A 230,686-nucleotide genomic window follows, 5' to 3' on the forward strand; every position below is an offset into this window, starting at 1 on the left:
TGGAACCATGCCTTGGTGGTCGTGGATATTGATATGGGTTGCTCTCACAGCGGTGGCCCTGCTCTTCTATGCCCTGATCGGCTACCGGATCTTCCGCCGGTTCATGGCAGTGCTCAGCGAAGTCCAGGCTGCCGGATCCCGGCTGTCTTTCACGCCCGCCCCAACTCCGGCAGTTCCGGAGGAAGCAGGCACCCGCGGGCCGGCCATCTTCGAGGACCCGGAGGCAGCACGCCGCCGGTATGAAGACGGCAAGGCACAGCGGAAGGATGCCCGGCGCGAACGCCGGGTGGAACGCCGGCGCCTGCGGGGACAACCGCGCGCGTGGCGCGATATCCCCGGGCTCTGACATAAAATGACGTCAAACGAAAGGACACCGGCATGCGCCTAGAAGGCTGGCATATTGTCATCATCATTGTTATTGCGATCCTGCTTTTTGGTGCGCCAAAGCTGCCCGGGCTCGCCCGCAGCGTTGGACAGTCCCTGCGGATTTTCAAGTCCGAGGTGCGCCAGATGAAGGACGAGAATACAACCGGCACCGCTGACGGGGAACCCGTCGAAGGCCGCGTTGTGAACAACCCGGCCCCGGCTGCCCCCACCCGGAACCCAGGCCCCGAGACCGGACAGACCCCGCCGTCAGGCACCGGTAATCCGCCCACCAATCCGTAGTGGCAGTGGCGCTGACAAGAGGGCGCAAATCCAACCCTGAGGGGCGGATGGCCCTCAAGGATCATCTGCGGGAATTCCGCAACCGGCTCTTCAAGGCGGCCATCGCCATCGTTCTGGGCACGGTAGGCGGATTTTTCCTCTACATGCCCGTCTTTAACGAACTGACCCGTCCGGTCCGGGAACTCTCGGAACAGGAGGGGCGCCTCGCCACGATCAACTTCGACGGCGTGGCCACCTCCTTCGACCAGATGATCCAGGTCTCGGTCTTCATCGGCCTGCTGGTTTCCAGCCCCTTCTGGCTGTATCAGCTCTGGGCGTTCATCACCCCCGGCCTCAAGACCAAGGAGCGCCGCGCCGCGCTGGGTTTCCTGGCGGCCGCCGTCCCGCTCTTCCTGGCAGGCGTCTGGCTTGCCTGGCTGATTCTGCCCAACGCCGTCGGAGTCCTCACCGACTTCACTCCGGAGGGTGCGGCGAACGTCATTACCGCCTCGGTCTATCTGGCCTTCGTCCTGCGGCTGCTGTTGGCCTTTGGGATAGCGTTCCTGATCCCCGTGGTGATGGTGGGCCTGAACCTGCTCGGGCTGCTCCCCGGCAGGACCATCGTGAAATACTGGCGGATCACCGTCTTCATCATCTGCCTCTTCGCGGCTATGGCAGCCCCCGGCGGAGACGCGCTGAGCATGTTCTATCTTGCGGCTCCGCTCCTGGTGCTCTTCGCGGTGGCCGTGGGGTTGTGCTTCCTGAACGACAAGCGGCGGGCCCGGCGGAATGCCGCCCGGGAAGCCGCGGTTGGAGCTGACGCGGACAAGGCGTCATCGCTGGAGGATTTGTAGCCTGCCTCCTGTCTCCGTCCCTCCGGGGAGCGCGGCAGGAGGCAGGAACCGGTGAGTCAGTCCATTGACTCCACAGCGTCTAGGCTGGATATATGACTTCCCCGTCTGAGCGGTATCTTGCCGCCAAAGAACGAACCGGCCACGCACGGACCCATCTGGGAGTCTTCGAACAGTCCCTGGGGTTCGACCTCGATCCTTTCCAGCTGGAAGCCTGCCGCTCAGTGGAAGCAGGCCGCGGCGTCCTGGTCGCCGCTCCCACCGGCGCCGGAAAGACGGTCGTAGGTGAGTTCGCCGTCTATATGGCACTGGAGCGGGGCCTCAAGGCTTTCTACACCACACCGATCAAGGCCCTGAGCAACCAGAAATTTGTTGAGCTGTCCGCCTCCTACGGCTCGGAGAACGTTGGGCTGCTGACGGGTGACACCAGCATCAACCCTGACGCCCCGGTGGTCGTGATGACCACCGAAGTCCTGCGGAACATGCTCTATTCGAACTCTGAAACCCTCGATGACCTGGGCTACGTGGTGATGGACGAGGTCCATTACCTGGCGGACCGGTTCCGCGGAGCCGTGTGGGAAGAAGTCATCATCCACCTGCGGTCCGACGTGCAGCTGGTCTCCCTCAGCGCCACGGTCTCCAACGCCGAAGAGTTCGGGGCCTGGCTGGACACCGTCCGCGGCGATACCGATGTGGTTGTCACCGAACACCGGCCGGTGCCGCTGTGGCAGCACGTTATGGTGGGCCGGGAGATCCTCGACCTCTTCGCCACCGATGTCTCCTTCGACGAAGCTGCCGAAGATTCCGACGGGTCCGCCGGGATCAAGGACCGGTTCAAGGTCAATCCAGAGCTGCAGGAACTCGCACGCGCGGAGTCCCGCCTGAACCAGCGCGGCCGTTGGGGCAGCGGACGCTCCGGCCCAGGTGGCCGGAGCCAGGCACGGAGCCAGTCCCGTGGCACCGGCGCTTCGGGCGCGGGCGGCACCCTGACCCGCACACCGAGGGCGTCCCGGCCCCAGGTGATCGCCCAGCTCGACAAGCGCGGGCTGCTGCCTGCCATCACGTTTATCTTCTCGCGGAACGGATGCGACGCCGCCGTCCGGCAGTGCGTTGACGCCGGCCTCACGCTGACCAGCGAATCGGAACGCGGGGTCATCGCGCGGATGGTGGATGAAGCCAGCCAGGACATTCCGGAGGATGACCTGGAGGTGCTTGGTTTCTGGACCTGGCGTGAAGGCCTGATCCGCGGTTTTGCCGCCCACCATGCCGGTATGCTCCCGACCTTCAAGGAGGTGGTGGAAAAGCTGTTCGCCGCAGGGCTGGTCCGTGCCGTGTTCGCCACCGAGACCCTTGCACTGGGCGTGAACATGCCGGCCCGCTCGGTGGTGCTCGAAAAGCTGGACAAGTTCAACGGCGAAGCCCACGTGGATGTGACGGCGGGGGAGTACACCCAGCTCACCGGCCGCGCCGGACGCCGGGGGATCGACGTCGAAGGCCATGCCGTGGTCCTCTGGCAGCCCGGAACCGACCCGGCTGCCGTAGCAGGCCTGGCGTCGCGGCGCACCTATCCGTTGAACTCATCCTTCCGCCCCACGTACAACATGAGCATCAACCTCATTGCCCAGTTCGGGCGCAGCCGCGCCCGCGAGATCCTGGAGTCCTCCTTCGCCCAGTTCCAGGCCGACCGGTCTGTCGTGGGACTGGCACGCCAGGTCCGCTCACGCGAGGAATCGCTCGCCGGCTACGAAAAGGCCATGACCTGCCACCTGGGCGACTTCGGCGAGTACGCCGCACTGCGCAGGCAGCTCTCCGACCTGGAGCACACGGCCTCGCGGTCCAAGGCGAAAAACCGACGAAGTGCCGCCGCTGCTTCGCTGGAAACGCTTCGGCCAGGCGACGTGGTTGACGTCCCAGGCGGCCGCAGCCCCGGTTACGCCGTCGTCCTGAGCACCGACGCCAACGGCCGCGAACCCATCCCGTCCATCCTGACCGAGGACAAGCAGATCCGCCGCCTCCACGTGCAGGACCTGGACGGCCCGGTGAACGTTGTTTCCCAGATCCGCATCCCCAAATCATTCAATGCCCGCACACCCAAGGACCGCCGGGACCTTGCATCCTCCCTGCGCAACGCGCTCCGCGAGCACCGCCCGCCCCGGCCGGCCGGCGGGCGGGGAGCCTCCCTGCATGCGGCCGGCAGCGAAGCCCAGGAAAAGGCCATCGCCGACCTGCGCCGGCGCATGCGCGCCCACCCATGCCATGGCTGCAGTGACCGGGAGGAACACGCGCGCTGGGCCGAACGCTGGTGGAAGCTGCGGCGCGAAACGGACAACCTCTCCGCGCAGATCCGGGGACGCACCAACACCATTGCGAAGACCTTCGACCGGGTGAGCGGTGTCCTGTCCCACTACGGCTATGTCGCCCCGGACGCCGACGGCGTTCCGCGCGTAACACCGGCGGGGAACAAGCTGCGCCGGATCTACGGCGAAAAGGACCTGCTGGCGGCCCTCGGACTCGAGCGCGGCGCGTTCGACGACGTCGACGCCGTGGAGCTGGCATGTCTGGCCACGGCACTGGTGTACCAGCCCAAACGTGAGGAACGGGGCCTCCGTCCGCGGATGCCAAGCGCAGTTCTGGACGGCGCCGTCGACATCCTCATCCGCCAGTGGTCGGAACTGACGGACATTGAGGAGGCGGAGAAACTGCCGCTGACCGGTGAGCCGGAGCTCGGGCTCGTCTGGCCGATGTACAAGTGGGTCAACGGCAAGCATCTCCAGGTGGCGCTCAGCGGCACGGAACTGGCGGCCGGCGACTTCGTGCGCTGGTCCAAGCAGGTGATTGATCTGATCGACCAGCTGGCGAAGGTACCGGAGATTCCCGATGCCCTGCGCCGCCGCTGCCGCGAAGCCATCGAGCTGATCCGGCGCGGCGTCGTCGCGTACTCCGCCGTCAGCGAATAGTCCCAGTCGATGATGAGTCCCTGCAGCACCCTCCGCTGCCGGCATATACCGGTCCCGCCCAAAAGGGCGGTTCCATCTGCACGAAATGAAGAACAGGTGAGTCCTTGAACACCACGGCCCCGGCAAACAGCCTGACCCTATACCGCAACGGTTCTGTCTACAGTTCCGCCGACCCCTTCGCAACCGCCATGCTTGTGGACGGCGGAACCATCGCCTGGGTTGGTTCAGAGCAGGCTGCGACCTCCATCCAGGACTCCACCATGCGGGTGGTGGACCTGCACGGTGCGCTGGCCGCGCCGGGCTTCGTGGATTCACACGTCCACCTGACTGAGGCCGGCCTTGCCGAAACCTCATTAGACCTCTCCGCGGTGCGGTCGCTCGCGGAACTCCTCGACGCCGTCGCTGCAGCATCCCGCAGGACGCCGGGCCTGATTACCGGGCATGGCTGGGACGAATCGGGCTGGCCGGAGGGCCGCGTGCCAACGGCTGCAGAGCTGGATGCCGCGTCCGGCCAGCGCCGGGTCTACCTGGCCCGGGCTGATGTCCATTGTGCGGTTGTCTCCGGGACGCTGGCCGCGGAGCTGCGCCTGGCCGGCATGGACGGCTGGGACAACGGTTTCGTCATCCGCGGCGCCCATGACGCCGCCCGCACCGTTTCCCGGAACCTCAGTCTTTCCGAACGGGCGGGCTATCAGCGCTCTGCCCTGAACCTGGCGGCCTCGCGCGGAATCGTTGCCGTGGCGGAAATGGCGGCCCCGCACATCGTTCCAGCGGAGGACCTGCGGCAGCTCCTGGGTCTGGAGGGCAGCCTCGGAGCCGGCCCGGCGCCCCAGGTCCTTCCATACTGGGGGCAGCTGGTGCGCAGTGAAGCGGAACTCTTAGAGCTGGCAGAAATGTTCGGCGGACAGCTCCTCGGACTGGGCGGGGACCTGAACATCGACGGCTCCCTGGGCGCCCGGACCGCAACGCTCCGCCAGCCGTACACGGACGCCCCAGAAACGTCCGGCAGCCTTTACCTCAGCGTCGACGACGCAGGACGGCACCTGGAACTGGCCACCCGTGCCGGTCTTCAGGCAGGTTTTCACGTGATCGGTGACGCCGGCCTGGATGCAGCCATCAGCGCACTGCGGTTCGCCGCCGACGCCGTGGGGGAGTCCGCCGTCCGCGCCGCACACCACCGGCTGGAGCACGTGGAACTCAGCGACGACGCTGCGATCGCCGACCTGGTGCGTTTCGGCGTCACGGCCAGCATGCAGCCAGTCTTTGACGCGATGTGGGGCGGGCCCGACCGGATGTACTCCCAGCGCCTCGGCTCCCGCAGCGGCAGCATGAACCGGTACGCATCCCTGCTGTCGGCGGGTGTCCCGGTGGTGTTCGGCTCGGACGCGCCCGTCACGGCACTGGATCCCTGGCGCGCGGTGCAGGCCGCCGTGATGCATTCCAACCCGCAGGAGCGGATATCTGCACGTGCCGCCTTCATCGCGCACACACGGGCCGGATGGCGGGCCGCGGGAACCGGCAATCCGATGCTGGGCCAGCTCGCACCGGGCACTCCGGCATCCTTTGCCGTGTGGGAGGCCGATGAGCTGATGGTCCAGACTCCGGATGCCTCAGTGGCTTCCTGGAGCACGGATCCGCGGGCGGGAACACCCCTGCTTCCGGCACTGGATACCGATACACTTCCGCGGTGCCTGCAGACAGTGCACCACGGCGAGGAACTCTACCGCGCAGCCGATTTCAGTTAGGTACCCGAAAAATATTTCCGGCGCCCGCTAACCACGAATTGTGCCTCTGACCTGCGGAAATGCAGTTTGACCTAGTCAGCAGCGTGTTGACACTTTCCGCTCAGCACGTAGTCTAGGGGGACCGCAGTCCGAACCGGCCCAGGCCGGTCTGGAGCTGCCACGGCCCGAGCACGCGTGCGTGGGGGGTTGATGGACCTTCCGCCCATTTTGGTGCGGGGTCATCAGTTGCAACACACTGGGGTGGGTTCATCCGTCAGTAGAAAACAGGTCCGGGATTCCCGGGACTGGCCCGAAGACGGCGGAACCCGCCCCTTTGCCTGCCTGCAGGTGCCGGATCCCGGAACCGGAACTCCACAGGTGGTCCCATATACTGGTAATTCTGCCGCCGGTGCGGCAGCCCTCCGAGCCGCGAGCAGCGCGGCTCGTGTCCGTTGAAAGGCCCTTTGCGTGCGCGTCCTGACCATCATCCCCACTTACAACGAGATCGAGTCGCTGCCCAAGACCCTCCAGCGGCTGCGGACTGCGGTCCCGGACTCCGATGTACTGATTGCGGACGACAACAGCCCGGACGGCACCGGCGCCTACGCAGATGAACAGGCGGCACGCGACCCGCAGGTCCACGTCCTGCACCGCAAAGGCAAGGAAGGCCTGGGTGCGGCATACATTGCCGGCTTCCGGTGGGGCCTGGAGAACGGCTACGACATCCTGGTGGAAATGGACGCCGATGGTTCCCACAAGCCGGAACAGCTTCCGCTGCTGCTGGAAGCGTCCAAGGCCGGAGCCGACCTGGTTATCGGATCCCGCTGGGTTCCGGGCGGCTCCGTCGTCAACTGGCCGCTGCACCGCAAGCTTCTCTCCCGTGCCGGGAGCACCTACTCCCGGCTGATGCTGGGCATCCGGGTCCGTGACATCACCGCCGGTTACCGCGCGTTCCGCCGCAGCACGCTGGAACGGCTGGACCTCGCGGCCGTTGAATCCGTCGGCTACGGCTTCCAGGTGGACATGACGTTCCGGGTGGCGCGTCTCGGTATGAGCATCCAGGAAGTCCCCATTACCTTCGTGGAGCGCGAGTTCGGTGCTTCCAAGATGAGCGGAAACATCGTCTTCGAGGCAATGTCCAACGTTACCAAGTGGGGCCTCTCCGCCCGGTGGCAGAAGCTGACCGGCCGCGGTTAGCAGAGACAACAAAGGGCCGGCTGCCATTTCTGGCAGCCGGCCCTTTGTTGTTCAGATTTCGTTCAGGGCGCCCGCGCCGCAGACCAACAGGTCTCCGTTGCGCGGTGTTCCGTTAGGAAGCTGTACGCTCGCCGCGGCGTTCCCGCAGCTTGTCCAGACGGTCCTGGAGGATGACTTCGAGTTCTTCAATGCTGCGTCGCTCGAGCAGCATGTCCCAGTGGGTGCGGACGGGCTTTTCGTTGCTCGTGTCCGGCTTCTCGCCATCCACCAGCAGCGCTTCCTTGCCGGTCTTGGAAACCCAGACCGGAGGAACTTCCGCTTCCGCGGCGAAGGTCACGAACACGCGTTCGCCGTCTTCGCAGCGGTACTCGACACGCTGGCGGGGAGCCGGCTCCACACCGGATTCCGTCTCCATGCTCTGCGCACCCAGACGCATACCCCGCAGGCTACGATCGCTCATTTCTTCTCCCTAAATCAGTTTCGAAGGACCCGTGAAGGTCCATCCATAGTGCCCGCTGCGCGTGAGCACAGCCGCTAAAAATCCTTTTGCCGCACAAACATGCCCGTCAGGTACAACGCCCTCGCTGCAGATCCTGTTCCCGGCACAACGGATCAACCGCCCGAACCCGGCAAACAGTCAATTATACCGGCAGCGGGCTAAGCCCGTGACCGCTGACTACGAGGCGGGCTCTTCGCCGCCCTGCGGCTTTGCGGGCTGCGGCGAAACGCTGCCAGCAACGCCGGCGCCGGATTCCGTGGCTGAGACCGGTCCGGTGGGAGCGTGGCCCGAGCCGCCCTTGATGTCCGGCAGGAAGTCGCCGAGCGCGGAACCCACCCCACGCAGTGCTTCACCGAGCTCGCTCGGAATGATCCATACCTTGTTGGAACTGCCCTCTGCCAGCTTCGGCAGGGTCTGGAGGTACTGATAGGCGAGGAGCTTCTGGTCCGGATTGCCCTTGTGAATGGCGTCAAAGACCTTCTGGATTGCCTGGGATTCGCCGTCGGCCCGCAGGATCGCAGCCTTGGCATCGCCTTCCGCCGCCAGGATGGCCGCCTGCCGGCGGCCCTCTGCGGTGAGGATCTGTGACTGCTTGGTACCTTCGGCCGTCAGGATGGTCGCGCGGCGTTCGCGCTCCGCCCGCATCTGCTTCTCCATGGAATCCTGGATGGACAGGGGCGGCTCAATCGCTTTGAGCTCAACCCGCGAGACACGGATGCCCCAGCGTCCGGTCGCCTCATCGAGGACACCGCGGAGCTGGCCGTTGATGCGGTCGCGGGAGGTGAGCGCTTCTTCGAGGTTCAATCCGCCGACGACGTTGCGCAGCGTGGTGGTTGTGAGCTGTTCAACCGCGTGGATGTAATTGGCGATTTCGTAGGTGGCCGCCCGGGCGTCCGTGACCTGGAAGTAAACCACCGTATCGATGGAAACCACCAGGCTGTCCTCCGTAATCACCTGCTGCGGAGGGAACGAGACCACCTGTTCGCGCAGGTCCAGCAGCGGAAGCAGCCGGTCCACAAAGGGAATGAGGATGTTCAGGCCAGGGTTCAGGGTGCGCAGGTATTTACCGAGGCGTTCAACAACCCCGGCACGCGCCTGCGGAATGATGCGGATGGACTTAACCAGGACGACCAGGACAAAAATGACCAGGACGGCCAGGATGATCAGCAGAACGATGGTGTTGTTCATATTCCCCCTTGCATTGCGGCGGGATCCTTGGCGGTCCTGCCTGATATTTGCCTCCGGTCGAAACCGGCGGCCGGTGTCCGGAGGGCTGCACCTTCCGGACAGGTTAGGTTTGTCAGCGCCCGGTCAGCCCGTCGTCCTGGCCGAAGGGGCCGGCGGCTTCTGAGCCTCCGGCGGGACGCAGGGGCTCCACGACTGCCGTGGCCCCTTCGATCCTCGTCACGGATACCTGTTCACCCGCGGGCAGGAGCGAGCCGTCACCCGAGCGGGCAGTCCACGTATCCCCGCCGATCTTGACGGTTCCGGTGCGGGAACCAACCGGTTCCAGCGTCACTGCCGCTTCGCCGATGAGCCGGTCGATGTTGGAGCGCTGGTCGCGGGTGCCCATATTCAGGTGCTTAAGGGCCACCGGGCGGACCAGGACAATCATGAGCAGTGCAACCACGGAGAAAACCACCACCTGGAGGAACAGGGGGGCGGACAGGATCGCCGTGAGCATGGCCGCGAGGGCACCAGCCGAGAGCATGGCGAAGAAGAGATCCAGGGTCAGGGTCTCAATGGCAGCGAGCCCGAGGAAAAGAACCAGCCAGACCACCCAGCCGTAAGCCACGAGCCATTCGTACACTTCTTGCATGATGCTTCCCTCCGGCTCCACCCGTTCCCGTGCCGGGAGTTGCTGGCCGACCGGCTGCGGGCGGAGGAGTATATGCAGGCTTTTGGCTTATTCTGCCTGATCTTCAGCCCATTACCTAGGCGGCCCGGTTACGGCGCGTCAGTTGCCGGGGCCGGCGTCGTCCCTCGTCAACTGCGCACCGCCGGATTACACGGCGCGGAACCGCTGCAGCGCGAACGCCGCACTGACGCTGCACGGAAACGTTACTGCGTCCAGCGCTGCCTCCAGGGCTGCCGGGTCGAGGTGGTGGGCGGAAGGACCCATGAGTGCTGCATTGCGTACGTCGGAGCGGGTCAGTGCCATGGTGTATTCCAGGTGCTGGCTGCGCTCCAGGGCGAAGCCCGCACCGAGTGAACCGGCCACCCGGTCCTCTTTTTCCGGGCCGATACCGAGAAGCCCGCCCAGCGACCTGATTTCACGCAGGTGCCCGGGCAGGGGAGTGACGACGACGAGGATTCCACCGGGGCGCAGGATCCGGTGGAACTCTTCCGGGTTCCGCGGAGCGAACACGTTCAGCACGGCGTCTGCCGCGCCGTCGGCCAACGGAAGCCGGCGCCAGACGTCCCAGACCAGCGCGTATCCACGGGGGAGCGCCTTGGCCGCACGGCGCAGGGCGAACTTGGAAATGTCCAGCGCAACCGTGGCGGAAGCATCCAGCGCCCGCGCTGCTTCGGCGAGGTAGTAGCCGGTGCCCGCCCCGGCATCAACGAGCACAGGGGCGGCTCCAGCCGCCCCTGCCAGGGCAGCGACGCCCTCGGCAAGCGGGCCGTAGTGCCCGGCTGTCAGGAAGTCCGACCGCGCCTGGACCATATCCGCGGTGTCTGCCTGGAATTTGGTTCCCGCTCCGGTGAGGAGATTGAAGTATCCCTGGCGTGCCGCGTCAAAACGGTGCCCGGAAGGACAGCCCAGCTGCTTCCGCTCCCGGTGTGGGAGGAGTGCCTCCTGGCAAACAGGGCAGGTCAGCAGCAGTCGGTTACCGGAGGGCATATCCCAATCCTAGGCGGCGGATTCCAACCGGCGTGCCCGTGCCCTCCGGTGAAGGCGCCGGCGCTGCCTTGCTAAGCTCGGAACCGTGAAACCAAGTGACCTGGATCTCCTGAACTCCGTCTCCGAACCGGCCTTCCATCCTGACGGGAGCCGCGCCGTCGTCTCCGTCCAACGGCCTGACTTTTCCGCTGATGCCTATGTGGGGCAGCTGTGGAACGTTCGCCTCGATGGCGGGGAACCGCAGCGGATAACCCGCGGCTTCAACGACGCTGCACCCCGCTTTTCGCCTGACGGGGCAACCCTTGCCTTTCTGCGCTCCGGCCCCGGGGACCGTCCACAGCTCTTTGCCATGCCGGCAGGAGGCGGCGAGCCGGTGCAGCTGACGGATCGGCGGCTGGGGGTGTCCTGGTTCCGCTTCTCGCCCGACTCCGCCCAGATCGTGTTTTCCTCCCGCGAACCGGAGCACGGCCGCTACGGCACCGTCGACGGCGTATCCCCGGGCGCGGAGGATCCCCGGCTGATTACCACCTTCAACTACCGGATGAACGGTGCCGGGTACTCGCGGGACAAGCGGGTCCAGGCGTTCGTGCTGACCGTGCCGGGACTCACGGATGAGCCCTTCATCAAGCCGGCCGGCCGCGCCGCCGTTGACGCCGGAACTCCCGGCGTCAACGGCGGCAACGGCCTGCCGGAGATCCTGCAGCTGACGAGCTTCGATGCAGATGTGCAGAACCCGGTGTTCTCAGCCGACGGCACTCATGTGCTGTTTTCGGCCGCGCTGCATCCGGAGGCCGATACCGACCTGGTGACGGATGTCTACGCCATCCCGGCCACGGGCGGGGGCCAGCCGCTGCGCCTGAGCAACCTCGGGACCGGATCACGGCTCGCCGCGTCCGATCCGGTCCAGAGCCTCGACGGGAAATGGCTCTACTACCTTGCCCAGGACCTCACGGAATCCGGCCTGGACTTTGTTGCCCGTAACACCGCTCTCTACGCTGCTCCGGCCCTGGACCCCGCCTCCGCCGTCCGGCTGACCGATCCCGCAACCATGGACCTGTCCGGTGGCGGGATTGTTCCCGATGGCGCTGATGCGGTTCTGGTGCTGAATCTCAACCGGGGCAGCAGTGAACTGCTGCGGGTGCAGGCCCGCGGCACCGTCAGCACCCTGATCTCAGGCCCGCGGATGGTCACCGGTGCCGCCGCAGCGGATTCGGGCGCCGTCGTCGTGACGTTCACGGACCAGGACACGGCCGGCGACGTGGCCGCCGTTGATCCCGCGTCGCCAGGGAATCTCCGGGTGCTGACGGCCTTCTCCGCCGCGCTGCACAGCGTGACAACCGTGCAGCCGCTGCAGGAGGAAACGCACGGTTCCGCAGACGGCTATCCGGTGCACGGCTGGGTGGTGGTGCCGGCGGGCGAGGGTCCGCATCCGGTGCTGCTGAATATCCATGGCGGCCCGTTCTCCCAGTATGGGTGGGGGCTCTTCGACGAGGCCCAGGTTTACGCGGCTGCCGGCTATGCCGTGGTGATGTGCAATCCCCGCGGGTCCGCCAGCTATGGCCAGGAACACGGCCGTGCCATCAAGGAGGCCATGGGCACGGTTGACCTGCAGGACGTCCTGGGCTTCCTCGAAGGCGTGCTTGCGTCCCACCCGGAACTCGATGCCGGGCGCCTGGGCGTGATGGGCGGCTCCTACGGCGGTTACCTGACCGCCTGGACCATCGCCCAGGACCACCGGTTCACTGCCGCGGTCGTCGAGCGCGGTTTCCTGGATCCGCTTTCCTTCATCGGATCCTCGGACATCGGCTGGTTCTTCTCCGAGGCCTACACCGGCAATGATCCGGAACGGGTACTCGCGCAGAGTCCGTTCGCACAGGTGGACAAGGTCCGGACCCCGGCCCTCGTGATCCACTCCGAAGAGGACCTGCGGTGCCCGGTGGAGCAGGCGCAGCGCTATTACACGGCACTGAAGCTCCGGAATATCCCCACCGGGCTGCTCCTGTTCCCCGGGGAGAACCACGAGCTGTCCCGGTCCGGTACTCCCTGGCACCGGCGCCAGCGGTTCGAGCACATCCTGGACTGGTGGGCACGCTGGCTGCCCACCCCGGCAAACACCGCCGCGGAATCAATGGCCGACGACGGCGAACCGGCCACGGCCGGCGTCTAGCCCGGTTCGCTTCCGGGGCAGATTCCCAGGTGCCCGGCGCGGGCTAGAAACCCAGCCCGCGCTGGGCTTCGCTGATCCCCGGAGCGGCCCAGCGGTGATACTCAGAGTTGGCACACAGTGACCGGGTGAGGACCTTGTCCACATAAACAACGCCGTTGAGGTGGTCTGTCTCATGCTGGACGATCCTGGCGGGCCACCCGTGAAACTCGCGCCGGCGGGCAACGCCGGCTTCGTCGTCGTAATCCAGCGCAACCGAACGGTGGCGGACCACTACGCCCTGGTAGCCCTCAAACGAGAGGCAGCCCTCGTAAAACGAGGCGGTACGGTCATCGAGCGGTTCATAGCGGGGATTCAGGATGGTGAAGAACGGCAGCGGAGACCGCTCCCTGAGTTCGGCTGACTCGGGGTCGGGGACGAACCCGTCCTCCAGCACGGCCAGGCGCAGCGGGATGCCGATCTGCGGGGCGGCCAGCCCCACACCGGGAGCGTGGTGCATTACCCTCCGCATCAGGTCCACCAGGGCCGCCAGTTCATCCGGCGCCAACTGACCCTCGAACGGGACGGCCCGGCGGCGGAGGACAGGGTGTCCCAGCTGGACGATGGGAACGACATCATGTTCCAGCAGGGGCAGGACAAGGCTGCGGATGGCGGCGGTGGATTCGGCTGGACCGGGTTCAAAGATCACGGATCCATCCTAAGGGCCGCAGCGTTTCCTGCCGCCGGACTGCCGCCCGGCTGCCGCCCGGTGAGACCGGACGGCACCGGAAAACTTCCGGAAACAGACCAGGCCCGGGGCATTTCTGCCTCGGGCCTGGTTTGTTGCACTGTGCTGGTTTGTTGCACTGTGCTGGATTCCTGCACTGAGTGCCGGGGGAGAGCTGCTAGCCCTCGCAGTCCACGCAGTACTTTTCGCCGTTCTTTTCCCGTGCCACCTGCGAACGGTGGCGGACCAGGAAACAGGACATGCAGGTGAACTCGTCAGCCTGGGCCGGAACGACCTTGATCAGCAGTTCTTCACCCGAAAGGTCAGCGCCCGGCAGGTCGAAGCCATCGATGGCGTCAGACTCTTCGACATCGATAACCGCCGTCATCGCTCCGCCGCGCTGCTGGGCTTTCAGCCCCTCCAGCGAGTCGGTGGGCTGATCTTCTTCCTTGACGCGCGGGGCATCGTAATCGGTAGCCATTTGTAGTGCTTTTCTCCTGAAATTGTGGGGGGTTCGAGCGTAGATCATATAGGCGAAGCGGCCGATCACACCAAACGGCGCTTCTCTGTTGGCCATATTGGTCCGAATAAGGCATGTCCTGTGACCAGCCGGCATCCCGGATGCCTCCGGTACGGATGCCGGGTGGTTTGCCGGGAGATCCGGCCATGGGCTTCCGAAGGTACGAAACTGTCCAGCTGCAGGTCAACGCCCGGTATAACGGCCCAGCGTGCAGAAATGTTCCCGCTGGGGAAGGCGGACATTATGTAAAGCTGACAATGATGACCGACCGCCCTGCGGGGGAGTTATGTCAACTCAAATCAGCGGACGGCCCCGCCGCGGGCGAGAGCAAAAACACGTAAGGTCCTTTCGCATATTCCACTGCCTGGAAACGCCCGGCAGGCACCAGGGCTCCTGCCAGCAAACTTTTACGGCGTCATTTGCTTGGCGAAACAGGAGAAATGGCGGCTGTCCAGAGGTTGGTACAAAGCCAGCGCGGGGGTGACGTGGGCCACTTTCAGATGTCGATCCCTTGCGCCGATAATCTACATTATGTCAACTAGTGGATTGGACGCGGCTGGTTATGCGGCTATGGCAGTCCCCCTGCACGCGAAGCCGGTGCGGCACCTCCGGCGGTCCGTCCCGGATACACGTGCGTGCCAGTACGGTGAAGCCGGCTCCGGCAGGAACACTGCCAGCCCGGCGCCAATCCTCAGCCTCGAATATTCGATCCGGCATGCCGGTCCTGCTAAACGGCCAGATACTCACGCAGTCCGGGAATGGCGAAGTCCACCCGGCCATACCCTGCGGGTTCGATGAGGCCGGCGGCGATCAGGCGGGTGCGGTAGTTGCCCACCAGGTTTGAGCGCATCCCGGTACGTACACCGATATCGCCGGCGGAGGAAGGTCCCGGATCTTCGGCCATGGCCTGCAGGAACTCGCGGTCCCTGCCCGAGGCGGTGGAAAGGGCTGCTTCGATAACCACCCGTTCGTTGCGCCGCCTGGCCGCCTTGACCGCACGTCCGACGGCGGCGGCATCCAGCTCCCCTGGCATCCGTTCGGCTTCCTGCCACAGAAAATAGCCAACCAGCTGGATGAGGAAGGGATACCCTCCGGTTCCTGCGGCGGCGTCACCGGCAAGGCCGGCTCCAAGCGGTATGCCTGCGCGTGCAAAGGTCTCACGGAAAGAGCGCTCGACTTCACTGATGGAGGCGGCGTGCAGGTCAATGCGGTCGGCACGGCGGAGAAATGTTGCCACACCCTCGTTCAGCAGGTCAGAGACAGCTGCGGGAAGTCCGGCGAAGATGAGCCCTATCGGAAGCCCTTCCCGGATGAAGTGCTGTACGTCGGCAGCAAGCTGGGACAGTTCAGTGCGGTCGGCAGCGTGAATCTCGTCCACCGTGATGACCAGGCCTGTTCCCTGCTCTGCCAGCAACCGGAGCAGCTCAGTGCCGCGGGCGCGCCAGTGGACCTGCGCTTCCGGTGCCAGCTGGGTGGTTACGGAGAATCCCGCCACGGACATTGCCGTGACCCGGCGGCTGGCCGGCCCCTCCCCCAGTTCCTCGGCCAGTCTGCGCATGGACTCGCCGATGCGTCCAACAAATCCCCGGGTTGCCGTCTCGGATACGACCGCCCAGCCACGTTGGAGCGCCAGATCCTCCGCCGCCCCCAGCATGACGGTCTTGCCGATGCCACGGGCCCCGGTGAAGATAGTCAGGAGTCCCGGCGCGCCCGAACCTATCTGCAGGCCGTAGGCGAACTCATCCAGGACTCCCCCGCGGCCCACCAAATCGGGTGGCGCAGCTCCGGCTGTCGGCCGAAATGGGTTCTCCACTCAATGCTCCTGGTGAGTCTCTGTGAATCTTATGAATCTTATGAATCTTATGAATCTTATGAATCTTATGAATCTTATGAATCTTATGAATCTAGTGAAGATGCTAGCTCCTCGAAGCCGGACTGCCTAGAGCCCAGCACCAGGAAACCAAACGCCGGGCTAGCGACTGGCTTCTGCCCCCCTCTACAAGCCGCCAGCTCTCCTCGCCGACACAGCTAAGACGCGGGCAGGATCCGGTCATTCCACGGTTCAAGATGCCCTCAAAACTGGTACCCAAAAACCTCTTGCCAGGAGTTTGTTTGTAAACCATACTTTCAAACATGTTGCTCCCCGAAACCAAGGCAGGGTCCCCTGCGGCGCCAGCCACCTCACGGCTCTCCCGCCCTGGCTTCCAGCCTGAGTCGAGGGCGCTGCCCGGGCATGCAAGAAGCCATAACCTGGCACTGGTGCTGCAGACCCTGTACCGGGCCGGGGAGCTGAGCCGGGCAGACCTGGCCAGGGAACTGGGCTTCACCCGGGTTACGGCGTCGGATCTCGTGGCGGAGCTCATCGCCAACGGATACGTGGTTGAACGCGGACACCGCGAGGGTTCCCGGCCCGGCAAACCGGCGATGCTCGTGGATATCAACCGGGATGGCCTGCAGATCGTCAGTCTCGACCTGGCAGAGCATTCGGTCTTCCGCGGCGCGGTGCTGGACCTCGACGGCAACGTCCTGGAACGCAGCGAGATTGAGCGTGCCGCCGGCCGTGGCAAAGGCACTGTCGAGGAAACTCTCCGCCTCCTGCAACAGACCCTCGAGCTGGCCACTGCTCCCGTACTCGGCATCGGCGTCGGCTCCCCCGGAATCGTAGATGCCCATGGAGTCATCCAGTCCGCCCCCAACCTAGGCTGGTTCGACCTTGATCTGAGGGCGGTCCTGTCCGAAGCCTCCGGCCTGCCGGTCACGATAGCCAATGACGCAAACGCTGCCGTGCTGGCAGAGACCACATTCTCCAATCCCTCAAATGACCTCATGCTGATCAAAATCGGTCACGGTGTTGGTTCCGGCCTGGTGGTCGGAGGCCGCCCGCTGCTGGGCAGCCGGTTCGCTGCAGGCGAGATCGGGCATGTCACCGTGGGCACGGATGGCGGAGCCCGCTGTATCTGCGGAAAAATCGGCTGCCTCGAAACCTGGCTGTCAGTCCCCAACCTCGAGGCGGCGCTGTCGGGCAGGACGGGCAGCCAGCGGGACCTTGTTCTTAGTGAAGCAGGCCAACGGCTGGGCATTGCCCTGGCCCCGATAGTCGGAGCGCTGAACCTCTCAGAGGTAGTCCTCAGCGGTCCTTCCCACCTCTTTGACGGTCCGCTGCTTGATGCGGCCGCCGAAACACTCCAGAAGCGCACGCTGGCGGAATTCACCAGCGGCGTGAGCTTCCGGAGATCCACCCAAGGCCAGGACATCGTCCTGCGCGGAGCAGCAGTGATGGTCCTTTCAGCGCAACTTGGAGTTGCCTGAACCGGGTCTCCAACCGATTGGTCACCCGGTATTTCAATGACGAAAGGGAAGCTTCAAATGAAAAAACCGTACAAAGTCCTGGCTCTTGCCACGGCCTCGGCGCTGATGCTGGCGGCTTGTGGCTCCGGCGGAACGGAAACCCAGCCCAGCAGCGATGCCTCTGCTGGCGCCGGCAAGGAAATCACACTGTGGCTGGCTGGCGGTGACACCAATGACGAGCTCCGTGACTACCTGAAAACAGCCTTCCAGGAAAAAACCGGCGCCACCCTGGTCATCGAGGAACAGTCCTGGGGTGACATTGTCACCAAGCTCACGACCTCGCTGCCCGACGCGAACAACACTCCCGACGTCGTCGAACTGGGTAATACCCAGTCCCCCACCTTCACCAACGTCGGAGCGTTCGCAGATATCTCGGATATGTACGACGAACTCGGCGGTGATGACCTCCTGCAGTCATTCGTTGAAGTGGGCGCAGTGGAGGGCGCCAACTACACGCTGCCCTACTACTTCGGATCCCGCTACATGTTCCAGCGGAAGGACCTCTGGAGCGAAGCCGGCATTGAGCAGCCTAAGACGCTGGACGAATTCAATACCGCCGTCCAGGACCTGGCCAGCGCGAACCCCCGCGGAATCGAGAACTTCTCCGGCTTCTTCCTTGGCGGCCAGGACTGGCGCAACGGTATCTCCTGGGTATTCGCCAACGGTGGTGACCTGGCCCGCAAGGACGGTGACCAGTGGGTCTCCACCCTCTCCGATCCCAAGACGATCACCGGCCTGACACAGCTGCAGGGAATTTACCGGAACGCGTCCAAGGCACCCGCGGACGCCAAGGACATCACCCCCTGGCTCTACATCAACGACGCGGACGAGATTCTTGACGAAAAAGGCAACCCCACGGGGACGACGTCCCTTGCCGCTGCCACGATCATGGCGCCGGGGTGGGCCAATGGGTCCATCGGTGATCTCGGAACCGGCGAGGACGGCAAGCCCGCGCGTGTCTGGAACGATGAGACCTTCGGCGCCTTCGCTCTTCCGGGCAATGACGGCAAGCCCGCTCCGGTCTTCGCCGGCGGCTCGAACATCGGTATTTCGGCAGCGTCCAAGAACCAGGACCTTTCGAAGGAACTTCTGCGCATTATCTTCTCCGAGGAATACCAGACCATGCTTGGTGGCGCCGGACTCGGCCCCGGCAACCAGAACTACGTCTCCAGCCTCGGCGACGACCAGTTCGCCAAGACCGCGATCGAGGCTGCATCGAATTCCAAGCTGACCCCCGCCGCACCCGGCTGGGCTGCTGTGGAAGGCGCTTCGATCCTCGAAGAGTTCTTCGGCAAAATCGCCACCACGGACGACCTCAAGTCCCTGGCTGAAGAATACGACGCGAAAATCACGCCCATGCTGAACGCCAACAGCTAACTGCAGCAGAGCAGTACAAGCGCGGTGCCGGGACGCCCCCGGCACCGCGCACAGTTTCCGTCGAACTCAGCTCGAACTCAGAAGGAGGCAGGTTTGTGACAACTGTCCATACCCCGCCTGTTGCCACATCGGGTTCTGCAACCACACCGGCTGCAGCCCCCGGGCGGCGTTCCCGCCGCAGGCCACGCCGTGGCTGGTCCGCACCGTACATTCTCCTGATCCCCGCGGTCCTGGTCCTGGCAGCTGCCATGGGATACCCCCTGGCCTGGCAGATCGTCACCTCGCTGCAGGAGTTCGGCCTGGCCCAGCAGTTCGGACAACCACCTGAGTTTGTGGGTTTGCAGAACTACATCCAGCTCCTGACCGACAGCTATACCTGGGCAGTCGTTGCCCGCTCACTTCTCTTCTGCCTGGTCTGTGCCAGCGGCACCATGGCAGTCGGCATAGCACTGGCCGTGCTGATGAAAAGGGTCCATAAGGTCATCCGCAACATTCTGCAGATCGCCCTGCTGCTGGCTTGGGCCATGCCGGTTGTCGCGGCCATGACCGTCTGGATCTGGCTCTTTGACTGGCGTCGGAGCATCGTGAACTGGCTGCTGACTGAGGCAGGGCTGAATTTCCAGGGATTCAACTGGCTGGCTGCTCCGCTTACCTTCTATCTGGTGGCGGCGGTCATTGTGATCTGGATGAGCGTGCCCTTCGTCGCGTTCAGCGTTTATGCCGGCCTGACCCAGGTGTCGGATGAAGTCCTGGAAGCGGCCCAGCTGGACGGGGCAACGGGCTGGCAGCGGCTGGTCCACATCATGATCCCGATGATCCGGCCGGTCCTGGCGATCGTCATGCTGCTGCAGGTCATCTGGGACCTCAGGGTCTTTACCCAGATCAGATTGCTCCAGGACGTGGGATCCGTTCCCAGTGAAACAAACCTGCTGGGCACCTATATCCATCAGCTGGGAACCGGGTCGGGAGACTTCGGCATGTCCAGCGCAGTGTCAATTTTTATGCTCCTGCTGACCCTCAGCATCAGCTGGTTCTATGTGCGCAGAATGATTCGAGAGGACGGTGCGGCATGAGCGTGCTTACCGGAACCACCCGGCGCCGGCCCCCCAGGATCTCAACGGTCCTCTGGAGCGCGGCAGCAGTTTTCGCAGCAGCATGCTGGGCTTTCCCGGTTTACTGGATGCTCAACTCAGCGTTCCTTCCGAACGTCACCCTGCAGTCAGCCACCCCCACCTTCGTTCCGTTCAGCGGCTCCTGGGACAACTTTGTGGCCGTGACTGCCTCCGGGAGCTTCTTCTCGGCACTGGGCGTCAGCCTGGCCGTTACCTCCATCACCGTCGCCTGCTGCCTGCTTTTCGCCTTCTTTGGCGCGCTGGCCATCAGCCGGTTCCGGTTTAGGGGCCGGAAGGGATTTGTGCTTGCTCTGCTGCTGGTGCAGATGCTGCCCGCGGAGGGGCTGTTCATCGCCCAGTACAAAATGATGGCCAGCGCAGACCTGCTTAATTCAGTGCTGGGTATCAGCGTTCTCTACATAGCGGCTGTGGTCCCGTTCACCATCTGGATGCTTCGGGGGTTCGTAACCGGCATACCGGTGGAACTCGAAGAGGCGGCCATGGTGGACGGCCTGACGCGCACGCAGGCTTTTCTGCGGATTACGTTCCCGCTGCTGGCACCCGGTCTGATTGCTTCAGGAGTTTATGCTTTCCTGCAGGCCTGGAATGAGTTCACCGTGGCCCTGGTGGTGATGACCAGTGATTCAAGCAAAACAATTCCGCTGTGGCTGCGGGGATTCCTGCAGTCGAGTGCCAGCCGGGAAACCGACTGGGGCCAGGTGATGGCTGCGTCCACTCTGGTTGCCGTGCCGGTGATCATTTTCTTCCTGATTGTCCAGGGCCGGATGAGCAGCGGCTTGGTCGGAGGAGCAGTAAAGGGATGACCGTTACCCGCCAAGATCATGAAACCGGAAACCTCCGGGCGCTGGTCAGAGGAACCCTGCTTCCCGGTTTCGCCGGATCCCGGCTGCCGGAGTGGCTTGCTGTGGAACTCGAGGAAGGACTTGCCGGAGTCTGCCTGTTTGGCAGCAACGTTGAATCAATCGAAGCGCTGCGCGAGCTGACCGGCACCATCCGCGCAGCGCGTCCCCGCGCGGTCATTGCCATCGATGAGGAGGGCGGGGACGTCACCCGGCTTCACTACGGCGCCGGATCCCCCCACCCGGGCAACGCTGTCCTCGGCCGCCTGGACGACCCAGCAGCGACCTACGCGTCAGCAGCGGCGATTGGCAGCGAGCTTCGCCGCGCCGGCTGCACCCTGAACCTCGCTCCATCCGTGGACATCAATTCCAACCCCAACAACCCCGTCATTGGGGTCCGCAGCTTCGGGGATAGCGTCCCGCTGGTCGCTGCGCACTCAGCGGCCTGGGTGCAGGGGCTGCAGTCCACGGGCGTAGCTGCCTGCGCCAAACACTTCCCGGGCCACGGCGACACCGCCCAGGACTCACACCTGACGCTGCCAACCGTCGATGCTGAACTGGCTGTTCTCGTTGAACGCGAGCTGAAACCATTCGAAGCTGCCATCGCCGCCGGAACAGCCGCGGTCATGACCTCCCATATCCTGGTGCCCGCCCTCGACCCGGACCGTCCCGCGACGTTTTCGCCATCCATTCTCCAGGGCCTGCTCAGGGAGCAGCTCGGCTTCACCGGGGTCATCATGACCGATGCCCTGGATATGCGGGGCGCCAGCGGCGGTATCGGGATACCTGCAGCCGCCGTCCGTGCCCTGGCGGCCGGATGTGATCTGCTGTGCCTCGGCTCTGAAACGAGCGAAGCTGAGTACAACGCCGTTGTTACCGCAGTACTTGAGGCCGTGCGTGCCGGGGAGCTTCAGCTCAGCCGGCTTGAGGAAGCGTGCAGCAGGTCCGCCCGCCTGTTTGACCTTCTCCCCCGGGATGCCCAGGTCGGAGACGACCTGCCCGGCCAGGACCCTGACCTGCTTGTCGACGCCGCTCAGGCCGCCGCCGCCTTCCGCCTGAACGGCACGGCGAAGGATTGGCTGAGCAACAGCACACAGCCCTTCCAGCTCCATCAAATCTCCAGCACCGCCAACCAGGCCGTGGGCAACGTCCCCTGGGGCCCGGCGTCGCTTGACCGGAACGGGGAGCCGGCCACCGGGGTCAGCATCGTTGACCCCCGCAAAGGCCTGCCCTCTCCCCCTGCCGGCAGCCGTTTGGCCCTGGTGGGGCGGAACCTTCATCTGCATCAGCAGAGCCTGCAGCTGATCGCTGAGCTGCGTCGGAGCGGCGCAGACCTCATTGTCGTCGAGATGGGCTGGCCGTCTGCTGACGGTGACCCGGCAGATGTCTGCACCTTCGGTGCGTCCCGCATGGTCAGCGCCGCACTGATGGGCTTGCTCACCCAGGGTCTTCCGCAGGGCGCAAAATGAGGCTCGGCATAGACATCGGCGGGACGAAAACGGAGGCAGTAGCCGCTGACGACGGCGGGGTTGTGCACCGCTGCACGGTACCGACCGGTTACGGCGCCGCCGCCGTGGTCAGCTCCGTCATGGAGGCAGCCGAAGAAGTCCGCAGGGCCTGCGGCCTGCCCTTCGGCGCGTTCGAATCGATCGGAGCCGGGATCCCGGGACATGTGGATCACAGCACGGGGACCGTTTCCCACGCCGTAAACCTGGGCTTCGAGTCGCTGCCGCTCGGGCCGGTGTTGAGCGGCCGGATGGGCACGGCGGTCCACATTGAAAACGATGTCAACGCCGCCGCCTTGGGAGCCCACAAGTGGCTGGGTGCAGGAACAGTCCAAGGTGCCGGGCTGATGGCGTATCTCAACCTCGGAACCGGCCTCGCCGCCGGCCTGGTCAGCGACGGCGTGATCTGGCGCGGAAGTAACGGTGCGGCCGGTGAGATCGGCCATATTCCCATTAGGCCCAACGGCCTGCTCTGCCCCTGTGGACAGCGTGGCTGCCTCGAAACCCTTGCCTCCGGCTCGGCCATTGCACGCTCCTGGCCCTCCGGCGAGGCCCTGCCGGCCCTCGGCCTTGCCCTCGCCGCGGAGAGCGGAGATCCGGCAGCGATCAGGGTGCTCAATGATCTGTACGACGGCGCGGCCGCAGCCGTCCGGATCCTGGCCCTCAGCGCGGGCGTGGGAACCGTCGTCATCGGTGGAGGCCTGAGCGCCCTGGGGGCACCGCTGCTGGCAGGTGTGCGCAGGAGCCTGGACAAAACCGCCGCAGACTCCAGGTTCATTGCCTCACTCGATCTGTCCAGCAGCGTGAACCTGCTGCCGCGCAGCTTCCCGGCAGCAGCCGTCGGGGCAGCGCTCATCGGCGGCCGCTCCAGGCCTGCCGGAGCAGACACTCCGCTGGCGGTTTCGACCCAGCCCGCAACCTAGCCTGCTGCCCGCCCCACCCCCCTATACCATGCCCGGGGCGGGAGTAGGCTCGAAGTATGACAACACGTACTTATATCGTCACAGGGTCCGCTTCCGGCATTGGGTCAGCCACCGCTGAACTGCTCAGGGAACGCGGCCACAAAGTCATCGGCGTCGATCTGCGCAACGCAGACGTCGAGGCGGACCTCAGCACTCCCGAAGGACGGCAGATCGCCGCCGACCGCGCAGTGGAAGCCGCCGGCGGCTCCGTTGACGCTGTTATTGCCTGCGCCGGCATCTCAGCTCCCATCCCCCTGACCGTGTCCGTGAACTTCTTCGGCGTCACCGAGTTCCTGGACCGGCTCACCCCCGTACTGGCACGCAGTGAGGCGCCGCGCGCCGTCGTCGTCAGCTCCATGGCATCCCTGCAGCCAAACTCCCCCGAGCTCGTGGACGCCCTGCTTGCCGGTGATGAGGCCATGGCACGGCAGATCGGCCAGAAACTGGCTGACCAGGGTCCCCAGATCGGCTACCTGAACTACCCCTCCAGCAAGCGCGCCCTCAGCCGCTGGGTCCGCCGGGAATCCATCAGCGAACGGTATGCCGGCAACGGGATTCCGCTCAACGCCGTCGCTCCGGGCACCGTCCTGACCGCGATGACCCGTGAACTGCTCGCGACGCCGGAAGGCGCCAAGATGGTGGATGAGAACGTCCCCATGCCGCTGAACGGGCACTCGGAACCCGTGGTTATTGCCCGTCTGCTCGCCTGGCTGGCCAGCGAAGAGAACACCCACCTTGCCGGACAGACGATTTACTGCGACGGCGGCGCTGATGCCTCCCTGCGCGGCGACGACATCTGGCAGTCTTAATTTCCTGAGCGGCGGCCGTACCCCTCAAAGGGATACGGCCGCCGCTCAGTTTATTGGCGATTTGTCTGGACGAACCTTGAATGCCTGTCGGAGGGCAGTGCCAGCTACGGCCGGTGCCGAACGGCCTTTCCCGTCCCCCTAAGCGGCAGCCTGCAGGTGCTTCGCAGGGCGCGGCTCCGCCGTCCGGCCGGCGGTCACGGCGTCCAGGAAGTTCAGCGTGTCGGCCAGTGCCAGGCGGGCATCCGTCAGCTGGAGCTTGAACTGGTATTCGTGCCCCAGCGCAGGTTTGTGGTTCTTGGGCCAGAAACGGCGGACAACCTGCACGCCGAGCTCTTCGAGCCTGTCTGCCAGGGGCTTGGACTGCTGGTCCGTGAGATAGTCGGCGTTGCCCCCGGAGATGAACGTCGGCGGAAAGTCCGGGCCGACATGGTCGACGATGGACATATGCTCCGCCGCCGGCGTGCTGGACCAGTCCTTGCTTCCCGTGTAGGCCCACAGGGCAGTCCGGAATCCCCAGCCGAGCGGTCCCTTCAGCCTTGCCATGGTCTTCAGATCGTAGACACCGCAGAACAGCAGCATGCCCCGGAGGTGCGCGGGGGCGGCTGCCGGCACGACTCCGGTGCTGCGGGCATATTCCGGGTCGGTGATGATCAGGCCAAGCTGGGCGGCCAGCTGGGCGCCCGCGGAATCCCCTGCCAGGACGATCCGCTCCGGATCCAGGTGAAACTGCCCGGCGTGCTCACGCAGGTAGGCCAAAGCACCGTTAAGTTCGGTCACGGCCTGCGGATAGTTGGCCTCCGGGGAGATCGAGTAGCCGACGCCGACGACGGCGTACCCCTGACCGGCGAGGATTTCCAGGTAGGGTGCCACGTTCTCCTTGCACCCTGAAATCCAGGCTCCGCCGTGCACCCACACCACCACGGGGAGCGGGTTCCGGCCGGCATTTTCGGGCAGGAAAACGTCGAGGCTGGGACGCTTGGACTTCCCGAGATAGCTCAGGCCGCGGTGAGCTTTGACGCCGCCTCCATGAACGTGCTTGCGCAGGGTCCGGAGCTGCACCTTTCCCCCGCTGGAAAACACTCCGCGGATAAAAAGCGCCGATGGTCGTGGGTCTCTGTGTATTGCAGTTGCGGCAAGCGTGCCGGCTGCTGCCACAGCTCCAGCCATGAACCCCGCTGCCGCCAAAGGCAGGATCTTCATTTTTTAAGGCTAGGGCGCGGCGGAAATCACTCTGCCGCGGGTTCCGCGGCGCAGAGCGAAGCTCCGGCGCTGCTGGTGCCGGATTTCACAGGCTCTTGTGCCGCATCCAACTTTCCTGCAGTGTCCGGTGCCGCTTCCCGCCAAATGCTTCCCGGCCGGGTGCCCGGCCGACCCGGCCCGTGGGTCCGGCGTTGCGCGCGCCCGCACTTTGATCCGCGGGCGCCACCCGGCTATTTGGCGGTGCCGCTTCTGGCACGCCCGGCCCGTGGCTACCCTGAGGAAGAGCGGGGCCAACCCCGCTCCGTTCCGGGAAGCACCCTCCCGGCTGGCCCCAGCCGGCAGTTCCGGCAGGTCCGGCAGTTCCGGCAGGTCCGGCAGTTCCGCCTACCCCAAGGAGACCCATCATGGACCCTATTTCCGGCATCGATCCGGCGGCTGCACCCAGCGGGACAGGCTGTGTTGAGTGCCTCCAGCAGGATGGCTGGTGGTTCCACCTTCGCCGGTGTGCCGAGTGTGGCCACATCGGCTGCTGCGATTCCAGCCCCTCGCAGCACGCTTCGGCGCACGAGCAGGCCTCAGGGCATCCAGTGGTCCGCAGTTTCGAACCCGGGGAGGACTGGTTCTACAGCTATCCGGAGCAGGCCATGTTTGCCGGTCCGGACCTCGCCCCGCCCCAGGCGCACCCTGACAGCCAGCCGGTGCCCGGTCCGGCCGGCCGGGTACCGCAGAACTGGATGAGCCTGCTGCACTAGATCCCAGCGCTGCCAGGCCCGGATATCCGTCTCAGCCCGGTCCCGCCCGCCGCCTCCCCTGCCGTGCCGACCGGCGCAGCGGGCCCGCACGCAGCCACAGCCACGCCAGGCCGCCCGCGGGGATGGGCAGCCAGAAGTTTAGGATCCGCCAGGACAGCACGCCCAGGACGGCGGCCGAGTTCGGAGTACCGAAGCTCACCAGGGCTGGAACCAGGACCCCCTCAACCAGCCCGAGGCCGCCCGGAGTCAGCGGTGCCAGGGCCACCAGGTTGCCCAGTGCGTAGGCCGTCAGGAGTTCCCCCGGCGCAAGTACATGCCCGAAGGCGGCAACGAACAACCAGAGACAGGCCGCGTCGAAGACCCAATAGCTGACGGCGAGCATCAGTGCCCGGGCCAGGCGTCCTGGATCCCGCCGGAACATGGCAGTCTCGGCCGCCATGGTCCGCACGAAACGCTCGGCCGCATCCGGCTGGATCACCCGGCTCCACCCGGCGATCCGGCGCGCCGCGTGGACAGCTCCGGCCAGGTGGCGGTCCAGGACGGAAAGGACCAGCGCGCTCACGGCCAGAAGAACCAGCACAATAACGCCGGCTGCTGCAAAATACCGGTTCACCCGCACCTCGCCCAGCGCGCTCAGCAGCCCTGCGGCAAACAGTGCTCCGAGCACCAGGTTCGCGCCCACCACCTGCACCATCGCGGCGCTCAGGGCGTCCTGGGGCAGCACACCCGCCCGGGTCAGGAGGCTGTACCGGACGGCAGCTGACGTGGTGCCCCCTCCCGGCACCGTGTGGTTCACGGCCAGGTCGCTGAGATCGATCCGCAGCAGAGTGAACCAGCGCGGGCGGCGGGCACCCGGCAGCACTTCCCTGGTCAGCGCGCTGTAACAGCACAGCGACACAGCTTCCAGGCAGAACGCAGCCCCAATCAGGACCGGGGAAAGCCCTGCCAGCGCCCGCAGGACGTTGTCCGAGCCCACCAGCTGGGGCAGAACCACGTACTCGAAGATGAGCAGCAGCACCACCGCCGCCGCTGTCCACCGCACCAACCGGGAACGGCGCAGGCGCCGCCAGAATCCCCGGACCACGGTCATCCACCAAGCACAGCAGAGCCGGTGCCAGGGCACTAGGTTCCAGCGGCACTTACGGCAGCAGCTGCCGCTTCCGGTTTTCCGAAGAGCATCTTTCTGACATCATGTTGGTATGTTGCTGACGCACTGTCGGCAACATACCTGCATCCCCACTACCAAGGAATTCCCATGTATCTAGCGCTGCGCGAGCTGCGTTTCGCACGGGCCAGGTTCGGACTGATGGGCGGCGTCATAGCGCTTATCTCCGTGCTGATGGTCCTCCTTTCCGGCTTGTCCTCCGGCCTTGTCAACGACGGCGTCTCCGGCTTGAAGAGCATGCCCGCCACCGCATTCGCTTTCAATGAGGGCACCAAAACAGACAACGCTTTCTCCCGAAGTGTTGTCGACGCGTCGCAGGCGGAGGCCTGGCGCACCCAGCCCGGTGTCGACGAGGTCACCATGATGGGCTCCACCATGATGAACGGTGCCACCGCAGACGGGACCCAGGTGGATCTTTCCCTCTTCGGAGTGGACACCGGCTCCTTCCTGGCTCCCCGGATCGGGGACGGCCGGGGCATCGAAGCCGTCGACGAAATCGTCGTTTCGCCCACCGCCGCAGAAGAAGGAATCGAGCTTGGTTCAGTGATCACCCTGGACCGTATCGGTGCCGAGCTGCGCGTCGTTGGCTACACCGAGGGCCAGGCAACGTTCGGCCATGTCACCGTTGCCTACCTTCCGCTTGGGACCTGGCAGCTGATTGCCAGCGGCCAGTCCCAGCCCGGTGCCCCGTCCGCCGGCGACATCTCTGCGCTGGGCTTCGAGACCGCCAGCACCATCGCCATCAAAGCCGCGGACGGCGCGGACCTGGACTTCGCAGCGGGTGACGCTGCAGCCGGTACGGTGACGTCCACACTGCAGGACTCCTTCGATGCCTCCCCCGGCTACACCGCAGAGACCCTGACGCTGGAGATGATCCAGGTCTTCCTCTACGCGATCTGCGCCCTGGTGGTCGGTGCGTTCTTCACCGTCTGGACGATCCAGCGGAAGCATGAACTCGCTGTCCTCCGCGCGGTCGGCGCGTCCACCGGCTACCTCCTGCGCGACGGAATTTTCCAGGCCGTTGTGATCCTGGCCCTCTCAACCGCGGCCGGACTTGCAGCCGGTCTCGGCCTTGGGGCGTGGATGTCCGGGACAGCGATGCCTTTCACTCTGGAGGCCGGCCCCATTTCGGTGGCCGCATCCCTGACCATCCTCATGGGTGTCCTGGGAGCGGCTATCGCCATCGTCCGTATTTCCAGGGTGGATCCCCTGGCTGCCCTGGGAGGACAGCGTTGAGCACGCAGATCATCACCACCACCGAAACCCTGCGAACCCGCGGGCTGGTCATCGAGGCGGCCAACCTCTCCCTCGGAGACGGCTCCAGCACCGTCAAGGCCCTGGACAACGTGAGCCTGAGCGTTGAACCCGGGGAACTCGTCGCCGTCGTCGGACCGTCCGGTGCGGGCAAGTCCTCCCTGCTCGCCGTCGCCGGCGCGCTGACCACTCCAGACTCCGGACAGGTCAGCGTTAACGGGACCGATCTGGGGAGGCTCGGCAAAGCTGCGAAGGCACGGTTCCGGCTGGAAAACATCGGCTTCGTCTTCCAGTCCGGCAACCTTATCCCCGCACTGAACGCCGCCGAACAGCTCGAGTTGGTGCACCGGATGGCCAAAAGAGGCGGCAGGTTCAACCCGCAGGAGCTGCTCGACGCCGTCGGAATGGGACATAAGCTGAAGGCCCGCCCCGGCCAGCTGTCCGGCGGTGAGCGGCAGCGTGTCGGCATCGCCCGGGCACTGGTGACAAAACCCACCCTGCTGCTCGTTGACGAGCCGACGGCCGCACTGGACCGCAAACGCAGCCAGGACGTCGTGGCATTGCTGGCCAGGGAAACCCACGAGCACGGCGTTGCTACAGTTATGGTTACCCACGATCACGATGTCCTCCATCACTGCGACAGGGTTGTTGAGATGGTGGACGGCCGGCTGGCCAGCTAGAGAATGCAAGAACAGGAGGGCCCTTTGCCCCGCATCACTGCCCCGACGGTCGCCGAGCACCGGGCGGCGCAGCAAAGGGCACTCCTGGACGCCGCCAGGACACTGCTTGCGAAGACGGGTGAGGCCCCCAGCATGGCCGAGGTCGCTGCCTTGGCAGGCCTGGCCAGGCCGAGCGCCTACCAGTACTACAGGTCACGGACCGATTTGCTGAACGCCCTCGTGCTCGACGTTTTCCCGCGCTGGGCGCGCCGGGTTGAGGAAGCCATGGCCGCAGAGAGCCTTCCGGCCGACCGGATCCTCGCCTACGTCCTGACCAACATCGCCCTGGTCGCCGAAGGCGAACACGCAGTCGGAAGCGCCCTCGCTGCCGTTGCGCCCAGTGAGGAACTCGATGCCCAAAGCACCCGTATGCACCAGCAGCTGCTCGACCCGCTGGTCGGCACGCTTGAGGAGATGGGCGCCGAGGACCCCGCCAGCACTGCGGCCCTCATCAACGCAATCGTCCACACCGGGACCCGCCTGCTCGAAGCCGGCGTCCCGCACGAACAGGTGCGCGAACGCGTGCACGAGCTGCTGGGGCCCTATGTCCGGGCCCATGGCGGACATCCACAGGACTAAGGACCTACCCAGTGAAATCCCCGCTCTCCCGTTTCTGGCCCGCCTTCCTGGCCATCGACGTCGTACTCATCATCACCTTCGCGGCCCTCGGCAGGGACACGCATGCCCACGGAGTGGATCCGGCCGGTGTGCTGCTGACAGCCTCGCCGTTTATCGCCGCCTGCCTGGCCGGCTGGCTGGCGCTTCGCGCCTGGCGGCGCCCTGAGGCGCTGTGGCCGGCGGGCGTCGTCCTGTGGCTCATCACGGCCGGCGCGGGACTGGTGATCCGCTTCCTTGCCGGCGGCGGAGTTGCCCCCAGCTTCGCCCTGGTGACTTTCGGTGTGCTGGCAGCGTTCCTGCTGCTGCCGCGGGCCGTGTGCTCCATTGTCACGCGCGGGCACGCCCGCCGGGATTCCACTAGGCTCAAGGACAGGGCCTGACATTCCGCGCCCTGCAGGACCTTCGAAAGGCAAGCAATGATCACCGCTTTCGTACTCATCCAGACCGACTCCGCCCGGATCCCTGAATGTGCCGAGGAAATCTCCGAGCTCGAGGGCATCAGCGAGGTCTACTCGGTCACGGGTGAGTGGGACCTGATTGCCATCGCCCGGGTCCGCCGCCACGAGGACCTGGCCGACACCATCGCGAACCGGCTCTCCAAAGTCCCCGGCGTGATCGGCACCACCACCCAGATAGCCTTCCGGGCTTACTCCAAACACGATCTGGACGCCGCTTTTTCCCTCGGTTTCGACGGCTAATTAGGCTGGCAAAACAGATAGTTCGTTCCCCTAACCCAGCGTCCTGCGCAGCGTTAGGGGAACGAACTTCAAGGGTGACCCAGGTTATAGCGGCACCAAAAAAGAGAGGCAGGCCGCCTGGCCTGCCTCTCTTTTTTGCGGTGACGGGCGCGCGGCGGCGTACTTACTGCGTGACTGCCACCCACCGGTCCAGGGCCGCCCGCGCCTGACCGCTGTCCACCGACTCCTCGGCGCGCCGCAGAGCGGCCCTGAGCCGCTCAGGCAGCGTCCCGTCAGCAGAAGAATCCAGGGCGACCAGAGCTGCGGCCGCGTTCAGCAGCACAGCGTCCCGCACCGGCCCCTTGTCTCCGGCCAGGACGCTGAGCACGACGGCGGCATTGGCGGGGGCGTCTCCTCCGCGCAGATCATCCAGCGTGGCCCTGCTGATCCCAAGATCCAGGGGATCCACCACGGAGCGCTCTACGGTGCCGTTACGCACCTCCCAGACGGTGGAGGGACCCGTCGTCGTCAGTTCATCCAGGCCGTCGCCGCCGCGGAACACCAGCGCCCGGACGCCCCGGGCGGCCAGCACGCCGGCAATAAGCGGTGCAAGGCGTTCGTCGGCCACGCCAATCGCCGAGGCGGACGGACGCGAAGGATTGGTCAGCGGCCCCATGAAGTTGAACGCCGTGGGCACACCCATGTCGCGCCGGGCGACGGCGGCGAAGCGCATCGACGGGTGGAACACCTGGGCGAAGCAGAAGGTGATCCCTGCCTCAACTGCGGCTTCGGCAACGCGCTCCACCGGGAGGTCCAGGCGGACGCCCAGCGCTTCAATCACATCGGCGGAACCCGAGGACGACGACGCCGCCCGGTTGCCGTGCTTAACCACCTTGGCTCCGGCGCCGGCACACACCAGCGCCGCCATCGTCGAAATGTTGACGGTGTCGTGCCGGTCTCCGCCGGTTCCCACGATGTCAAGTGTTTCGCCCGGGATATGGATGGGCCGGGCATTCTCCAGCATGGCCTCAACCAGGCCGGTGAGTTCCTCGACGCTTTCACCCTTGGCCTTCAGGGACACCAGGAACCCCGCGATCTGGGCGTCCGTTGCGTCCCCGGCCATGATCGTGTTCATGGCCCACCAGGTCTGTTCGGTGCTCAGGTCCTCTCCCGCAATGAGCGCGTTGATCAGCGTCGGCCAGGTGTGCTTGGAACTCGGAAACGTACTCACACAACCTAGGTTATCTACGAATTGTAGAAAATGCTGATTTGTTTCCGGAGCGCCAGTTCCGCGCCGTTATTGGGAAGCGGGCCGTTTGGGAACGAATCGGACGCGCCGTTCGTGCGGTTCTGTTGGTGAACTGGGCAGTTTTGCGGCCATAATGTCTATGTGACAACAGCGACCCATGCCCCCAGTACCCCGGCTCACCCCACGCTGAACCGCCCCAATATGGTCTCCGTAGGGACCGTGGTGTGGCTCTCGAGCGAGCTCATGTTCTTTGCTGCGCTGTTTGCGATGTACTTCACTCTCCGCTCCACCTCGGGCGAGATGTGGGAGATCGAAACAGCCAAGCTGAACGTGCCCTTCGCCTTCGTGAACACGGTGATCCTTGTTTCCAGTTCCTTTAGCTGCCAGTTCGGCGTCTTTGCCGCTGAACGGCTCCAGCCGCGCCGTACCGGCGGCTTCTTCCAGATCGCACGTTGGGGAATGGTCGAGTGGTTCTTCCTGACCTTCATCCTCGGAGCGATCTTCGTATCCGTTCAGGCATACGAATACGCGGAGCTTGTTTCCCACGGGATCTCGCTCTCCTCCAACGCGTACGGATCCTCTTTCTACATCACCACCGGCTTCCACGGCCTGCACGTGGCCGGCGGCCTGATCGCATTCCTGTTCATCATCGGACGTGCCTACGCCGCCAAGCGGTTCGGCCACTTCGAAGCAACGTCAGCGATCGTGACGTCCTACTACTGGCACTTCGTTGACGTGGTCTGGATTGCCCTCTTCGTCATCATCTACTTCCTCAAGTAGCCCGCCAGCTGGGCATCACCACACCAGATTCAAAGTGGCACGAGCAACCAAAAGACCACACAAGTTAGGAACCACTAAGTGAAGGCACTATCGCAAAGGCGACGTCACCCCTTGGCAGCAGTAGTACTGCTGCTGCTGGGCCTCATCGTTACCGGTGGCATCTATGCAGCCGCCAGCGGAGCGAACGAGGCACAGGCCGCCACTACCTACACTGCCGATGATGTGCAGCAGGGCGAGAAGCTTTTCATTGCCAACTGCGCCACCTGCCACGGCATGGAGTCCACCGGCACCGAAAACGGACCGTCCCTTGTAGGCGTCGGAGCGGCATCGGTCGACTTCCAGGTCGGCACCGGCCGTATGCCGATGGCCATGCAGGGCCCCCAGGCCCAGCAGAAGCCGGCGCAGTTCAACGACGAACAGACCGCGCAGCTGGCTGCCTACGTTGCCTCCCTCGGCGCAGGCCCGTCCGTCCCGGAAGAGCAGTACCTCGAAACCACCGGCGACGCAGCTGCCGGCGGCGAGCTGTTCCGCGTCAACTGCGCCATGTGCCACAACGCAGCAGGCGCCGGCGGCGCCCTGACGCGTGGCAAGTTCGCACCGGCCCTTGAAGGTGTCAGCGAAGAGCACATCTACGAGGCCATGGTCACCGGCCCGCAGAACATGCCCGTCTTCTCCGATGCCAACATCTCCCCCGAGGAGAAGCAGGACATCATCACCTTCCTGAAGACCGTCGAAGCCAACGGTTCCCCCGGCGGCGCAGAACTCGGTTCACTCGGTCCGGTCTCCGAAGGCCTGTTCATCTGGACAGCTGGACTTGGCCTGATCATTGCTTTCACTATCTGGTTGACCTCCCGGTCTTCCTAACCATCGCCGCGCTCACCCCACGGGGTGACATCACAGTTACACATAGGTCTACTAATGCAGTTTCAAGAGAAGGATGAGGGGGATCATGGGCGACCATAGTCACGGCAGTCCGAATACCTCGGGCACCGTTGCTACGGCTGGCCAGGGCGTCGAAGGGGAATTCCAGAATCCTGGACTTCCCCCGCACCGCCCTCGCCTGGCCGACACGGATCCCCGGGCAGAGAAGCGCGCCGAAAAGCAGGTGGCGATTCTCTTCGCCATCTCGGTCATCGGAACGCTGCTCTTTTTCTACGCGTATTTCTTTATCCGCCTGGATGAGACCATCGGCACCCTGCGGGTGCAGAACCTCTTCCTCGGCCTCGGCACCGCCTTCGCGATGCTCGGCATCGGCGTCGGCATCGTGCACTGGGCCAAGACCCTCATGCCGGACCACGAAGTCATCGAGGAACGTCACGAAGTCCGTCCGGAGGAAGACCGTGTTGTCGCCGAGAAGATGATCGGCGACATCATCGAGGAGACCGGGATCAAGCGCCGCCCGCTCATCCGCAACACCCTCCTGGGTGCGGTTGCACTGGCTCCGCTGCCGGCGATCGCAATGTTCCGCGATCTGGGCCCGCTCCCGGGCGACGTCCTGCGCCACACCATGTGGGACAACGGCGTGCGCCTGACCCGCGATCCCAGCGGCACCCCGATCAAGGCATCGGACGTTACCCTCGGTTCCGCGTTCCACGTCATTCCCGAAGGCCTGAACGACGCCGAGCACAAGCTGGAGGAGAAGGCCAAGGCTGTTGTCCTGCTGATGCGCCTCGATCCGTCCAAGCTCAACCCCTCCCCCGGCCGTGAAGACTGGTCGGTGGACGGCATTGTTGCCTACTCGAAGATCTGCACGCACGTCGGCTGCCCCGTGGCACTGTACGAGCAGCACACGCACCACCTGCTGTGCCCGTGCCACCAGTCCACGTTCGACCTGACGCAGGAATGCGCCGTGATCTTCGGGCCGGCCGTCCGGCCGCTGCCCCAGCTGCCGATCGCCGTTGATGACGAGGGTTACCTCATCGCCACCAGCGACTTCACAGAACCCGTTGGACCGAGCTACTGGGAGCGTGGCTGATCATGACTGCTACCTCTGCAACCGGCACCTACGAGCCGAAGACCAAGCTCGGGCGCATCACCAACTTCGTGGATTCCCGCGTAAGCGGCTCCATGATGGTCAAGGAATTCGGCCGCAAGGTCTTTCCTGACCACTGGTCCTTCATGTTTGGTGAAGTGGCGCTCTACAGCTTCGTCATCCTTCTCCTCTCCGGAACGTTCCTGACGTTCTTCTTCGACCCGTCAATGGCCGAAACGCACTACGACGGCAGCTATGTGCCGCTCAAGGGCGTGGAAATGTCCGTGGCATACGCTTCGTCGCTGGACATTTCCTTCGACATCCGCGGCGGACTGTTCATGCGCCAGGTCCACCACTGGTCGGCCCTGCTGTTCGTGGCTTCAGTCTCCGTGCACATGCTGCGTGTCTTCTTCACCGGTGCGTTCCGCAAGCCGCGCGAACTCAACTGGGTTGTCGGCGGCGTGCTGCTGATCCTGGCCCTGGCTGCCGGCTTCACCGGTTACTCCCTGCCGGATGATCTGCTGTCCGGTAACGGCCTGCGCATCATCGACGGTGTTATCAAGGCAGTCCCTGTTGTTGGTACCTACATCAGCTTCTTCCTCTTCGGAGGGGAGTTCCCGGGTACTGCGGTCATCGGCCGCCTGTACGTGCTGCACATCCTGCTGGTTCCGGCCCTCATCCTCCTGATGATTGCCATCCACCTGTTTATGGTCGTTATCCACAAGCACACCCAGTGGCGCGGTCCGGGACGTACCAACAACAACGTTGTCGGCTTCCCTGTCGGCCCGGTCTACGCAGCCAAGGCCGGTGGATTCTTCTTCATCGTCTTCGGCATCATCGCGTTTATCTCCGCGGTCTTCACGATCAACCCGATCTGGAACTATGGCCCGTACGACCCCTCCCCCGTTTCGGCAGGCACCCAGCCTGACTGGTACATCGGCTGGGTGGACGGTGCACTCCGTCTGATGCCGGGCTGGCTGTTCGGTTTCCCGTTCGAATGGAACATTCCGTTCCCCTGGGGCGTCAACACACTGTCCCTGAACGTGCTGCTGCCGGCCCTGGTCCCCGCGGGCATCGTCTTCACGCTGCTCTTCACCTGGCCGTGGATCGAAGCCTGGGTCACCAAGGACAAGCGGATCCACAACCTGCTTGACCGTCCGCGCAACGCGCCGACCCGCACCGCCATCGGCGTTGCCGGCGTGATCTTCTACTGCGTTATGTGGGCTGCTGCCAGCTCCGACCTCATCGCCACGCACTTCCATGTGTCGCTGAACGATGTCACCTACTGGCTGCGCGCTCTGTTCTTCTTCGGCCCGGTCATCGGTTTCATCGTGGCCCGCCGCATCGCCCTGGCGCTGCAGCGCAAGGATCGTGAAATTGTGCTCCACGGTGTGGAAAGCGGCCGTATTGTCCGCCTCCCGCACGGTGAGTACATCGAGGTCCACGAACCGCTCGACGAGTACAAGCGCTACAAGCTGGTCGCTTTCGACTCGCCGCAGGTCCAGCCGGCTCAGCCGGATGCCCGCGGCAAGGTCAGCCGCCAGGAGAAGCGCCGCGGAGCACTCTCCCGGTTCTTCTTCGAGGACCGCGTTGCTCCGGTGACGCCGGCCGAACTCGAAGCAGCACACCATCACGAAGCGCCTGCCGAAGTTGAGGCAAGCGCAGAGGATCAGGCTCCCGCTTCCCTCGAGAAGCACTAGCCCTCCGCACGAAAAAGAACTCCCGGCCAGCATTGCTGGCCGGGAGTTCTTTTTTGTATCCGGTGTGAAAGCTGCCTGACCGCCGGGCGGGCGTGTCTACAGCTCGAATGATTCCCGGGAGGGCAGCGGATGCTTGCGGACGGGATGCTCCAAATCGGCGAAGGGAGCTGCTCCGATACTCAGTTTCGTGAAGTCCAGGCGCGATTCCCGAATGACAACCTGAATCCCCTTGACCGCCAGCTTGACGTCCGGGACCAGGCAGAGGATGTTCAGCTTGTAGGGGCTGAAGGCGGTTTCCTCCACTGATCCGAGCCCCCGCCAGGAAAAGTACGTCCCGATGGCTGTCGCCGCCTTGTGCTCGAGGTAGCGGTCCCGTTCGGTGCCTTCACGGGATTTCAGCCGGTACTGGGCAATCACCCAGTGCTGTTCCTCCTCCGGGATCTCGGCGTAGCCGGCGGCAGCTGCTGCTGCACTAAAGGAGGCCAGGAGGGTCTCCGCCTTTTCGGCGTCGACGTCTTCACGGACGGCTACGGTGCCCTCATGCCCGACCCTCCCCTGCGTTGTCATCAGCGAACCGTCTTCGGGTTCGTAGACTGCTTCTTTGAACAGCATCGCGCGGGGCGGATCCTGCTTGTACATCCTCAGGATCTCCATTCTTGGCTGATCCCTCCATTCTTTGTCAGGTCGCCTGGTGGCGTCCGGGGTGATAGGTGCGCGGTGTCCGGATACCGGGCCGCTGGAGCGGCACCCAGAGCTTGTACCGGTCCGCGCGGTAGTACGAGACGGAATAGTCCACCATGGACCGGGAAACATACGCGTGGCGCTGGATCTTCAGCAGCGGGGCGCCCAGCTCGACGTTGAGCAGGCGGGCGATGGACGCTGAAGCGGCTGTGGCCTCGATGGTGTCCTCGCCCCATTCGATGACCATCCCGTAACGCTCACTCAGGACCCGGTACAGCGACGTGGGCGGCTCCTCGTCGAGCATGCCCGGTACGTGCCAGGCGGGAATGAAATTCTCGTCCACACTCATTGGCTCCCCGTCAGCGAGCAGCTGACGGCGGAAGCGGACCACGGGCTGTCCCGGGTCGATCTGCAGTTCCCGGGCCACCAGGTGGGATGCTGGCACCTGCTCAAAGGTCAGCACGCGCGCGTCCGGGACCATGCCTCGGCGGTGCATCTCCTCACTGTAGGACGTGAGCTTGATCTGCAGGTCGAGTTTGGGCCGCGCCACAAACGTACCGACACCCACCACACGCTCCAGGACCTCATCAGCAACCAGCGCATCGATGGACTGGCGGATTGTCATCCGGGCAACGTTGAAGTGTGCGGCGAGTTCCCGTTCCGAAGGCAGGGCTGCACCCGCTGGGGCATGCTGGTCGACAAACCGGCGCAGGATGTCCTCAAGCTGCCGGTGCTTGGGGACGCCGGACGCTGCGTCAATGGAATCGGGGAAGTCCCGCAGGGCCCTGGCTATCACGGACAGACCGGAGCCGGGAAGGACACAGCGAACATGCGGAGGGAACCCCCTGTAGAGGATGGAGCGGCACTGTCTTTAGGATACCGGCACACCGGGAAGCGCCAGCACATCCGGGCCGGACGAAAGACACGCAGGAACAGCAAAAGGGAGGATCCGCAGCGAACTGCGGATCCTCCCTTTCGTCGAACCTGAACTACCTGCGGAACACCTTAGTGTGCGTGGTTTCCGCGGCTGTACTCGAAGACCCAGCCAACAAGGGCAATGACAGCGAGGCCAGCACCGATGTAGAAGACCCACCAGCCGACTGCGAGGCCCAGGAAGCCTGCAGCACAGGCCGTAGCCAGAACCAGGGGCCACCAGCTCCAGGGGCTGAAGAAGCCCTGCTCGCCGGAACCTTCGTGGATTTCAGCATCCAGCCGGTCCTCCGGCCGCATGCCGACCCGGCGTGCGGTGAAGGCCAGGTAGTAACCGACCATCAATGACATGCCGGCGGTCAGGAAGAGCGCCAGGAAGCCAACCGGTTCCATCCACTCCACGAGGTAGCCGTACACAACGCCCACCAGGAGGAAGAACGGGGCCATCAGAAGGAAGAGCTTGGATTCGATTTTCACTTCACGGCCTCCTTGCGGTCAGCGGACCCGAGCACCTTGCCCGCTGCGGACTCATGGGTCACGGTCTGCTGGAGTTCCGGGTGGTGGAGATCCAGTGCCGGACGCTCCGAACGGATGCGCGGCAGCGACGTGAAGTTGTGGCGCGGCGGCGGGCAGGACGTAGCCCACTCGAGCGATGCACCGAAGCCCCAGGGGTCATCAACTTCAACCTTCTTGCCGTGGCGCCAGGTGATGTAGACGTTCCAGAAGAACGGAATCAGCGAGGCTCCCAGGACGAAGGAGGCGATCGTGGAGAACTGGTTCATAGCGGTGAAGTTGTCTTCCACCAGGTAGTCCGCGTAACGGCGCGGCATGCCGATGACACCCAGCCAGTGCTGGATCATGAACGTGCCGTGGAAGCCCAGGAACAGCAGCCAGAAGTGGATCTTGCCGAGGCGTTCGTTGAGCATCTTTCCGGTCCACTTCGGCCACCAGAAGTAGAAGCCGGCGAACATTGCGAAGACAACGGTTCCGAAGACCACGTAGTGGAAGTGGGCGACCACGAAGTAAGTATCCGAAACGTGGAAGTCCAGCGGCGGGGAGGACAGGATGATGCCGGTCAGTCCGCCGAACAGGAAGGTGATGAGGAAGCCGATGCTCCAGAGCATCGGAGTCTCGAAGGTGATGGACCCCCGCCACATCGTGCCGATCCAGTTGAAGAACTTCACCCCGGTAGGCACCGCGATCAGCATTGTCATGAAGGCGAAGAACGGAAGCAGCACGCCGCCGGTGACGTACATGTGGTGTGCCCACACGGTCACGGAGAGGGCTGCGATCGCGATCGTTGCGTAGACCAGGCCCTTGTAGCCGAAGATCGGCTTGCGGCTGAAGACCGGGAAGATCTCCGAAACGATACCGAAGAACGGCAGCGCGATGATGTAGACCTCAGGGTGCCCGAAGAACCAGAACAAGTGCTGCCAAAGGATGGCACCGCCGTTCTCCGGATCAAAGATGTGAGCGCCGAACCGGCGGTCAGCGCCGAGGGCGAACAGTGCAGCAGCCAGCGGCGGGAAAGCCATCAGGATCAGGATGGCCGTCACAAGGGTGTTCCAGGTGAAGATCGGCATCCGCCACATGGTCATGCCCGGGGCACGCATGCAGATGATCGTGGTGATGAAGTTGACGCCGCCAAGAATGGTGCCGAAGCCGGAGAGCGCAAGGCCGAAGACCCAGAGGTCACCGCCGACACCTGGCGAGAACGTTGTGTTCGACAAGGGTGCGTAGGCAAACCAGCCGAAGGACGCTGCGCCCTGCGGGGTGATGAAGCCGGAGACTGCGATGACGCTGCCGAAGAGGAAGAACCAGAAGGCGAGGGCGTTGAGCCGCGGGAACGCGACGTCGGGTGCGCCGATCTGGAGCGGCATGATGACGTTGGCGAATCCTGCAAAAAGCGGGGTGGCGAACATCAGCAGCATGACAGTGCCATGCATGGTGAAGAGCTGGTTGTACTGCTCCTTGGTCTGCAGGATCTGCATACCGGGTTCAAACAGCTCGGCACGGATGACCAGGGCCATCACGCCGCCGAGGCAGAAGAAAATGAATGAGGCGATCAGGTACATGTACCCGATGGTCTTGTGGTCAGTGGAGGTGATCCAGTTGACGACGATGCGTCCCTTGGAGACCGGCACAACGCGCGGGGCGACCTGCGTGCGTGATTCCTCCGAAGTGTATTCCAGGGTAGTCATTGCTTTCCTCCTACCTCCTTACTTCGTCGGATTCAGGTTTGTGTTGCGGTCGTATTCCGCACCCAGCTGGCCATCGTTGAGGGTGGCCAGGTAGGCCTCGTACTCGGCCTCGGAAACAACCTTCACATTGAAGAGCATCTCGGAGTGGTACTCGCCGCAGAGCTCAGCGCACTTTCCTTCGAAGGTGCCTTCCTGCTGCGGGGTAAGAGTGATGTAGTTGGTGCGGCCCGGGATCATGTCCTTCTTCTGCAGGAACGCGGGGACCCAGAAGGAGTGGATGACGTCGCGGGCATTGAGCTGCAGTTCAACCGATTTGTTCACCGGCAGGTACAGGGTCGGCATCTCGGATTCGGTCTTCTCCTGGCCGTCGAGGTTGACCTGGACTCCGCTGTAGTACTTGTCTTCATTGACATAGTTGAAGTCCCAAGACCACTGCTTGCCGCGGACATCGACGACGACGTCCGGGTTGTCATCGCGGGCTTCAAGTGCCCGGATGTCCTGGTCGGTGAAGAAGAACAGCACCAGAACCATGAAGAGCGGGATGGCCGTGTAGAAGATTTCCAGCGGCAGGTTGTAGCTCAGCTGGCGGGGGTAGCCCGTCTCATTCTTGCGGCGCCGGTAAGCGATGATGCACCAGAGGAGCAGACCCCAGGTGAGGATACCAACGGCCAGAGCGGCGATCCATGAATTGACCCAGAGGTCCATGATGCGGCCGGTGTGGTTGGTCGTGTCGTGTTCCGTGGGCAACCAGCCCTTTTGGACATCCGACGAACAACCCGATAAAAACAACGCGCCGGCCGACGTTACGGCTGAGATCTTTAAGATCCTGGCGCGTCGGCTGCTGGTTCGGTCCTGCGAACTCACAGACGGCCCTTCCTCTTGTTACGTGCAAGTGCGGCACAGCGGACATAAAAAAACCCCCAGCTGCGCACGATCAGTTTTACTACTACGTGTAGAGCTTACCCCGGACGCGGTGCTGTCCAGTGACAGACCGCACCGCGTGCCGGGCAGAATACCCTCTATTACGGTCCGGAGACCGTGCCGGGCCTAGTGGAAGGAGTCTCCACAGGCACAGGAGCCACCGGCGTTGGGATTGTCGATGGTGAAGCCCTGCTTGGAAATGGTGTCCTCGAAATCAATGGAGGCCCCGGACAGGTACGGCACGCTCATCTTGTCGACGATTACTTCGACGCCGTCGAAGTCGCGCACTGCATCCCCCTCCAGCACCCGCTCATCAAAGTAGAGCTGGTAGATCAGTCCGGAGCAGCCGCCGGGCTGCACGGCCACACGCAGGCGCAGGTCGGTGCGGCCCTCCTGCTCCAGGAGGGAGCGTACTTTGCCGGCTGCCACGTCGGACAGTGCCACGTCGTGGATCGGCAGTTCTGCTTCCGTTTCCGTCCCGCTCAGGCCGGCGGCATTCTCACTCGTGGAAGTACTCATTGCTTCTCTCTTTCCGTCCGGGCACCCGGTCTTCCGGCAGCCGTTCCTCATGTCGGTCATTCATACTCCGCCATGGGCAACGCTGCGGGACCGGGAGCCAGTTCACTCCATGGTACGTCGGGGCACCCCCGGTCCCGTAACCGTCTAGGGGGTTTCCTGTATTCCCAGCCGTGCCAAGAGGAGCGCCTCCGCGAGGATGGCGTTCTCGAAGTCCGCGAGGTTCAGCGATTCGTTGGCCGAGTGTGCGCGGGAGTCCGGATCCTCAACCCCCGTGATCAGGATCTGCGCGGCCGGAAAGACCTCCACGAGGTCAGCGATGAACGGAATGGAACCCCCGACTCCCATTTCCACAGGGGTAGTGCCCCAGGCTGTTTCCAGTGCCCAGAGCGCTGTCTGCGCAGCCGGGGCTGACGTGTCAGTTGCGAAGGCGTTGCCGCTCTCCCCCGGGGTGAACCGCACTTCCGCCCCGAACGGGCGGTGCGCTTCAAGGTGCCTGGCCACCGCATCCATGGCTTCAGCCGGGTCCTGCCCCGGTGCCAGCCGGATGCTGAACTTTGCCCTGGCCACCGGCTGGATCGTGTTGGAGGCCATCGCCACCGACGGCACGTCGATACCAATGATGGAAAGGGCCGGCTTGGTCCACAGCCGGGAGGCGATGGTCCCGCTCCCAGCCAGCCGGACGGAGTCCAGGACCGAGGAGTCCTCCCGGAAATCCTGCTCCGGGTAGTCCACCCCGGCGTCGTCGAACCCGGTCAGACCGTCGATCACAAGGTTGCCCTCCTCGTCATGGAAGGTACTGATCAGGCGGGCCAGCAGGGTCGGCGCGTCCAGCACGGGTCCGCCGAACATGCCTGAGTGAACGGCGTGGCCGAGGACACGCACCTCAAACGTGCCGTCCACCAGCCCGCGCAGGCTGGTGGTGAGGGCCGGGGTGCCGACCTTCCAGTTGCCTGAATCCGCGACGACGATCACATCGGCCTGCAGCAGGTCCCGGTGCGTTTCGAGGAAGTTCCGGAAGGTGGGCGAACCCGCTTCCTCTTCTCCTTCGATGAAAAAGGTGATGCCAACACCCGGGCCGGCGCCGAGAACGTCATCAAGGGCACGCAGCGCCCCCACGTGCACCATGATGCCGGCCTTGTCATCCGCGGCACCGCGGCCGTACAGCCGGCCGTTCCGCTCCGTCGCCGCGAAGGGTTCGGTCTCCCACAGTTCCAGGTCACCCGGCGGCTGCACGTCATGGTGCGCGTAGAGCAATACCGTCGGCTTGCCCTCCTGCGCGGGGCGGCGGGCGACGACGGCGGGACCGCCGGGTTTGCCGTCCTGCTCACCGCGCAGGATCTGCACGTCGGTCAGGCCCGCGCCGCGCAGCAGGGCGGCGACCGCCTCTGCGGAATGGTCAAGGTGCACCGGGTCGAAGGAATCCCAGGCAATGCCAGGGATGGCAACAAGTTTGGTGAGGTCTTCCAAAGTGCGGGGAAAAGCCGCGGCGACGCTGGCGCGCAGCGCCGCATCGTCCGGCAGGACGCTGGATGATTTGGGAGTAGATGTCATAGGCAAAACCCTACAACTGTGCCTCCTGCTCCCCTGCGTCCGTGCTGATCAGGCCTGGGACCAGCCTGTTTTGGCCGTTGCGGCCCGGGCGTGCGCGTACACGCGCGGCGGGGGCGGTTCAGGGTATCCTTGATGAGTGTTCGGACGAAAGAAAGAAGCGCCCACCGCGCAGGAAACTGTGGATCTGGCAGCCTCGGCCCAAGCGGAAGAGGCGCGGAGAACTGCGTCCTCGTCGGCTGGCAAGGGAGCTCCTACCCCGCGCCGCAAAGACCAGGTAGCTGCCCGCCAGCGCCCGCTCGTGCCTAATGACCGCAAGGCGGCCCGCGACGCGAACCGCGCTGCCATGCGTGAAGAGCGGCTTAAGACGCGCGCCGCGCTGGACACCGGGGACGAGCGCTACCTGCCGCTGCGCGACAAGGGACCGAACCGCCGGTTCGTCCGGGATGTCGTGGATGCCCGCTGGAACGTAGGCGAGTTCGTGATGATCGCCGCCGCCGTCTTCGTGGTGGCCAGCTTTATCCAGAACCTCGCTGTCCAGAGCTTTATCCTGATGGCTTTCTGGGTCCTGATCCTCCTCGTTATTGCTGACAGCATCAGGATCCGGTTTGTCCTGCGGCGCCGGCTCACTGCCAAGTTCGGCTCCCCGAACCAGGGTGACGTCTGGTACGGCGTTTCCCGGGCACTGCAGCTGCGCCGGTTCCGTCTGCCGAAGCCCCAGGTGCGCCGCGGCGACAAGGTCTCCTGACCAGCCGGCCTGATCCGCCGGATCTGCGCAAGGCACCGGTGTAAGGCATCTGAGCAAACCCACAATCAGTTCATCCGGCAGCCGGATCAACCCGGTTGACCGATGGAAAAGGGAGGGACCGCCAACGCGGTCCCTCCCTTTTTACTGCCGCAGCCTGACCTAGTGTCCGCCGCGCTGCAGTTTCTGCAGCTGCCGGTTGATCCGGGCAGCCCAGAACGGCCCTTCGTAAAGGAAAGCCGTGTAGCCCTGCACCAGGTTCGCGCCGGCGTCGAGGCGCTGCTGCACGTCGCTTCCGGACTCGACGCCTCCCACGGAAATGATGACCGGCCCCTCCCCCAGCGCGGTCCGCAGGCGGTGGAGCACCTGCAGCGACCGCTCCTTCAGCGGGGCGCCGCTGAGCCCGCCGACACCGGCCGCGATGACGGTCTCCGGATCCGTCACCAGGCCGTCGCGGCGCACAGTGGTATTCGTGGCCACTACGCCGTCGAGCTTCAGGTCCAGGGCGAGGCGCGCGACGTCGTCAATGTCTTCATCGGTAAGGTCCGGAGCAATCTTGACCAGCAGCGGAACGTGCCGGCCGGCAGTTTCGTCCGCTGTCCGGCCCACGCTGGCCAGCAGGGGGCGCAGCGAATCGATGTTCTGCAGCTGGCGCAGGCCGGGCGTATTGGGTGAGCTGACATTCACCACCAGATAGTCCGCGTCCGCGGCGAGCAGCCTGGTACTGGCAAGGTAGTCCTCAACGGCATCGGCGAGATCCACCTTCTTGGTCTTGCCAATGTTCACCCCCACGATGGGCCGGCTGCGGCCCCAGCGCCGGTGCAGGCCGTCCACGGCCCTCCTGATCCGCGGTGCCACCGCAGCCGCGCCGTCGTTGTTGAAACCCATCCGGTTGATGACCGCCCGGTCCTCGACCAGGCGGAACAGCCGCGGCTTGGCGTTGCCCGGCTGGGCCTGGGCCGTGACGGTGCCGATTTCAACGTGCCCGAAACCGAGGTTGCTCAGCGCTACGATGGCCGCCCCCTCCTTGTCGAAGCCGGCGGCAACACCGAAGGGTGAGGGGAAGGTGAGGCCGAGTGCTTCGGTGGCCAGTTCCGGAGCCGGCCGCATGAGGGCACGCATGAGGGGCCCGGCGGGTGTGCAGGCCGCTGCACGGATCATGTGGTAGCCGAATTTGTGGGCTTTTTCTGGGTCCATTCCGGAGAAGACAATCCGGAAGAACGTGGGGTAGACGCGCATGGTTTTAATGCTTCCATTCCGCGTCCCCGGCACCAAATCCATGGCCCCCGGCACCGGGCGATGACGCACTGCCGGTGCAGTAACCTCGGTGTATGGGGCAAAACTGGCAACCTGACAGACTCGGCGACGGCTACCGTTATCTCACCCTTGATCTCGGCGAAGATGATGAAGGTCCCGTTGCGGCCACGCTGGTTTCCTATACCGCTGAGCCCCCTCCCCCGCCGTCGTTCCTGGGCCGGATGCGCGCGGCGCTGTCCCGGACTCCGGCACCCGTGGAGCCTGAACCTGTCCATGCAGTCATCTATATCCACGGCTGGACGGACTACTTTTTCCAGACCGAGCTGGCCGGCTTCTGGACTGAGCGCGGTGTGGCGTTCTATGCCCTGGACCTGCGCAAATACGGTCGGAGCCTGCGCCCCGGCCAGTCGGAAGGTTTCATTACGGACCTGGCTGATTACGACGCCGACATTGAGGCGGCGCTGGCAGCAGCCACCGAGGACATCCGCACGGGCACGAGTCAGGAGACCCCGGTGCGGATATCCCTGATGGCCCATTCCACCGGGGGCCTGGTGGCGTCATTGTGGGCCCACCGGAACCCGGGCAGGATCGAAGCGCTCATTCTCAACAGCCCCTGGCTGGAGCTGCGCGGCTCATCCCTGGCACGGAACGCTGCCGCCGGACTTTTGGAGCCGCTGGCCAGGACACGGCCGAAGGCCCGGCTCAAGATCCCCGAATTGGACTTCTACTGGCGGAGCGTCAGCGCTGAGGCCGACGGCGAGTGGGATCTGCATCCCGCCTGGAAACCACGGGGAAGCTGGCCGGTCCGGGCCGGGTGGATCACGGCGGTGCTGGCGGGCCATGCCCAGGTTGCCCGCGGGCTCGACATCACGGCCCCCATCCTGCTGATGGCCTCTGCCCGCTCCACGATCGGGGCCACCTGGAATGAGTCCATGATGACATCGGACAGCGTCCTTGACGTCACCCTGATGGTCCAGCGGGGCCTGCTGCTCGGGCCCGCTGTCACGGTCCTGCGTTTTGACGGGGCGCTGCATGACATCCTGCTGTCCGCCAAACCGGTCCGCCGGCAGGTCTACCTGCAGCTGGACCGCTGGTCCTCCGCCTACCTGCTGCGCTGAGTGGACCGCAGCTAGGAGCCTGCCGCGGACTGGTCCACCGCTCCCCCGTACCGGCGGTCCCTGCGGGCATAGATTTCGACAGCTTCCCACAGCGTGCGGCGGTCAACGTCCGGCCAGAGCGTATCCATAAAGACCATTTCCGCGTAGGCGGACTGCCATAGCATGAAGTTGGAAAGCCGCTGCTCGCCGGACGTGCGGAGGAACAGGTCCACGTCGGGCAGGTCAGGTTCGTCAAGGTAGCGCTGGATGGTTTTCTCCGAGATGCCGCCGGGACGCAGTTTCCCGCTCTTCACATCCGCCGCGATCGCGCTGACCGCGTCCGTGATTTCCGCCCTGCCACCGTAGTTCACGCACATATTCAGGGTGCAGGTGGTGTTGGCCTTGGTTTGTTCCTCGGCGATCTCGAGTTCGCGGACCACGGTCTGCCAGAGCCGCGGACGCCGCCCGGACCAGCGGATCCGCACGCCCCACTCATCGAGCTGGTCCCGCTGGCGGCGGAGAACATCGCGGCTGAAACCCATAAGGAACCGGACCTCTTCCGGGGAACGCTTCCAGTTCTCGGTGGAAAAAGCGTAGACGGAAACGTGCCGGATGCCGATCTCCACGGCCCCGGCCATCACATCCAGCAGCGCCGCTTCACCGGCACGGTGCCCTTCGGTGCGCGGGAGTCCGCGCTGGTTGGCCCAGCGTCCGTTGCCATCCATCACAATAGCCACGTGCGCCGGCACCAGGTCCCTGGGCACCGGCGGCGGCACGGCACCGGAGGGGTGCGGCCAGGGCGCGCTGACCGGGGTGGTTCGGGAGGAGAACAAAGCTATACACGCTCCACATGTTGAAGGGATCTAACGACTCTTTCCAGATGCCATTGCAGGTAACTGGCCACCAGCCCGGCCGACTCCCGCCGCGGCTGCGGTCCGGATGCGTCCACCGCTTCCCAGTCGCCGCTGAGCAGTGCGGCGAGCAGCAGCATGGTTTCCGCCGACGGTGAGGCGGAGCCGGGCGGGCGGCAGGACGGGCACACGGCACCGCCCAGCGGGGCCGAAAACGCGGTGTGCGGTCCGGGGGCATTGCAGCGGGCACAGTCGGTGAAGGTGGGCGCCCAGCCTGCCGTGGCCAGCGCGCGGAGAAGATAGGAATCGAGGATCAGCTCGGGTGCATGCGCTCCCCTGCTGAGTGCGGCCATCGCGCCGATCACCAGGTGGTAGTGCGCGTTGGCCGATTCACCGTCGACGTCGGTCAGACGCTCCGCTGTTTCCGCGATGGCGGCGGCAGCGGTATAGCTTGCATAGTCAGCAGCGATTCCTGCTCCGTAGGCACCTTTGGTCTGGACCTGGGTCACGATGTCCAGGGTCCGGCCATGGCTGAGCTGCAGGTCCACGACCATAAAAGGTTCCAGCCGGGCCCCGAATTTGCTGGACGTGCGGCGTACGCCTTTGGCCACGGCCCGCACCTGCCCGTGATTCCGGGTCAGCAGGATGACGATCCGGTCTGCTTCGCCGAGCTTATGGGTGCGCAGGACAACACCCTCATCGCGGTACGTCCGCGACGCGAAAGACTTAGTGGCCACGGTTCCATTTTCCCATGAACGGCAGCGCCCGGCCGCGGATGCAGCCGGGCGCGCCGTTTTGGCACGGAACCGTCAGCGCTCCTGCGCGGGAACGCCGTCGCGGATAGCCCGGTTGACGGCGGAGATCACGGCCTTCAGGGCGGAGAGCGTGGTGTTGGAATCGATCCCCACACCCCACAGGACACGCTCACCGACGGCGAGTTCCACATAGGCGGCGGCCATGGCGTTCCCGCTGGCGGACAGGGCGTGCTCGGTGTAATCGAGCAGGCGGACGTCCACGCCGTCCTGGCCCAGGATGCCCAGCAGAGCGTCGATGGGGCCGGTTCCCGAAGCGCCCCGGCGCTGCTGCGTCCCGCCGGTGCGCAGACTGGCGGTCAGCAGGAAATCGCCATTCTCCGAGGTATCTGCGGTGACCGAGGACAGTGCATAGTGGCCCCACGGCTCACCCCCGGAGTCCGGGGTGGTGGGCAGGTATTCGTCCTGGAAGACCTTCCAGAGTTCGGCCCCGGTGACTTCTCCACCCACCGTGTCGGTGCGGCGCTGGATGACGCCGGAGAATTCGATCTGGGCCCGGCGCGGGAGGTCCAGATTGTGCTCGCTCTTCAGCAGGTAGGCGACCCCGCCCTTGCCGGACTGCGAGTTAACCCGGATAACGGCTTCGTAGCTGCGTCCGATGTCCTTCGGGTCGATCGGCAGGTAGGGAACGCCCCATTCCAGCTCGTCGACGGACTTGCCGGCGGCAGCGGCGTCCTTCTCCATGGCTTCGAAGCCCTTTTTGATGGCGTCCTGGTGCGAGCCGGAGAAGGCAGTGAAAACCAGGTCTCCACCATAGGGGGACCGCTCCGGGACGGGCAGCTGATTGCAGTATTCAACGGTGCGCCGGATCTCGTCCATGTTGGAGAAGTCGATCTCCGGATCAATGCCCTGGCCGAACAGGTTCATGCCCAGGGTCACCAGGTCCACGTTGCCGGTGCGCTCACCGTTGCCGAACAGGCACCCCTCGATCCGGTCTGCTCCGGCCAGGTAGCCCAGTTCGGCGGCAGCGACGCCGGTCCCGCGGTCATTGTGCGGGTGCAGGGAGAGAATAATCGAATCGCGGTTGGCCAGGTTGCGGTGCATCCACTCAATGGAGTCGGCGTACACGTTGGGGGTCGCCATTTCCACGGTCGCGGGCAGGTTCAGGATCATCTGCCGGTCCGGGGAAGCTTCGAGGACCTCAGCCACGGCGTTGGAGATCCGCAGCGCGAACTCCAGTTCGGTGCCGGTGTAGGACTCCGGTGAGTATTCATACGTGACGTCGACGCCGCGCAGCTGCTCCTCGTACTTCTTGCAGAGCCGCGCGCCGGTCAGCGCAATGTCCACGATTCCGTCCTGGTCGGTGTTGAACACGACTTTCCGCTGCAGGACGGACGTGGAGTTGTACAGGTGCACGATCGCACGGTCGGCGCCTTCGAGTGCCTCATAGGTGCGCTCGATCAGGTGTTCGCGGGACTGGGTGAGGACCTGGATGGTGACGTCATCCGGAATCCGGTCGCCTTCGATCAGCTGGCGCACGAAGTCGAAGTCCAGCTGCGAGGCTGAGGGGAACCCCACTTCGATTTCCTTGTAGCCCATGTTGACCAGCAGGTCGAACATTTTGTGCTTGCGCTCGGGGGTCATCGGATCGATGAGGGCCTGGTTGCCGTCACGGAGATCCACCGCACACCAGCGGGGGGCTTTCGTGATGACCTTGTCCGGCCAGGTGCGGTCCGGCAGCTCGACGCTGATCTGGTCCTGGAACGGCACGTACTTATGGACCGGCATTCCGGAGGGCTGCTGTGCGTTACGCATAATGTCTGGGTGGCCTTTTCTTTGAGAGCTTCAGAAATGGTGGCCGGGCAACACAAACTCCGCAGCGAGGGTTCGGCCTAATCAGTGGATTGTGAGGCCTCGCCGCGGCAGCTAAGAAGGAGGTTCTCTGCGCGCACCTGCCCAGACTAACACGCAGGTCACGGACTGCCGGAAAGCGTTAGTAACCGAAGGCCGACTGGCACGTAACCTGTGCCGCAGTCTGTCCCGTAAGGCTGCCCAGATCACCGGAATCCTTCATGGTGTTACCGGTCCGGAAGTCGGCACCGACCTGCACGACGACGCCGCTCACTGCTGCGCTGGCACTCACCTGGGAGGAGGGAATGTTCAGCGCGTCAGCAACCTGCTGCGCCATGGTGTCGTAGCCGGGGGTGAAGAAGACCTGGGTCCCGGGGGTGGTGGATTGGGAGAGCCCGCCGGCGATCGCCTGCGTGAATCCTTCACTGAGGAGGTAGCGCGCAAGTTCAGCGTCCCGTCCGCTGGCCTCGCCGCTGATGCCGTCCAGGAAGGTCACAGGGATCGCAGCCGGATCCACGGCCGGTTCAGTGGCCTCGGGTGCGGGTGCCTCCGTGCCTTCGGTGGCTTCCGCCGCCGGAGCTTCCGGTTCGGCCTCGCCCGTCACCGGCTGGTCCGAAACCAGCGCGTCGAACAGGGGCTGGGCTGCTGCCTCATCGAGCACCAGCCGGTTGGGGTCCAGCTCATAGGGCGTGACCGGAACCGTCACAAACGCCACGTTGCCGAGGTCAACGTCCTTGAGCCGGCCCGCCAAGGCGATCAGCGTCGGAATGTCAGTGAGGCCCTCATCAACTGTCAGGTTCTTGGTGACCGTTTCGGCAATGGAGTACAGCCGGGGAAGGTTGTTCAGTGTGCCCTCGCCCTGGACCTTGCGGAACATGGAGGCGAGGAAGCTCTGCTGGGCGGCGATCCGGCCTTCGTCTCCGCCGTTGCCGAAGCCGTGCCGGGTACGCAGGAAGGCCAGGGCCTGATCGCCCTGGATGCTGGAGACTCCCGCGGGGATGTTCAGGCCGGACAGCGGGTCGTCGATGGGCTGGTTGACGCAGACTTCCACGCCGCCGAGGGTGTTGGAAAGCTCTTCGACGGCGTTGAAATCGGCCATCATGAAGTGGTCGACGTTCAGCCCGGTGACCTCGTTGATCGCTGCCACGGTGCAGCCCGGACCACCGTTGCCCAGGGCGCCGTTGAGCTGCCCGAGGTCCATTGCCTGGTACTGCATGCCGGATTCCGGGTCGGTGCAGGCGGGCAGCGGAACCAGGAGATCACGGGGGAAGCTGACGACGGTCACGTGGGACCTGTCCGCCGCCATGTTCACCAGCATCATCACGTCGGAGTTGTTGGAGTCCTGGCCGTCCCGGTTATCCGTGCCGAGCACCAGGATCTGCATGGAATCCTTGTTGGTGTCCGCCGGGAACTCGTCCTGGCCCTGGCCGATGTTCAGCGGTTTGGTGTCAAAGTTGCTCTGCAGGCGCATTAGCTGCACCCCGGCGAAGACCAGTCCGGACACCAGCGTGAGGGAGAGCAGGACGGCCAGCGTTGCAAGAACCGGGTGCCCTCCCCTCGCCGGACCGCTGCCGAGATGGCGGCTGCCGGGGACAGCGGTGCCGCGGCGGCCTGCCCGTGTGGCTGACCCGGAGGGACCAGGACCTGTTGCGGCACGGCGTGATGGCATAGCCGGTCCTTCCCATGAGTCAGTGAAAATCGAGCAGGCGAAAATGGATGTACAAAGTGTACGGGGTGCTCCTGTGAAGAAGCTTGGCGTGCGCTGGCGGTGGCCGCGGCTGCTAGAAGCCCAGCTTTACCAGCTGCTTGGGGTCACGCTGCCAGTCCTTGGCGATTTTGACGTGCAGGTCCAGGTAAACCCTGGTGCCCAGCAGTGCCTCAATGCCGCGGCGGGCGTTGGTTCCCACTTCGCGCAGGCGCGCTCCGCCCCGGCCAATAATAATCGCTTTCTGCGAGGATCGTTCAACGTAGAGGTTTACGCGCACGTCGAGCAGCGGGTTTTCCGCGCTGCGGCCTTCGCGGGGCACGATCTCGTCGACGACTACGGCCAGGGAGTGCGGAAGCTCGTCCCGGACACCTTCCAGCGCGGCTTCCCGGACCAGTTCGGCGACCATCACGGCTTCGGGTTCGTCAGTCAGTTCGCCGTCCGGGTACAGGGGCGGGGAGGACGGCATGTGGGAGGACAGCACGTCGGCGACGGTATCAACCTGGAAGCCGTCAGCGGCTGAGACCGGCACGACGTCGGCCCATCCGGTTTCGCCGAGGACTTCAGTGCCCAGCGCGGTTACCGACATCAGCTGCTTGGCCAGCGCGGCGCGGTCCACGAGGTCGGTCTTGGTGACCAGCGCGATCACCGGCTTCCGCTTGAGTGCCGCCAGCTGGTTCGCGATGTACCGGTCGCCCGGACCAACGGCTTCATTGGCAGGGAGGCAGAACCCGATGGCATCGACTTCGGCAAGGGTGTCAGCCACCAGGTCGTTCAGCCGCTGGCCCAGCAGGGTGCGCGGCCGGTGCAGCCCCGGGGTGTCGACCAGGATCAGCTGGGAGTCTTCGCGGTGGACAATGCCGCGGATCGTGTGCCGGGTGGTCTGCGGTTTGGCGGACGTGATGGCCACCTTCTGGCCAACCAGGGCATTGGTCAGGGTGGACTTGCCGGCGTTGGGCCGGCCCACCAGGGACACAAATCCGGCGCGGAACGTGGGCTCAGTCATTTCGGGGTACCAATTCTGTTGATTTCGTACGGCGGCGGGGTTCGGCGTCGTCGTGGGTTTCAGTTTCATCGCCCGCGGGCTGTTTCCAGGCCAGCACGTGGGAAACCCGGTTGCGGCGGCCTTCGAGTCTTTCGGCGTGAAGGACGATTCCTTCGACAACCACTTCGCTGCCGACAATCGGGACGCGGCCCAGGGCCTTGGCAAGCAGTCCGCCGACCGTGTCCACCTCGTCGTCCTCAAGGGTGATGTCGAACAGTTCGCCGAGGTCATCGATGCCTGCTTTGGAGCTGATACGGTAGCGGCCCCCGCCCAGGTCTTCAATCTCAGGCCGTTCGGAGTCGTATTCGTCAACGATTTCGCCGACGATTTCCTCAATCAGGTCCTCCAAGGTGACCAGTCCCGCAGTTCCGCCGTATTCATCAATCACGATGGCCAAATGCGTTGATTCACGCTGCAGTTCCTGCAGAAGCTCATCGACGGCCTTGGATTCGGGTACATAGCGGACCGGGCGGCAGAGGCCGTCCACCGTCTGGGCGGAGGCGTCCCCATCCCGTCCGTGCAGCTGCGCCGCGACGTCCTTGAGATAGAGGATGCCGCGGATCTGGTCGGCGCTGTCCCGGATCACCGGGACGCGGGAATACCCCGAGCGCAGGAACAGGGACATAGCCTGGCCCAGGGTGGACCCGGATTCCAGGCAGACCATGTCCGTACGCGGGACCATAACGGAGCGCACCTTGGTATCACCGAGTTCGAAGACGGAGTGGATCAGCTCCGCCTCGGTGTTTTCGATCATGTCCGCTTCGGACGCCCGGTCCAGCAGTTCCCTGAACTCCTCCTCGGTAAAGAAGGCGGCGTCCACACCGTTGGCCCCGGGGGCGACCGCGGAGCCAATCTTTACCAGCCATCCCGGTATGGGTCCCAGCACAGTGCGCAGGACGGACACCAGCCCTGCGGTGAGGACAACCACACCGGTGACGTGCTTCCGGCCGATCTGCCGGGGCGAGACGCCTACCAGGACGAAGCCGACGGCGGCCATCGTCACGGTGGCCAGCAGTCCGGCCAGCCAGAGGTTCTGCACCAGCAGCTGGAAGGCCATGGCCACGGAGACAGCCATGGCCATTTCGAACCACACCCGCCAGAAACGCAGGGCGTGCATGTGCGCCACCGGGTGCTGCAGGATCCGTTTCAGCGGTTTTCCGGCCCGGCCGTTAAGGAGCGCCTCGGCTTCGTGGCGGGGCAGGTAGCCGTAGGCAGCCTCGGCAGCAGTAAGCAATCCGGCCAGGACCATAAAGGCCAAGGCCATGACTACCAGGATGCCTATGCTCAACTGCGCGTCTCCTTCGGGGCATCCTTGCCCAGGAAGTCGGAGAGCAGGTGCCGCTGGAGCCCGAACATTTCGGCTTCTTCCTCCGGCTCGGCGTGGTCGTAACCGAGCAGGTGAAGCACTCCGTGCGTGGTCAGCAGGAGCAGTTCATCCTCCATGCTGTGGCCGGCGGTTTCCGCTTGTTGAGCCGCGACCTGCGGGCAGAGCACGATGTCGCCCAGGACACCGGCCGGCGTCGGCCGTCCGGGCGACCCGGGGCGAAGTTCGTCCATCGGGAAGGAGAGGACATCGGTCGGACCGGGCAGGTCCATCCATTCGATGTGCAGCTTCTCGATCGCGTCTTCATCCACCAGGATGATCGAGAGATCCGCTTCGGGGTGGACGTACAGGGCGTCCAGCAGGAACCGGCCCAGCCTCGCCAGCGTCTCTTCGTCTGCGGGCAGCGCGGATTCGTTGTTTACTTCAATGCTCATCGTTTGTTCTCCTGGCCGGCGTCCCGCGATGCGGGGCGGGTGCGGCGCTTCTCATCCCATTCGCCATAGGCGGTCACGATGTCGCTGACCAGCCGGTGCCGGACGACGTCGGTCGCTGTCAGTTCGGAGAACTGCACATCCTCGATGCCGTCCAGGATCTCGTGGACGATCCGGAGGCCGGACACGGTGCTGCCGGGCAGGTCCACCTGCGTGACATCACCGGTGACCACCATCTTGGAACCAAAGCCAAGGCGGGTCAGGAACATCTTCATTTGTTCCGGCGTGGTGTTCTGCGCCTCGTCCAGAATGATGAAGGCGTCGTTGAGGGTTCGTCCGCGCATATACGCCAGCGGCGCTACCTCGATGGTGCCGGCCGCCATCAGCCGCGGAATGGACTCGGGGTCCATCATGTCGTGCAGGGCGTCGTAGAGCGGGCGCAGGTAAGGATCGATCTTGTCGCTGAGGGTGCCGGGCAGGAACCCGAGCCGCTCCCCCGCTTCGACGGCGGGCCGGGTCAGGATGATCCGGTTCACTTCCTTCTGCTGCAGCGCCTGCACAGCCTTGGCCATGGCCAGGTAGGTCTTTCCGGTGCCGGCCGGGCCGATCCCGAAGACGACAGTGTTCCTGTCGATCGCGTCGACATAGTTCTTCTGGTTCAAGGTCTTGGGCCGGATGGTGCGTCCCCGCGTGGACAGGATGTTCTGCGTGAGCACGTCAGCGGGACGCTCGGCGCTTTGATCCCGCAGCATCGTGATGAGCTGTTCCAGGATCTGGGGCGTGACGCGCGTCTGGTGGCGTGCCAGCACGCGGACCTCGTTGACCAGGCGGACAGTGCGGTCAACCGCCACCGCTGGCCCCGTGACGGAGAGTTCGTTTCCACGGACGTGCAGGTTCACCTCGGGAAAAGCAGCCTCGATGATTTTCAGTGCTTCATCGTTGGCGCCCAGCGACTGGACCATCTGCTCCGTTGAATCGAAGACGATCTTTTGCTGGTCTTCGCGGATAGTGCCGATTCCTGCTGAAGATTCGGTCATATATTCGGCCCCTCGGCCTTTCATCGCCCCTTTTAAGGAAGTTGGGTTGCAGTCCCGGCGGCGAAGGCCTGACCGGCCTTACACACACCCTGGTTAATGTTACTTGATCACCGCTGCGGTACGCCTCCGGCATCCATACCAGAAGCCGGCTTCCGGCGCACGGACTGCGCGGCTTCGTGAGCAGTGTTACACCCAATATCTCGGCTTGGCATCGGCTGGGTCTCAATCGGGTTTCAGTCCCGCCGCAGAACCGTTAAGCCCCCGGTTTGCGGGCGGGCGATATGCCAAGCTGGAATGCGTGCTGCCGGTTCCCGCCCCGGCAGACTCCCCCCCCACACAGCTGCGGTCTACGGACCGCAGCCCGGAACAGAGGAAGGCAGGGACCGTTCATCTCACCGCACCGCAAATCCGGACCCGGCCGCCGCATGTCCCTGTTGCTGCTGGCAGCCGGAGCACCTCTTCTGCTGGGCAGCTGCGGCGTTGTTGCCGAGCTCCCCACCACCAGCATGCCGAACTCCTTTAGCGGGAGCGCCAGCTCAGAGGGCCGCCCCATGGCCGTCTCCGCTCCGGCGGAGGCCACCGTCTCCAAGGTGGTGATGCCCGTGTACTGGCTTGGACTCAATGAATCCGATGTGCAGCTTTACCGTGAGTTCCTGCCCTCGGAGAACAACGGAGATCCGATCGGTGAAGCGGTCAGGGCGATGACCCGGGAATCCCCGCGCGACGGCGACTACTTCACTCCCTGGCATCCGGCGTCGAACGTCACCGCTTCGATCTCCAGCAAGAACGTCATCACCGTGGACATCACCTCCGATGCGTTCAAGGCCTCCCTGGATGCCGGCATGGCTCACCGCGCCGTCCAGCAGCTGGTTTACACGGCCACCGCTGCCGCCGCCAATGCGGGGCTGACCACGGCGGGGTTCAGCGCCAGCGTGGTTGTCCTGGTCGACGGAAAGGCCGGTTACCAGGCCTTCGGACACGAGAGCCTGGAACAGCCGCTCGAGCGCGATGCTTCCCTGCCTGCCCCCATCTGGATCATCACTCCGCAGGAGGGCGAGGCAACGGAGACGTCGCTGACGGTCTCCGGATCCGCGGTAGTCCGCGATGAGCAGCTCTCCTGGAGTGTGGAACCGATTACCAACGGACGCCCGGAAGCGACCCAGGTGGCCTCGGGCACGATCCGTCTGGACGCATCCGCCGGAGAGACGGCCCTGTTTGATGTGCCGATCAAGCTGGAGCCGGGTGAGTACAACCTGCGGATCTTCCACGGCGAGGGCGCCAATGAGGATTCGAAGCGGATTACCGTTTACTGACCCGCGGAACCCGGGTCCGGCCGAAAATCAGGACCAGCGGCCCAGCAGGTGGTTGAGCAGAACCAGTGCTGCCGGTCCGGCACTCGAGGAACGCAGCACGTGCGGGCCAAGGCGGACCGCAGTGGCACCGGCTGCGCGCAGCGCGTCGAGCTCGGCCGGACTGATCCCGCCTTCGGGACCAACAATCACCGCGATGGAGACCGGGTGCCCCTCGTCTGCTGACCCGGCGGGCTGACCCCGCCGGATGGACTCAACCGCCTGGGCGAACGGCGCGTCGGCTTCCTCGTGAAGGACCAGGACCAAATCCACCCCGGCCAGCCTTGCAGGCAGTGCCCTGCTGTCCGTGACGTCCAGTACCTGAGGCAGCCGCGAACGCCGTGACTGCTTGGCGGCGGATGTCACCACGGCCTGCCACTTCGCCCGGCCCTTGGCTGCTTTTTCCGCGCGCCAGCGCACGATGCTGCGCTCGGACTGCCAGGGGATAACAGTATCGACCCCGAGCTCGGTGGCCGCTTCGATGGCCTGCTCGTCGCGGTCACCCTTCGCCAGCGCCTGGACCAGGATCAGTTCCTGCCCGGCTGCCGGTTCGGTTTCGACTTCCCGCACCTCCACCTCCAGCAGGGACGGATCCGCCGAACGGACCGTCCCGCGGAGCCGGAGACCACCGCCGTCGACAATGTCAACGTCCTCCCCCGGTGCCAGCCGCTTGACTGCTACGGCATGCCTGGCTTCCGGACCGGTGAGGGAGAACACGGCGCCCGGGACGGCCGCTGCGACCTGTTCCGGATCACCGAAGAAGATCGGGTTCGTCATGGTTTCGTCACCGGTTAGTGGTTGCCCAGCCGGTCACGGAGTTTGGCGAAGACACCGGTGCTGCCGCTGCCGACCCGGCCCTCGGCGAACTCTTCGCCGCGCATGGCCGCCAGCTGACGCAGGAGCTCTTCCTGCTCGGCGTCGAGCTTCTGCGGCGTTTCGACCTGGATATGCACCAGCAGGTCCCCGCGGCCGTAGCCGCGGAGGTGCGTGACGCCCAGACCCTTGAGGGTCGTGATTTCGCCGGACTGGGTGCCCGGCTTGATGTTGATGTCCCGTGCGCCGTCAAAGGTGTCCATGCTGATGACCGTGCCCAGCGCCGCGGCCGTCATCGGAACGGTCAGTGTGGCGTGCAGGTCGTCACCGTCGCGGACAAACACCGGGTCCGCGTTGACGCGGATCTCGACATAGAGGTCGCCCTGGGGGCCGCCGGCCGTGCCGGCCTCGCCCTGTCCGCTGAGCTGGATGCGGGTGCCGGTGGCGACACCGGCGGGAACCTTAATGGTCAGTGTGCGGCGGCTCCGGACCCGCCCTTCGCCGGCGCATTCGTGGCACGGATCGGGGATGACCGTACCGAAGCCCTGGCAGGAGCCGCAGGGTGCAGTGGTCATGACCTGGCCGAGGATCGAACGCACGGCCCGCTGGACCTGGCCGCTGCCGTGGCAGATGTCGCAGGTGCGCGGCGAGGTGCCGGGCTGGCAGCAGGAGCCGTCGCAGGTGGGGCAGACGACGGCGGTTTCGACGTCGATCTTCTTGTTGGTGCCGAAGACGGCATCCTTGAGGTCGATCCGGACGTTGATGAGGGCATCCTGGCCGCGCCGGGTCCGTGATGCCGGTCCCCGCCCGCCGCCCGCCCCGCCGAAGAAGGTATCGAAAATGTCCTGGAATCCGAAGCCCTGGCCGCTGAAGCCGCCGCCAAAACCGTTGTCGGTCCCGTTCTCCTGCCCCGTCGTGTCATATACGCGCCGCTTCTGCGGATCGGAGAGTACCTCGTAGGCGTGCGTTACGGCCTTGAACTCGTCACCCGCACCGGGAGCGGTATTAACATCGGGATGCAGCTTGCGGGCAAGCTTGCGGTAGGCCTTCTTGATTTCCTCACCGGTGGCGTCCCGGCTCACGCCGAGTACCTGGTAGTGATCACTCACTCGTGCACATCGCTTCCTGTATTGCGTGCCCCGCCTCGGGGGTAACTTGTCTTACCGGCAGTGCCGCAGCAGCTGCCACTTCTATCCGGTCTTGGGATGCTCAGCTGTTCAGGACCCGCGAAAGGTAGCGGGCGACGGCGCGGACCGCAGCCATGGTGTTGGGATAGTCCATCCGGGTTGGACCGAGGACTCCTACCATAGCGGACGCGTCCCGGCCATACCCAGTGGCCACCACGGATGCTTCCGAAAGTGAGCCGTAGGGGTTTTCCGATCCAATGCGGACTGAGACACCCTTGGCGTCCTGTTCCATCTCAGAGAGAAGCCGCAGCATCACGACCTGCTCTTCGAGCGCTTCGAGGATGGGACCGATGGTCAGCGGGAAGTCGCCCGTGGACCGGGCCAGGTTGGCGGTTCCTGCCATCACCATCCGGTCTTCCCGGTTGATGCCGGCCAGCTGCTCCAGGCAGCGGGCGAGCGAACCGGCAATTCCGCGCAGCTGCACGGGAACGGTTGCCAGGGCATCCGTGAGGTGGCTCGTGATCCGCGTGAGCGTGGTCCCGGCCAGTGCCTGCAGGAAGTGCTGGCGCAGTTCGTGCAGCGACGGTTCACTGACGGCGGAAGGAATGGCAGTCACCCGCTGCTCGACGCGTCCCGTGGTGGAAATCAGGACCACCAAAACCTGGGACGGAGCCAGCAGGACAAACTCAATGTGCCGCACCTTGGCGTTGCCGAGGTGCGGGTACTGGACCACCGCCACCTGGTTGGTGAGCTGGGCCAGCAGCCGCACTGTGCGGTCGAGGACGTCGTCAATGTCGTCCGCGCCTTCAAGCAGGGTCTGGATCGCCCGGCGCTCCGCTGCGGAGAGCGGCTTCAGATCCGAAAGCTGGTCCACGAAGAGCCGGTAGCCCTTGTCCGTGGGGATCCGCCCCGCCGAGGTATGCGGCGCCACGATCAGGCCTTCTTCTTCAAGGACGGCCATGTCGTTGCGGATGGTCGCGGAGGAAACCCCCAGCTGGTGCCGCTCCACCAGTGCTTTTGAGCCAACGGGTTCGCGGGAATGGACGTAATCTTCAACGATGGCCCGGAGCACCTCGAGCCGGCGTGGTTCGCTCATTGATTTCCCCTCCCTCGCTGTCTTCGGCGGATTTCTGCGGACTTGCATGGTTAGCACTGGCTGCTGGTGCTGGTTAGCACTCGTTAGCACTCGTTAGCACTCAGTGTCTTCAAGTGCTAAGTCTAATACGATCCGGTTGCGTTGCTAGCATTGAACTTCGCGTGCCCGCAGCTTCGCCGGCGCAGCGCACCGCATCCAGGAATGAGGAAGATTCCGTGTCGAATTACCAGTGGGGGCCGCAGGACATTACGGCTCCGGCCCGCAAGGCGCTGCGGCAGGTTGGCGCAGAAAAGGGCCTGGTGCTCGAGGACGTGCAGACCGGCTGGGTAGGCGCCGTAATCCGCACGGAGAAGTCAGGCGGGCTGCATCTGATGGTCCTGGAAGACGGCCGCGGCCGGACCCGGTCCTTCGAACTTGGCTTCGGTTTCCTGCTCGAAGGCGAGGCCGTGGAAGTTGTCCCGGCAGTCAAGGCCTCAGCCCCGGCTGCCAAGCGGACCGCCTCAGGTTCCGTCGCCGTCGCGAATCAGCGCGCCCGCACCGCCAGGGCCAGCCGGATCTGGGTGGAAGGCAAACACGACGCCGAACTGGTGGAAAAGGTCTGGGGCGATGACCTGCGGGTCGAAGGAATCGTCGTCGAGCCGCTCCACGGCGTAGACGATCTGGCCGCCGCCATCCGGGATTTCGCCCCGGGGCCCGGGCGCCGGCTTGGCATCCTGGTGGACCATCTGGTGGCCGGTTCCAAGGAGTCGAGAATTGCTGCCGAAGCGATGGCCGTGCCGGGTGCCGCCGGCAACGTGCTCATTGTGGGGCATCCCTACGTGGACGTCTGGCAGGCCATCAAGCCGCACGTGATCGGCCTCCAGGCCTGGCCGGTGGTGCCGCGGCACGAAGACTGGAAGACCGGCATCCTCAAGGGCCTCGGCTGGCCGCACCGCGGCCACACCGATGTCGCCCTGGGCTGGAAGAAGCTGCTGGGCTCGGTCCGCACCTATGCGGACCTGGAGCCGACCCTGCTGGGCCGGGTGGAGGAAGTCATCGATTTCCTCACCGTGCCCTGACCGTCCGCTGCAGCCGGCAGCACTGCGGGTTGCCCGCTCCGGGCATCTTCCGCCACGCGGACCCGCTGGTTCATGTCCACGCTGCCGGACCCAGTACCCTAGATGGAACAACAGGTACCCGTGGGTGCAGACCCAGCGTCATCTGAGAGTTTAAGGAATGCAACCGTGTCCAACACACGCCAGAACCATCCGCCACAACCGGAGAACCAGGGTTCACCGGCGCGCCCGGACTATCAGGGTGCCCCTGCCAACGCCCTTCCCCTGACCGCTTCCGAGGACCGGCAGTGGGCCACGATGGCCCACTTCGGCGGCATCCTCGGCTTTGTGCCCTCCCTCATCATCTACCTGGTGTTCAAGGACCGCGGGCCGTTCACCGCCCAGGAATCGAAGGAAGCGCTGAACTTCACGCTGCCTCCCACCCTGCTGGCGCTGCTGGCCTGGCTGCTGTCCTTCATCCCGGTGGTTGGCGGTATCTTCGCCGTTATCAACGCGCTGCTCTGGATCACCGTTGCCGTGGCTTCGGTGATTGCCGGAATCGAATGCAACCGCGGCCGCCCGTACCGCTACCGCTTCAACCTGCGCCGGATCCGCTAGCCGCTCAACGGAAAAGCCCGCCATCACGTGATGGCGGGCTTTTCAGTGTGCCGTGCAGCTCGTTGTCCTAGGGAAGCAGCCTTCGCACCACGGCGTCGGCCAGGAGCCTGCCCTTCAGCGTGAGGACCACGGTGCCCGAGAAGGCTGCCTGCGGCTCGACAAGTCCGTCCGCAATCAGGCCGGCGATGGCCTGGCGGCCTTCGGGGCGCAGCGACTCCCGCGGCAGGCCTTCGGCCAGCCGGGCGCGCAGCATCACGTCTTCGAGGTAGCGGGTGTCCGCGTCCAGGGTTTCGCGTCCGACGGCGGGAGACTCACCGGCGGCGATGCGGCCCGCGTACGCGGTGGGGTGCTTGGCGTTCCACCAGCGGACACCACCGACGTGGGAGTGTGCCCCGGGGCCGATTCCCCACCAGTCGTCGCTTCGCCAGTAGGCCATGTTGTGGCGGCATTCGTCCGCCGGAGTGCGGGCCCAGTTGCTGACCTCGTACCAGGTGAGACCGGCAGCCGAGAACAGTTCCTCCGCCAGCAGGTACTTGTCCGCGTGGTCATCGTCATCGATCGGCGGCACTTCGCCGCGGCGGATGCGTGCCGCCAGCTTGGTGCCGTCTTCGATGATCAGCGCGTAGGCAGAGATGTGGTCGGGTTCGTAGCTGAGCGCTTCCTCGACCGAGTATTTCCAGTCCGCCAGGGACTCCCCCGGCGTCCCGTAGATCAGGTCCACGCTTACCTTCAGGCCGGCGTCGCGCGCCCACTTCACGGCCTGCGGGACGCGGGATGGTGTGTGCGTGCGGTCCAGGACCGCCAGCACATGCGGAACGGCCGACTGCATGCCGAAGGACACCCGGGTGAACCCCGCGTCAGCGAGCAGCTGCAGCGATTCAGGGGTCACGGAATCGGGATTGGCTTCGGTGGTCACCTCAGCGCCCGGGGCCAGCCCCCACCGTTCGACGGCGGTGCCCAGGATCGCGGCGAGGTCCTCCGCCGGGAGCAGAGTGGGTGTCCCGCCGCCGAAGAACACCGTCTCGATGGGGCGGTGCGGCACTCCGGAGGCTTCCAGCGCGCCGGCGGCGAACCGCACTTCCTGCTGCGCCGTCGCCGCATACTCAACCTGCGAGGCGCCGCCGCCCAGTTCCGTGGCGGTGTAGGTGTTGAAATCGCAGTAGCCGCAGCGGACGGCGCAGAACGGAATGTGGACGTAGAGGCCAAACCGGCGCCCGGCCGCCGCGGCGGCGGCCTGGGCCGGAAGGATCCCGTCCTTCGGAGCGGGATCTCCGAGGGGCAGCGCGCTGGGTGTCACTTTTTGGATTTGTCCTTGGACTCATCGGAGGACAGCGCGGCGACGAAGGCTTCCTGCGGCACTTCCACGCGGCCGACCATCTTCATGCGCTTCTTGCCTTCCTTCTGCTTTTCCAGCAGTTTGCGCTTACGGCTGATGTCGCCGCCGTAGCACTTGGCCAGGACATCCTTGCGGATGGCGCGGATGGACTCGCGGGCGATGATGCGGGAGCCGATAGCCGCCTGGATCGGCACCTCGAACTGCTGCCGTGGAATGAGTTCGCGGAGCTTGCCGGTCATCATCACTCCGTAGGAGTACGCCTTGTCCTTGTGGGTGATGGAGCTGAACGCGTCCACCTGTTCGCCCTGGAGCAGGATGTCCACCTTGACCAGGTCTGCAACCTGCTCGCCGTCGGCCTTCCAGTCCAGCGAGGCGTAGCCCCGTGTTTTGGACTTGAGGATGTCAAAGAAGTCGAAGACGATCTCGGCCAGCGGCAGGCGGTACCGGATTTCCACGCGGTCCTCGGAGAGGTAGTCCATGCCGCCCAGGACGCCGCGGCGGGTCTGGCACAGCTCCATGATGGCGCCGACGAATTCGTTCGGTGCCAGGATGGTGGCGGACACCATCGGCTCGCGGACTTCGGCGATCTTTCCGGTGGGGTATTCGCTGGGGTTGGTCACGGTGACGACCTTCTTGTCCTCCAGCGTTACCTCGTACTCCACGTTGGGGGCAGTCGAGATCAGGTCCAGGTTGTACTCGCGCTCGAGCCGTTCGCGGGTGATTTCCAGGTGCAGCAGGCCCAGGAAGCCAACGCGGAAACCGAAGCCCAGTGCCGCCGACGTTTCGGGTTCGTAGACGAGCGCGGCGTCGTTGAGCATCAGCTTTTCGAGCGCGTCGCGCAGCACCGGGTAGTCGGCGCCGTCGATCGGGTACAGCCCGGAGAACACCATGGGCTTGGGATCGGCGTAGCCGGGCAGCGACTCGGATGCGGGTTTGGCCAGGTTGGTGACGGTGTCGCCCACCTTGGACAGCCGCACGTCCTTCACTCCGGTGATGAGATAGCCAACCTCGCCGACGCCCAGCCCCTTGGAGGGGGTGGGTTCGGGCGAGCTGACACCGATTTCGAGGAGTTCGTGGCTGGCCCGGGTGGACATCATCTGGATGCGTTCCCGGGGCGAGAGCTTGCCGTCCACCACTCGGACATAGGTAACGACGCCGCGGTAGGTGTCATACACGGAGTCGAAGATCATGGCACGGGCCGGAGCGTCGGGATCCCCCACCGGCGCCGGAATGTCGCGGACGATCTGGTCCAGCAGGGCTTCGACGCCCACACCGGTCTTGCCGGAGACCCGCAGGACGTCCGCCGGGTCGCCGCCGATCAGCTTCGCCAGTTCCTCGGCGTACTTCTCCGGCTGCGCTGCCGGAAGGTCGATCTTGTTGAGGACCGGAATGATGGTGAGGTCGTTCTCCATCGCCAAGTAGAGGTTGGCCAGCGTCTGGGCCTCGATGCCCTGGGCGGCGTCCACCAACAGCACTGCGCCTTCGCAGGCGGCCAGGGACCGGGAAACCTCGTAGGTGAAGTCCACGTGGCCCGGGGTATCGATCATGTTCAGGGCGTAGGACTCGCCGTCGAGCTCCCACGGCATCCGCACGGCCTGGGACTTGATGGTGATTCCGCGCTCACGCTCGATGTCCATCCGGTCCAGATACTGGGCCTTCATGTTCCGGTGCTCGACGACGCCGGTGGACTGGAGCATGCGGTCGGCCAGGGTGGACTTGCCGTGGTCGATGTGGGCGATGATGCAGAAGTTTCTGATGATCGCCGGATCCGTCGCGGCAGGCACCGGTGAGAAGCGGGCCATGGGTGACACTGTGGCGGTTCCTTTGCTGTTTGCGTCGTGTCCGTTTCCTGGCCGTACGCCTGCGGCCGTAGTGCTGTGGGCCGTTGGCTGCTCGGGCGGGTGTGGACCTGCGCGCAGGGTTGGTGGAGCAGATGGGTTTATAAGCTGTTTCTAACTTAACAGTCTCCCACGTTTCGGCCGCCGGACCCGAACTCCGGCGGCCAGGCAGGGCGCCTAGGATGCAGGTATGGCGTTTTCTTCCCGGAACCTGATCGGACTGGCCCGGACCGTGCTGCGCGCGGCCCGCTCCCTCGCCCCGGGACCGGCCCGGTCTTCCGGTTCTGCCCGCACCGGTTCCCGGACCTCTCCCCGGCCGGCACCGCCGTCGTCGTCGTCCGGAGCACCGCCGTCTTCCGGAGCATCCCGTGGAAAACGGAACTACGCCGGAGACTACCGGGGTCCGGTTTCACCGGTGTACGCCCCGCGGCCGGACGGCTCCCCGGATCCGGGCGAAGTGGTGTGGGCCTGGGTTCCGTATGAGGAGGATCCGGCCCAGGGCAAGGACCGTCCGGTCCTGCTGATCGGACGTTCCGGGCGGCAGCTGCTGGGACTGATGCTCACGTCCCGGGACCGTAACAACGCGTTCGACGCCGATCCCGACTATGTCGACATCGGCACCGGCGCCTGGGACAGCAAGGGCCGGCCCAGCGAAGTGAAGCTGGACCGGATCCTGCAGCTTGAGCCGGGCTCGATCCGGCGGGAGGGCGCCGTCGTCAGCCGTGCGGTCTTCGAGAAAGTAGCGGCGCGGCTCACGGCGCGTTCCGGATAAGGAATGCCGGGAGCGTGTTCCGCGAGCCGCCGGATCACACATCCAGGCCAAAGTTCTGCTAACATTTATTGCTGTGTGTCCGCGCAGGTCGACGGGCACTTCAGGCCGGGCGCCATTACGGTATCCCCACGCCGCTCAGTCAATGTCTGGTCTGAAATTCCCTCACCGACCAAGTCCGCAATACAAAGAGAGTTTATAAGTGGCCAATATTAAGTCCCAGAAGAAGCGCATCCTCACCAACGAGAAGGCGCGCCAGCGCAACAACTCGGTGAAGTCCGAGCTGAAGACGCTTATCCGCAACGTGGATACTGCTGTCACCTCAGCTGACAAGGATGCCGCTCAGGCAGCGCTGCAGGCTGCGACCCGCAAGCTGGACAAGGCTGTCAGCAAGGGCGTTATCCACAAGAACAACGCTGCTAACCGCAAGTCGGCCATCTCCAAGAAGGTCAACGCACTCTAAGCGTTGCGGCTTTAGTCTTACCAGGTATGGCCGGTCCTTCGGGACCGGCCATACTGCTTTTAAACGGCCTTCACGGCAACGTGTGTCACGGCACCGGCAGGGTGCTTTACTGGCAGCATGCGCAGAGTACTCATCCTGGGCGGCACCGCCTGGCTTGGCCGCGAACTAGCCGGAGCGTTGCTGGACCACGGCGATGCCGTCACCTGCCTCGCGAGGGGCGAATCCGGCCAGGTTCCAGCGGGTGCCTCGCTTATCCGGACTGACCGGCTGCTCCCCGACGCCTACGCCGCCGTCGAGGGACAGCCCTGGGACGAAGTGATCGAACTGGGATACGAGGCAACACTGGTCTCCAGCGCGCTGGAGGCGATAGGTCCGACGGCGGCGCACTGGACACTGATCTCCTCCGTCTCGGTTTACGCCGGGGACTCAACCCCGGATGCGGACGAGTCCGCAGCCCTGGTCGAGTCGGTGGGTGCGGAGGACTATGCCGGAGCAAAAGCTGCTGCCGAACGCATGAGCACCGATGCCCTGGCGGACCGGCTGCTGATTGTCCGGCCTGGCTTGCTGGCAGGTCCGGGAGATGCCAGCGACCGGTTCGGATACTGGCCGGCCCGCTTCGCCTTGGCCGGGAGCGGTCCCGTGCTGGTGCCGGAATGTGAGGGCCGCTGGGTGCAGGTCCTCGAGGCCGCTGATCTGGCATCCTGGCTGGTGGCTGCCGGTGCCGAGGGCCGGACCGGCGTCCTGAATGCCACCGGAGACAGGTATTCCCTCCGGGAGGTGCTGGATCAGGCTGCCGACGCTGCCGGTTTTGACGGTGAGCTGGTCAGCGCTCCGGAGAGCTGGCTGCTGGAGAAGGATGTCCGCTACTGGGCCGGGCCCCGGTCGCTTCCCCTGTGGCTGCCCGTGGTGGATGCCGGGTTTGCCCAGCGGAACAATGCTGCCTTCCACGCTGCCGGCGGTGAAATCTCGGCGCTCGGCGACACCCTGGACCGGGTCGTCAGAGATGAACGGGAGCGCGGGCTGGACCGGCCGCGCAGATCCGGCCTCACGCGGGACGAGGAACTTGAGCTGCTGGGGCTCCTCGCCGCTGAGTAGCCTTGCCGCCTGCGTTTGGAGCCGGCGGCTGTGCTGTTAGTCCGAAATGTTGATCCCCAGATGGTTTGCCAGCGCGCCGGCGAAATCAACCAGCTGGAGAGAGCTCAGCGTCGCCCCGCGGAGGGAGCCCAGTCCGGAGATTCCGCGGATGGAGGCACCGCGCAGGTCCACGTGTTCCAGGACTGCCTGATCCAGCAGCAGGGAGTCGATCCGGGTGTTCGTGAAGGAGGCCCGGGTGAGCCTGGCTCCGCCGAGGTCCAGCTCACCGATGACGCAGTCGCTGAAGGAAACATCTCTAAGCACCGATCCCCGCAGGTTGAGGAAGTCCAGCTTGCTGCCGGCAATGCTGACGGCATTCCACTCCGAGGCGAAGGCTTCAGCAGACCCGATCCGGGAGGACCCAATCGAGACGTCGCGCAGGACCAGGCCTGGTGCCGTGAGGACCGGAGCGTTGAGCCGCTCCACCGTGGTGTCCAGGAACCGGGCATTCCGGAGACTGGCCTCGTGGGCGTCCGCGCCGATCAGCTCGCATTCGCTGAAGGAGATTCCGTCCAGGACCTGTCCGCTCAGGTCGGCACCCGCATAGCTCTCGCCGTCGTACTGTCCGTGGGCCCGCAGGCGTCCCGGTTCTCCCTGCACCAGGGCCGGGAGCATGATGCCGCTGATCCGGGGCGGTTGAAGTGCTTTCTTCGCCATGTCTTCTTGTCTTCTTTGTCTTCTTCTCCGGAGCCGGTCAGCGGCCGGACGCGGCCAGGGCGATGACGGTGACGGCGCGTTCGACGGCGTAGACCGGGTCCCGGCCGGCACCCTTGACCTGGGCATCGGCTTCGGCGAGAACCTGGACTGCCTTGATCAGGGACTCGGCGGAGAAACGCTGCGCGTCCCGGCGGGCCTGGTCAACCTGCCAGGGTGCCATGCCCAGGTCCTTGGCCAGGGACGCAGAGGATCCCCGGAGGTCGGCGACCCGCGCCACGGCGCGGACCTTCATCGCCAGCGCAGCCACCAGCGGCACCGGGTCAACACCGGTGGCCAGGGCATGCCGCAGCATGGACAGTGCCGCGCCGGCACGCCCGGCCAGCGCGGCGTCGGCCACCTTGAAAGCGGTGGCTTCCACACGGCCGCCGTAGTATTTTTCGACGGTTTCCTCGGTGATTTCCCCGGCGGCATCATTCATCAGCTGCTGGCAGGCGGCCGCGAGTTCGGACAGGCTTGAGCCCACAGCGCTGACCAGTGCCCGGACGGCCCCACTGTCAATGCGGCGTTTCGCGGCCCGGAACTCCTGGGTCACGAAGTCCACCTTGTCGGAGTCCTTCTTGAATGGCTGGCAATCGACCACCGGCGCCTTGGCCGCTTTCACCGCGTCGAGAAGCTTCTTCCCCCGGTTGCCTCCCGCGTGGTGCAGCACAAGCACGGTGTCCGGTGCGGGATCTTTCAGGTAGGCCAGCGTGTCAATGAGGAAATCCTCGCTCATGTGGGCCAGGTTGGCTGCCTCAATCAGCTTGGCTTCACCAAAAAGTGAGGGGCTGGCGATCAGAGTCAGTTCTCCCGCCGTGTAGGCGGCGGCATCGATCCGGATGACTTCGGTGTCCGGCGCCTGGCTGCGGCTCTGCCGGCGGATGCTCTCCATCGCCCGCCCGGCGAGGTACTCTTCCGGTCCGGTGAGCAGCACCACTGGTGCCGGCTCCACCTGCCGCCAGGAAATTGATCCGGCCGCCGGCTTCGCGGAAGACTTCTTAGGTACGGCCGGATTCACGGGTGTGCTGCTCCTGGACTGGGATTGGGAAAGATCACTCCCCACATTGCCACGCGCTGCGCCTGGGGCCAACTCCCCCGGCGGTCGTTTCAGCCACATCCGGCACGCCCGGAACAACAGCGGCCCAGACATATCAGGACTCCGGTTGGTGCCCCGTCCCGTAACCGGGAATGATGCTTCCATGACACCAGCACCGCGGTCCGCCGCCGCCATGGAAAAAGCCGGCAGCGGAAAGCTGGTGTGGGCAGCCATCGCAGTGACGGTCCTGCTCTGGGCATCGGCCTTTGTCGGCATCCGGGCTGCTGCGGCCGACTACTCCCCTGGAGCCCTCACCCTGGGCAGGATCGCCGTGGGCACCCTGACTTTGGCGCTGATGCTTCCCCTAACCCGGGCGCTGGGCCGCAGACGCTTCACCCCGCAGGCACCGGCTGCCACGATACGCCCGCCACGGGGCCGGGTCCTCGCCCTCATTATCGTGTGGGGAGTGGCCTGGTTCGCTGCCTACAACGTGGCGCTGAATGCTGCCGAGCAGCATATTGACGCCGGAACCGCCGCACTGCTGGTCAATCTGGCGCCGATGATCGTGGCTGTCCTGGCCGGCCTGTTCCTGGGTGAAGGGTTTCCGCGGCGGCTGATCACCGGCATGTTCATCGCACTCATCGGCGTTGTGTTCATCGCGGTGTCGACCTCCACGGGAAAGTTCGACGCCCTTGGTGTGGGCCTTGGCCTGCTGGCAGCTGTTCTTTACGGCAGCGCAGCGACGCTGCAGAAAAGCCTGCTGCGGCATGTGGATGCTCCCACCATGACCTGGATCGGCTGTCTCGCCGGGACTATTGTCTGCCTGCCCTTCACGCCGCAGCTTGTGGAGGCCGTCAGCACCTCACCGCTCTCCTCTACCCTCGCCGTCGTTTACCTCGGGGTTTTCCCCACCGCCATCGCCTTCACGACGTGGGGCTACGTCCTGTCCCGGTCGAGCGCCGGACGGACAGCCGCCTCGACCTACGCCGTACCCGCGGTTGTTGTGCTCCTGTCCTGGCTGCTGCTGGGCGAGGTGCCGCCGGCTGCGGCACTGTTCGGCGGTGCCCTGGCCCTGGCCGGCGTGGCTGTCGCTACGCTCCGGCGGCGGCGGGTTTCCTGAGCTGAATCTGCTGCCTTGAGTGAACTTGAGTGAAAAAGCCCCGGAGGGAAGGAACACCATGACGAACCCTGATGATGCATCGGTTTACCAGGCATCTGCCGATATCCAATCCGCCCTCTTCATTGAGCAGCATCGCAGCATGCTGGCTGAGTCTCTGCGCGGACTGACGGAAGAAGAGGCTCGAAGACGCCTCGTGGCTTCCAAGACCACATTGCTTGGACTGGTCAAACACGCCACTTTCGTCGAAAAGGTCTGGTTCAGTGAAGCGGTCACGGGCCGGTCCCGGGCTGAACTCGGTCTGCCGGAAACGCCCGGCGAGTCCTTTGACCTGGCGGAAACGGACAGCATCAATTCGGTGCTGGCCGCCTATGCCGAAGCAGTTGCCGCCTCCCGGGCGGCCGTTGCCAGTATGAGCGGGGAGGACCTGCTCCCGGGAAACAGACGGGGACCACTGCCTCTCCGGTGGGTGCAGCTCCACGTTCTGCGGGAACTCGCCCAGCACTGCGGTCACGCGGATATTCTGCGCGAACAAATCATGGCCACGCGCCCGGTCCCCTCGCCCTGACTACAGGTCCGGCCTTTTGGCAGCGGGCACGGCGGTGAGGCAGGCCCAGCAGCGAGACGGGCGTGCGAGGTCGGCACTCAGTCCGGTGTGGCGGGCCAGACGGTGAGACGGGCCCGGCAGTTGAACGGGCGCCCTGGGTCGGGGCTGGGTCCGGCCTCCGTCACCTCGCAACCCAGCTAGCCACCCAGCAGCCGTTCTACGATCAGGCGTTTGCCGTCAGTCCGCAGGGTAAAGGTCCCCAGCAGGTCAGTGCGTGCAACCAGGGCACCGGCCGCTTCCAGGGTTTGCAGGGTGTCACGGGACGGATGACCGTAGGTGTTTTCCGCTCCCACCGAGATGAGCGCCAGTTTGGGCCGGAGGGCACGCGGCAGCTCAGCACCACCGTTGCGTGCCCCGTGATGTGCCACTTTCAGGACGTCGATCCGGGTATCGCGCAGCGCGGGGGTGGATTGCAGCAGGCGCACCGCAGCATCCTCTTCGATATCTCCCGTAAAAAGAAAGGTCAGTCCGCCGGTCTGGAGCAGCAGGACAGCACTGGCATCGTTCTCGTTCGTTTCCCCGCTGGTTCGAGCGCCGGATTCTGTTCCGGTTCCTGTGCCTGGGCCAGCCGGTGCACCGGCAGGCGGCCAGAGGACCTGCCACTGCACGTCTCCGCTTTCCCCGTGCATCCCGCGGGTAAGCCGCTGCGGCTCCACGTCCAGCCGCGCCGCCAGGGCGGCGATCTCCCGGGGCAGTTCCGTTTCTGCCGAGGAAAAGGCCAGGCCGTGCACCGTCCGTCCATCAGCTGTTGCCTCAGCGCCTGCGTAGTGGTCGGCGTGGACGTGGCTGATGATGAGGAGGTCCACGGCATCTATCCTCAGGTCATCAAGACAGCTGTCCAGTGCCCCTGGGTCGGGCCCGGCGTCGATGACGACCGCCGCTGCGGGACCGGTGCGGATCACCATCGCGTCGCCTTGACCCACGTCGCAGGCAGCAGCAGCCCAGTCTCCGGCCGCGGGAGTGCCCTGACCCGGCCGCCACCACAGGAAGACTGTCACGACCAGCAGCAGAGCTGCCCCCACCGCCAGCCAGCGCCAGTTGCTCCAAGTTGGGCTCCCGTCGCCGTTTCTCCGGACTATCCGGACCCTGCGGCCTTCCCCCTCACCGGGTAAAGCCGCAGGCACGCTCTTGCCCAGCAGCAGGATGCCGCCGGCCAGGACCGCACTGGCAGCCGTCATCAGGACAGCACCCACGGCGCCGGGCAGCCACGGCAGCAGGGCGCCAGGAGCGTCGGCAAAGAACCGCGCTGCCGCTGCCACCCAACCTGCGCCCGTCCCGGCTGTCCACAGCGGCACGAAGGCCAGGGCCGGGAGGACGGACGCCAGGATGACAGCGGCCATGCCTACGATGGTGACCATCGGGACCACCGGCGCAGCTGCGATATTGGCAGGCACAGAGTAGAGCGGCACATTGGGCTGCAGCAGGATGAGAACCGGTGCGCAGGCAACCTGCGCTGCCAGCGGCACGGCCGTGAGCACTGCCAGCGGCTGGGGCAGCAACCGTTCGAGCGATGCTGCGAACCTGGGTCCCAGGACAATAAGCCCGGCGGTGGCGCACACCGAGAGAATAAAGGCGTAGCTGCCGCTGAGCCACGGATCGATGGCCAGAAGAACCGTTGTGCACAGGCAGAGCAGCGCGGCTGGGACCTTGCCCCGCCCGGTCAGCACCGCAGCCGTACCGATGGATCCCATAACTGCGGCACGCAGGACGCTGGGGTCCGGACGCACCACCAGCACAAACGCCGCCAGGACCGTGAGCCCTGCGACCGCTGCCAAGAATCTCGGAAACCGCAGCAGCCGCGCTGCCAGGAACACGAAAGCCAGCAGATAGCTGCAGTTGGCGCCGGACACCGCCGTGAGGTGGGTCAGGCCAGTGTCCTTCATGGCTGCCGCAAGATCCTCTGAAAGTGCTGCCCGGTCTCCCAGCACCATGCCGGGCAGGAGGCCGGAGGCATCGGACTGTCCCAGCTCCTTCGAGAGTTCCGTGAAGTTCTCCCGCAGGTCCGATGCCGTGCCGTAGAGCCCTTCCGCCGGGATGACCGACGGAGACCTGCCGGCCCGGAGCACCGCTGCGGCCGGGTCACCCGCTTGGGTTGCCGAAAGGGCGCCGGAGGTGGAGAACCTGTCTCCCAGCCGGATGTCCGCATAAGCGTTACCGCCGATGACCAGCACCGGCGCCTCGGCGGTCGAGCGCTTACCGCCCAGCGTGAAACTCTCCAGCCGTGCCGACACCAGATAACGGGGCTCTCCACTAAAACGGTCCGGGGCCCCGTCCCTGGCATCCCCTGCGGCGCGGAACTCCCCCGAGATAACCGTCTGCCCAACGATCGCATCGTGGACCGGACCGCTGGTGCGGTGCAGCAGGGAGGTTCCAGCCGCGGCAGCAACCAATACGACGACGGCAAGCGGAGCAACGCACGCCGCTGCCACCCGCCGCGCCGCACCGCTGTGCCGGAGCAGGACCACCGCGCCAAGAACGAGCACCAGGACTGTCCCCGCACCTGCCGTGAGGAACGCAGCCGCTGCCGGCATCCGGATCGTGGCAGCGGCGGCGAACCAGGCCGCAGCCGCTACGGGAACCAGCCGAAGCTCATTCAGGGGCAAAGGTGTGCCTGATGCCCCGAAAAACCCTGCGGCTGCTTCGCCGGCTCGATGCGCGCCGGACGGCGGTCTGCGTCGGTAGCCGCTTCCGGCCTTGTCTTGTCCGGAGCCCACCCCGCCGGGCCCGAAGGACGCATCCGTGAGTGGTGGCGGCGCGTCCGGCAGTGGTGACACAGCAGCCGCCGTGTAGCGGGCCCAGCGGGGCTGCCGTTTCACCCGGTTTGCCCAGGTAACAGTTCCACAGGTCAGACCGTGACCAGTGGCACGAGCGCTGCAAGCATGGCCTCCCCGATTCCGGGAACAGCGTCCAGATCCTCCGGCCGGGTAAACCTACCGTGGTCCGTCCGCCAGGCCACGATACGTGCCGCCAGGACCGGCCCTACGCGGGGCAGGGTCTGAAGTTCAGCGTCGGTGGCGGTGTTGAGGTTGACCGGTCCCGCGGTTGCTTCTCCGACACCTGACCCGGACCCGGCTGGCTGTCCCCCGGTGCTGCCCAAACCGCTGATGCTCCCCTGTCCAGCAGGCCCGGCAGGAACAACGGCGCCGGGCACTCCAGCTGGTCCCGGAACCGCTGAACCTACCGCGGGGACCACCACCATACTCCCGTCCTCCATGGGTGCGGCGAGGTTCACCAGCGTGAGGTCAGCTTCCGGCAGGGCTCCGCCGGCTGCACCAACAGCGTCGGCCACCCTTCCACCGGACTTGATGCGCACGATTCCCGGAGCTGCCACCGCACCTGCCACGTGGACCACCAGTTCCGGGCCGGTGGCGGCTCCGTGTTCGGGTCCCTGCCGGGAGCTGCCGGGCATCGAATCCGGGGCAGCAGCTCCCGGATTCGATGCCCGGTCCGGTGCCGGATTGGGGCCGGACGGATCCGGCCCGGGTTTCTCCGGCGAGGACCGTGAGAGTGCGGCATCAGCTGCCGAGCTGCCCTCTGCGGTATCCACACCGGCACCGAGATCCACGGCAATGGACTCGTGTGGCGCCCGGATCTGGAGCAGGGGTATGGCAACCGCGGCCGCCAGCAGCAGGCACGCGAACAGGGCGGCGGCACGCACCGGAACCCCCCACCGCCGCGCAGAGACGGCCAGCTGCTCAGCGGGCTCGTCCTGTACGTGTTCTGCGGCTCCGTCAGTGCTGCTGCACGGGGGAACCTGCTCCGAAGCGGTCCCGCCCGGACGGGTCCCCAGCGGCTTGGGACTGCGTGGGTGCGGACCGTCCAATCCGCCGGACGCTGCTTCCGGCAGGCCAGTCGCCTGCCGCTCCTTGCGGCGGCGGACCGCCAGGCGTGAGGGCAGGATCTGTGCAGGTTCGGTGTCCCAGCGGTGTGCGGCCATCCCTGCAACCTAGGCCTGGACTCCTTGTCCAGGCGGGTCACCACCTGCAGTTGTGGACGCCTTCCGGCTTTTCCGGTGATTGCCGGAAGTTGTGGAGGGTCAGTCGATGTCCGTGTCCCGGTGCGGGTCCTGCACCGGGATTGGGCCGCTGGCCGGAGCGGGGGCCTCTGCCTGCCCGGCAGTAGCCGGCCGCTGGCTGCGGGACAGTGCGGGATGCCGCTGGCTGGCATCCTTAGTTTCTGCCGGTCCGGGGCCTGCACAAACGCTGGCACGCAGGCCTGCCTCAGCCTCGCCGGGAAACACCGCCGTCGAAATAGCCACCGCCAGCACACCGAGACCGGCGTGCGCCGCCAGCACCGCCGGCAGTGGACACAGCAGGACCTCCGCCCCGGGGCGTTCACGGATCACCGCAGACGCCAGACGCTCGGCCTCCGCTTCGTTGCCGAAATGGTGGACAGCCACCCGTACAGGTCCCGTTCTGGCAGCGAGCTCCGCACGGCAGAGCTCCTCCAGCCGGGCCAGGGCTTTGGGTGCGGTGCGGACGCGCTCAATCGGAACCACGAGGCCGTCGCGGATAGCCAGGATCGGTTTTACCGCAAGCAGCGTTCCGAACCATCCGGCCGCCGCGCCGATCCGCCCGCCGCGGCGGAGCTGCTCGAGGCTGGGGACGTAAAAGAGGATGTCCGCTGCTGCGGCACAGGACGCGGCTGCTGACGCCACGGTCTCAGCGTCCGCGCCTTCCGCGGCGGCTTCCGCAGCTGCCTCGACCGCAAATCCCAGTCCCATGGCCACGGACGCGGTGTCGACTATGCGGACCGGAATTTCCGCGGTCCGCGCCGCCAGCCTGGCAGAGTCCACGGTGCCGGACAGCTTCCCGGACAGGTGGACAGAAACCACGGCGGCATAACCGGCAGCAGCGAGTTCGGCGTACACCGCCTCGAACTGGCCCGGCGCCGGCCGGGACGTGCGGACGTCCTGTCCCTGGGCGAGGGCCAGTGCCAGGGCACCGATCATTTTGTCGGTGCCCTCACCGTAGATCTGGTCGCCGATCATCACCGGCATGGAAACGACCCGGACCAGGGCGGCTACGCGCTCCGACCGGGCCCAGCCGCTGGGCAGGGAGCAGGATGAATCGGTGACGACGGCGACACGCGGCGGCGGCACGGAGCCAGACCCGGTTGCCCGGGACTTGAACCACCGTCCGCGCAGCGCCGTCCAGTCCATGAAGCCCAGTCCTAGGCCGGCACGATGTTCACGAGCTTGGGGGCCTTGACGATCACCGTGCGGATCCCGGCGCCGTCGAGGACCTTGATGATCTGCTCCGAGGAGAGCGCCCGCTCGCGCAGCGCATCCTCGGTGATGTCTGCCGGCACCTCGAGCCGGTCGCGGACCTTGCCCTTGACCTGGACGATGGCAGTCACCGTGTCCTGGACCAGCAGGGCCGGGTCTACTGCCGGCCAGCCGGCGTTCGCCACGGAAGCCGGGTGGCCCAGCGCGTTCCAGAGGTCTTCAGCCGTGTACGGCGCGAAGAGACTCAGGATAACGGCAACGGCTTCGGCAGCTTCGCGGACGGCGGGGTCGGCTGCGCCGGCGCCGGAATCGATGGTCTTGCGGGTGGCATTGACCAGTTCCATCAACTTGGCGATGACCACGTTGAACTTGCCGGCATCCAGCAGATCGGCGGCGTCGGCGACCGTGCGGTGGGTGACCGCGCGGAGCTTTCTGTCGCCGGCGGAGACGTCCGCGCCGGGTTCGCTGGTGATGTCCTGGCCCAGTCGCCAGGCGCGCGCCAGGAACTTGGCGGAGCCCGACGGCGAGACATCCGCCCAGTCGACGTCGTCCTCGGGCGGGGAGGCGAAGATCATGGTGAGGCGGACGGCGTCGACACCGTATTTGTCCAGCTGCTGGCCCAGGTCCACACCGTTGCCCAGCGACTTGGACATGGCCTTGCCGCCGTTGAGCACCTGGCCCTGGTTCAGCAGGGCGGAGAACGGCTCGTCGGCTTCGATCAGGCCCATGTCCTTGACGACCTTGGTGAAGAAGCGGGAGTAGAGCAGGTGCAGGATGGCGTGCTCCACGCCGCCCACGTACTGCCCCACCGGCATCCAGTTGCGCACGGCTTCGGGATCGAAAGGACCCTCGGTGTAGTGCGGGGAAACAAAGCGCATGAAGTACCAGGAGGAGTCCACGAACGTGTCCATGGTGTCCGTGTCCCGCTTGGCCGGGCCGCTGCAGGACGGGCAGTCCACATTGACCCATTCCTCGACCGAGGCCAGCGGCGAGGTGCCCTTGGGCGCCAGCGCCTCACCCTTCAGGTTGTCCGGCAGGGTCACCGGCAGCTGGTCATCGGGAACCGGAACCTCGCCGCACTTTTCGCAGTGGATGATCGGGATAGGGGTTCCCCAGAAGCGCTGCCGGGAGAGCAGCCAGTCACGCAGGCGGAAGTTAACGAATTTCTCGCCGGTGCCCTTCTCCTCCAGCACGCGGATGGCAGCGGGAATGGCTTCGGCCTTCGGCAGCCCGTTCAGGCTGCCGGAGTTCACCAGCGTTCCCTCGCCGGTGGTTGCGGTGCCGGAAACGGCGGGATCCTCTTCACCGGTGTCGAGCACGGCGCGCACGGGCAGGTTGAAGGCCTTCGCGAAGTCCAGGTCGCGCTGGTCGTGGGCCGGAACAGCCATGATGGCGCCGGTGCCGTAGTCGGCCAGCACATAGTCGGCGGCCCAGACCGGCAGCTTTTCACCGTTGAGCGGGTTGACCGCGTAACGGCCGGTAAAGACACCGGTCTTGGTGCGGTCGGTGGCCTGGCGTTCGATGTCGGAGAGTGCCTTGACCTGCTCGCGGTACTCCAGCAGGGCCGCACGGTGGTCTTCGGTCACCAGGTCCAGTGCCAGCGGGGCGTCGGCCGCGACGACGAAGAAGGTCGCTCCGAAGAGGGTGTCCGGACGGGTGGTGAAGACGGTGACCTGCTCTTCGGGCTTGCCGTCGGCGGCTTCGATATTGAAGCGGACGTGGGCGCCTTCGGAGCGGCCGATCCAGTTCTTCTGCATGGCCAGGACGCGCTCCGGCCAGTGGCCCTTGAGCTGTTCCATGTCGTCCAGGAGCCGGTCGGCGTAGTCGGTGATCTTGAAGTACCACTGGTTCAGCGACTTCTTGGTGACCTGGGTGCCGCAGCGTTCACAGGCGCCGTTGACGACCTGCTCGTTGGCCAGCACGGTCTGGTCCTTGGGGCACCAGTTGACCGGGGAGTTTTTCCGGTAGGCCAGTCCACGCTCGTAGAAGCGGGTGAACAGCCACTGCGTCCACCGGTAGTAGCCGGGATCGGAGGTGTGCAGGCGCCGGGACCAGTCCACGCTGATCGCATAACGCTTGAAGGACTCTGCCTGGGTGTCAATGTTGCGGTAGGTCCACTCGCTGGGATGGGCGTTGTGCTTGATGGCCGCGTTTTCAGCGGGCAGGCCAAAGGAGTCCCAGCCGATCGGGTGCAGCACATCGTAGCCGAGCTGGCGCCAGTAGCGGGCGACAACGTCGCCCATGGCAAATGCTTCAGCGTGGCCCATGTGCAGGTCGCCGGACGGGTAGGGGAACATATCCAGGACGTAGCGGCGTTCACGCGAACCGTCGTCGGCCGGGGTGAAAACGCCTAGGTCGTCCCAGACAGCCGGCCACTTCTGCTCCATGGCCGAGAAACTGTATACGGCCTCTTCCGACTGGTCAGTCTGTGACTGCGTGCTCACTATGCTTCGCCTCTGTCCTCAATGAATCCTGGTGATCCGCGGTTTCCGGCGTGCCGCCGTCTCCGCCTGCGCTGTTGACTCTTCCCAGACACACAAAAGCCCCTCGTCAAATGCAAGGGGCTGCCGCGTTCTACACAAACGCGGCTATGTAAGGAGGAGCAAAGCGGTCATTTATCCACTTTACAACAGGGAAGGCCCGACGGCGGCAGCGGACCGGGGTGTGCCGCGGACCCGCCTGCCGGGCTTCCCCCGGACACAGGTAATGCCGTTTCCCGGAGGAAAACGGCATTACCTGTGTCCGGCACAGGAGGACTCCAGCCGGGCTACTTTACGTCTTCGTCCACCCAGTCGAAGGTGCGGGTGACGGCCTTGTTCCACAGCCGCATCTGGCGGTCGCGCTCCGCCGGGTCCATCTGCGGAGTCCAGCGCTTGTCTTCCTTCCAGTTGGAGGCGAGTTCCGCAGTGTCATTCCAGAAGCCGACGGCGAGGCCCGCGGCGTACGCGGCTCCGAGGGCCGTTGTTTCCACGACCTCGGGGCGGACAACGTCCACGCCCAGGATGTCCGCCTGGAACTGCATCAGCGCATCGTTGGCCACCATACCGCCGTCGACCCTCAGTTCGGTGAGCGGAACACCGGAGTCGGCGTTGACGGCGTCGAGCACTTCCCGGGTCTGGAAGGCTGTGGCTTCCAGCGCGGCCCGGGCAATGTGGTTCTTGTTCACGAACCGGGTGAGGCCAACGATTACCCCGCGGGCATCCGCGCGCCAGTGCGGCGCGAAGAGGCCGGAGAACGCCGGAACGATGTACACGCCGCCGTTGTCCTCCACTGACTGGGCCAGCTTCTCGATTTCCGGGGCGCTCTTGATGATGCCGAGGTTGTCCCGCAGCCACTGGACCAGTGACCCGGTGACGGCGATGGAACCTTCGAGTGCATAGACCTGGGGCCTGTCCCCGATTTTGTAGGCCACCGTGGTGAGCAGGCCGTTCTGGGACATCACCTTCTCTTCGCCGGTGTTGAAGATCAGGAAGTTACCGGTCCCGTAGGTGTTCTTTGCGTCCCCGATTCCGAAGGCTGCCTGCCCGAAGGTGGCGGCCTGCTGGTCGCCGAGGATCCCGGCCACCGGGACCTCCCGCAGCAGCTGGGAACCGTGCACCGTTCCGTACACTTCGGACGAGGAACGGATCTCGGGGAGCATCGACTTGGGAACGGTGAAGGCCTCAAGGATCGAGTCGTCCCACTGCAGCGTGTCCAGGTCCATAAACATGGTCCGTGAGGCGTTGCTGACGTCGGTGATATGGACCCCGCCTTCAACCCCGCCGGTGAGGTTCCAGACCACCCAGGAGTCCGTGTTCCCGAACATCAGTTCGCCTTTTTCGGCCTTTTCCCTGGCACCATCGACGTTGTCGAGGATCCATTTGATCTTGGTGCCGGAGAAGTAGGTTGCCAGCGGCAGGCCCACCTTGGCCTTGAACCGGTCCATCCCCCCGTCCTTGGCCAGTGCGTCCACGATCGGCTGGGTCCGGGTGTCCTGCCAGACGATGGCGTTGTAGACGGGTTTGCCGGTGTAGCGGTCCCAGACCACCGCGGTTTCGCGCTGGTTGGTGATACCGACGGCGGCGATGTCGTGCCGGGTGAGGTTGGCCTTGGAGAGCGCGGTTCCGACGACTTCGCGGACGTTGGTCCAGATTTCTTCGGGGTTGTGCTCCACCCAGCCGGCGCGGGGAAAGATCTGCTCATGTTCTTTTTGTCCGGAGGACACGATGCTGCCGGCGTGGTCGAAGACAATCGCCCGGCTGCTCGTTGTTCCCTGATCGATCGCAATGACGTACTGCTGCTTGCTGTCTGACACTTGGTCTCTCCTTCGAGGTGAGTAGATCGTGCGGCCCGGGGATCGGTTAGAGGATATCCGGCAGCGGGATGAACGAGCCGATCCAGCCGCCGAGTGCTCCGCCGATCAGGGGCCCGAGGACGGGCACCCAGGCGTAGGACCAGTCACTGTTTCCCTTGTTGCGGATGGGCAGCAGGGCGTGAACGATCCGGGGGCCCAGGTCACGGGCCGGGTTGATGGCGTACCCGGTCGGACCGCCGAGCGACGCACCGATGCCGACAACCAGCAGCGCTACCGCCAAGGGGCCCAGCCCGGTGACCGAACCGGCGAACGCCACGATCACGAACATCAGCATGAACGTACCGATGATCTCGGTGACGAGGTTCCAGCCGTAGGACCGGATGGCAGGCCCGGTGGAGAACACACCAAGGATGTTGGCCGGGTCCGGCTCATCATCGAACTGTTTCTTGTAGGCCAGCCAGGCCACGAAGGCTCCGATCATGGCACCGAGCAGCTGCCCCGCGAAGTAGGTCAGCGTGGAGCCGATGTCCACGGGGACTCCCGGGACGAACTCCTCGGCGCCGCTGGTGATGATGCCTACCGTCACGGCGGGATTAATGTGGGCGCCCGAAATGGCTGCCAGGTAGACGCCGGCGAACACACCGAGGCCCCACCCCCAGTTCACCATCAGGAAGCCGCCGCCGTTGCCCTTGGTTTTCGCCAGGGCCACGTTTGCGACGACGCCGCAGCCCAGGACGATCAGCGCTGCGGTACCCAGCATTTCGCTGACGAATACCTGTCCTAGAGTCACCATCGACTCCCTCCGATCCATAGTTTGATGTTTTTATTGAGCGGTTCTCATGGATTGATCGTGTTCTGAGAGCGGGATAGAGCTGGTGAAGCGCAGTCGGGGGCCTTCCAGCTCGGCGCACTGTAGGCCCTATGCAATCAAGCTTTTACCTCCAGCGCCATGAAAACTTTAAAACTGCAGGTCAGCAGCCCACAATAGCTGCGCCCGGAGAGCTCCTCGACCCCCGATACAACCCCCGCGCCCGATCTCGGTAGAGTTTGAGCATGCAACGGGCACCGAAACTGACCTTGAACAACGGCGTGGAGATGGACCAGGCCGGATTCGGCACGTACAAGGTCCCGCCGGAGGAAACCGCGGCGCTGGTTACGTCCGCCCTGGCCGCCGGTTACCGGCACATCGACACTGCTGCCCTGTACGGCAATGAGGAAGGCGTCGGCGCGGCGGTCCGGAACTTCACCGACGCCGGGCATGTGGTCCGGGAAGACCTGTTCGTCACCTCCAAGCTGTGGAACTCGGACCAGGGTTACGACGCCGCCTTCCGGGCTTTTGATGCCTCGCTGGACCGGCTGGGATTCGATTATCTGGACCTGTACCTGATCCATTGGCCCTGCCCCGGGCGTGGGCTCTTCGTGGAAACGTACCGGGCGCTGGAAGAAATTTATGCCTCCGGCCGGGCCCGCGCCATTGGCGTCTCCAACTTCACCCAGGAGCACCTGGAAGAACTGGCCGCGGCGACCGGGATTGTGCCCGCGGTGAACCAGGTGGAGCTTCACCCGTGGCTGGCGCAGCGCGGACTGCGCGGCTTCCATGAGGCCCACGGCATCCGCACTGTTGCCTGGAGCCCGCTGGGCCGGGGCGCTGTCCTGGCCGACCCGGTCATCAAGGAGATGTCCGCCGAGCTGGGCCGGACTCCGGCCCAGGTGGTCCTGCGCTGGCATGTCCAGGCTGGGAACACCGTGATTCCGAAAGCCAGCAGCGAGGACCGGATCACCGGGAACCTCGATGTGTTCTCCTTTGAGCTCGACGACGCCCAGATGGCCGCCCTCGACGCACTGGACCGTGGCCAGCGCACCGGCTCCGACCCCCGCGAGGTGAACTAAATGCGGCTGCTGCGCCGGCCCGGGACAGCCGGAACGGGAGCTCCCGGACCGTTCACCCGCGAAGCTGATGTCCGCACCTACCGGGTCCAGGGAACTTCGCAGCGGTGCTGGGACTTCCCGGCTTCCGGCGCGGCTCCGGACGCACCGCCGGTTTTTATGGTCCACGGTTTCCGCGGCGACCACCACGGGCTGCTTCGCATTGTGGAAGCCCTGCCGAACCACCGCGTCATCGTCCCGGACCTGCCCGGCTTCGGCCAGGGTTCCGTCCTGCCGGGCAGCCACAACGCAACCGCCTACGCGGATTTTGTCCTTGCCGGTTTCCGCGCACTCGGACTCGGTTCCGATACTGTCCTCCTGGGCCATTCCTTCGGCTCGATCATCGCGGCACGCACTGCGGCGGAGTCCCCGGAACTGATCAGCGAGCTCGTCCTCGTCAATCCCATCTGCGAACCGGCGCTGGAGGGGCCGAAGGGCATCACCAGCAAAGCAGCCGAACTGTACTACCGGGCTGCGGCGAAGCTGCCGGAGGCTGCCGGGCACGCTCTGCTGGCTAATCCCCTGATCGTCCGGGGTATGAGCATCATGATGGCGAAGACCTCCGATCCGGGGCTGCGCCGCTGGATCCATGCCCAGCACGATGCCTACTTCAGCGCCTTCGCCTCCCGCGCCGTCGTACTGGAAGCCTTCCGCTCCTCGATTTCCGAGACCGTGCGGGATTCCGCCGCCGATCTTCGGATGCCGGTCCTGCTGATCGCTGCGGACCGGGATGATCTGGGGTCGGTTCCCGCGCAGCGCCGGCTCGCCGCCATGATCCCGGACGCTGAGCTGGAAATCATCGAGGGCTGCGGGCATCTGGTGCACTATGAAGCCCCGGATGTGGCGGCCGCCCTGATCGCTGATTTCCTGGACCGGAGGCACCGGGCATGAAGATTCTGTTTGATGCCCGGTTCACGCGCACCGACCAGCACGACGGGATCAGCCGGTACGGTGCCAGCCTGATCGAGGCCGTGTCCCGGCACGCGCAGGTGCAGATGCTGATCAGTGACGAGAGGCAGCTGGCCCTGCTTCCGGACGTACCCTGGGTCAAGGTCAACTCCCCGCTCTCCCCCGCGGAGCTTTTCGTCGCCCGGAGACTCAGCCGGCTCGACGCCGACGCGGTGGTCTGTCCCATGCAGACCATGGGCAGCTGGGGGCGGAACTATCCGCTGATCCTCACCCTGCATGACCTGATTTACTACCAGAACCCGACGCCGCCGGGTTTCCTCCCGCTGCCGGTGCGCCTGCTGTGGCGGCTCTACCACCTGGCCTACTGGCCGCAGCGGGTGCTCCTGAACCGGGCCGACGTCGTCGCCACCATCAGCCACACCACAGCAGACCTGATCAAACGGCACCGCCTGACCCGCCGCCCGGTGCGGCTGGTGTCCAACGCGCCCCAGCCCGGAACCGTGCCGCGTGAGGCCGGTTCCGCACCCGACCGGACCCTGCTCTACATGGGTTCCTTTATGCCGTACAAGAACGTCGAGACGATCGTGCGGGGGATGTCGCATCTGCCGGGGTACACCCTTCACCTGCTCAGCAGGATCAGCCCGGACCGGCGGGCGGAGCTGGAAGCGCTCACCGCGGATCCGTCCCGGCTGGTCTTCCACAACGGAGTAACCGACGCGGAGTACGATGCCCTGCTGCGCCGCGCCACCGCGCTGGTCACGCTGTCCAAGGCGGAGGGCTACGGGCTGCCCGTGATTGAGTCCATGGCTGCGGGCACACCCGTGATCGCCAGTGACATCCCGATTTTCCGGGAGGTTTCCGGCGGCGCGGCGATGCTCGTGGATCCGGACCGCCCGGAAGCCTTCGCTGCGGCCGTGGAAACCCTCTCGGACGCCGGCTGCTGGCAGGAGGCCGCCGCTGCCGGGCTTCGCCGGGCCGGCGACTACGACTGGGATGCGTCAGCCAAGCAGCTGGTAGACGCGGCGGCGGAGGCCTCCCGCCTGTTCGCGGCGAGGAAGCGCCGAACGGCCCGCTGAGGCGGGCCGTTCGCTGAACCGGGTGGTGCGGGCTAGTCCAGCCGCACCACCATTTTGCCCTTGTTGGCGCCCTTCATCAGGTCGATGAAGGCCTGGGGTGCGTTTTCCAGCCCGTCCACGAAGGTCTCGTCGTAGCTGACGCTGCCCTCGCGCAGCCAGCCGGCCATGAGCCCGGCGAACTCGTCCGCATACTGGTTGTAGCTGCTCGCGATGAACCCGCGAAGTGTGAGCTCCTTGCCGATGGCAAGTGCGAGGTTGCGCGGTCCGGTGGGCTTTTCGGTGGTGTTGTACTGCGAAATCGCGCCGCACATGGCGATCCGTCCGTACTTGTTCAGGACCGAAATCGCGGCTTCGAGATGGTCTCCGCCCACGTTGTCAAAGTAGACGTCGATTCCCTGTTCGCCGGCGGCCGCCTGAAGCTGATCCTTGACCGGGGCGTCGTGGTAGTTGAACGCGGCGTCAAAGCCCAGTTCACGCAGCCTCTCCACCTTGTCCGCGGAGCCGGCGCTGCCGATGACGCGGCTGGCGCCCAGGGCCTTGGCGATCTGGCCCACCAGGGATCCGACGGCTCCGGCAGCGCCGGAGACGAAGACGGCGTCGCCTTCCTTGAATTCGGCCACCTTGGTCAGGCCGGCGTAGGCGGTCAGTCCGGTCAGTCCGAGGGCGCCCAGGTAGGCGCTGGCCGGTGCGAGGCTGGTGTCGATGCTGCGGGCCCGGGCACCGTCCAGGACGGCATAGTCCCGCCAGCCGAGGCCGTGCAGCACGGTATCTCCGGGTTTGTGGTCCGGTGAGCGGGACTCCACGACTTCGCCCACCGCACCGCCGTCGAGCGGCTGATCAAGCTGGAAGGGCGGCACATAGGACTTGACGTCGTTCATCCGGCCCCGCATGTAGGGGTCAACGGACATGGCCGTGTTCCGGACCAGGACCTGGCCGTCCTGCAGTGCTGGAACGGGGACCTCGGTCAGCCGGAAGTTTCCGTCAACGGGCCATCCGTCGGGACGGGAGGCCAGGTGGATTTCGCGGCTTGTCTGGGGGTAGGACATCGATCTCCTTCGTGGGGCGCCTTCTGTCGACGGCGCCCGGGTATTTCATAAGCACCCTGTCTATCCTGAGTGCCATGGAAAGACTACCAGCGGTTTCCGTGCAGGACCTGGCGGTGCGCCGCGGCGGGCGGGAGGTGTTCAGCGGATTGTCGCTGGAGGTTCCCCGCGGCCAGGTGGTTGGGCTGATGGGGCCGAGCGGCAGCGGCAAAACAACGCTCCTGCGCTCCGTGGCGGGCACCCAGAAAACCGGCGGAGGAACGGTCACCGTGCTGGGCCAGCCCGCCGGCTCACCCCAGCTGCGGGGCAGGATCGGCTATATGACCCAGTCCCCCAGTGTGTACGAGGACCTCACGGCGACGGAGAACCTGATGTACTTCGCCCGGCTGCTGGGACGCGGGCGGGACGCGGCGGAGCAGGCCATCCGTGAGGTAAATCTCGGCCTCGAGGCGCACCGGCTGGTATCCGGGCTCAGCGGCGGCCAGCGCAGCCGGGTGTCCCTGGCCGCAGCGCTGGTTGGCGCGCCGGACCTGCTGGTCCTGGATGAGCCGACGGTCGGGCTCGATCCGCTGCTGCGCCAGGAGCTGTGGCGGTTGTTCGCGCAGCTCGCCGAGCGCGGCATCAGCGTACTGGTCAGCAGCCACGTGATGGATGAGGCCAGCCGCTGCGGGCGCCTGCTGCTGCTGCACAACGGGCAGCTGCTGGCTGACCTCACGCCCGCTGAGCTGCTGGAACAAACCGGAGCGCATGACGCTGACCGGGCGTTCCTGGTCCTCCTGGGTGGTGCCCGGTGAAGCCGCGGCTGGCCGCGGCCACCGCCGTCCGTGTCCTCCGGCAGGTCCGGCACGATCCCCGCACGATTGTGCTGCTCCTGGTCATGCCCAGCCTGCTGATCGGCCTGATGTCCTGGATCTTCGTTGATACTCCGGTGTTTGGCCAAGTGGGGCCGGCACTGCTGGGTCTCTTCCCGTTTGTGGTGATGTTCCTCGTCACCAGCATCACAACCCTGCGCGAGCGGCGTTCTGGCACGCTGGAGCGGCTAATGACGCTCCCGGTGGGCAAGTTCGACCTGATCGCCGGTTATGCCATCGCGTTCGGGCTGCTGGGCACGGTCCAGTCGCTGATCGCTGCCGGCTTTTCCGTCTGGGTCTGCGGCCTGGAAGTCAGTTCCTCACCGTGGCTGCTCGTCCTGGTAGCGGTCATGAATGCCCTCCTGGGGACCACCCTGGGCCTGTTCGCCAGCGCTTTTGCCGCCACCGAGTTCCAGGTCATCCAATTCATGCCGGCCATTGTGTTTCCGCAGATCCTGCTCGGCGGGATTTTCATTCCCCGCGACCAGATGCCCGACGTGCTGGCGGTAATCTCCGACTGGCTTCCGCTCTCGCACACAATATCAGCGCTCCAGGACGTCTCCACCGAAACGGATGCTGCGCCCGATGTCCTGCGGGAAGTCGGGATCCTGGCGGCATTCACCGTGGCGTTCCTGGTGCTGGGTTCGGTGACCCTGCGCCGCCGGACCCCCTAGCCTGCGGCCGGAGCCCTCAGCCCGCATCCTTACCGGGGACGGACGTCCCAGAGGTGGTGGAGCGCGTCGTGAAGGAAGTAGCGGGCCAGTGAATCCACGGTGAAGGCGCTGCCGTCCGAACGCAGACCGCGCCGGGCCAGCTGGCCGGGTGCGACGGCGGCGAAGGCTGCCGCCGTCGCCTCAGCTTCGGCAGCGAGTTCGGCCGCGACCACCGCCGGATCCTGTTCTCCGTACCGTTCGGCCACCGCGGTGGCATCCTGGTCCCAGTCAGCAAAGCCGGCGCCGTCGGTCTCCAGCATCAGGTTCAGCCGCATCCGGTAGACACGGCACAGGTCGCGGACATGGGCCGCGTATTCCAGCGGCGACCAGGTCGCGTCATCGGGACGCTGCACGGCGTCCGCGCCGGCGAGGACTTCCTGCCACGCGTCCGCACTGTCCCGGAGCAGGCCCGGAACGTCATCGAAAGCGGTGGCAGCGGCGTCGAACCCGCATTCGGGGCACGGCTTGTCCAGGACCCAGGTCCAGTTTTTGGTATCAGGGGTTATGACCATCTGCACACTGTAATGGAAAACCGTTACAGGACGCCGGTTCCGTCCACCCGGACATACACGGGATCCCCGGTGCGGCGGGCTGAAAGCGCGGCCTTTGCTGCCCGCATGGCCGCAGTGACCGCAGGCGCGTCACCGTACGGGAAAAAGCACAGGGTCCGCCAGCGGCCGGTGCCGTTCAGGGTGCCGGGATCCTCCCCGCGGGACGACGGCGGTTCCTCCACCGGCGCGGGGCCGACGATCCGGGCGCGTTCCGGCAGGTCAAGCCGGGACACAAATCCCTCCAAGCCCTCCCGTGAACCGGTCAGCTCCGCATACCGGACGGCGGGCGGAAGCCCGAGCTCGCGGCGCAGGGCAAGTTCACGTTCTGCGGCGCCCGCCGGGTCCCAGCGCAGCAGGTGGCCCACCGTGGCCGTATCATCAGCTGTCACCACCACCACTCCCCCGTCCCTTGCAGGGCGCACCAGGGCCGCTGCGGTCAACCAGCGGCGCAGGGTATCTTCCTGCGCGTGCAGGGACTGCCGCGAAAGCATCGCGGTACCGTCCAGCAGCAGCGCGGCAGCGTAGCCCGACGGCGCGACCGGTTCGGCTCCGGGCGTCGCCACCACCAGTGCCGGGGTGTCCGGAACCTCGGGCCGGATGTGATCCCCGGCCGAGGAAACCACTGTCACTGATGGGAACGCGCGGCCCAGCTCCTCCGCTGTCCGTCCCGCCCCGGCGGTGGAGGCACGCAGCCGGAAACTGCCGCAGGACGGGCAGTGCCAGCGTGGTTCGGGCCGGGCGCACCAGCGGCAGGAAGGCAGGGCGTTGCGGCCTGCCTGGGCCATCGGGCCCCGGCATTGGCGGCACCTGGCCGGCTCGCGGCAGTCCTGGCAGGACAGCGCGGGTGAAAAACCGGTCCGCGCTACCTGCACCAGCACCGGCCCCCGCTTCAGCCCATCTTGGGCAGCCTTCCACGCTGCATGCGGAATCCGGGCGCGGGCTGCCAGCGGGTCACGCTCCATATTGAAGGTGTCGGCGGTGCTCATAACGCGCGGCGTCGATTCGCGGACCAGCGTTCGTTCGGCGTTGAGGGGCGCGGCCCAGCCGGATTCCACCAGACGCTGTGCCTCGGTGCTGCGGGTGTGGGATGCCACGAGCATCCCTGCGCCGGCCATTTCTGCCCGCAGCAGCAGGACGTCGCGGGCATGCTGATAGGGTGCCCGCTGCTCGGCATGCAGGTCATCACCGTCATCCCAGATGCAGACCAGGCCAAGATTCGCCACGGGCGCGTATGCTGCAGAACGCGTTCCCACGGCCACGGTGGCATCACCGTGAAGCAGCTGCAGGAAGCTGCGGTAGCGCGGGGTTGGTCCGTCTTCCGCAGTCAGGCGCACGGCCGTGCCCTCCGGCAGGCGGTCCTCCAGCGCTGCCATTACCCGGGCCAGGTCCTTCTGGTCCGGGACCACCACGACGGCGCCGCGGCCTGAGCGCACGGCCGCTTCGACGGCGGCGGCTATTTCGGCCGGCCAGGCATCGGGTCCGTAGCCGCGGAGGGAGGACAGGACGGCACGGGGACTGTGCCCGGCAGCCAGATGGCCCAGGAACCGGGGGCCGTGCGGGTAACGCCGGAAGGGGGTGGGTTTTTCGGCTTCGCTGGGCTTGCCGGGATTGCCGGACTTGCCGGGGTTGCTTGGTCCGCCGGAGTCAGCCGGCGCGGAGTCCGCTGCCGCCGGTACATCCGGGGCATCCGGTGTTTCGGCTGTTTCCGGCGCATTCCGTGCGTCAGGTGCCTCCAGTGTATCCGGCGCGTTCGGTGCGTCCGGTGTGCCCGGAGCATCCGGCACGTCCGCTGATTCCGGTGTTCCCCGTCCGGCGAACTCCTTTTCCACCCGAGCCACCCGCGGCGGGACGGCGACCCGGAGCACGTCGTGCACGGAACCGGCATATCGGGCAGCGACTGCCTCGGCCAGCAGCAGGACCTCCGGGCTCAGGACCGGAACCGGCGACACAATCTTCCCGAGGGCGATCAGCCGTGCGGTGGTATCTGTGGATTCCAGCCGGTCGGTGAGAAATCCCGCCAGCTCCTGGCCGCCGAACCGGACCTTGACCCGGACGCCGGGGCGGGCAGCGGCGTCGTACTCCGCCGGAACCAGGTAGTCGAAGGCCCGGTCCAGGTGCGGCAGCGGCGAGTCCAGCAGGACCCGCGCAATGGGCAGGTGAGGGGCCGGCTGTGCCTTGCCCACCGGAGCCGCGGGAGGCGTGAAGCCGTGGAGCAGCGAAAGCTGCACGGCCTCGCCGTCCCGGGCGTTTCCTTCCGGCCGCTGTCCCATGGGAGTCAGGCGCTGAAGTAGCTGCGCAGGTCCTCGACCTTGTCGAGACGCTCCCAGGTAAAGCCTTCCTCTTCACGGCCAAAGTGGCCGTGGGCTGCGGTCTTCTGGTAGATGGGGCGCTTCAGGTCCAGGGCGTTGATGATGCCCAGCGGACGCAGGTCGAAGACCTCATTGATGGCCGCCGCGATCCGCATCGGATCCACGGTTTCGGTCCCGAAGGTCTCCACGTAGATGCCAACCGGACGGGCCATGCCGATGGCGTAGGCGATCTGGATTTCCGCGCGGCGCGCCAGGCCGGCGGCAACCACGTTCTTGGCAACCCAGCGCATGGCGTAGGCAGCGGACCGGTCCACCTTGCTCGGATCCTTGCCGCTGAACGCGCCGCCGCCGTGCCGGGAGAAGCCGCCGTAGGTGTCAACGATGATCTTGCGTCCGGTGAGGCCTGCGTCCCCCACGGGACCGCCGATCACGAACGGGCCGCCCGGGTTGATGATGTGCCGGACGTTGGAGGTGTCCAGCTCAGTGCCCGCGAGGACGGGGTTAACGACCAGGGAGATCATGTCCTGGTGCAGTTGTTCCTGATCGAGGTCCGCTGCGTGCTGGGTGGAAACCACCACGGAGTCCACGGAGACCGGCCTGTCTCCGTCGTAGCCGATGGTGACCTGGGTCTTGCCGTCCGGGCGCAGGTAGTCCAGTGTCCCGTCCTTGCGGACCTGCGTCAGCCGTTCGGAGAGCCGGTGCGCCAGCCAGATCGGGGTGGGCATCAGCACGTTGGTCTCGTCGCTGGCGAATCCGAACATAATGCCCTGGTCACCGGCGCCCTGTGCATCGAGGGGATCAACGGCGCTGCCGGCGCGGTTCTCGACTGAGTTGAAGACCCGTGACGCGATTTCCGGGGACTGCTGGCCAATTGAGACGGAGACACCGCAGCGGGCGCCGTCGAAGCCGTTGGCGGAGGAGTCGTAGCCGATCTCAAGGATGGTGTCGCGGACCAGCTGCGGGATCTCCACGTAGCCCTCGGTGGTGACCTCGCCGGCGACGTGGACCAGCCCGGTGGTCACCAGGGTTTCCACGGCGACGCGGGACTCGGGATCGGCCTTGAGCAGGCCGTCGAGGATGGCGTCACTGATCTGGTCACAGATTTTGTCCGGATGGCCTTCGGTCACGGACTCGGAGGTGAACAGCCGCAGGGAGCGCGGATCGGCGGGGGCAGGCGTATTGCTGGAAGTCACGGGTTTACTCTACTTCGTTCCGGGGACAGTCCCTGTCCGGGGACCTGCCGTGCCGCGCGCCAGCTGAGCTAAGCAACACAAGGACACAGCAGCGTCATTTGGCTTCTTATTGCTTAATGGAGGGCTCTGCCGCGTCGAGGTGGTCGGCTATCCGCTCCATGAGGCGGCGGGCGACGTCGGCTTTGCTGCCGGAAATTGCCTCCGGCTCAGAGCCGGGACCATCCTGCGGCGAGAGGATGCGGACTTCGGTGTTGTCCTGGCCAAACACCAGGGAGCGGCCCACCTGGTTCAGCACCAGCAGGTCGCAGCCCTTCCGTTCCAGCTTGCGGCGGCCGTATTCCAGGACGGAGGCGGATCCGTCCCCGGTTTCGGCGGCAAACCCGACAATAACGAAAGGACGCGCGGAAGCTCCGGTGCCCGCTTCGGCCCGGTGCAGCACGGCCTCGCGCAGGATATCCGGGTTGCGGACCAGGGTGATAACGGGGTCCGTGCCGTCGTCGCGCTTCTTGATTTTGGTTTCGGCGTTCTCACCCGGCCGGAAATCAGCCACCGCGGCGGACATCACCAGGACGTCGGTCCCGGCGGCGGCCTGGTGGACGGCATCGCGCAGTTCCAGGGCGGTTTCCACCTGGACCAGTTCGACGCCGGCGGGTACCGGAACCTCCATGTGGGCGGCGATGAAGCGCACCCGGGCGCCGGCAGCGAGGGCGGCTTCGGCGATCGCGGCGCCCTGTTTGCCTGACGAACGGTTGCCCAGGAAACGCACCGGATCCAGCGGTTCGCGGGTGCCGCCGGCTGTGACCGTCACGGTCCTGCCGGCGAGCCGGCCGCTGTTCGTTGAAGTGTCCTGGACCGTGTTTTCAGCGGCGGACTTGTCGGCGTCAGTTGCCTTAGCGTCAGCTACCTCACCGTCAGTTGCTCCGGCGGCGGCGAGGGCTGCAGCGAAGATGTCCTCAGGGTCAGGCAGGCGGCCCGGACCGGAGTCCTTACCGGTGAGCCGCCCCGAGGCCGGCTCCATCACGATGGCGCCGCGTGAACGCAGTGTTGCCACGTTGGCCCGGGTGGCCGGATGGTTCCACATTTCCGTGTGCATGGCAGGGGCGAAGAAGACAGGTCCCCGCGCCATCAGCAGCGTGTTCGTCAGCAGATCGGAGGCCAGGCCGGCGGCCGCCTTCGCGAGGAGGTCCGCGGTGGCCGGGGCCACCACGATCAGGTCTGCTTCATGCCCCAGCCGGACGTGGTTGACGGTGTCAACGGCGTCAAACACCGAGGTGCTGACCGGGTGGCCGGAAAGCGCTTCCCAGGTGGCTATGCCAACGAACCTGGTGGAGGCTTCCGTGGGGATGACCTGGACGCTGTGTCCGGCCTCCGTGAACAGGCGCAGCAGCGATGCCGACTTGTAGGCGGCGATGCCGCCGCCTACCCCCAGGACAATGCGCACGCCTGCCCTACCTCCCCTGCAGCGGTTCTGCCGTTAGTTACTCGGCGGTTTCGTTGGCGCGGCAGACCAGCATGCCGTCGTTGATCTCGCGCAGGGCGATGGACAGCGGCTTTTCGTTGAGCTTGGTTTCCACCAGCGGGCCAACGTACTCGAAGAGGCCTTCGTGCAGCTGGGAGTAGTACGCGTTGATCTGGCGGGCACGCTTGGCACCGTAGATGACCAGGGCGTACTTCGAGTCGGCGGCCGTCAGCAGGTCGTCGATCGGCGGGTTGATAATGCCTTCAGGCTGGGTAGACAAAAGATCTCCAAAGTATTCGTGCGGGTCAGTAGGTTGCGCCTGCGCCAGAGCAGATCAGCGTGGGCGGGGACTGATCCCCATGAGTGATACGAGCTCTGCTGCGGCCCGCTGGACGTCATCGTTGATGACAGTGTGATTGAACTCGGACTCGGCAGCAAGTTCCAGTTTAGCGGTTTCCAGCCGTTGCTGCTGCTCTTCGGGTGTTTCGGTGCCGCGGCCGACCAGACGGCGGACCATTTCATCCCACGACGGCGGGGCCAGGAACACAAAATTCGCCTCCGGCATGGACTCCTTGACCTGGCGCGCACCCTGCAGGTCGATTTCCAGCAGCACCGAGCGTCCGTCCGCCATGGCGGCTTCCACCGTGCGCCGCAGCGTACCGTAGCGGTTTCGCCCGTGGACCACGGCCCATTCGAGCATCTGCCCCTCGGCAACCAGCTCGTCAAATTCCTCGGCGGTGACGAAGAAGTAGTGCACACCGTTTTCCTCACCCGGACGCGGAGCGCGGGTGGTAGCGGAAACGGAAAGCCAGACCTCGGGATAGTTGTCCCGGATATAGGTGGACACAGTGCCTTTGCCAACGGCGGTGGGACCTGCCAGAACTGTCAGCCGCGGTTGCGACACGTAGACCTCACTTGTTTAGGGTTGGTCCGACGCCGCCGCCCGCGGGAAGCGGAACAGCTTTAGTCGGACTCCAATAATTCGATCAGCGCCTTGCGCTGGTGGACGCCGAGCCCCCGCACGCGGCGGGTTGGGGCAATACCCACGGTAGCCATTATTCCAGCTGCGCGGCGCTCCCCCACACCAGGCAGTGCGCGCAGCAGATCAACCACCTTCAGCCGGCCCACCGCTTCCTCGCCGGAACGCGACACGATGACCTCTTCGACGGAGAGTTCGCCCGACTTGATTTTGGACTTGATGTCGGCCCGCACGGTGCGCGCGGCTGTGGCTTTCTCCCGCGCCCTGGTGCGCTCTTCTTCAGTCAGTGGTTTGAGGTTCAATTGACTCTCCCGGGCGAAGACGAACCGCTTAGGCACGGGGTGCCGCCAGCGGTCTTTCGGTTACTTGAGCTAGTGTCCGAACCTATCCGCAAGGGTCCCGCTTTGCAACGGATACCGGCGGGGAAACCCCCGCCGGCACCGCTATGCGCGCGGCAGTCCTTCCAGTGTCCGTGCCGCCGCGGCCTGCAGCGACACCCGGTCCGGGCCGGCTTTGAGGATGTCCCGGCTCGACGTCGCCAGCACGTTGGCGTACGCGGCACCAAAGGTGCTCCGCAAATCCGCGCCGGTGGCTCCCTGGGCACCGAGCCCGGGCGCCAGAATCGGTGCGTTGGCGGCGGCCAGGTCAATCCCCAGGTCACCCAGCGCCGAGCCCACGGTTGCGCCGACCACCAGACCGGTGGAACCCAGCGTTACCGAGCCGGAGTTTTCCAGCGCAGCTGCGTCGACAATGCGGGCGGCCACCGAACGGTCAGCACCAACGTGCTGCACGGAGGCGCCCTCCGGGTTGGAGGTCAGTCCCAGGACGAAGACTCCGCGGCCGGTTCCGGCCGCCAGGTCCAGGGCCGGGCGCAGTGACTCGAATCCCAGGTACGGGCTGAGCGTCACCGAGTCGGCTGCCAGCGGGGATCCGTCCCGGAGCCACGCATCGGCATAGGCCGCCATGGTGGAGCCAATGTCCCCGCGCTTGGCGTCGGCGATGGACAGCACGCCGGCGTCCGTGCAGGCAGCCAGCAGCTTCTCCAGCACGGCCATGCCGGACGAGCCGTGCCGTTCAAAGAGCGCGACCTGAGGTTTCAGGGCGGCGGCCTGCTCCCCCACGGCGTCCAGCACCGTGAGGGAGAAGCGCTCCAGGCCCGCGGCGTCGTCGTTCAGTCCCCAGGCCGCCAGCAGGGCCGGATGCGGATCGATTCCGACGCACAGCGGGCCGCGGGTGTCCATGGCCGCCCGCAGGCGCGCACCGAAGGGTGCGCGCCCGGGGACCGCGTTATCATTGCCGCCAGCCTGCTGTTCAGGCACCGGCCGAAGCCTGCAGCTTGGCAGCGTATTCCTGCAGCGAGCAGACATCCCACTCGTAGGAGCGCATGGCTTCGATGGCCTGGACGGCGGCACCGAACTCGGAGACCGTGGTCATGACCGGGCAGCCGATCGAGGTGGCGGCGGCCCGGATTTCGTAGCCGTCTCCGCGGGCCTGGCCGCCGGACGGGGTGTTGATCACCATGTTGATGTCGCCCGCGGTGATCAGGTCCACCACGGTCCCCTCGCCGTCCGGTCCGCTGCCTTCGCCGACCTTGCGGACGGTGGTCGCCTGGATGCCGTTGCGGCGCAGTACGTCAGCGGTACCGCCCGTGGAGAGGATCTCGAAGCCGAGGTCCACCATGAGCTTCACCGGCATGATGATGGAGCGCTTGTCCCGGTTGGCGACCGAGACGAAGACCTTACCGGACGTGGGCAGCGCCGAGTTGGCTGCGGCCTGGGACTTCGCGAACGCGGTGTCGAAGTACTTGTCGATGCCCATGACTTCCCCGGTGGAACGCATTTCCGGGCCGAGCAGGGAGTCGACGACAGTGCCTTCGGGGGTGCGGAACCGGCTGAAGGGCAGCACGGCTTCCTTGACCGCCACGGGGGCGTCCAGCGGCAGGACCGAGCCGTCGCCGGTGGCCTTCAGCTTCCCGGCGGCACGCAGCTCCGCGATGGTGGTTCCCGTGCCGATCAGGGCGGCGGCCTTGGCCAGCTGCACGCCAGTCGCCTTGGAGACGAACGGGACGGTGCGGGAGGCCCGCGGGTTCGCTTCGATCACGTAGAGCACGTCCGAGGCCAGCGCGAACTGGATGTTGATCAGGCCGCGCACGCCCACGCCGGAGGCGATCGCACGGGTTGCTTCAACCACCCGGTCGATGACATCGGTGCCCAGGGTGATCGGAGGCAGCACACAGGATGAGTCGCCGGAGTGGATGCCGGCTTCCTCGATGTGCTCCATGATGCCGCCGACGTAAAGGTCGGTGCCGTCGAAGAGGGCGTCGACGTCGATCTCGATCGCGTCTTCCAGGAAACGGTCCACCAGGACCGGGTGGTCCGGGGTGATTTCCGTGGCGTTCATGATGTAGCGGGAGAGGTTGGCTTCGTCATAGACGATTTCCATGCCTCGGCCGCCAAGCACGTAGGAAGGGCGGACCAGGACGGGGTAGCCGATCTCGTCGGCAATCTTCTTCGCGTCGTCGAAGGACACGGCAGTGCCGTTCTTCGGGGCGATGAGTCCGCCTTCGTCCAGGACGCGTTGGAACGCGCCGCGGTGTTCGGCCAGGTCGATGGCTTCCGGCGAGGTGCCCAGGATCGGAATGCCGGCGTCGGCCAGGGCCTGTGCCAGCTTCAGCGGGGTCTGGCCGCCGAGCTGCACGAAGACGCCCAGCACACCGCCGGTGCGCTGCTCCGCGTAGATGACTTCCAGCACGTCTTCGAGCGTCAGCGGCTCGAAGTAGAGCCGGTCGGAGATGTCGTAGTCCGTGGACACGGTCTCCGGGTTGCAGTTGATCATCACGGTCTCGTGGCCGGCTTCGCGCAGGGCCATGGTCGCGTGGACGCAGGAGTAGTCGAATTCGATGCCCTGCCCAATCCGGTTGGGACCGGAACCGAGGATGATCACCGACGGCTTGGCGTGCTCCGCGACCTCGTCCTCTTCGTCGTAGGAGGAGTAGTGGTACGGGGTGTAGGCAGCGAATTCAGCGGCGCAGGTGTCCACGGTCTTGTAGACCGGGCGGATGCCCAGCACATGGCGGACGCCGCGGATCACGGACTCGGACTGGTTGGTCAGCTTCCCGATCTGTTCGTCGGAGAAGCCGTGCCGCTTGGCGAGCCGCAGGACGTCCTCGGTGACCTGGGGCGCGCTGCGGATCTCCTCGGCGACCTCATTGATCAGTTCAAGCTGGTCCAGGTACCACGGGTCAATGCCGGTGGCCGCGTAAAGCTGTTCGTTGGTGGCGCCGCCCAGCAGTGCCTGCTGGACCTGGGCCAGGCGGTCTGTGGTGGGCCGCTTGGCCGCCTCGATCAGGCCGGGAACATCGGCCGGGTCCACCGGGTCGAAGGTGAGCTGCGCGCCCTTCTGCTCCAGGGACCGCAGCGCCTTCTGCAGGGCTTCGGTGAAGTTGCGGCCGATCGCCATGGCTTCGCCGACCGACTTCATGGTGGTGGTCAGCGTGGGATCCGCTGCCGGGAACTTCTCGAACGCGAACCGCGGCACCTTCACGACGACGTAGTCCAGGGTCGGTTCGAAGGACGCCGGCGTCTTCTTGGTGATGTCGTTGGGGATTTCATCCAGCGTGTAGCCCAGCGAGAGCTTGGTGGCGATCTTGGCGATCGCGAAACCGGTGGCCTTCGAGGCCAGCGCCGAAGAACGCGAAACCCGGGGGTTCATTTCAATCACGACGACGCGGCCGGTGTCCGGCTCGATGGCGAACTGGATGTTGCAGCCGCCGGTGTCGACGCCGACTTCACGGATCACGGCGATCGCGATGTCACGCAGCTTCTGGTATTCGCGGTCGGTCAGCGTCATGGCCGGGGCGACGGTGATGGAGTCGCCGGTGTGCACGCCCACCGGGTCGAAGTTCTCGATGGAGCAGACGACAACGACGTTGTCGTTCTTGTCCCGCATCATCTCCAGTTCGTATTCCTTCCAGCCGAGGATGCTCTCTTCGAGCAGCACCTCGGAGGTCGGGCTGTACTGGATACCGGCGCCGGCGATGCGGCGCAGGTCTTCCGCGTTGTAGGCAAGACCGGAGCCGAGCCCGCCCATGGTGAAGGACGGACGGACGACCATCGGGTAGCCGAGCTTCTCGGCGGCTGCGAAGGCCTCATCCATGCTGTGCACAATGATTGATTCCGCGGATTCGGCACCGCAGCGCTCGACGACACCCTTGAACTTCTCCCGGTCCTCACCAAGCTCAATGGCTTCGATGTTCGCGCCGATGAGTTCCACGTTGTACTTCTCCAGCACACCGTTTTTATCCAGGGCAATTGCCGTGTTCAGCGCGGTCTGGCCGCCCAGGGTCGGCAGGACGGCGTCGGGGCGTTCCTTGGCGATGATCTTCTCGACCACCTCGGGGGTGATCGGCTCAACGTAGGTGGCGTCGGCGAACTCCGGGTCGGTCATGATGGTGGCCGGGTTGGAGTTGACCAGGATGACCCGCAGGCCTTCCTCCTTCAGGACGCGCAGGGCCTGCGTGCCTGAGTAGTCGAATTCGGCTGCCTGGCCAATAACGATCGGGCCGGAGCCGATCACCAGGACGGACTTGAGGTCGGTTCTGCGGGGCATTAGTTGGATTCCTTGTTCTTGCTGGCGGCCATCAGGTCGACGAAGCGGTCGAAGAGGTACGCGGAGTCGTGCGGGCCGGCGGCAGCCTCGGGGTGGTACTGGACGGAGAACGCGGGGATGTCCAGGCACGCCAGGCCCTCCACCACGTTGTCGTTGAGGCTGATGTGGCTGACTTCGACCTGCCCGAAGCGCGCTTCAGGCGCCGTGACCGGGCCGTCGAGCGGGGCGTCGACGGCGAAGCCGTGGTTCTGGCTGGTGATTTCCACCTTGCCGGTGCGGCGGTCCAGGACGGGCTGGTTGATGCCGCGGTGGCCGTAGGGCAGCTTGTAGGTGCCGAAGCCCAGCGCGCGGCCTAGGATCTGGTTGCCGAAGCAGATGCCGAAGAACGGCACTCCGGTGTCCAGGACATCGCGCAGGAGCTTGACCTGGTCATCCGCGGTGGCGGGGTCGCCGGGTCCGTTGGACATAAACACACCGTCCGGATTGACTGCCTGGACGTCGGCCAGGGTGGCGGAGGCTGGCAGGACCTGGACGCGCACACCGCGTTCCGCGAAGCGCACCGGGGTCATCGACTTGATGCCGAGGTCCAGGGCGGCGACGGTGAACAGCGGTTCCTTGTCCCAGCCGTGCGCAGCCGGTTCCACCGTGTAGGCAGCATCGATGCTGACTTCCTCGGCCAGCCGGGCGCCGGCCATGGATTCCTGGGCCTGCACGTCGGCGAGCAGCTCGGCATCGGTGCGGGCGGCAGCGTCCCCGGAGAAGATTCCGGCCTTCATGGCGCCGCGTTCGCGCAGGTGCCGGGTGATGGCACGGGTATCGACGCCGGAGATTCCAACGACCCCCTGGGCCTCGAGCTCTTCGTCCAGCGTCCGTTCCGAGCGCCAGTTGGAGGGCCGCCGGGCGGCGTCGCGGACGATGTAGCCGGCGACCCAGATGCGGCGGGACTCGGCGTCGTCGGTGTTCACACCGGTGTTGCCGATATGCGGGGCGGTCTGGACGACCAGCTGGCGGGCGTAGGAGGGATCGGTGATGGTCTCCTGGTACCCGGTCATGCCGGTGGCGAAGACGGCCTCGCCCAGGGCCGTTCCGGTTGCTCCGTAGCTGCGGCCGCGGAAGCTGCGGCCGTCCTCGAGCATAAGGACAGCTGTGGTCGGGGCGGGAGTTTGGTTCACTGTCACAGTTGTTCCTCGCTAGATGTTGCAGATGATTCCGGCAGCAGCGCCTTGATGGCCGAAACCAGGGGGGTTTTGGAGTCGGCTGACCGGGTGCGGAACCCGGTGTCGACGGTTTTGGGGCCGAGCTGCCAGGTCACCATGACCAGCCCGTCCTTTTCAACGAATTTGCCGGCCATGCCGCGCTCCAGACGGACGCCGCGCAGGTCAGTGCGGTCAATCCAGACGTCAGGGGCGCCGCTGCGGGCGAAAAAGAGGCCTTCCGGGAAGACGGCTGCGGTAGCAGTTGACTTCACCCCCAGGCCGTAGACGGCAACCCGGTCCAGCCAGTCTCCTGCCGTGGTGGTGGCGACGTACTGCCCGTCAGCCTGGAAACGGGGCATTGCCAGGTCGTCCGGGAGCGGGCGGGGCCGGGGAATATCTGATTGTCGGCGGCGGCGTCCCCGCCAGCCCAGGGCGAACAGTCCAAGCAGGACTGCGGCGCCGGCCAGCGTGCCGAGCAGGACCATCAGCCAATCCATGGTGTCTCCTCCGCGGCCGCGGCACGCGGTGTGTTCAAAGCGCCCTCGAGGACGGTGGGGTGGCCGGCAAAGAACGTGGCCCGGACCACGCCGGGCAGCTCCAGCCCTGCGTACGGACTGTTCCTGCCCATGGTTGCCATCTTATGTGGGTCCACCGTGCGGCGCGCAGCCGGGTCAACCAATATGACGTTGGCCGGTTCGCCCGCTTCCAGCGGCCTGCCCTGGCTCGTGACGCGGCCGATCCCGGCGGGGGCCGCGGACGTGACCCGGGCGAAGTCCGCCCAGGTCATCAGGCCGGTGTCGATCATGGTTGCCTGGACCACGGACAGTGCCGTTTCCAGTCCGGTCATGCCCATGGCGGCCTGCGCCCACTCGCATTCCTTGTGCTCGCTGGGGTGCGGAGCGTGGTCGGTGCCGACGATGTCGATGGTGCCGTCGGCCAGGCCGCGGCGCAGGGCTTCAACGTCGGATTCGGTGCGCAGCGGCGGGTTGACCTTGTACACCGGGTCGTAGCTTCGCACGGATTCGTCGGTCAGGAGCAGGTGGTGCGGGGTGACCTCAGCCGTGACGTTGATGCCGCGTTCCTTGGCCCAGCGGATGATTTCCACGGAACCGGCGGTGGAGACGTGGCACACGTGCAGGCGGGACCCGGTGTGCTGGGCCAGCAGGACGTCGCGGGCAATGATGGATTCCTCGGCCACGGCGGGCCAGCCGGGCAGGCCCAGTACGGCGCTGACGTCACCTTCGTGCATCTGGGCGCCCTCGGTCATCCGCGGTTCCTGGGCGTGCTGCGCGATCACCCCGTCGAACGCCTTGACGTATTCCAGGGCACGGCGCATCAGGATCGGGTCGTGGACGCACATTCCGTCATCGGAGAAGACCCGGACCCGGGCACGGGAGTCGGCCATGGCACCGAGTTCGGCCATCCGTTCTCCCTTGAGCCCCACGGTGACAGCGCCGACCGGGCGGACGTCGACCCAGCCGGACTTCAGGCCCAGGCTGTACACCTGTTCCACGACGCCGGCAGTGTCTGCGACGGGATTGGAGTTGGCCATGGCGTGCACGGAAGTGAACCCGCCCAGCGCGGCGGCGCGGGTACCCGTCTCGACTGTTTCGGCGTCTTCGCGGCCCGGTTCGCGCAGGTGGGTGTGCAGGTCCACCATGCCGGGGAGCGCGATGAGGCCCTCGGCGTCGATGACCAGGGCGCCTTCGGGGGCAGCGAGCTCCTGGCCGACGGCAGAAATCAGGCCGTCCTGGATCAGAAGGTCGGCGCGCTCATTCCCCAGCAGCGAGGCGCCGCGGATCAGATAGGTGCCGTTCGGGGACAGGGTCGGCTGTGCGGCCGGTGCGGGCGCTGCAGCAGTTGCAGTGTGTGTTGCGGTGTTCACTGTGCGGAAACTTCCTGTGGTGTTCGCTGGGAGCTGCCCTCGCCGGAGAGCAGGAGATAGAGGGCCGCCATCCGGACGGAAACGCCGTTGCTGACCTGGGCCAGGACGGTCGAACGCGGTGAATCGGCGGCGCGGGAGGATATCTCCAGCCCGCGGTTCATGGGACCGGGGTGCAGCAGGATCGTGTCGTCCAGGCCAAGGGAATCGAGCCGGTCCAGCCGGACATCGTCAAATCCCCAGCGGCGCGAGTATTCCCGGACGGTCGGGAAGAACGCCGAGTGCATGCGTTCTGCCTGGACCCGGAGCATCATGACAGCGTCGGGTCTGGTCTCCAGGGTTTCATCGAGTGAGTAGCTGACCTTGCACGGCCAGGATTCCACACCGAAGGGCAGCAGGGTGGGCGGGGCCACGAGCGTTACGTCGGCACCGAGGGTCTTGAGCAGCCAGAGGTCGGAGCGCGCCACCCGCGAGTGCAGGATGTCCCCGACGATCGCCACGCGCATCCCGGACAGGTCGGTGCCCTGGGACGGAGTACCATGCAGCCGGGCCCAGTGCCGGCGCATGGTGAAGGCGTCCAGCAGTGCCTGGGTGGGATGCTCATGCGTCCCGTCGCCGGCGTTGAGGACTGCGGCGTCGATCCAGCCGGAGTTGGCCAGCCGTGCCGGAGCGCCGGACGCGCCGTGGCGGATGACGACGGCGTCCGCACCGATGGCGGCAAGGGTCTGGGCGGTGTCCTTGAGCGATTCGCCCTTGGAGACCGAGGAACCCTTCGCCGAGAAGTTGATGACATCTGCGGAGAGGCGCTTGGCAGCAGCCTCGAAGGAAATCCTGGTGCGGGTGGAGTCTTCGAAGAACAGGTTGACGACTGTCCGGCCGCGCAGTGCGGGAAGCTTCTTCACTTCCCGCTCCCCTACTGCGGCCATGGCCTCCGCGGTGTCCAGGATGGAAATCGCATCCTGGTGTGAGAGGTCCAGGGTGGAGAGCAGGTGCTTCATACAGTGCCTTCGATCACGACTTCGTCTGCGGCGGGCAGGTCGGTTTCGACCAGCCGGACCCGGACCTTTTCCACGGCGGCGGTGGGCAGGTTCTTGCCCACATGGTCAGCGCGGATGGGCAGTTCACGGTGCCCGCGGTCAACGAGGACGGCAAGGCGCACGGCGCGGGGACGTCCAAGGTCGACCAGCGCGTCGAGAGCGGCCCGGATGGTGCGCCCGGAGTAAAGCACGTCGTCCACCAGGACGACGACTTTGCCGTCAATGCCGCTGGGCGGCAGTTCGGTGGGATACGGGGGCCGGGTGGGCTGGTGAGCGAGGTCGTCACGGAACATCGTGACGTCGAGCTGCCCGGTGATTGCGGCGGCGTCCACGGACGGATCGGCGGCGGCTATCTTGGCGGCCAGGCGACGGGCCAGAGGATATCCGCGGCGCGGAATACCCATCAGGACAAGGTCGGTGCCACCCTTGTTCGCCTCGAGGATTTCGTGGGCGATCCGCGTCAGGGCGCGGTCAATATCAGCTGAAGCCAGAACGGTGCGGGCAGGCGCGGGGGCCTGCGTGGGATCACTAAGATCCATATTCTGCTTCCTCCTTCCCCGCCTCACAGGACGGACTTAAAGGTTGAATGCCCTTCAAAGCTATCACAGCGGGCGGGCCCGGATATTGTTGGGTCCATGACAGGCAACCGTTCATGATTTCCCAGCCCGGACCGGGGCTCTCAGGCCTGCCCGGGGAGCCTGCTGACAGCATCGCGCCCCTTCATATGCCCTCCGGATCCCGGGCCGGGAACGGCACTGTAATTAATGTGCTGCTCATCACGGCCGCCGCGGTGGTGGTGGTACTGGTCGGGTTCTTCCTGTTCGCCGCGCTGGGCAGCGAAGCGTTCATCCTGTGCGGCTTCCTGGCACTGATTCCACTGGGCATCTGCCTGCTGGGACTGCATTGGATTGACCGGTGGGAGCCGGAACCGCGGGCCGCCCTGCTGTTCGCTTTCCTTTGGGGCGCAGGGGTCTCCGTGGCCATCACCGTCCTGCTGGGGAGCATGGTGAATGAGGTCCTGATGACGCTGCTGCCGCTGACCCCGGCGGATGTCATTGCCACAGTGGTGCAGGCCCCGCTGGTCGAAGAGGCGGCCAAAGGCCTGGGGGTCCTGATCCTGGTTTTTGCGCGGCGCAGCCATTTCGACGGCCCGCTCGACGGAATCGTTTATGCGGGCACCATCGGCGCCGGTTTCGCCTTCACGGAGAACATTCTCTACTTCAGTGCCGCGCTCTTCGAAACCGGCGGTGTCAGTCTGCAGCTGGGCTTCGTGTTCGTGCTCCGCGGACTGTTCTCCCCCTTCGCCCACGTGCTCTTCACCGCGGCGGTGGGACTGGCCCTGGGCCTCGCCGTCCGGAAGCCGGGCGGTGCGCGGATCCTGGTGGGCTTCACCGCCGGCCTGGCCGCCGCGGTTCTGGGACACATGTTCTGGAACGGCGGTATGGCGCTGGTTTATGACGATTTCTTCCTGTTCTACTTCCTGCTCCAGGTGCCGCTGTTCGTCCTGGCCCTGGCCGGCGTGGCGTATCTGCGCCGCGCGGAGCAGCGGCTGACTCGGGCGCGGCTGGGCGAATACGCGGCGGCCGGCTGGTTCACCCCTGCGGAGGTGGAGATGCTCGCCACCCGGTCCGGCCGGCGGCAGGCCCTGCGCTGGGCCGGCAGCTTCGGGGCCAAGCCTCCCATGCGGACCTTCATCCGCGACGCGACCCACCTGGCGCTGACCCGGCAGCAGCTGGTGAACGGGCGCGACCCCCGCATGAATGCCGCCCGTGAAGAGCGGATCCTGGCGGGGCTGATCCGGACCCGCGCCGTTCTCCTGCAGACTGCAGGCACGGCCCGGCGCTCCTGACCGCTCCCCGGCATGCGCGGTGCGGCCGGTCCTCCCGCCGGGCAGCACAATGCCCGGCAGGAGAACCTGCCGGGCATTGGAAGTCAGGATGCTGGGGTCTAACTGAACGGCGCTTAGGCCAGCAGCGAGTCCTTGAGCTGGTGCAGCCGGCCAAGCAGCCCGTTGATGAATGCGGGTGATTCATCGGTGGAGAGGGTCTTGGCCAGTTCGACGGCTTCGCTGATGGCGACCTTGTCCGGAACGTCATCGTTGTAGAGCAGCTCCCAGCTGCCGATACGCAGGATGATGCGGTCAACGGCCGGCATCCGGTCCAGTGCCCAGCCCTGCGAGTAGGTGCTCAGGAACTCGTCAATCTGAGCCTGCTTGGCAATAACCCCTTCCACCAGGTCCATGGTGTACGGGTTAATGACCTGGTCCGTCTGCTCCCGGCGGGAGCGGAGGGACTCAAGCGGAGACATGGATCGCTGTTCCGCTTCGAAGAGCACTTCGAGTGCCCTGGTCCGGGCTTTACTGCGTGCACTCACTCGTTAACGCGTCCCAGGTAGTCGCCGGTGCGGGTATCAACCTTGACCTTGGTGCCCTGTTCCAGGAACAGCGGAACCTGGATTTCGTAGCCGGTTTCCACGGTGGCGGGCTTGGTGCCGCCGGTGGAGCGGTCGCCCTGCAGGCCCGGCTCGGTGTACGTGATTTCCAGGACCACCGAAGCCGGCAGTTCGATGTAAAGGGGGGAACCCTCGTGGATGGCGATGGTGACCATCATGGACTCGAGCATGAAGTTGGCGTAGTCGCCGACGATTGCGCCCGGTACGGTGAGCTGGTCGTAGTCCGACGTGTCCATGAACACGTAGTCGTCGCCGTCCTTGTACAGGTACTGGTAATCGCGGCGGTCAACAGTAGCAGTCTCGATCTTGATGCCGGCGTTGAACGTCTTGTCGACGACCTTGCCTGAACGGACGTTGCGCATTTTGGTACGGACGAACGCACCACCCTTGCCCGGCTTTACGTGCTGGAACTCAATGATGCTCCAGAGGTTGCCTTCAAGCTTCAGCACCGTGCCGTTCTTGATGTCGTTGGTCGTTGCCACAGTTTCTCTTTCGTCGTTTCGCGTAACTACGTGTCTTGTCCGTCGACCATTCTACCTGTTCGGCGAATCCATACACGCTCCGCAGGGCGCGGCCGGAGACGGAACACTCGGCGCTACAGGCTGAGCCGGATCCCGCCGTCGGGCTCGGATGCGATCTCCTGGTATGCAGCGAACAGCAGCGAGGTGTCCGGCACTTCCAGGATGGAGGGTTTGGCCAGGCCGTCCAGGACAACAAAGCGCAGCAGGTCACCGCGGGATTTCTTGTCCCGGCGCATGCCGTCCAGCAGGGCGCTCCAGCGGTCCTTCCGGTAGGTGACCGGCAGGCCGAGGGAGGTGAGGACGGCCTTGTGCCGGTCGGCCGTGGCATCGTCCAGCCGGCCGACCATCCGGCCGAGCTCGGCCGCAAAGACCAGGCCCACGGAGACCGCTGCGCCGTGCCGCCACTGATAGCGTTCGGCCAGTTCGATCGAATGGCCCAGGGTGTGGCCGTAGTTCAGGAATTCCCGCCGTCCGGCTTCGCGCAGGTCACCGGAAACAACCTCGGCCTTGACCCGGACAGCGCGTTCGACCAGCTCGCGGACAACGTCCGAGCTTCCATCGGCAACCGCTTCGGGATTGGCTTCGATCAGGTCCAGGATCTCCGGGTCGGCAATGAAGCCGCACTTGACGACCTCAGCCATCCCGCTGAGCAGCTCATTTTTCGGCAGGGAACCCAGCGCATCGAGGTCCGCCAGGACTCCGGCGGGCGGGTGGAACGCGCCAACCAGGTTTTTGCCCTCGGCCGTGTTGATCCCGGTCTTGCCGCCGACGGAGGCGTCCACCATGCCGAGCAGGCTGGTGGGGACGTGCACTACCTTGATGCCGCGCAGCCAGGTGGCGGCGACGAAACCGGCGACGTCGGTGACGGCGCCGCCGCCCACGGCGACGACTGCGTCGGAGCGGGTGAAGTCGTTCTGGCCCAGAACCTGCCAGCAGAAGGACGCGACCTGGATGTGCTTGCCCTCTTCGGCGTCGGGGATTTCCGCCGTAAGCGCGGTCAGGCCGGCCGCTGCCAGTTCGTCCCGGACCGTGTCACCCGTGGTGCGCAGGGCACGCGGGTGGATCACCAGGACGCGGCGGACCCGCTCCCCCAGCATGCCGGGCAGGCGGCCGAGCAGGCCGTTGCCGATGACGACGTCGTAGTTTTCGGCGGGCTTGTCGCCCGTCACCTTGATAATGGTGGGTTCAGCGGGCATTAGCGTTCTCCTTCGTCCAGGGCGGCGGTGATACGTTCCACGACTTCCGGAACGGCCAGTCCCCTGGTGTCTATAACAATGTCTGCCAGCGTTTCATAAAGCGGGCGGCGAGCCTCGGCCAGCGCGGACCAGCGGGCTACCGGGTCTCCGGCCAGGAGCGGCCGGTGGCCGGAACGCGAAATCCGCGGCAGGACGGTATCCAGGTCGGTGTCCAGGAAGACCACGGTCGCGCGCTGCAGGAGCTGCTGCGTTCCGGCGTCCAGCACCGCACCTCCCCCCAGCGAGACCACGGACCGGACCGGTGAGTCCAGCGCACCGGCGACGGCGCGGGCCTCCACCTCACGGAAGTACGCTTCGCTGTGGCTGGCGAAAATTTCCGGGATGGGCCCGTGCTCCTCCACCACCACCTGATCGGTGTCCACATAGGGCAGTCCATGCCGGGAAGCGAAGGACCGGCCGACAACTGACTTGCCGGCGGCCATCAGCCCGATCAGGACCAGATGCTTCTCAGGCACCGGTGCCGGTGCCGGTTGATCCGAGGGATGCCGGGATGTTCTCGAGGTACGTGCGCAGGTTGCGGGCAGTTTCAGCCACGGAATCGCCGCCGAACTTCTCGGTGACGGCTTCGGCCAGGACCAGGGCGACCATCGCCTCGGCGACGACGCCGGCTGCCGGCACGGCGCAGACATCGGAGCGCTGGTGGTGTGCCCGTGCGGGTGCACCGGTGCTGACATCGATGGTCTTGAGTGCCCGGGGCACAGTGGCGATGGGCTTCATCGCAGCGCGGACCCGCAGGACTTCACCGATGCTCATGCCGCCTTCGATTCCGCCGGCCCGGTTGCCGGAGCGGATCACCTGGCCCTCTTCGTCCTGCAGGATTTCGTCGTGGGCGGCCGATCCGCGGCGCGTGGCAGTCAGGAAACCGTCGCCGACCTCGACGCCCTTGATCGCCTGGATGCCCATCAGGGCCCCGGCGATCCTGGCGTCCAGGCGGCGGTCCCAGTGCACGTAGCTGCCAAGTCCCGGCGGCAGTCCGTAGGCAAGGACCTCCACCACGCCGCCGAGGGTCTCGCCCTCCTTGTGGGCGGCGTCCACCTCGGCAACCATCGCTTCGGTGACGGCGGGGTCGAAGCAACGCATGGGATTCGCGTCCAGGGCAGCGACGTCGGTGGGCACGGGCAGGGCCGCCCCTTCCGGCGAAGCCACTGCGGCGATGCCCACGGTGTGGCTGACAAGTTCAATGCCGAGTTCCTTCAGGAACGCGGCGGCGACGGCGCCAAGGGCAACCCGGGCTGCCGTTTCCCGGGCACTGGCCCGCTCCAGGACGGGGCGTGCCTCATCGAAGCCGTACTTCTGCATACCGGTGAAGTCTGCGTGGCCGGGGCGGGGCCGCGTGAGGGGCGCGTTACGGGCCTGGTCGGCCAGGATTTCCGGGTCCACCGGGTCAGATGCCATGATCTGTTCCCATTTGGGCCACTCAGTGTTGGCGATCTCAATGGCGATGGGACCGCCCTGGGTCACGCCGTGGCGCACACCACCAAGGATCCGGACCTCGTCCTGTTCGAACTTCATCCTGGCACCGCGGCCGTAACCAAGCCGCCGGCGGGCCAGGGCCTCCTGGATGGACGGCGTGCTCACTTCGACGCCGGCGGGGACGCCCTCAACAATTCCAACCAGTGCAGGCCCATGGGACTCACCGGCGGTCAACCAACGCAACATGGCTTCAATACTGCCATGTCCTGCCGGGGGCTTCAGCGCGGAGGCAGCCCCACTGCGTCACACATCACGTTTATGACGGCATCTTCGTCGCGGAAGGCATCCCCCGTGAAAAGGCGCACCTGTTCCACCGCCTGGTAGAGAAGCATTTCCAGCCCGGGCACGATCGTTCCGCCGGCGGCCTGCCAGGCGCCGGCAATGGCACTGGGCCAGGGATCGTAGGCAGCGTCCAGCAATACCGCGCCGCCGCGCCGGCAGTCCAAGGCCGCGAACTCGCCGGCAATCCCGTCCGCGCCGTGCGGCGGGAGGGTGCAGATGACGACGTCGGCTTCCGCACAGGCCGCGGCGGCAGCGTCCCAGCCGTGCAGCACCACCTCAGTGCCCAGCCGGCCGCCCACTTCCCGGACTGCCGGCTGGCCGCCGGCCTCGCCCCGGAAACTGCGGGCGTAAATGTCCACACTGGTGCAGCCTAATTCTGTCAGGGCCGCCACGGCAGCTGTTGCGGTGCCGCCGGCACCGAGTACAGCCGCCCGGGGTGCGTGAGCGGCACCCGCATGCCGCAGGGCGTTGACCAGCCCTGCGACATCCGTGTTCCACCCGGTCAGCACCGGGCCGCCGGGGCCTGGTTCAAATGTGACCGTATTGATCACTCCCAGCGCCTGGGCCAGCGGATCCAGTTTGTCCACGGCCGCGGCCATGGCGCTCTTCAGCGGCATGGTGACGGACAGGCCGTTCCATCCCGGCTCCTGCCGGACCGCCGCCGCGAAGTCCGCGGCGGCTCCCTCTTCAACATCGATTGCATCGTAGGCACAGTCGAATTTCAGGTACCCGTAGGCAGCCCGGTGAAGCTCAGGCGAGCGGGAGTGTCCGATGGGATGCCCAAGGACCGCCGCACGGCGGGTGTTCGCAGGCAACTACTCGCACCTTCCGGCTTCCTGGGTGCCGCACCACTCCTGGTACTCGCCGACATAGCGGGCGTGTTCGGCCAAGGTCGAGGAGAACTTGGTCTCACCGGTGTCCAGGTTGACGGTGACCCAGTAGAAGAACGGGACATCGGCAGGATGGGCAGCCGCGTCGATCGCCTCAACGCTCGGCGAACCGATCGGCCCCACGGGCAGTCCGCGGTTCGCGTAGGTGTTGTACCGGTTGGCGGTATCTGCCTTCTCTTCCGGCGTGAGGTTGTAGCTCTTGCGGCCCAGCCCGTAGGTCACGGTCGCATCGGACTGGATCAGCCCGTTGGTTTCCGTGTTGTCGGCGCGGAGCCGGTTTTCGATCGCTCCGGCAACCTTGTCGTAATCCGCTTCGCCTGCTTCGGCCTGGATAATGCTGGCCTTGGTCAGGACGTCGTACTGGGCGGCGGGATCGCTGACACCGGTTTCTTCGAGGGCGGCGAATGCGTTATCCACCATCTCGGTGACGATTTCCGTGGCAGTGATATCAACCGGGAAACGGTATTCACCCGGGAACAGGTACCCTTCCAGGCTCACGGCCTTTTCCGGCAGGCCGAAGTCCTGCGGTTTGGCTGCGAGGGCCTCAAACTCCGCCAGCGGAATTCCCGTGGAAGAAACCAGGATGTCAAAGGTTTCGCTTTGGCGCAGGTCCCGGGCGACCGCGGCATAATGAACCGCGGATCCGCCGTCACCAAGCAGTGCGGAAACGGCGCCGGAGGCGGACATCTGCTGGCGCATCTCATAGGTGCCGGGCTGGATTTCGCGCCCGTCGGCTTCCTGCTGGAAGACTTCAACGAACTTTTTGCTGGTGGCCACGATGTCCTGGGCAACAAGGTTGTCCCCGATCAGCAGCGGCCCCTCACCCGGGTGGACCACAAAGGAAACTGATCCCTCGCCCGGTCCCGGGTAGTCCTTGGTCTCGTTCATCCCGAGCAGGTCCCGCAGGAAGAGCGTGAGGCCGAAGACGACGCCGGCAAAAACGGCCAGGACGACGACCATCACCAGAGTGCGGCGGCGGCGCCTGCGCTGCTTGTCCCGGGACGGCCGGCGGCTGCGCCGGCTGGGTGGTTCCTCGGCGAAGAAGGTCTGGACCACGGGGGCGGGCTCGTAGCCGTGGTCCGCAGCGCGGTGCTGGCCACCTTCGTAAACACCGGCGTCTGCATACGCGTCCTGGTGGCCATGGACTGGATCAAACTCGTGCGCAGGAACATCGTCGCCGGCGTAGCCGCCGGCGCTTGGACTGGATTCCGGTTCCTGCCCCGGCGGACGATGCTCGGGATACCTGTGGCTCACGGCGCGGAATCGCTTTCGGGGCGGCTGTCCTCGGAAATAGTAAGCTCCTCGTCTGGGGCCGGAGCCGCGGATCGCGTGCTCCGGCGAAATGTGACCGATGCCCCCACATCGCGTCCAAGGGAACGCTGCATGTCAATGGCCTGCTGCAATATACCCACAGCGGCCACTTGGTCTACCACTCTACGGTGATTTCTGGTGTCCAAGCCAGCTTCTCTTAGCGAGCGGTGGGCACTGACCGTGCTCAGCCGCTCGTCAATCAGGCGCACCGGGACGTCCAGGCCGGCCCGGTCGAGTGCTTCGGCAAGGACCTGTGCGTAGCCGCGGGCCATCTCCGTTGAGGCGGTTTCCGTGCCGCGCATGCTCTGCGGCAGGCCCACGAAAACCTCTACTGCACCCCGTTCGGCGGCCTCCCGGACCAGCACGGCGATATCGCTGTTTTTCTTCGCGTCACGTTTGAGCGTCCGGACGGGCGTTGCCAGGAGGCCGTCGGGGTCGCAGGAAGCGACCCCGACGCGCGCCAGTCCAACGTCTACGCCGAGCTTTGGTCCGCGCGGATAGTCGGCCATCGCCGGTGCTAGCCCCGGTTCGCCACCGCGGCGCGGATGGCAGTCAGGGCTTCGGACACCTTTGAGGCGTCGGTTCCGCCGCCCTGGGCGACGTCGTCCTTGCCTCCGCCGCCGCCACCGAGGACACCGGCAGCGGTCTTCACCAGCGCACCGGCCTTCACACCCGCGGAACGCGCGGCCTCGTTGGTGGCCACGATGACTACGGGCCGGCCGTTGGCAGCACCGGCGGCGGCAACCACAGCGGCTTCGCTGCCGAGCCGGGACCGCAGGTCCAGTGCCAGGGTCCGCAGGTCGTCGGCACCGGAGACGGTGCCGGCGTCGTGCGCCAGGAGACGGACGCCGTCAATGTCGACGGCGGTGCCCACCAGGGCTGCGGCCGAGGCAGCCAGCTGCTCGCGGCGCAGGCGCTCCAGTTCCTTCTCCACCTGCTTGAGCTTGGCCAGGGTTGCGGCCACCCGCTCCGGCAGCTGCACCGAGGGAACCTTCAGCAGATCGGAGAGCTCGTTCACGAGGGCGCGCTCAGCGGCGAGGTGCCGGAAGGCGTCCATACCAACGAAGGCTTCCACACGGCGGTTTCCGGATCCGACCGACTGTTCGCCGAGCAGGGTCAGGCTGCCGATCCGGGAGGTCGAATCCACGTGCGTACCGCCGCAGAGCTCACGGGACCAGTCGCCGTCGATCTCCACCACCCGGACGTTGTCCCCATAGGCTTCACCGAACAGTGCCATGGCACCGAGGGCCTTGGCTTCTGCCAGCGGCATGACCTTGGTTTCGACCTTGTGGTTGTTGCGGATCGCCAGGTTGGAGACCTCTTCGATTTCCGACTTCGCGGCATCGGACAGGCCTTCGCCCCAGGAAAAGTCGAAGCGCAGGTAGCCGGCCTTGTTGAAGGAGCCGCGCTGCAGGGCCTCCGGGCCGAGGATCTGGTGCAGGGCGGCATGCACGATGTGCGTGCCGGAGTGCGCCTGCTCAGCGGCGTGCCGCTGCTCGGCGTCCACTGCTGCCAGGGCCAGGGCGCCGGCGGAGATTTCGCCTTCCCGCACGATCGCCTTATGCACGGTCAGGCCCTTGACGGGGCGCTGGACGTCGGAGACCTCAAGCACGAAGCCGTCACCGGTGATGAGCCCGACGTCGGCCGCCTGGCCGCCAGCCTCGGCGTAGAACGGTGTTTCGTTCAGCACCAGCTGGATTTCGGAGCCCGGGCCGGCGTGGGAGACGGATTCCCCGTTGGCGATGATGCCGCGGACGGCGGATTCGGTGGTCAGCTCGTCGTAGCCGGTGAAGACGGTCTGTCCGGCACGGAGGAGTTCGTTGAAGACCGAAACATCGGAGTGGCCGTGCTTCTTGCCCCGGGCGTCGGCCTGGGCGCGCTGGCGCTGTTCCTGCATCAGGGAGCGGAACCCGGCCTCATCCACCTTGAGCCCGGCCTCTTCTGCCATTTCCAGGGTCAGGTCGATCGGGAAGCCGTAGGTGTCGTGGAGCGCGAAGGCATCCTCGCCGGAGAGCGGACGGCCGGCTGCCTTGGACTCCTGCACAGCGGCGTCGAGCCGCTCGGTGCCGGAGGCGATGGTGCGCAGGAACGCCTTTTCCTCGGCGTAGGCGATGCGGGAGATCCGGGCGAAGTCGGTTTCAACCTCGGGGTAGGTTCCCTTCATCGCGTCCCGGGATACCGGCAGCAGCTCCGGCAGCACAGCGGTTTCGACGCCGAGCAGGCGCATGGCCCGCACGGCACGGCGGATCAGGCGGCGCAGCACGTAGCCGCGGCCTTCGTTGGAGGGGGTCACACCGTCGGAAATCAGCATCAGGGCGGAGCGGATGTGGTCGCCGACAACACGCATCCGGACGTCGTCAGTGTGGTGCGGGTCCGACGGGTCTTCGGCGGAGGTGTACTCCTTGCCGGCGAGCTCTGCGGCCTTGTCCAGCACCGGACGGACCTGATCGGTCTCGTACATGTTTTCCACGCCCTGCAGGATCATCGCAAGGCGTTCCAGGCCGAGGCCGGTGTCGATGTTCTTCTGCGGCAGTTCGCCGGCAACATCGAAGTCGGTCTTGGAGCGGACGGCGGAGAGCTGGTACTGCATAAAGACCAGGTTCCAGATTTCGATGTACCGGGTCTCGTCGACGGCCGGGCCGCCTTCCTGGCCGTAGGCCGGACCGCGGTCATAGTAGATCTCGGAGCAGGGCCCGCCCGGACCGGCCTGGCCGGTGGTCCAGTAGTTGTCTTCCTTGCCGGTGCCGATGATCCGCTCGTTCGGCACACCAATCTTGTCCCGCCAGATGGCACGGGCCTCGTCGTCGCGCTCGTCGCCGTCCTGGTAGACGGTGACCCAGAGACGTTCAGGATCCAGCCCGTAACCGCCGTCTTCCACCGGGCTGGTGAGCAGCTCCCAGGCGAAGGTGATGGCCTCTTCCTTGAAGTAATCACCGAAGGAGAAGTTTCCGGCCATCTGGAAGAAGGTGCCGTGGCGGGCAGTCTTGCCGACCTCTTCGATGTCGGCGGTGCGGATGCACTTCTGGACGCTGGTCGCCCGGTTGTACGGCGGCGTCTCCCGGGCGGTCAGGTACGGGATGAAGGGCACCATGCCGGCGACCGTGAAGAGCAGCGACGGGTCATTGGAAACGAGCGACGCGGAGGGAACGACCGTGTGGCCCTTCCGGCTGAAGAAATCCAGCCAGCGGCGTGCAATCTCGTGGGACTTCATGGTGTTTCTTACCCTTCTGGTAAATCAGGCACGCGCAGGGCAGCTGCACGCGGGAGGAAAATCAGCGGCGCGCAGCTGACATGGTGTCGGCGACGGTGTCAGTGGTTTCCAGCCCAAGGGCAGAGCGGAGCTCGCCCTCCCGCTGGTTCATGGCGTCGCGGAACGCGTCGGTGAAGTGGTGCACGGCGTCGGTGGCGCTGCCGACGGCCCGGTTGAGCCCGGCGGGACCGAGCGTTTCCCTGGCGTCTGAAAGACGGCGGACGGCGATGACGCCGATGGTGATGCCGATCGACATCCAAAACACACGCTTAATCATGACTGCTCCTGTGGTGGTGTGGCGGTCGGGCCTAGCGGCTGCGGCGGCCGCGGCCGGCGGGCCGGCGGGCAGCCAGTGCGGTACGTACACCGTAGGTGAAAGCGGAGACCTTGATCAGCGGGGAGCCGACGGTAGCCGCGATCAGCGACGTCAGGGCCGAGACGTTCGCGGACGCGTCGGAGACATTCGAGGAAATGCCGTCCACCTTCTGCAGCTGCAGGTTGGTGGTGGAAACAGTGGTGGTCACTTCGTCAATCAACGGAGTGGTTTCGTCGCTGAGGGTCTTAATGGATCCGCGAAGTTCATCGAAGACCTTTCCCAGTTTGATGATGGGTACGGCCAGCAGCGCAACCAGCACGGCAAACACACCGGCTGCGATCAGACCGGCGATATCTCCACCTGACATGGTTCTCCTTGGGATCGGTTCGAAGACATTTCCGCTATGTACCTTACCCATTCGCGGGCCGGGACACTCACTTGAACACTGCGGCGACTGCGGTTGCGTGCAGCCCGGTGTGGCTGTACCAAACGAAACAGCCCGCGGCACGGGGCCACGGGCTGTTCCGGTTTCGCCTTGTGTTCCCGGGAACCGGGAACGCAGTCGAATTAGCGTGCGTAGTATTCCACCACGAGCTGCTCTTCGCAGGTCACGGGGACTTCCGAGCGCTTCGGGCGGCGAACCAGGCGGGCCTGCAGCTTGTCCAGGGAGACATCCAGGTAACCCGGAACAGCGGGCAGGACGTCGCGGTGGGCGCCGGCAGCGGCAACCTGGAACGGCGTCATGGTCTCGCTGCGCTGGTGCACATGGATGAGCTGGCCTTCGGACACGCGGAACGACGGGCGGTCCACGCGGGCGCCGTCAACCATGATGTGGCGGTGCACAACAAGCTGGCGGGCCTGGGCGATCGTCCGGGCGAAGCCGGCACGCAGCACGAGGGCGTCAAGACGCATCTCGAGAAGCTCGATCAGGTTTTCACCGGTCAGGCCGGCGGTGCGGCGGGCTTCTTCGAAGACACGGGTCATCTGTGCTTCGCGGATGCCGTACTGTGCACGCAGGCGCTGCTTTTCACGCAGACGTACTGCGTAGTCGCTGTCCTGCTTGCGGCGGGCGCGGCCGTGCTCACCCGGGGGGTAAGGCCGACGCTCGAAGTACTTTGCTGCCTTGGGGGTCAAAGCAATGCCGAGGGCGCGCGAAGCGCGGGCCTGACGGCGTGCACGTGTTGAATTAGCCACGTTCACCTTTCACTGTTTTGGCGGTTTCGCTGCGTCTGCGACGGGACAAGCCCGCCGTTTCCACAGCTGATACGTAGTCACTGGCCTCCATTAGGGAGAGCTCCGGCCAACCGCTGCCTTCCGCTGCAACGCTGCTGCCGTGACACGCCTCTGCCCTGCCGGGGTGAACCCGGCTGAATCAGAATTGGAATGTCCGGCAGAGCGCTTGCCAGTCAACCATCAATCCTAGCATGGGCCGGCCCGAGGCCGCGGCGCCATGATGCCGGCTGACTGGCGGCTGACTGCCGGGTGTGTGCCGGCTGTCACTGCCCCCGGATGATCCCCCGCAGGCGCTCCAGCCGCGCAGAAATATCCCGTTCCGCACCGTTGGCGGTGGGCTTGTAGTAGTCCTTGCCCACCAGGTCATCGGGGGCATACTGCTGCTTGGCGACCCCGTGCGGTTCGTCGTGGGAGTAGATGTAGCCCTTGCCGTGGCCCAGCTGTTTCGCCCCGGGGTAGTGGGCGTCCCGCAGGTGGGAAGGCACTCCGGTGCCGTAACCGGCACGCACATCCGCGGTCGCAGCGCCGATCGCCTTGTAAGCGGCATTGGATTTGGGTGCCGTGGCTATGTGCACCACCGCTTCCGCCAGGATCAGCCTGCCTTCGGGCATACCGATCATCTGCACGGCCTGTGCCGCGGCAACAGCCGTCTGCAGGGCGGTCGGATCTGCCATGCCCACGTCTTCGGCAGCGGAAATCATCAGGCGCCGGGAGATAAAGCGCGGGTCCTCCCCCGCTTCGAGCATCTTGGCCAGGTAATGCAGGGCGGCATCAACGTCGGATCCCCGCAGCGACTTGATAAACGCACTGGTGACGTCGTAGTGCTGGTCCCCCGCCCGGTCATAGCGCAGGGCGGCCACGTCCAGTGCCTGCTCGGCATGGGACAGCAGGACGGTCGGCACCTCTTCGTCCGGGTCACGTTCGGAATAGGCAACACCGGCAGCGGCTTCCAGCGCAGTCAGCCCCCGGCGTGCGTCACCGGCGGCAAGGCGGACCAGATGCTCGAGTGCCTCATCATGAAGCTGAATCCGTCCGGCGAGGCCACGCTCATCGGCCACGGCGCGGAGCAGGAGGCTGGAGATATCGGCCTCGGTCAGCGGCTTCAGCGTCAGGAGCAGTGACCGTGAAAGCAGGGGCGAGACGACGGAGAAGGACGGATTTTCGGTGGTCGCCGCAATCAGCACCACCCAGCGGTTCTCCACCCCGGGAAGCAGTGCGTCCTGCTGGGCCTTATTGAACCGGTGGATTTCGTCCAGGAAAAGCACTGTGGTGACACCGTGCAGGTCCCTGGCCGTCAGTGCTTCATCCATCACGCGCCGGACGTCCTTCACCCCGGAGGTGATGGCGGACAGTTCAACGAACTTCCGTCCCGGCCCGCGGGCGACAACGTGTGCGAGGGTGGTTTTCCCGGTGCCGGGAGGCCCCCAGAGCATAACCGAAGACGGGCCGGCCGGCCCGCCCTGGGGGGCTTCGGCGAGGGTCCGCAGCGGGGAACCCGGTGCCAGCAGGTGCTGCTGTCCCACCACCTCATCGATGCTGCGCGGACGCATGCGGACCGCCAGGGGGCTGCGCGGGCGCTGGCGCGCACCGCCGTCGGCGTCCCGCTCCCCCGAACCGCCGCTGTCCTCGGGGTCCAGGTCCTCATCGCTGCTGAACAAGTCACTCACATCCCAAGGCTACCCGCGCGCTCTCCCTCTCCGCGGACCAGCGGTCCCCGGCGGATGGAGTCCCAGACTGCCAGCGGAGTTCAGGGACTGGAAGGAAACCCGGCGGGCTAGAGGGAAACTGAACCGTCGATGCAGGTTACGGACTCTCCGCCCACCCAGATGCGGCCCTCCCGCATAAAGACCCGGACCAGGCCGGAACGGTGCACTGCGGTGCCCTGCGTGACCGTGTAGCGTTCCCCGGCCAGGCCTTCACCGATCAGCCACTGGGCCAGGCCGGCATTCAGGCTGCCGGTGACCGGGTCCTCGGATACGCCCAGGCCGGGGGCGAAGGCGCGCACCTCGAAGTCGGTTTCAGCGGTTTCGGGCTGCGGGCCGATCACGCCGACCCGAAGGTTGCCGAGCGCGGCGTGGTCCGGGCGCAGCGAAAGCACTGTCTCCGCGTCGGGCAGCAGCAGCCCCAGCCACCCCGGCCCGTTGTCCACCCACTGGTGGCCGTCCACCTGGTTCGGGGTGAGCCCCAGAGCAGCGGTGACCCGGGCAAGGATGTCCTCCTCCACGGGACCGGTCCGGATGAGCCTTGGCGCGGCGAACGCGGCCAGCCCGGCATTGACCCGCAGCGGCACCAGGCCGATTCCGCACTCCTGGATCACCAGCCCCGGCCGTACCGGGGTGTTCCCGGCCTCGGTCCACGCATGGCAGGTGCCGAGTGTTGGATGGCCCGCGAACGGAATCTCTCCCCCTGGCGTGAAGATCCGGACCCGGTAGTCGGCTTCCTCCTGCGTGGCCGGGAGCACGAACGTCGTCTCCGAGAGATTTGTCCAGCGCGCGAACTGGAGCATGGCTTCATCGTCCAGGCCGTCCCCGTCCAGCACCACCGCCAGCGGATTGCCCTGAAAGGGGCGGCTGCCAAAGACGTCTACCTGCTTGAACCAGCGTTGTCTCATGCGGACACTTTAGTGGCTCCCCCGGCAGCAGGCTGGCAGCCCGGCGGTTACGAAGTGTTGCGGATCCGCCACTGCGTGTGACACGGGTTTGCGCCCGCCCCTGCCCCGCCCCTAGATTGATGGGCAGAATCAAGAGTTCCAGCCACAGGCCCTGGCCGGTTGGACGGCAACCCTCTCGCCATAGCGGGGTGCTCCAGGTGACGATTCGGCCGTCCCGGTGGATCTCCCGGTGCGGCAAGTACAGCGTCCCCGTGCTGCCTTCCGGGCAGCGGGCGCATCAGGCAGAGGAAGTCCCATGGCCCTTGAAACCGATCTGCAGCCCACTGCCCTCCGCCGCGCGTTTGGCCGTTTCCCATCCGGAATCGCGGCCCTGTGCGCCGAAATTGACGGCGTACCGCAGGGCATCGTCGCGTCGTCCTTCACCGTGGGGGTCTCCATGGAGCCGCCGCTGGTCATGTTCGCGGTCCAGAACACCTCGCGGACCTGGCCGGTGCTGCGCTCCGCGCAGCGGATCGGCGTGTCCGTCCTCGGGACAGGGCACGACGGCGTCTGCCGCCAGATTGCCTCCCGCGACGGCGACCGGTTCGCCGGCCTCGAACTGCACGAAGCTGAGGGCGCGCTGTTCCTGGACGAAGCTGCCCTGTGGCTCGACTGCTCGATCGAAAATGAGGTACCGGCCGGAGACCACGCTGTGGTGCTTCTACGGGTCCACGGCTACTCCACCCATGAGGACGCCCATGAACCGCTGGTATTCCACGGCTCAGCGTTCCGTAACCTGGCGGTTCCTGAGTTCGCCTGACCGGGACAGGCAACCGCCGGATTCTGTAGCAGCCGGACTCAGTACCAAGGAAAAGGGTGCACACCCCGGGCTGAATTGCCCCGGGGTGTGCACCCTTTCGGTGCTAAATCCCTGCTGCTAAATCCCTCCTGCTGAGCTACGCGTCCAGTCCAAGGCTGAACAGCGTCGCGATGCTGCCGGCTTTCAGGCTGGCCATCCCCGGGTTGGCGGATGTTGTGAGCCCGGTCCAGATCTGGTTCGCTCCGGCGTTCTTCGAATACATCCCCACGATTCCCTCGTCCCGGTAGAAGTCGAGGTAGCTCGAAACCGCGCTCTTGAGATGTCCGTCTGCCTCGGGGAGCCACTCCTGATTAGCTTCGGCAGCAGAGCAGGCAGCGACCTTGGCCGGGGTGCCGGGCACCAGGCACATATCGGGCCGTGCTTCGCTGTGGATCGCCCCGCGGGTATCCATAAACCAGCGCTGGACCGCAGTGTCAGCGCACAGTGCCTTGTTTTTAGGGACGGTAACGCTGAGGTCCCCGCCCAACACCAGGCAGTGCCCGTTGTTGACAAGCAGCCGGCCTCCGGTCGGCAGTATCCGGGTGGAATTTTCCGTGAAGCCGTTTGAGGACATCAGGGCGGCGAGTTCCGCCGTGGTTGCCGCGTCCTTCGCATCGAGCTTTGCCTGATTGTCCTGGATAAACGTGTCGATCACGGCAGTGGCGAAATTCAGTCCGGAGAGCGTGGCGATGCTGCTGGCCTTCAGCGTTGCCATTCCCGGGTTCTGCGATGCGGCCAGGCCCTGCCAGATCTGGTTGGCCCCGGACGTCCGGCCGTACATGCCGGCGATTCCCTGGTGCCGGTGGAAGTCGAGGTAGTTGGACACCGCACTCTTCAGGTGTCCGTCGGCCTCGGCGATCCACACCTGGGACGCTGCGGTCGTGGCGCACGCCGCCATCTTCACCGGCGTACCGGGAACCAGGCACAGGTCCGGACGCTCTTCGCTGTGAACCGCCCCGCGTGCGTCCATCACCCAGCGCTGGGCGGCGGTGTCTGCGCACAGGGTTTTGTCCTGCGGGACTGTGACGCCGAGGTCCGCGCCCAGCACCAGGCAATGTCCGCCGTCAACAAGCAGCCGGCCACCGGCAGGAAGGACCTGCGTGGGACTCTCCACCAGTCCGAGGGAAGACATCAGGGTGAACAGCTCCGCTGTGGCGGCCGGGTCCTGTGCGTCGAGCTTTGCCTGATTGCGCTGGATGAAGGCATCGACCGAGGCAGCTGCGGCGGACTGCTTCTGGACAGCTGCTGCCACACCCTGGGCCACCGGCGTGAGGCCGCTCAGATCGTCTTTCCAGCTCTCCAGCAAGATCATGCCGTCCGTGTCCAGCAGCGGTACCGCCTGCTTGGCGGCGGCCTGGAGCTTCGCCTCAAGCTCCGGAAGTTCGACGGCGCGCAGGGCTTCGTAGCCTGCGTCCTGGCCAATGACGACGGCGGGCCGCAGCGGCTCCTGGTCTGAGGCGATGGTGATGGTGTTGCCAAGCTTCGTCGTTGTGCCGTTCACTCGGCAGTGGATGGAGGCATCGGTCGGTTTGTCCGCGTGGGACAGGTTGATGTTGAACTGCTTCACCCCGTTGGTGGCCAGCAGCGCGGTTTTGTCCACCCGTCCGTCCTGGAAACTGATTTCCATCCAGCACCTGCGGGTGGAGTCCATGGCCGTAGTGTCTGCCTGCGGGAGGTCGAAGACGTTTCCGTAGTTGCTCCGGAAGGCCGGGTAGAGCACTGTCTGCTCTGGCACTGCGGGGTTGTACCCGCCAAGCAGCGTGTACACCGGCACACCGACCTCGGAGGGCCGGGGGGCCGAAAAGGCAGGCGTCTTCACCTTTGCATCGACGTATCCGCCGGCTGCGGAATCCCAGTCGCGGTAGCCGCTCGGATAGTCAAGGTCCGGCACCACTGTCCGGAGGGAACGCTGGGTGATCTCTGCGCTGTAGCCGGTGAGGTGTGTGTAGCGGGAGAGGGTGCTCGAATTGCTGCCTCCGGACATGGTGTCCCGGTGGTAGTTGTAGATGCCCTGATAGTTCTGCGTGAAGTTGCCGGCGCTCAGATCGAAGCCGGCCGCGGTAAAGGCCGTGTTCGCGGAGAGATTGGAACGCATCCGGTCCCGGTAGGCGATGTAGCCCCAGCCGCTCTCACTGTGGTGGCTGGCGTTAATGACCCGCTCGTCGCCCTGCTTGGAAGTGTCGACGCCGGGATAGTGCCCAAGCCCGTAGGAGTGCCCGAGTTCGTGGCTGAGCTCGTTCCCCACCGAGTCATACAGAGTCGCCATGCCGTTGCCGCCGCTGAGGCCGTGGGTCTGCACCCCGTTGGCGTAGTTTCCGGCGGAATGATGGATTATCCGCTGGTTGAAGGTGCCCGGCTGCTTTTGGTCCATCGGCCCGCTGGTGGTGCCGAAGTTCGCGAGGTTGATGCCGGTGCTTACCTGCGCCTTGCCAACGTTTTCGCGCATGTCGCCCGAGTAGACGTCGCCGTTGACGGCGCTCTTCTGATCGTAGATCACCCCGGAGCCGACAATCACTTTGTCCAGGCGCACCGGCTCGTAGATGGCCATCGTCAGTTTGGAGACAGGAATGGTCTGGAAATAGTCGGCGCCCGATTTCTCCGGCTCGTTGAACATGTAGTGACCGTCGGTGTTTGGATAGTCGGTAAGCATGCCGAGCTGGATGGAGCTGATGATCATTTCGGCCGGGGCCGCAAATTCAATGCCGTTCCGGCCGAGGACTCCACTGCCCGTATCCGTTGTGAACGTCAGTTCCAGGCCCGGTTTCATCCAATTCCACGGCAGCTCAGCTGTCCAGGCTGTTGAGGAATAAGCGATGTCCGGCCTGTTATTGGTAATGCTCATATCGGAGCGCGGAATATCCGCCGGCGCCGCCAGCTCCAGTGTCCCCTGTGCTGTGCCGTTCACCGAGGCCGTGACACTTACGCGTGTGGCTCCGGAAAGCGGTGAGAAGAGAACCAGTGCTGCCCTTTCGGCGACCAGGGACGGCATTTTCGCCGCAGCGTTTCCCTTCGCGTTGATTGTATGGCTCTGGGCAAACTGCACCTGGCCTTCGAGATTTCCGGTGAGGTCGTTGCGGAGCTGCCGCTGCGCCCCCGACGCCGTGGTGTCGTAGAATCCCGCGATGTCCAGCGGAAGCACGGAAGATGCTGGTTCCGCCGTCAATGACGCGGCTCCGCCTTCTCCGGTCCGGGGTATCTCCGTCGTAAAGCCCGTGAGCCCCAGGACCAGGGCCGTCCCCAGCGATGCGGTGGTGAGCCGGGCCGCCAGCGGGTGTTTGTGGCTGCTGCCGGGTTTTTTGCCACATTTCTTGTAGCGCCTCTTGTTACGGTTCTGGTTGCGCGGATCTTGACGCTGCATTCGTGTTCCTCGTCGGCCCGCGGTGAATCGGCGATGTGACATATTTATCAGGTGCGGGCAGAAAATAATCGCCTTTAAAACCCTATGACCGTCATTCCTCCGCTGGAATAGCGAAGGGCCAAACCTGCCCGCGATTCCATAAATTAATCTCCAGCCGATAAACCGCAAGCATGCTTCCTATATCCGGTGATGGAACCTGGCAAACATTGACACCGGGAAAGTCCGCCTGGAACCGGAAACACCAGCCGCTGATAACCTGCCACAGTGAAGCAGGAAATACCGCTCAGCAGTCCCCCGGCCAATCCGGCAAGTCGACGCCTGCAGCCCGGAGTCCGCGGAGGAAGTCCTTGCCGGGCCGGCCGGGTCCATGTGCGCTCCGACGGAACCGTTGTGGGTCGGAGGTGACTGCAGGACCCGGATTTCCGGGACCGTCAGCCTCTAGTTCCGGGGCTACCCGGACAGCAGAAAGCCCGGCCGTTTTTTGACGGCCGGGCTTTTAACTGCTGCTGTTACTCAGCCGCGGGCTTCTCCTGCTGCTTGTCCTGCTTCTTTTCCGGCTTGAAGTCGACGCCGGCTTCCTTGCGCTGCTGGGCGCTGATCGGTGCCGGAGCGGAGGTCAGCGGATCGTAGCCGCCGCCGGACTTCGGGAAGGCAATGACGTCGCGGATGGAGTCGGCACCGGCCAGGAGGGCCACCACGCGGTCCCAGCCGAAGGCGATTCCGCCGTGGGGCGGAGCACCGTACTTGAAGCCTTCGAGCAGGAAGCCGAACTGCTCCTGCGCGGTCTCCTCGGAGATGCCCATCACCTTGAAGACGCGCTCTTGGACGTCCCGCTGGTGGATACGGATGGAGCCGCCGCCGATTTCGTTGCCGTTGCAGACAATGTCGTAGGCGTAGGCCAGGGCGGAGCCGGGATCCTTGTCGAAGGTGTCCATAAACTCGGGCTTCGGCGAGGTGAACGCGTGGTGCACAGCGGTCCATTCGCCTTCACCGGCAGCAACGTCGCCGGCAGCGACGGCTGCGGCGGCCGGCTCGAACATCGGGGCGTCGACGATCCAGACGAAAGCCCAGTCCTTGGGATCGATCAGGCCGGTGCGGTGGCCGATTTCGACGCGGGCCGCGCCGAGCAGGGCACGTGCTTCGGAGGTCTGGCCCGCGGCGAAGAAGATGCAGTCGCCGGGCTTGGCGCCAACCTTCGCGGCGAGGTTCTCGCGCTCAAAGTCGGTAAGGTTCTTGGCGACCGGACCGGTCAGCGTGCCGTCCTCCTGCACCAGCACGTAGGCCAGGCCCTTGGCGCCGCGCTGCTTGGCCCATTCCTGCCAGGCATCCAGCGTGCGGCGTGCCTGCGAGGCGCCGCCGGGCATCACCACCGCACCGACGTACGGTGCCTGGAACACGCGGAAAGTGGTGTCCTTGAAGAACTCCGTCAGTTCGGTCAGTTCCAGGCCGAAGCGCAGGTCCGGCTTGTCCGAGCCGTAGCGGGCCATGGCATCGGCGTAGGTCATGCGGCGGATCGGGGTTTCGATCTCGACGCCGATCAGCTTCCAGAGTGCCTTGACGATTTCCTCGCCCAGGGCAATGATGTCGTTTTCCTCGACGAAGCTGGCTTCGATGTCCAGCTGGGTGAACTCCGGCTGCCGGTCGGCGCGGAAGTCCTCGTCACGGTAGCAGCGGGCAATCTGGTAGTACTTCTCGAACCCGCCGACCTGGAGCAGCTGCTTGAAGAGCTGCGGCGACTGCGGGAGGGCGTACCAGGAACCGGGTGCCAGGCGGGCCGGCACCACGAAGTCGCGGGCGCCTTCGGGGGTGGACCGGGTCAGGGTCGGGGTTTCGATTTCGACGAAGCCTTCGCCGTGCAGCAGTTCACGGGCTACACGGTTGGCTTCGGAGCGCAGGCGCAGTGCCGCGGACGGAGCGGGGCGGCGCAGGTCCAGGTAGCGGTGCTTCAGGCGGGCTTCCTCGCCAACTTCCACGTGTTCGTCGATCTGGAAGGGCAGCGGATCGGAGGTGTTGAGGATAACAACCTCGTCGGCAATGACCTCAACCTCGCCGGTGGCCAGCGCAGGGTTCTCGTTGCCTTCGGGACGGCGCTCGACCTTGCCGGTGATCTGCAGGACGTACTCGTTGCGCAGGCCGTGGAAAACGTCTTCTTCCCGGACAACCACCTGGGCTACGCCGGAGGCGTCACGCAGGTCGAGGAAGGCAACGCCTCCGTGGTCGCGGCGGCGGGCAACCCAGCCGGCCAGGGTAACGGTCTGTCCAATATGCTCGGCCCTCAGGGAACCAAGGGCGTGTGTGCGCAGCACAGCAGTCCTTTCAAGTTTGATTGCTTGCGGAAACACCTGTTCCCGCCCATTGTGAGTAGAGATCTTCTTCGAGTTTACCGGTGATCCATTCTGTTCCCGGCCAAGGGCAGACTGATCGGAGGATGAGTGTCCGGCAACGCTGCCCTGAACCGTCCCCTCGGCGGCTTCGATGCGACTATGGCCGGCATCGGATCCATCGTTGGCGCCGGGGTGTTTGTGGTTTTTCCCGCTGCGGTGGCGGCGGACGGCGGCGGGCTGGCGGTGCCGCTGCTCATCGCGGCCGTCGTCGCCTATGCGTGCGGCGTGTCGATCTTCCAGGTCAGTGCCGCCCTGGACGCGGATCAAGCTAATTACGACGACGGCGGCACCCGCGCAGCGCGTCTGCTCCTCGGTCCCACCGCCGCCTTTGTCACTGGCTGGGTGTTCCTCTGTTCCCGGCTGGCAGCCTCCGCTGTTGCCGCCCTGATGCTTGGCACCTATCTGCTGCCGGATTTCGCGGTTCCCGTGGCGGTTGGCGCCGTCGTCTTGACCGCTGTGCTGAATATCTTTGGAATCACCCGCAGCGACTGGGTGTCCCGGTTTATTGTCGCGTTCGTGATTGCGGTGCTGGCCTTCGTGGCGGTGGCCGCTTTCAATTCCGACCATCCTCCCGGGAGCGTAAAACTGGCAACGCTGCCGGAGCCAGGGCTTGCCGGCATCCTGGAGTCGGCCGCACTGCTCTACTTCGCGTTCATCGGCTACGGCTATCTTGCGTCGCTGGGACCGCATGTCCGCTCCCCCGCACGTAACATTCCGCTGGCGCTTCCCGCCGCCCTTGCCGTCGTCCTGGGCCTGTATCTGCTGGTGGGGCAGTCACTGCTGAGCTATTTTGGCGCTCCGGCCCTGGCCGCGGAAGCCGCTCCGGTTCTAGGTCCGGTGTCGCAGGTCAGCGGCAGCATCGGCACCGGGGCCGTGCTGATTGCCGCGGCCGCCGCCGGGCTGGGTGTGCTCTCTGCCCTCAATGCGGGCTGCGCCCGCGTCGCCTCGGCCATGTCGGATGAAGGGGAACTGCCGTCGGTGTTCGGCCGGACCCGGGCTGCACTGAAGGGGCGGCCGGAGACGCACTGGGCCGGTATCACTGCGGGAGCCGCCGTCGTCGTTGTCCTGGTGGCGGCGTTTCCGCCCGGCACCCTGCTGGGGGTGGCAGCCTTCTTTGGCCTACTTTATGCGGGCACCACCGCCGTAACCGCCTTCAGCCTGCGGTCACGGCGGTGGTATACGCCGCGGGTGCTGAACCTGCTGGGGCTGGCCGGGGCGCTGCTGCTGGCCCTGTCCCTGCCGCTGCTGGTCATCTCCCTGGGGTTGATGGCCGTTGTGGCCGGCGCCGTCGTCCGCCTGACCTTCCGGCGGGGACGGTGACTAAGCGGTCCCCTGCACCAGCAGCCAGGCCTCAAGCTCAGCCAGCAGCTCATCCTTGCGTTCAGCAGAAGCAAAGGAACCCGTGATCGAGTTGCCGGCCAGCTGGGCCAGCTGGGCGGGGTTGAGGTCGAAGGTCTCGCGGAGCACGGCAAAGTTGTCGTCAACGTAGCCGCCAAAATAGGCAGGATCATCCGAATTGACGGAGACGTTCAGTCCCTGTTCCAGCAGCAGCGGCAGCGGGTGGCTTTCCAATGCATCCACAGCCTGCAGGCGGACGTTGGACAGCGGGCAGAGAGTCAGCGGAATCTGGTCCCGCTCCAGGCGTTCGACCAGCGCCGGGTCATCCATGCAGCGGATCCCGTGGTCGATCCGGTCCACGAGCAACAGGTCCAGGGCCTGCTCGATGTAGTGCGACGGACCTTCTTCGCCCGCGTGGGCCACCAGTTTCAGGCCGGCGGCCCGTGCCTGCGCATACAGCGGCACAAAGTTCTCCGGCGGGTTGCCCAGCTCTGCTGAATCCAGGCCGATGCCGATGATCGGGGCGTTCATGGCCAGCAGGTCGGTGAGGACCCCGGCAGCCTCTTCCGGCGAACGGTCCCGCAGGAAAGCGGCGATCAGGGCCGAGGAGATGCCGAACTCCTCCTGGGACACCGCCAGGACGGAGGCAACACCGTTGATGCAGGTTTCCAGAGCGACGCCGCGGACCAGGTGCGCCTGCGGATCGACCATCATTTCCACGTGCCGGACGCCGGCGGCGGCTGCCCGGGCCAGGTACGCGCGGGTCATGTCCGCGAAGTCGGCTTCGGTGCGCAGCACGTCCATGTTGGCGTAGTACAGGTCCAGGAAGGACTGCAGATCGGTGAACTCGTAGCGGGCACGAAGCTCATCGAGGTCCGCATACGGCAGTTCGATTCCGTTGCGGGCAGCCAGTTCAAAGATCAGCTCCGGCTCCAGGGTTCCTTCGATGTGGAGGTGGAGTTCAGCGCAGGGCAGCTTGCTCAAGGGAGTCCTTTCAAATGATCCGGCGGCTGCGGCGTGCCGCAGCGTCCCTTTCAGCCTAAGACGCCTGCGCCGCGGAGACCATTCCGGTCGCTGGCGGTTCCTTCGGCTAAGCACTGTGCCGTGCCTGCAGCGGCAGGCCATACTGGGTAAATGAGCAGCGGCCAGCAGGCAGCGAACAAACGGTGGTGGTCACGGTTGGAACCCGGCACCCGTGCGTGGTTGATGAATAACAACGGCGACGCTGTACCGGGCGGCGTGGCAGCTGAAGTCCTGGGCGCGGGAGGACCAGCAGCCCTGCCTGCCGAGGCGCCTGCTGAGGAAGGCGGCGGCCAGGCCGGCCTCTACTACTCAGATGAAGTCATCGACTGGATCGAGGCAACCGCCAACGCTGAGGAAACGTAGGGGCCCCTTTTGAGGGGACCGAGCCCGGCTGGTTTTTTACTGCCAGGTCACCAGAGCTGCACCCTCACGCTCCCAGCAGCCCCGCCGCGGGTGGCCGCGGCTGTTCGTCCGCCAGCCACCCGACGATGCCGGCAGCAGGCCCGCCCGGAGCGCTGCGCCACCCGGTGCCGGCCCAGAGGTGCAGTGTGCCGCTGTCCCCCGCTTTGCCGGCGGCCTGGCGCAGGGCACGGGTGAGGTGATGGACGGCGGGGTAAGCATTCAGTGCGTGCTGCTCGTGCCGGTCAATGAAGCCGTTGCGCAGGGCCCGGGCCGGGCGGCCGGTGAAGGCACGGGTCAGGACGGTCTCGGTATAGGCGGCATCAGCCAGCGCGGTCCGGTGCGTTGGTGAAGTGCCGGCCTCATCGGCGAGGAGCAGCAGGGTGCCCACCGCGGCCGCTTCGGCGCCGGCATCCAGGAGCCCGCGGAGAGCCTCTGGACCGTCGACGCCGCCGGCGGCGATGACCGGCAGCCTGGTTCCGGCGCGGACGGTCCGGACCAGGTCTTCAGTGCTGATCGGATCGATCCTGCGCTCCGGAGCGAACGTGGCACTGTGCCCTCCCGCGGACGGCCCCTGCACCACCAGCCCGTCAACACCTGCTGCCTCCGCCTGCTGCGCTTCGCCCGCAGTGGTCACGGAGGCGAGGATCCGGCTTCCTGCCCGCTGCAGCGCTGCGATGACCGCCGGCTCGGGCAGGGCAAAGGTCAGCGAAATCACCGGCACCGGGTCCTGGAGCAGCAGGGCCACCTTCTGGTCCCAGAAATCCTCGTCCTGCACGGGCCGCGGGTCGAGCGTCAAACCGTATCGGCCGGCGTCGGGCTGCAGCTCACGTGCGTAGCTCCGGAAAGCATCTTCATCGACGGTGGGGTCCGTTGGTACGAAGAGGTTCACCCCAAACGGATGCCCGCTGGCCTGGAGCTGTTTGATCTCCACGCCGAGGGCTTCCGGGGTTTTGTACCCTCCGGCCAGGAACGGAAAACCTCCGGCTTCCGCCACCGCGAGGGCCAGCGCCGTCGTCGTTGGGCCGCCGGCCATGGGAGCAGCGGCGATCGGCAGGCGGGACTTCAACAGCGGTTCTTCCATGTCAAAACCCTCTCACCTGAAGACCGTGTTGTCCTTCCGCCCGTAACACTGGATCTGCTCGGATGCTCTACTCCTCTACTCCGGCAGGAACAGCTCTTCGATCCGGCAGTGGAAGACGCCCGCCAGCCGGAACGCCAACGGCGACGAGGGGTCGTAGCGTCCCTTTTCGATGGAGATTATGGTCTGGCGCGAGACTCCGAGCTCATCTGCCAGGCGCTGCTGGGACCACCCGATTTCCTGGCGGCGCTCGGGCAGCGTGTTTTTCATGCGCCCGCCAGTTTTTTCAGCCAGAGGTATCGTGCACCGAAATCCAGCATGGAAAAGAGAATCACGACGGCAAGGATCAGGCTGGCGGGGCCTTCAATCCCCAGAAATGCGACTGCTGCACAGCTAATCCCGGCAACCAGCAGAATGTCCGTAAAGGCACCACTAGCTGCTTTGTCATACCAGGAGGACTCCACGGAATCCTCGGGTTTGTCGACTGCTCCGGCCAGGGTCGAGCGGTCAACGAGCACAGCCCAGGCAAGTGCGGCTGCAACCGGCAGGACAGCAGCCGCCATCACGGCGAACTCCATCAGCGGATTCCCACCGTTCCGCAGCCAGCTAAACAGTGCGCCGCAACCGGCGGCTGTGAGGATACCGGCCACCAGGGAAGCGCTCAGCAATGCCGCGGCACCGCCCCCAAAACGTGCACGGCCCCACTTGGTCCGCTGAACCTTGGTGCTCATCTGACTGCCCTTCGAAAAGACGGAAATGCCCTGTCAAGGAAACTGTACAGTCAAGCTACCTTTACGTAAAGTGAGCTTTACTAGGGCATCAGGACCGGGCGGGCGCGTGCAGGTGTGCTTTTTCCCCGCCATGGTCGAAAATCGTCAGGATTTCCACCGGGCCTTCATGCGCGCCGACGTGGTGCGGAACCATCGTGGAGAACTCCGCAGCCTGCCCTTCATGGACCAGGATGGTCCGCTCCCCGAGCATCAGGCTGACGGTGCCGGACAGGACGGTGAACCACTCCCGCCCCGGGTGGACACTGAGGCCGGCGTCGTCTGCTGAGCGTTCCGCGGTGATCCGCATCTTCGCCACGGTGGTGCCGCTGGCCGAATGCTCCCGCGAGAGGAGCCACGTCGTGACGCCGCGCTGGTGTTGTGGCTCGGCACGGATCACGACGTCGTCATCCGCATTTGATTCCACCAGCTGATCCAGCGTGGTTCCCAGCGCCTTGGCCAGCGGCACCAGCTGGTCCAGGGCAATCCTGCGGTGTCCGGTCTCGATGCGGCTGAGGGTTGATGGACTGAGGAAGCAGCGGGCAGCCAGGGCATCCAGCGACCAGCCCTTCGCCAGGCGGAGGCCCTTGACGCGCTGCCGGATTACCGTATCCAAGGAAAGGTCCTGAAGATCTTGCGTCATAGGCAAGAGTGTATTCGACTATGGCAAGTCTTGTTTAAGCTTAACCCATGACATCCCCGCATCAGAACGGTTCCCGGCAGACCCCTCAGCACAGCCAACACAGCCACCAGCAGAGTGGACACCACAACCACCAGCACGGTGACGAGTCCGGCCTGGCCGAGGTGCTGGACCTCGATGCACTCCTGCTGAAGGAGCACCTGCAGGAGATCTCCGAGTGGACCGCTGCCCATCAGCCAAACCCGGCAACCATCCTGGACCTGGGTGCGGGAACCGGGACCGGCACCCTTGGGCTGACCCGCACCTTTCCTGCCGCCCAGGTAGTAGCAGTCGACCAGTCCGAATTTATGCTGCAGCGGGTGGCCGCAATGATGGAAAACCAGGGGCTGTCGGACCGGGTCACCACCCTCCAGGCCGATCTCGATACCGGCTGGCCCCAGCTTTCCAGCATTGATCTGGTCTGGGCAGCCTCCTCGATGCACCATATGAGCGACCCTGCGCACGTATTTGACCGGATCTCCCGGACACTGGCACCGGAGGGCCTGCTGGTGGTTGTGGAAATGGATACCCTGCCGCGGTATCTCCCCGATGATCTGGGATTCGGCACACCGGGACTGGAGCAGCGCTGCCATGCGGCCGTCGCGGCTGCCGGCTGGAACTCACATCCGGATTGGGCACCGGCGATACAGCACGCCGGTATGACGATCGCCGGACAGCGCACCTTTGCCTACGCCACGGAGCGCAAACCGGAACTGATCGCCCAAAACGCCCAGGCCTTCCTGTCCCGCATGCGCACCGGACTCGAGGACGCCCTGTCCGCGGAGGACCTCGCCACCCTGGATCAGCTGCTGGACCCGGACGGCCCGCAGTCCTTGGCCCGGCGCACGGACCTTTCGATGCGTGGGAGCCGCACGGTGTGGGCCGCGCGCCTCTGACGGTCATAACCCCGGGAGTTCGGTCTCGCCTCAACGGGGTCAGAGTCCCGCGTCCCGTCAGCGTTTCGAGGACAGATCGCTGCGGGCGATAGCTGCGGCGCGAACCGTATTGCGCACCCTAATGTGGGACTCGGTCCAGGGCGCGGGAACGCGGCCGAGCGGCACTTCTGTTTCAAGGCGTTGTATGAGCCCCCGGAATCCGAGCGCGGTGTTAGCGGTGGTGATGTCCAACGACAGGTTGTGGTAACCGCGGTCCGTAAGCACCTCGAGCGCGTAGGCATCGTTGCCTGGAAGCCCGGAGATCAGGGCGTGCACAGGCACGGAGCGCCCCGGGAGCGTCCGCATCCTTACGCCCACGCCCGCCACATCTTCCGAGAGGGTTCGCTGGTCCTCCTTCGTGGACGTCCAGCCCGTGCCGTCTACGATCCAGGCACCGGGCAGCACCTTGTCGATCAGCTCCCAGGCGTGTACGCCCACTGTCACTGCGGTACCTCCACCTGAGCCTGGGTCGTCCTGCCACCGCCGCCCCACCGTTCGGAAGCCTGCGGCATCGTGCTGCGCCGTGACCCGCACGGCGAGCACCTCGGATCCCGCGAGCGTGTCGGCGAACTCCTCGAGCGCCGGGGCGAAGCGTAGCACCGAGCAGGTGCCGATTCGGTGTTCCGCACCGGCGATCGAGCGTTCCCAGCCCTTGATCGCTGCGTCTGTGGCGGCGACCGTCTTGTTGAAGAAAGCGAGCGTCCCGGCGTCGCGCAGCGCGGACGCGACGGTCAATACCTGATGGGGATGCGGCGTCGCGATGACGACGTCGGGGCGCACGCGCAGGAGCGCGGCGATCGAGGATGCTGGTCTCCCGCCAAAGCGATCCGCGAAATCCGCAGCTGCGGCTGCATCTACGTCGTGCACGCCGGCAACCTCACCCCCAAGCGCCAGGAGGTTGCCGGCATCGGCATACGGGTGCGAGTGCGCCAGCCCCACGAAGGCGACGCGCATCCGCTTAGCCGATCCTGGTAGGCACAATCCGGAGCGCCCTCACCGCAGCCACCGATCCCGGTTCTCCGAGATGAAGCTGTCATCGTTGAGTTCGGGGTATGCCAGACGCACGCGCTCGATCTCCTTCGCTTGCCCCGGCGACAGTCCCTCCTCGGGGTTCAGGCACCAGATGCCCTGGAGGAGGCCCTGCTGGCGGAGCACTTCATGCACCCCGGCGATAACGCCGTGGAAATCGTTCGCAGGATCAAATACCGCCTGATTGAAGTCGACAAGGTCGGCAGAGAGACGAAGCATCTCGCGGCGTGAGCCGGCGTCTCCGGCCGCGGCTTGATGGGCCTTCTCAAGCAGAGCAACTGCAGCTTTGGTCCCCACCGCCCATTGGCCGAGGAGGCCCCCGGCGAAACGGAGCGTGCACGGCCCATCAGGCGCGTCGACGTGAAACTCCGTCAGCAAATCGGTAATGATCGCGTCGTCGTTGCCGGTATAGAGCGCGATCTCGTCCGCGCGGCCGGACGCCGCGACGCCCCTCACCAGCTCGAGCGTACGATAGCGGTCGAACGGCGCGGCCTTGACCGCCACCACCGACGGGATCGACGCGAAGTCGCGCCAGAAGTCCCGCCCCAGCACCGGCCCGCCGATCGCCGTCTGGAGGTAGAAGCCAATTACGGGGAGCACTTCTCCCACGGCCGCCGCCCGGTCCAGGAGCAACCGGTTATCCGCGCCTTCGACGCGCGGGCTCACCAAGACGGCGTCGTATCCGAGCGACCGTGCGACCTCGGCCTCTGCCACTGCCTGCGCCGTTCCCCCCGCGACACCCGCGATGCGCAGAACGCCTGCTTCACCGTGGGCGTCGAGCTCTTCTGCGGCGAGAGCCAGCACAGGCTCGAAGAGAACATGCTCGGCGTCGCGGATCTCGAACTGCGTGGTGTGCACACCTACTGCGACGCCTCCGGCGCCAGCTTCGAGGTAGTACCGGGTCAAGGCACGCTGACGGCGTTCGTCGAGACGGCGCTCAGCCGTCAGAGCAAGTGGATGCGCTGGGATAACCGCGCCACGCGCCAGCGTGCGTGCTGCCTCAGGGCGCAGGCCAAGGACAGACGGCATCAGAACTTGCCATCCCGGACGGCCCACTTGGTCGGCTTTGCCGACATTGGATGCCCGGCCTCGACCCACGCCGCCTGCAGCTCGATCAAGGCGTCAGCCGTGATCGGCGGGTAGCCAAACAGTGCCATGCAGCGCCTGGAGTCGCTCAGCAGTGCCGTTGGCATTGGCTCATCGATCAGCTCGACGTCGCGCACAAAAAGTTGGCCGAACCGGCGTGCGACGGCAGCGACGCTAAGAGTCTCCGGGCCGGTGAGGTTGATGGTGAACACATCGGACGATGCCTGTTCGAGGCTGCGGAGTACCACCTCATTCGCGTAGCCCTGCCAGACCACGTTCACGTTTGCCGTCGCGACCGACACGGGCAGTCCTGCATGCACGGCGCTCGCGATGTCGGCGAGCACCCCGTACCGGAGGTCGATGGCATAGTTCAGGCGGATAATCGATACACGTGTCCCGCGCTCCTGCGCTGCGAATTCGAAAACGCGCTCGCGGCCCAGGCACGACTGTGCGTACTCGCCGATCGGAGCAGGGAAGATATCCTCGGAGGCGCCGCCCGAAGATGCCGGGACGAACGGGTACACATTACCGGTCGACATAACGGCGATCGTGCTGTTCCGATAGCGTCGCGCTATCCGGTCGGGAAGGGCAGCGTTGACTTCCCATGCCCAGGAGGGGGCGGTGGAGGCACCGAACTTCGCACCAACCATAAAGACAACGTTCGGGGCGTCGGGGAGCGAGGAGAAGTCGTCGTTCGCGACGAGGTCAAAGGGAATGGCCGTAACACCCGAAGACTCCAGGCGCTGGCGGACGGAGGCGTCGCTGAAGCGGGAAACAGCGAACACTCGATCGCCGGCGCGGCCGGCGGCATCCATCCCCCTGCGCGCCAGCACGGCAAGTGTCGGGCCCATCTTTCCGCTGGCGCCGAGGATCACGAGATCGCCGGCTCCTTTGGCAAGATCGGCGACGAGAGCCTCGCTGGGGGTGGTGAGCACGTTTTCAAGTGCCGCTTCTCCGTCGAATGCGTGAACTGTCACGTGTAGGTCCTTCCTAAAGTGAGGAGATATCAAGGCAGGCGTCAGCCCTTAATTCCGGTGCTGGTCACGCCCTCCTGCACGTACCGCTGAGCGATGAGGTACGCGAAGAAAATGGGGATAAGAGCGACGACCGAGCCTGCGAGCATCGTGCTCAGCGGTACCGTCTGCTGTTGGAGTGAGGAGATGCCCACGGTCAGGGTGAACATGTCATTGGACTTGGCGATGATGAGGGGCCACAGGAAGTCGTTCCAGTGCCAAAGGAAGACGAATATTCCCAGAGTGGCCAGGATCGGCCTGCACAGCGGGAGCACGATCTGCAGGAAGATTCGGAATTCCCCGGCACCGTCGATGCGGGCCGCCTCGAAGAGGTCGTCCGGCAGCCCCTGGATGAACTGCCGCATAAGGAACACCGCTTGAGCGTTCGCAAGGGTTGGCAGGATCAAGCCCCAGTATGTGTTGATGCCGCCGAGTCCGGCCATCAGGATGAACGTCGGGATGAGCGTTACGTGGAAGGGCACCATGACCATCGCGATGAACGACCAGAACATCACCTCTTTGCCCGCGAAGCGCTTCTTGGCGAATGCGTATCCGGCGAGAGCCGACAGGAACAGTACGACGACGACAGAGACCAGCGAGTAGATCAGCGTGTTGCCGAGCCACCCCAGGATGTTCTGACCGCTGAGAACCTGCGAATAGGCGTCGAAGGATAATCCCGTCGGCAGCAGGGACCCGGGAAGCTCGACGACCTGGCCCGGCTTCAAGCTCAGCACGATCATCGCGTAGAACGGGAAGAAGCTGAAGACAGCGGCCACCGAAAGCCAGATCCAGCGCAGCACGACGCCCTTGCGCGTCGGCTCCAGAGCTCGGAATGAGCGGTTGCGGCTCGGCGCGGCAGGTTCACGGCGGGCCTTCTCAGTGCGGATCCGCTCGGTCGTTCCGGTCATTTCTGCTTTCCGATCACGAGGCGCTGAATGAGGGCAACGATCAGGGTCATAACGAAGAGCGCGACGCCGATTGCGGCGGCATAACCGTAGTCGAAGTACCGGAAACCCTGGTCATAAAGCATGTAGACGAGTGAATAACTGGCGTGCGCGGGGCCGCCTTGGGTCATCACATAGATGACGTCGAAGACTTGGATCGCGAAAGTCGTCTCGATGACGGCCAGGAAGAAAATCGTGGGGCGCAGGTACGGCAGAATGATCCACCGGAAGCGCTGCCAGGCGTTCGCTCCATCCATGAGCGCTGCCTCTTCGAGCTCGCGTGGGACGTCCTGCAGGGCGGCGATCATGATCATCATTCCGTAGCCGAAACGGGACCACACGCCGACCAAGACGATCGCCGGCACAACGAGAGCAGTGTTGCCCAGCCAGGATCCGCTGATTCCCAGCGGGGTCATCAGCGCGGCCCACGGCCCGTTTGCCGAGAAGATCCAAACGAAGATGGAACCTGCCAGGACGAGGGAGGTGATCACGGGGAGGAAAAAGATGGAGCGGAAGAAACGGGCACCCCGGAAGGCACGCCGCACTCCGAGTGCCATGAGTGTCGAGAGCACGAGCGAGAGCGGGACGGCGCAGACGGTGTAGGCCACCGTCGTTCCCAGTGACCGCCAAAAGAGCGGATCTGCGATGAGCCGCTGAAAGTTCGCGATGCCGGTCCAGGCGACCTCCCCCGAGATGTCGTATTCGAACAGGCTCAGCGCGACGCCGGCGAAGGTCGGTGCGAAACGGAACGCGAGGAAGAGAAGGAACGCGGGGAGCACGAACATCAGCGCCACCCGTGACTCACGGCGGGCGAGCACCCGGGTCGCCGCCGAAGCTGGCTTCGCCTTCCCAGCGCTTTGCGGCTTGCCGGCCGTCGTCGTCATTGTCATCATCTGCACCTCACGCAGCCGTGGCCGTCGTTTGTCCCCATTGTCATCATCCCCACATCACTCCACCGTCTGGATGGATGCGGAAGGCGCGTCTTGGGCACCTTCCGCATCCGTTCGTCGATCCTTACTTGATCAGCGGGGCCGCGGCATCCGCTGCGGTCTTCAGCGCTTCGGCAGGCGACTTTTGGCCGAGCAGTACCGCTTGGATCTCAGGAGAGAGAACACCGATGATCGCCCGCGAACTCGGAGCAAGCTCACCGACCGTCGTGTCAGGCACATATTTCTCCACCTCGCCGAGCAGTGGATCGTCCGCGTAGAGCGGCTCGGTCGTGCTCAGTGCCGAGAAGAATCCTGAAGTCTTGAGGTAGGGCTCAATCGCCTCGGCGCCGGTTGCGTACTCGGCGAACTTGGCTGCTGCCTCCGGGGCCTCGGAGTCCTTGAGCACTGCCAGCGAACCCACAGTGCCGTAGGCGATGGAGGTCTCCTTCTTGAGCGCCGGAAGCACCACAATGTTCTCGGCTCCCCAGAACGGCTCGATATCGACCACAGTGTTGCTGTAGGTGCAGCCGGTCTTGCCCTGGCCCACCGCCGTCTGTTCAACCGGCGCGTTGGTGGTGATTGCCTCCGGGTCGAGAGCCTTGGCCTCGACGAGGTCCGACAGGAACGTCAGTGCGTCCTCCGCCTCCGGGCTGTCGAAGGCCACGGCACCGTCCTCGTCGTACACTTCCCCGCCTGCCTGCCACAGCAGCGGGTAGAAGCTGAGGTTAAGTCCGACTTCAGTCGAGCCCGGGTAGTTCAGCGCGTACATACCCTTCTCTGCGAAGGCCGGCGCCATGTCGCGAACGTCGTCCCACGTCTCCGGGTACTCGGTAACACCGGCCGCCTCGAACGCCGCGGCGTTGCATAGCAGCGGCGTCGCGCTTGTCAGCACCGGCACGCCCAGAATGTCGCCGTCGATCGTCACAGATGCCTTGACGTTGGGAAGCAGGTCCTTCTGCCGCTCTTCGCTGAGCAGGTCGTTGAGGGGGGCGATTGACCGCTGGTAGGCGGGCAGCTGATCGGGGATCAGGTACACAAGATCCGGTCCCTTACCGGCTGCGATCGAAGTCTGCAGCGCCTCGTCGCGATTCGCCCAGGGGAAAATCTCGTACGAGACGTTGATGCCCTCGTTCTCTTTCTCGAACGCTTCGACCGTCGAGTCCCAGAACGCCTTGTTCTCGGCCTCATCGGCGATGACTGGGTAGAGCCAGACCATGATGTCCTGCTCTTGTGGATTGCTGCTGTTTCCGGCCGAACATCCGCCCAATATCATCGCGGTGGCGATGCCTGCGGCGGTGATGGCGATGGACTTGCTGACGCGCATAATGCTCCTTTGCGTTTGCGGAAAGCTATTCGGGCGTCATTATGCCACGCTCATGTGATAATCCGTCAAGGGGCAATTTATTCGCCCTCTAAATAAGGCATGCTGCAGGAACAGCTTTATCCGCACGCACTATGGTATTTTGATTCGCATAACGAGCCCAGAGGATGGTGAAGTAGGTGGAGGCGATTCAGCCACCCATTGCAGCGCGTGTCGCACTGCATCTGCGTGACGCGGCGCCGGCGACGGTCAATGAGCTGTCCCGTTGCCTGGAGCTCTCACGTACGTCAGTGGAAAACGCGATCAGCGTTCTGATCGAGTCTGGTCTTGTAGCCGAGAGCCCTGTCGTGACCAGCGGGGCCGCCGGGCGCCCCGCTCGGCAGTATGCATTTCGCACGGACGCCGGAGTGGTCGTCGGCGTTGATATCGGCGTCGCGAGCATTCGCGTGATCGTGGCCGACCGGGGCGGCGACGTCGTTTCGCAGCAGACATATGACGGGGTCTCGGCGCACTTCGACGGTGTCGCAAAGCTTGCCGCTGTCGCAGACGGAATCCGCGCGACGCTCGCAACCGCTGCGATACCCCCCTCCCGCGTCCGGGCGATCGGTGTCTCGCTCCCTGGAATCGTGGATGACGCAGGATTCGTGACTACGTCCGTCGTGATCCCGGAGTGGTCCGGCATCGACATCGGCGCGCAGCTGCGGCACACGTTCGGTCGCCCTGTGTCCGTTGACAACGGAGTGCGGCTGGCCGCCGTTGCCGAGCACCACCTCGGGGTAGCGCAGTTGGTCGAAGACGTGATCTATCTGTCCGTCGGGAACCGGATCGCAATGGGGCTGATCCTCGGGGGGCGGCCGCGCCGAGGCGTCCACAACGCCGCCGGCGACATTGGCCGCTTGGCATTCCGCGGCCTGAGAACCTCGACGGGCCAGATCCTCTGGCGCACAGCGCCAACTGCAGCCGAGGTTTTCGCCCTCGCTCTGGCGGGCGATGGACAGGCACAGACCGAGCTGGACGCCTTCATCGACGAGCTCGCTCACGGCATCGCCATGCTAACCATGACCGTTGACCCGGCCATGATCGTTATTGGCGGCGGGCTTTCCGAAGCTCACGAGCAGCTGCTCGCTCCGCTTCGGGAGGCACTCCCCCGGTACATCGATCTGCCGTTCCAAGTTCCGATCGCCGGGGCGCGGCTCGGCGCCGAGGCTGCGGCGCACGGTGCCGTCATTCACGCTTTCCAGCGTCACTCGGTCGAGATCTACGGCGTCGAGGGAATGCGGGTGCCATCCATAGTCCCGCTCCCGCATGACAAGCCCGTCTGCGCCACGGAGGGCGCGGCGCGGCTCTGAACCGCGGATCGCACCGCACCAGTTTCGCAGCATCTCCATACGGCAGAGAGGCCAGATATGAGCACCCCCGTCAAGCTTCGCGGGTGGCGAGAGCGTGCACTCGCTGTCATGCCCGTTGGGTCCAGCACAAATTCGAAGGCACCGACCCTGCTCCCGGAGGAGCCCGAGGTCATCGTCGCGGGCAGCGGATGCCGTGTCAGGGACGATCGCGGCCGGGAGTTCATCGACTTTCGGTGCGCCCTCGGCCCGGTTACGCTCGGCTACCGCGATCCGCGGGTCGACGCCGCGATTCGTGCCCAGCTCGATGACGGCATCCTGTTTGGTCATCCGCACCCGCTGGAGACAACTACCGCCGAGCTCTTCTGCTCCCTCGTGACGAGCGCCGAAGCCGCGCGCTTCCTGAAGACAGGCGGTGAGGCCCTCGCCGCCGTCGTCCGTGTTGCCCGCGCACACACCGGACGTGACCACGTCGTGCAGATCGGTTACAACGGCTGGCTCAATTCCCTGGCCCCGGGAGCACGTGTCCTGCCAGGGGCAGCTGCCGATGCCATTCCCGGTGTGCCGGCAGCCCTCGCCGCACTGCACCACGCGGTGGACTGGGATGACCGCGATGAGCTGATCCGGCTGTTTGACGCCTACGGCGCCGACATTGCTGTCGTGCTGGTTGCGGCGGACTATCCGTCGATTCCGGATGCCGCTGGGTTCTACCGCTATCTGCGCGAACTCACCACCCGGCACGGCGCGCTGCTCGCCTACGACGAGATAGTGACCGGCTTCCGGATAGCGCTCGGCGGGATCGCGGAGACCACGGGAGTCATTCCGGACCTGTCGGTCTTCGGCAAAGGTATCGCCAATGGAATGCCGCTGTCGGTCTATTGTGGACGCCGGGACGTATTGTCGGTTCTCGACCGCGGAGAAGTAGTGGTCACAAGCACCCACGGTGGGGAGACGCTGTCGCTGGCAGCTGCTACCGCCACCATGACAGCCATGCGCGACGAGCCGATCCTCGAGCGGCTCCACGTCTCCGGCGCCCGGCTTCGGGATAGCATGAACGCCCTCTTCGCAGAGGCACGGATGGATATCCGTCTCGTGGGACATCCTGCCTGCCCTCAGTTCACGGGCGATGAGGCACTCGTCCAGGAGTTTTTCCGCGCGGCGTTCCGGAACGGCCTCTCTTTCTACCGCGTTGTCTACGTTAACGCCGCGCACACGGATCTCGACATCAACGAAACCCTGCAACGGGTCGGCACCGCCCTGCACGAAATGGGGATCTCATGATCGGTATAGATGCCCACACCCACCTCGACGACGGCCGCTTCGACCCCGCCGTCTTCAATCTCGGCGACCGCCTGGGAATCGGCCTGTATCTCTGCAGCAATCTCGGCGCCTTCCAGCCGCACCCCGGGCAGGACGAGGTGCGTGCGATGAACGAGTGCCTCGCCGGCGAGTTGCGCCGCTACCCGGATCGGCTGCGCGGGTACTGCTACGTGAACCCGCGCTTCGGTGCGCAGAGCCTCGAAGACCTCCGCCGCAATGTTGAGGGTGAGGGGATGATCGGCATCAAACTCTGGATCGCGACTCTCGCCGACGACCCGTTGTGTGACCCTATCCTCGAGTACGCCGCTGAGCACCGGCTTATCGTGCTGGCCCACGCGTGGAAGAAGACGGTCGAGCAATACCCCTACGAATCCACCGCCGAAAACATTGCCGCAGCTGCACGGCGTCACCCCGGCGTCCGGTTCCTTATGGCGCACCTGGGCGGGCAGGCTGAGTCGGCCATGAATACGGTCCGGGATGTGCCGAACGTGGCCGTAGACACCTCGGGGACGATCATCGGCGCCGGCGAAGTGGAATTGGCCGTCCGCCGGCTGGGTGCCGACCGCGTGGTGTTCGGTTCGGACCTGCACCACATTGACCTGGCTGCGAACGTGGGCAAGGTACTCGGCGCGAGCCTCGATCCTGCGGACGAACACCGGATCTTCGGCGCAACAGTGGCGGGCTGGCTCAACGAGGTGGCGGTATGACGGATCGTGGACGGATGCTGCTGCGGAACTTCGCCGGCCTCGGTGCCACCGACACCAGCTGCTTCCTCGGGCAGTGGCCCTACCGCCTGGGCAACGCGGCCGACGTTGATGGGCTGAGGGCCTATGCCGCCCGGCTCGGACTCCGCTCTGTTTGGGTCTCGCATCTGGCGTCACTGTTCGGTTTCGACACACGGACGGGCAATGACGCGGCATTGGCGGCATGCGCAGGCGATCCCCTGTTCCGGCTGTTTGCGACCATCGACCCCGGCCAGCCGTCCTGGCACACGGAGCTGGAGTGGGCGGCAGCGGCCGGGTTCCACGGCATCCGCGTCGCCCCAGGCTTCCACGGACGCCAGCCGGCACAGTTACAGCCGGTGCTCGACGCCTGCCAACAGCACCACCTGCCGCTGCAGCTTATTTTCCGGCTCGACGACTTTCGTGTAAGGCATCCGCTTTCTCCCGCAGTGGATCCGCAACTTCATCTGGTGGCCGACGTTATCCGGAGCTGCGGTGAAACGCCGGTACTGCTGAGCGGCTTGAACCTGGCCGAGTGGCTGGAGCTCGGACGGCACCTCGGAGACCATGTGCCGCGGCAGGTCCGGCTTGACCTCTGGCACATGAACGGGCCGACCCACGTCGCCGACGGATTAGGCAATGACCCCGGCCGCTGGGTGTTCGGGTCCGGCTTTCCCATCCAGACTCCGGAGGCCACGGCACTTCAGCTGGCGGCATCCACCCTCGACGAGGACGATGTCCGGGCCATTGTCTCGGGGAACGCCTCGGCGATGTTTGCGGAGCGCGGCTGACCCGGGGAGGACCCTATCCCCCGGCCGTTAGGGCACCCGGACGGCGACTGCCTGAGTGCGGTGGGAGCGCACTCGATCGAAGTAGTCCCGTACCCGCTCAAGCCCGTATTCCGCCATCACGTCCTCGATCGCGAGATTCTCGTCTTCCGATGAAATCAGGACGACACCAATGCGGCCGGGATCGTGGATTCGCACGCGTGACCCATAACGTAGCTTGATCTCGCCGAACCGCTCCTCGTTGTACGCCATGTGGATGAGGCCGGCGTCCAGGTTCAACCGGACTGTCACTTCCTCGTTGTAGTTGGTGGTCCGTGCCAGGTGCTCCCCGGTCGCCGACAGGACCCCGGATGGAGCAGGTGGGTATACGGAGGCCACAAAAGGAACACCCAGTGTGTAGGCCCAATGCTGCTGCAGGTAGCCGCCGTGGAAGGCAGAACTGAAGAGCACCATGTCCGGTGCCAGTGTGCGCACCTGCGCCAGGAGTTCCTCAAAATTCAGGTCGAAGCAGATGATCGGGGCGACCCGGCCGAATCCGAGTTCCACGGCCACGGGTTTGTCACCATAGGCCAGTCCGTCATCCTCGTTCTCCCCGATGGTCAAAAAGACCTTGTCGTAGGTTCCCGCGACCTCCCCGCGATCGTCGATTATCCGAGTCGAGTTGAACCAGCGTCCGGACTCATCCCGACGATGCGCGGGGTAGGCCACGGCAGCACGGTGGGAACGCGCCAGCTCGGAGAGCATTTCGAGGATGCCATCGCCCCTGGCCTCAAGGTATTCCTGGTACCAGGCGTCCCGGAATCCAGCGCCGTGCGGGCGGTCGCAGTTCTCCGGGAGCACGATGATGTCCGGCCGGTCCGGCAGCACCCGCTCGATGCGTGAGCGCCAATGCCCGCGCATGCGGTCGACGGCCTCGCCCGGACGCACGTCCTTGGAAAGCACCAGCGGCGGAGCCGTAACGGCTGCCGCGCAAACGTTTCGCATGTTCACCTTTCATCGAAAAAGAGTTCATTCCGGGAGGGGGTTACACCCGGCGCCGGCGCAGGCGCGTGGCGAGAATAAGGACTCCGCCCGCCAGCAGAAGGGTCAGCGCGGCGGCAATCATCCAGGGGGTTACCGCGGCTGCGCCGGTGGCAGGCAGCACCGCGGCGCCGATTGAGATGGCCGCTGAGGCCCTGGTGCCTTGCGCGTCTTCCACGACGATCGTGTGGCGGCCCGGCGCTGTATCGGTGGGAATCGTCACCGTGGCCCGCAGTTCCCCGCCGGCGCCCGTCTTTATGGCCGCCAACGTGACAGGGGTGGAGTGCAGTTCGATGCCGGCGCCGGCATTGGGAGCGAAACCGGTCCCGCTGATCATGAGCGATCCGCCGGCGACGACGGTGGCCGCTCCCAGCGAGAGAGTGGGCTCTACTGCCGGCTCGGACGTCGGTGCCGCACTTGGTCCGGGTCCTGCCGTGGGCTCAGAGCTGGGAGTGGGTTCGGGCGTTGGCGTGGGCTCGGGGGCAACCGGGTCGTCCTCCTTCAGAGTCACGGCGATCAGGTTTCGTTCCTTGATCGTGTACAGCGTGTTGCCGTCCGGTGAGGCGGCAATCAGCCCGACGGTGAACGTCTGTGCGGCCAGTCCATCGAGGACCGTGGTGACTTCCACCTCGTCAGTTCCCTTGACCTTGAAGATACGTGTGCCGTCCGTGCCGTATAGGCCCCCGCGGGCACGGACCAGCGTAGCCGCGCCGTCGCCGATCTTCGTGGTGGTGATCACTTCGCGGCCGCTGGCGTCAAGAACGAACAGGTCGCCCGTCTCGGTCGTGCCGTAGATATGTCCCTCGTAGGGCATCAGGTCCGTCACCAGCTGCGCACCAGGCACTGGAACGATCTGGTCGAGAACGTTTCCCGTGGCCAGATCCACCCGGGAGACCGTTGCCTCCACCTCAATCGGTGTTGTGCCCAGGCTGTTGCGGGTGGCGCTGCCCAAGTAGGCGATGCCGCCCTCGACCGCGACTGACTGAATCGACTGCCGCGGTACGACGCCGCGGTTGACGGTCAGTTCTTCGGCGGCAACGTCGTACGTCGCCAGTGCCCCTTCGAGCTTGCCGTAGTCCGCTTCGGTGGAGATCAGCAGGCGGCCGGACTCTTCGTCATACCAGGCATCCGTCGGCCGGGTCTGCTCATTCTCAATCTGTGCCAGTTCCCGGAGATTCGCGCCGTCGGGCTTCATGGACCAGAGGCGTGCAAGGGTGTAGACGCCCAGATAGACCTCATCCCCCACGGGGGTCATCGTTTTGGCCGCTCCCGGCAGGAACGGCCGGCTGCTCGTGCCGGCCGCGAGATCGTGCACCTGGATCCCGGCCTTGCCGCTGACCAGGACGCTTTCATTGGTCGCGGCGATCTGGTTCGCAAGCTCGGGTGCCGGCGGCAGGCCGGCCTGACCGAGGTCGACGCCGGAGAACTTCCCGGTTGCCCGGTCGTAGGTGACGATCTGGCTGGTCAGGCTCGCGCGCAATTGGCCGCCGTCGAACAGGATCCGGTTAAAGTACGCCCCCTCGTAGGGCTGACCCATTGGCTCCGGGACGCTGCTGCCCCCCGCCACACGGTAGAGCGTGCCTGACGCCCGCGTACCGAAGAAAATGGCGTCGCTGGCCGGATCATGGCTGATCGCCGTCACATATTGATCACCGGTGGGGGGCTGCACAACCCGCGGCGCAGCGCTGAAATCGTCGGTATCGAAGACCACCATCGTGCCTGTCGGCGAGAATCCGGCAGCCAGCTGGTTTCCTTCCAGGGCGAGAGTCGCCACGAACGTCCGGTCCGCAAACTCCGCCGGCAGGACGTTGGCTGTCTCGCCGCTCTCCCGGTCGACGGTAATCAGCTGCGCACGCGAACCGATGCCCGCATAAATTGTGTGCTCGTCGACAGCGATGCTGCGAACATACATTTCACCGGGCGCCACTGTCCCGTAGGACCGGGTCTCCCCGGTTGCAGGGTTGTAGCTGTGGACACCGGCGTCGGGATAAGTGCCGGCAACGATGGTTCCATCCGGGGACGCAGCCAACGACCAGATAAACGACCCGAAGGACGCCACCTTCGTCAGCCCGCCGGTCAGGGTGTCGATCCGGTAAAGGTCCCCCGGCTCGTAGGTTCCCACATAGAGATCGGTGCCGATGTGGGCCATCGCCCAGACACCGGTGCCGCTGGGCAGATCGATGGTGCGCTCGACTTGCCGGGTTCCAACATCGAACGCTCCGATCCTGACCGGAGATACCCCGGAGGTGGCCGTCCAGATCTCAGATCCGATCTGCTCGGCGGCATTAGTCGAAGTGACAGAGGAGGCTGGGCCCAGATCGGTCACCGCCGGACCGGCTGGCTCCGCGGCGGCGTCGAGACGCTCCACGCCTCCAACGCGCGGAGCCTCCCCCGCCAGAGAAACCGCGGGTGCGGCGGGAACAAGGAGCAACGCGGCGGCAACAAGTGTCACACCGATGAGAGCTGATCTGCGCAATCGAGAACCTCCATGTTCGCGAACCTCACCGTGACTGCGTCGCCGCGATGTGAAGACAACTTATCCCACTGCAATGTGATAAAGCAACGCCCCGTACACTCTAGAAATCCAGGGGAAGTGCCCCACTCGCCTCCGTCTTCACACTCGTGTCGCGTAAAGGGGGGTGGCGTGCGCGTCAACGTCGCGCCTTGTGGTTCGTCGCGGGGCAGGCCGCAGCGGCGCGGCTGAGCAGCAGTCGTAAACCTTGACAGCCAGGAGAGGTGCTGTATGCCGGCGATTCTGTCCTGACGGATGAACAGATCGCCGCACTCCCGTTCGACTTGTACCGGCAGGGTTTCGAATACTATGGGAAAAGCCATGTGTGCCCAGGCTCGACGGCTAGGTATACGCTCAGCAGTCTCCTCGATTTAATGAGTTTTGATGCGACAGACCAGCTGGGTCTGATTGATGTTCCGCTCCTGATGATCGCGGGCAGCAAAGCCGATACGCGCTATCTGAGCGAGGAAGCGCTGCCCAAGGCAACGGGAACCGAGGATAAGGACCTGTTCCTCATCGACGGTGCAACCCGCATCGAGACGTACTGGGTCGATGCCTACGTGGAGGCAGCGCTCAGCCAGCTGTTCGCCTTCTACGCCAGAACCGTCTAACAGCTATCCTGCCCGCAGGGGCTCCCAGCGGGCAGGATAGTTGTTGAAGCAGGACTCCAGTGGTTCTGCCGCACAACCGGTCAGTTACCCCCGGCCGCGAGCGTCACTTCGATGGGCTCATAGTCTGCACCCTTGGTGTCCACGCCCTCTTCCTCCAGCTCCGCCAATGCCTTCTCCACGTACTCGTTGGTGTAGGCGGAGGCCGGCGGCTCCTCGGTGATGATGGTGGCACCTGTTTCGTTCTTGGTCCCCAGAGCTATCTCCACGGTCTGTTCCCAGGCGGCCTCGTCAATCTTGCCGACACCATTCGTGGACGGCCAGATCAGCTTGTTCGTCTCGTTGGTCATCCACAGCTGATGGCTTTGTCCAAGCGTGGATCCGGCGCCGGTCACAATGGAAGCGGCTTCCTCGGGGTTGTCCTTCGCGTAGGCCCAGCCTTTGATGGCAGCCTTAATAAAGGCGACGGTCGTGGCCTGGTACTCCTCGTCATCTTCCAGGCGCTGGGTATCGGCCCAGACCGCGTCCTGGAGCATGGCGGTGCCTTCCTCGTTCCAGTCGATAACGGACAGGTCCTCCGGCTGGTAGAGCTCCCCCGTCTCGGGGTTCTCGGTCTCCAGCACCTGCGCGTACTCGTTGTAGGTCATGGCCTGGGCGGCATCGATGTCCCCGGCGAGGAAGCCGTTCATGTCGAACGCCTGCTGGATCAACTCGATGTCACCAATTTCGACGCCGGCCTGCTGCATCCCCGCGAAGAGCTCCCATTCGTTGCCGTAACCCCAGGAGCCCACCTTCTTGCCGGCCAGGTCTTCGGGGCTGTCGATCCCGGAGTCCGCCATGGATACCTGCAGGGTGGCGCTCCGCTCGAAGATCTGGGCGACGTTGGTGATAGCCGCGCCCTGTTCGATCGAACCGAGCACCTTGGGCACCCAGGAGATGGCGTAGTCGGCGTCGCCGGAGGCCAGGACATCCTGCGGCACAATGTCCGCACCGCCCTCCAGGATTTCGACGTCGAGGCCTTCCTCCTCGAAGAAGCCCTGGTCCAGTGCCGCGTAGTAGCCCGCAAACTGGGCCTGCGCGAACCACTGCAGCTGGAGCTTCACCGGTGTCAGCTCCCCTGCTGCCTCGCCGCTGTCACCGCTGTCCCCGCCGCCTCCGCCGCAGCCGGCCAGGACCAGGGCTGAAACAGCCATGGCCGCAGCCACCGTGGTGAGCCGTTGGCCGGGTTTGTTCTCTCGGTTCATGGAATTCCCCTTTTCGTGCGGACGATGATGCGGATGAAATGGAGCGTGTATCAGGTGCGCGCAGTGTGCCGGGAGAAGTACTTCTCCAGGCCGGCGGTCACCGCGTAGAACAGCAGTCCCAGCAGGACCGCCCCCACCACATAGGCCCAGGCAAGGGTGTAGTTGCTGCTGGATGCGGCGGATGTGACGGACTTGCCCAGCCCGCCCACCGGCCCGCCGAAATACTCCGCGATGAGAGCAGACACAACGGCCAGTGAGGAAGCGATGCGCAGGCCGGTGAACATGTACGGCACAGCACTGGGGAGCGTGACGCTCCGGGTGATCTGCCATTTGCCCGCCGCATAGGACCGCATCAGGTCCCGGTGCACGGGAGCTACCTGCCGGAAACCGCGCAGCGAGTTCACATAGACCGGAATGAACACCGCAATTCCTGCCACGATCTGGCGGGTGGCCTGCTGATCCGCTCCGTACATCGTGTAGAGAACCGGTGCCAGGGCCACGATCGGGATGACTGAAAGCGCGACCACCATCGGAGCCGCCAAACGGTCCAGCGCCGGCACCGCAGCGGATGCCACGGCGGCTCCCACCCCCAGCAGCCCTCCAACCAGCAGCCCGACGGCGGCATTCGCCCCGGTCACGGCGGCGGCCCCCAGGACATTCGCCAGGTTTTCGGAGAACGCCCCGGCGATCGCCAGCGGCCCCGGCACAATAAACGGCTCGATCTGCAGCAGCCAGACGGCCCCCTGCCACAGCAGGAGCACGGCCACCCCCAGCAGCAGCGGCGCTGCCAGGTTCCGTCCCAGGCCGGACAGCCGACCGGGATCGATCCCTGCCACTCCCCGTGTTCCAGCCGCTGCGGAGGTGCGCTGCGGTGTCCGGGTGCCCGGTGCCGCCGGCGGATCCTGGACGATCCCGCTCATCGGGTTTCGGCTCCCCGGACGGCGGCCGGCTCCGCACCGTGCAGGGCTTCGCGTACCAGCCGGATCGCGTCATAGAACCCGGCCTCCTCCCGCAGCCCGGCGCCGCGGCCGGCGGCGGCACCCAGGGTGATGTCGACGACGTCCCGGATTTGACCGGGCCGCGGAGACATCACCACCACCCGGTCGGAAAGGAACACCGCTTCCGGGATGGAGTGGGTGACAAACACGACCGCGCAGCCGGTTTCGGCACAGATCCGGATCAGCTCGTTCTGCATCCTCTCCCGGGTCATCTCGTCCAGCGCCCCGAACGGCTCATCCATCAGCAGCAGCTTTGGGCTTTCCGCCAGTGACCGGGCGATGGCTACGCGCTGCTGCATACCGCCGGACAGCTGATCCGGATAGTGCTCCCCGAAGTCAGCGAGGCCCACCATCGCGAGCAGTTCATCAACACGCTCCCGGCGCTTAGCCGCCGCGGCGCCGTGGGTCTGCAGCGGCAGTTCGATGTTGCCCCGGACGCTCCGCCAGGGCAGCAGCCCGGCCTGCTGGAAAGCGATGCCGTAGTCCTGGTCCAGCCTGGCCTGCCGGGCGGTTTTCCCAAACACACTGATCGTTCCGGAGCTGGGTGCGTCCAGGTCCGCGATCAAGCGCATCAGCGTGCTCTTGCCGCAGCCCGAGGGCCCGATCAGGGAAACGAACTCCCCCGCTGCGACGGAAACGCTGACGCCGCTCAGTGCCTGCACCTCATCCCGGCCTGACCGGAAGATCCGGTCCACGCCCGCCACCTCGACGGCGGCAGCCGCCGGAGGGTGGATAGTTGCCTCATTCATACTGCCTGTTCCCCTCTGCGGTAACGGCGCAGCAAGACGCCGATCAAAGCAACGAATCCCACCGCGGCCAGGCCGAGCACCACGGCGCCAAAAATGGGTGCCCAGGGCTTGCCCGGGTCCCCTCCGGCAGCTGCTGCGAATTCGACGATCATGCGGCCGATTCCGCCCCGAAGTCCGATCGACACCTCAGCCACCACGGTGCCCACCACCGCGCTGGCCGCGGCCAGCCGCAGCGCCGGCAGCAGATACGGCACGCTGGCCGGCAGCCTCAGCCGCAGGAACGTCTGCCACCAGCCCAGCGCGTAGGTGTGCATCAGGTCCTCATGGGCCTTCTCCGGTGCGCTGAAGCCGCGCAGCGCACCGACGGCTACCGGGAAGAACGCCAGATAGGCAGCGATCACCGCCACCGACATCCAGTTCCCCCAGACGAAAGGTCCGAATTCGAGCTGGGAACCCCAGCGCCGCACCAGAGGGGCGATGGCGATCAGGGGCACCGTCTGGCTCAGGATGATCCAGGGAAGCATCGCCGAGTTGGCACTGCGGAAACGCTGCATCAGCATGGCCAGTCCCAGACCGACCACCGCACCGATCAGCCATCCGGCACCGGCAATCCCCAGCGTGAAGCCAGCTGCCTGCAGCACCGCGGTCCACATGGGCGCGGCACCCGCTGCGGAGGATTCCGGGGCGAACAGCCTGGCAAGCATGGTCCAGGTATGCGGCATGGCCAGATCCGTGGTGCGCGGGAGCAGCGGCACGCCGCCGATGGTCACGCCTTCCGCGGGACCAAGCGCTTTGTAGAGCTCCCATACCAGGACAGGGACCAACACCCCGCCCAGCCCCCACAGGAGCCGGGCGGGCAGCATCCGGACGGGTTGCGCCCCCGTTTTCATGCCTTCGCAGCCACGTTCTCGCGCAGTGCCGGGATAACGGTCTCACCGTAGACCCGCAGGGTCTCTTCCTTGTTGTCATGCTGGAGATACCCGGCGAACTGGGTGACTCCCAGGGCCTTGAGCTTCTCCAGTTTTTCCATGTGCTCTTCGGCGGTGCCGAGGATGCAGAACCGGTCCACGATCTCATCCGGCACAAAGTCGGCGTGGGTGTTCCCCGCCCGGCCATGTTCGTTGTAGTCGTAGCCCTGGCGTCCGGAAATGTAATCGGTGAGCGCCTGCGGCACGGAGGAATCCGAGCCGTATTTGGAGACGATGTCCGCCACGTGGTTGCCCACCATGCCCCCGAACCAGCGGCACTGGTCGCGCATATGCTCCCGGTCCGTGCCGATGTACATGGGCGCAGCAACGCAGAAGGAGATGCTGTCCGGGTCCCGGCCGGCGTCAGCGGCAGCTTGCCGGACCGTGCGGATCATCCATTCGGCGATGTCGACGTCGGCAAGCTGAAGGATGAAACCGTCACCGACTTCGCCGGTCAGCTTCAGCGCCAGCGGACCGTAAGCCGCCACCCAAACTTCCAGCTCCGACCCTTTGCTCCAGGGGAACTGCAGAGTGGCACCGTTGTATTCGACCGGCCGCGAGTTCGCGAGTTCGCGGATCACATGGATGGCCTGCCGCAGGGTCTTCAGTGTGGTTGGAGCACCGTTGGTCACCCGCACCGCGGAATCCCCGCGGCCGATCCCGCACACGGTCCGGTTTCCGTACATCTGGTTGAGCGTTGCGTAGATCGATGCCGTCACCGTCCAGTCCCGGGTGGCCGGGTTGGTGACCATGGGCCCCACCTTGATGGACCGGGTTTCAGCCAGGATCTGGCTGTAGATCACGTAGGGCTCCTGCCACAGCAGGTGCGAATCGAAGGTCCACACGTAGTCGAACCCGTGTTCCTCGGCTTTTTTGGCCAGTGCCACGGTCCGCTGGGCGGGAGGGTTGCACTGCAGTACCGCACCAAATTCCATGTTCTCCCCTAAACCAGGTACTGGCTGGTGGAGCGGCGGACGTACTGTCCGTGGCCCTTACTGCCCAGATACTCGTTGTTGTTGATGACCACCTTGCCGCGGGACATCACCGTGTCCACGTGGCCCTCGATCTCGTAGCCCTCCCACGCCGAGTAGTCCATGTTCATATGGTGGGTCTTGTCCAGCCCGATCGAGGTGTGGCCGTTCGGATCGTAAATAACGACGTCGGCATCGGCTCCGGGAGCGATCACGCCCTTGGTGCCGTACATGCCGAACATCCGCGCCGGCGTCGTGCTGGTGATTTCCACCCAGCGTTCGAGGCTGATTTTTCCGTCCACGACCCCCTGGTACATCAGGTCCATCCGGTGTTCCACGGAGCCGATGCCATTGGGGATCTTGGAGAAGTCGCCCACTCCCATGTCCTTCTGCCCCTTCATGCAGAACGGGCAGTGGTCCGTGGCCACCATCTGGATGTCATTGGTGCGCAGCGACTGCCACATGTGGTCCTGGTGGTGTTCGTGCTTGGAGCGCAGCGGAGTGGAACAGACCCACTTGGCACCTTCGAAGCCGTCCGCTCCGAGCTGGTCCTCCAGCGAGAGGTACAGGTACTGCGGACAGGTTTCACCGAAAACGTTCTGCCCGTTGTCCCGCGCGGCCGCCAGCTGTTCGACAGCCTGTTTCGCCGAAACGTGCACGACGTACAGCGGTGCGCCGGTCAGGTTGGCGAGCATGATCGCCCGGTGGGTGGCTTCCTCCTCCATCTGCCAGGCGCGGGCCACCCCGTGGTAATACGGGTCGGTTTTTCCCTGTGCCAGCAGCTCGGCGACCATGGCGTCGATAGCCGGGCCGTTCTCCGCATGCATCATGGTCATCAGCCCGGTCTCGGCGCCGACCCGCATGGCCTTGTAGATCTGTGCGTCGTCGCTGTAGAAGACTCCGGGGTAGGCCATAAAGAGCTTGTAGCTGGAGACTCCCTCGTCCACCAGTGACTCCATGGCCTTCAGCGAGTCGTCGTTGACGTCACCGATGATCTGGTGGAACCCGTAGTCGATGGCGCATTCACCGGCGGCTTTGTCATGCCAGGCGGCGAGCCCGTCCATCACCCTTTCCCCGTAACGCTGGATCGCAAAGTCAACGATGGTGGTGGTGCCGCCCCAGGCTGCCGCCCGGGTTCCGGTTTCGAAGGTATCGCTGGCTTCGGTGCCGCCGAAGGGCATCTGCATGTGGGTGTGGGCATCGATCCCGCCGGGGATCACGTATTTCCCGGTGGCATCGAGGACCGTATCCACCGACCCGGCGAGATCATGGCCGAGCAGGGTTGAACCGGGTGCCAGGACCGCGGCGATTTTCTCTCCATCCACCAGGACATCCGCAGCGCTGCGGCCGGTGGCGGTGACGACGGTGCCACCGGAGATAAGTGTTGTTGCCATAGAACGTTTCCTTGCCTTCCTCTGGACTGGACCGGGTGCGGTGCTGCCTGCGGTGAGCCGCCTGCTGCCTACGGAGCAGTGATCGGGTTGTAGGCGTCCGGCCGGCGGTCCCGGTAGAACTGCCAGTTGTTGCGGGCAGTACGGACCAGATCCATGTCCAGGTCCCGGATCATCAGTTCCTCACGGTCCCGTGCGCCGCGGTCCCCCACATAGTTGCCCTGCGGGTCCGCGATGTAGGAAGTGCCGTAGAAGTCGACGGCTTCCTCGCCGAATTCGTTGGTTTCTTCCCCCACCCGGTTCGGCACCACCACGTAATATCCGTTGGCGGCCGCTGCAGTGGGCTGTTCAAGGTCCCAAAGCCGGTTGGAAAGTCCGGGCTTGGAGGCATTGGGGTTAAAGACCAGCTGCGCCCCATTAAGTCCCAGTACCCGCCATCCCTCGGGGAAATGCCGGTCATAGCAGATGGTCACGCCGACTTTCCCGACGGCGGTGTCGAAAACGGGCCAGCCAAGGTTTCCGGGCCGGAAATAGAACTTCTCCCAGAATTTCTCCACGTGCGGAATATGGTTCTTGCGGTATTTGCCCAGATAGGTTCCGTCGGCATCGATCACGGCGGCGGTGTTGTAGTAGACACCGGGCTGTTCCTCCTCATACACCGGAAGAATGATCACCATATGATGCTCGGCAGCCAGTTCGGCGAAGCGTTCGGTCAGCGGTCCCGGAACAGACTGGGCATATTCGTAGTACTTGCTGTCCTGGACGATTCCAAAATAAGGCCCGTGGAACAGCTCCTGGAAACAAATAACCTCCGCGCCTTCCGCAGCGGCTCTCCGGACGAAGTCCTCATGTTTGGCAACCATGGATTCCTCGTCCCCGGTCCACGTTGTCTGGGTCAGTGCGGTACGGACAATTGTCAAAACAGCCTCCACCTTCCGGCGGCACCGCTGCCGCCTGTTCCGAAAGACCGCTGAGGGCCTTTCCACATCCTTTGGGCTAAAGATTTCCCCTGCGTTTCGGAGGCATTAAAGCTGCGGGGCAGCTGTTTTCTCCGTGCCCGCCATCCTTGGCTATGCGCGCCCGTTCTGCAAGAGTGTAGAAATTGCCGCCAGGTGCGCTTTCAGTCCGGCGGCAGGCATCGTTTCTCCGGCCGGTCTGGCCGGGATCCGCCGGCCTCGATTTGGGCCATGGCCATGGTTATTCGCGGGTTCTCCGCGCCGATTCAGCGCAAGGCCCCGGCAGGTCCCCGTCCAAATCCCACCAGCGAGGTCCCATGTCACGCTCCCGCACCGCCTCCCGCCCCAGCACCACTGTCCGGCTCAGCACCCCCGCCCACCCCAGCACAGCCGCCCGCAGACTCACAAACGCTCCACCCGCAACGGCCGCTCAGACAAAGACACCTCGGCCTAAGTCCTCCCTGGGATGGGCTGTCATGTTCTGCGGAGCGGCTCTGCTTTCAGGCTGTTCAACCCCGGCGTCCGAGGCGGAGGCGCCGGCACCAGCCACCGAAGCAAGCCACAGTAAAACGGCTCCGGAGTCCCCGGCCTACCCGCTCGAGCTGGATAACTGCGGAACCCCCGTGCTCCTCGACGCCGCGCCCGAGCGGGTGGTCACGATTAAGTCCACGTCCACGGAGATGCTCCTTGCCCTCGGACTCGGGGACCGGATCGTGGGTACCGCGTTCTCCGACGGGCCGGTGCCGATTGCCTGGGAACCGGCCACGGCCCCGCCGGTCCTGGCAGACAAGGTTCCTTCCCGCGAGGCGGTCCTGGCGCTGGCGCCGGACCTGGTGTTCGCCGGATGGGAATCGAACTTTTCCGCGGACGGAGCCGGGGAACGCACCCAGCTGGCTGACCTCGGCGTCGCCAGTTACGTCTCTCCGGCCGCATGCCAGCAGGACGGCTACCGGCCCGATCCCCTGACTTTCGACGACGTTTTCGCCTCGATCACCGAAGCCGGCGACCTGTTCGGTGTGCCGGAGGCCGCGCAGGAACTCGTGGACGCGCAGCGCACCGACCTGGACGCGGTTGTGCCCTCGGCGGCGGGGCTCACGGCCCTCTGGTACAGCTCCGGTTCAGACACGCCCTATGTCGGTGCGGGCAGCGGGGCTCCGCAGCTGATGCTGGAAGCCGCCGGCCTGGAGAACATCGCCGCCGGCATCAAACAGGGCTGGAGTCCCTTCTCCTGGGAGGCGGTCGCTGCCGCGGATCCTGACGTGATTGTCCTCGTGGATTCGGCGTGGGGCAGCGTCGAAAGGAAGAAGGCAGTGCTCGAATCCCACCCGGTGATTTCCCAGCTCCAGGCGGTGCAGAAGCAGCAGTACCTGGTCGTGCCCTTCGCCGCCTCGGAAGCCGGGGTGCGCAATGTTGAAACCGTCCGGTCGCTCACCGAGCAGGTGGCCGCCTTTGACTGACGTGCGGGTCCCGCGAACCCCGGCACATGCCGGCAGTGCCGGCCGGTCCGTACGGGCGGTTGGCCAGGCCCGGTCCCGTGCCTGGCCAACCGCCGTCGTCCTGGCCGCCGCCTTGGCAGCGGCGATGCTCTGGGCGCTCACCGTTGGCCCGGCCGGTCTGGGCCCCCGTGAGGCCTGGCTGGCCCTGGTGTCACCGGGCAACAGTGCGCTTAGTCCCATCCAGGAGGCGATCATCCGCGAGCTGCGGCTCCCCCGGCTGCTGACGGCAGCGGCTGTCGGCGCCGGGCTGGCCCTCTGCGGAGCAGTGATCCAGGCGCTGACCCGCAACCCGCTGGCCGACCCCTACCTCCTGGGCCTAAGCTCCGGGGCATCACTGGGGGCGGTTTCCGTGCTGCTCCTGGGCTTCGCCGTCGTGCTTCCCGCCGCGGCCTTCGCCGGAGCCATGCTGGCCATGGTGCTCACGCTCAGCCTCGCGGGGGCGCTGGGCACCATCACTCCCACCCGGACGATCCTGGCGGGGCTGGCAGTCTCCTCGCTGGCCGCCGCGGCCGCGTCCTTCATCGTGTTCTGGACAGCCCAGGGAGATTCCTACCGTGAGGTGCTGGGCTGGCTGATGGGATCGCTTGCCGGAGCGGACTGGAGCAGTGTCGGCATCACCTTCCCGGTCCTGGCCGTGGTGGGAATTCCCCTGCTCTTCTGCGGCCGGATCCTGGATGCGTTCGCCTTCGGGGACACCGCTGCCGCAGCCCTGGGGGTCCCGGTGCCCGCCGTGCGGTGGACCCTGCTGGGAGCCACCGCGCTGCTCACCGGTGCCATGGTCTCCGTCAGCGGATCCATCGGATTCGTCGGCCTGGTGCTTCCCCATGCCGTCCGGCTGGTTGCCGGCTCCGGGCACCGCGCCCTTCTGCCGCTCTCCGCACTGGCCGGGGCGCTCTTCCTGGTCCTGGCCGACACTGCTGCACGGACGGTCTTCGAGCCGCGGGAAATCCCGGTTGGGATCGTGACCGCGCTGATCGGCGCGCCGGTCTTTATTGTCCTGCTGCTGCGCCGGCGGAGCAGCTCATGACCACCGTCCGGCTCCCGGCCCGTGACGGCAGCAGCGTTCCGCAGCCGCAGGCGCTGGCCGCGGAGTACGTCACTGTGGCCCGCGGCGGGAAGCTGCTGCTCGACGGCGTCAGCTGCACTCTCCGCCCGGGAACGGTTACGGGCATCCTGGGTCCCAACGGCGCCGGGAAGTCCACCTTGCTGCATCTGCTCGCGGGCGTCCTGCCGGCGGATTCCGGAACGGTGCGTCTGGGGAGCCGGTCCCTGGACCGGATCGGCACCAGGGTGCGTGCCCGCAGCATCGCCTTGGTGGAGCAGTCGCTGCCGGACGACGTCGCGCAGCCGGTCCGCGGCGTGGTGGCCCTGGGCCGCACCCCGCACCGCAGCCTGTTTGCCGCGGACAGGCCGGGCGATCACGCTGCCGTGGAACGGGCCCTGGCAGCAGCCGGTGCGCGGCATCTGGCGGAACGCCTGTACCCGACGCTCTCCGGCGGCGAACGGCAGCGGGTGCAGCTGGCCAGGGCGCTGGCGCAGGAACCGTCAGTGCTGCTGCTGGACGAACCCACCAACCACCTGGACGCCGCCGCGCAGCTGGAAACCCTGGATCTGCTGCAGGGCCTGGCCGCCGAAGGGCTGGCCGTCGCGGCTGCCCTGCATGACATCAACCACGCTGCCGCGTCCTGCTCGCACCTGCTGGTGCTGCACGGCGGGCGGATTGCCGCGGCGGGGCCGGTGCAAGAGATCCTCACCCCGGAACTCATCCGCCGGGTTTACGGCGTCAGCGCCACAATGCTGATCCACCCGGCCACAGGGCGGCCCCTGGTTGCACTCAGCCGCCGGTAACTCGACCTGCGCTTAGCCGACGCCGGGTCAAGCCAGCCGCGCTCAGCCGCCGCTGGAACGGGCACGGCGGCGGGCCTCGGCCGCCGCCGCGGCATAACCTGCCGCGTAGCCGTCTTCATATCCGGCGGCGTGGCCGTCGTCGTACCCGGCGTTGTAGCCGGATCGGGTGCCGCTGCGCCGTCCGTCTTCAAACGCTTCGGCGGTGCCCTGCCGGAACATGTCCTCTTCGGCCGGGCGGAGCAGGGCCTTGGCGCCGGGATCACGGTCCATTCCGCCCACCGTCACCAGCGCGTCCAGTCCGCGGACCAGGGCCACAGGCAGCCCAAAAGTCTTGCCCTTCACCAGATCGGCAGCGGCAGCGATCTCGTCGGCCACCGCGGTGACTGTCGCGGACATCGGCCGTCCGGAGCTGTCCGGAAGTCCCCGCAGATCCAGCAGCACACTTAGGCCCGCCGTGCCGATCGCGGCATCAGTCTGGCCCTGCCGCCAGGGCCGGCCCAGAGTATCGGTGATCACTACGCCGACGTCGACACCCCAATCCCGCTTCAGGCCCCGGCAGAGCCGGCGGGCAGACGCGTCCGGATCCAGCGGCAGCAGCAGCACCGTGCCCTCGGCAGTGTTGCTGGCGTCCACTCCGGCGGCGGCGGCAACGATTCCAAGCCGGTTTTCTACGATCCGGGTGGTTCCGGCCGCGTGCTCGCGGCTGGCGACCAGCCTGACCGTTTCCTGTTCGACGGCGTCATCCCGGCGGTCTGCAGGCAGCGTGCGGCCTTCGGCCTTGGACACGATCTTGGAGGTCACCACGAGGATGTCCCCGCTGCGAAGCTCGCGGCCGCAGGCCTGTCCGATCAGCTCCACCAGGTTCTCCCCGGCCTGGACCTCTCCGATGCCGTGTACCGGAGTGATCACCAGGCGCTCAGCCGCCGGCGGTTCTGTGTCCAGTGCGGGGACAGGGTCCAGCGCGGGGTCCAGGGCGGAGGCAGGGGCCTCCGGCAGGTCCTCGTTGGGGGTTTTCGTTTCCGGGTCAGCGGGGACGGTTCCGGTCCAGGCAGGATTCATCGGTGCAGCTCCGGCAGCACGCTGGCGGAGAACGTGTCGATCCAGTCGCGCTGGTTCCGCCCCACATTGTGCAGATAAACGCGGTCGAAGCCCAGGTCCAGGAATTTCTGGATGTAGGCGCGGTGCACGTCGGGGTCCTCGGAAATCAGCAGCCGGCCCTCAAAGTCCTCCGGGCGGACCAGGCGGGCCATCTGCTCCAGTTCAAACGGTGAGCGGATGTCCGCCTTGGGGAACTTCATTCCGCCGTTGGGCCATTCGGTCATGGCGTTGGCCAGCGCTTCCTCGTACGTGGGTGCCCAGCTCATGTGCAGCTGCAGGACCTTGGGCATGGTGTCCGGATCCTTGCCGGCCTCACGGGCACCGGCGTCGAAACGTGCAAACAGGCCCTCGATCTTCTCCAGCGGTGCGCCCACGGTGATGAGGCCGTCCGCGTGCTTTCCGGCGCGTTTGGCCGTCACGGGACCGGCGGTGGCGACAAGGATTTCCGGGGCAACCTCCGGCATGGTCCACAGGCGGGTGGATTCCATCTTGTAGAAGGTCCCGCTGTGCCGCACGTCCTTGCCGGCCAAGGACGCGGCGAAGAGCTTGGAGATGACCTCGATGGCCTCGAACATGCGGTTGATCCGCTCCGGCGCCTCGGGCCAGTACTGAGCCGTGACGTGCTCATTCAGTGCCTCACCGGACCCCAGCCCCAGCCAGTGCCGCCCGGGATACATGGCAGCCAGGGTGGCCGAAGCCTGCGCCACCATCGCCGGGTGCCAGCGGAAAGTGGGGGCGGTGACCCCTGGACCAATATCGCCCTTGGTCCGCTCCCCCAAAGCAGAAAGGACGTTCCAGACAAAAGCGGACTGCCCCTGCGCCGGCACCCAGGGCTGGAAATGGTCCGCAGCCATCACACCGGAGAAGCCCCGCTCTTCCGCATAAGCGGAAAGAGCCACGGCCTCCGTCGGATGGAATTGTTCCAGCATGGCCGCGTAACCGATCCGGAGTGGGGTTTTCATGCAGCCACTATAGGCCAGCGGCCAGGCACAACCCGGAAGCGGCGTGTTTCAGCCGTGCAACGAATCAGTTAAAGAAGGAATCAGCCTGGGAAGGAATCAGCTGCGGGCGGTGACCTGCGGAAGGAGGTCCTCGGCCGGCGGGGTCCAGACAGCCGGGTCCGCGGACACCTGGTCCCCGGAACGGATGTCCTTTACCTCGTGGCTGCCGTCTTCGGCGGTGAACCAGACAAAGGGAATGCCGCGCCGGTCAGCGTACTTGATCTGCTTGCCGAACTTATCTGCCTTCGCTGCCACCTCCACGGAGATACCGCGTCCGCGCAGGGCCGCGGCGACGTCCTGCGCCGCGGACCAGGAATCGTCGTCGGCCAGGGTGACCAGCACTGCGGTGGGAACCGCACGGGAAGCCTGGGCGAATTCCTGGCTGAGGATGCGCATCACCAGGCGGGTCACTCCGATGGAGAGCCCGACGCCGGGGAACGTCCGGCTGCCCTTGGCAGCCAGTGCGTCGTAGCGGCCGCCGGAGCAGATGGAACCCAGCTGCTCGTGTCCCACCAGGACCGTTTCGTAGACGGTGCCGGTGTAGTAGTCCAGGCCGCGGGCGATGGACAGGTCCGCCACGACCTTGCCCGGAGCGCGCTTGGCTGCCTCTGCGATCACCTGCTCCAGCTCATCGAGGCCGGTTTCCAGCAGCTCGTTCGTGACCCCCAGCGCCCGCACCTGGGCAGCAAAGCTCACGTCGTCGGTGCGGATGGAGGCGAGCTTCAGTGCGAGGTCCGCCTGCTCAGCGGTGGCGCCCAGTTCTTCCTGCAGCAGCTCGGCAACACGTGCCGGGCCAACCTTCTCAAGCTTGTCGATGCTGCGCAGCACCCCTGCGGTGTCTTCCAGCCCGATGCCCCGGTAAAAGCCCTCGGCCAGTTTGCGGTTGTTGACCCGGATGCGGAAATCCGGGATGGGCAGGGCACCGAGCGCTTCGGCGATGACCAGCGCCAGCTCGACGTCGTACCGGAACGGCAGGTCGCCGTCGCCCACCACATCGATGTCCGCCTGGGTGAACTCGCGGGCACGGCCCTCCTGCGGGCGCTCTCCGCGCCACACCTTCTGGATCTGGTAGCGGCGGAACGGGAAGGCCAGGTGGCCCGCGTTCTCCACCACGTACCGGGCGAACGGAACGGTCAGGTCGAAGTGCAGTGCGAGCTGGTTCGGGTCCTGCTTGCCGCTGCTTTCGCCTTCCTCGGCCTGCAGCCGGCTGAGCGCGTAGACTTCCTTGTCGATTTCGCCCTTGCGCAGCAGCTGCCCGACGGTTTCCACCGCGCGGGTCTCGATGTTGGAGAAGCCGTGGAGTTCAAAGGTCCGGCGCAGCACGTCCAGGACATGGAGTTCAACCAGGCGCTCCTGCGGTAGCCATTCGGGGAAACCGGACAGTGAGGCCTTGCGTGCCATGCGGGAGAACTCCTTAGGGTGGATCGGATCCGGCGGTGGGCGCATGGGAGCGCCCGGGTCCGGATACTGGGAAAACACAGCTGCTGCATGCATAAACTGTGTGCGGCACTCATTTTAGCCTCTTCCGCCCCCATGGATGCCGCAGAGCACCCCGGCGCCGCCGCGGCGACCGGACCCAGTTCCCCTCAAAGGAGGCAGCGGTGAAGGTCACCAGCCGTACCGAGCGTGAAACCCGCCGTCGCGTGGCCCGGATGGAAGCCCGGCAGACACTGGCCCGGGAGCAGGGCCGGCGGCGGCTGAAGGACAATGTCTACGCCGGGATCGCCGGGGTCCTGGTCCTGGTTTTGGCCATCGCGCTCCAGGTTTTCTGGTTCTCCTCCAATCCCACCGCCGAGGACCTGGCGCTGCTGGAAAGCCAGGCGAAGGCCGCAGCGGAAGAAACCGGCAGCGATCTAACCGTCCCGGATCCGTCGCTGGCCGGCGGGCAAGTCCTGAGCGGCGCGCTCTCGCTCAACGGATCGGAACTGGGAATTGAACTGGACGGCAACGCCGCGCCGCAGGCCGTTTCCGTCTTTAAGTCCCTGGCGGACTCGGGTTTCTTCGACGGTAAGAACTGCCACCGGCTGACCACTGCGGAGTCCATGGGAGTGCTCCAGTGCGGCTCGGCGGACGGCACCGGAGCTTCGGACCCCGGCTACCAGTGGGGTCCGGTGGAAAACACGCCCGCTGACGGGGTCTATCCGGCCGGCTCTGTTGCTGTGGCCCGCGCCGGGACCACGGATTCGCACGGTACGCAGTTCTTCATTGTCTACAAGGACTCAGTCATAACGCAGGAGACCGGCGGGTACACGATAATGGGTAAGGTAACGTCAGGGCTTGATGTTCTGGAATCCATCGCTGCAGCCGGGACGGCAGGCGGCGTCCAGGACGGAGAACCCCTAGCACCGGTGACGATAGATTCGTTTACCCTGAAGTAAATGGCACGGCAAGAACATGGCACAGCGGCTTCGCTCAGCGGCCATCCATCGAGTGAAAGACTTTTAGCGGTGACAGACAGTCAGAAATCCGACGAAACAGCCACCGGGACTGCTCCGGACAATCAGCGCATCCCCGCGCCCAGCCCAGCCGCCTTCGCGGCGCGGCGTCCGGCTCCCGCCCCGGCGGCACCCCGTCCCGGAGCCGCTGCGCCAGCACCGGCAGTAGCCGCTCCGGCAGCCCACACCACGCCGCTGGAAGAAGCCGCCCGCTTTGCCCGCGTCGAGGAAGACGGCCACGTCTTCCTGCTCGTCGGCAGCGAAGAGTTCCCTGTGGGCCAGTATCCGGACGCAACGCGGGATGAAGCCCTGGCCTACTTTGTGCGTAAGTACGACGACGCCGTCAGCCAGGTCATGCTGCTGGAGGCGCGCCTTGCTGCCAAGGCTCCGGCCGGTGACATGCACAAAACCCTCAAGCATCTGGCCGAGCAGGTCGCCGAACGCAAAATGGTAGGCGATGTGCTGGCCCTCGATGCCCGTATCGAGGCACTGGGCGCGGGCATCAAGGAAGCCGAGGCAGCTGAGCGCGCCGAGGCCGAGGCCGTCCGTGCCCGCGAGCTCGCCGCACGCGAAGCGATCGTCGCCGAGGCGGAGGAGATTTCCGCCAAGGACCCGGCCTCGATTCAGTGGAAAACCAGCAGCAACCGGATGAACGAACTGTTCGAAGCGTGGAAAGCCGCGCAGAAGAACGGGCCGCGTCTAGGCCGCAGCAACGAAGATGCCCTGTGGAAGCGCTTCCGCTCCGCCCGGACCGTCTTCGACCGGCACCGCCGCGCCTATTTCTCGCAGCTGGACAATGAGAACGCCGAGGCCAAACGAGCCAAGGAAGACCTCATCGCCCGGGCCGAGGCGCTGTCCACGTCCACCGACTGGGGCAACACCGCCTCCGAGTACCGCAGCCTCATGGACGAGTGGAAGGCCTCCAAGCGGGCCAGCCGCAAGGATGACGACGCCCTCTGGGCCCGCTTCCGTGCAGCCCAGGACAAGTTCTTCGCTGCCCGCCAGGCCGCCAACGAAGTTATTGACGAGGAATTCGCCTCCAACCTCGTGGTCAAGGAAGCGCTGCTGAAGGAAGCCCAGGCCATCCTGCCTGTCACGGACCTGAACGCTGCCCGCAAGGCGCTGCAGTCGATCCGTGACCGCTGGGAGGAAGCCGGCAAGGTTCCGCGCGCCGACATGGGCCGGATGGAGGCCGGTATCCGGAAGGTTGAGGAAGCAGTCAAGGCTGCCGAGGACGAGCACTGGCAGCGGAGCAATCCGGAAACCAAGGCCCGCACCAACAGCGCCCTCAGCCAGCTCGAAGCCGCCATCACCTCCCTCGAGGAGGAACTGGCTGCCGCCGAGAAGGACGGCAACGCGAAGAAGATCGCAGATGCCCGCGAGGCGCTGGAAGCCCGCCTGCAGTGGCTGGAAACTCTCCGCCGCTCGGCTCAGGACTTCTCCTAAGCCACCAGCCCACCCAACCGGCTATACCGCCGGCAAAGGGGCGAACCCCCGTGAGGGGCCCGGATTCCGCTTTTCCACAGGCGGCATCCGGGCCCTTTCGCATTTCCCGCCGGCAGGTCAGTCTTGGCGAATGTCATTGTCCAGCCCGATGCCGGGTGCTATTCCGGCAGTCACCTCCACCGGGGGCGCCATTTTCCATCCGGGCGGCCCGTTCACCGAAGAGGAGCTGCAGGGGATGTGCCGGGACCTTCTGGTGACCCGCGTTTACGGTTCCACGTATCTGCGCTGGGATGTCCGCCCCGGACCCCTGGCCCGCGCCCTGGCGGCCCATCACCATCTTCCGGCATCCCTGCAGGGGCGCTACGTTTTCGGGCGGCTGAGCGCCGCCTGGATCTATGGCTGCGCTCCCCCTCCACGGCGCCTGACGCTGCTGGCCGACGCCCGGCGGCGCAGCACCTCGCTGCCGCCGTTCAGCGGAGCGGTGCTGCACGAAGTGACGCTGGGCCCCGCGGACCGGCTGGAACTGGGTGGGGTGCCGGTGACACAGCCGCTGCGGACCGCCCTCGACGTCGCACTCCACGCCCCGCTGGCGGAAGCCGCGGACGTGCTGGTGCAGATGTCCCGCGAGCCCGGCCTGAACGCTCCGCTGCACTACGTCCGGACGCTGCTGCGCAGCGGGCACCGGGTGCCGGGCACCAGGCAGGCGCTGGAGGCGGTGGAACTGGCCGAGGCATCCGCCGGGGAGACGCGGGGTTCAGGGACAGAAGAAACGGGGCCGGAACCGGATCATTCCGGTTCCGGCCCCCTCACGGCTCCATCCGAGAGCGTGCCAGCTTAGATGCGGCGCTGGTTGCCGGTGGTGCGGTAGACGTCGTAAACGCCGTCGATCCGGCGGACCGCGCTCAGGATGTGGCTGAGGTACTTCGGATCGCCCATCTCGAAGACGAACTTGGACATGGCCACCCGGTCACTGGAGGTGTTGACGCTTGCCGAGAGGATATTAACGTGGTTCTCCGACAGGACCCGCGTGACGTCGGACAGCAGACTCTTGCGGTCCAGTGCCTCAACCTGGATTTCCACCAGGAACACCGAGGACTGTGTGGGAGCCCAGTCCACCGGCACGATCCGGTCCGGCTGGTCGCGCAGTTCCTGCACGTTCCGGCAATCGGTGCGGTGCACCGAGACGCCCGAACCGCGCGTCACGAAGCCAATGATGGGATCCGGCGGCACCGGAGTGCAGCAGCGGGCCAGCTTGACCCAGACATCGCCGACACCGCGGACGGTGACGCCGGAGTCGGAGAACTTGGGCCGCCGCGCTGCCGTGGTAACGGGAGTCTCGGCCAGATCCTCTTCGGCCCCTTGGTGGCCGCCCATGAGGTTGACCAGGTGTTCAATGACGTTCTGCGCCGAGGTGTGGCCGTCACCCACCGCCGCATACAGGGCGGAGATGTCCTGGTGGTGCAGTTCCTGCGCCACTGCCACGAGGGCGTCGTGGCTCATCAGGCGCTGCAGCGGAAGGTTCTGCTTCCGCATGCCGCGGGTGAGCAGGTCCTTGCCCTTTTCGATCGCCTCTTCGCGGCGTTCCTTGGTGAACCACTGGCGGATCTTGTTCCGGGCCCGGGGGCTCTTGACGAAGCCCTGCCAGTCCTGGCTGGGGCCGGCGCCTTCGGCCTTGGAGGTGAAGATTTCCACCCAGTCACCGTGCTGGAGCTCGCTGTTGAGCGGGACCAGCTTTCCGTTGACCCTGGCACCAATGGTCCGGTGGCCCACTTCCGTGTGCACGGCGTAGGCGAAGTCAACGGGAGTTGATCCGGCCGGCAGGGCCATGACCTCACCCTTGGGGGTGAAAACAAAGACTTCGCGGGCATTGATTTCAAAGCGCAGCGAATCCAGGAACTCATCCGGATCCGAAGTTTCCTGCTGCCAGTCGACCAGGGACCGGAGCCAGCCCATGTCGCTGTTGTCCGGAACCGTGCCGCCGTTCTTGGCGCCGTCTTTGTACTTCCAGTGCGCAGCCACACCGTACTCGGCACGGCGGTGCATGTCGTGGGTGCGGATCTGGATTTCCACCGGTTTGCCGCCGGGACCGATCACCGTGGTGTGCAGTGACTGGTACATGTTGAACTTCGGCATCGCGATGTAGTCCTTGAACCGCCCGGGCAGGGGGTTCCAGCGGGCATGCAGCGCGCCGAGGGTGGCGTAACAGTCGCGCACGGAGTCCACCAGGACGCGGACGCCCATGAGGTCATGGATGTCGTCGAAGTCCTTACCCCGCACGATCATCTTCTGGTAGATCGAGTAATAGTGCTTGGGGCGGCCGGTGATCGTTGCCTTGATCTTCACGTTGTGCAGGTCTTCAGCGATCTGGCTGCGCACGGTGGTGAGGTACTTTTCCCGCTCCGGGGTGCGGTCGCCGACCATCCGGACAATTTCGTCGTACACCTTGGGGTGCAGTGCGGCGAAGGACAGGTCCTCAAGTTCCCACTTGATTGTGTTCATGCCGAGCCGGTGGGCCAGCGGGGCAAAGATTTCCAGCGTTTCCCGCGCCTTGCGGGCGGAGGACTCCGGGGAAACGAAACGCCAGGTCCGCGCGTTATGCAGCCGGTCGGCGAGCTTGATCACCAGGACGCGGATGTCCTTGGCCATGGCCACGACCATCTTGCGGACGGTCTCCGACTGGGCTGCGTCCCCGAAGGTCACCTTGTCCAGCTTGGTCACGCCGTCCACCAGCATGGCGACTTCCGGTCCGAACTCGCTGCGGAGCTCGTCCAGCGTGTAGGAGGTGTCCTCCACCGTGTCGTGGAGCAGCGCGGCAGCCAGGGTGGTTCCGGTCATGCCCAGTTCGGCGAGGATGGTCGCCACGGCGACCGGGTGCGTGATGTAAGGGTCGCCGCTCTTGCGCTTCTGGCCTTCATGGCTGCGTTCGGCTACCAGATAGGCGCGCTGGATCAGGTCGAGGTCTTCGCGCGGGTTGTTGGCGCGGACAGTGCGCAGCAGCGGTTCCAGCATCGGCGAGTAAGCCGTGCCTCCGCGTCCGGCCAGGCGTGCCAATCGGGCCCGGGTGCCCTGGCGGCGTGCCGGCACCGGTTTGGCGACTGCCTTCGGGGCAGGCTTCGATGCCGGTTCCTCCGGTTCCCGTTTGACCTGGACTCCGGCGGACCCGTTGTTCCCGGGGCTTGTTTCCTGGGAGTTCACGGTACCGGGGGCTGCTGCTGGTCCCCGGTCTTTCCCTGCGCTGTCGGCAGGCGTAGCGCTATCGGCCAACTGCTGCCCTTTCTTTCCAGATATCTGCCCAGTCTATGCCCCCCGGCTGCTGCACTTACACCACCGGTTCCGTTCTTCCCCGGGGGAAAGGAACGGAACCGGCGGTGTTTAGTGCTTCTGGCGAACTAAGTGGCCGCGGACGCGGCCTCAGGTGCCGAGGCTGCACGCGCCTGCTGTTCGCGGCGGTCAAGCACCCGCTTGGCCTGCTTGACGATCTCCGGTTCCTTCCGGCGCAGCCAGGCGTACAGCGGTGCCGCAACGAACAGCGTGCCGAGGGTACCCAGGATGATTCCGATGAACAGCGCCAGGGAGAGGTCCTTCAGCGTGCCTGCTCCCAGCAGGTAGGCGCCGATGAAAAGCACGGACGCAACCGGCAGGACGGCGACCACGGAGGTGTTGATGGAACGCACCAGTGTCTGGTTGACCGCCAGGTTCACCTGTTCGGCGAACGTGCGCTTGGTCTGTTTGTCCAGATTGGCTGTGTTCTCACGGATCTTGTCAAAGACCACCACCGTGTCATACAGCGAGTAGCTGAGCACGGTCAGGAAGCCGATGATCGCCGACGGCGTCACTTCGAATCCACTGAGCGCGTACAGTCCCGCGGTTGTCACCATCACGGCGAGCAGACCGGTAATGGCCGCGACCGACATTTTCCAGGTCCGGAAGTACAGGGCCATCAGGACGGCGGCCAGGCCAACAAAGACCAGCAGGCCGATCAGCGCCTGACGGCTGACATCGCTCCCCCAGGTGGGGCCAATGAACGTCGAGGTGACCTGCTCCTCGGAGACGCCGTAGTCCTGCGCCAGCGCGGCCTTAACCTCAAGGGTCTCGTCGTCGCTGAGCTCTTCAGTCTGGATCCGCATGGTGCCGGGGGAAATGTTGGTAACCCGCGGATCGGAACCGGAGACAACTTCAGCTACAGCCTGTTCGCCCACTGAAACCTGTGTGTTTTCCACGCCGGAGACGGTGAACTCGGACCCGCCGCGGAAGTCGATTCCGAGGTTGAATCCACCCTTGGCCACGGGGATCAGGATGGACAGGAGAATCGCGGCGGCTGCGATCAGGAACCACAGCTTGTACCGGCCAACGAAGTTGTAGGACCGTTTCCCGGTATAGAGCTCATTGCCGAATGTGGCGAATCTGGGGAGCTTACTCATCAGTTGCCCTCCTTCTCCGCGTCGCGGCCGGTGCTTGCCATCGAACCTTGCTTCCCGTCGGATACCCCGCCGGAACCGGGCTTCTTCCCGCCCTGCTTTTCTTTCAGCGCTTCGGCCTCAGCCTGCCGCCGCTCAGCGATCGTCATACGGCGCTCAGCTTCCTTGGCAGCTCCCTTGTTCTTCGGGGAGACAGGCTTCGAGGACCCGGGCGTCGATGCGTCCTGCGCGTCCGTGCCCTGCCCTGCGGCTGCGGCACCTGCCATGGCAGGTTCCCGCAGGCGTCCCGCGCCGCGGTACACCGGCACAGCGCCAAGGCGGGTCGCATCCAGGCCGGACCATTTGTGGCCCTGGCCGAAGAACTTGGTCTTGGCCAGCAGCACCATCACGGGGTGCGTAAACATAAAGACCACGATCAGGTCGGCGATGGCCGTGAGGCCGAGCGTGAAGGCAAAACCACGGACGTTGCCGACAGCCACGAAGTACAGCACGACGGCGGCAAGCAGGTTCACTGCCTTGGACGCCAGGACGGTGCGCTTGGCCCGCTTCCAGCCGGTGTCGACGGCGGAGACCAGTCCCCTGCCGTCGCGCAGTTCATCACGGATTCGTTCGAAGTAGACGATGAACGAATCCGCGGTGAGGCCGATCGCGACAATCAGGCCTGCCACACCGGCAAGGGAGAGCCGGTAGTTGTGCGACCAGCCGAGGATCGCGATTGCCAGGTAGGTCAGCACACCGGCGACGACCAGGGAGGCGATCGTGACGAACCCGAGGGCGCGGTACTGGAACAGGGAGTAGACAGCCACCAGGATCAGGCCGATAACGCCGGCGATCAGGCCCATGCGCAGCTGGTCTGCACCCAGGGTGGCGGAGACCTGCTGCTCGCTCTGGATGTCGAAGCTGATCGGCAGGGCACCGTACTTCAGCTGTTCGGAAAGCGCCTTGGCGCTCTCCTGCGTGTAGCTGCCGGTGATCTGGGCGTTGCCGTCGGTGATCGGCACGTTCATGGACGGCGCGGAGATAATCTGCCCGTCCAGGACGATGGCGAACTGGTTCTGCGGGGTTCCCGCACCGAACCCGACGAGGCGTTCGGAAACTTCGCGGAACTTCTCGGTGCCTTCACCGTTGAAGTCAAGGTTCACGGCCCACTGGTTCAGGGACTGGCCCTGGCCGGTCTGGGACAGTCCGAAGCTGGCGTCCTCAAGCAGGGCGCCAGGCACCTCGACGGGGCCGAGGATGTACTTGCCGGCAGTCTCCGGTTCGCAGGCAACCATCGGCTGATCCGCCGGAGCCGGTTCAATCGAGGCTTCCAGTGTCGCCGGGTCCAGGCAGTTGGTGGTTTCGAATTCCTTGTACAGCTCCGGGGTGACCCAGTTGAAGTCGGATCCGTTCTCCGGCTCGGCCGTCGGCTGCGGCAGCTGGTCGTCCGGCGTTGGCGTCTCGGCGGCCGGAGCCTGCCCTGCACCGCCCAGGATGACGGCCCGGAACTCCATGGCAGCAGAGGCCTGGATCAGCGCACGGGTTTCGGCGGACGGCGTACCGGGCAGGGAGACCACAACATTGCGGCCGGACTGCGTGGTGATCTCCGCTTCGGAAACACCGCTGCCGTCAACACGCTGGCGGATGATCTCCACCGCCTGGTCGAGCTGTTCCTGGCTGATTTCAGAGTTGCCGCCCTGTACCTTCGGGGACAGGATCATCTGGGTGCCGCCCTCGAGGTCGAGGGCCAGTTTGGGAGCCCAGCTGGCGTTGCTCAACATGGAGCCACCGCCAAGCAGGAGGGCCAGGGCAGCGAACATAACGCCCAGCCAAATGAGCGTCTTTTTCGCGGCGGGGCCGGAGCCGGTTCGAGGCATAGAGGTTTTCCTTTAGGGCGTAATCGCCGGAGACAGAGTGATCCGGCGGGCCTGCGGACTCAGTCCACCCCGCAGGCCCTCGGAGAGTCTAGTTGTCTTTCTTGTTCTCACGGTCCAGGCGCCGGAGTGTTTCCTCAGGCGTCTCGTCCCGGAGCGCCGAATCGGCAGCATCGGTGTTTTCCGTGCGCGGGGCCTCGCTGGTGAGGGAGGAAGCGTCGTCCGGAACCACGGGATCCGGCGTCTCTTCTTCGGCCGGCGTGGTGGTGACAACCTTGGTCAGCGCCTGCAGGTGGATGGTGGCGGTGTTGCCCGGTGAGAGCTCCAGGACAGCCTTGTTCTCTTCCTGGTCAACGGACACGATCGTGCCGAACAGTCCGAACTGGGTCATGACCTCGGTTCCGGGGACCATCTGGGTACGCTGCTCCTGGACGGTCTTCTGGGTCTTCTTCTGCTTGCGGAACATCATGAAGATGAAGAGTGCCAGCAGGATCGGAAGGAGAAGGTTCGAGAGAGCGAATCCACCTCCGTTGCCGGTATCAGTGGTCGTCTGGGCCAAGACATTCAAGAACACGAAGGGTTCCGTTTCTGTTGCTGTTTATCGGGATGCGAAATCTATCGGGATGCGTTATCAGTTCACTCAGGGCACCGGGTCTGACGCGCCGGCATGCGTAAGCGTCAGATCAGTCTAAGGGGAAAACGGATCTGCATCCCTTTAAGTTTCATTGTGCAGTGTAAGTCACCCACGGTGTCCGGCGTCACTTCGCTGCTTGCCCTGCCGGTGCTCCCGCGCAGCCGGTCCGGCCGGCTTCCCGGCTCAGGCGCCCGTGCCGCTGTCCGCAGCCCGGGCTCCGGGTCCGGAGAACATGGCATCGGGGACAGCGTGCGCAGCTGACTCCGGCATCTCGAGTCCGAGGTGCTCCCAGGCGGCCCGGGTCGCGATGCGTCCGCGGGGTGTGCGGCCCAGCAGGCCTTCCCGGACGAGGTACGGTTCCGCGACGGTTTCCACCGTCTCCGGCTCCTCGCCGACGGCGATCGCGAGCGTCGACAGCCCGACCGGTCCGCCGTTGAATTTGGTCACCAGGGCGTGGAGCACGGCGCGGTCCAGCCGGTCCAGCCCGCGTTCGTCCACCTCATACATATCAAGTGCCGCTCCGGCCGTGCGGGCGTCAATCTGGTCGACTCCGTGGACCAGCGCCCAGTCGCGGACCCGGCGCAGGAGCCTGTTGGCGATTCGCGGTGTTCCGCGGGACCGTCCGGCGACTTCGGAAAAGCCGGCCGAGTTGACCTTCATGTCCATCAGCATGGCCGAGCGCCGCAGGACCAGCTCCAGTTCCGCGGTGGAGTAGAACTCCAGGTGCCCGGTGAAGCCGAACCGGTCACGCAGGGGTCCGGGCAGCAGCCCGGCGCGGGTGGTGGCGCCCACCAGCGTGAAGGGTGGAAGGTCCAGCGGAATAGCCGTTGCCCCGGCGCCCTTGCCCACGACGATGTCCACCCGGAAATCCTCCATGGCCATGTACAGCATTTCCTCCGCAGGACGGGACATCCGGTGGATTTCGTCCAGGAACAGCACTTCGCCTTCCGTGAGGGAGGAGAGAATGGCGGCCAGGTCTCCGGCATGCTGGATGGCCGGTCCCGAACTGATGCGCAGCGGAGCGTTCATTTCCGCGGCGATGATCATGGACAGAGTGGTTTTGCCGAGGCCGGGAGGACCGGAGAGCAGCACGTGGTCCGCACTGCGGCCCCGGAGCCGCGAGGCTTCCAGGACCAGGGAGAGCTGTTCGCGGACCCGCTTCTGACCCACGAAGTCATCGAGGTTCTTCGGGCGCAGGGCGGCTTCAATGGCCTTGTCGTCCGGATCCGGCGCGGCCGTGGTGAGCGGTTCGGCGGCGGCCACGCTAGCCGGCCTGCTTCTGCGGTGCGCGGGAGCGGGCGGCGTCCTGGCCGAGGCGGCGCAGCGTCAGGCGCAGGATTTCCGCGACGTTGCCGACCTTCGCCGTGTCCGGATGCTCGGCAGCGGTGGCCTCGATGGCGGCGGTGGCGTCCTTTTCGGACCATCCGAGGCCGGTCATGGCTGCCAGCACCTGGTCATTCCAGGCCGGGGCTCCGGCCGGTGCTTCAGCGGTCCCAAGCGGCACGAGTTTGTCGGCGAGTTCCAGCACGATGCGGCGGGCGCCCTTCGGTCCAATGCCGGAAACCTTGCTGAATGCCTTGTCATCCCCGCTGGACGCTGCGACGCGCACAGCCTCGGGGCTGTGCACAGCCAGGACCGCGAGGGCAAGGCGCGGGCCGACGCCGCTGACGCTGAGCAGAATCTCGAATACTTCCCGCTCCCCCGGGTCCGCGAAGCCAAACAGGGTCATGGAGTCCTCACGCACGATCAGTGCGGTATGAACCTGCGCTTCGGTACCTGTCCGCAGCGACGCGAGGGTCTGCGGCGTTGCCTGGATAAGCATGCCGATACCGTTGACGTCAATAACGGCAGATGAGATGCCAACGTGCGCTACAACGCCGCGAAGGGAGGCGATCATGTGGGAACTCCGAGCAATAATCCGGGAACTGAAAATAATCCGTGAACTGAATAGAACATATCTACGAACAGCCTACTGGTCCGCTCCGGATTTCCCGGCACTTCAGCGGCGGGCGCGTTTTGCCTTGGCCTCAGCCTCGGCCCACATCCGCTGCGCCGCGGTCAGGCCGCCCTGCACCGGGCCGCCTCCGGAGGAAGCTGAACCGGCTGTCGAAGCCTGGCCGGGCCCCAGCGCGCCGCGGCGCCAGGCATGGGTGATGGCCAGTGCCAGCGCATCTGCCGCGTCGGCCGGCCGCGGCATCTCGTCCAGGCGCAGGATCTTGGTGACCATGCGTCCCACGGCTTCCTTGTTCGCCGAACCGGAACCTGTCACCGCGGCTTTCACCTCGGTGGGGGTGTGCAGGGCCACCGGAATGCCGCGGCGCGCGGCGGCGGCTATCACGACGCCGGAGGCCTGGGCGGTGCCCATCACGGTACTGACGTTGAGCTGGCTGAACACCCGTTCCACCGCCAAAACATCAGGGGTATGGGTGTCCAGCCACAGTTCAATCGCCTCGGAAATCGCCAGCAGGCGGGCATCCAGAGCGGTGCCCGCTGCCGTACCGGCGACCCCGACCGCCACGAGGGTTGCCCGGCGGTTACCTTCCACGTCCACCACGCCCAGCCCGCAGCGGGTGAGGCCCGGGTCCACCCCCAGGACCCGGATCGGCACGGCGGGGCGCTCAGTCTTCTTCGAGCTGCGCGAGGACGTCCGCGGAGATATCGGCGTTGGAGTAGACGTTCTGGACGTCGTCCAGGTCCTCCACCGCGTCGACCAGCTTCATGAACTTCCGCGCGTTGTCTGCGTCGAGCTCCACGTGCATGGAGGGCAGGAACTCTGCCTCATCGGTGTCGTATTCGATTCCGGCTTCCTCAAGGGCGGCGACGACGGCCCGCAGGTCCGCAGCTTCGGAGATGATCTCGAAGTTGTCCCCGGCCTCCTTGACTTCGTCAGCACCGGCGTCGAGCACCGCCATCAGCAGGTCATCCTCGGTGAGGTCCTTCTTCGGCAGCGTGACAACGCCCTTGCGGGTGAACATGTACGCCACGGAACCGGGGTCGCCCATGTTGCCGCCGTTGCGGGTCACGGCGAGCCGGACTTCGGAGGCGGCGCGGTTTTTGTTGTCCGTGAGGCACTCGATCAGCAGTGCGGTGCCCTGCGGTCCGTAGCCCTCGTACATGATCGTCTGGTAGTCGACGGCTTCACCGAGCAGGCCGGCGCCGCGCTTGACGGCCCGGTTGATGTTGTCAATGGGAACAGAGGTCTTTTTGGCCTTCTGGACGGCCAGCTCCAGGCCGGGGTTGCCGGCCATATCGGCGCCGCCTGCGCGGGCCGCAACTTCAATGTTCTTGATCAGCTTGGCAAAGGACTTGGCACGCTTGGCATCAATGACGGCCTTTTTGTGCTTGGTGGTTGCCCATTTCGAGTGGCCCGACATGCTTTACGCGTCTCCTCTGATCATTTGAATAAATAGTTCGTGGATGCGGCTCTCCCCCGTGACCTCCGGATGGAACGAGGTAGCCAGCAGCTTTCCCGAACGCACTGCCACAATTCTAGCGACTGAATCCTTTTCCGCCTCCGATGCGGACTCCCCCGGGGTAACCTGCGCCAGCACCTGCACGGTGGAGCCTACCTTTTCCACCCAGGGTGCGCGGATAAACACGGCGTGCACACCAGCCACCGGCTGGCCGGAATCCTGTGACGGCAGAGCCTGGAGTCCGTCGAAGACCAATTCGGTTTCGAAAGACTCGCGCTGGCGGCCAAAGGCGTTGCGCCGCACCACAATGTCCAGGCCGCCGAGGGTCTGCTGCGGTTCACCGGCGGCATCCACTGCGGGGTCGGTGATCCGGTCTGCCAGCAGAATCAGGCCGGCGCAGGATCCGTAGACCGGGAAGCCTGCGGCGATTTTCGCTTTCAGCGGCTCCGCCATCCCAAAGAGCCGCATCAGCTTGTCAATGGTGGTTGATTCGCCGCCTGGCAGGACGAGCCCGTCCAGGGCGTCCAGTTCGGCGGGCCGCCGGACCAGCATCGTGCGGGCTCCGGCAGCTTCCAGCGCCCGCACGTGTTCCCGCACCCCGCCCTGCAGCGCGAGCACCCCGACAAGCGGAGCAGCTGGGTTCTTCGATCCAGAAGAGCTGTGCCCGGACGAGCGGCGGGCAGTGATTTCCGTCATTTGACCATTCTAGGTGGACGGGCCGTGCACGGGGCCGAACAGGGCGGTGGGATATATTCGGTATCCATGAGTTCCTTCTCCATCCTGGTAGGCAAGCTGGTCCGCGCCGCCTCACGGCTGCGCGGCGGCGGGTCCGCCCTTCCCGGCCTGGTGGTGGAGAAGATCGACCCCGATTTCATCCGCCGCACCCTCTCCACCCTCCCCCTCGGCGTCGCCGTCGTCTCTGGTACGAACGGAAAGACCACCACCACCAAGATGGTGGTGGAGCTCCTCGAAGGCCAGGGGCTGAAGGTGTTCACGAACCGCACCGGCAGCAACTTCACCCGCGGCGTGGCCGCAGCCCTGATCGGGGAAGTGAACCTGCGCGGCCGGCTCGATGCCGACATTGCCGTGCTGGAGCTGGATGAAGCCCATGCCGTGCACTTCGTGAAGCTGATCCAGCCGCGCTACTCGCTGCTCCTGAACGTCCTGCGCGACCAGCTGGACCGTTTCGGCGAGATCGACAAGACCACCCGGCTGCTGGAACAGATCGCCCTGGCCACCACTGACACCGTGGTCCTGAACCGTGAGGATCCGCGGGTCGCGTCCATCGCCGGCTCGCTCTCCGGCCCGAAGGCCGTCTACTTCGGCCTGGATGCCTCACTGCGCAGCACTTTCCCCAACGACGATGAAATGCGCGGATCGCGCTCCGAAGCCATCGCCGCCGCCCAGCCCGCCGACGTCGTGCTCGAGCGCGTTGCCGAAGATGAGGCTGATTTCCGGGTCGATGATGAGGTCACCACCACCTCACTCAAGCTCCGCGGCGTCTACAACATCTTTAATGCCGCTGCGGCGCTGACGTTCGCGCGGCAGATCCTTGGCGGCAGGGCTGACCGGCCGGCCCTGTTCGATTCACTGGCCAACGTGCAGCCGGCCTTCGGCCGCGGCGAATCCCTGACCGTCAACGGGGCACCGCTGGAACTTGTCCTGGTGAAGAACCCGTCCGGCTTCCGGCTGGGCCTGAAGTCCTTCGCGGCGCACGGCTACGCCACCATGATCGCGGTCAACGACAACTACGCCGACGGCCGGGACATGTCCTGGCTCTGGGACGTGGACTTTGAAACGCTTTCGGGCGGTGTGGACATGGTCAGCGGCGTCCGCGCCTACGACATGGCGCTCCGGCTGAAGTACGACGACGTGCCGGTCCGGGATGTGGAGACCGACATTCCGGCCGCGCTGGCAAAGTTCATTGCCGCGGCCGGCACGCAGCCGATGCGCATCTTCTGCACCTACACAGCCATGCTTTCCGTCCGCCGGGAGCTCTCCAAAATCACGAAGGTGGAGGTGGTCTCTTGAGCCGCGACATCCACATCCTGCAGCTGTACCCGCGGGACATGAACATTTACGGGGACTGGGGCAACGTCCTGGTCCTGAAGCAGCGCCTGAAGTGGCAGGGCTACAACCCGGTTGTCACCGAGTACAACCCGGGTGACGAGTTCCCCGCCGACGCAGACCTGATTGTTGGCGGCGGCGGCCAGGACAGCGGCCAGGTGGTCATCCAGCAGGACCTGCAGCAGCTCGCGCCCACCCTCCGTGCCCTGGCCGACGACGAGCTGCCGATGCTGGCCATCTGCGGCCTCTACCAGCTCTTCGGCCGGTTCTTCAAGACGCACGACGGCGTTCTCATCCCCGGCATCGGCGTGCTGGACATTGAGACCCACGGCGGTCCGGAGCGGCTGATCGGCAACGTGCTCTCAGTGAGCGATGAGTTCGGCGAAATCCACGGCTACGAGAACCACAGCGGCCAGACCTTCCTGGGCACGGACGCCCAGCCGCTGGCGCATGTGCGCAAGGGCGAGGGCAACAATTCCAAGGACGACACCGAGGGCGCCCGCTACCGGAACGTGGTGGCCAGCTACCTGCATGGATCGCTGCTGCCCAAGAACCCGGCGATCGCGGACTTCCTCATCGAAAAGGCCGTGACCCGCCGCTACGGCAGCTTCGATCCGGCTCCTCTTCCGGACGCTGACCTTGCCGGTCTCGCCCGGCTTTCCGAGCTGGCCCGAAAGCACGCTTCCGACCGTCCGCGCTAATGATCGACCCCCGGCTGAGGACCCTCTGACCGGCGCCACGGCGGCAGGCGTCAAACCGCCGGGCAGGCCGGTAAAGCGGCTCTAGCGTTCCTTACGAGCTCTTCGTGCGGGGAATATCGTTGCCGCGGTTATGCTTTCCCTGACGAGCGTTGTTTTGGGAGCAAAATGAGTTCCGGAAGTCGGATGAATCAGACAACAAGTTTGCGCTCCCAATTAGGTGACCGCGGAAAGTCGTTATCTGAGCGCCATCCCTCGGCGCTCTTCCATGGCGGGTCAGTAGGAGCATCCGGAGCGTCCCATCTCCAAGTGTCGGGGAGGAGGCGTTCAGCGCTGGTCGATGGGCGAGCCGCATATCCCAAATGACTGAGTTCCCGTTAGCAGGGTCCAGTGCTTATGCGATAGCTAATCGGTTTTCGTGCGTCCAGGTTTCCCAGTACCGATTCGGGGTCATGCCGTTCAGGGATCCGTGGGGACGCGCATGATTGTAGATAGCTTTCCATTCGTCGGCCAAATACTCCGCTTCGGCCATGGTGTCCATGATTTCTCCAGCGAGCTGCTCCCTCCTGAACTGAGCACTGAAGGACTCAATAAATCCGTTCTGCCACGGTGATCCCGGCTCAATAAACGCCGTTTCCACCCCGGCAGCAGCGCGCCAGTCAATAAGTGCGCCAGCGGTAAATTCAGGCCCGTTATCGCACCGGACATAGGTTGGTTCAATCCCGGTGTCAGCCATGATGCCCTCCAGCACCGAGATGACGTCGGTGGCTTTGAAGGACCTGCGCGGGATAATCACCAGCGCGGTGCGGGTGTATTCGTCGGTGACGTTGGAGAACCGGATATGCCGGCCACAAGTGGTGACATCGGACTGGAAATCAAAGCTGAGCACATCCATCGGATACTCCGCTGACAACCGCTTTTCCTCTCCGGCGCCGGGACCGGTGCGTCGCTTCTTCCTCGCCTTGGGCTTACAAATCAGGCCCTCCTGCCGCCAGAGCCGGCGCACCCGCTTCCCATTCAAGGCCACGCCAGCCCAGGCTGATTGGGCACGCAGGTGCCTGGCCGGCTGAGGGGCTGGCGACGCCGCTCACTTTCTTCGGAACAACGCAGCGTGTTCGCGAGCGAAAGTCGCAAAGTCGCGCGCCGGATGTTTCAGGAGGTCGGGCACGGCTGTCGAGATCGCGGCAGCTTCACCGCGGGCGTAGTGCGCGTAATCCTCGAGCAGTCCTTTGACCTGCCAGGGCGGGAGCACACCGGAGAGCATCTTGCCGAATCGTTCAGGGGGGACGTCTTCGAAGTGGATCTGGTGTCCCGTGGCGGATGAGAGGCGTGCGGCGAGCTCGATGTGCGTGAGTGCTTCGCCCCCTGTCAAGGTCACAGCTCCCAGCGGCTTGGGTGATGTGAGAGCAAGTGTGGCGACGTCGCCGATGTCGCGCACGTCAACGAGACTTACTCGCGCCTCGCCAATCGGCGCGGGGAGCTTTCCTGTCGTCTTCACGATGCCCGCGAGGGCGAGCATTCCCTGCATGAATAGATTCGGTCGCAGTGCGGTGATCCCGATGCCCGATGCGAGGGCGTGCTGCTCGACGGCTGCGTGGTAGCGCAGGAAGCGGACCGGTGAGTCGACGACGGACCCCAGTTGAGAGAGCAGCACGAGGTGGCTGACGCCTGCCGCGACTGCGATATCGATGAACTGCTTTTGCTGCGTTTCGGCGCGCTCGGTCGATGGAGTCACCAGGTACGCAGCGCGCACACCCTCGAGCGCCGTGCGAACGCTGCGGGCGTCATCCAGGTCGGCCTGCACACCGAACTCGACAGAGGGGGACCTTCGGGACATCGAACGAAACGGGATGCCCCGTGCGGTCAGGCAATCGGTGGTGGCCCGGCCCGTAGAACCGGTGGCTCCGACGACGAGGATGTCGGGTGAGATGGTCATGGTTTCTCCTTCAGTTGTCGGGGGTAGCGCAGCCCGTCGGGCAGAGCGCCGGACAGGTTGTCGCGGCAGATCAGCATTGCTGGGTCGCCTGGCTCGTCAGGCACCCTGCCACGTCGGCGGCAAGGGCGCCGACGTCGTCGTGGCCGGTGAGTGTAAGTCGGAGCGCGCCGCCGTGGGTGACGACGCCGAGGATCCGCTCCCCCTGCACCTGCGTCGTCATGATCGGACCCCAGGCCGCTTCAGCAGCGTCCGAGCGGGGTGCGAAGACGCCGAGGTTCGTGATCTCGATGTCGGCATTCGTCGCTGCGAGCATGGTCGCCTCCGCTTCCATCGCGTCGGCTGGCTGCAGCGAGGCCAGCATGAGGGCGGCCGCGCGTGCGTGGTCGCGGCCCGTGCGGAGCTGGGCCGTCGCGTCATGCGCAAGAGGCCAGAATTCGCGTCCCTGCGGGTCCTCCAGGGTGACGGTGGTCGCGGTGAACCGGTTTGCGACATCGTCGGGGAGCCCGACAGCTGAACGCAGATCGATGGGTGCATTGATCCGGACGGGTCTGCGGATGCCGCGTGCGCTCAGCACCTGGGCGGCTGCGGCGCAGAGCGCCCCCTGCACGGTGGCGTCATGCGATCGTGCAATCACGCGGAGCCGCTCGGTCGTGGATTGGTCCAGGGCGGCGACTTCGACTGTCGGCGGGGTGCCGTCAAACGCCCGCACCACGGCAGCTGGAGGCTCGAGTTCCCCCGACGCCGGCGGAGGCGGGGCCGCAGGTCCGTCGGGCAGTGATTTCAGCAGCTGTTCTTGGCTGGCGGGGATCGGCTGAACGGGCGGGGTTCGCCCATCGAGGATCTCCAGGAGGTCCGCCACTGCCCGCAGTGCCCCTCGACCGTCCGCAATCTGATGGGAGAAGGTGAGGATGATGACCAAACCCCCCTTCGTATCGACGAGCCTCGCTCTCGCCAGCGGGCCCAGGTCCGGGTCGATGGGCGCGGTCTGCTCTACAGATGCCTCGACCACCCAGTCGTGGCCACCGGCGACTCTGAGCGGAATGGGCTCTGACGCCGGGCGGAACACGGCCTGCTCGCCGGTGCGATCGATGCTGCTGGCTAGCAAGGGGTGCGTCCGCTGCAGAGCCGCAAGTGTCAGGGTCAGCTCTTCCTCGGTGATCGTCGATGTGAGCTGGAGCGCGATCGAGAACTGCACGGGGTTGCGGCTGATGTAGAGGTCGATGATGTCCTCGAAAGCGCCCAACGGCCGCAGGGTGGAGGCGGCAGGATGACCCTTCGTATGGGTGGTGCGCTGGTCGCGGTTCATGGCCCTACTTCCCGCTCGCGATGGCATCAGCGGTCGCGCTGTGTGCGGTCGCGCTGGGCGCGGTCGGGGTGAGAACTGGGCCGACCTTCCGGGTCCACCACAGGATAACCAGGGTGATCAGGATGACAGCCGCCGTCGGGATGAGCTGGGTGACGGATCCGACGCCGGCGGAGCGGTCGCTCAACGCACCACCGAGGTCGATGCGGAAGAGCGGTCCCAAGAGGAGCGAGGACGTGTTCAGCACGGCGTGAAGCACAACCGCGATCTCGATGCCGCCGGTGCGCCAGGTGATGATGGCGAGGCAGGACGCCAGCACGAAGTACCAGGTGATGATGTAAATGTCGGTCGACATGTGGATCGTGGTGAAGATGGCGCTCGAGCCGATGATGCCAAGGACGAGACCAGTCTTGCGGCCGCGGGTCCAGCTCCCGAGGACTCGAAACAGCAGCCCTCGCACCCCGTACTCCTCACCGGTCGTCTGCAGAGGGGTGAGCAGCACGGTGCCGATGAAGATGGCAACAAGGTCGAACTGCGTCCACGGCACCTCGACATAGGGGCCGAAATAGCCCACCGCGTTGGCAAGGATCCAGAAGGGGCCGAACACGAGCAGGCTCTTGCCGAGAAGGTCGAAGCGGAAGCGCGAGATCACCGAATGCAGCGACGCTCCGGGCACACCGTACAGCCAGCGCTGGATGAGCATGCTCCACGGCATCAGCAGGAAGAGCGACAGCATCGAAGACGCGTGGTAAAGCGGCGTGTAGTCGGTGCCCTGGAACACCGGGGTCGTATAACCGCTCTGCAGGTCAATGAGGCCGGTCAGCGCTCCGAGTCCGGTCGGGAAGATGACGATCCCCGCCAGAAGCATGACGATGGCGAGGATGCCGCGACCGATGCGGCGCTTCTCACCGGCCAGCACCCGATGGTACTCAACTCCAGGAGGTACGGACGAGGAGCGCTTCGAGCGAGCGGGGTCGAGCAGCCAGTTCGGCGTAATGGTAGTCATGGTGTATTTCTTCCTTGTGAGGGGGCCAGGTCAGACGTGGGTTAAGGAGTTCAGCTGTGGGCCAGGGAATACTGATCTGCCTTCGGTGCTATAGCAGCAGCTGGCTCAGGGGGCCGATCATGTAGACCAGCGAGAATGCCTCCCAGATGGCTCCGATGATGAGTAGGACGAAAGCGGGAAGCGCCAGCCATCCGAGTTTTTGAAGTCCGCGCACATACCCCTGGCCTCGGTTCTTGGCGCCGGTCGCGCGGGGAAACAGCCAGTACTTGCCGAGCAGGAAGGCTCCGAGCGCGAGGAGGATGTATGCCTGGAACTCGATGATTACCGTGAGCGAGTGTGGGATCAACGCAGAAGGGTTGGTGTATCGCTCGAGGACGTCGAAGGTCGTTGCGCATGGGTGATTCTCCGGGGGTCGCGTTCCACGTAGATATCGAGCTCATCGACGCGTTCAGCATCGTGGCCTTGTCAGTTCTTGGGCAGGCCGATGGAGACGGCGGAGAAGCGTCCTCTTGGATCGACGTCTGCCTTCACGGCGTGCAGGCGGACGAGGTTGTCGCCGAACGCCGCGCCAGCACGCGTGATGTCTGCTGGCGGCAACAGATTCGGGTAGGCGGCCGGCAGGCCGTGCGCCTGCAACTCGTTGAGTAGCCCCTCTGCCCAGGCGACTTCCGTATCATGTCCCTCCCCGTCCGGGGTTGTCGCGATGAGCTCCACCATGAAGTGAGGCTCTCTGAGCGCCCACGGAGAGTGAGCGGCGTCGTGGCGGGTGGCAGCCCCGTGGAAATGGTGGATGTTCACCGCGGTGAGTGGCGAGATGCGGCGCCTTTCACCCGCGGCGAGAGCCTCGATGACTGAGGGGTTCAGGCTCGGCAGCGAGACGGTTCGTACGGTGTACTGTCGCCCCGCCGGAAACATGCCGTCCAACGAGTGCAGCGCCTGGGAAGGCGTGACGGGGTGGACCTCGGACAACAGTGGCGTCCCGGTCGCTTCCAGCCGGCGCACCCACTGCGTACCCGCGGCCGTATCACCTTGCCAGTTGAGTGATACGAGGAGCATCGGGGTGCCGTCCGGGCCGCTGGTGATCGCTGGGGCGATGGAAAGCTCGTCCGGAACTGTCGGGTAGAGGTCGCTGAGGGCAGTCAGGACCGGCCGGATCTCCTCCGTGCTGAAGGCGATGGGGCCGGCGAGGACGACGGGTAGTTCGGCGAGCTTGATCTCGAGTGCCGTCACGACACCGAAGTTGCCGCCTCCCCCACGAAGCGCCCAGAGAAGCGAGGGGTGCTGATCGTTCGAAGCGGCGACAATCGATCCGTCGGCGAGCACGATTTCAACCGAAACGATGTTGTCGGCGGCGAGGCCCTGGGTGCCGAGGTACGGGCCGTAGCCGCCACCGAGAGTGAGCCCGGCGACACCGACCTCGTTGACAGTCCCGACCGCTGCGCCGAGGCCGTGCTCTGCGGAGGCATCGACCAGATCCTCCAGTCGTGCACCACCCTGCACTCGAGCCGTGCGGGACCTGCGGTCGATCTCCACGCCTCGCATCTGCGAGAGGTCGATGGTGACCCCATCCTGGGCGTGCGCTCTCCCCGCCCAGTCGTGCCCTTGACCCCGAACCGCGACGGGCACGTCCGGTGGCGTCTCCATCAACACGCGTTGGACGTCGGCTGTTGTGGCGACGCGGGCCACAATCGCGGGGCGCGAGGTGGACTGGTCGCTCCACAGATCCGTCGCGCGTGGGAACGCTTCGTCGCCAGCCTGGATGACCCGCCCGTCGAAGGACTCTCGTATCGTCTCGGCGAGCTGTCTGAGGTCGGATCGGATGTGCGTTGTCATGTTTTCCTTTCTTGAGCTTCAGCGTCCGCTACGGCTACAGAGGCGCCAGTTCTTGGGGGGTGTTCTGCATGTCGGGTGCTTTCGCGGTTTCAGCTCGCGAGTTCATCGATCCAGCTTGATCGCATCCGCAGCGCTCGTTCGGTACTGCCGACGATGGCTGCCAGCCCGACGAGCAGATTGAGCTGGAGGGGGAGCTGGATGGGGGACGTGAAGGTGCCGATCGAGTCGGCGACCGGCGGGATCTGTGAGAGGGCTTCGATGATTTGGGGTATCTCCACGCACAGTCCAATGGCGACGAACGCGATGGAGAGGAGGCCGATCACGCGACTAGCACCGGGATGTCGCCGGTGCAGGCTGGCGCGGCGGCCTTCCGCCGACCGCGGATCGGGTGTCAGCTGCTGTTCGACGCCGTTCGCTCGCACGTAGTGGCATCGCTTGAGTCCGAAGCCGGTGATCGCCACCTCAATGTGGCCGCCCGGCACTGGGAAGCGGGTGGGCATTTTCGCGTACGACTGCAGAGAGCCGTCGACGTAGAGCCGAGCGCGGACTTCGCCGTCGGTCATGTCGCCCCCATGGCGGACCTCGACGGTGTGGATCGATGCCCTGCCGTCTTCCGATGTCAGCGTGATCGAGCGGAGCGAGCGGCTGAACATCTGCCACCAGCGGTACTTTCTCAGCGGTTCGCCTGACCCGGCACGGACGCGGCGGTTGCGCCAGCTCATGATCCGTAAGTCCCCTTCCCCTCCGACTAGTACAGCGTGTTAAACAATGAGAGGCTAAACTAGCACACTGTAATAGACCGGGGTCACACGAAGGGAAAAATATGGACGTTGAATCGAAGGAGCCGGGAACACGATCGAAGATCCTCATCGCCGCAGCGACGATGCTCGGCGAGAATCCTACTGCGCGCCTGAGCGTCCGGGCGGTAGCCGCCCGCGCCCAGGTGAGTACAGGCTCGTTGCGCCACTTCTTCCCGACCCAGCGCGCACTCGTCGAGACCGTGGTCGCCGCGATGTACGACCTGGAAATTCCCGATGATCCGATAAACGATCACTCCCTGCCGCCGGAAGATCGCCTCTTCGCATGCCTGCAACTGCTCCTCAGCCATGTCGGAGTGGGCGCCCGAGCCCGGCAGCAGTGGGGCGCACTCTACGAGGCTTATGTGGCCACAGTCCCGTCTGAAGACGAGGCCGCGACGTACCACGCTCTGGACCGCCTGGGCCGCCGCCGGATCGAGCAGTGGCTGACCGCCCTGGTCGACGAAGGCGCGATCACCGCGGGTCACATCGAGGCACGAGCCCGGTTCCTGACGACAGTTGTGTCCGGCATCGCGACCGAACGCGCACTGCCCTCGGAGGGGGTACGCATCGACTCCGAGACCGAGACCCTTCGGCTCGCAGTCCGCGCGGTGACGATCGGGGTGCCCTCCGAGTGAACTCTCTCCTCTACGAATCTGCGGTGCAGGTGGTTCCGTTACTGCTCATAGCGCTCTTCTTGGACCGTCGCATCGAGAGCGACGACACGACGGCGGAAGCGCGCCGGTGGAGCCGCTGGTCCAACAAGTTCTCGCTACTACTGAACGCGATCGCATTCATGGTGTCGGTGTTCGTACTCGCCGGTGTGATGCCAGTCAGCTCCCTCAGCATGGCAATCGTCATCTCCGCTGTCGCCGGATCCATAGGAGTGCTGTTCGCACAAGTCTGGCAACGGCTGGACGACGAACCTCACCGCCCGCGATCATAACTGCCTCCCGGATCTCGATTCGTACCAATACCCAGCAACAGACGTACCCGCGGCAGACGCCGCAGAAGGGCCACATCATGATCTCAACCCCCATCACCCTCGAACTGGTCGACGGCATGGCGGAGCTCGAGCCCGTAGTGCGCGGGATGAGGCCGCATCGGCTCCCACGACACGTACGCGAGCGGGACGCCGACCCGCAGCTGAGCATGATGGAGTCGCAGCCCTCCGGTGTGCGCATGGCCATGGTCACCGAAGCACGCCGACTCGAACTCGACGTGCACGCCACCCAAGTGAGCTACCGGAAGGTGCCAAGACTTCGCGGCGCGATCGATATCGTCATCGACGGCAACCGCCTCCAGACGCACCCGCTCACGGAGGGAGACTCCGTGGAGATCGACCTGGCCACCGGTGCTCGCTCAGACACCAGCGGAGGGGTGGACAGCATCGTCCTTGACGAGCTTCCACCGGGACGGAAGACGGTCGAGTTCTGGCTCCCACACAACGAAGGCGTCGACCTGGTAGGGCTCCGCTCCGACGCACCGATCCAACCCGCGCCCAGGACGGGCCGGCTCTGGGTGCACCACGGCAGCTCTATCAGTCAGGGCTCGAACGCAACGCATCCGACAGGCATCTGGCCAGTCATCGCCGCCCGCCAAGCGGGCGCCCGGCTGCGCAACCTCGGCTTCGGCGGCAGCGCCCTCGTCGATCCGTTTCTCGCTCGCGTCATCCGCGACGCCCCCGCCGACCTGATCAGCCTCAAGCTGGGGATCAACGTCGTCAATCTCGACGGGATGCGGCTGCGGAGCTTCATCCCCGCCATCCACGGCTTCCTCGACACGATCCGTGACGGACACCCGGAGACACCCCTCCTTTTGGTCTCTCCGCTGTACTGCGGCATCCATGAGGACACACCGGGCCCGGGATCGATCGATGCCTCATCGATCGGCACCGACGCCGTGCAGTTCACCGCCACCGGGACCCGTGGCGACACCTCTCAAGGTCGGTTGACTCTCCGGGTGATACGCGACGCCCTCGCCGAGGTCGTCGCGGTCCGCCGAGACGACCCGCACCTGCATTACCTCGACGGCCTCGACCTCTTCGGAGAGGCGGATGCGGAGGAACATCCGCTCCCTGACGCGCTGCATCCGGATGGTGAGACGCACCGGCTCATCGGGTCGCGTTTCGCCGACCTCGTCTTCGGGCCCACCGGCGCCTTCGGGGGTGTCTGAAAGCATGCGTCGGCTCCTTTCGCTCAACCTCGGCTGCCTTTTGATCCTTGCTGCGCTCACCGGCTGCGCCGCCACCGCTCCGGAGCTCTCCGAAGCCGCCGCAGAATCACCCGCGGGCATCCCGACGTCCACCGCACCTTCACCCGACCTCGGCTCCGTCGTCGAGGAGGACCTCACCGGCCTCGAGCAGGAGTACGACGCGACCATCGGCGTCGTGGCCGTAGATACGGCCACCGGCGAGTCCGTCTCGTACGGCGGTGACCGCCGATTCGGCTTCGCGTCCACCATCAAGGCCTTCGCCGCTGCGGAGTTCCTCGGGTCGGTGCACGGACCGGAGCGTCACGAGCTCGTGCGGTGGACGGCGGAAGAAGCTGAGGCCGCCGGCCACGCTCCCATCACATCGCAGCATGTTGATGACGGGCTGACCTACGCACAACTCGCCGAAGCCGCTGTACGATTCAGCGACAACGCCGCTCTCAACCTCATTCTCGAGAGGATCGGCGGCCCCGCAGCCCTCGACGCCGCCCTCGCAGAACGGGGCGACACCACCACCGAGGTCGTGAACGACGAGCCGGCACTCAACGCAATCGAACCCGGCAGCACCGAGGACACCACCACCGCGGCCGCATTCACCGCGTCACTCAGGACGATCCTCGACGGCTCCACGCTGTCTGCAGCGGACGAAGCTCTGCTCCTCGACTGGATGAGCGACAACCGCACCGGAGACGCCCTCATCCGAGCCGGTGCTCCCGACGGGTGGGTGGCCGCGGACAAGTCCGGCGGAGCAGGTCCGATCCGCAATGACATTGCCCTGGTCACGCCATCCGACCACGGCCCCATCGTCCTCACCGTACTGAGCACACGCAACGACCCGGACGCGGCTTTCGACGACACGCTAGTCGCCCGAACCGCATCCATCGTCCTGAACGCGCTCGAACGCAACTGAGAGAACTAGGCAGACAGGGAGAGAGAATGTCACACCACGATCGCACCACCACCAGCCCGAACGACCGGACCACACGAGGTCGGGCCACCTGGCCCGACCTCGTGCTCGCCGCGGCCATCGCCATCGCGCTCTACGCCATCGGCATCCTGCTCTACCTCCAGCTGCCAGACGACGACACGGTGACAAAAGGATTGGCGCTGTTCGCGATCTCCGGACTCGCACCGCTGGGCGGAGTGCTGCTCATGATCGCCTTTCGCAGGCGCAACGCGGCACTCTTCGGCATCACCCGCGTGGCGCCGAAATGGCTGGGGATCGCCTTCCTGGTGGGTATCGGAGTTGTCGCCCTGAACCTCGGTGTAACGACCCTCGTGAGCATGACGACCGATGCCGCCGATGTTCAGGGCGGATACCAGACGGCAGCGACGAGCGGCATCGCCGGATTCGCCGGAGCGATCCTCCTCGGTGCGGTGGTGACCCCGATCGGCGAGGAGTTCCTCTTCCGCGGAGTTCTGTTCACCCTGCTCACCCGCTACGGCGTCTGGTTCGCTGCGATCCTCAGCAGCATCCTGTTCGCGTTAAGCCACGGAATCAACCTCGCCACTCCCGTCGCGGTCATCGTCGGACTCGCAGCTGCCTGGCTGATGCACCAGACAAAGTCGGTCTGGCCCGGCGTCGTGGTTCACGCAGTCAACAACGCATCCTCTTCGATCGTCTCGGTCATCCACCTCGAGATGATCGCCGGGTAGCGAGACGCGCCCGTTCCGGTGATAGGCGTCGGCCCGCTGCTCGCCGCCAGCAGCTTCCCGACACTCTTCATCGTCGCCGCAGCCGTCCTGATCCCGCTGGCGGCGCTCACCGTCCGACGTCGGCACACGGCTGTCTGAGCCGGCGGGAAGGGCCAGCAACCACCAATCCGCGCCTTGCGAGCCTGCATCATGCCCTGCCTGTGCACAAACCTGGGAGGGTGCGGCGCCTCTTCCTTAGAAGATGAGCCTTTGAAGCAGACCGATTAACCCGGCACCGGCATCGCCGGCACCGCCGCAGCCCATGAGGCCGTCGGCCCGGATGTGCCGCCGGTCCAGACCTAAGGAGTCACCTTCATGAGCAACTCCAGGCCCCAGGTCCTGGTTGGCGTCCAGACCGGCACTGGTGCAGCGGTAGTCGAGGCGGAGGCAGGCTTGGCCGACCAGCTCGGTGCGGATCTGGCCTGTGCCCATGTTGACGACTCCAGCGAGCAGGTCGGGCAACAGGCTGACGGAACGGTGGTCTCGACGCCGCTGAATCCGGATCTGTCTTTCACCGAGAAGGAGCCGTTCGATTCCGGGCTGCGGGCAGAGATTGGGGGGATCCTGGATCCCCGCCCGGTGAAATGGTCCGTCCGGGCGCTGGCCGACGGGGAGGCACAGCAGCTTGCCGGGCTGGCTCAGCAGTTGGACGCGGCAATGATCGTTGTCGGCACCCGGGAAGCCGGTTCCGGGGCTCCATTGAGGAGTTTTCACTGGGTCCGTCGCCGTTCAGCTATCCCACCGCCAGCTCGTCCGGTGGTTATGTTCCCGCTCACCCCTGTCCCCGACGACGGTCTGCTGCCATGGGAGCGGACGGAGTAGGCGAACGCGCCGTGCCCGGGAGGCAGGGTCCGGTCAGAGCAGCACGCCGCCCGAGATTTCGAACCGCTCCCCCGTTGCCCAACGGAATTGTGAGGAGACCATGGCCGCAATCGCGTCGGCAATGTCCTCCGGCCTGCCCACCCGCCCGAGCGCGGTCTGCCCGGACAGTGCCGCGCGCATGGTTTGGTCATCGCGCATGGCTCCGCCGTTGAAGTCGGTCGCGGTGGGCCCGGGGGCGATCGAGTTAATCCGGACGCCCCGCGGACCCAGTTCGCCGGCGAGGCTGCGGGTCAGCGCCTCTAGTGCCTTTTTCGATGCCGCGTAGACGGAGGTCGCCGGGCTGACGTGCCGGCTGAGCGAGCTCGAGACATTCACGATGCTCGCCCCGTCCGACAAGTGGGGCAGGAAGGCCTGCGTGAGGAACAGCGGACCGCGGACGTTGACCGCAAACGTGGTCTCGAAGTCTTCGGCAGTAATGCCGCCGAGCGGTGCGAACAGTCCAACTCCGGCGTTGTTGACCAGCACGTCGAGAGTGTCGGTGTCCCATTTCTCCCCAACACCGTCGAGCACTGCGGTACGGGCCGCTTCGATGGAGGACAGGTCAGCGACGTCCAGCCGGACGGCGATGGCTTCTCCGCCGGCGTCGGCAATTTCGTCCACGACGTCATCTGCACCGTTCCGCGACGCGGCGACGACGTTGATTTTGTTCCGCGCCAAAACGAGCGCGGTGGCTCGCCCGAGTCCGCGGTTGGCTCCGGTGACGAGGGCAATGCGGGTCATGTCGTCTCCTGTAAGTAAATGGATACTTACCGCTAAGGTAGTGTCTGGGCACGGGCCCGTCAAGACCTGATCAGGGGGAACAGCATGGCACGCGACGCTGAAGCTACGAGGGAGCGGATTCTCTCCGCGGCGACCATGGAGTTTGCGGCCCACGGCCTTGCCGGTGCGCGCGTGGAACGGATCGCCGCCCAGGCACGGAGCAACGTCCGGATGATCTACGCATACTACGGCAGCAAAAGCGGCCTGTTTGATGCCACCGTCGCGGACGCTCTGCGCCGCATGGCCGAGAATGTCCCGCCGCGCCCCGATGACCTGGCCGGCTGGGCCGGGGACGTGTTCGACCATCACCAGCGCTTCCCGGAAGTCCTCCGCCTCACCATGTGGGCCCGGCTTGAACGGCCCGAAGCCACCACGGAGCCGGGCGATACCTACCGGAGCAAGACCCTCGCCGTCGCTACGGCTGCCGCCCGCCCACTCTCCGCCGTCGACATTCTGGTGTTTATCTACGCCATAGCGCAGGCCTGGCAGCTTTCGCCGGAGGGGCTGACTGGTCTCGTGGAGAACCCGACCCGTGGTGAGGAGGTTGCCGCCCGCCGGCAGGCGGTTGTCACCGCCGTCGAACGGATGCTGCACACCCCCGGCTGAGCGGGGCTGCGGCTCAGCGGGCACTCACCCGCTCCTCGTGCTTGCGTTGCGCCCGGGCAGCGAGAGCGAATGGCGTCGAACAGCAGCTGACACCCGATCGCGGTCGGCCGAAGGCTGTCGCGCCCGCCTGCACCGGCGGCACCCCGGTGCTAGTCGCGTGATCGGCCTCCTCTCCATCGCGTTCGTCGCCATCGGACTGTGCGGAAGACGCCCCCGGGTACCGAAAGGAGCGTGCGGCTCCAGTCTCGGCGAGAGGCGTAGCCTTCACGTACCTAAATGCGACAGATGCCAACGGCCAGGACACCCCGGGGAGACCATCATATTGGCACCCGTGAACCAATGACGGCCGTGCTGCTGCTGGTCATAAGTGCCGTTCTCACCCGCAAAGGCATCCGCAGCTTAGGGCGCGAGCACCCCTTTGCGGCTGTCGTTAGTGGCGGATATTCTGTGCGTCGCAGCGGCATGTGGCGTGATTTCTGCATCGCTTCCTTTCGTGTCCGACGAAGGCGCGATGAGTTTCGGTTAGGGAGCTCCTCGGGATAGTAGGCCCGAGATGAGCAGTTGCACCAGGGTGGCGGCGTCGTATCTGGTGTCGCTAGCTGCACCGATGCAGAGGTTCCCGATGCCTTTGAGAACGTTGTACGCGTCGAGCGGCGGAGCAGCGTCAACGGACTGCAGCGCTGCCTTGAGGAGCGAGTCGCAGACGGGGACGAGACGGCCGACAAAGTAGGTGTGTAGAGCGTCGGACCCGGCACTGTCTCCTTGAAGGGCGCCAGCGAGTCCGTGCTTGGTGACGAGGAACTCCACGAACAAGGCTACCCATGCCCGTAGGGCCGCCTCGGGCGTCGCGCTCTCGGCGAGTAATCGTGGGCCTGCCTCTGCACAGGCCTCGACTTGGTGTCGATAAACCGCGACCACAAGCTCTGGTCGTGTCGGGAAGTGGCGGTAGATGGTCCCCACGCCGACGCCTGCCTTCGCTGCGATCTCCCGCACCGGAGCTTCGACTCCAGACGTTACGAACACTGCTGCTGCTGCGTCAAGGAGTCCCTGCTGATTTCTGCGCGGACGACCTACCTGCTGGGACCCGGCAACGCGTGACTGCTCACTTTGAGTATCCGCCATGTGCCCCTCCTCACTAAATAGTTTGCCCTCACTCGCATTTCGGAGTGCTGTTCCGTATTGTTGCGGAACGACGCTCCGATAATCAGTATTGCAGAGCGCAGCCTCAGGAAGGAACATTTCATGGCTTCATCACTCATCCACTCATTGGACGGCGTCATCGGTGCCGGCACTCCGGTCGTCTCCGTCGCTCCCGTTGAGCTGATCGCCCCGGGTCGACCGGTCCCGCTGGAGGTGCGAGTGTCTGCCCCGGCAACCGGCACGAACCTCCCCGTCGTGGTGTTCTCCCATGGCAACGGCTGGAACCTCGACGGATACGCGCCGCTCACCGCGTTCTGGGCATCGCGCGGGTTCCTCGTGATTCAGCCCACGCACCTGGATTCCCGCCGGAACGGTTTCGGGTTCGACCACCCGGTGTTCCCGACGATTTGGAACGAACGGATCGCAGATCTCACCCGCATCCTCGACCAGCTCGACACCATCGAGGCTGCCGTACCCGGTCTCTCCGGCCGCGTGGATCGCAGCCGCGTCGCCGCCACCGGCCACTCCTGGGGTGGACAGACCGCGCAGTCGCTCCTCGGAGCCCGGATCCTCGACGAAGCGGGCCACATCGGCGAGGACATGTCCGACAGCCGCGTTACCGCGGGCATCCTCTTCGCCGCGACGGGCGTTGGCGGGGATGACCTGCACCCGTTCGCGAAGGCGAACTTCCCGTTCATGCGCCCCTCCTTCGAAGAGCTCACCACCCCGACGCTCGTCGTCGCGGGCGACCACGACCAGTCCAAGATGTCCAGCCGCGGACCCGACTGGTTCACCGACGCCTACACGTACAGCCCCGGCGCAACCGACCTCCTTACCTTCCACGCTGCCGAGCACTCGCTTGGCGGGATCGTCGGATACGAAGTCGCCGAGACCACCGACGAGAACCCTGAGCGGGTTGCCATCATCCAGCGAATGAGCACCGCCTACCTCCAAACCGCCCTGCACGTCGATGAGAACAGCTGGGTTGCTGCCCGCGCCGCATTCGAAGACGCTGCCGAACCGATGAGTCACCTCGACAGCAAGTGAGACAGCACAGCAAGATCTCCCGCCCCTCGCCTATTGAGACGGCGGGAGGTCTTGCTGCGGTGCCCCACGACAAAGCTGGGAGTACAGGACCATGGGCAGTTGGACCCAAGAACAACTTGAGGACGTAGATGCACGAGGCCTTCCTTCTGAACCCCAGCTTTTAGCTGGTGGCTCATGGATGCATGCCAGAGCGGGGCGAAGCCGTTCATCGGTCAATGCTCGTAACCATCCTGCGGACACGGCCGCAATACCCTTGTTTATTCTCCGTTCTCGTGGTGTTCCTCGCCCCAGCCGTGGCTGATTTTTCGGCCAATTTCGGTCCGGCTGAGTTCTTTGCGCTGACCCTGTTCGCTTTTGTTGCCACGTCCTCCGTGGTCTCGGACTCCGCGGTAAAGGGCCTGACGGCCCTCTTGATCGGTCTGGGAATCGCCACAGTGGGCATCGGCCCGTTCTCGGGTGCCGAGCGGTTCAGCTTCGGTGCGCCCCAGATGTTCGACGGCATTTCCCTGATTACCGTGACCGTAGCCATCCTGGCGCTGGGCGAAGTCTTCCATATCGCCTCCCGGATCCGCCGGGATCCGGGAGGCAAGCAAATTAGCTCCGGAGGCCGTCCTTTCCTCTCCCGCGCCGAGCTCAAAGAGGCAGCCCCGGCCTGGGCCCGTGGCACTGCGATCGGTTTGCCGTTCGGCGTCATCCCTGCCGGCGGCTCCGAGATTCCGACGTTCATCTCCTATGACGTGGAGCGGCGCATTGACCGCCGCCGGAAGAACTCGAAGTTCGGTAAGGGCACAATCCGCGGTCTGGCAGCTCCCGAAGCCGCCGGCAACGCCACCACCGGCACCGCCATGGGAGCTCTTTTGGCCCTGGGCCTGCCGGTCTCGGCCACGGCCACGGCCGCGATCCTGCTCGCCGCGTTCCAGCAGTACGGCCTGCAGCCGGGCCCGCTGCTCTTCGATAGGTCCCCCGACCTGGTCTGGGCGCTGCTGGCGAGCTTCTTCATCGCGATGGTGGTGCTGCTCATCATCAACCTGCCCTTCGCGGGGCTGTGGGCCATGCTGCTCCTCATTCCGGCCCCGTACCTGCACGCCGGGATTACCGTCTTCTGCGGGCTGGGCGTCTACGCCACGTCCGGGGCGGTCTTCGATCTGCTGATGCTGCTCGGGCTTGGCTTGGTCGGCTTCGTTATGCGCCGGCACGGGATGCCCCTGGCCCCGCTGATGATTGGTGTGGTGCTAGGTCCGCTGGCGGAAACGAGCATGCGCGACGCGCTGCTGTCCTCCAACGGTGACTACTCCGTGTTCGTGACCGGGCCGATCCCACTGGTCCTGTACGGCCTGCTGTTCCTGGTGCTGGCGGCTACTGTGCGGTCCTAGATTGTGAACAGGACCCGCCGGGACGTCTAGGTCCGACGCACAGACCACCGCCGAAGGGCTTCGCTGGGAACAGTGGGGCCCTTCGGTCGTTTTGCCCCGCAACCTTTCCTGAATCGGTCAGCTGACGGCAGCCAGGACGCGGGCAATGATGATGGTGGTGGCTGTTGTCCAACCCAAGATGGCGATCGCCTGCCACACCAGGACGCGGGCTTTGCTGATGCCGGTGGCAACAAGCATGGTGGCCGTGAACTGGGTGGGCAACAGGAGCGGGCCGAGCAGGCTCACCCCGGGAACACCGAAACGCTCATAGGCGCGCTGGAACTTGGCCCGGCGCGGGGACATCCGGTTCTCGTTCGCGCCGTAGGCCGTCGGCGCGCCGGCGGCGGACCCGGCACCGGCCAACGCAACCCGCTCAGACCCTGCCTTCTTCCGGGAACGGGTGACGACGGCGTCGCGCGCTCCTGAGCCGATCAGCACCAGCAGCGCCACGCACAGGAAGTTGCCGATCATCGCCGCAGCCGCAGCGGCCACCGGATGCAGGCCGCCGAGAAGTCCGATCGTCGCGGCACCCTCGCCCTCAATAAAGGGGACCGCGCCAGCTGCAGCCACCACAACCGGCTGGAGCAACTCCGGCACCTCCGCGGCAAGGTTCTGGAAGGTCTCAATAAGGCTCATGGTGTGCTCCTGTCTGTGCGGCACTGGGGTCCTTCCCCGGCCATGTCTCCAGTTCACCCGCTGGGAGATGACGCTGTAAGTGGCGTGAGCGCACGGGTTTTCGTGGGATCCGCACGTCTGCTCCATGACTTATGTCATGCCGATAAGCTGTGCCGATGAGCAGTCAGCCCGAGCACGACGCCACCGTGTCCGCCGCCGCGGAAGCCCGCGGTGCGCTGCGGCTGACCCGGAGCATCAGCACCACCTGGACGTTCACGGCCACCTCGATCCTGACTTTCGAGCTCCTAACTGTTTTCTTCACCGTGGCCGTTCTGCTTGATGGAGGCATCGGCGGACCGGTAGCCGCAGGAGTGGGTGCCGCCGGAATTCTGTGGACGGCAGCGACGCTGCTTCCGCTGCTCGACTACCGCCATCGGACCGATGCGGCACCGCTGGTGACCGACCGTCGCCACCTTGCACCGTTTCTGATCGCGGCGATCTACGGGCTCTCAGCTGGAATGGCTACGGGGACGTGGGTGCTGGCGGCCGCGCCCGTCATCCAACTGATCATGCTGCTGAACTGGCCGCCGGGAGTGCGCCTGCGCGTGGTGCTGGCCGCGACCGCCCTGCTGGTCGCGGTCGCAGCGATTGATTTTCGCCTGACGCTGGCAGGCAGCAGCGGCACGGTCTGGCCTCAAGCGGTTCTCGTGGGCGTGGCACTGCCTGCCATCAGCGTGAACTCGTTGTGGTGGTGGGACATGCTTGTTGCACTCGACCGGGCCCGTGCCTCCGAAGCGAGGCTCGCGGCGACCCAGGAGCGGCTACGCCTCGCAACCGACGTTCACGATCTGCAGGGACACCACCTCCAGGTAATCGCTCTGCAGCTGGAGTTGGCCGAGCGGCTCATGCCGCAGGACCCGTCGGCGGGGATGGAACAGCTGCGTGCAGCCCGCGTCAGCGTGGCCGGTGCCAGCCAAGGTACGCGGGACCTTGCCGCACGGTTCCGCTCGGTGCCCCTGCGCGACGAGATGGCCAATGCCGTGGACCTCTTGCGGGCCGGTGGCCACCAGGCTGAGTTCACGGCCGATCCCGATACGTCGCTGGCACCGGCGTCGGTATTGGGGCCGGTCATCCGTGAGACCACCACCAATGTTCTCCGCCACGGCGGCGGCAAATGGGCACAGCTGGCGCTTAGCCGCGTGGACGAGGGGTGGCGCTACCAGATTTCCAACGACCTCGGCGCGGATGCATCCAACGATGACGCTTCGCACCGGGAGACGTCCGGGCTAGACGGAATGGCGCTTCGCGCCGCCGGAGCGGGCGGTAAACTCGAGGTGCGGCGCGAAGCCGAAACGTTCACCCTGGTCGTCACGGTTCCTACGCCCGGAAAGAACGGCGAATGATCCGCGTGCTGCTCGCCGACGATGAGGGGATGATTCGCTCCGCTCTGGCGGCCCTGCTGAGCCTCGAAGCGGATATTGAGGTGGTGGTGGAATGCGCCGACGGCGCGGAAGCTGTCAACGAAGCGGTGCGGCTGAAGCCGGATATCTGCCTGCTGGACCTGGAAATGCCACAGCTCGACGGCGTTCAGGTCACTGAGCAGTTGAGCCGAACCATCGCCGCCAGGTGCATCATTGTCACCCGCCATGCCCGGCCAGGGGTCCTGCGGCGCGCACTGGCGTCGGGCGCCGCAGGGTTTATGCCAAAGTCTCGCAGCGCCCACGAGGTGGCGGCCGTTATCCGCCGCGTTGCTGCCGGCGGCCGCTACATCGACCCGGAAGTAGCGGCGGACGCACTGAGCGACGAACGCCCACCGCTGACCGACCGGGAGCTGGACGTGCTGCGCGCGGCCCGGGGAGGGGAATCGACACGGCAGATCGCCACTACCCTGTCCCTGGCTCCCGGCACGGTGCGTAACCACATCTCCACCGTGCTGGGAAAGCTTGCGGTGGAGTCCCGGCAGCAAGCGGTGCTCCTTGCCGAAGAGCGCGGGTGGATCTGAGCGGGCGTCTCGAGCTATGTTCCGATTGCTGACAAGCATGCCACGACGCATCTGTCTCCAAGCCCCCGCCTTACCGAGCTGCCCAACGGCTCAGATCGGCCCAGGACCGACACGCCAGGCTCTCTGCGGTCGGTTATACCGGGATTGCTACATACGGTGCTCACCGACATCCGCACGGTTCCACATCCGCAACGTGATACCGCTTCAAGTGTTCCGGGGGCACCCACCGTGACGTTTTCGCGACCGCCGGACGGGCCGGGTTAGGCGGCTTTAATATTCCCTGCGAGCTCTGCGAGCAGGGAATTTCGTTGCCGCCGTTCCGGTCCGCCCGGCGGACCTGACAGAGATGCACACGCCACGCAGAAACAGGTCCGCGCCGCACTTGAGGCTACACAGCTACCGCCCGGAAACGTCCTTCGTCACCAGCCATTCGTGTGCCCCGGCACCGGCCGCCCCCATGGACTCGACGACCGAAATGGTCCGCTGCCTCACCTCAGCCTGCTGGGCATCGGAGGCACACTGCCCCTGCGGCAGATCCGCTGCCACGGAGCACCAGCGGTAGGGATCCCGCACGATCACCGACGGCGCCCACGCGAGGTCGTTGACCCGCCAGGCGCCGCCGTCGTCGTCCTGGACAAACTGGGCGCGGACGATGAGCCCCTCGTTGTTGACCGGATACCACGGCGAGAGTTCGGTGACGGCATTGCCCAGACCGTAGACGATCCAGGTGCCGTTGTAGTTCTCGATCGGCAGCACCGAGTGGGTGTGGTGGCCGTAGATGAGGTCGAACTCGCCGCTGTCCGCCAGGGCATGCGCGGTTTCGATCTGCTGGCTGTTGGGCAGCGAAGCGTATTCGTCTCCGGCGTGCACACCGCCCACGACCAGGTCCGCACCCTGTGCCCGGGCAGCTTTGGCCCGCAGGATCATGTCCCCGGGGTCGAGCAGGTCCACCTGCCAGGGATAGTCGGCGGTCAGGCCGTTGAGTCCGTAGGTTGATTCGACGATTCCGATCCGGGCCCCGGAAGTGTCCATGATGAGCGGCACGGCGGACTCGGCTTCGGAGGCGTAGGAACCGGTGTGTTCCAGGCCCAGGGAGTCCAGCACCGCGAGGGTCCGGTTCAGCCCTTCCGTTCCGGCGTCTATGGTGTGGTTGCTCGCCGTTGTGCACGCCTGGTACCCCACTGCCGCGGCCGCGGTGAGGATCTGCGGCGGCACGTTGAACATCGGGTAGCCGGCATACGGGCCGCCGGTGTCGGCGACCGGGGTTTCCATATGGCAGACGGCCAGGTCGGAGCCGGATATGTAGGTGCGCATTCCCTCCAGCAGCGGTTCGAAGTCCAGGGGCTGCTTTCCGCCGGCGGCGGCGTCTGCCGCGGCCTGGTCCCACAACTGCGGATGCACCAGCAGATCCCCGGCGAGCATCACCGTGGAGCAGCGCAGGCCCGGACACGCCACGCCCACTCCGGGCGTCGCCGTCGGCGTGGGGACCGGCATCCGGCTGGCGGATTCGCCGGCGCCGGCCGAAGCGGGCCCGGAGGGGTCCGGAGCAACCGGTGAGGCCGTGCAGCCGGTGATTATCAGCAGCGCAGTAACCCCAGAGAGCAGCACCGCCGCCCCGCTGCGGACTGTGGCTTCGGACCTGATCTTCATGGTTCCCCCCGGAACGTATTGTGACCCGTATTGTGAACGCCCCGGCAGCGGGCGTCCCGTGCGGCGGTGATGTGGTGATCAGGGATGAGCATACGCGGCCCGTCGGCTGGTTGGGCGGCGGCTCGTGTGAAAGTGTTGATGACCATGAGCAACGCCCTTCTTTCCGCGAGCACCCTCCCGTACGATCTCCCTGATTTCGCCGCTTTTTCCGATGATGGTTACCTTCCCGCCTTCGAAGCCGGGATGCAGGAACATCTGGCAGAAATCAGCGGGATTACCGCCAATCCGGAACCGGCCGGCTTCGCGAACACCATCGCTGCACTGGAGCTGTCCGGCCAGGCCCTGGCCCGGGTCTCTGCGGTCTTTTTCAACCTGGTGATGTCCCACGCCACCGAAGCCGTCCAGTCCATCGAGCAGCAGATCGGTCCGCGGCTCGCTGCCCACCAGGACGGCATCTTCCAGGACCAGGCGCTCTTTGAGCGGGTCAGCAGGGTGCCGGAAACCGGTCTGGAGGAGGAACAGCGCAGGCTGCTGGCTGAGTACCGCCGACGGTTCCTGCGTGCCGGTGCCGGGCTGGACGACGCCGGCAAGGCCCGGATGCGGGAGCTGAACACCCGGCTCTCCGAACTGGGAACGGCGTTCTCGCAGAAGCTGCTGGCCGACACCAATGATTCGGCCCTGGAGGCAGGCGCCGCCGAGTTGCAGGGCCTCTCCCCGGATGACCTGGCGGCCGCTGCTGCCGCAGCCAGGGACGCCGGGTCCGGTGCGGAATATCTGCTGTCCCTGATCCTGCCGACTCCGCAGCCGGCCCTGTCCCGGCTGACCAACCGCGGGACGCGTCAGCGGCTCTTCGAAGCATCGGCTAACCGCGGATTCCGGAACAACGAACACAACACCCTGGCCATCGCCGCGGAGATGTCAGCGCTCCGCGCCGAACGCGCCGCCCTGCTGGGTTACGGCAGCCACGCCGAGTACGCCGTCGAGGATCAGACCGCCCCGGACATCGGTGCGGTGCGCCAGATGCTTGCCCGGCTGGTTCCGCCGGCGGTCCTCAACGCCGAAGCGGAGGCGGTGAAACTGCGTGCCGCGGCGGCCCGCGACGGGATCAAGGACCTGCAGCCCTGGGACTGGGCGTTCTACTCCGAGCAGGTCCGCCGTGAGGAGTACGCCGTGGATCTGGAGGCCCTGCGTCCCTGGTTCGAGCTGGAACGGGTGCTGAACGACGGTGTTTTCCACGCTGCCAGCCGCCTCTACGGGATCACTTTCACGGAACGCCCCGATCTGGCCGGCTACCACCCCGATGTCCGGGTCTGGGAAGTCCGGAACGAAGACGGATCCGCGCTGGGCCTGTTCCTGGGCGACTATTTCTCCCGGGACACCAAGAGCGGCGGCGCCTGGATGAACGAGCTGGTGTCCCAGTCCCGGCTCCTGGGCAGGCTGCCGGTGGTGGTGAACAACCTGAACATCTCCAAGCCGGCCGACGGCGAACCGGCCCTGCTGACCTTCGATGAAGTGGTGACTGCGTTCCACGAGTTCGGCCACGCACTGCACGGACTGTTTTCCGACGTCGAATTCCCGCTGTTTTCCGGGACGGCCGTTCCGCGTGACTTCGTCGAGTACCCCTCCCAGGTCAATGAAATGTGGATGCTTTGGCCGGAGGTGGCAGACAACTTCGCCCGGCATTACCAGACCGGCGAGCCGCTGCCGCAGGAAACCCTGGACCGGATCCGGGCTGCGTCGCTGTGGGGCGAAGGCTTCCGGACTGCAGAGTACCTGGGCGCCACACTGCTGGACCTGGCCTGGCATGAACTTCCGCCGGGAGAAACGGTGACGGATCCAGCCGCCTTCGAGAAGGAGGCACTGACCCGCGCCGGGATCGACCCGGCCCTGGTTCCGCCGCGCTACCGCACCGGGTATTTCAAGCACATCTTCGCCGGCGGGTACTCCGCCGCCTACTACTCCTACATCTGGAGTGAAGTGCTCGACGCCGATACGGTTCAGTGGTTCACCGAAAACGGCGGGCTGACCCGGACCAATGGCGAGGCTTTCCGGACCAAGCTGCTCTCCCGCGGTTACGCTGCCGATCCCCTGGAATCGTTCCGGAACCTGCGCGGCCGGAACGCGGAAATCGCTCCCCTGCTGGCACGCCGCGGGCTCGCCTAACCGCCATGGCCACCATCGCCTCCTGCCAGCGCATGCAGCACGCCTGGTTCACCGCCCTCGCAGCAGCAACGGGAGGGCGGTCCTTCGGCACCCATGAGTCCCGCTGGGTCTGGCTTCCGGCCCGGCGGCAGCTCATGCTGATGTTCCCGGACGTCATTTCACCGGCGGGTATCCGCCCCGGCCTGGCCGAGGGGTCACGGCTTGGTGCCTCGACCGTGGGGGTCTGGCTGGGCGGATCCGTGGATCCCACCCCGTTGGATTCATTCGGCTTCCGCCGCGGTCCGCAGACCTGCTGGATGACCGCACCGGTCCACGCTCCGCAGGCCTGGCCCGGGACGGCAGCTTCGGTGGAGGTCCAGCCCCCGGAAATTTCCGGGGCCGACGCCGAGGAACTGCGGATTGGGCATTCGATGCCCCGGCAGGCCTGGCATATCGCCTCGCGGGACGCTGCCCGGCTCACCGGGCGGGCCTACGCGTTTTATCCGAACGGAACCGCCGGGCTGTCCAAGGTGGGCGGCATCTTCCATCTTGCCGTCGGAGCCTCCAGCCGGCGGCGCGGCTTCGGCACTGCCCTGCTGAGCTCGGCCGCTGCGGCTGCTGAGGCTGCGGGTGCCGAGCACCTGATCGTCAACGCGACCGCTCCGGGCCAGGACCTGTGCGCTGCGCGGGGCTTCTCCCTGGTCGGACGGGGGCAGACCTACTCCATGGCGATCGGCTAGGTCCGGGCAGTTCACCGGTTCAAAAACAACGGCCGGACCGGGATACTCTCCCTGGTCCGGCCGTTGTCTTGTGGGAAACTGTCCCTTCGGCTGTGCCTTGCTGCTACCAGCCGCGCTCGGCAAGACGGTGCGGCTGCGGGATCTCGTCGACGTTGATGCCGACCATGGCTTCGCCGAGGCCGCGGGAGGCCTTGGCGATTTCGTCGGGATCGTCGTGGAAGGTGGTGGCCTTGACGATCGCGGCGGCCCGCTCGGCAGGGTTGCCGGACTTGAAGATACCGGAGCCGACGAACACGCCGTCAGCACCGAGCTGCATCATCATCGCTGCATCGGCCGGAGTGGCGATGCCGCCGGCGGTGAACAGCACCACGGGGAGCTTGCCGGAGCCGGCGACTTCCTTCACCAGTTCGTACGGAGCCTGCAGTTCCTTGGCCGCGACGTAGAGCTCGTCTTCGGGCAGCGAGGACAGGCGGGCGATTTCGGTGCGGATCTGGCGCATGTGCATGGTGGCGTTGGAAACATCGCCGGTGCCGGCTTCGCCCTTGGAGCGGATCATGGCAGCACCTTCGTTGATCCGGCGCAGTGCCTCACCCAGGTTGGTGGCACCGCAGACGAAGGGAACCGTGAACTTCCACTTGTCGATGTGGTTGGCGTAGTCCGCGGGCGTCAGCACCTCGGACTCGTCGATGTAGTCAACGCCGAGGGACTGGAGGATCTGCGCTTCAACGAAGTGGCCGATCCGGGCCTTGGCCATCACAGGAATGGAGACCGCGTCGATGATGCTGTCGATCATGTCCGGGTCGCTCATCCGCGAGACACCGCCCTGGGCACGGATGTCGGCAGGAACCCGCTCAAGGGCCATTACTGCAACCGCACCGGCGTCCTCGGCGATGCGGGCCTGCTCAGCCGTCACGACGTCCATGATGACGCCGCCCTTGAGCATCTCCGCCATTCCGCGCTTTACACGGCTGCTGCCGGTCGAAGCGGTGTTTCCGGAGGCGGACGGGAATTCTGTAGGCATGACAAGGCTCTCTCGTAGAACGGGCTGTAAAGGCTATGGTATGCCCGCAGCCCGCGTCCCAAGCGATCTGCTACGTATCTTTACCCAGAACTTCGGTTGTCGCCTGCCGGCGCACGGCAGCCATCCGCTGCACAATCGTCACGCAGCTGGCCAGGCTCAGCAGCACCAGCACCACCAGGAGCACCATCTCTGGTACGCCCAGGCCCACCAGGCCGGTGGCAGTCAGCAGGAAGACCAGCCGTTCAGCACGTTCAGCAAGCCCCACATTGGCATCGAAGCCAAGGGACTCGGCCTTGGCCCGGATGTAGGAAACCAGCATGCCCAGAACCAGGCAGATCAGCGCAGTAATGCCGATGGCGTCGTTATCCCCGCCGGTGAAGAACCAGATGCTGACCCCCGCGAACAGGGCTCCGTCGGCGAAGCGGTCCAGGGTGGAGTCCAGGAAGGCACCCCATTTGCCCTTGCGTTCCTGCTGCCGGGCCATGATTCCGTCGACCACATCGGAAAACACGAAGAGGACCACGAAGATCGTGCCCCAGAACAACTGGCCCAGCGGGTAGAAAACGAGGCCGCCGATCATCACGCCGAGCGTTCCGATGATGGTGACTGCGTCCGGGCTTACCCGGCGGCGGATCAGCCAGGAGGCCAGTGGAGTGAACAGCGCGGTGAAAAAGCCGCGGGCATATTTGTTGAGCACCCTATGCCTCGCCGGTTCCGGAAGCGGACGCGGGGTCAGCGGCCTCCGCTGGCCAGGCCTCGGCAACCTGCCGGCGGACCTCGCCCAGCGTCTGCGTAATGGCCTTGGTCTGGGCAATGATCGGCAGGAAGTTTCCGTCTCCGCTCCACCGCGGAACGATGTGCTGGTGGAGGTGCGCGGCGATTCCGGCACCCCCTGCCGCGCCCTGGTTCATGCCGAGGTTGAAACCGGCAGGTGCCGAAACCTTGCGCAGCACCCGCATCGCTGTCTGGGTCAGCGCCGCGATCTCAGCGGTCTCCTCCACATCGATGTCCGTGTAGTCCGGAACATGCCGGTAGGGGCAGACCAGCAGATGGCCGGCGTTGTACGGAAACAGGTTCAGGATCACGAACGCATGCTTACCGCGGTGCACGATCAGCGCTTCCTCGTCCGAGTGGGACGGAGCCGCGCAGAACGGGCAGTTACCCTCCGAGGAGACCTGTTCCTGCCCGCCCTTGATGTACGCCAGCCGGTGCGGGGTCCAGAGCCGCTGGAAGGCATCCGGCACCCCCGCAAGTTCGAAGTTGTCGGTGACTTCGCCGTCGTGCGGGTACTGCTCCTGGCTTTCCATGCGGCCTGTCCCCCGTGCCTTACTTGTCCCGGTTCCGGACAGCTTCGACAATCCGCTTGACGGCCTCCTCGACCGGCACGCCGTTGTCCTGGCTGCCGTCGCGGAAGCGGAAGGAAACCGCCCCGGCTTCTGCATCCTCGCCGCCGGCGATCAGGACGAACGGCACCTTCTCCTTGGACGCGGTGCGGATCTTCTTCGGGAAGCGGTCGGTGCCGGCGTCAACCTCGGCGCGGATACCGGCTTCCTTGAGCTTGCCGATCACGTCGTACATGTAGTCGTTGAAGGCTTCGGCGACGGGGATGCCGACTACCTGGACGGGCGCCAGCCAGGCGGGGAACGCGCCGGCGTAGTGCTCAGTGAGCACCGCCATAAAGCGCTCCACGGACCCGAACAGGGCACGGTGGATCATGACGGGACGCTGGCGGGTGCCGTCGGCAGCCTGGTACTCGAGTTCGAAGCGCTCTGGCAGGTTGAAGTCCAGCTGGATGGTGGACATCTGCCAGGTGCGGCCGATTGCATCGCGGGCCTGCACGGAGATCTTCGGGCCGTAGAACGCCGCTCCCCCGGGGTCCGGGACCAGGTCCAGGCCGGAGGCCTCGGCAACCTCGGCCAGCGTGCGGGTGGCTTCTTCCCAGGCGTCGTCGGAGCCGACGTACTTCTCCGGGTCCTTGGTGGAGAGTTCAAGGTAGAAGTCGTCCAGGCCGTAGTCCTTGAGCAGGTCCAGCACGAAGTTCAGCGTGGTGGTCAGCTCGTCCTTCATCTGCTCGCGGGTGCAGTAGATGTGGGCGTCGTCCTGGGTCATGCCGCGCACGCGGGTCAGGCCGTGAATCACGCCGGACTTCTCGTAGCGGTAGACCGAGCCGAATTCGAACAGCCGCAGCGGCAGTTCGCGGTAGGACCGTCCGCGGGAGCGGAAGATCAGGTTGTGCATGGGGCAGTTCATCGGCTTCAGGTAGTAGTCCTGGCCCGGCTTGGTGACCTCGCCGGTTTCCGGATCGGTGACCTCATCCACGTGCATGGGAGGGAACATCCCGTCGCGGTACCAGTCCAGGTGGCCGGAAACCTCGTACAGGTGGCCCTTGGTGATGTGCGGGGTGTAGACAAACTCGTAGCCGGCCTCGGTGTGGCGCTGGCGGGAGTAGTCCTCCATGGCCTTGCGGATGATGCCGCCCTTGGGGTGGAACACGGGCAGGCCGGAGCCCAGCTCATCCGGGAAGGAGAACAGGTCCAGCTCGGTGCCGAGCTTGCGGTGGTCGCGGCGCTCGGCTTCGGCCAGGCGCTCCTGGTAGGCCTTGAGGTCATCCTTGGTGGGCCAGGCAGTGCCGTAGATGCGCTGCAGCTGCTGGTTGTTCTGGTTGCCCAGCCAGTAGGCCGCTGCGGAACGGGTCAGCGCGAAGGCGTTGGAGATGAGCTTGGTGTTCGGCAGGTGCGGGCCGCGGCAGAGGTCGCACCACACGGTTTCGCCGGACTTGCGGTCCACGTTGTCGTAAATGGTGATTTCGCCGGCGCCAACCTCAATGTTCGCGCCTTCGCCGGCTTCCTCCGCGCCGTCCTTCTTGCCGAGCAGCTCCAGCTTGTACGGCTCGTTGGCCATGGCTTCGCGGGCTTCTTCTTCGGACACCACGCGGCGGACGAACTTTTGGTTCGAGTTGACGATCTTCTGCATCATCTTCTCGAGCGTCTTGAGGTCTTCAGGGGTGAAGGGCTCCGCGACGTCGAAGTCGAAGTAGAAGCCGTCCTTGATGTACGGGCCGATGCCGAGCTTGGCGTCGGGACGCAGCTGCTGCACGGCCTGGGCCATCACGTGGGCGGTGGAGTGGCGCAGCACGTTCAGGCCGTCTTCGGAATCGATGGTCACGGCTTCGATGCTCTGGCCCGGGGCCAGCGGGGTGTCCAGGTCCTTCAGGACGCCGTCGACCCGCATCACGACTACTTCGCGCCGCTCGAAGAAGAGCTGCGCACCGGTGGTGCCAGTATCCACCGTGGTCTCTTCGCCGTTGACGATGAGGGTGAACTGTTCCGGCACTGACACGTTGTCTCCTAGATTCGTTTGTACTGGCGCCTCCGCACGGGTTTGCCCGTGCACCGCGCCTTTACGATGTTATCCGCTGTGCCGGAGCCCTACCAACCTGCCGCGCTGGTTCGCCTGCACCCTGGCCCGGCTGCGCCCTGTGCCCGCGGCCCGCCAGCGGCAGCGAGGCGGTATCGGTCAGGTCCCAGGCTTCCAGTGCCTGCATGCTGATTCCGCGCGGGCCGGTGCGGCGCGTTACGCCGCGGACCAGCAGCAGTTCCGTGCCGAACAGCAGCGGCCCGGACTTTTCCTGCGCCTCGTGGAAGAACGTGCAGTCCACGCATCCGGTGCCGTCGTCCAGGCTGATGAACACCACCCGCCGTCCGCCGCGCATGGGCGGAGTCTGGGTGGCTACGCGGATCCCGGCAACCAGCACCTCGGTGCCGCCCCGCAGGTTCATCAGGGCTTCGGCTTTGGTGACGCCCAGGCTGGCGAGCAGCGGTCCGTAGCTCTCGATGAGGTGGGCGCTGACGTCGACGGCGAGCAGGTCCAGTTCGGTGCGGACCTTTTCCGGCAGGGTGGGCTCCGGCAGGGTGGGGACGAGGTTTTCCAGTTCGGTGTCCCCCAGCGGCAGGGCCAGCTGGCCCGGAATGGGATCGTATTTCCGTGATCCGGCTTTCCCCGGGACCGCGGCCAGGTGCTGCAGCAGATCGGCCCGGCTGCCGCGGGAACCTGTTTCCCGGGCCAGGGTGTCAAAGGCACCCAGCTGCGCCAGCCGCTGCAGCGAGGGCCGCGACAGCCGGGCCCGGGCGCGCAGATCCGCCAGCGAATCGTAGGGCTGCCCGGCGGCGATCCGGCGGACCTCGGCGGCGGAGAGCCCGTAGATCCCGGCGAAGCTGAGCCGGATGCCCAGACGTTCCGGGAGGACCTTCTGCCCTGGCCCGGCCGGAACCGCAGGCACCCGCTCCACCCGGTACTGCGCGCCGCTGCGGTTGATGTCCAATGGCAGGATCGGGATGCCCATCCTGCGGGCTTCGGCCACCAGCAGCCGCCGCGGGTACATTCCCGGATCGTGTTCGAAGATGCCGGCCAGGAACGCTTCGGGGTGGTGGGTCTTCAGCCAGGCGGACTGATAGGTCGGCACGGCGAACGCCGCTCCGTGGGCCTTGCAGAATCCGAAGCTGCCGAAGGCCTTCAGCGTCTCCCAGACCTTGTCGATCGTCTGCCCGTCGTAGCCTCGCTCTCCGGCTGCCCGGCGGAAGAAGTCCTCCACTCCGGCTTCGGCGTCCGGGTTGCCGAGCAGCCGGCGAAGTTCATCGGCCTTCGCCAATCCGCAACCGGTGAACACGTGGAAAGTCCGCAGCACCTGTTCGTGAAAAACGGTGACTCCGTGGGTTTCAGCCAGCACCGGGCGCAGCGATTCGTGCGGATACACCTCCGGGGACCAGCCGTGCCGGTGTTCCAGGAACGGGCGCACCATGTCCGACTTCATCGGCCCGGGACGGAAGAGGGAAATGTCGATAATCAGGTCATTGAAATCCCGCGGTGCCATTTTGCCGACCAGCTCCCGCTGGCCCGGGGATTCGATCTGGAAGCAGCCGAGGGTGTGGGTGCTGCGGATCAGTTCGTACGTGGGTTCATCATCGAGCGGCACGGTATCCAGTTCGATCCGCCCGTCTTCACCGATCCAGGCCGGCGGATTTCCGGCGGTGTCCAAGGGGTGGTTTCCGGCCCGGGCAACGTCTTCCTTCGAAGGGTGGATCCTGATGACTTCGTTCAGGGCAAAGGCCATGGCCGACTGCATGCGCACCCCCAGCACATCCAGTTTGAGCATGCCCATCGGGTCCATGTCGTGCTTGTCGAACTGGGACATCGGCAGGCCCAGGCCGCTGGGCTGCACCGGGGTGCGGTCCAGCAGGGAGGTGTCCCCCAGGATCACTCCGCAGGGGTGCATGGAAATGTGCCGGGGCAGCCGGTCCAGCCGCTCGGTCAGGTCCACCAGCAGATCCAGCTGCCGGTTCTGCTGCACGGCTTCGGCGACATTCCGAAGTTCGGGTTTCTCTGCGAGCGCCTCACGGAAGTGGCTGGCGGAGAAGCGCCACAGGGCCTTGGCCACGGCGCCGACCTCCTCTTCGGGCAAGCCCAGGGCCATCCCGGCGTCGCGCACCGCTCCGCGGGCCCGGTAACCGTTCTGCATGCTCATCAGCGTGACCCGGCGGGAACCAAAGCGGTCGAAGATCCGCCGGTATACGTTGTGCCGCTCGGCGCTTTCGACGTCGATGTCGATGTCCGGCAGGGTGGAGCGGTCCTGGGAGAGGAAGCGCTCAAAGATCAGCTCGTGCGCCAGCGGGTTTACGTGGCTGATGCCGAGCAGATAGTTGACCAGGGAGGATGCGCCCGATCCGCGGGCTGCGGCGCGCACCCCCATCTCCTTGATCATGGCGGAGACTTCGGCGACCGTCAGGAAGTAGGACGCGAACCCCAGCCGTTCAATAATGCCCAGCTCATGCTCAAGGCGGTTGCGCATGGCTGCCTCTTCGGATCCCCGGAGCTGGCCGAAGCGCCGGCCGATTCCGGCTTCGCAGCGCAGGCGCAGTTCCGCCGCGGGTTCACTGGCGATTCCGATGACCGAGGCTTCCGGGACCACCGGCTGCTTCCAGCCCATGTCCGCGGCCGGGTCGATCCGGCAGGTATCCGCGAGCGCCTGGGTGTTGGCCAGCAGTTTCGCTGCACCGGAGCGGCCGTATCCGGCTTCGCTGCTGATCTCCGCGGCGAGCGCCGCCATCCGGGTTCCGCTCTTGAGCCAGCCCTGCCCGTTGGGCTGCAGGTCCGGCAGCTGGGCCATGGAGGTCAGCGCCCGCGCGGCGTCGAGCACGTCCGCGGTCGCGGCGCCGTCGTCGTCCACGTAGCGGACCGCGTTGGTGAGGACCGCCGGGAGGTTCATCTCATCCGCGAGCCGGTACATACGCACCGCGTGGGCCAGGCTGAGGTTCGCGCCGGGGGCACTCAGATGGGTGACCACCTCGACGGCGAGCGCCGCACGGGGAATAACGGCCTGCCAGCGGCGGAAGAGGGTGCGGGCGACGGCGTAGCTGCGGCTGCGCATGGAACGTCCGACGTCGGAGTAAGGGCCCACCAGCACGGTGAGGACCGGTTCCCCGTCCACTCCCGGTATCCGGGCGGCAAGCTGGTCCAGGGTAATGCCCGCCGGCCGGCCGGCCCTGCCGCGGGACGGAGAGGTACCGGTGTGCGCATCGGAGATCAGCCGGCACAGGGCGTGGTACCCGGCTCCCCCGTTGTGTCCATGGGCCAGGATGACCACCCGTCCGGTGACAGTGGCATCCTTACCTGAGGCGTCTTTGCCTTCACCATCGAGAACGGCCAGGTCCACTCCGACAATGGGATCGATTCCGGCGTCCATGCAGGCGCGCAGGTGCTTGACCGTGCCGTACAGTCCGTCACGGTCGGTGCAGGCCAGTGCGTCCGCGCCGTCCGCTGCGGCAGCCCGGGCCAGTTCCTCCGGCCAGGACGTGCCGTAGTGTGCGCTGAACGCCGTGGCCACGTGCAGGTGGATAAAGCTCATGGCACGGGGACGCTAGGCGCTTTCCCGCAGGGCGTCATGGACGCGGATCAGCCGCCAGGTATCCGAGGCAACCTGCCGGGAGATATCCAGGGTGCGCAGGGCTGAGCGGTGGTTCAGCCGGGCCTGGACCCGCCAGATCTCCGAGTCCACCAGGCCGGGTCCATGCCCGCGCTCTGCCCGGGGTTCCTCCTCCCACCAGCTGCGCCGTTCGTACCAGCGCACCGGATGGGCGGCAACCTTGTAGGTCCTTCCCTGCCAGGAAAGCCGCAGCGGAATACCCGCAGGCGAGCACACCACCTCTATCGATTCACTGAAAAGTCCCACGGCTGCCCCTCGCTGTGCCTGTCAATTACTGTGCCCGTCACGTCCATGCCCGCCCTAATACCCGGATCGGCCGGATCTGCCGCTGCCGCTGCCGCTGCCGCTGCCGGGAGCATAAACGGGAACATGAAAGTATTCGAACATATATTCGAATCTCCAGTGTACGACTGCAGTCTGACAATCGGCACGGCGTCCCCTAGGAACCTGGTGGGAACCTGCCAGATGCACGAGGATGCCTTCCGGGCTGATCAGGGGAAACTGCCCGGACCAGCTACTCCGCAGCCGCTTCCACGCGTGACTGGGAGGAGAGCGGGATCTCCTGGACAAACAGGCACAGCACAGCGCCTGCTGCCGCAATCGGTACGCTCAGCAGGAAAATCGGGGGCATTGCCTGCCCGAATGCCGCTGCGATGGCCTCCTGGACCGGCGGCGGCAGGCTGCGGAGCAGGTCCGGACTCAGGGAGTTGATGCTCCCGCCTGGAACTACCGCAGCTGCCCCTCCCGGCACGGCGGCCAGCTGGTCAGTCAGCCGGTTGATGAAGATCGAGCCAAACGCGGCGATTCCAAAGGACGCCGCAATCTGCCGGAAGTAGTTCGCCGCGGAGATGGCCGTCCCCATGTCCTGTCCGGGAACACTGTTCTGCACAATCAGCACCAGGTTCTGCAGCAGGGCTCCGATGCCCATGCCCAGCACCGCCATACCCACCGCGGTGAACCAGTACGGCGTCGTATCCGAGATCCGGGACAGCAGCAGCAGCCCGGCAACCACCACCGCGAACCCCGCTACGGGATAGACCTTGTACCGGCCCGTGCGGGAAATCAGCTGCCCGGTGCCGATTGAGGTCAGCAGCAGCCCGCCCATCATCGGCAGCATCATCAGCCCCGACTGCGTGGCGCTGGCCCCGTTGACCATCTGCAGGAAGGTGGGCAGGTAGGAAATCGTGGAGAACATGGCGATTCCGACGCCGATGCCCGCCAGCACGGGAACCAGGAAGTTCCGCAGCCGGAAAAGCCGCAGCGGCAGGATCGGTTCGGAAGCGCGGGTTTCCTGCCACACGAACAGTCCTGCGGCGATGACAGCGAGCGCGGAAAGTCCGAGGATCTGCGGACTGGACCACTCGTAGGTGGTTCCTCCCCAGCTGGTGACCAGCACCAGCGCGGCCGATGCGGCCGCCAGCAGCACGGCACCCGGGTAGTCCAGCCTCGGCCGCCGTCCCTGCTGTTTGGGCAGGTGCAGGGAGGAGATGACGACGGCGAGCGCCACTGCGCCGATCGGCACGTTGATGTAGAAGACCCAGCGCCAGGACCAGGAATCGGTGATCCACCCGCCCAGCAGCGGTCCGCCGACCGAGGCGATGCCGAACGCCGCGCCGATCAGCCCCATGTAGCGGCCGCGCTCCCGCGGGGAGACCAGGTCCCCGATGATCGCCTGCGCCCCGATCATCAGCCCGCCGCCGCCGATGCCCTGCAGTGCCCGGAAGGCGATCAGCTGGCCCATGTTCTGCGCCAGCCCGGACAGCACGGAGCCAAGCAGGAACACCGCGATCGCAAAGATGAAGATGTTCTTGCGCCCGTAGAGGTCACCGAGCTTGCCGTAGATCGGCAGGCCGATGGTGGCGGCAAGGATGTAGGCCGTCACCACCCAGGACAGGTGCTCCAGCCCGTTGAGGTCTCCCACGATGGTTGGAAGGGCGGTTGCGACGATCGTCTGGTCCAGGGCAGCGAGCAGGACCGAGAGAAGCAGCCCGGTAAAGGCCAGGGTCCGGCCGCGGTTTGCCCCTGTGTCCCCTGCCGGTTCTCCCGGTCCCTGCGGTCCTTTCGGAGTGCCGGCGGTACGGGCAGTCGCTGTGCTGCCGGAAGTCAGTGCGCTGCCTGAAGCCGCTGCGCCCCCTGAAACGACGCCGCTCCGTGAAACGGCTGCGTTCCCTGAAACAACGCCGCTCCCCGGAGACACACCGGCCTGGACCACGGACCCGCTGGCCTCAACCTGCAGCTCCTCCGGTGTTTTGCGGTGCCGGGGCGTTTTGGCCGGTGCGGTCCGCCAGGAAACAGCGGCGGCTCCGGAACGCAGCTGTCCGGCCGCGGCCGCTGGCTCCGGATGCGGCGACGGCGGGGGCAGGCGGCCGGGAAACCTGACACTTCTCTTGGGGACGGGCGCTGCCCGATGTACCCCGGATACCCGTTTGGCCATCAGTTTCCTGCCTCCTTGTCCAGCTGTACGTGCGCCTCGGTTGAAAGCGGAATCGCCCGGATAAACAGCGCCAGCACAAACGCTGCGCCCAGTGCGGGGATGCCCAGCAGGAAGACCGGGGGCAGCGCGCTCCCAAACGCGCCGGCAATAAACTCCCGCACCGGGACCGGCAGCGCCTTCAGCTGCTCGGGACTGATTGAGTTCAGCCCCTGGCTGGTCACGCTCCGGGCGGACTCCGGAGCATCCGCCAGATGGCTGTTGAGCCGGGAAATAAACACCGACCCGTACACCGCGATGCCGAGGGTCCCGCCGATCTGCCGGAAATAGTTGGCCGAAGAGACTCCGGTGCCCATGTCCCGGGCCGGCACGCTGTTCTGCACGATCAGCACCACGTTCTGCATCAGGGCTCCAATCCCAAGGCCCAGCACGAACATTCCGACGGCGGTGAACCAGTACGGGCTGGTGGCGGAAATGCGGGAGAGCAGCAGCAGGCCAATGATCATTACGGCTGCTCCCAGGATCGGATAGATCTTGTACCGCCCGGTCCGGGAAATCAGCTGCCCGGTGCCGATCGAAGTGGCCAGCAGGCCCGCCGTCATAGGCAGCATCATCAGGCCGGACATCGTGGCGCTGGCTCCGTTAACCATCTGCAGGAAGGTTGGCAGATAGGAAATGCTGCCGAACATCGCCAGGCCCACTGCCAGCCCCACGAGTGTGCAGATCACAAAGTTGCGGATCCTGAACAGCCGCAGCGGCAGGATCGGTTCCGCGGCCCGCAGCTCCACCGGGATGAACGCGGCAATGGCGGCAGCGGCAGCGGCGCCGAGGCCCAGGATGGTCGGTGAGGTCCAGGCGTAGGTGGTGCCGCCCCAGCTGGTAATAGCCACCAGCGCGGCGCTGGCGACTGCCAGCAGCGCAGCTCCCGCATAATCCAGCTTGACCTCCGAAACGCTGCGCTTGGGCAGGTGCAGCGAGGTGATGATCAGGGCCAGGGCGATGGCGCCAAGCGGCAGGTTGATGTAGAAGACCCAGCGCCAGGACCAGTATTCGGTCAGGTAGCCGCCCAGCAACGGTCCGCTGACGGAGGCGACGCCGAACGCTGCGCCGATCAAACCCATGTACCGCCCGCGCTGACGGGCCGGCACGATGTCACCGATGATGGCCTGCGCTCCGATCATCAGGCCGCCGCCGCCGACACCCTGCAGGGCCCGGTAGGTAATAAGTTCCGCCATGCTGTTCGCCTGCCCGGACAACGCGGACCCCAGCAGGAAAACAATGATCGCGAACACGAAAATACTTTTGCGTCCCAGCAGGTCTCCGAGCTTCCCGTAGATCGGCAGCCCGATGGTGGAGGTCAGCAGATAGGCGGTGATCACCCAGGACAGGTGGTCCAGCCCGTGCAGGTCTCCGACGATCGTTGGCAGTGCCGTGGAAACGATCGTCTGGTCCAGGGAGGAAATCAACACTGCCATGATCAGTCCGCTGAAGATCAGGGCCAGCTGCCGCCGCGAATGCGGGGCCTGGGCGCTTCCGGACGGCGCTGCTGAGGCGGGGGGCTCTGGCGGAGCCGCATGTTCGGGGGCAGCGGGCGGCCCCTTGGCTTCCGGCCGCACTTCAGTTGCGGTTGCGGTGCCTGCCTGGGGGTAGGGAGCGTTCGGGTCGCGGTCGCAGGGCGCGGGAGAGCCAAGATCCGTGGCAGTTTTGGTCGCTGGATGGGCCTGGTCCGTGTTGTGGGCGAAAAACCGTGTCATGGACGCCTCCTGGGAGCCGAGCCGCTGTCTGGAACAGGACGCACCTTCCATCAGAAGCCTGCAGCCCGCCAGAGTCAACGGCGCACCCAATCCAGCCTGATGGATGCGCCGTGCCGGTCAGATTAAGCGAATTCCATTCCGTCCGCCGGGCGGGGGCGTGCCAGCCAGTACCGCGAACCGTCGGGGCTGCGGCGGACGATTCCCTCATCCACCATCGCCCGGCGCACCATCGCCGGGTCCTCTGAGTATTCGGCCAGACGGGAGGTAACTTCCGCCTCGGTCAGCCGTGCGGGCGAACCGGCAGGGTCAGCCCGGGGCAGATCAGCACAGGGCAGATCAGCACCAGCAGGGCCGACCTCGGAAGATGTGGCCGGAGCGTCCACGGAAGGGGCAGCTTCGTCAGCACCCGCCCCCAGTGAGCCGTGGCGCGAGAATACTTCCCCGGCCAGATGATGCAGCAGCTCCAACCGGTCCGCCCGCCGGCCCGGAAGACTGCCCGCACGGCCGGGAGTGAGCAGGCGCAGCGGCGAGGAAACTGCAGGTTGCCGACCCGTGGCCAGCAGATTCCGGTAAATGCCGGAATCCGCCCGGAGGGACCCGTCTTCGGCGGCGGATACCAGTCCGGCCTTTTCCAGCGCGGCCAGGGATTTGGCCTCCGCACGGTCCAGATCGGCACCCTGCAGGGGAACACCGGTGTTCGCCGCGGTGATGATCCGGGCGTACAGCTCCAGCCTCCGGTCATCTGCGAGCGCCGCTGCCACGGCCTTCCACCGGTTGGAGGCACCGCCGTCGCCCATTCCAGTGCCTGTACCCGTTCCCGTACCTGTATCCATTCCCTGTCCCGTACCCGGGACCTTCCCTGCCGCCACCGTTGCCACCTCCAGTCCTCACCCGTCCGTCCACGCTCAGCCGTGGCCGCGGGTTGGTGCCCGCCGCGGTTTCCAGGCCGGTATCACCCGCCGCCAACGGCTGTCCGTCGTCGGACCCGTGACGTAGCCTACTGGCACTGGCTCAAAAACCCTGGCACCACCTCAAAAACCGAGCGGAGCGGGCTTATGGAATCGTGCTATCCGGTGCGTTCCTTCGCCGCGGCCGCTGTGGCAGCGGCAGGAAGCGCGGTAGCTGAACTGGCGGAATCGATGACCGGCACCCCGGTATCCGTCTCAGCTGATCCAGCTCTCTCCCGGGCGTGGTTCGCTGGCTCGTTCCAGCCGGCCGGCTGGGACCTGCCCTCACCCTGGGATGCCCTGTCCCGCGACTATCCCTGCGCCGACGGCTGGATCCGGCTGCATACGAACGCCCCGCATCACCGGGCGGCGGCGCTCGCAGTGCTGGGACTGCCGGATGGGGCCGATGCCGGTGACGCCGAACCCGCGGTCCGGCCGTGGAAGGGCGAGGAACTGGAAGACGCCGTTGTGGAGGCCGGAGGCTGTGCCGCCAGGATGCTCACCGCAGAGCAGTGGCTGGGCCATCCGCAGGGCCAGGCGGTGGCGGGTGAACCCCTGGTCGGCTGGTCGCGGCGGCGGCCGGCGGCACCGGTGAGCTCCGCGGGTACCATAGAGCGGCCGCTCCGGGGCGTCCGGGTCCTGGACCTGACGCGGGTGATTGCCGGACCGGTCGCCACCCGGTTCCTGGCCGGTTTCGGTGCCGACGTGCTGCGGATCGACCCGCCGGGCTGGAATGAACCGGCCCTGGAACCTGAAATGACCGTGGGCAAACACTGTGCCCGGCTGGACCTCCGCAGCCCCCAGGGAGCCGCGAAGATCCGTGAACTGCTTGCCGGGGCAGACATCGTGGTGCACGGCTACCGCCCCGGTGCGCTCGCCGGACTGGGCCTGGACGAGCACCGGATCCAGCAGCTGCATCCCGGGATTGTCACCGTAGCGGTTAATGCCTATGGCTGGACGGGACCGTGGCGGAGCCGGCGGGGGTTCGATTCGCTGGTGCAGATGAGTTCCGGAATTGCCGACGCCGGGATGGCCTGGGCTGCGGCGGATGCGCCCCGGCCGCTTCCGGTCCAGGCCCTGGACCACGCCACCGGATACCTCGCCGCAGCCGCTGCTGTGCGGTCCTGGACGAGGCGGCTGAACGGTGAGGTGCACGCGGCTCGGCTTTCCCTGGCCCGGACGGCTGTGGAGCTGCAGCGGGCAGCCGATGGGCGTCCGCCCGTTCCTCCACCTTGGAAGACCAGCCGACCCGCGGACGGCGCAGCAGATTCACCCCCGGCGATGAATTTGCCCCTGGCTGCCGAACAGACCCATTGGGGTCCCGGCCAGCGGCTCTACCCGCCGCTGGCGTTCGAACCGGAGGGCGGCAGCCCGCAAATGGGCTGGGATGTTCCGGCAGCGCCGCTGGGTTCAGCCCTTCCGGAATGGCAGTAGCACTTCCGGAATGGCAGTAGACAGGCCGCTGGGGAGGCAGGGTGCTCCCCAGCCTCCCCAGACAGGCTTTCCTGCTAGCTGCGGCTGAACGCGTCCAGGCGCGCCTGGGCCTCGTCTTCGCGGCGGGTCCGCAGCTCGTATTCGATGAAGGCGTCGATCATCGCCCGGTAGGTCCGCTCCACCACTGTGGAGTCCTGGTCCTGCGCTTCGGCGGCCTGGCGGACGTGGGTGATAACTTCGTCGACCCGGTCCCTGGCCAGGACCTGGGCGTCGTCGTCCTTGAGTCCTCCGGCGAGCCGGACCAGCCTTTCCCGGCGCCAGATCAGCGCCACAATCTCTTCGTCAATCTCGTCTATCGCAGTGCGCACGGCCTCGAGCTGTTCGGTCATGGGGTCTGTTTCTGCTGTTTCGGCCATGTGTTCCAGCTTATCGGGAGTCGGCGGTGGTCTTGTCCGGCGTATCGGGTTTGGAGAGCCTGGCCAGTTTGGAGGGCCACCAGATCCGCTGGCCGATGTCGTAGGACAGCGCGGGAACCAGCAGCGAGCGCACCACCAGCGTGTCCAGCAGCACCCCGAAGGAAACGATGAACGCGATCTGTGCCAGGAACAGCACAGGGATCACACCCAGGGCCGCGAAAGTCGCGGCCAGCACGATGCCGGCCGAGGTAATCACGCCGCCGGTGATCATCAAGCCGCGGATCACTCCGTTGCGGGTGCCGTGAATCAGGCTTTCCTCGCGGACGCGGGTCATCAGGAAGATGTTGTAGTCCACGCCCAGGGCCACCAGGAAGATGAACCCGTAGAGCGGCACGGCCGGATCCGCGCCGGGGAAATCCAGCACGTAGTTGAAGACCAGGGCCGAGATTCCCAGCGTTGCCCCGAAGGAGAGCATCACCGTCAGGATCAGCAGCACCGGGGCCAGGATCGAACGCAGCAGCAACATCAGCAAGAACAGGATGACCACCAGCACCACTGGAATGATCAGGTTCCGGTCGTGGGTGGCGGCCACGTTGGTGTCGACGCTGGTGGCCGTGGTGCCGCCCACCAGGACGCCGTCGTAACCGGCCAGGTCCGAGCGCAGATCACGGACGGTATCCTGCGCCGCGTCGGAATCCGGGTCCTGGGTCAGGGTCGCTTCAAGCAGCACCTGGCCGTCCACGGTCTTGGGCGCCGGTGCCCCGGAACCGGGAATCGGCGGTACCTGCACGCCGTCGGCTGTCACCTGGAGCTGGCCGGCCGGTGTTCCCGTGGCCGCCACGGCTACCGAGGCGATGTGTTCGTTCGCCAGTACGGTGTTGGCCACCGCCTGCAGTTCGTCCTGCGGCGCGATGATCAGCACCGGCGCACCGGAACCGGAGGGGAAGTGCTCGCCGAGGACTTCCTGCCCCTCGGCCGACTGGGTCTCCCCCAGCACAAAGTCACTTTGCGGAATCCCGCTGGCCCGGAACTGCACGATGCCGACGGCGGCTGCCGCCAGAACCACGGCACAGATCAGCCAGGTTCGGCGCGGATGGGACCTGATGGTCCGGGCAGTCCGCGCCCAGATCCCGTTGGACTCGTGGTCCAGCTCCGCATGGACTGAACCGAACAGTGGCCGGCGCGGCCAGAAAGCGGCCCGGCCGACGGCGAACAGCAGCGCAGGCAGCAGCGTCATGGCGGCGAGGAAGGAAAAGCCAATGCCGATTGCTGCCACCGGGGCGAGCGCCTTGTTGGAGTTGAGGTCGCTCAGGAGCAGGCACAGCAGGCCAGCGACGACCGTGGCCGCGGACGCCAGGACGGGCTCGAAGGTTCCCCTCAGCGCAGCCCAGGTTGCTGCCCAGCGGTCCCGGTGGTCGCGCAGGCTTTCCCTGTACCGCGCGACGTAGAGCAGCGAATAGTCGGTGGCAGCACCGATGCCGAGGATAAAGAGGATGCCCTGGACCTGACCGTTGATGCTCACCAGATCTGCCTTGGCCAGCCAGTACACCACCAGGATCGCGGCGGAGAGGGCGAAAATCGAGGTCAGCAGCACCAGGATGGGCAGCAGCGGGGAGCGGTAGACGATGATCAGGATGATCAGGACCGCGCCCACAGCCACGAAGAGCAGCGTTCCGTCGATTCCGCTGAACGCATCGGAGATGTCGGCCAGCTGCCCGGCGGGACCGGTGACGTACCCGGAGAGGTCCTGGGGCTGGCCGTCCGCGATGACACTGCGCAGGTTCTCCACCGTGGCCGTCGACTCGGAATCATCCGCCACAGGAACAAAAAACTCGGCAGCCTTGCCGTCCTCCGAATACTGGACGGGAGAGATCTCGCCGTCCACGCCGTCGGCCCCCTCCAGTGCCTGGGCCCGGCCTTCGATGAAGGTGCGGTCCGCGTCGGTCAGCCCGCTGTCGTTGACGAACACAACGACGGCGGGAACCGCGTTGCTGTCACTGAACTGTTCCTGCAGGTCAGCAACCTGTGTGGAGGCAGAACTGGCCGGCAGATAGGAGGCCTGGTCATTCTCGGTGACTTCGCTGATCTTCCCGAAGTAGGGACCGCCGATTCCCCCAACCACGAACCAGACGATGATCAGCACCACCGGAATGAGGATCCGCAGCCAGACCGGCGGCCCGTTCCTGCCCGTGCTGTTGGGGCCTGTGCCGCTGCCGTCGTTGCTGTTACTGCCATTGCTGCCGGCACCATCGCTGCCGGAAGGCTGGCCGCCCTGCGGGCCGGTGGCTGGGGGGATCGCTGTGCTCATAGGTCTCGTCGCATTCTGGCGAGAGGCGTGGCGCCCCGAAACCGGGCCAACTCTCCGCCGGTGGACATGCACTGCTGGACTTCCCATGACAGCCTCTGCCGGCCCTCCGCGTCAACACTCCCGGCGTACGGGTGGATGTGCGGCACGAAAGCTATGCCCGGAAGGTTCTGGGATTGGCGGCAGTTCAGTGGCAGGATCGGAGCATGTTGCCCCAGTTGAGCGTCGTCACCCTTGGTGTGCGTGATGTCGAAGTTACCTATGCGTTCTATGTCCGGCTGGGCTGGGACCCACTGCAGTACGTGGCCGGAGAAGTGGTGTTCTTCCAGGTGGGCCATGGGGTGCTGCTGTCATTTTTCCGCAGCGACCATCTCGCAGCGGAGTCCGGAGCCACCGGCGCCGCCAGCCTGGCCCCGGTCACCCTGGCCCATAACGTGGACTCGCCGAACGACGTCGATGTCATCCTGCATGAAGCTGCCGCGGCCGGCGGATCCATTGCCGCCCCCGGAACGCAGATGAGCTGGGGAGGGTATTCGGGGTATTTCACCGATCCGGATGGCTTCCGCTGGGAGGTATGCCACAACCCCGGCCTGTCAGTGGGCGCGGATGGGAAGGTCACTCTCACCGTCCTGGAACCGATGGGCGGGGAGAGCCCTGGGATGGGCGCTGCGCTCACCGCCCCGGAATCCGCCGAGGCGCAGATCAGGCTCTCGTCGAACGGACTGTAGCCGGAACCGGGCAGTACCTGATCCGGACAGTACCTGATCCGGACAGTACCTGATCCGTGTTGGACCTGTACTGAACTGAGCTGGACCTGTACTGAACTGAGCTGGACCTGTACTGAACTGAGCTGGACCTGTACTGAGCTGGACCTGTACTGAACTGAGCTAGAACAGGACGTTACCGGGCACAGGTTCCGGGTCCCCGCCTGGTATGCCGGCGGGCGTGACGTCCAGCCCCGGGGACTGCAGCAGCCAGGGACCGTCATTGCGGACGCTGCCCACCGCAGGGTCCGCCGGGCTGATCTGCCAGTTCGATGCCGTGGGGTAAGCCTGGTCCAGGATCCGCGCCAGTAAATCCAGAGCTGCCGTGTTGCTGAGGGTTCCCGGTGCGGTCCAGGCCGCGAGCGCTGCGGGAGACAGCGGCAGCGGCAGCCGGTTATGCAGGGAGCCGAGGCTGGCCAGCACCGGGTCGGGATTCTGCGGATCGGGGGAAGCCAGGGTGATGACGGTGGTGGAGAGCAGCCATCGGCCGGGGTCTGATGCCGGCACCGCAGGGTCCGCCCACCATTCGTACAATCCTGCGAACCAGCTCAGCTTTCCGTCCGGCCGATGCACAAAATACGGCTGTTTGCTGTTCCCCGGGCCGGTTTTCCACTCGTAGTACCCTTCCATCGGAACCGCGCACCGGCGTGAGAGGGCAGCGTCCCGGAAGGTCGGCTTTTCCAGCAGGGTTTCGCTGCGCGCGTTGAACGCCCGCACGCCCACGGAAATGTCCTTCGCCCAGCCGGGCGCCAGGCCCCACCTGGCAACGTGGACCTGCCGGACGGCCTGAGCCTGCGTTTCCTGGGCCTGCGCCGCCCGGATCGGCGCGGCCTGGAGCCGCGAAGTTCCCATCCGCGCAGTCTGGATCCGCTCTGCCTGAACCTGCCCTGCACCGTTCTTCGGTGCAGTGTCTGCCGGCACACCATCCTGATGCCCGGCATTGATCAGCCGTTCCAGGACCACAGGCACGTCAGACGTCGGCGCCACGTTCCAGGACTGGCGAAGCTCCAGGTTCGCATCCGCCTCGGCCTCGGCCTCCGCCACCAGGTCTCCGATGGCCTTAGCCATGACGTATCGTCCGCACATGCCCCCAGTCTGCCTGCTGCGGAGGGGAGGACGGAATCCGGGGTGCGCCGCTGCCTGGCTTCCCCCGGGTCCGGCCTGTCCTGCTGTCTGGCTGTCTGGTGTTTAGTGTTTAGTGTTTAGCTCTCTTGGCTTCTTGGCTTCTTGGCTTCCGGGATTCCTGGATTCCTGGATTCCTGGATTCCTGGATTTCAGGACTTTCCGGAGTTCCCGTGCCCGTGCCCGCTGTTCCCGCTCCCGTTGTTCCCGTTCCCTGGCTTGGCCTCCCGGCGGAATACCTGAACCACGGAGGGCCGGGGCGCCCGGACCTCGCCGGGGGCCGGCTGGCCGCCGTCGGGCACGTAGTCGGGAAAGTAGGAGGTGTGCGCACCGTAGCTGCCGTCCTCGCCCGGGTGCTGGACAGCGACGAACACCATGGATTCCTCGTCGTGGATCACCGGTCCGCACGTTTCACCGTCCCGGGGAACGGAGAGGAACTGCTCCACCTTGCCGCGGTCCCGCCCGTCCAGGGCGAGCTTGAACAGCCCGTCGTTGTAGCCGATGCCCGACGGCGCGCCGTCTGTGGAGATCCAGAGGTTGCCGGCCGAGTCGAAGGCGAGGTTGTCGGGGCAGGAAATGGGGCTCACCAACTCCCGCGGGTAGCCGCTGAAGTAGGTCGTGTCTCCCTGCGCGGGATCACCGCACAGCATCAGCAGGTTCCAGCTGAAATCCACAGCCGTGGCATCGGAACGGTCCTCCGTGATTTCCACGATGTGGCCGTCGCGGTTTTCCCGCCGCGGGTTGGCCTCATCGACCGGTGCGTTGCTGCCTGTTCCGCGGTTGGAGTTATTGGTGCAGGCAACGTAGACGCGTCCGCTGGATGGGCTCGGCTCCACGTCCTCGCAGCGGTCCATCTTGGTGGCACCGGCCTTGTCGGCTGCGAGCCGCGTATAGACCAGCACCTCTTCCACACTCATGCCGGCGACAGCCGACTTCCCGCGCACCACCAGGGGAAGCCAGGTGCCTCGTCCGTCAAAACCGCCGTCGGCCGGAACGCTCCCGGAGCCGTCGATCTCACCAGCCGGCGAGCTGCCGGTAAAGCGGGCCGCGTACAGGTCCCCCTCGGTCAGCAGGGTCATGTTGTGCCGCTTATCGTTCTTCCGGTACTTGTGCTTCGAGACAAACTTGTACAGGTAGTCGAACCGCTCGTCGTCGCCGGAATACGCCACCGCTTTGCCGTTCCGGGCAATGATGACGTTGGCGCCCTCGTGTTTGAACCGGCCCAGGCTGGTGTGCTTGCGCGGCGTTGATTCCGGGTCCTCGGGATCCAGTTCGACGACGTAGCCGAATCGGTTTGGCTCGTTCCGGGTCTGCGCTGAGCGGGCGTCAAACCGCGGGTCTTCCTGCTCCCACCCCATGGCCGTGGGATCGCTGCCGAGTCCGTAGCGGCGGTCTTCTGCACTGGTCCCGCCGGTCCGGAAGAAGCCATTGAAGTTCTCCTCGCCGGAGAGCACCGTCCCCCAGGGCGTGCTCCCGCCGGCGCAGTTGCCCAGCGTTCCCAGCACATACCGGCCCTGCGGATCCGCAGCGGTTTTCAGCAGTTCGGAGCCGGCGGCAGGCCCGGTGAGCTCAAAGACGGTGTCCAGGGTGATGCGCCGGTTCAGCCGGGCGCCGCGGACAAAGGACCAGGGCGTGCCGCGTGAACTGCGTTCCAGTTCCACCACGGAGAGGCCGACGGCGTTGCGGAAGATCCCGCGCCGCTGCGCTTCTTCGGCCGCTGTTGCCGGCGGCTCCGGGAACATGATCTGCGGGTTGACGTATTCGTGGTTGCAGACCAGCAGCCCTTTCTTGCCGTTGGGCTGGCGGAGGATCTCCAGGTAGTCGTTGTTGTACCCGAATTGGCGGGCCTGGGCAGCGGCACTCTGCGCAGAGAAGTCGAAGTCCGGAGAGTCGGCAAACAGCGGGTCACCCCACCGCAGCAGGGGCTTCCAGTCGTAGCCTTCGGGGACATCCAGCCGGTCAACTGAGGCGTCCACGGGGGATATCGGGGCGAACGCCAGCCGTCCCGGCTTAGGCCCGCGGCGTCCGGAATCAGCTGCCGCTGCGGGCGGCCGGCCGCCCAGCGTCAGCACCGCCGCGCCCAGAACTCCGGCCGCACCGGCGCCCAGTGCCGAACGCCGGGAAAGTTCAGCCGAAACAATGTCCCGGAAATAGCTGTTGGAGGAGGTGTTGCACACCGCCTTGCTGCAGGCGTTGTCACATTTCAGGGCGCAGGTCACCGCGCTCCGCTTTCCGCGGGTATGCCCAAGCATGGGCAGCAGCCGCTTCCGGGGAACGGCCGGGCTTGCCTCGGCGGGGCGGAGTTCATCCATCGGCTCAGTCATATCTGGTCTTCCTCCCGTGGGGTGCTGACCCCGCCCACGCTGGCAGCCCCGGGCGGCCCGCAGGGGGACACCGGTTTAACGCGAGGTGAATTACCGGACGCGATCGCGGCGATGTCCCCGCTGCCGACGCCGCGCCACCGCGCCGCCGCCCCCGCAGCCGTCGCCGCGCCGAACCCACTGCGCCAAAGCAAATCCCGCCGATACCGGTGCTTTCCATTGCCTGGAATAAAAGCTTCCGGGAATGGAAAGCCACGGCCCGGTGTTTCCCATGGCAGCAGTATCAGCAGTACTAGAGCGCACAAACGAACCAGCAAGGAGTACCCAATGCCAGCAACCGCCGAAGCCTTCACCCCTGAGGCCGGAACCATCACCATGTTCTCGACCACCTGGTGCGGTTACTGCCGGCGGCTGAAGTCGCAGCTCGATTCCCAGGGCATCGGCTACACGGAGGTCAACATCGAGGATGTTGAGGGTACCGCGGACCTGGTGGAATCCCTGAACGGCGGCAACCAGACCGTTCCCACCGTGATCTTCCCGGACGGCTCCTCGGCAACGAACCCTTCCGCAGCCGAGGTTAAGTCCCGTCTGGGTCTCTAACTGAACCGGCCAGGGCCTTGCAGGTACCAGGGCAATCTGGCTGCGGCCTGCGCTGACGCAGGCCGCAGCCAGAAGACCTAAAAGTGACTCCCGGCAGCGGCCTCCCTAGGATGGAGATGCCCCCATTGCTGCGGGGTGCCCTGAGCAATCTCCCGAGAGGCAGTCCTTCCCCATGGTTCACAAGGTCCAAGCGGTAGTAGTCAAGGAAAAGAACGCCCCCGTCACGCTGGAGACGATCCTCGTTCCGGATCCCGGTCCCGGCGAGGCCCTGGTGGACATCCTCACCTGCGGCGTCTGTCACACTGACCTGCATTACAAGCAGGGCGGAATCAGCGACGACTACCCCTTCCTCCTCGGACACGAAGCCACCGGCGTCGTCTCCGCCGTTGGCCCCGACGTCACCGAAGTCGCTCCCGGCGACCGCGTCATCCTGAACTGGCGCGCTGTGTGCGGCGAGTGCCGCGCGTGCCGCAAGGGCCAGCCGCAGTACTGCTTCAACACCCATAACGCCACCCAGAAGATGACGCTGGAAGACGGTACGGAGCTCTCCCCCGCACTGGGCATCGGAGCGTTCGCCGAGAAGACCCTCGTGGCAGCCGGCCAGTGCACCAAGGTGGACGACGACGTCGATCCCGCCGCTGTGGGCCTGCTCGGCTGCGGCGTGATGGCCGGCATCGGCGCCGCCATCAACACCGGTGAGATCCAGCGCGGCGAATCCGTAGCCGTGATCGGCTGCGGTGGCGTTGGCATCGCTGCCATTGCCGGTGCCAAGCTCGCGGGCGCCACCACCATCATTGCCGTGGACATTGATCCGGCGAAGGTGGACCTGGCTCTGTCCCTGGGCGCGACGCACGGCATTAACTCCCGCGAGGAGGATCCGGTCGAGGCCATCCGTGCGCTCACCGGCGGCAACGGTGCCGACGTCGTTATCGAAGCCGTAGGCCGTCCGGAAACCTACAAGCAGGCCTTCTACGCCCGCGACCTCGCCGGCCGCGTTGTCCTGGTGGGTGTGCCCACTCCCGACATGCAGATCGAGCTGCCGCTGGCCGATGTCTTCGGCCGCGGCGGATCGCTGAAGTCCTCCTGGTACGGCGACTGCCTGCCCTCCCGCGACTTCCCGATGCTCGTGGAACAGTACAAGCTGGGCCGGCTGGACCTGGATGCCTTCGTTTCCGAGCGGATCGGCCTCGGCGACATTGAGGAAGCGTTCACGAAGATGCACGACGGCAAGGTCCTGCGTTCCGTGGTGGAGCTCTAATGGCGGCGCGCATCGACAAGGTCGTCACTTCCGGCACCTTCAGCCTCGACGGCGGCACCTGGGACGTGGACAACAACGTCTGGATCGTCGGCGATGACCTGGAAGTGATCATCATTGACCCGGCCCACGACGTCGACGCCATTGCGGCCGCCGTCGGTGACCGTGAGGTTATGGGCATCCTGCTCACGCACGGCCATGACGACCATATCCGTGCCGTTGTCGAGGCACGGGACCGGTTCAGCGCTCCGGTGCTCCTGCACGAAGCGGACCGGATGCTCTGGGACGCTGTGTTCCCTGACGAGGCGCCGGATGACGTGATTGAGGACGAAGACAGCTTCGAGATCGCCGGCCAGACGCTGCAGGCGCTGCACACTCCGGGCCACTCCCCCGGCTCGGTCTGCTTCCTGTTGGAAGGCGAGGAAGGGGGCGGTGAAGCTCCGGTGCTGTTCAGCGGCGACACGCTGTTCAGCGGCGGTCCCGGTGCGACCGGCCGCTCCTTCAGTGACTTCGGGACCATCATCGAGTCGATCCGCGAACGGCTGCTGCCTCTGCCCGCGGAGACCATCGTGAACACCGGACACGGGGATTCGACGACGATCGGCGCCGAGGCACCGCATCTGGACGAATGGATCGCCCGGGGGCACTAACCTCCCCTGATACCCCGCGCTGATACGAGTGAAAGGCGCTGCTTCCGGCTTCGGAAGCAGCGCCTTTCACTTTTGCTGCCCGGTTTTCATTTCCCGGCCTGCACCTGCCAGCCCAGATCATCCTGCCCGGCCTCGGCACCCGCCGCGGTACCAGTACCGGGCCCAGGGGCTTTCTGCCACTGCGCCGGTTCGCCGGCGGGTTCCAGCACGTCGTTCAGCCACCAGGTTTCGCCGGGCGCCCAGCCTGCCAGCATGGTTTTCGCATCGCCGGCTGCCAGGGCTGTCCCTGCGGTGCTGAGATAGCCCGAGACGGTCAGGTGGACGGCGTCGTACTCGCCGGCCACGGCGCGGAAGTCCGGTATGACCCAGGTCCAGTCTCCGGACTGCGGAACTGCCAGGTTCCAGCTGCTGCCCCGCGACCGGGTGACCTCCAGCGGGTAGCGCACCGCCAGGTCCTGCCAGTCAGCGGGACCATGGATCTCCCAGATACGGGCACCGGAAGCCGGCCGCACCGGATAGGACCGGGCATAGGTCCACTCCAAAGCATCCTCCACCAGCTCCAGGCCGGCCGGACCGTTGCCTGGCACCGCGGGAGTGCTGCTGACCAGGCCGGACAGGGACGGAGACGACCACCAGCGTGCGGTCCACCCCGCGGAGAACGGCGTGTTGGCCTCCTGCGCGGTGATGCTGGACCGCCACCGGTCGAGGGCCGGTCCGGCGTCGTGCAGTGCGGGAGGCTGAGTCCCGGGAACGGTGCTGGTCTGGATCCACTGCACGTAGTGGGTCACCGATGCGGCTGGCCCGCTCCACCAGGCTGCGGCCGGTGAGCGGACGACGGCGGCGGCCACGGGAAGCAGCATCCGGCAGGGTTCGGGCTCGGCCAGCAGCTGCGCCGTTTCATCCGGGGGCTGCCAGTAGTTTGCCTGCCGGACCACCCGTGCCAGACTGCGGTGCAGGTCCGCGCCGCTGAAGACAGGCCGCTCCGGGACGCCGGCCAGGATGCGCAGCACCTGCTCACTGGCGCGGGACAGGCCCGGAGCCGTCAGCACTCCGCTTCCGTAGGACTCGCCGGGACGCCGGGGCGCTGTAAGCCGCGCCAGTTCAAGGCAGAGCTCACGCCCCCGGGGAGCAGCGAGCAGGGCCGTGGTGGATGTGAAATCCATCGATCAAACGTACCAGCCGGTCCGGTGACCCCGGACCAATAATGACCCCGGACCAATAATTCCGGCCAGTGTCCTCATTCCCCTCAGCGCTCACTGTCCGCCCGGGCCCTGAACCTCGTCAGCGCTAGCCGGGCCGGGGGACGGTCACCATTCAGTGTTCACAATTCAGTCAGCCTGCATCGGGCCGGGTCGCGGACCGCAGTACCGCGCGGTCCCTGATCCCGAGAAGGCAACGGCGCATGGTGGCCCAGTCCACTGCATCGAGCGGCAGGGCGGCAGGCCCTGCCCGGCGCAGCCCATACCGGAACCGGCCGCGCACCAGCAGCCTCGTCTGGCCGGTACGGACCGGCTGCAGCAGCCACAGCCAGGTGGACCTCCCGTTCCCGTCGGCCCACAGCATCCATTCGTTGGGCTGGACCTCCTTGATCCGCAGCCGGCGGCCGGTGCCAGTGCCGGAACCGGATCCAGTACCAGTGCCGGTGCCGGTGCCAGTGCCCAGCAGGTCCGCAATCTCGTCCCCGATGTCAGCTGCTATCCCTTCCCCGATGTCCACATCCGGCAGCGGCATTTCCGCCCGGCCCGGCAGGCGGCGGCCGATCGCGCTGGGGTCCGGAGTACTGGGGTCCGGAGTACTGGCGTCCGGGAACCGGCCATCCGAAATATTGGCGCCCGGGAACCGGCTGTCCGGGACAGCTGGGCCACGCCCCCTGGAATCCCCGGATCTGACATCACCGATATTGAGCCGGTCCAGGAGATACCAGCCAGCGCGGCCGTGACCCACCAGGTTCAGGAAGGTCCACACATCCGGTGTGGAAGCGGGAATCAGGATGCTTCGCGTGTGCTGGCGCACCCGGCCGGAAAGCACGGTGTCACCGGGCATTCTCAGTCCAGGCGGAGGCATGGTCCGATGCAGCCTGCGGTGCTGAAGAACCCGAAGGGTAATCCCCGCGGCGGACCCGGCCGCGGCCGCTGCACCCAGCGCCCGCCGGTACGGCCTGCCTGCGTGCCCGAAGGCATCCCTCCACCCGGCCACGAAGAGTTCTAGCCCTGTTCCGGCGCTGTCAGGAAATGGCTCGGAGGCTCCGGGGGCCGGACCGGCCGGACAGAGTCTCTGGCAGGATTCCGGCCCGCCGCTGCTGCTCTGGTGAAGACCCTGCCGTCATCGAACATGGTGGCTCTCCTTTGCCTTGCCGTGCCCCTCGATAATAAACCCGGGGCTCTGTCCCAGGCACCGGGCGCCGGGCACCGGGTTCACGGGCGACCGGGCAGACCTTCGAAAACGTCGCCAAGCACTGCTGCTCCCGCCGGCCGGGGCGGCCAGGCAATAACCAGTGCTTCGGTGCCGACGGCGTGTGTCCACCGGGCATCATCCTCGGCACCGGGCGGAACACCGGGGGAAACAACGTGGCGCTGGGTCCGGTGCTCCATAAGACCGGCAACCACCCGGTGGGCCACGGTGCTGACGTCCACTTCAATGCCTATCTGCTCATCCGGCACCGGATGCAGGTCATACATCCGGCCAGCATCCCAGGGATCCAGGCCGTGCAGGATCCGGCTCCGGTTCCAGCGCTCCCAGGTGGACCGGCGCATTGCGCCGTGCACCAGCCGCAGCAGGCCTGGGCCGCCGTCGGCCTGCAGCTCCGCGAAGGCAGCGTCGGTTGCGGCACCCACGGCAATATGGTCCGGGTGCCCGGTCACCCCGTCTGGACCAAAGGTGGCGACGACGTCGGGCCGCTCCTCCGCGAGGATCCCGCCGATCCGGTCCGTGAGTTCCATCTGGGGCACCCCGGCGAGCCCGCCGTCGTCGTATTCCAGCCACTCGTGCCGGTCGGGAGGGCGGCCGTGCGCCGTCCAGGCGGCGTCCAGTTCCCGCCGACGAACCGTGCCGAGCGGCTCCTGCAGTGGCGGGTAGGCGGGATCAACCTGCCCGGCACCGCCGTCCGTGGCGTGGACCAGGATAAACCGGAACCCGGGATCATGTTCATGGAGCGCCACTGTTCCGGCCAGCCCGTAGGCGTCGTCATCAGGGTGCGCGACCACCAGGGCCAGGACGCGCGGGGCGGTCATTTGGGCACCTCCGCAATGCTGGAGAGTTTTTGCGGCCAGTCCCAGCTTAGGAGCTTCGGGGCTAGGGTGGTGGCGCCATGGAATATTTCAGCGCAGAGGGATATGAGCTGGCGCGGCAGGTGCTGCAGCGCGGTATTGCGGCCGTGTTCCTGATCGCGTTCCTCAACGCCGCCGCTCAGTTCCCGGCCCTGCTGGGCGAGCACGGCCTGCTGCCGGCTCCGCGGCACCTGGAACGATCCGCCGGCCGGAGGATTCCCACCCTCTTCCGGCTGCACTATTCGGACCGGCTCCTGCGGGTGGTGGCCTGGACCGGTGCCGTGGCCTCCGCCCTTCTGGTGGCAGGGCTGCCGCAGCAGGGACCGCCGTGGGTACCCCTGCTGGTGTTCGGCCTGGTCTGGTTCCTCTACCTCTCGATAGTGAACGCCGGTCAGGTGTTTTACGCCTTTGGCTGGGAGTCACTGCTGCTGGAGGCCGGCTTCCTGGCGGCCTTCCTGGGCTCCAACGAGGTTGCACCTCCGGTCACGGTGCTCTTCCTGTTCCGCTGGCTGGTGTTCCGGCTGGAGTTCGGCGCCGGGCTGATCAAGATGCGCGGAGACCGGGTATGGCGGGACCTGACAGCCCTGTACTACCACCATGAGACCCAGCCGATGCCGAATCCTGCCAGCTGGTTCTTCCACCACCTGCCTAAACCACTGCATAAGGCCGAGGTGCTGGGTAACCATTTCGCCCAGCTGGTGGTTCCGGTTTTCCTCTTCTTTCCGCAGCCGGTGGCCTCCATCGCGGCTGCCCTGGTGATTCTGACACAGCTGTGGCTGGTGCTTTCCGGAAACTTTGCCTGGCTCAACGTCCTGACGATTTTGGTGGCTTTCAGCGCCGTGGACGATGCAGCCGTACGGACCGTTCTGCCGTGGGCGTCCTTCGGTTCATCGGACCCGGCCGGCACTCCGCTGTGGTTCGTGGTGGTGGTGCTGATGCTGACGGCGGCCATGCTCTACTGGGCCTGGGAGCCGCTGCGGAACCTCTTCAGCCGCGACCAGCTGATGAACGCGTCCTTCAACCGCTGGCATCTTTCCAACGCCTACGGCGCGTTCGGCAGCATCACCCGGCGGCGGAACGAAGTAGTTATCGAGGGAACCATGGACGAGCCGGGGCCGGAGGCCCACTGGCAGGAGTACGGCTTCCATGGCAAGCCCGGAGACCCCGGCCGGATGCCGCGCCAGTTCGCTCCCTACCACCTGCGGCTGGACTGGCTGATGTGGTTTCTGGGTCTGGGTGCCTCGGGCGGGAACTGGTTTCCGGTGCTGCTGCAGCGGCTGTTGGCGGCCGATCCGCAGACCCTCAGGCTCCTGCGGACCGATCCGTTTGACGGGGCCCCGCCGCGCTGGATCCGTGCAAGGGTCTTCCGGTACCGGTTCTCCACTTCGAAGGAACTGCGCACCGAAGGTATCTGGTGGGTCCGGGAACTGGCCGGTGTGCTGGTGGATCCGGTCCAGCGCCGGGACCGGGATACCTGACCTGCGCTGACCTGCCTCACATGACCTGCCCCTGCCCTGACCTGCACTGCACGGAACTGACCTGACCTGCACAGACCAGCGCGGCGCGCAGCGGCACCGCGGCCCGCGTTGATCGGTCAGGTTCTGGCCTTTACCCCGGGTTCAGGCCTTCACCCCGGGTCAAGGCGGGTTTAGACCCTCCCCGGGTTCAGGCCCCGTCCGGTTTGGTCACCACCGTATGTGTGGCGTGGTCGTACAGGAACGTCACCGGCCCTCCGGCGTGGTGGAAGCTGTAGTTCACGCCGTCGAAATGGGCGCCACGGCCGTAGTTCTCCGCCCAGGAACCGTTCAGCGCGGCCTTGAATTCGTAGTCACCGGCCGGGAGGTCCACGCTGAGTTTCCAGAGTTCGTCGCTGCGGTCAAAGCCCAGCTGGACGGCTGGGTCCGCCGGCTCCCAGTCCTCTCCGCCGAGTGGGGCACCGAAGTCTCCGGCTACCGCCACCGCCTGGGGCTGCGGAAAGGAGGGGCCTTCGTAGCGGTCTTCCTGATGCGACCCGTGAGGCTGTCCGCCCGGCCCACCGGACTCCGGTTCGCGCAGCGCGTCCTCCAGCACGGCCTCGCTGCGGGTTTCCGCCGGAGTCATGGCACCGCGGGACGTCCCGGTTCCGGCCAGTGCGGCCTGCATCTGCTCCACATCGGGGAAATCGGCCAGAGCGGCGCGGCCCGCAGCGGTGATGCTCCATCCGGCGCGGCCCTCCTTGAGGATCCAGCCCGCTTTGACCAGCTTGGTGGTGGCCGTCACAAGAGAGCGCTCGCCGCGGGCCACTCCGCTGGCCAGGAAATCGGCTTCAGGTCCTTCCAGCGGCACCTGTTCCAGGGCTCGGCGCAGCACGTCGGCACGGCCTGCCCTGCCCGGATTGGACGGGTCCTGGGTGGCCAGGATCTCCAGGATGGCTTTCAGCCGGATGGCGGTGTTCTCAACACTCTTCTTAGGCAAGGCGGAATCCTTCTGATCGGGGGGGCGCAGACCGGACGGCTGCACGGGTTTTCGCGCCCGATGCTATGGGCAGCGGGCGGTGGTTGGAAGGACAGGAACCGGTCCGCCGGTGATTTCCTCCAAGAGCGAGACATCCCCTTGACGCAGGCCCGCGTACCTGCGATAGCCGCCCAGCAGTGCTGTTTCGGCATCGTCCATGGTGAGTCCAGGCACCAGGTCCTCGGCAGCTCCTGCGGTCTCGGGGTCCCAGTCAAGGCCCAGAGCAGCGTACACGGACGTCAGCACGCGGCGCAGCGGATCAGCGTTCCGGACCACTACCACCGAGGAAAAGAGCCAGGCTCCGGACACCACGCGCTGTGCTGTTCCCACCAGTTTGATGCGCGCGTCTCCGGTTCCGCCGTGCACGGTGTACTCCCCGGGACAGTACTCTCCGGGAATTTCCCCCACTGCGGCCGGTACTCCGGCGTCCTGCAGGGCTGCGGCCAGGAGTTCGGCAAAACCGGCAAAGCGGGCCAGGGAACGGGCGACGGCGTTGGGCTCGGGTTCGATGTGGTCCAGGATCAGGCAGCCCCCGTGGTAGGCAGCCGCCCGTCCGCCGGCCTTGCGGACCAGGGGTTCGAAGCCCTGCTCGCGGCACGCGGCGGCGGCCGCCGCGAACCCCGGCAGCCGTGCGTCCCGCTGGCCAAAAGCGACCGTTGGCTGCGGCCGGTAGATCCGCAGCGCCGGACCAAGCCTCCCGTACCGGGCGGAGGCCAGCATCGCCAGCGCACCTTCAAGGTCCGCAGCGGCCCCGGACGACTGCTGCTGGCGGTAAACGTCCAGGACCCTGGCGGGTGCCTCCACCGGCTATCCCCTGCCCAGCGGGCGGACGGTGAGGATTTGTTCGCTGCGCCCGAAGGGACCGGTCTGGTCGTGCAGGACCGAGGAGGTCAGGCCGATTCCGTCCGTACCGAAGGAGACGCGCGTGTCGAGGCCGAGCCAGCGGCCTTCCGGCTGGCGGTACAGGTGCATCTGCAGGTCCACGTTGGGGAACATCCAGCTGTCTCCGCCCGGCGGGACCCGGGCGGCTATGCCGTTGGCTGCATCCACGAGGCCGAGCAGGCTGACCAGATCGGGGGTGTCCTCGCCGTCGACCATCCCAAACGGCGAGCGCATCCAGACCTGTCCGCGGCCGGGACGCAGGCCGGGCACCGCCCGGAATTCCAGGGAGTTGATGAAGTTTCCCGGCCAGGCAGTCATCCCGGTAAAACCGGGCACGTCCAGGGGGCCGGGCATCTGTGCATCTTCGACGGCTGCCACTTCGGTGGAATCACCGATCGCCAGCCGCCAGGCCGTTGCCCGGATGGCGGTGCGCCCGCCGGCTACGAGCTCGGCTTCAAGCAGTTCTATGGTGCGGCCCGCCCGGATGACCTTGGTCCGCACATCGAAGGTGCCCTGCGCAATGATGCCCAGGATTTCGAAGCTGACCCGGGCCAGCCGCATGTCCGGGCGGGGACTCTCCTGTTCCAGGCAGTGGATCAACAGGCCGGCGGCCGGAGCCATGTGCTGTTCGTGCTCGTTCCAGGCCCCCTGCGTGTGGGGTGTCGACTCAAACGTTCCCTCACCCAGCGGGCGGTAATACGATTCCGGCACAAATCCTCCTGGCAGGTCCTCCAAAGATGCGCTCTCAGGTTACAGGAGCCTGTGCACAGCGGCGGCTTCGGGGCTGCAGCAGCAAGCTTTGCGGCGGCCTCTTCCTAGCCATCCGTGCCGGCGGCAGAATGGGTGGCGGCGCAGCCCGCCGGGATACCCTGCCGCCTTCCTCCACGCGCTCTGGATCATGTTCCCTGGAAGGTGTTCGCATTCCCTGGAGGGTGTTTAGTGGAGCGTGTTCATCGGATCCCGGACTTCACTGGATCCCGGACGAAACCGAGGCAGCATGAAGTACACACATTTGGGCCGGTCCGGACTGCAGGTGTCCCGCCTGTGCCTGGGCACCATGAACTTCGGACCGAAAACCTCCGAGCCGGACGCCCACACGGTGATGGATGCTGCCAGGGAAGCCGGAATCAATTTCTTCGACACCGCCAACGTCTACGGCTGGGAGAACAAGGGACTGACGGAGGAGATCGTGGGCCGCTGGTTCGCCAAGGGCGGCGGCCGGCGTGCGAGCACCGTGATCGCCACGAAACTCTACGGTTCGATGGGCCCGGGCCCCAATGACACTTTCCTCTCGGCACTGAATATCCGCCAGGCCCTCGATGCCAGCCTGAAACGCCTCCAAACCGACCATATCGACCTCTATCAGTTCCATCACGTGGACCGAAACACGCCCTGGGACGAGATCTGGCAGGCCATGGAAACCGCCGTCGCGCAGGGGAAGATCATCTACAACGGCAGCAGCAACTTCGCGGGCTGGCATCTCGCCCAGGCGCAGGAGAGCGCCCGCCGGCGCCGGTTCAACGGGCTGATCAGCGAGCAGTCCATCTACAACCTGCTCAGGCGCACCGTGGAATTGGAAGTGATTCCGGCCGCGCAGAAGTACGGCCTGGGGCTGATTCCCTGGTCCCCCTTGCAGGGCGGGCTGCTCGGCGGTGTGCTGAAAGCCCAGGACGACGGCGGCCGGCGGGCCGAGAAGCGGGTCCAGGATCTGCTCGACAAGCACCGGGACCAAATCCAGGCATATGAGGATCTGGCTGCGCAGCTGCAGATCGAACCGGGAATCCTGGCTCTGGCCTGGCTGCTGCACCAGCCCGCGGTGAGTGCTCCGATTATTGGGCCCCGGACCTCCGGCCAGCTGGACGACGCGCTCGCCGCCCTGGACCTCGAGCTCGACGAGGACACGCTGGCGGAGCTGGACACCATCTTTCCGGGCCACCGTCCGGCACCGGAGGATTATGCCTGGTAAGCCGAAGGGACGGGCGGGGCCGGACCAGGCCGGGCCGGACCAGGCCGGGCCGGGCCGGGCCGGGCCTCGGCTGGTCAGTCCAGTCCAGCCGGCTCGATCAGCTGCGGGCCGTTGTTGCGGACGGAATTCACCTCGGTCGAAACCACCCTCGGACTGAGCACCGGGTCGGGAATCGCCTCCAGCACGCGTGCAATGGCTTCCGCGTCCGTCAACGCCGGGTCCAGCCATTCGGCGTACA

Annotated in this window: 208 protein-coding genes, 3 pseudogenes and 1 riboswitch (1 of these 212 cut by a window edge); of the genes and pseudogenes, 77 read left to right on the plus strand and 134 right to left on the minus strand. The window is 65.7% G+C overall.

Going from position 1 to position 230,686, the window contains the following annotated elements; translation table 11 throughout:
• The first annotated feature begins 28 nt into the window (after positions 1–28).
• From ArtHe_RS06340 to ArtHe_RS06365, 6 genes are all read left to right on the plus strand, one after another.
• The gene (locus ArtHe_RS06340) at positions 29–346 is read left to right on the plus strand and encodes a hypothetical protein (protein ID WP_248319226.1); all 318 of its coding nucleotides are present in this window, start codon (positions 29–31) and stop codon (positions 344–346) included.
• 32 nt (positions 347–378) lie between these two features.
• Complete coding sequence (tatA, locus tag ArtHe_RS06345) at positions 379–666, plus strand: Sec-independent protein translocase subunit TatA (protein WP_248319227.1); 288 nt, start codon at positions 379–381, stop codon at positions 664–666.
• Between the two features lie 47 nt (positions 667–713).
• Entirely contained in the window at positions 714–1,499 is a 786-nt protein-coding gene (gene tatC, locus ArtHe_RS06350; RefSeq protein WP_066297775.1) for a twin-arginine translocase subunit TatC, read from the plus strand.
• A gap of 92 nt (positions 1,500–1,591) precedes the next feature.
• The gene (locus ArtHe_RS06355) at positions 1,592–4,453 is read left to right on the plus strand and encodes a DEAD/DEAH box helicase (protein ID WP_248319228.1); all 2,862 of its coding nucleotides are present in this window, start codon (positions 1,592–1,594) and stop codon (positions 4,451–4,453) included.
• 104 nt (positions 4,454–4,557) lie between these two features.
• Positions 4,558–6,198, plus strand: a complete 1,641-nt coding sequence (locus ArtHe_RS06360; RefSeq protein WP_248319229.1) for an amidohydrolase — start codon at positions 4,558–4,560, stop codon at positions 6,196–6,198.
• A gap of 447 nt (positions 6,199–6,645) precedes the next feature.
• Positions 6,646–7,374 (plus strand): polyprenol monophosphomannose synthase, encoded by a 729-nt coding sequence (locus ArtHe_RS06365; RefSeq protein ID WP_248319230.1) that lies wholly within the window; start codon positions 6,646–6,648, stop codon positions 7,372–7,374.
• Between the two features lie 112 nt (positions 7,375–7,486).
• Here the strand turns inward: ArtHe_RS06365 and ArtHe_RS06370 are convergent, their stop codons facing one another.
• The 4 genes from ArtHe_RS06370 to ArtHe_RS06385 all read right to left on the minus strand — a co-directional run bounded on the left by ArtHe_RS06370 (position 7,487) and on the right by ArtHe_RS06385 (position 10,718).
• The gene (locus ArtHe_RS06370; protein ID WP_066297768.1) at positions 7,487–7,834 is read right to left on the minus strand and encodes an RNA polymerase-binding protein RbpA; all 348 of its coding nucleotides are present in this window, start codon (positions 7,832–7,834) and stop codon (positions 7,487–7,489) included.
• Between the two features lie 216 nt (positions 7,835–8,050).
• Positions 8,051–9,061: an SPFH domain-containing protein gene (locus ArtHe_RS06375; RefSeq protein WP_248319231.1), complete on the minus strand. Its 1,011-nt coding sequence runs from the start codon at positions 9,059–9,061 to the stop codon at positions 8,051–8,053.
• Between the two features lie 112 nt (positions 9,062–9,173).
• A complete protein-coding gene (locus tag ArtHe_RS06380; protein ID WP_349238389.1) occupies positions 9,174–9,692 on the minus strand; it encodes an NfeD family protein in 519 nt (172 codons plus the stop codon).
• 186 nt (positions 9,693–9,878) lie between these two features.
• On the minus strand, positions 9,879–10,718 hold the full coding sequence (locus tag ArtHe_RS06385) for a putative RNA methyltransferase (protein WP_248319232.1): 840 nt from the start codon (positions 10,716–10,718) through the stop codon (positions 9,879–9,881).
• Positions 10,719–10,803: 85 nt separating this feature from the next.
• Between ArtHe_RS06385 and ArtHe_RS06390 the strand changes: the two genes are divergently transcribed.
• Positions 10,804–12,885: a S9 family peptidase gene (locus ArtHe_RS06390; RefSeq protein WP_248319233.1), complete on the plus strand. Its 2,082-nt coding sequence runs from the start codon at positions 10,804–10,806 to the stop codon at positions 12,883–12,885.
• A 43-nt stretch (positions 12,886–12,928) separates the two neighbouring features.
• Here ArtHe_RS06390 and ArtHe_RS06395 read toward each other — a convergent pair whose 3' ends face one another.
• From ArtHe_RS06395 to ArtHe_RS06405, 3 genes are all read right to left on the minus strand, one after another.
• Positions 12,929–13,570 (minus strand): peptide deformylase, encoded by a 642-nt coding sequence (locus ArtHe_RS06395; RefSeq protein ID WP_248319234.1) that lies wholly within the window; start codon positions 13,568–13,570, stop codon positions 12,929–12,931.
• A 196-nt stretch (positions 13,571–13,766) separates the two neighbouring features.
• Complete coding sequence (locus tag ArtHe_RS06400; protein WP_066297758.1) at positions 13,767–14,069, minus strand: DUF4193 domain-containing protein; 303 nt, start codon at positions 14,067–14,069, stop codon at positions 13,767–13,769.
• 766 nt (positions 14,070–14,835) lie between these two features.
• Positions 14,836–15,921, minus strand: coding sequence for an ATP-binding protein (locus ArtHe_RS06405; RefSeq protein ID WP_248319235.1), 1,086 nt, complete (start codon positions 15,919–15,921; stop codon positions 14,836–14,838).
• Between the two features lie 320 nt (positions 15,922–16,241).
• On the opposite strand from ArtHe_RS06405, the gene ArtHe_RS06410 reads away from it, so the two are divergent.
• The 7 genes from ArtHe_RS06410 to ArtHe_RS06440 all read left to right on the plus strand — a co-directional run bounded on the left by ArtHe_RS06410 (position 16,242) and on the right by ArtHe_RS06440 (position 24,081).
• On the plus strand, positions 16,242–17,417 hold the full coding sequence (locus ArtHe_RS06410; RefSeq protein ID WP_066297754.1) for an ROK family transcriptional regulator: 1,176 nt from the start codon (positions 16,242–16,244) through the stop codon (positions 17,415–17,417).
• A gap of 57 nt (positions 17,418–17,474) precedes the next feature.
• Entirely contained in the window at positions 17,475–18,833 is a 1,359-nt protein-coding gene (locus ArtHe_RS06415; protein WP_248319236.1) for an extracellular solute-binding protein, read from the plus strand.
• A gap of 95 nt (positions 18,834–18,928) precedes the next feature.
• Positions 18,929–19,906: a sugar ABC transporter permease gene (locus ArtHe_RS06420; RefSeq protein WP_066297748.1), complete on the plus strand. Its 978-nt coding sequence runs from the start codon at positions 18,929–18,931 to the stop codon at positions 19,904–19,906.
• Positions 19,903–20,769 carry a carbohydrate ABC transporter permease gene (locus ArtHe_RS06425; RefSeq protein ID WP_248319237.1) on the plus strand — a complete coding sequence of 289 codons (867 nt, stop codon included), beginning with the start codon at positions 19,903–19,905 and terminating at the stop codon, positions 20,767–20,769. The genes ArtHe_RS06420 and ArtHe_RS06425 overlap by 4 nt, the downstream gene beginning before the upstream one ends.
• Positions 20,766–22,274, plus strand: coding sequence for a glycoside hydrolase family 3 N-terminal domain-containing protein (locus ArtHe_RS06430; protein WP_248319238.1), 1,509 nt, complete (start codon positions 20,766–20,768; stop codon positions 22,272–22,274). The genes ArtHe_RS06425 and ArtHe_RS06430 overlap by 4 nt, the downstream gene beginning before the upstream one ends.
• Complete coding sequence (locus ArtHe_RS06435; RefSeq protein ID WP_248319239.1) at positions 22,271–23,233, plus strand: ROK family protein; 963 nt, start codon at positions 22,271–22,273, stop codon at positions 23,231–23,233. The genes ArtHe_RS06430 and ArtHe_RS06435 overlap by 4 nt, the downstream gene beginning before the upstream one ends.
• Before the next feature lie 56 nt (positions 23,234–23,289).
• Positions 23,290–24,081, plus strand: coding sequence for an SDR family oxidoreductase (locus tag ArtHe_RS06440; RefSeq protein WP_248319240.1), 792 nt, complete (start codon positions 23,290–23,292; stop codon positions 24,079–24,081).
• A 138-nt stretch (positions 24,082–24,219) separates the two neighbouring features.
• Here ArtHe_RS06440 and ArtHe_RS06445 read toward each other — a convergent pair whose 3' ends face one another.
• Positions 24,220–25,140, minus strand: a complete 921-nt coding sequence (locus tag ArtHe_RS06445) for an alpha/beta hydrolase (RefSeq protein ID WP_248319241.1) — start codon at positions 25,138–25,140, stop codon at positions 24,220–24,222.
• 545 nt (positions 25,141–25,685) lie between these two features.
• Between ArtHe_RS06445 and ArtHe_RS06450 the strand changes: the two genes are divergently transcribed.
• Entirely contained in the window at positions 25,686–26,033 is a 348-nt protein-coding gene (locus ArtHe_RS06450; protein WP_248319242.1) for a UBP-type zinc finger domain-containing protein, read from the plus strand.
• 31 nt (positions 26,034–26,064) lie between these two features.
• Here the strand turns inward: ArtHe_RS06450 and ArtHe_RS06455 are convergent, their stop codons facing one another.
• Entirely contained in the window at positions 26,065–27,117 is a 1,053-nt protein-coding gene (locus ArtHe_RS06455; protein WP_248319243.1) for a lysylphosphatidylglycerol synthase transmembrane domain-containing protein, read from the minus strand.
• Positions 27,118–27,288: 171 nt separating this feature from the next.
• Here ArtHe_RS06455 and ArtHe_RS06460 point away from each other — a divergent pair, with 171 nt between their 5' ends.
• The 5 genes from ArtHe_RS06460 to ArtHe_RS06480 are packed head-to-tail and all read left to right on the plus strand — an operon-like array spanning position 27,289 to position 30,487.
• A complete protein-coding gene (locus ArtHe_RS06460) occupies positions 27,289–28,434 on the plus strand; it encodes an ABC transporter permease (RefSeq protein ID WP_248319244.1) in 1,146 nt (381 codons plus the stop codon).
• A gap of 11 nt (positions 28,435–28,445) precedes the next feature.
• Positions 28,446–29,132: an ABC transporter ATP-binding protein gene (locus tag ArtHe_RS06465; RefSeq protein WP_248319698.1), complete on the plus strand. Its 687-nt coding sequence runs from the start codon at positions 28,446–28,448 to the stop codon at positions 29,130–29,132.
• A gap of 24 nt (positions 29,133–29,156) precedes the next feature.
• On the plus strand, positions 29,157–29,750 hold the full coding sequence (locus tag ArtHe_RS06470) for a TetR/AcrR family transcriptional regulator (RefSeq protein WP_248319245.1): 594 nt from the start codon (positions 29,157–29,159) through the stop codon (positions 29,748–29,750).
• A gap of 11 nt (positions 29,751–29,761) precedes the next feature.
• Positions 29,762–30,169 carry a DUF3054 domain-containing protein gene (locus tag ArtHe_RS06475; protein WP_248319246.1) on the plus strand — a complete coding sequence of 136 codons (408 nt, stop codon included), beginning with the start codon at positions 29,762–29,764 and terminating at the stop codon, positions 30,167–30,169.
• 36 nt (positions 30,170–30,205) lie between these two features.
• On the plus strand, positions 30,206–30,487 hold the full coding sequence (locus tag ArtHe_RS06480; RefSeq protein WP_066297707.1) for an Lrp/AsnC ligand binding domain-containing protein: 282 nt from the start codon (positions 30,206–30,208) through the stop codon (positions 30,485–30,487).
• Positions 30,488–30,650: 163 nt separating this feature from the next.
• Here the strand turns inward: ArtHe_RS06480 and trpD are convergent, their stop codons facing one another.
• Complete coding sequence (gene trpD, locus ArtHe_RS06485; protein WP_248319247.1) at positions 30,651–31,697, minus strand: anthranilate phosphoribosyltransferase; 1,047 nt, start codon at positions 31,695–31,697, stop codon at positions 30,651–30,653.
• A gap of 159 nt (positions 31,698–31,856) precedes the next feature.
• Between trpD and ArtHe_RS06490 the strand changes: the two genes are divergently transcribed.
• The 4 genes from ArtHe_RS06490 to ArtHe_RS06505 all read left to right on the plus strand — a co-directional run bounded on the left by ArtHe_RS06490 (position 31,857) and on the right by ArtHe_RS06505 (position 36,167).
• Positions 31,857–32,495 carry a heme-copper oxidase subunit III gene (locus ArtHe_RS06490; protein ID WP_083521473.1) on the plus strand — a complete coding sequence of 213 codons (639 nt, stop codon included), beginning with the start codon at positions 31,857–31,859 and terminating at the stop codon, positions 32,493–32,495.
• Positions 32,496–32,573: 78 nt separating this feature from the next.
• Positions 32,574–33,359, plus strand: a complete 786-nt coding sequence (locus tag ArtHe_RS06495) for a cytochrome c (RefSeq protein ID WP_066297704.1) — start codon at positions 32,574–32,576, stop codon at positions 33,357–33,359.
• A gap of 85 nt (positions 33,360–33,444) precedes the next feature.
• Entirely contained in the window at positions 33,445–34,470 is a 1,026-nt protein-coding gene (locus ArtHe_RS06500) for a Rieske 2Fe-2S domain-containing protein (protein WP_066297703.1), read from the plus strand.
• 2 nt (positions 34,471–34,472) lie between these two features.
• On the plus strand, positions 34,473–36,167 hold the full coding sequence (locus ArtHe_RS06505; protein ID WP_248319248.1) for a cytochrome bc complex cytochrome b subunit: 1,695 nt from the start codon (positions 34,473–34,475) through the stop codon (positions 36,165–36,167).
• Between the two features lie 96 nt (positions 36,168–36,263).
• Here the strand turns inward: ArtHe_RS06505 and ArtHe_RS06510 are convergent, their stop codons facing one another.
• From ArtHe_RS06510 to ArtHe_RS06540, 7 genes are all read right to left on the minus strand, one after another.
• On the minus strand, positions 36,264–36,821 hold the full coding sequence (locus tag ArtHe_RS06510) for a hypothetical protein (protein WP_248319249.1): 558 nt from the start codon (positions 36,819–36,821) through the stop codon (positions 36,264–36,266).
• 25 nt (positions 36,822–36,846) lie between these two features.
• Complete coding sequence (locus ArtHe_RS06515) at positions 36,847–37,641, minus strand: GntR family transcriptional regulator (protein WP_248319699.1); 795 nt, start codon at positions 37,639–37,641, stop codon at positions 36,847–36,849.
• Positions 37,642–37,853: 212 nt separating this feature from the next.
• Entirely contained in the window at positions 37,854–38,255 is a 402-nt protein-coding gene (locus tag ArtHe_RS06520) for a cytochrome c oxidase subunit 4 (protein WP_066297700.1), read from the minus strand.
• Complete coding sequence (ctaD, locus tag ArtHe_RS06525; RefSeq protein ID WP_248319250.1) at positions 38,252–39,979, minus strand: cytochrome c oxidase subunit I; 1,728 nt, start codon at positions 39,977–39,979, stop codon at positions 38,252–38,254. Before ctaD ends, ArtHe_RS06520 begins: the two co-directional genes overlap by 4 nt.
• A gap of 18 nt (positions 39,980–39,997) precedes the next feature.
• Positions 39,998–40,843, minus strand: a complete 846-nt coding sequence (gene coxB / locus ArtHe_RS06530) for a cytochrome c oxidase subunit II (protein ID WP_248319251.1) — start codon at positions 40,841–40,843, stop codon at positions 39,998–40,000.
• A gap of 183 nt (positions 40,844–41,026) precedes the next feature.
• The gene (locus tag ArtHe_RS06535; protein ID WP_066297691.1) at positions 41,027–41,419 is read right to left on the minus strand and encodes an iron-sulfur cluster assembly accessory protein; all 393 of its coding nucleotides are present in this window, start codon (positions 41,417–41,419) and stop codon (positions 41,027–41,029) included.
• A gap of 144 nt (positions 41,420–41,563) precedes the next feature.
• On the minus strand, positions 41,564–42,970 hold the full coding sequence (locus tag ArtHe_RS06540; protein WP_248319252.1) for a dipeptidase: 1,407 nt from the start codon (positions 42,968–42,970) through the stop codon (positions 41,564–41,566).
• A gap of 178 nt (positions 42,971–43,148) precedes the next feature.
• On the opposite strand from ArtHe_RS06540, the gene ArtHe_RS06545 reads away from it, so the two are divergent.
• Positions 43,149–43,715, plus strand: coding sequence for a DUF3043 domain-containing protein (locus ArtHe_RS06545; protein WP_349238390.1), 567 nt, complete (start codon positions 43,149–43,151; stop codon positions 43,713–43,715).
• Positions 43,716–43,874: 159 nt separating this feature from the next.
• On the opposite strand, the gene ArtHe_RS06550 is transcribed toward ArtHe_RS06545, so the two are convergent.
• Positions 43,875–44,951, minus strand: coding sequence for a quinone-dependent dihydroorotate dehydrogenase (locus ArtHe_RS06550; RefSeq protein WP_248319253.1), 1,077 nt, complete (start codon positions 44,949–44,951; stop codon positions 43,875–43,877).
• A gap of 92 nt (positions 44,952–45,043) precedes the next feature.
• Here ArtHe_RS06550 and ArtHe_RS06555 point away from each other — a divergent pair, with 92 nt between their 5' ends.
• On the plus strand, positions 45,044–46,087 hold the full coding sequence (locus ArtHe_RS06555) for an alpha/beta hydrolase (RefSeq protein WP_248319254.1): 1,044 nt from the start codon (positions 45,044–45,046) through the stop codon (positions 46,085–46,087).
• 11 nt (positions 46,088–46,098) lie between these two features.
• Here the strand turns inward: ArtHe_RS06555 and ArtHe_RS06560 are convergent, their stop codons facing one another.
• From ArtHe_RS06560 to ArtHe_RS06595, 8 genes are all read right to left on the minus strand, one after another.
• Complete coding sequence (locus ArtHe_RS06560; RefSeq protein ID WP_248319256.1) at positions 46,099–46,899, minus strand: isoprenyl transferase; 801 nt, start codon at positions 46,897–46,899, stop codon at positions 46,099–46,101.
• A 2-nt stretch (positions 46,900–46,901) separates the two neighbouring features.
• Positions 46,902–47,654, minus strand: a complete 753-nt coding sequence (gene recO / locus ArtHe_RS06565) for a DNA repair protein RecO (protein WP_066297672.1) — start codon at positions 47,652–47,654, stop codon at positions 46,902–46,904.
• Between the two features lie 72 nt (positions 47,655–47,726).
• Positions 47,727–49,484, minus strand: a complete 1,758-nt coding sequence (gene leuA, locus ArtHe_RS06570) for a 2-isopropylmalate synthase (protein WP_248319258.1) — start codon at positions 49,482–49,484, stop codon at positions 47,727–47,729.
• A gap of 178 nt (positions 49,485–49,662) precedes the next feature.
• On the minus strand, positions 49,663–51,189 hold the full coding sequence (locus ArtHe_RS06575) for an LCP family protein (protein WP_248319259.1): 1,527 nt from the start codon (positions 51,187–51,189) through the stop codon (positions 49,663–49,665).
• 112 nt (positions 51,190–51,301) lie between these two features.
• A complete protein-coding gene (era, locus tag ArtHe_RS06580) occupies positions 51,302–52,231 on the minus strand; it encodes a GTPase Era (protein ID WP_248319261.1) in 930 nt (309 codons plus the stop codon).
• A complete protein-coding gene (locus ArtHe_RS06585; RefSeq protein WP_066297659.1) occupies positions 52,224–53,558 on the minus strand; it encodes a hemolysin family protein in 1,335 nt (444 codons plus the stop codon). The genes era and ArtHe_RS06585 overlap by 8 nt, the downstream gene beginning before the upstream one ends.
• Positions 53,555–54,028, minus strand: a complete 474-nt coding sequence (ybeY, locus tag ArtHe_RS06590; RefSeq protein WP_248319262.1) for an rRNA maturation RNase YbeY — start codon at positions 54,026–54,028, stop codon at positions 53,555–53,557. The genes ArtHe_RS06585 and ybeY overlap by 4 nt, the downstream gene beginning before the upstream one ends.
• The gene (locus tag ArtHe_RS06595; protein ID WP_248319264.1) at positions 54,025–55,062 is read right to left on the minus strand and encodes a PhoH family protein; all 1,038 of its coding nucleotides are present in this window, start codon (positions 55,060–55,062) and stop codon (positions 54,025–54,027) included. The genes ybeY and ArtHe_RS06595 overlap by 4 nt, the downstream gene beginning before the upstream one ends.
• Positions 55,063–55,487: 425 nt before the next feature.
• Between ArtHe_RS06595 and ArtHe_RS06600 the strand changes: the two genes are divergently transcribed.
• Positions 55,488–56,375: a GerMN domain-containing protein gene (locus tag ArtHe_RS06600; RefSeq protein ID WP_248319266.1), complete on the plus strand. Its 888-nt coding sequence runs from the start codon at positions 55,488–55,490 to the stop codon at positions 56,373–56,375.
• Positions 56,376–56,402: 27 nt separating this feature from the next.
• Here ArtHe_RS06600 and ArtHe_RS06605 read toward each other — a convergent pair whose 3' ends face one another.
• From ArtHe_RS06605 to hrcA, 3 genes are all read right to left on the minus strand, one after another.
• Entirely contained in the window at positions 56,403–57,188 is a 786-nt protein-coding gene (locus tag ArtHe_RS06605; RefSeq protein ID WP_248319267.1) for a 16S rRNA (uracil(1498)-N(3))-methyltransferase, read from the minus strand.
• A gap of 14 nt (positions 57,189–57,202) precedes the next feature.
• A complete protein-coding gene (gene dnaJ, locus ArtHe_RS06610; RefSeq protein WP_248319269.1) occupies positions 57,203–58,333 on the minus strand; it encodes a molecular chaperone DnaJ in 1,131 nt (376 codons plus the stop codon).
• Positions 58,334–58,433: 100 nt separating this feature from the next.
• The gene (hrcA, locus tag ArtHe_RS06615) at positions 58,434–59,447 is read right to left on the minus strand and encodes a heat-inducible transcriptional repressor HrcA (RefSeq protein WP_066297646.1); all 1,014 of its coding nucleotides are present in this window, start codon (positions 59,445–59,447) and stop codon (positions 58,434–58,436) included.
• A gap of 215 nt (positions 59,448–59,662) precedes the next feature.
• On the opposite strand from hrcA, the gene ArtHe_RS06620 reads away from it, so the two are divergent.
• Together ArtHe_RS06620 and ArtHe_RS06625 are read left to right on the plus strand one after the other, a co-directional pair.
• Positions 59,663–60,505 (plus strand): DUF3097 domain-containing protein, encoded by an 843-nt coding sequence (locus ArtHe_RS06620; RefSeq protein ID WP_248319270.1) that lies wholly within the window; start codon positions 59,663–59,665, stop codon positions 60,503–60,505.
• Positions 60,506–60,670: 165 nt separating this feature from the next.
• Complete coding sequence (locus ArtHe_RS06625) at positions 60,671–61,099, plus strand: DUF4870 domain-containing protein (protein ID WP_066297640.1); 429 nt, start codon at positions 60,671–60,673, stop codon at positions 61,097–61,099.
• Between the two features lie 67 nt (positions 61,100–61,166).
• Here the strand turns inward: ArtHe_RS06625 and hemW are convergent, their stop codons facing one another.
• Positions 61,167–62,396: a radical SAM family heme chaperone HemW gene (hemW, locus tag ArtHe_RS06630; RefSeq protein ID WP_248319272.1), complete on the minus strand. Its 1,230-nt coding sequence runs from the start codon at positions 62,394–62,396 to the stop codon at positions 61,167–61,169.
• Positions 62,393–64,246 carry a translation elongation factor 4 gene (lepA, locus tag ArtHe_RS06635; RefSeq protein ID WP_066297636.1) on the minus strand — a complete coding sequence of 618 codons (1,854 nt, stop codon included), beginning with the start codon at positions 64,244–64,246 and terminating at the stop codon, positions 62,393–62,395. Before lepA ends, hemW begins: the two co-directional genes overlap by 4 nt.
• 217 nt (positions 64,247–64,463) lie before the next feature.
• Here lepA and ArtHe_RS06640 point away from each other — a divergent pair, with 217 nt between their 5' ends.
• From ArtHe_RS06640 to ArtHe_RS06650, 3 genes are all read left to right on the plus strand, one after another.
• Positions 64,464–65,045: a type II toxin-antitoxin system PemK/MazF family toxin gene (locus ArtHe_RS06640; RefSeq protein WP_248319274.1), complete on the plus strand. Its 582-nt coding sequence runs from the start codon at positions 64,464–64,466 to the stop codon at positions 65,043–65,045.
• A gap of 199 nt (positions 65,046–65,244) precedes the next feature.
• Entirely contained in the window at positions 65,245–65,505 is a 261-nt protein-coding gene (rpsT, locus tag ArtHe_RS06645) for a 30S ribosomal protein S20 (protein WP_066297624.1), read from the plus strand.
• 117 nt (positions 65,506–65,622) lie between these two features.
• On the plus strand, positions 65,623–66,600 hold the full coding sequence (locus ArtHe_RS06650) for an NAD-dependent epimerase/dehydratase family protein (RefSeq protein WP_248319275.1): 978 nt from the start codon (positions 65,623–65,625) through the stop codon (positions 66,598–66,600).
• A 36-nt stretch (positions 66,601–66,636) separates the two neighbouring features.
• Here the strand turns inward: ArtHe_RS06650 and ArtHe_RS06655 are convergent, their stop codons facing one another.
• Both ArtHe_RS06655 and holA read right to left on the minus strand, forming a co-directional pair.
• A complete protein-coding gene (locus ArtHe_RS06655) occupies positions 66,637–67,296 on the minus strand; it encodes a pentapeptide repeat-containing protein (protein ID WP_248319277.1) in 660 nt (219 codons plus the stop codon).
• Between the two features lie 37 nt (positions 67,297–67,333).
• Positions 67,334–68,353, minus strand: a complete 1,020-nt coding sequence (gene holA, locus ArtHe_RS06660; RefSeq protein ID WP_248319279.1) for a DNA polymerase III subunit delta — start codon at positions 68,351–68,353, stop codon at positions 67,334–67,336.
• A 181-nt stretch (positions 68,354–68,534) separates the two neighbouring features.
• Here holA and ArtHe_RS06665 point away from each other — a divergent pair, with 181 nt between their 5' ends.
• Positions 68,535–69,491, plus strand: coding sequence for a DMT family transporter (locus tag ArtHe_RS06665; protein WP_248319281.1), 957 nt, complete (start codon positions 68,535–68,537; stop codon positions 69,489–69,491).
• Between the two features lie 58 nt (positions 69,492–69,549).
• Positions 69,550–70,056 carry a DinB family protein gene (locus ArtHe_RS06670; RefSeq protein WP_248319282.1) on the plus strand — a complete coding sequence of 169 codons (507 nt, stop codon included), beginning with the start codon at positions 69,550–69,552 and terminating at the stop codon, positions 70,054–70,056.
• 176 nt (positions 70,057–70,232) lie between these two features.
• Here ArtHe_RS06670 and ArtHe_RS06675 read toward each other — a convergent pair whose 3' ends face one another.
• From ArtHe_RS06675 to ArtHe_RS06700, 6 genes are all read right to left on the minus strand, one after another.
• Positions 70,233–72,698 carry a ComEC/Rec2 family competence protein gene (locus tag ArtHe_RS06675; protein WP_248319284.1) on the minus strand — a complete coding sequence of 822 codons (2,466 nt, stop codon included), beginning with the start codon at positions 72,696–72,698 and terminating at the stop codon, positions 70,233–70,235.
• 242 nt (positions 72,699–72,940) lie between these two features.
• The gene (locus ArtHe_RS06680) at positions 72,941–74,032 is read right to left on the minus strand and encodes a helix-hairpin-helix domain-containing protein (protein ID WP_248319286.1); all 1,092 of its coding nucleotides are present in this window, start codon (positions 74,030–74,032) and stop codon (positions 72,941–72,943) included.
• Between the two features lie 99 nt (positions 74,033–74,131).
• Positions 74,132–75,256, minus strand: a complete 1,125-nt coding sequence (locus ArtHe_RS06685) for a DegV family protein (protein WP_248319288.1) — start codon at positions 75,254–75,256, stop codon at positions 74,132–74,134.
• 11 nt (positions 75,257–75,267) lie between these two features.
• Positions 75,268–77,766: a leucine--tRNA ligase gene (gene leuS, locus ArtHe_RS06690; RefSeq protein ID WP_282568716.1), complete on the minus strand. Its 2,499-nt coding sequence runs from the start codon at positions 77,764–77,766 to the stop codon at positions 75,268–75,270.
• 323 nt (positions 77,767–78,089) lie between these two features.
• Positions 78,090–79,616 (minus strand): glycerol kinase GlpK, encoded by a 1,527-nt coding sequence (glpK, locus tag ArtHe_RS06695; protein ID WP_248319289.1) that lies wholly within the window; start codon positions 79,614–79,616, stop codon positions 78,090–78,092.
• Positions 79,617–79,662: 46 nt separating this feature from the next.
• The gene (locus ArtHe_RS06700) at positions 79,663–80,406 is read right to left on the minus strand and encodes an MIP/aquaporin family protein (RefSeq protein WP_248319702.1); all 744 of its coding nucleotides are present in this window, start codon (positions 80,404–80,406) and stop codon (positions 79,663–79,665) included.
• Between the two features lie 263 nt (positions 80,407–80,669).
• Between ArtHe_RS06700 and ArtHe_RS06705 the strand changes: the two genes are divergently transcribed.
• The 3 genes from ArtHe_RS06705 to ArtHe_RS06715 are packed head-to-tail and all read left to right on the plus strand — an operon-like array spanning position 80,670 to position 83,527.
• A complete protein-coding gene (locus ArtHe_RS06705; protein ID WP_248319291.1) occupies positions 80,670–81,506 on the plus strand; it encodes an aldo/keto reductase in 837 nt (278 codons plus the stop codon).
• The gene (locus ArtHe_RS06710; protein ID WP_248319292.1) at positions 81,507–82,433 is read left to right on the plus strand and encodes an alpha/beta hydrolase; all 927 of its coding nucleotides are present in this window, start codon (positions 81,507–81,509) and stop codon (positions 82,431–82,433) included.
• On the plus strand, positions 82,430–83,527 hold the full coding sequence (locus ArtHe_RS06715) for a glycosyltransferase family 1 protein (protein ID WP_248319294.1): 1,098 nt from the start codon (positions 82,430–82,432) through the stop codon (positions 83,525–83,527). Before ArtHe_RS06710 ends, ArtHe_RS06715 begins: the two co-directional genes overlap by 4 nt.
• 32 nt (positions 83,528–83,559) lie before the next feature.
• Here the strand turns inward: ArtHe_RS06715 and ArtHe_RS06720 are convergent, their stop codons facing one another.
• Positions 83,560–84,573: an NADP-dependent oxidoreductase gene (locus tag ArtHe_RS06720; protein ID WP_248319295.1), complete on the minus strand. Its 1,014-nt coding sequence runs from the start codon at positions 84,571–84,573 to the stop codon at positions 83,560–83,562.
• 74 nt (positions 84,574–84,647) lie between these two features.
• Between ArtHe_RS06720 and ccmA the strand changes: the two genes are divergently transcribed.
• Positions 84,648–85,364: a heme ABC exporter ATP-binding protein CcmA gene (gene ccmA, locus ArtHe_RS06725; protein WP_248319296.1), complete on the plus strand. Its 717-nt coding sequence runs from the start codon at positions 84,648–84,650 to the stop codon at positions 85,362–85,364.
• Positions 85,361–86,095, plus strand: a complete 735-nt coding sequence (locus ArtHe_RS06730) for an ABC transporter permease (RefSeq protein WP_248319297.1) — start codon at positions 85,361–85,363, stop codon at positions 86,093–86,095. The genes ccmA and ArtHe_RS06730 overlap by 4 nt, the downstream gene beginning before the upstream one ends.
• Positions 86,096–86,124: 29 nt before the next feature.
• Here the strand turns inward: ArtHe_RS06730 and ArtHe_RS06735 are convergent, their stop codons facing one another.
• The 14 genes from ArtHe_RS06735 to pyrR form a co-directional block, all read right to left on the minus strand.
• Positions 86,125–86,646, minus strand: a complete 522-nt coding sequence (locus tag ArtHe_RS06735; RefSeq protein WP_248319299.1) for a DinB family protein — start codon at positions 86,644–86,646, stop codon at positions 86,125–86,127.
• Positions 86,647–86,669: 23 nt separating this feature from the next.
• Positions 86,670–88,955, minus strand: coding sequence for a primosomal protein N' (locus ArtHe_RS06740; RefSeq protein ID WP_248319300.1), 2,286 nt, complete (start codon positions 88,953–88,955; stop codon positions 86,670–86,672).
• Between the two features lie 5 nt (positions 88,956–88,960).
• The gene (gene metK / locus ArtHe_RS06745) at positions 88,961–90,187 is read right to left on the minus strand and encodes a methionine adenosyltransferase (protein WP_248319304.1); all 1,227 of its coding nucleotides are present in this window, start codon (positions 90,185–90,187) and stop codon (positions 88,961–88,963) included.
• 106 nt (positions 90,188–90,293) lie between these two features.
• The gene (locus ArtHe_RS06750) at positions 90,294–91,628 is read right to left on the minus strand and encodes a bifunctional phosphopantothenoylcysteine decarboxylase/phosphopantothenate synthase (protein ID WP_248319305.1); all 1,335 of its coding nucleotides are present in this window, start codon (positions 91,626–91,628) and stop codon (positions 90,294–90,296) included.
• Between the two features lie 37 nt (positions 91,629–91,665).
• On the minus strand, positions 91,666–91,926 hold the full coding sequence (rpoZ, locus tag ArtHe_RS06755) for a DNA-directed RNA polymerase subunit omega (RefSeq protein WP_066297574.1): 261 nt from the start codon (positions 91,924–91,926) through the stop codon (positions 91,666–91,668).
• Positions 91,927–91,980: 54 nt separating this feature from the next.
• Positions 91,981–92,550 carry a guanylate kinase gene (gene gmk / locus ArtHe_RS06760; protein ID WP_066297571.1) on the minus strand — a complete coding sequence of 190 codons (570 nt, stop codon included), beginning with the start codon at positions 92,548–92,550 and terminating at the stop codon, positions 91,981–91,983.
• A gap of 59 nt (positions 92,551–92,609) precedes the next feature.
• Positions 92,610–92,927: an integration host factor, actinobacterial type gene (mihF, locus tag ArtHe_RS06765; RefSeq protein WP_066297568.1), complete on the minus strand. Its 318-nt coding sequence runs from the start codon at positions 92,925–92,927 to the stop codon at positions 92,610–92,612.
• A gap of 141 nt (positions 92,928–93,068) precedes the next feature.
• The gene (gene pyrF / locus ArtHe_RS06770; RefSeq protein WP_282568717.1) at positions 93,069–93,944 is read right to left on the minus strand and encodes an orotidine-5'-phosphate decarboxylase; all 876 of its coding nucleotides are present in this window, start codon (positions 93,942–93,944) and stop codon (positions 93,069–93,071) included.
• The gene (carB, locus tag ArtHe_RS06775) at positions 93,937–97,233 is read right to left on the minus strand and encodes a carbamoyl-phosphate synthase large subunit (protein ID WP_248319306.1); all 3,297 of its coding nucleotides are present in this window, start codon (positions 97,231–97,233) and stop codon (positions 93,937–93,939) included. Before carB ends, pyrF begins: the two co-directional genes overlap by 8 nt.
• Complete coding sequence (gene carA / locus ArtHe_RS06780) at positions 97,233–98,369, minus strand: glutamine-hydrolyzing carbamoyl-phosphate synthase small subunit (protein ID WP_248319704.1); 1,137 nt, start codon at positions 98,367–98,369, stop codon at positions 97,233–97,235. Before carA ends, carB begins: the two co-directional genes overlap by 1 nt.
• 38 nt (positions 98,370–98,407) lie before the next feature.
• Positions 98,408–98,926: a hypothetical protein gene (locus ArtHe_RS06785; RefSeq protein ID WP_248319308.1), complete on the minus strand. Its 519-nt coding sequence runs from the start codon at positions 98,924–98,926 to the stop codon at positions 98,408–98,410.
• The gene (locus ArtHe_RS06790) at positions 98,914–100,254 is read right to left on the minus strand and encodes a dihydroorotase (RefSeq protein ID WP_248319705.1); all 1,341 of its coding nucleotides are present in this window, start codon (positions 100,252–100,254) and stop codon (positions 98,914–98,916) included. Before ArtHe_RS06790 ends, ArtHe_RS06785 begins: the two co-directional genes overlap by 13 nt.
• A 56-nt stretch (positions 100,255–100,310) precedes the next feature.
• Positions 100,311–101,309 carry an aspartate carbamoyltransferase catalytic subunit gene (locus ArtHe_RS06795; protein ID WP_248319310.1) on the minus strand — a complete coding sequence of 333 codons (999 nt, stop codon included), beginning with the start codon at positions 101,307–101,309 and terminating at the stop codon, positions 100,311–100,313.
• Positions 101,306–101,887, minus strand: a complete 582-nt coding sequence (gene pyrR, locus ArtHe_RS06800) for a bifunctional pyr operon transcriptional regulator/uracil phosphoribosyltransferase PyrR (RefSeq protein ID WP_066297548.1) — start codon at positions 101,885–101,887, stop codon at positions 101,306–101,308. Before pyrR ends, ArtHe_RS06795 begins: the two co-directional genes overlap by 4 nt.
• A 113-nt stretch (positions 101,888–102,000) precedes the next feature.
• Between pyrR and ArtHe_RS06805 the strand changes: the two genes are divergently transcribed.
• Complete coding sequence (locus ArtHe_RS06805) at positions 102,001–103,197, plus strand: PrsW family intramembrane metalloprotease (RefSeq protein ID WP_248319312.1); 1,197 nt, start codon at positions 102,001–102,003, stop codon at positions 103,195–103,197.
• A gap of 113 nt (positions 103,198–103,310) precedes the next feature.
• On the opposite strand, the gene nusB is transcribed toward ArtHe_RS06805, so the two are convergent.
• The 14 genes from nusB to ArtHe_RS06875 form a co-directional block, all read right to left on the minus strand.
• Complete coding sequence (nusB, locus tag ArtHe_RS06810) at positions 103,311–103,721, minus strand: transcription antitermination factor NusB (protein WP_066297545.1); 411 nt, start codon at positions 103,719–103,721, stop codon at positions 103,311–103,313.
• Complete coding sequence (efp, locus tag ArtHe_RS06815; RefSeq protein ID WP_191746517.1) at positions 103,718–104,281, minus strand: elongation factor P; 564 nt, start codon at positions 104,279–104,281, stop codon at positions 103,718–103,720. Before efp ends, nusB begins: the two co-directional genes overlap by 4 nt.
• Positions 104,282–104,394: 113 nt before the next feature.
• On the minus strand, positions 104,395–105,516 hold the full coding sequence (gene aroB / locus ArtHe_RS06820; RefSeq protein ID WP_248319313.1) for a 3-dehydroquinate synthase: 1,122 nt from the start codon (positions 105,514–105,516) through the stop codon (positions 104,395–104,397).
• Entirely contained in the window at positions 105,516–106,031 is a 516-nt protein-coding gene (locus ArtHe_RS06825; protein WP_248319315.1) for a shikimate kinase, read from the minus strand. The genes aroB and ArtHe_RS06825 overlap by 1 nt, the downstream gene beginning before the upstream one ends.
• Entirely contained in the window at positions 106,024–107,235 is a 1,212-nt protein-coding gene (gene aroC / locus ArtHe_RS06830; RefSeq protein WP_248319316.1) for a chorismate synthase, read from the minus strand. The genes ArtHe_RS06825 and aroC overlap by 8 nt, the downstream gene beginning before the upstream one ends.
• Before the next feature lie 32 nt (positions 107,236–107,267).
• A complete protein-coding gene (locus tag ArtHe_RS06835) occupies positions 107,268–108,146 on the minus strand; it encodes a shikimate dehydrogenase (protein WP_248319318.1) in 879 nt (292 codons plus the stop codon).
• Positions 108,147–109,475, minus strand: coding sequence for an endolytic transglycosylase MltG (mltG, locus tag ArtHe_RS06840; protein WP_248319320.1), 1,329 nt, complete (start codon positions 109,473–109,475; stop codon positions 108,147–108,149).
• Positions 109,472–110,041, minus strand: a complete 570-nt coding sequence (ruvX, locus tag ArtHe_RS06845) for a Holliday junction resolvase RuvX (RefSeq protein ID WP_248319321.1) — start codon at positions 110,039–110,041, stop codon at positions 109,472–109,474. The genes mltG and ruvX overlap by 4 nt, the downstream gene beginning before the upstream one ends.
• Before the next feature lie 8 nt (positions 110,042–110,049).
• Positions 110,050–112,743 carry an alanine--tRNA ligase gene (alaS, locus tag ArtHe_RS06850; protein WP_248319323.1) on the minus strand — a complete coding sequence of 898 codons (2,694 nt, stop codon included), beginning with the start codon at positions 112,741–112,743 and terminating at the stop codon, positions 110,050–110,052.
• A gap of 61 nt (positions 112,744–112,804) precedes the next feature.
• The gene (locus tag ArtHe_RS06855; protein WP_306303023.1) at positions 112,805–113,059 is read right to left on the minus strand and encodes a hypothetical protein; all 255 of its coding nucleotides are present in this window, start codon (positions 113,057–113,059) and stop codon (positions 112,805–112,807) included.
• A 31-nt stretch (positions 113,060–113,090) separates the two neighbouring features.
• Complete coding sequence (locus ArtHe_RS06860; RefSeq protein ID WP_066297533.1) at positions 113,091–113,465, minus strand: DUF948 domain-containing protein; 375 nt, start codon at positions 113,463–113,465, stop codon at positions 113,091–113,093.
• 200 nt (positions 113,466–113,665) lie between these two features.
• Entirely contained in the window at positions 113,666–114,292 is a 627-nt protein-coding gene (gene rpsD, locus ArtHe_RS06865) for a 30S ribosomal protein S4 (protein ID WP_055242205.1), read from the minus strand.
• Between the two features lie 302 nt (positions 114,293–114,594).
• Positions 114,595–115,968 (minus strand): replication-associated recombination protein A, encoded by a 1,374-nt coding sequence (locus tag ArtHe_RS06870; protein WP_248319706.1) that lies wholly within the window; start codon positions 115,966–115,968, stop codon positions 114,595–114,597.
• 137 nt (positions 115,969–116,105) lie between these two features.
• Positions 116,106–116,942, minus strand: coding sequence for a PhzF family phenazine biosynthesis protein (locus ArtHe_RS06875; RefSeq protein ID WP_066297528.1), 837 nt, complete (start codon positions 116,940–116,942; stop codon positions 116,106–116,108).
• 127 nt (positions 116,943–117,069) lie between these two features.
• A riboswitch (SAM riboswitch) is annotated at positions 117,070–117,189 on the plus strand.
• Positions 117,190–117,237: 48 nt separating this feature from the next.
• Here ArtHe_RS06875 and ArtHe_RS06880 point away from each other — a divergent pair.
• Positions 117,238–117,741, plus strand: a complete 504-nt coding sequence (locus ArtHe_RS06880) for a flavin reductase family protein (RefSeq protein WP_248319324.1) — start codon at positions 117,238–117,240, stop codon at positions 117,739–117,741.
• Positions 117,742–117,877: 136 nt separating this feature from the next.
• Here the strand turns inward: ArtHe_RS06880 and ArtHe_RS06885 are convergent, their stop codons facing one another.
• Together ArtHe_RS06885 and aspS are read right to left on the minus strand one after the other, a co-directional pair.
• Positions 117,878–121,138: a M66 family metalloprotease gene (locus ArtHe_RS06885; RefSeq protein WP_248319326.1), complete on the minus strand. Its 3,261-nt coding sequence runs from the start codon at positions 121,136–121,138 to the stop codon at positions 117,878–117,880.
• 509 nt (positions 121,139–121,647) lie between these two features.
• Positions 121,648–123,444, minus strand: coding sequence for an aspartate--tRNA ligase (aspS, locus tag ArtHe_RS06890; RefSeq protein ID WP_248319327.1), 1,797 nt, complete (start codon positions 123,442–123,444; stop codon positions 121,648–121,650).
• A gap of 126 nt (positions 123,445–123,570) precedes the next feature.
• Between aspS and ArtHe_RS06895 the strand changes: the two genes are divergently transcribed.
• On the plus strand, positions 123,571–124,842 hold the full coding sequence (locus ArtHe_RS06895; RefSeq protein WP_248319329.1) for an APC family permease: 1,272 nt from the start codon (positions 123,571–123,573) through the stop codon (positions 124,840–124,842).
• Here the strand turns inward: ArtHe_RS06895 and ArtHe_RS06900 are convergent, their stop codons facing one another.
• Positions 124,843–125,844 carry an adenosine deaminase gene (locus ArtHe_RS06900; protein ID WP_248319331.1) on the minus strand — a complete coding sequence of 334 codons (1,002 nt, stop codon included), beginning with the start codon at positions 125,842–125,844 and terminating at the stop codon, positions 124,843–124,845.
• 150 nt (positions 125,845–125,994) lie between these two features.
• Here ArtHe_RS06900 and ArtHe_RS06905 point away from each other — a divergent pair, with 150 nt between their 5' ends.
• Positions 125,995–126,246, plus strand: coding sequence for a hypothetical protein (locus ArtHe_RS06905; protein WP_248319333.1), 252 nt, complete (start codon positions 125,995–125,997; stop codon positions 126,244–126,246).
• A 64-nt stretch (positions 126,247–126,310) separates the two neighbouring features.
• On the opposite strand, the gene ArtHe_RS06910 is transcribed toward ArtHe_RS06905, so the two are convergent.
• From ArtHe_RS06910 to ArtHe_RS06925, 4 genes are all read right to left on the minus strand, one after another.
• Positions 126,311–127,366 (minus strand): nitronate monooxygenase, encoded by a 1,056-nt coding sequence (locus ArtHe_RS06910; RefSeq protein ID WP_248319334.1) that lies wholly within the window; start codon positions 127,364–127,366, stop codon positions 126,311–126,313.
• A 75-nt stretch (positions 127,367–127,441) separates the two neighbouring features.
• Complete coding sequence (locus ArtHe_RS06915) at positions 127,442–127,633, minus strand: helix-turn-helix transcriptional regulator (RefSeq protein ID WP_248319336.1); 192 nt, start codon at positions 127,631–127,633, stop codon at positions 127,442–127,444.
• Positions 127,630–128,094 carry a hypothetical protein gene (locus ArtHe_RS06920; protein WP_248319337.1) on the minus strand — a complete coding sequence of 155 codons (465 nt, stop codon included), beginning with the start codon at positions 128,092–128,094 and terminating at the stop codon, positions 127,630–127,632. Before ArtHe_RS06920 ends, ArtHe_RS06915 begins: the two co-directional genes overlap by 4 nt.
• 88 nt (positions 128,095–128,182) lie before the next feature.
• Positions 128,183–128,773: a helix-turn-helix transcriptional regulator gene (locus ArtHe_RS06925; RefSeq protein WP_248319339.1), complete on the minus strand. Its 591-nt coding sequence runs from the start codon at positions 128,771–128,773 to the stop codon at positions 128,183–128,185.
• A 47-nt stretch (positions 128,774–128,820) separates the two neighbouring features.
• Here ArtHe_RS06925 and ArtHe_RS06930 point away from each other — a divergent pair, with 47 nt between their 5' ends.
• On the plus strand, positions 128,821–129,705 hold the full coding sequence (locus ArtHe_RS06930) for a class I SAM-dependent methyltransferase (protein ID WP_248319340.1): 885 nt from the start codon (positions 128,821–128,823) through the stop codon (positions 129,703–129,705).
• Positions 129,706–129,762: 57 nt separating this feature from the next.
• On the opposite strand, the gene ArtHe_RS06935 is transcribed toward ArtHe_RS06930, so the two are convergent.
• The 6 genes from ArtHe_RS06935 to ArtHe_RS06960 form a co-directional block, all read right to left on the minus strand.
• Entirely contained in the window at positions 129,763–130,725 is a 963-nt protein-coding gene (locus tag ArtHe_RS06935) for a hypothetical protein (protein WP_248319342.1), read from the minus strand.
• Between the two features lie 12 nt (positions 130,726–130,737).
• On the minus strand, positions 130,738–131,631 hold the full coding sequence (locus ArtHe_RS06940) for a dihydrodipicolinate synthase family protein (protein ID WP_246168576.1): 894 nt from the start codon (positions 131,629–131,631) through the stop codon (positions 130,738–130,740).
• Between the two features lie 170 nt (positions 131,632–131,801).
• Positions 131,802–132,836 (minus strand): NAD(P)-dependent oxidoreductase, encoded by a 1,035-nt coding sequence (locus ArtHe_RS06945; protein WP_066297500.1) that lies wholly within the window; start codon positions 132,834–132,836, stop codon positions 131,802–131,804.
• Between the two features lie 41 nt (positions 132,837–132,877).
• Positions 132,878–133,780 carry a carbohydrate ABC transporter permease gene (locus tag ArtHe_RS06950; protein WP_248319344.1) on the minus strand — a complete coding sequence of 301 codons (903 nt, stop codon included), beginning with the start codon at positions 133,778–133,780 and terminating at the stop codon, positions 132,878–132,880.
• On the minus strand, positions 133,777–134,700 hold the full coding sequence (locus tag ArtHe_RS06955; RefSeq protein ID WP_151723993.1) for a sugar ABC transporter permease: 924 nt from the start codon (positions 134,698–134,700) through the stop codon (positions 133,777–133,779). Before ArtHe_RS06955 ends, ArtHe_RS06950 begins: the two co-directional genes overlap by 4 nt.
• Before the next feature lie 130 nt (positions 134,701–134,830).
• Positions 134,831–136,069 (minus strand): sugar ABC transporter substrate-binding protein, encoded by a 1,239-nt coding sequence (locus ArtHe_RS06960; RefSeq protein ID WP_066297493.1) that lies wholly within the window; start codon positions 136,067–136,069, stop codon positions 134,831–134,833.
• Positions 136,070–136,245: 176 nt separating this feature from the next.
• Between ArtHe_RS06960 and ArtHe_RS06965 the strand changes: the two genes are divergently transcribed.
• Genes ArtHe_RS06965 through ArtHe_RS06980 form a run of 4 tightly spaced genes read left to right on the plus strand, consistent with a single transcriptional unit; the run spans position 136,246 to position 140,245 of the window.
• A complete protein-coding gene (locus ArtHe_RS06965; protein ID WP_066297491.1) occupies positions 136,246–137,415 on the plus strand; it encodes an ROK family transcriptional regulator in 1,170 nt (389 codons plus the stop codon).
• A 57-nt stretch (positions 137,416–137,472) separates the two neighbouring features.
• On the plus strand, positions 137,473–138,693 hold the full coding sequence (locus ArtHe_RS06970) for an aminotransferase class III-fold pyridoxal phosphate-dependent enzyme (RefSeq protein ID WP_083521457.1): 1,221 nt from the start codon (positions 137,473–137,475) through the stop codon (positions 138,691–138,693).
• Entirely contained in the window at positions 138,690–139,439 is a 750-nt protein-coding gene (locus tag ArtHe_RS06975; protein WP_248319345.1) for an amidohydrolase family protein, read from the plus strand. Before ArtHe_RS06970 ends, ArtHe_RS06975 begins: the two co-directional genes overlap by 4 nt.
• Positions 139,436–140,245, plus strand: a complete 810-nt coding sequence (locus ArtHe_RS06980) for an amidohydrolase family protein (RefSeq protein ID WP_151723943.1) — start codon at positions 139,436–139,438, stop codon at positions 140,243–140,245. The genes ArtHe_RS06975 and ArtHe_RS06980 overlap by 4 nt, the downstream gene beginning before the upstream one ends.
• Before the next feature lie 27 nt (positions 140,246–140,272).
• On the opposite strand, the gene ArtHe_RS06985 is transcribed toward ArtHe_RS06980, so the two are convergent.
• Positions 140,273–141,226 carry a carbon-nitrogen hydrolase family protein gene (locus ArtHe_RS06985; protein ID WP_066297478.1) on the minus strand — a complete coding sequence of 318 codons (954 nt, stop codon included), beginning with the start codon at positions 141,224–141,226 and terminating at the stop codon, positions 140,273–140,275.
• A 40-nt stretch (positions 141,227–141,266) separates the two neighbouring features.
• On the minus strand, positions 141,267–143,738 hold the full coding sequence (locus ArtHe_RS06990; protein ID WP_248319347.1) for an LPXTG cell wall anchor domain-containing protein: 2,472 nt from the start codon (positions 143,736–143,738) through the stop codon (positions 141,267–141,269).
• A 410-nt stretch (positions 143,739–144,148) separates the two neighbouring features.
• On the opposite strand from ArtHe_RS06990, the gene ArtHe_RS06995 reads away from it, so the two are divergent.
• Positions 144,149–144,385 carry a hypothetical protein gene (locus ArtHe_RS06995; RefSeq protein WP_205054112.1) on the plus strand — a complete coding sequence of 79 codons (237 nt, stop codon included), beginning with the start codon at positions 144,149–144,151 and terminating at the stop codon, positions 144,383–144,385.
• Between the two features lie 80 nt (positions 144,386–144,465).
• Here ArtHe_RS06995 and ArtHe_RS07000 read toward each other — a convergent pair whose 3' ends face one another.
• From ArtHe_RS07000 to ArtHe_RS07030, 7 genes are all read right to left on the minus strand, one after another.
• Complete coding sequence (locus ArtHe_RS07000) at positions 144,466–145,626, minus strand: ABC transporter substrate-binding protein (protein ID WP_248319349.1); 1,161 nt, start codon at positions 145,624–145,626, stop codon at positions 144,466–144,468.
• Positions 145,627–145,676: 50 nt separating this feature from the next.
• Positions 145,677–146,546, minus strand: a complete 870-nt coding sequence (locus tag ArtHe_RS07005; RefSeq protein ID WP_248319351.1) for an ABC transporter permease subunit — start codon at positions 146,544–146,546, stop codon at positions 145,677–145,679.
• Positions 146,543–147,373, minus strand: coding sequence for an ABC transporter ATP-binding protein (locus tag ArtHe_RS07010; protein WP_248319353.1), 831 nt, complete (start codon positions 147,371–147,373; stop codon positions 146,543–146,545). The genes ArtHe_RS07005 and ArtHe_RS07010 overlap by 4 nt, the downstream gene beginning before the upstream one ends.
• Positions 147,370–148,263: an ABC transporter permease subunit gene (locus ArtHe_RS07015; protein ID WP_248319355.1), complete on the minus strand. Its 894-nt coding sequence runs from the start codon at positions 148,261–148,263 to the stop codon at positions 147,370–147,372. The genes ArtHe_RS07010 and ArtHe_RS07015 overlap by 4 nt, the downstream gene beginning before the upstream one ends.
• Complete coding sequence (locus ArtHe_RS07020; protein WP_248319357.1) at positions 148,260–149,276, minus strand: TIGR03842 family LLM class F420-dependent oxidoreductase; 1,017 nt, start codon at positions 149,274–149,276, stop codon at positions 148,260–148,262. The genes ArtHe_RS07015 and ArtHe_RS07020 overlap by 4 nt, the downstream gene beginning before the upstream one ends.
• 8 nt (positions 149,277–149,284) lie before the next feature.
• Positions 149,285–150,706: a dihydropyrimidinase gene (hydA, locus tag ArtHe_RS07025; protein ID WP_248319358.1), complete on the minus strand. Its 1,422-nt coding sequence runs from the start codon at positions 150,704–150,706 to the stop codon at positions 149,285–149,287.
• A 68-nt stretch (positions 150,707–150,774) separates the two neighbouring features.
• Positions 150,775–151,623, minus strand: a complete 849-nt coding sequence (locus tag ArtHe_RS07030; RefSeq protein WP_066297457.1) for a nitrilase-related carbon-nitrogen hydrolase — start codon at positions 151,621–151,623, stop codon at positions 150,775–150,777.
• A gap of 353 nt (positions 151,624–151,976) precedes the next feature.
• Between ArtHe_RS07030 and ArtHe_RS07035 the strand changes: the two genes are divergently transcribed.
• The 3 genes from ArtHe_RS07035 to ArtHe_RS07045 all read left to right on the plus strand — a co-directional run bounded on the left by ArtHe_RS07035 (position 151,977) and on the right by ArtHe_RS07045 (position 155,003).
• Positions 151,977–153,116 (plus strand): putative F420-0 ABC transporter substrate-binding protein, encoded by a 1,140-nt coding sequence (locus tag ArtHe_RS07035; protein WP_248319360.1) that lies wholly within the window; start codon positions 151,977–151,979, stop codon positions 153,114–153,116.
• A 100-nt stretch (positions 153,117–153,216) separates the two neighbouring features.
• The gene (locus tag ArtHe_RS07040; RefSeq protein ID WP_282568728.1) at positions 153,217–154,182 is read left to right on the plus strand and encodes a putative F420-0 ABC transporter permease subunit; all 966 of its coding nucleotides are present in this window, start codon (positions 153,217–153,219) and stop codon (positions 154,180–154,182) included.
• Positions 154,179–155,003 (plus strand): ATP-binding cassette domain-containing protein, encoded by an 825-nt coding sequence (locus tag ArtHe_RS07045; RefSeq protein ID WP_248319362.1) that lies wholly within the window; start codon positions 154,179–154,181, stop codon positions 155,001–155,003. The genes ArtHe_RS07040 and ArtHe_RS07045 overlap by 4 nt, the downstream gene beginning before the upstream one ends.
• 42 nt (positions 155,004–155,045) lie before the next feature.
• Here ArtHe_RS07045 and ArtHe_RS07050 read toward each other — a convergent pair whose 3' ends face one another.
• From ArtHe_RS07050 to hisS, 3 genes are all read right to left on the minus strand, one after another.
• Positions 155,046–156,062 (minus strand): coenzyme F420-0:L-glutamate ligase, encoded by a 1,017-nt coding sequence (locus ArtHe_RS07050; protein WP_282568718.1) that lies wholly within the window; start codon positions 156,060–156,062, stop codon positions 155,046–155,048.
• Positions 156,059–157,063: a TIGR03557 family F420-dependent LLM class oxidoreductase gene (locus ArtHe_RS07055; protein WP_248319364.1), complete on the minus strand. Its 1,005-nt coding sequence runs from the start codon at positions 157,061–157,063 to the stop codon at positions 156,059–156,061. The genes ArtHe_RS07050 and ArtHe_RS07055 overlap by 4 nt, the downstream gene beginning before the upstream one ends.
• Positions 157,064–157,159: 96 nt before the next feature.
• Complete coding sequence (gene hisS, locus ArtHe_RS07060; RefSeq protein WP_066297450.1) at positions 157,160–158,503, minus strand: histidine--tRNA ligase; 1,344 nt, start codon at positions 158,501–158,503, stop codon at positions 157,160–157,162.
• A gap of 200 nt (positions 158,504–158,703) precedes the next feature.
• Between hisS and ArtHe_RS07065 the strand changes: the two genes are divergently transcribed.
• The 3 genes from ArtHe_RS07065 to ArtHe_RS07075 all read left to right on the plus strand — a co-directional run bounded on the left by ArtHe_RS07065 (position 158,704) and on the right by ArtHe_RS07075 (position 161,821).
• The gene (locus tag ArtHe_RS07065; protein ID WP_248319365.1) at positions 158,704–159,480 is read left to right on the plus strand and encodes a peptidylprolyl isomerase; all 777 of its coding nucleotides are present in this window, start codon (positions 158,704–158,706) and stop codon (positions 159,478–159,480) included.
• Between the two features lie 129 nt (positions 159,481–159,609).
• On the plus strand, positions 159,610–160,983 hold the full coding sequence (locus ArtHe_RS07070) for a DUF349 domain-containing protein (RefSeq protein ID WP_248319710.1): 1,374 nt from the start codon (positions 159,610–159,612) through the stop codon (positions 160,981–160,983).
• A gap of 130 nt (positions 160,984–161,113) precedes the next feature.
• Positions 161,114–161,821 (plus strand): type IV toxin-antitoxin system AbiEi family antitoxin, encoded by a 708-nt coding sequence (locus ArtHe_RS07075; RefSeq protein WP_248319367.1) that lies wholly within the window; start codon positions 161,114–161,116, stop codon positions 161,819–161,821.
• On the opposite strand, the gene ArtHe_RS07080 is transcribed toward ArtHe_RS07075, so the two are convergent.
• The 9 genes from ArtHe_RS07080 to pdxT form a co-directional block, all read right to left on the minus strand.
• Complete coding sequence (locus ArtHe_RS07080; RefSeq protein WP_246168640.1) at positions 161,818–163,992, minus strand: bifunctional (p)ppGpp synthetase/guanosine-3',5'-bis(diphosphate) 3'-pyrophosphohydrolase; 2,175 nt, start codon at positions 163,990–163,992, stop codon at positions 161,818–161,820. The genes ArtHe_RS07075 and ArtHe_RS07080 overlap by 4 nt on opposite strands.
• 380 nt (positions 163,993–164,372) lie before the next feature.
• The gene (gene secF, locus ArtHe_RS07085; RefSeq protein WP_248319368.1) at positions 164,373–165,404 is read right to left on the minus strand and encodes a protein translocase subunit SecF; all 1,032 of its coding nucleotides are present in this window, start codon (positions 165,402–165,404) and stop codon (positions 164,373–164,375) included.
• Positions 165,404–167,257 (minus strand): protein translocase subunit SecD, encoded by a 1,854-nt coding sequence (secD, locus tag ArtHe_RS07090; protein WP_248319369.1) that lies wholly within the window; start codon positions 167,255–167,257, stop codon positions 165,404–165,406. Before secD ends, secF begins: the two co-directional genes overlap by 1 nt.
• Positions 167,258–167,345: 88 nt before the next feature.
• Positions 167,346–167,822: a preprotein translocase subunit YajC gene (gene yajC, locus ArtHe_RS07095; protein ID WP_255220887.1), complete on the minus strand. Its 477-nt coding sequence runs from the start codon at positions 167,820–167,822 to the stop codon at positions 167,346–167,348.
• A 249-nt stretch (positions 167,823–168,071) separates the two neighbouring features.
• A complete protein-coding gene (gene ruvB / locus ArtHe_RS07100) occupies positions 168,072–169,151 on the minus strand; it encodes a Holliday junction branch migration DNA helicase RuvB (RefSeq protein WP_248319371.1) in 1,080 nt (359 codons plus the stop codon).
• 1 nt (position 169,152) lies between these two features.
• Entirely contained in the window at positions 169,153–169,785 is a 633-nt protein-coding gene (gene ruvA, locus ArtHe_RS07105) for a Holliday junction branch migration protein RuvA (RefSeq protein WP_248319373.1), read from the minus strand.
• A gap of 102 nt (positions 169,786–169,887) precedes the next feature.
• Positions 169,888–170,496 carry a crossover junction endodeoxyribonuclease RuvC gene (gene ruvC, locus ArtHe_RS07110; protein WP_248319375.1) on the minus strand — a complete coding sequence of 203 codons (609 nt, stop codon included), beginning with the start codon at positions 170,494–170,496 and terminating at the stop codon, positions 169,888–169,890.
• A 10-nt stretch (positions 170,497–170,506) separates the two neighbouring features.
• Complete coding sequence (locus tag ArtHe_RS07115) at positions 170,507–171,262, minus strand: YebC/PmpR family DNA-binding transcriptional regulator (RefSeq protein WP_066297434.1); 756 nt, start codon at positions 171,260–171,262, stop codon at positions 170,507–170,509.
• Between the two features lie 3 nt (positions 171,263–171,265).
• The gene (gene pdxT, locus ArtHe_RS07120; RefSeq protein ID WP_248319377.1) at positions 171,266–171,997 is read right to left on the minus strand and encodes a pyridoxal 5'-phosphate synthase glutaminase subunit PdxT; all 732 of its coding nucleotides are present in this window, start codon (positions 171,995–171,997) and stop codon (positions 171,266–171,268) included.
• A 66-nt stretch (positions 171,998–172,063) separates the two neighbouring features.
• Here pdxT and ArtHe_RS07125 point away from each other — a divergent pair, with 66 nt between their 5' ends.
• Together ArtHe_RS07125 and ArtHe_RS07130 are read left to right on the plus strand one after the other, a co-directional pair.
• Positions 172,064–173,332, plus strand: a complete 1,269-nt coding sequence (locus ArtHe_RS07125) for a Mur ligase family protein (protein WP_248319379.1) — start codon at positions 172,064–172,066, stop codon at positions 173,330–173,332.
• A 38-nt stretch (positions 173,333–173,370) separates the two neighbouring features.
• Complete coding sequence (locus ArtHe_RS07130) at positions 173,371–174,069, plus strand: glutamine amidotransferase (RefSeq protein WP_248319712.1); 699 nt, start codon at positions 173,371–173,373, stop codon at positions 174,067–174,069.
• Positions 174,070–174,460: 391 nt separating this feature from the next.
• Here ArtHe_RS07130 and ArtHe_RS07135 read toward each other — a convergent pair.
• From ArtHe_RS07135 to ArtHe_RS07165, 7 genes and pseudogenes are all read right to left on the minus strand, one after another.
• Positions 174,461–175,087 (minus strand): annotated as a pseudogene (locus tag ArtHe_RS07135) (integrase core domain-containing protein); the annotation flags it as partial.
• Positions 175,088–175,153: 66 nt separating this feature from the next.
• Positions 175,154–176,002 (minus strand): NmrA family NAD(P)-binding protein, encoded by an 849-nt coding sequence (locus ArtHe_RS07140; RefSeq protein WP_248319380.1) that lies wholly within the window; start codon positions 176,000–176,002, stop codon positions 175,154–175,156.
• 70 nt (positions 176,003–176,072) lie between these two features.
• Entirely contained in the window at positions 176,073–177,308 is a 1,236-nt protein-coding gene (locus ArtHe_RS07145) for a hypothetical protein (RefSeq protein WP_248319381.1), read from the minus strand.
• Between the two features lie 4 nt (positions 177,309–177,312).
• Entirely contained in the window at positions 177,313–178,311 is a 999-nt protein-coding gene (locus ArtHe_RS07150; RefSeq protein ID WP_248319382.1) for a CPBP family intramembrane glutamic endopeptidase, read from the minus strand.
• An 88-nt stretch (positions 178,312–178,399) separates the two neighbouring features.
• Positions 178,400–178,657 carry a hypothetical protein gene (locus ArtHe_RS07155; protein WP_248319383.1) on the minus strand — a complete coding sequence of 86 codons (258 nt, stop codon included), beginning with the start codon at positions 178,655–178,657 and terminating at the stop codon, positions 178,400–178,402.
• Positions 178,658–178,776: 119 nt separating this feature from the next.
• Positions 178,777–180,144, minus strand: coding sequence for an FAD-binding oxidoreductase (locus ArtHe_RS07160; protein WP_248319384.1), 1,368 nt, complete (start codon positions 180,142–180,144; stop codon positions 178,777–178,779).
• A gap of 89 nt (positions 180,145–180,233) precedes the next feature.
• Entirely contained in the window at positions 180,234–180,866 is a 633-nt protein-coding gene (locus ArtHe_RS07165; RefSeq protein ID WP_248319385.1) for a hypothetical protein, read from the minus strand.
• Between the two features lie 101 nt (positions 180,867–180,967).
• Here ArtHe_RS07165 and ArtHe_RS07170 point away from each other — a divergent pair, with 101 nt between their 5' ends.
• The 6 genes from ArtHe_RS07170 (at position 180,968) to ArtHe_RS07195 (ending at position 185,669) form a co-directional block, all read left to right on the plus strand.
• A complete protein-coding gene (locus tag ArtHe_RS07170; RefSeq protein ID WP_248319386.1) occupies positions 180,968–181,579 on the plus strand; it encodes a helix-turn-helix domain-containing protein in 612 nt (203 codons plus the stop codon).
• The gene (locus ArtHe_RS07175; RefSeq protein WP_248319387.1) at positions 181,576–181,887 is read left to right on the plus strand and encodes a hypothetical protein; all 312 of its coding nucleotides are present in this window, start codon (positions 181,576–181,578) and stop codon (positions 181,885–181,887) included. The genes ArtHe_RS07170 and ArtHe_RS07175 overlap by 4 nt, the downstream gene beginning before the upstream one ends.
• Before the next feature lie 77 nt (positions 181,888–181,964).
• A complete protein-coding gene (locus ArtHe_RS07180; RefSeq protein WP_248319388.1) occupies positions 181,965–183,116 on the plus strand; it encodes a GDSL-type esterase/lipase family protein in 1,152 nt (383 codons plus the stop codon).
• A 4-nt stretch (positions 183,117–183,120) separates the two neighbouring features.
• Positions 183,121–184,062, plus strand: a complete 942-nt coding sequence (gene bla, locus ArtHe_RS07185) for a class A beta-lactamase (protein ID WP_248319389.1) — start codon at positions 183,121–183,123, stop codon at positions 184,060–184,062.
• Positions 184,063–184,088: 26 nt separating this feature from the next.
• Positions 184,089–184,808 (plus strand): type II CAAX endopeptidase family protein, encoded by a 720-nt coding sequence (locus ArtHe_RS07190; RefSeq protein ID WP_248319390.1) that lies wholly within the window; start codon positions 184,089–184,091, stop codon positions 184,806–184,808.
• Positions 184,809–185,162: 354 nt separating this feature from the next.
• Entirely contained in the window at positions 185,163–185,669 is a 507-nt protein-coding gene (locus tag ArtHe_RS07195; protein WP_248319391.1) for a universal stress protein, read from the plus strand.
• A gap of 33 nt (positions 185,670–185,702) precedes the next feature.
• Here ArtHe_RS07195 and ArtHe_RS07200 read toward each other — a convergent pair whose 3' ends face one another.
• Positions 185,703–186,449: an SDR family oxidoreductase gene (locus tag ArtHe_RS07200; protein WP_248319392.1), complete on the minus strand. Its 747-nt coding sequence runs from the start codon at positions 186,447–186,449 to the stop codon at positions 185,703–185,705.
• A gap of 84 nt (positions 186,450–186,533) precedes the next feature.
• On the opposite strand from ArtHe_RS07200, the gene ArtHe_RS07205 reads away from it, so the two are divergent.
• Positions 186,534–187,094, plus strand: coding sequence for a TetR family transcriptional regulator (locus ArtHe_RS07205; RefSeq protein ID WP_248319393.1), 561 nt, complete (start codon positions 186,534–186,536; stop codon positions 187,092–187,094).
• A 522-nt stretch (positions 187,095–187,616) separates the two neighbouring features.
• Here ArtHe_RS07205 and ArtHe_RS07210 read toward each other — a convergent pair.
• Entirely contained in the window at positions 187,617–187,901 is a 285-nt protein-coding gene (locus ArtHe_RS07210) for a hypothetical protein (RefSeq protein WP_248319846.1), read from the minus strand.
• Positions 187,902–188,012: 111 nt separating this feature from the next.
• Positions 188,013–188,333, minus strand: a pseudogene (locus tag ArtHe_RS17900) (helix-turn-helix domain-containing protein); the annotation flags it as partial.
• A 3-nt stretch (positions 188,334–188,336) separates the two neighbouring features.
• On the opposite strand from ArtHe_RS17900, the gene ArtHe_RS07220 reads away from it, so the two are divergent.
• Together ArtHe_RS07220 and ArtHe_RS07225 are read left to right on the plus strand one after the other, a co-directional pair.
• Complete coding sequence (locus ArtHe_RS07220) at positions 188,337–189,281, plus strand: alpha/beta fold hydrolase (RefSeq protein WP_248319394.1); 945 nt, start codon at positions 188,337–188,339, stop codon at positions 189,279–189,281.
• A 263-nt stretch (positions 189,282–189,544) separates the two neighbouring features.
• Positions 189,545–190,654 (plus strand): annotated as a pseudogene (locus tag ArtHe_RS07225) (tripartite tricarboxylate transporter permease); the annotation flags it as partial.
• A gap of 117 nt (positions 190,655–190,771) precedes the next feature.
• Here ArtHe_RS07225 and ArtHe_RS07230 read toward each other — a convergent pair.
• Entirely contained in the window at positions 190,772–191,329 is a 558-nt protein-coding gene (locus ArtHe_RS07230; RefSeq protein ID WP_248319395.1) for a small multidrug efflux protein, read from the minus strand.
• Between the two features lie 155 nt (positions 191,330–191,484).
• Between ArtHe_RS07230 and ArtHe_RS07235 the strand changes: the two genes are divergently transcribed.
• Positions 191,485–192,711 (plus strand): histidine kinase, encoded by a 1,227-nt coding sequence (locus ArtHe_RS07235; RefSeq protein WP_248319396.1) that lies wholly within the window; start codon positions 191,485–191,487, stop codon positions 192,709–192,711.
• A complete protein-coding gene (locus ArtHe_RS07240) occupies positions 192,708–193,310 on the plus strand; it encodes a response regulator transcription factor (protein WP_248319397.1) in 603 nt (200 codons plus the stop codon). The genes ArtHe_RS07235 and ArtHe_RS07240 overlap by 4 nt, the downstream gene beginning before the upstream one ends.
• A 396-nt stretch (positions 193,311–193,706) precedes the next feature.
• On the opposite strand, the gene ArtHe_RS07245 is transcribed toward ArtHe_RS07240, so the two are convergent.
• The gene (locus ArtHe_RS07245; protein ID WP_248319398.1) at positions 193,707–194,960 is read right to left on the minus strand and encodes a CapA family protein; all 1,254 of its coding nucleotides are present in this window, start codon (positions 194,958–194,960) and stop codon (positions 193,707–193,709) included.
• Positions 194,961–195,104: 144 nt separating this feature from the next.
• Here ArtHe_RS07245 and ArtHe_RS07250 point away from each other — a divergent pair, with 144 nt between their 5' ends.
• A complete protein-coding gene (locus ArtHe_RS07250) occupies positions 195,105–197,123 on the plus strand; it encodes a M3 family metallopeptidase (protein ID WP_248319399.1) in 2,019 nt (672 codons plus the stop codon).
• Positions 197,124–197,128: 5 nt separating this feature from the next.
• On the plus strand, positions 197,129–197,842 hold the full coding sequence (locus tag ArtHe_RS07255) for a GNAT family N-acetyltransferase (RefSeq protein WP_248319400.1): 714 nt from the start codon (positions 197,129–197,131) through the stop codon (positions 197,840–197,842).
• A 103-nt stretch (positions 197,843–197,945) separates the two neighbouring features.
• Here the strand turns inward: ArtHe_RS07255 and pdxS are convergent, their stop codons facing one another.
• From pdxS to ArtHe_RS07300, 9 genes are all read right to left on the minus strand, one after another.
• Entirely contained in the window at positions 197,946–198,863 is a 918-nt protein-coding gene (gene pdxS, locus ArtHe_RS07260) for a pyridoxal 5'-phosphate synthase lyase subunit PdxS (protein ID WP_248319401.1), read from the minus strand.
• A gap of 70 nt (positions 198,864–198,933) precedes the next feature.
• Complete coding sequence (pgsA, locus tag ArtHe_RS07265; protein ID WP_248319402.1) at positions 198,934–199,560, minus strand: phosphatidylinositol phosphate synthase; 627 nt, start codon at positions 199,558–199,560, stop codon at positions 198,934–198,936.
• A 1-nt stretch (position 199,561) separates the two neighbouring features.
• Positions 199,562–200,170: an HIT domain-containing protein gene (locus tag ArtHe_RS07270; protein WP_248319403.1), complete on the minus strand. Its 609-nt coding sequence runs from the start codon at positions 200,168–200,170 to the stop codon at positions 199,562–199,564.
• Between the two features lie 19 nt (positions 200,171–200,189).
• Positions 200,190–202,202 (minus strand): threonine--tRNA ligase, encoded by a 2,013-nt coding sequence (gene thrS, locus ArtHe_RS07275; RefSeq protein WP_066297408.1) that lies wholly within the window; start codon positions 202,200–202,202, stop codon positions 200,190–200,192.
• A gap of 61 nt (positions 202,203–202,263) precedes the next feature.
• The gene (gene dnaE, locus ArtHe_RS07280) at positions 202,264–205,764 is read right to left on the minus strand and encodes a DNA polymerase III subunit alpha (RefSeq protein ID WP_248319404.1); all 3,501 of its coding nucleotides are present in this window, start codon (positions 205,762–205,764) and stop codon (positions 202,264–202,266) included.
• A gap of 12 nt (positions 205,765–205,776) precedes the next feature.
• Positions 205,777–206,088, minus strand: a complete 312-nt coding sequence (locus tag ArtHe_RS07285) for a DUF6504 family protein (RefSeq protein ID WP_066297404.1) — start codon at positions 206,086–206,088, stop codon at positions 205,777–205,779.
• 268 nt (positions 206,089–206,356) lie between these two features.
• Complete coding sequence (locus ArtHe_RS07290) at positions 206,357–208,276, minus strand: MDR family MFS transporter (protein ID WP_248319405.1); 1,920 nt, start codon at positions 208,274–208,276, stop codon at positions 206,357–206,359.
• A complete protein-coding gene (locus ArtHe_RS07295) occupies positions 208,276–210,027 on the minus strand; it encodes an MDR family MFS transporter (protein ID WP_248319406.1) in 1,752 nt (583 codons plus the stop codon). Before ArtHe_RS07295 ends, ArtHe_RS07290 begins: the two co-directional genes overlap by 1 nt.
• Positions 210,028–210,149: 122 nt before the next feature.
• The gene (locus ArtHe_RS07300; protein WP_248319407.1) at positions 210,150–210,860 is read right to left on the minus strand and encodes a DUF2087 domain-containing protein; all 711 of its coding nucleotides are present in this window, start codon (positions 210,858–210,860) and stop codon (positions 210,150–210,152) included.
• Between the two features lie 222 nt (positions 210,861–211,082).
• Between ArtHe_RS07300 and ArtHe_RS07305 the strand changes: the two genes are divergently transcribed.
• Complete coding sequence (locus ArtHe_RS07305; protein WP_248319408.1) at positions 211,083–212,408, plus strand: CoA transferase; 1,326 nt, start codon at positions 211,083–211,085, stop codon at positions 212,406–212,408.
• Between the two features lie 74 nt (positions 212,409–212,482).
• On the opposite strand, the gene ArtHe_RS07310 is transcribed toward ArtHe_RS07305, so the two are convergent.
• Together ArtHe_RS07310 and ArtHe_RS07315 are read right to left on the minus strand one after the other, a co-directional pair.
• Complete coding sequence (locus tag ArtHe_RS07310; protein WP_248319409.1) at positions 212,483–212,824, minus strand: chorismate mutase; 342 nt, start codon at positions 212,822–212,824, stop codon at positions 212,483–212,485.
• A 10-nt stretch (positions 212,825–212,834) separates the two neighbouring features.
• Entirely contained in the window at positions 212,835–215,132 is a 2,298-nt protein-coding gene (locus ArtHe_RS07315) for an MMPL family transporter (RefSeq protein WP_248319410.1), read from the minus strand.
• 203 nt (positions 215,133–215,335) lie between these two features.
• Between ArtHe_RS07315 and ArtHe_RS07320 the strand changes: the two genes are divergently transcribed.
• Positions 215,336–215,857: a VOC family protein gene (locus ArtHe_RS07320; RefSeq protein WP_248319411.1), complete on the plus strand. Its 522-nt coding sequence runs from the start codon at positions 215,336–215,338 to the stop codon at positions 215,855–215,857.
• Between the two features lie 159 nt (positions 215,858–216,016).
• Here the strand turns inward: ArtHe_RS07320 and ArtHe_RS07325 are convergent, their stop codons facing one another.
• Positions 216,017–216,979, minus strand: coding sequence for an SOS response-associated peptidase (locus tag ArtHe_RS07325; protein ID WP_282568719.1), 963 nt, complete (start codon positions 216,977–216,979; stop codon positions 216,017–216,019).
• 188 nt (positions 216,980–217,167) lie between these two features.
• A complete protein-coding gene (locus ArtHe_RS07330) occupies positions 217,168–219,327 on the minus strand; it encodes a PhoX family phosphatase (RefSeq protein ID WP_248319713.1) in 2,160 nt (719 codons plus the stop codon).
• 336 nt (positions 219,328–219,663) lie between these two features.
• Here ArtHe_RS07330 and ArtHe_RS07335 point away from each other — a divergent pair, with 336 nt between their 5' ends.
• The 3 genes from ArtHe_RS07335 (at position 219,664) to ArtHe_RS07345 (ending at position 221,841) form a co-directional block, all read left to right on the plus strand.
• Positions 219,664–219,936, plus strand: coding sequence for a mycoredoxin (locus ArtHe_RS07335; protein ID WP_066297394.1), 273 nt, complete (start codon positions 219,664–219,666; stop codon positions 219,934–219,936).
• 172 nt (positions 219,937–220,108) lie between these two features.
• Positions 220,109–221,194 (plus strand): S-(hydroxymethyl)mycothiol dehydrogenase, encoded by a 1,086-nt coding sequence (locus tag ArtHe_RS07340; RefSeq protein ID WP_248319413.1) that lies wholly within the window; start codon positions 220,109–220,111, stop codon positions 221,192–221,194.
• The gene (locus ArtHe_RS07345; RefSeq protein ID WP_248319414.1) at positions 221,194–221,841 is read left to right on the plus strand and encodes an MBL fold metallo-hydrolase; all 648 of its coding nucleotides are present in this window, start codon (positions 221,194–221,196) and stop codon (positions 221,839–221,841) included. The genes ArtHe_RS07340 and ArtHe_RS07345 overlap by 1 nt, the downstream gene beginning before the upstream one ends.
• 86 nt (positions 221,842–221,927) lie before the next feature.
• On the opposite strand, the gene ArtHe_RS07350 is transcribed toward ArtHe_RS07345, so the two are convergent.
• The 3 genes from ArtHe_RS07350 to ArtHe_RS07360 all read right to left on the minus strand — a co-directional run bounded on the left by ArtHe_RS07350 (position 221,928) and on the right by ArtHe_RS07360 (position 225,071).
• A complete protein-coding gene (locus tag ArtHe_RS07350) occupies positions 221,928–223,004 on the minus strand; it encodes a hypothetical protein (RefSeq protein WP_248319415.1) in 1,077 nt (358 codons plus the stop codon).
• A gap of 169 nt (positions 223,005–223,173) precedes the next feature.
• Positions 223,174–223,884, minus strand: coding sequence for a hypothetical protein (locus ArtHe_RS07355; RefSeq protein ID WP_248319416.1), 711 nt, complete (start codon positions 223,882–223,884; stop codon positions 223,174–223,176).
• A 371-nt stretch (positions 223,885–224,255) separates the two neighbouring features.
• Positions 224,256–225,071 (minus strand): PIG-L family deacetylase, encoded by an 816-nt coding sequence (locus ArtHe_RS07360; RefSeq protein WP_248319417.1) that lies wholly within the window; start codon positions 225,069–225,071, stop codon positions 224,256–224,258.
• Between the two features lie 77 nt (positions 225,072–225,148).
• Here ArtHe_RS07360 and ArtHe_RS07365 point away from each other — a divergent pair, with 77 nt between their 5' ends.
• Positions 225,149–226,585, plus strand: coding sequence for a lipase maturation factor family protein (locus tag ArtHe_RS07365; RefSeq protein ID WP_248319418.1), 1,437 nt, complete (start codon positions 225,149–225,151; stop codon positions 226,583–226,585).
• A gap of 187 nt (positions 226,586–226,772) precedes the next feature.
• On the opposite strand, the gene ArtHe_RS07370 is transcribed toward ArtHe_RS07365, so the two are convergent.
• The 3 genes from ArtHe_RS07370 to ArtHe_RS07380 all read right to left on the minus strand — a co-directional run bounded on the left by ArtHe_RS07370 (position 226,773) and on the right by ArtHe_RS07380 (position 229,193).
• Entirely contained in the window at positions 226,773–227,561 is a 789-nt protein-coding gene (locus tag ArtHe_RS07370) for a glycosidase (protein WP_248319419.1), read from the minus strand.
• Positions 227,562–227,624: 63 nt separating this feature from the next.
• On the minus strand, positions 227,625–228,404 hold the full coding sequence (locus ArtHe_RS07375) for a lipoate--protein ligase family protein (RefSeq protein WP_248319420.1): 780 nt from the start codon (positions 228,402–228,404) through the stop codon (positions 227,625–227,627).
• Positions 228,405–228,407: 3 nt separating this feature from the next.
• Positions 228,408–229,193, minus strand: coding sequence for a thioesterase family protein (locus ArtHe_RS07380; RefSeq protein WP_248319421.1), 786 nt, complete (start codon positions 229,191–229,193; stop codon positions 228,408–228,410).
• Positions 229,194–229,479: 286 nt separating this feature from the next.
• Between ArtHe_RS07380 and ArtHe_RS07385 the strand changes: the two genes are divergently transcribed.
• Positions 229,480–230,448, plus strand: coding sequence for an aldo/keto reductase (locus tag ArtHe_RS07385; protein ID WP_248319422.1), 969 nt, complete (start codon positions 229,480–229,482; stop codon positions 230,446–230,448).
• Between the two features lie 74 nt (positions 230,449–230,522).
• Here the strand turns inward: ArtHe_RS07385 and ArtHe_RS07390 are convergent, their stop codons facing one another.
• Positions 230,523–230,686: the end of an SOS response-associated peptidase gene (locus ArtHe_RS07390; RefSeq protein ID WP_248319423.1), read on the minus strand. It continues 544 nt past the right edge of the window; only the last 164 of its 708 coding nucleotides appear in the window; its start codon lies off the right edge, out of view — the gene reads right to left on this strand; the stop codon is at positions 230,523–230,525.

This window comes from Arthrobacter sp. Helios, from assembly GCF_023167125.1.
Lineage (GTDB): Bacteria > Actinomycetota > Actinomycetes > Actinomycetales > Micrococcaceae > Arthrobacter_B > Arthrobacter_B luteolus.

Coding starts and splice junctions, on each gene's coding strand:
- alaS (WP_248319323.1), bottom strand. CDS start 112,743: ATGAAGTCCCACGAGATTGCACGCCGCTGGCTGGATTTCTTCAGCCGG.
- ArtHe_RS06735 (WP_248319299.1), bottom strand. CDS start 86,646: ATGGTCATAACCCCTGATACCAAAAACTGGACCTGGGTCCTGGACAAG.
- ArtHe_RS07080 (WP_246168640.1), bottom strand. CDS start 163,992: ATGCTGGAACCGCTGCTGCGCACTGTCCGCGCCAACAACCCGCGCGAA.
- ArtHe_RS06440 (WP_248319240.1), top strand. CDS start 23,290: ATGACAACACGTACTTATATCGTCACAGGGTCCGCTTCCGGCATTGGG.
- ArtHe_RS07190 (WP_248319390.1), top strand. CDS start 184,089: ATGTCACACCACGATCGCACCACCACCAGCCCGAACGACCGGACCACA.
- ArtHe_RS06970 (WP_083521457.1), top strand. CDS start 137,473: ATGAGCACCCCCGTCAAGCTTCGCGGGTGGCGAGAGCGTGCACTCGCT.
- ArtHe_RS06785 (WP_248319308.1), bottom strand. CDS start 98,926: ATGGATTGGCTGATGGTCCTGCTCGGCACGCTGGCCGGCGCCGCAGTC.
- ArtHe_RS06885 (WP_248319326.1), bottom strand. CDS start 121,138: ATGCAGCGTCAAGATCCGCGCAACCAGAACCGTAACAAGAGGCGCTAC.
- ruvA (WP_248319373.1), bottom strand. CDS start 169,785: ATGATCGCCTCCCTTCGCGGCGTTGTAGCGCACGTTGGCATCTCATCT.
- pyrR (WP_066297548.1), bottom strand. CDS start 101,887: ATGGATCTTAGTGATCCCACGCAGGCCCCCGCGCCTGCCCGCACCGTT.
- ArtHe_RS07140 (WP_248319380.1), bottom strand. CDS start 176,002: ATGACCATCTCACCCGACATCCTCGTCGTCGGAGCCACCGGTTCTACG.
- ArtHe_RS06980 (WP_151723943.1), top strand. CDS start 139,436: ATGACGGATCGTGGACGGATGCTGCTGCGGAACTTCGCCGGCCTCGGT.
- ArtHe_RS07310 (WP_248319409.1), bottom strand. CDS start 212,824: ATGGCCGAAACAGCAGAAACAGACCCCATGACCGAACAGCTCGAGGCC.
- ArtHe_RS06680 (WP_248319286.1), bottom strand. CDS start 74,032: ATGGCCGCACACCGCTGGGACACCGAACCTGCACAGATCCTGCCCTCA.
- ArtHe_RS06720 (WP_248319295.1), bottom strand. CDS start 84,573: ATGTCCTACCCCCAGACAAGCCGCGAAATCCACCTGGCCTCCCGTCCC.
- ArtHe_RS07385 (WP_248319422.1), top strand. CDS start 229,480: ATGAAGTACACACATTTGGGCCGGTCCGGACTGCAGGTGTCCCGCCTG.
- carB (WP_248319306.1), bottom strand. CDS start 97,233: ATGCCCCGCAGAACCGACCTCAAGTCCGTCCTGGTGATCGGCTCCGGC.
- ArtHe_RS07250 (WP_248319399.1), top strand. CDS start 195,105: ATGAGCAACGCCCTTCTTTCCGCGAGCACCCTCCCGTACGATCTCCCT.
- ArtHe_RS07245 (WP_248319398.1), bottom strand. CDS start 194,960: ATGAAGATCAGGTCCGAAGCCACAGTCCGCAGCGGGGCGGCGGTGCTG.
- ArtHe_RS07010 (WP_248319353.1), bottom strand. CDS start 147,373: ATGAATGAGGCAACTATCCACCCTCCGGCGGCTGCCGCCGTCGAGGTG.
- ArtHe_RS07330 (WP_248319713.1), bottom strand. CDS start 219,327: ATGGATGAACTCCGCCCCGCCGAGGCAAGCCCGGCCGTTCCCCGGAAG.
- ArtHe_RS06715 (WP_248319294.1), top strand. CDS start 82,430: ATGAAGATTCTGTTTGATGCCCGGTTCACGCGCACCGACCAGCACGAC.
- ArtHe_RS06905 (WP_248319333.1), top strand. CDS start 125,995: ATGAGCAGCGGCCAGCAGGCAGCGAACAAACGGTGGTGGTCACGGTTG.
- ArtHe_RS06710 (WP_248319292.1), top strand. CDS start 81,507: ATGCGGCTGCTGCGCCGGCCCGGGACAGCCGGAACGGGAGCTCCCGGA.
- ArtHe_RS06375 (WP_248319231.1), bottom strand. CDS start 9,061: ATGAACAACACCATCGTTCTGCTGATCATCCTGGCCGTCCTGGTCATT.
- ArtHe_RS07180 (WP_248319388.1), top strand. CDS start 181,965: ATGATCTCAACCCCCATCACCCTCGAACTGGTCGACGGCATGGCGGAG.
- secD (WP_248319369.1), bottom strand. CDS start 167,257: ATGCCTCGAACCGGCTCCGGCCCCGCCGCGAAAAAGACGCTCATTTGG.
- ArtHe_RS06915 (WP_248319336.1), bottom strand. CDS start 127,633: ATGAAAAACACGCTGCCCGAGCGCCGCCAGGAAATCGGGTGGTCCCAG.
- ArtHe_RS06400 (WP_066297758.1), bottom strand. CDS start 14,069: ATGGCTACCGATTACGATGCCCCGCGCGTCAAGGAAGAAGATCAGCCC.
- ArtHe_RS07020 (WP_248319357.1), bottom strand. CDS start 149,276: ATGGAATTTGGTGCGGTACTGCAGTGCAACCCTCCCGCCCAGCGGACC.
- ArtHe_RS07015 (WP_248319355.1), bottom strand. CDS start 148,263: ATGAAAACGGGGGCGCAACCCGTCCGGATGCTGCCCGCCCGGCTCCTG.
- ArtHe_RS06430 (WP_248319238.1), top strand. CDS start 20,766: ATGACCGTTACCCGCCAAGATCATGAAACCGGAAACCTCCGGGCGCTG.
- ArtHe_RS06595 (WP_248319264.1), bottom strand. CDS start 55,062: ATGACCGAATCTTCAGCAGGAATCGGCACTATCCGCGAAGACCAGCAA.
- ctaD (WP_248319250.1), bottom strand. CDS start 39,979: ATGACTACCCTGGAATACACTTCGGAGGAATCACGCACGCAGGTCGCC.
- ArtHe_RS07315 (WP_248319410.1), bottom strand. CDS start 215,132: ATGAGCACAGCGATCCCCCCAGCCACCGGCCCGCAGGGCGGCCAGCCT.
- ArtHe_RS07125 (WP_248319379.1), top strand. CDS start 172,064: ATGAGTTCCTTCTCCATCCTGGTAGGCAAGCTGGTCCGCGCCGCCTCA.
- ArtHe_RS06855 (WP_306303023.1), bottom strand. CDS start 113,059: ATGATTAAGCGTGTGTTTTGGATGTCGATCGGCATCACCATCGGCGTC.
- ArtHe_RS07320 (WP_248319411.1), top strand. CDS start 215,336: ATGTTGCCCCAGTTGAGCGTCGTCACCCTTGGTGTGCGTGATGTCGAA.
- ArtHe_RS06705 (WP_248319291.1), top strand. CDS start 80,670: ATGCAACGGGCACCGAAACTGACCTTGAACAACGGCGTGGAGATGGAC.
- ArtHe_RS06555 (WP_248319254.1), top strand. CDS start 45,044: ATGGGGCAAAACTGGCAACCTGACAGACTCGGCGACGGCTACCGTTAT.
- ArtHe_RS06605 (WP_248319267.1), bottom strand. CDS start 57,188: ATGACGAACCCGATCTTCTTCGGTGATCCGGAACAGGTCGCAGCGGCC.
- ArtHe_RS07200 (WP_248319392.1), bottom strand. CDS start 186,449: ATGACCCGCATTGCCCTCGTCACCGGAGCCAACCGCGGACTCGGGCGA.
- ArtHe_RS06550 (WP_248319253.1), bottom strand. CDS start 44,951: ATGCGCGTCTACCCCACGTTCTTCCGGATTGTCTTCTCCGGAATGGAC.
- ArtHe_RS06355 (WP_248319228.1), top strand. CDS start 1,592: ATGACTTCCCCGTCTGAGCGGTATCTTGCCGCCAAAGAACGAACCGGC.
- ArtHe_RS06380 (WP_349238389.1), bottom strand. CDS start 9,692: ATGCAAGAAGTGTACGAATGGCTCGTGGCTTACGGCTGGGTGGTCTGG.
- ArtHe_RS06795 (WP_248319310.1), bottom strand. CDS start 101,309: ATGAAGCACCTGCTCTCCACCCTGGACCTCTCACACCAGGATGCGATT.
- ArtHe_RS07035 (WP_248319360.1), top strand. CDS start 151,977: ATGTCACGCTCCCGCACCGCCTCCCGCCCCAGCACCACTGTCCGGCTC.
- ArtHe_RS07220 (WP_248319394.1), top strand. CDS start 188,337: ATGGCTTCATCACTCATCCACTCATTGGACGGCGTCATCGGTGCCGGC.
- tatA (WP_248319227.1), top strand. CDS start 379: ATGCGCCTAGAAGGCTGGCATATTGTCATCATCATTGTTATTGCGATC.
- ArtHe_RS06480 (WP_066297707.1), top strand. CDS start 30,206: ATGATCACCGCTTTCGTACTCATCCAGACCGACTCCGCCCGGATCCCT.
- ArtHe_RS06910 (WP_248319334.1), bottom strand. CDS start 127,366: ATGGAAGAACCGCTGTTGAAGTCCCGCCTGCCGATCGCCGCTGCTCCC.
- ArtHe_RS06670 (WP_248319282.1), top strand. CDS start 69,550: ATGACGAACCCTGATGATGCATCGGTTTACCAGGCATCTGCCGATATC.
- ArtHe_RS07130 (WP_248319712.1), top strand. CDS start 173,371: ATGAACATTTACGGGGACTGGGGCAACGTCCTGGTCCTGAAGCAGCGC.
- ArtHe_RS06650 (WP_248319275.1), top strand. CDS start 65,623: ATGCGCAGAGTACTCATCCTGGGCGGCACCGCCTGGCTTGGCCGCGAA.
- ArtHe_RS06575 (WP_248319259.1), bottom strand. CDS start 51,189: ATGCCATCACGCCGTGCCGCAACAGGTCCTGGTCCCTCCGGGTCAGCC.
- ArtHe_RS06880 (WP_248319324.1), top strand. CDS start 117,238: ATGGCCCTTGAAACCGATCTGCAGCCCACTGCCCTCCGCCGCGCGTTT.
- ArtHe_RS06535 (WP_066297691.1), bottom strand. CDS start 41,419: ATGAGTACTTCCACGAGTGAGAATGCCGCCGGCCTGAGCGGGACGGAA.
- ArtHe_RS06460 (WP_248319244.1), top strand. CDS start 27,289: ATGTATCTAGCGCTGCGCGAGCTGCGTTTCGCACGGGCCAGGTTCGGA.
- ArtHe_RS07230 (WP_248319395.1), bottom strand. CDS start 191,329: ATGAGCCTTATTGAGACCTTCCAGAACCTTGCCGCGGAGGTGCCGGAG.
- ArtHe_RS07235 (WP_248319396.1), top strand. CDS start 191,485: ATGAGCAGTCAGCCCGAGCACGACGCCACCGTGTCCGCCGCCGCGGAA.
- ArtHe_RS07150 (WP_248319382.1), bottom strand. CDS start 178,311: ATGACTACCATTACGCCGAACTGGCTGCTCGACCCCGCTCGCTCGAAG.
- ArtHe_RS07335 (WP_066297394.1), top strand. CDS start 219,664: ATGCCAGCAACCGCCGAAGCCTTCACCCCTGAGGCCGGAACCATCACC.
- leuA (WP_248319258.1), bottom strand. CDS start 49,484: ATGCGTAACGCACAGCAGCCCTCCGGAATGCCGGTCCATAAGTACGTG.
- ArtHe_RS06975 (WP_248319345.1), top strand. CDS start 138,690: ATGATCGGTATAGATGCCCACACCCACCTCGACGACGGCCGCTTCGAC.
- ArtHe_RS06540 (WP_248319252.1), bottom strand. CDS start 42,970: ATGACATCTACTCCCAAATCATCCAGCGTCCTGCCGGACGATGCGGCG.
- hydA (WP_248319358.1), bottom strand. CDS start 150,706: ATGGCAACAACACTTATCTCCGGTGGCACCGTCGTCACCGCCACCGGC.
- ArtHe_RS06995 (WP_205054112.1), top strand. CDS start 144,149: ATGAGTTTTGATGCGACAGACCAGCTGGGTCTGATTGATGTTCCGCTC.
- ArtHe_RS06510 (WP_248319249.1), bottom strand. CDS start 36,821: ATGGAGATCCTGAGGATGTACAAGCAGGATCCGCCCCGCGCGATGCTG.
- ArtHe_RS06655 (WP_248319277.1), bottom strand. CDS start 67,296: ATGGCGAAGAAAGCACTTCAACCGCCCCGGATCAGCGGCATCATGCTC.
- ArtHe_RS07000 (WP_248319349.1), bottom strand. CDS start 145,626: ATGAACCGAGAGAACAAACCCGGCCAACGGCTCACCACGGTGGCTGCG.
- ruvX (WP_248319321.1), bottom strand. CDS start 110,041: ATGGCCGACTATCCGCGCGGACCAAAGCTCGGCGTAGACGTTGGACTG.
- ArtHe_RS06665 (WP_248319281.1), top strand. CDS start 68,535: ATGACACCAGCACCGCGGTCCGCCGCCGCCATGGAAAAAGCCGGCAGC.
- ArtHe_RS06640 (WP_248319274.1), top strand. CDS start 64,464: ATGGCGTTTTCTTCCCGGAACCTGATCGGACTGGCCCGGACCGTGCTG.
- ArtHe_RS07325 (WP_282568719.1), bottom strand. CDS start 216,979: ATGTGCGGACGATACGTCATGGCTAAGGCCATCGGAGACCTGGTGGCG.
- ArtHe_RS07195 (WP_248319391.1), top strand. CDS start 185,163: ATGAGCAACTCCAGGCCCCAGGTCCTGGTTGGCGTCCAGACCGGCACT.
- hisS (WP_066297450.1), bottom strand. CDS start 158,503: ATGGCACGCAAGGCCTCACTGTCCGGTTTCCCCGAATGGCTACCGCAG.
- ArtHe_RS06860 (WP_066297533.1), bottom strand. CDS start 113,465: ATGTCAGGTGGAGATATCGCCGGTCTGATCGCAGCCGGTGTGTTTGCC.
- carA (WP_248319704.1), bottom strand. CDS start 98,369: ATGCTCGAGGACGGCCGCAGCTTCCGCGGCCGCAGCTACGGAGCAACC.
- ArtHe_RS06685 (WP_248319288.1), bottom strand. CDS start 75,256: ATGGACTGGACGGCGCTGCGCGGACGGTGGTTCAAGTCCCGGGCAACC.
- ArtHe_RS07170 (WP_248319386.1), top strand. CDS start 180,968: ATGGACGTTGAATCGAAGGAGCCGGGAACACGATCGAAGATCCTCATC.
- ArtHe_RS06370 (WP_066297768.1), bottom strand. CDS start 7,834: ATGAGCGATCGTAGCCTGCGGGGTATGCGTCTGGGTGCGCAGAGCATG.
- ArtHe_RS07345 (WP_248319414.1), top strand. CDS start 221,194: ATGGCGGCGCGCATCGACAAGGTCGTCACTTCCGGCACCTTCAGCCTC.
- aroC (WP_248319316.1), bottom strand. CDS start 107,235: ATGTTGCGTTGGTTGACCGCCGGTGAGTCCCATGGGCCTGCACTGGTT.
- ArtHe_RS06950 (WP_248319344.1), bottom strand. CDS start 133,780: ATGACCGGAACGACCGAGCGGATCCGCACTGAGAAGGCCCGCCGTGAA.
- ArtHe_RS06385 (WP_248319232.1), bottom strand. CDS start 10,718: ATGCCCTCCGGTAACCGACTGCTGCTGACCTGCCCTGTTTGCCAGGAG.
- ArtHe_RS07045 (WP_248319362.1), top strand. CDS start 154,179: ATGACCACCGTCCGGCTCCCGGCCCGTGACGGCAGCAGCGTTCCGCAG.
- ArtHe_RS06740 (WP_248319300.1), bottom strand. CDS start 88,955: ATGGGACAGCGGCCGGAAGGAAACGCCCGGGACGGCGAGGCCGTGCAG.
- ArtHe_RS06500 (WP_066297703.1), top strand. CDS start 33,445: ATGGGCGACCATAGTCACGGCAGTCCGAATACCTCGGGCACCGTTGCT.
- ArtHe_RS07270 (WP_248319403.1), bottom strand. CDS start 200,170: ATGGAAAGCCAGGAGCAGTACCCGCACGACGGCGAAGTCACCGACAAC.
- ArtHe_RS06435 (WP_248319239.1), top strand. CDS start 22,271: ATGAGGCTCGGCATAGACATCGGCGGGACGAAAACGGAGGCAGTAGCC.
- ArtHe_RS06425 (WP_248319237.1), top strand. CDS start 19,903: ATGAGCGTGCTTACCGGAACCACCCGGCGCCGGCCCCCCAGGATCTCA.
- ArtHe_RS07290 (WP_248319405.1), bottom strand. CDS start 208,276: ATGGCCAAACGGGTATCCGGGGTACATCGGGCAGCGCCCGTCCCCAAG.
- ArtHe_RS07255 (WP_248319400.1), top strand. CDS start 197,129: ATGGCCACCATCGCCTCCTGCCAGCGCATGCAGCACGCCTGGTTCACC.
- ArtHe_RS07295 (WP_248319406.1), bottom strand. CDS start 210,027: ATGACACGGTTTTTCGCCCACAACACGGACCAGGCCCATCCAGCGACC.
- aroB (WP_248319313.1), bottom strand. CDS start 105,516: ATGCCCGCTGAACCCACCATTATCAAGGTGACGGGCGACAAGCCCGCC.
- ArtHe_RS07305 (WP_248319408.1), top strand. CDS start 211,083: ATGGAATCGTGCTATCCGGTGCGTTCCTTCGCCGCGGCCGCTGTGGCA.
- ArtHe_RS06955 (WP_151723993.1), bottom strand. CDS start 134,700: ATGACGACGACGGCCGGCAAGCCGCAAAGCGCTGGGAAGGCGAAGCCA.
- ybeY (WP_248319262.1), bottom strand. CDS start 54,028: ATGAGCATTGAAGTAAACAACGAATCCGCGCTGCCCGCAGACGAAGAG.
- pdxS (WP_248319401.1), bottom strand. CDS start 198,863: ATGCCTACAGAATTCCCGTCCGCCTCCGGAAACACCGCTTCGACCGGC.
- ArtHe_RS06415 (WP_248319236.1), top strand. CDS start 17,475: ATGAAAAAACCGTACAAAGTCCTGGCTCTTGCCACGGCCTCGGCGCTG.
- pdxT (WP_248319377.1), bottom strand. CDS start 171,997: ATGACGGAAATCACTGCCCGCCGCTCGTCCGGGCACAGCTCTTCTGGA.
- dnaE (WP_248319404.1), bottom strand. CDS start 205,764: ATGAGCTTTATCCACCTGCACGTGGCCACGGCGTTCAGCGCACACTAC.
- ArtHe_RS07360 (WP_248319417.1), bottom strand. CDS start 225,071: ATGACCGCCCCGCGCGTCCTGGCCCTGGTGGTCGCGCACCCTGATGAC.
- ArtHe_RS07350 (WP_248319415.1), bottom strand. CDS start 223,004: ATGGATTTCACATCCACCACGGCCCTGCTCGCTGCTCCCCGGGGGCGT.
- ArtHe_RS07055 (WP_248319364.1), bottom strand. CDS start 157,063: ATGAAAACCCCACTCCGGATCGGTTACGCGGCCATGCTGGAACAATTC.
- ArtHe_RS06920 (WP_248319337.1), bottom strand. CDS start 128,094: ATGAGCACCAAGGTTCAGCGGACCAAGTGGGGCCGTGCACGTTTTGGG.
- ArtHe_RS06410 (WP_066297754.1), top strand. CDS start 16,242: ATGTTGCTCCCCGAAACCAAGGCAGGGTCCCCTGCGGCGCCAGCCACC.
- ArtHe_RS06925 (WP_248319339.1), bottom strand. CDS start 128,773: ATGACGCAAGATCTTCAGGACCTTTCCTTGGATACGGTAATCCGGCAG.
- secF (WP_248319368.1), bottom strand. CDS start 165,404: ATGAGTAAGCTCCCCAGATTCGCCACATTCGGCAATGAGCTCTATACC.
- ArtHe_RS07365 (WP_248319418.1), top strand. CDS start 225,149: ATGGAATATTTCAGCGCAGAGGGATATGAGCTGGCGCGGCAGGTGCTG.
- tatC (WP_066297775.1), top strand. CDS start 714: ATGGCCCTCAAGGATCATCTGCGGGAATTCCGCAACCGGCTCTTCAAG.
- ccmA (WP_248319296.1), top strand. CDS start 84,648: ATGGAAAGACTACCAGCGGTTTCCGTGCAGGACCTGGCGGTGCGCCGC.
- bla (WP_248319389.1), top strand. CDS start 183,121: ATGCGTCGGCTCCTTTCGCTCAACCTCGGCTGCCTTTTGATCCTTGCT.
- ArtHe_RS07005 (WP_248319351.1), bottom strand. CDS start 146,546: ATGAGCGGGATCGTCCAGGATCCGCCGGCGGCACCGGGCACCCGGACA.
- ArtHe_RS06600 (WP_248319266.1), top strand. CDS start 55,488: ATGTCCCTGTTGCTGCTGGCAGCCGGAGCACCTCTTCTGCTGGGCAGC.
- era (WP_248319261.1), bottom strand. CDS start 52,231: ATGACTGAGCCCACGTTCCGCGCCGGATTTGTGTCCCTGGTGGGCCGG.
- ArtHe_RS06450 (WP_248319242.1), top strand. CDS start 25,686: ATGGACCCTATTTCCGGCATCGATCCGGCGGCTGCACCCAGCGGGACA.
- ArtHe_RS06985 (WP_066297478.1), bottom strand. CDS start 141,226: ATGCGAAACGTTTGCGCGGCAGCCGTTACGGCTCCGCCGCTGGTGCTT.
- ArtHe_RS07160 (WP_248319384.1), bottom strand. CDS start 180,144: ATGACAACGCACATCCGATCCGACCTCAGACAGCTCGCCGAGACGATA.
- ArtHe_RS07355 (WP_248319416.1), bottom strand. CDS start 223,884: ATGCCCGGTGACACCGTGCTTTCCGGCCGGGTGCGCCAGCACACGCGA.
- ArtHe_RS06875 (WP_066297528.1), bottom strand. CDS start 116,942: ATGAGACAACGCTGGTTCAAGCAGGTAGACGTCTTTGGCAGCCGCCCC.
- ArtHe_RS06930 (WP_248319340.1), top strand. CDS start 128,821: ATGACATCCCCGCATCAGAACGGTTCCCGGCAGACCCCTCAGCACAGC.
- ArtHe_RS07205 (WP_248319393.1), top strand. CDS start 186,534: ATGGCACGCGACGCTGAAGCTACGAGGGAGCGGATTCTCTCCGCGGCG.
- ArtHe_RS06505 (WP_248319248.1), top strand. CDS start 34,473: ATGACTGCTACCTCTGCAACCGGCACCTACGAGCCGAAGACCAAGCTC.
- ArtHe_RS07145 (WP_248319381.1), bottom strand. CDS start 177,308: ATGAACCGCGACCAGCGCACCACCCATACGAAGGGTCATCCTGCCGCC.
- ArtHe_RS07165 (WP_248319385.1), bottom strand. CDS start 180,866: ATGAGCTGGCGCAACCGCCGCGTCCGTGCCGGGTCAGGCGAACCGCTG.
- ArtHe_RS07340 (WP_248319413.1), top strand. CDS start 220,109: ATGGTTCACAAGGTCCAAGCGGTAGTAGTCAAGGAAAAGAACGCCCCC.
- ArtHe_RS06805 (WP_248319312.1), top strand. CDS start 102,001: ATGATTTCCCAGCCCGGACCGGGGCTCTCAGGCCTGCCCGGGGAGCCT.
- ArtHe_RS07050 (WP_282568718.1), bottom strand. CDS start 156,062: ATGAATCCTGCCTGGACCGGAACCGTCCCCGCTGACCCGGAAACGAAA.
- ArtHe_RS07075 (WP_248319367.1), top strand. CDS start 161,114: ATGTCATTGTCCAGCCCGATGCCGGGTGCTATTCCGGCAGTCACCTCC.
- ArtHe_RS06960 (WP_066297493.1), bottom strand. CDS start 136,069: ATGCGCGTCAGCAAGTCCATCGCCATCACCGCCGCAGGCATCGCCACC.
- ArtHe_RS07300 (WP_248319407.1), bottom strand. CDS start 210,860: ATGGATACAGGTACGGGAACGGGTACAGGCACTGGAATGGGCGACGGC.
- hrcA (WP_066297646.1), bottom strand. CDS start 59,447: ATGAGCGAACCACGCCGGCTCGAGGTGCTCCGGGCCATCGTTGAAGAT.
- ArtHe_RS07240 (WP_248319397.1), top strand. CDS start 192,708: ATGATCCGCGTGCTGCTCGCCGACGATGAGGGGATGATTCGCTCCGCT.
- ArtHe_RS07115 (WP_066297434.1), bottom strand. CDS start 171,262: ATGTCGGGCCACTCGAAATGGGCAACCACCAAGCACAAAAAGGCCGTC.